206 protein-coding genes, 3 tRNA genes and 10 pseudogenes (1 of these 219 cut by a window edge) are annotated in these 229825 nt (G+C 62.6%); 130 read left to right on the forward strand and 89 right to left on the reverse strand.

Annotated features, from left to right (window positions below):
• Positions 1-824 precede the first annotated feature (824 nt).
• From NKK52_RS00080 to NKK52_RS00105, 6 genes and pseudogenes are all read left to right on the forward strand, one after another.
• Positions 825-1955 (forward strand): SAVED domain-containing protein, encoded by a 1131-nt coding sequence (locus NKK52_RS00080; RefSeq protein WP_352628078.1) that lies wholly within the window; start codon positions 825-827, stop codon positions 1953-1955.
• Between the two features lie 103 nt (positions 1956-2058).
• A pseudogene (locus NKK52_RS00085) lies at positions 2059-2265 on the forward strand (SMODS domain-containing nucleotidyltransferase); the annotation flags it as partial.
• Between the two features lie 161 nt (positions 2266-2426).
• Positions 2427-3095: a hypothetical protein gene (locus NKK52_RS00090; RefSeq protein ID WP_352630577.1), complete on the forward strand. Its 669-nt coding sequence runs from the start codon at positions 2427-2429 to the stop codon at positions 3093-3095.
• Positions 3092-3607 (forward strand): hypothetical protein, encoded by a 516-nt coding sequence (locus NKK52_RS00095; RefSeq protein WP_023685874.1) that lies wholly within the window; start codon positions 3092-3094, stop codon positions 3605-3607. Before NKK52_RS00090 ends, NKK52_RS00095 begins: the two co-directional genes overlap by 4 nt.
• Positions 3604-4893: a ThiF family adenylyltransferase gene (locus tag NKK52_RS00100; protein WP_031204502.1), complete on the forward strand. Its 1290-nt coding sequence runs from the start codon at positions 3604-3606 to the stop codon at positions 4891-4893. The genes NKK52_RS00095 and NKK52_RS00100 overlap by 4 nt, the downstream gene beginning before the upstream one ends.
• Positions 4886-5383 carry a Mov34/MPN/PAD-1 family protein gene (locus NKK52_RS00105; protein WP_023685876.1) on the forward strand — a complete coding sequence of 166 codons (498 nt, stop codon included), beginning with the start codon at positions 4886-4888 and terminating at the stop codon, positions 5381-5383. Before NKK52_RS00100 ends, NKK52_RS00105 begins: the two co-directional genes overlap by 8 nt.
• 86 nt (positions 5384-5469) lie before the next feature.
• Here the strand turns inward: NKK52_RS00105 and NKK52_RS00110 are convergent, their stop codons facing one another.
• Positions 5470-5682, reverse strand: coding sequence for a DUF3892 domain-containing protein (locus tag NKK52_RS00110; protein WP_084634073.1), 213 nt, complete (start codon positions 5680-5682; stop codon positions 5470-5472).
• Positions 5683-6358: 676 nt separating this feature from the next.
• Between NKK52_RS00110 and NKK52_RS00115 the strand changes: the two genes are divergently transcribed.
• Positions 6359-6793: a hypothetical protein gene (locus NKK52_RS00115; protein WP_023671095.1), complete on the forward strand. Its 435-nt coding sequence runs from the start codon at positions 6359-6361 to the stop codon at positions 6791-6793.
• A 10-nt stretch (positions 6794-6803) separates the two neighbouring features.
• Positions 6804-7121, forward strand: a complete 318-nt coding sequence (locus tag NKK52_RS00120; RefSeq protein WP_156939327.1) for a hypothetical protein — start codon at positions 6804-6806, stop codon at positions 7119-7121.
• A gap of 153 nt (positions 7122-7274) precedes the next feature.
• Here the strand turns inward: NKK52_RS00120 and NKK52_RS00125 are convergent, their stop codons facing one another.
• The 11 genes from NKK52_RS00125 to NKK52_RS00175 all read right to left on the reverse strand — a co-directional run bounded on the left by NKK52_RS00125 (position 7275) and on the right by NKK52_RS00175 (position 14927).
• Positions 7275-8585 (reverse strand): tyrosine-type recombinase/integrase, encoded by a 1311-nt coding sequence (locus NKK52_RS00125; RefSeq protein WP_031204573.1) that lies wholly within the window; start codon positions 8583-8585, stop codon positions 7275-7277.
• Between the two features lie 211 nt (positions 8586-8796).
• Positions 8797-8872, reverse strand: a tRNA-Phe gene (locus tag NKK52_RS00130).
• Positions 8873-9086: 214 nt separating this feature from the next.
• Entirely contained in the window at positions 9087-9278 is a 192-nt protein-coding gene (gene yacG / locus NKK52_RS00135) for a DNA gyrase inhibitor YacG (RefSeq protein ID WP_023669280.1), read from the reverse strand.
• Positions 9275-9901: a Maf-like protein gene (locus NKK52_RS00140; RefSeq protein WP_023681911.1), complete on the reverse strand. Its 627-nt coding sequence runs from the start codon at positions 9899-9901 to the stop codon at positions 9275-9277. Before NKK52_RS00140 ends, yacG begins: the two co-directional genes overlap by 4 nt.
• A 19-nt stretch (positions 9902-9920) precedes the next feature.
• Positions 9921-10139 (reverse strand): translation initiation factor IF-1, encoded by a 219-nt coding sequence (gene infA / locus NKK52_RS00145; RefSeq protein ID WP_006200926.1) that lies wholly within the window; start codon positions 10137-10139, stop codon positions 9921-9923.
• A 185-nt stretch (positions 10140-10324) separates the two neighbouring features.
• Positions 10325-10789 (reverse strand): arsenate-mycothiol transferase ArsC, encoded by a 465-nt coding sequence (locus tag NKK52_RS00150; protein ID WP_081725519.1) that lies wholly within the window; start codon positions 10787-10789, stop codon positions 10325-10327.
• Positions 10777-11262, reverse strand: coding sequence for a UPF0262 family protein (locus tag NKK52_RS00155; protein WP_023669283.1), 486 nt, complete (start codon positions 11260-11262; stop codon positions 10777-10779). The genes NKK52_RS00150 and NKK52_RS00155 overlap by 13 nt, the downstream gene beginning before the upstream one ends.
• Before the next feature lie 6 nt (positions 11263-11268).
• Positions 11269-12561, reverse strand: a complete 1293-nt coding sequence (hisD, locus tag NKK52_RS00160) for a histidinol dehydrogenase (RefSeq protein WP_023681910.1) — start codon at positions 12559-12561, stop codon at positions 11269-11271.
• Between the two features lie 134 nt (positions 12562-12695).
• Positions 12696-13130 (reverse strand): DUF2948 family protein, encoded by a 435-nt coding sequence (locus NKK52_RS00165; protein ID WP_023681909.1) that lies wholly within the window; start codon positions 13128-13130, stop codon positions 12696-12698.
• 167 nt (positions 13131-13297) lie between these two features.
• Positions 13298-14590 carry a UDP-N-acetylglucosamine 1-carboxyvinyltransferase gene (gene murA, locus NKK52_RS00170; protein WP_023681908.1) on the reverse strand — a complete coding sequence of 431 codons (1293 nt, stop codon included), beginning with the start codon at positions 14588-14590 and terminating at the stop codon, positions 13298-13300.
• Between the two features lie 142 nt (positions 14591-14732).
• Entirely contained in the window at positions 14733-14927 is a 195-nt protein-coding gene (locus tag NKK52_RS00175; protein WP_023681907.1) for a hypothetical protein, read from the reverse strand.
• Between the two features lie 150 nt (positions 14928-15077).
• Between NKK52_RS00175 and NKK52_RS00180 the strand changes: the two genes are divergently transcribed.
• From NKK52_RS00180 to NKK52_RS00215, 8 genes are all read left to right on the forward strand, one after another.
• Positions 15078-15152, forward strand: a tRNA-Thr gene (locus tag NKK52_RS00180).
• Positions 15153-15542: 390 nt separating this feature from the next.
• Positions 15543-19388, forward strand: a complete 3846-nt coding sequence (locus tag NKK52_RS00185) for a caspase family protein (protein WP_352519430.1) — start codon at positions 15543-15545, stop codon at positions 19386-19388.
• A 182-nt stretch (positions 19389-19570) separates the two neighbouring features.
• Positions 19571-20965, forward strand: a complete 1395-nt coding sequence (locus NKK52_RS00190) for a multicopper oxidase family protein (protein ID WP_023681905.1) — start codon at positions 19571-19573, stop codon at positions 20963-20965.
• A 153-nt stretch (positions 20966-21118) separates the two neighbouring features.
• The gene (locus NKK52_RS00195; RefSeq protein ID WP_023681904.1) at positions 21119-22432 is read left to right on the forward strand and encodes an NAD(P)H-dependent oxidoreductase; all 1314 of its coding nucleotides are present in this window, start codon (positions 21119-21121) and stop codon (positions 22430-22432) included.
• Positions 22433-22512: 80 nt separating this feature from the next.
• Positions 22513-22755, forward strand: coding sequence for a type II toxin-antitoxin system VapB family antitoxin (locus NKK52_RS00200; RefSeq protein ID WP_023681903.1), 243 nt, complete (start codon positions 22513-22515; stop codon positions 22753-22755).
• A complete protein-coding gene (locus NKK52_RS00205) occupies positions 22755-22934 on the forward strand; it encodes a type II toxin-antitoxin system VapC family toxin (RefSeq protein WP_280940305.1) in 180 nt (59 codons plus the stop codon). The genes NKK52_RS00200 and NKK52_RS00205 overlap by 1 nt, the downstream gene beginning before the upstream one ends.
• 29 nt (positions 22935-22963) lie before the next feature.
• Entirely contained in the window at positions 22964-23146 is a 183-nt protein-coding gene (locus tag NKK52_RS00210) for a type II toxin-antitoxin system VapC family toxin (protein WP_280806608.1), read from the forward strand.
• Between the two features lie 242 nt (positions 23147-23388).
• On the forward strand, positions 23389-24288 hold the full coding sequence (locus tag NKK52_RS00215) for an MBL fold metallo-hydrolase (protein ID WP_023681902.1): 900 nt from the start codon (positions 23389-23391) through the stop codon (positions 24286-24288).
• A 22-nt stretch (positions 24289-24310) separates the two neighbouring features.
• Here the strand turns inward: NKK52_RS00215 and proC are convergent, their stop codons facing one another.
• The 3 genes from proC to NKK52_RS00230 form a co-directional block, all read right to left on the reverse strand.
• On the reverse strand, positions 24311-25126 hold the full coding sequence (proC, locus tag NKK52_RS00220) for a pyrroline-5-carboxylate reductase (RefSeq protein WP_023669294.1): 816 nt from the start codon (positions 25124-25126) through the stop codon (positions 24311-24313).
• 87 nt (positions 25127-25213) lie between these two features.
• Entirely contained in the window at positions 25214-26533 is a 1320-nt protein-coding gene (locus NKK52_RS00225; RefSeq protein WP_023681901.1) for an O-antigen ligase family protein, read from the reverse strand.
• Positions 26502-27500 carry a glycosyltransferase family 2 protein gene (locus NKK52_RS00230; protein WP_023681900.1) on the reverse strand — a complete coding sequence of 333 codons (999 nt, stop codon included), beginning with the start codon at positions 27498-27500 and terminating at the stop codon, positions 26502-26504. The genes NKK52_RS00225 and NKK52_RS00230 overlap by 32 nt, the downstream gene beginning before the upstream one ends.
• 172 nt (positions 27501-27672) lie before the next feature.
• On the opposite strand from NKK52_RS00230, the gene NKK52_RS00235 reads away from it, so the two are divergent.
• Genes NKK52_RS00235 through NKK52_RS00245 form a run of 3 tightly spaced genes read left to right on the forward strand, consistent with a single transcriptional unit; the run spans position 27673 to position 30556 of the window.
• The gene (locus NKK52_RS00235; RefSeq protein ID WP_023681899.1) at positions 27673-28845 is read left to right on the forward strand and encodes a glycosyltransferase; all 1173 of its coding nucleotides are present in this window, start codon (positions 27673-27675) and stop codon (positions 28843-28845) included.
• A complete protein-coding gene (locus NKK52_RS00240) occupies positions 28842-29636 on the forward strand; it encodes a WecB/TagA/CpsF family glycosyltransferase (RefSeq protein WP_023681898.1) in 795 nt (264 codons plus the stop codon). The genes NKK52_RS00235 and NKK52_RS00240 overlap by 4 nt, the downstream gene beginning before the upstream one ends.
• Positions 29633-30556 carry a DUF6492 family protein gene (locus NKK52_RS00245; RefSeq protein WP_023681897.1) on the forward strand — a complete coding sequence of 308 codons (924 nt, stop codon included), beginning with the start codon at positions 29633-29635 and terminating at the stop codon, positions 30554-30556. The genes NKK52_RS00240 and NKK52_RS00245 overlap by 4 nt, the downstream gene beginning before the upstream one ends.
• On the opposite strand, the gene NKK52_RS00250 is transcribed toward NKK52_RS00245, so the two are convergent.
• The gene (locus NKK52_RS00250) at positions 30553-31848 is read right to left on the reverse strand and encodes a lipopolysaccharide biosynthesis protein (protein ID WP_023681896.1); all 1296 of its coding nucleotides are present in this window, start codon (positions 31846-31848) and stop codon (positions 30553-30555) included. The two genes, NKK52_RS00245 and NKK52_RS00250, sit on opposite strands and share 4 nt — an antisense overlap.
• 159 nt (positions 31849-32007) lie before the next feature.
• Here NKK52_RS00250 and NKK52_RS00255 point away from each other — a divergent pair, with 159 nt between their 5' ends.
• Positions 32008-32478, forward strand: a complete 471-nt coding sequence (locus tag NKK52_RS00255; protein ID WP_023681895.1) for a hypothetical protein — start codon at positions 32008-32010, stop codon at positions 32476-32478.
• 17 nt (positions 32479-32495) lie between these two features.
• Here NKK52_RS00255 and NKK52_RS00260 read toward each other — a convergent pair whose 3' ends face one another.
• Positions 32496-32690 (reverse strand): hypothetical protein, encoded by a 195-nt coding sequence (locus NKK52_RS00260; protein WP_023681894.1) that lies wholly within the window; start codon positions 32688-32690, stop codon positions 32496-32498.
• A gap of 406 nt (positions 32691-33096) precedes the next feature.
• Here NKK52_RS00260 and NKK52_RS00265 point away from each other — a divergent pair, with 406 nt between their 5' ends.
• Positions 33097-33846 (forward strand): hypothetical protein, encoded by a 750-nt coding sequence (locus NKK52_RS00265; protein ID WP_031203723.1) that lies wholly within the window; start codon positions 33097-33099, stop codon positions 33844-33846.
• Here NKK52_RS00265 and NKK52_RS00270 read toward each other — a convergent pair.
• Positions 33843-34805 (reverse strand): IS1595 family transposase, encoded by a 963-nt coding sequence (locus NKK52_RS00270; protein WP_023681892.1) that lies wholly within the window; start codon positions 34803-34805, stop codon positions 33843-33845. The genes NKK52_RS00265 and NKK52_RS00270 overlap by 4 nt on opposite strands.
• Positions 34806-34904: 99 nt before the next feature.
• Here NKK52_RS00270 and NKK52_RS00275 point away from each other — a divergent pair, with 99 nt between their 5' ends.
• Entirely contained in the window at positions 34905-35141 is a 237-nt protein-coding gene (locus NKK52_RS00275; RefSeq protein WP_023681891.1) for a DUF6471 domain-containing protein, read from the forward strand.
• A gap of 3 nt (positions 35142-35144) precedes the next feature.
• Here NKK52_RS00275 and NKK52_RS00280 read toward each other — a convergent pair whose 3' ends face one another.
• A complete protein-coding gene (locus tag NKK52_RS00280; protein ID WP_156939229.1) occupies positions 35145-35996 on the reverse strand; it encodes a hypothetical protein in 852 nt (283 codons plus the stop codon).
• Between the two features lie 453 nt (positions 35997-36449).
• On the opposite strand from NKK52_RS00280, the gene NKK52_RS00285 reads away from it, so the two are divergent.
• From NKK52_RS00285 to NKK52_RS00300, 4 genes are all read left to right on the forward strand, one after another.
• Positions 36450-38747, forward strand: coding sequence for a GumC family protein (locus tag NKK52_RS00285; RefSeq protein WP_023681889.1), 2298 nt, complete (start codon positions 36450-36452; stop codon positions 38745-38747).
• 354 nt (positions 38748-39101) lie between these two features.
• Complete coding sequence (gene folD / locus NKK52_RS00290) at positions 39102-40001, forward strand: bifunctional methylenetetrahydrofolate dehydrogenase/methenyltetrahydrofolate cyclohydrolase FolD (RefSeq protein WP_023681888.1); 900 nt, start codon at positions 39102-39104, stop codon at positions 39999-40001.
• A 17-nt stretch (positions 40002-40018) separates the two neighbouring features.
• A complete protein-coding gene (locus tag NKK52_RS00295; RefSeq protein ID WP_032905230.1) occupies positions 40019-41011 on the forward strand; it encodes a GlxA family transcriptional regulator in 993 nt (330 codons plus the stop codon).
• Positions 41012-41161: 150 nt separating this feature from the next.
• Positions 41162-42820, forward strand: coding sequence for a vWA domain-containing protein (locus NKK52_RS00300; protein WP_023681887.1), 1659 nt, complete (start codon positions 41162-41164; stop codon positions 42818-42820).
• A 71-nt stretch (positions 42821-42891) separates the two neighbouring features.
• Here NKK52_RS00300 and edd read toward each other — a convergent pair whose 3' ends face one another.
• From edd to zwf, 3 genes are all read right to left on the reverse strand, one after another.
• Positions 42892-44715, reverse strand: a complete 1824-nt coding sequence (gene edd, locus NKK52_RS00305; RefSeq protein ID WP_023681886.1) for a phosphogluconate dehydratase — start codon at positions 44713-44715, stop codon at positions 42892-42894.
• Between the two features lie 64 nt (positions 44716-44779).
• The gene (pgl, locus tag NKK52_RS00310) at positions 44780-45496 is read right to left on the reverse strand and encodes a 6-phosphogluconolactonase (protein WP_023681885.1); all 717 of its coding nucleotides are present in this window, start codon (positions 45494-45496) and stop codon (positions 44780-44782) included.
• Entirely contained in the window at positions 45478-46947 is a 1470-nt protein-coding gene (gene zwf, locus NKK52_RS00315; RefSeq protein ID WP_023681884.1) for a glucose-6-phosphate dehydrogenase, read from the reverse strand. Before zwf ends, pgl begins: the two co-directional genes overlap by 19 nt.
• A 322-nt stretch (positions 46948-47269) precedes the next feature.
• Between zwf and NKK52_RS00320 the strand changes: the two genes are divergently transcribed.
• From NKK52_RS00320 to NKK52_RS00330, 3 genes are all read left to right on the forward strand, one after another.
• The gene (locus tag NKK52_RS00320) at positions 47270-48016 is read left to right on the forward strand and encodes an SDR family oxidoreductase (RefSeq protein WP_027049416.1); all 747 of its coding nucleotides are present in this window, start codon (positions 47270-47272) and stop codon (positions 48014-48016) included.
• Between the two features lie 180 nt (positions 48017-48196).
• Entirely contained in the window at positions 48197-49492 is a 1296-nt protein-coding gene (locus NKK52_RS00325) for a Mur ligase family protein (RefSeq protein ID WP_023681882.1), read from the forward strand.
• A gap of 85 nt (positions 49493-49577) precedes the next feature.
• Positions 49578-50873: a Mur ligase family protein gene (locus NKK52_RS00330; RefSeq protein ID WP_023681881.1), complete on the forward strand. Its 1296-nt coding sequence runs from the start codon at positions 49578-49580 to the stop codon at positions 50871-50873.
• Between the two features lie 21 nt (positions 50874-50894).
• Here NKK52_RS00330 and NKK52_RS00335 read toward each other — a convergent pair whose 3' ends face one another.
• The 3 genes from NKK52_RS00335 to NKK52_RS00345 all read right to left on the reverse strand — a co-directional run bounded on the left by NKK52_RS00335 (position 50895) and on the right by NKK52_RS00345 (position 54866).
• Positions 50895-51740 carry an SH3 domain-containing protein gene (locus NKK52_RS00335; RefSeq protein ID WP_023681880.1) on the reverse strand — a complete coding sequence of 282 codons (846 nt, stop codon included), beginning with the start codon at positions 51738-51740 and terminating at the stop codon, positions 50895-50897.
• A gap of 275 nt (positions 51741-52015) precedes the next feature.
• Entirely contained in the window at positions 52016-53302 is a 1287-nt protein-coding gene (locus NKK52_RS00340) for an NAD(P)/FAD-dependent oxidoreductase (RefSeq protein WP_023681879.1), read from the reverse strand.
• 127 nt (positions 53303-53429) lie between these two features.
• Complete coding sequence (locus tag NKK52_RS00345; protein WP_023681878.1) at positions 53430-54866, reverse strand: glutamine synthetase family protein; 1437 nt, start codon at positions 54864-54866, stop codon at positions 53430-53432.
• A 147-nt stretch (positions 54867-55013) separates the two neighbouring features.
• Here NKK52_RS00345 and NKK52_RS00350 point away from each other — a divergent pair, with 147 nt between their 5' ends.
• The gene (locus NKK52_RS00350; RefSeq protein ID WP_023681877.1) at positions 55014-55721 is read left to right on the forward strand and encodes an HAD family hydrolase; all 708 of its coding nucleotides are present in this window, start codon (positions 55014-55016) and stop codon (positions 55719-55721) included.
• Positions 55722-55751: 30 nt separating this feature from the next.
• Here NKK52_RS00350 and NKK52_RS00355 read toward each other — a convergent pair whose 3' ends face one another.
• The 3 genes from NKK52_RS00355 to aceA form a co-directional block, all read right to left on the reverse strand.
• Positions 55752-56213 (reverse strand): response regulator, encoded by a 462-nt coding sequence (locus tag NKK52_RS00355; protein WP_023669317.1) that lies wholly within the window; start codon positions 56211-56213, stop codon positions 55752-55754.
• Between the two features lie 276 nt (positions 56214-56489).
• Positions 56490-56732 carry an SMc00767 family acetate metabolism repressor gene (locus tag NKK52_RS00360; RefSeq protein ID WP_023669318.1) on the reverse strand — a complete coding sequence of 81 codons (243 nt, stop codon included), beginning with the start codon at positions 56730-56732 and terminating at the stop codon, positions 56490-56492.
• A 52-nt stretch (positions 56733-56784) separates the two neighbouring features.
• Positions 56785-58074, reverse strand: coding sequence for an isocitrate lyase (gene aceA, locus NKK52_RS00365; RefSeq protein WP_023681876.1), 1290 nt, complete (start codon positions 58072-58074; stop codon positions 56785-56787).
• Between the two features lie 249 nt (positions 58075-58323).
• Here aceA and NKK52_RS00370 point away from each other — a divergent pair, with 249 nt between their 5' ends.
• The 7 genes from NKK52_RS00370 to NKK52_RS00400 all read left to right on the forward strand — a co-directional run bounded on the left by NKK52_RS00370 (position 58324) and on the right by NKK52_RS00400 (position 66452).
• Positions 58324-59751: a helix-turn-helix domain-containing protein gene (locus NKK52_RS00370; RefSeq protein ID WP_023681875.1), complete on the forward strand. Its 1428-nt coding sequence runs from the start codon at positions 58324-58326 to the stop codon at positions 59749-59751.
• Between the two features lie 150 nt (positions 59752-59901).
• On the forward strand, positions 59902-60801 hold the full coding sequence (locus NKK52_RS00375) for a DUF2167 domain-containing protein (protein WP_031199417.1): 900 nt from the start codon (positions 59902-59904) through the stop codon (positions 60799-60801).
• Between the two features lie 161 nt (positions 60802-60962).
• Complete coding sequence (locus NKK52_RS00380) at positions 60963-61916, forward strand: DMT family transporter (RefSeq protein ID WP_023681873.1); 954 nt, start codon at positions 60963-60965, stop codon at positions 61914-61916.
• Between the two features lie 425 nt (positions 61917-62341).
• Complete coding sequence (locus tag NKK52_RS00385) at positions 62342-63439, forward strand: polyamine ABC transporter substrate-binding protein (RefSeq protein ID WP_023681872.1); 1098 nt, start codon at positions 62342-62344, stop codon at positions 63437-63439.
• Positions 63440-63522: 83 nt separating this feature from the next.
• Positions 63523-64662: an ABC transporter ATP-binding protein gene (locus NKK52_RS00390; protein WP_023681871.1), complete on the forward strand. Its 1140-nt coding sequence runs from the start codon at positions 63523-63525 to the stop codon at positions 64660-64662.
• A 9-nt stretch (positions 64663-64671) separates the two neighbouring features.
• Positions 64672-65637, forward strand: a complete 966-nt coding sequence (locus NKK52_RS00395) for an ABC transporter permease subunit (RefSeq protein WP_023681870.1) — start codon at positions 64672-64674, stop codon at positions 65635-65637.
• The gene (locus NKK52_RS00400) at positions 65634-66452 is read left to right on the forward strand and encodes an ABC transporter permease (RefSeq protein WP_023681869.1); all 819 of its coding nucleotides are present in this window, start codon (positions 65634-65636) and stop codon (positions 66450-66452) included. Before NKK52_RS00395 ends, NKK52_RS00400 begins: the two co-directional genes overlap by 4 nt.
• A 42-nt stretch (positions 66453-66494) precedes the next feature.
• Here the strand turns inward: NKK52_RS00400 and NKK52_RS00405 are convergent, their stop codons facing one another.
• The gene (locus tag NKK52_RS00405) at positions 66495-68348 is read right to left on the reverse strand and encodes an AsmA family protein (RefSeq protein ID WP_023681868.1); all 1854 of its coding nucleotides are present in this window, start codon (positions 68346-68348) and stop codon (positions 66495-66497) included.
• 366 nt (positions 68349-68714) lie between these two features.
• Between NKK52_RS00405 and NKK52_RS00410 the strand changes: the two genes are divergently transcribed.
• Entirely contained in the window at positions 68715-70685 is a 1971-nt protein-coding gene (locus tag NKK52_RS00410) for an acetoacetate--CoA ligase (protein WP_023681867.1), read from the forward strand.
• Between the two features lie 265 nt (positions 70686-70950).
• Here NKK52_RS00410 and NKK52_RS00415 read toward each other — a convergent pair whose 3' ends face one another.
• Complete coding sequence (locus NKK52_RS00415) at positions 70951-74955, reverse strand: histidine kinase dimerization/phospho-acceptor domain-containing protein (RefSeq protein ID WP_023681866.1); 4005 nt, start codon at positions 74953-74955, stop codon at positions 70951-70953.
• 323 nt (positions 74956-75278) lie between these two features.
• Between NKK52_RS00415 and NKK52_RS00420 the strand changes: the two genes are divergently transcribed.
• Both NKK52_RS00420 and NKK52_RS00425 read left to right on the forward strand, forming a co-directional pair.
• On the forward strand, positions 75279-75737 hold the full coding sequence (locus NKK52_RS00420; RefSeq protein ID WP_023669330.1) for a phasin: 459 nt from the start codon (positions 75279-75281) through the stop codon (positions 75735-75737).
• 347 nt (positions 75738-76084) lie between these two features.
• Positions 76085-76161, forward strand: a tRNA-His gene (locus NKK52_RS00425).
• Positions 76162-76622: 461 nt separating this feature from the next.
• Here NKK52_RS00425 and NKK52_RS00430 read toward each other — a convergent pair.
• The 6 genes and pseudogenes from NKK52_RS00430 to NKK52_RS00450 all read right to left on the reverse strand — a co-directional run.
• Positions 76623-76742 (reverse strand): annotated as a pseudogene (locus NKK52_RS00430) (zinc-binding dehydrogenase); the annotation flags it as partial.
• Positions 76743-76745: 3 nt separating this feature from the next.
• Positions 76746-76841: pseudogene (locus NKK52_RS32175) on the reverse strand (alcohol dehydrogenase catalytic domain-containing protein); the annotation flags it as partial.
• A gap of 81 nt (positions 76842-76922) precedes the next feature.
• Positions 76923-77036, reverse strand: a pseudogene (locus tag NKK52_RS00435) (SDR family NAD(P)-dependent oxidoreductase); the annotation flags it as partial.
• Positions 77037-77104: 68 nt separating this feature from the next.
• Positions 77105-77422 (reverse strand): hypothetical protein, encoded by a 318-nt coding sequence (locus tag NKK52_RS00440; protein WP_031195897.1) that lies wholly within the window; start codon positions 77420-77422, stop codon positions 77105-77107.
• A gap of 91 nt (positions 77423-77513) precedes the next feature.
• Positions 77514-77813, reverse strand: coding sequence for a hypothetical protein (locus NKK52_RS00445; RefSeq protein ID WP_156939228.1), 300 nt, complete (start codon positions 77811-77813; stop codon positions 77514-77516).
• 1095 nt (positions 77814-78908) lie between these two features.
• The gene (locus NKK52_RS00450; protein ID WP_023723361.1) at positions 78909-79715 is read right to left on the reverse strand and encodes an IclR family transcriptional regulator; all 807 of its coding nucleotides are present in this window, start codon (positions 79713-79715) and stop codon (positions 78909-78911) included.
• A gap of 228 nt (positions 79716-79943) precedes the next feature.
• Between NKK52_RS00450 and NKK52_RS00455 the strand changes: the two genes are divergently transcribed.
• From NKK52_RS00455 to NKK52_RS00470, 4 genes are read left to right on the forward strand one after another with little or no spacing between them, the layout of a single operon-like run.
• Positions 79944-80996, forward strand: a complete 1053-nt coding sequence (locus NKK52_RS00455; protein ID WP_023723360.1) for an ABC transporter substrate-binding protein — start codon at positions 79944-79946, stop codon at positions 80994-80996.
• A 27-nt stretch (positions 80997-81023) separates the two neighbouring features.
• Positions 81024-82523 carry a sugar ABC transporter ATP-binding protein gene (locus tag NKK52_RS00460; protein ID WP_198031475.1) on the forward strand — a complete coding sequence of 500 codons (1500 nt, stop codon included), beginning with the start codon at positions 81024-81026 and terminating at the stop codon, positions 82521-82523.
• On the forward strand, positions 82520-83485 hold the full coding sequence (locus tag NKK52_RS00465) for an ABC transporter permease (RefSeq protein WP_023681859.1): 966 nt from the start codon (positions 82520-82522) through the stop codon (positions 83483-83485). Before NKK52_RS00460 ends, NKK52_RS00465 begins: the two co-directional genes overlap by 4 nt.
• Positions 83482-84453 carry an ABC transporter permease gene (locus NKK52_RS00470; RefSeq protein WP_023695084.1) on the forward strand — a complete coding sequence of 324 codons (972 nt, stop codon included), beginning with the start codon at positions 83482-83484 and terminating at the stop codon, positions 84451-84453. Before NKK52_RS00465 ends, NKK52_RS00470 begins: the two co-directional genes overlap by 4 nt.
• Here the strand turns inward: NKK52_RS00470 and NKK52_RS00475 are convergent.
• Positions 84427-85368, reverse strand: coding sequence for an amidohydrolase family protein (locus NKK52_RS00475; protein WP_023701281.1), 942 nt, complete (start codon positions 85366-85368; stop codon positions 84427-84429). The two genes, NKK52_RS00470 and NKK52_RS00475, sit on opposite strands and share 27 nt — an antisense overlap.
• Before the next feature lie 71 nt (positions 85369-85439).
• Between NKK52_RS00475 and NKK52_RS00480 the strand changes: the two genes are divergently transcribed.
• From NKK52_RS00480 to NKK52_RS00495, 4 genes are read left to right on the forward strand one after another with little or no spacing between them, the layout of a single operon-like run.
• On the forward strand, positions 85440-86765 hold the full coding sequence (locus tag NKK52_RS00480; protein WP_031193247.1) for an alanine racemase: 1326 nt from the start codon (positions 85440-85442) through the stop codon (positions 86763-86765).
• A 38-nt stretch (positions 86766-86803) separates the two neighbouring features.
• On the forward strand, positions 86804-87148 hold the full coding sequence (locus NKK52_RS00485; protein ID WP_023670576.1) for a RidA family protein: 345 nt from the start codon (positions 86804-86806) through the stop codon (positions 87146-87148).
• A 2-nt stretch (positions 87149-87150) separates the two neighbouring features.
• Entirely contained in the window at positions 87151-88161 is a 1011-nt protein-coding gene (locus tag NKK52_RS00490) for a succinylglutamate desuccinylase/aspartoacylase family protein (protein WP_023681856.1), read from the forward strand.
• 20 nt (positions 88162-88181) lie between these two features.
• The gene (locus tag NKK52_RS00495) at positions 88182-89363 is read left to right on the forward strand and encodes a hypothetical protein (RefSeq protein WP_031198356.1); all 1182 of its coding nucleotides are present in this window, start codon (positions 88182-88184) and stop codon (positions 89361-89363) included.
• A 74-nt stretch (positions 89364-89437) separates the two neighbouring features.
• On the opposite strand, the gene NKK52_RS00500 is transcribed toward NKK52_RS00495, so the two are convergent.
• From NKK52_RS00500 to NKK52_RS00510, 3 genes are read right to left on the reverse strand one after another with little or no spacing between them, the layout of a single operon-like run.
• On the reverse strand, positions 89438-90289 hold the full coding sequence (locus NKK52_RS00500) for a TIGR01459 family HAD-type hydrolase (RefSeq protein WP_023681854.1): 852 nt from the start codon (positions 90287-90289) through the stop codon (positions 89438-89440).
• A complete protein-coding gene (locus NKK52_RS00505) occupies positions 90286-91575 on the reverse strand; it encodes an FGGY-family carbohydrate kinase (RefSeq protein WP_031198358.1) in 1290 nt (429 codons plus the stop codon). Before NKK52_RS00505 ends, NKK52_RS00500 begins: the two co-directional genes overlap by 4 nt.
• Entirely contained in the window at positions 91559-92602 is a 1044-nt protein-coding gene (locus NKK52_RS00510) for a class II aldolase/adducin family protein (protein ID WP_023681852.1), read from the reverse strand. The genes NKK52_RS00505 and NKK52_RS00510 overlap by 17 nt, the downstream gene beginning before the upstream one ends.
• A 193-nt stretch (positions 92603-92795) precedes the next feature.
• On the opposite strand from NKK52_RS00510, the gene NKK52_RS00515 reads away from it, so the two are divergent.
• The 7 genes from NKK52_RS00515 to NKK52_RS00545 all read left to right on the forward strand — a co-directional run bounded on the left by NKK52_RS00515 (position 92796) and on the right by NKK52_RS00545 (position 100323).
• Positions 92796-93578 carry a DeoR/GlpR family DNA-binding transcription regulator gene (locus NKK52_RS00515; RefSeq protein WP_023681851.1) on the forward strand — a complete coding sequence of 261 codons (783 nt, stop codon included), beginning with the start codon at positions 92796-92798 and terminating at the stop codon, positions 93576-93578.
• Positions 93575-94954: an FGGY-family carbohydrate kinase gene (locus tag NKK52_RS00520; protein ID WP_023681850.1), complete on the forward strand. Its 1380-nt coding sequence runs from the start codon at positions 93575-93577 to the stop codon at positions 94952-94954. Before NKK52_RS00515 ends, NKK52_RS00520 begins: the two co-directional genes overlap by 4 nt.
• Before the next feature lie 44 nt (positions 94955-94998).
• A complete protein-coding gene (locus NKK52_RS00525) occupies positions 94999-96495 on the forward strand; it encodes a sugar ABC transporter ATP-binding protein (protein ID WP_050591947.1) in 1497 nt (498 codons plus the stop codon).
• The gene (locus tag NKK52_RS00530; RefSeq protein WP_023715631.1) at positions 96492-97484 is read left to right on the forward strand and encodes an ABC transporter permease subunit; all 993 of its coding nucleotides are present in this window, start codon (positions 96492-96494) and stop codon (positions 97482-97484) included. The genes NKK52_RS00525 and NKK52_RS00530 overlap by 4 nt, the downstream gene beginning before the upstream one ends.
• A gap of 76 nt (positions 97485-97560) precedes the next feature.
• Positions 97561-98499: an ABC transporter substrate-binding protein gene (locus NKK52_RS00535; RefSeq protein WP_023670567.1), complete on the forward strand. Its 939-nt coding sequence runs from the start codon at positions 97561-97563 to the stop codon at positions 98497-98499.
• A 66-nt stretch (positions 98500-98565) separates the two neighbouring features.
• Complete coding sequence (locus tag NKK52_RS00540) at positions 98566-99459, forward strand: sugar phosphate isomerase/epimerase family protein (RefSeq protein WP_023681847.1); 894 nt, start codon at positions 98566-98568, stop codon at positions 99457-99459.
• Between the two features lie 621 nt (positions 99460-100080).
• A complete protein-coding gene (locus tag NKK52_RS00545; protein ID WP_023670565.1) occupies positions 100081-100323 on the forward strand; it encodes a DUF768 domain-containing protein in 243 nt (80 codons plus the stop codon).
• 33 nt (positions 100324-100356) lie between these two features.
• On the opposite strand, the gene NKK52_RS00550 is transcribed toward NKK52_RS00545, so the two are convergent.
• Complete coding sequence (locus tag NKK52_RS00550; RefSeq protein WP_023681846.1) at positions 100357-101475, reverse strand: DmpA family aminopeptidase; 1119 nt, start codon at positions 101473-101475, stop codon at positions 100357-100359.
• Between the two features lie 8 nt (positions 101476-101483).
• A complete protein-coding gene (gene xseA, locus NKK52_RS00555) occupies positions 101484-103157 on the reverse strand; it encodes an exodeoxyribonuclease VII large subunit (RefSeq protein WP_023681845.1) in 1674 nt (557 codons plus the stop codon).
• 91 nt (positions 103158-103248) lie between these two features.
• On the opposite strand from xseA, the gene NKK52_RS00560 reads away from it, so the two are divergent.
• Positions 103249-105447 (forward strand): bifunctional diguanylate cyclase/phosphodiesterase, encoded by a 2199-nt coding sequence (locus tag NKK52_RS00560; RefSeq protein ID WP_023723354.1) that lies wholly within the window; start codon positions 103249-103251, stop codon positions 105445-105447.
• A gap of 6 nt (positions 105448-105453) precedes the next feature.
• Here the strand turns inward: NKK52_RS00560 and NKK52_RS00565 are convergent, their stop codons facing one another.
• Positions 105454-106410 (reverse strand): LysR substrate-binding domain-containing protein, encoded by a 957-nt coding sequence (locus NKK52_RS00565; RefSeq protein WP_023681843.1) that lies wholly within the window; start codon positions 106408-106410, stop codon positions 105454-105456.
• 178 nt (positions 106411-106588) lie between these two features.
• Between NKK52_RS00565 and NKK52_RS00570 the strand changes: the two genes are divergently transcribed.
• Positions 106589-106879, forward strand: a complete 291-nt coding sequence (locus tag NKK52_RS00570) for a DUF1127 domain-containing protein (protein WP_023670560.1) — start codon at positions 106589-106591, stop codon at positions 106877-106879.
• Between the two features lie 231 nt (positions 106880-107110).
• On the opposite strand, the gene NKK52_RS00575 is transcribed toward NKK52_RS00570, so the two are convergent.
• From NKK52_RS00575 to NKK52_RS00590, 4 genes are all read right to left on the reverse strand, one after another.
• Positions 107111-108172, reverse strand: a complete 1062-nt coding sequence (locus NKK52_RS00575; protein WP_023681842.1) for a DUF937 domain-containing protein — start codon at positions 108170-108172, stop codon at positions 107111-107113.
• A 90-nt stretch (positions 108173-108262) separates the two neighbouring features.
• Positions 108263-109636: a glutamate--cysteine ligase gene (locus tag NKK52_RS00580; RefSeq protein WP_023681841.1), complete on the reverse strand. Its 1374-nt coding sequence runs from the start codon at positions 109634-109636 to the stop codon at positions 108263-108265.
• Between the two features lie 113 nt (positions 109637-109749).
• Positions 109750-110484, reverse strand: a complete 735-nt coding sequence (locus NKK52_RS00585; RefSeq protein WP_023681840.1) for a 16S rRNA (uracil(1498)-N(3))-methyltransferase — start codon at positions 110482-110484, stop codon at positions 109750-109752.
• A gap of 31 nt (positions 110485-110515) precedes the next feature.
• Complete coding sequence (locus NKK52_RS00590) at positions 110516-111163, reverse strand: hypothetical protein (RefSeq protein ID WP_023681839.1); 648 nt, start codon at positions 111161-111163, stop codon at positions 110516-110518.
• Between the two features lie 86 nt (positions 111164-111249).
• On the opposite strand from NKK52_RS00590, the gene NKK52_RS00595 reads away from it, so the two are divergent.
• On the forward strand, positions 111250-111948 hold the full coding sequence (locus NKK52_RS00595; protein ID WP_023681838.1) for a type 1 glutamine amidotransferase: 699 nt from the start codon (positions 111250-111252) through the stop codon (positions 111946-111948).
• A 371-nt stretch (positions 111949-112319) separates the two neighbouring features.
• A complete protein-coding gene (locus tag NKK52_RS00600; RefSeq protein WP_006206855.1) occupies positions 112320-112460 on the forward strand; it encodes a hypothetical protein in 141 nt (46 codons plus the stop codon).
• Here NKK52_RS00600 and NKK52_RS00605 read toward each other — a convergent pair.
• Genes NKK52_RS00605 through NKK52_RS00615 form a run of 3 tightly spaced genes read right to left on the reverse strand, consistent with a single transcriptional unit; the run spans position 112457 to position 115226 of the window.
• Positions 112457-113224: a metallophosphoesterase family protein gene (locus NKK52_RS00605; RefSeq protein ID WP_023681837.1), complete on the reverse strand. Its 768-nt coding sequence runs from the start codon at positions 113222-113224 to the stop codon at positions 112457-112459. The two genes, NKK52_RS00600 and NKK52_RS00605, sit on opposite strands and share 4 nt — an antisense overlap.
• A 55-nt stretch (positions 113225-113279) precedes the next feature.
• Entirely contained in the window at positions 113280-114416 is a 1137-nt protein-coding gene (locus tag NKK52_RS00610) for an alpha-hydroxy acid oxidase (RefSeq protein WP_023681836.1), read from the reverse strand.
• A 12-nt stretch (positions 114417-114428) separates the two neighbouring features.
• Complete coding sequence (locus NKK52_RS00615) at positions 114429-115226, reverse strand: FCD domain-containing protein (protein WP_023681835.1); 798 nt, start codon at positions 115224-115226, stop codon at positions 114429-114431.
• Between the two features lie 205 nt (positions 115227-115431).
• On the opposite strand from NKK52_RS00615, the gene NKK52_RS00620 reads away from it, so the two are divergent.
• From NKK52_RS00620 to glcF, 4 genes are all read left to right on the forward strand, one after another.
• A complete protein-coding gene (locus NKK52_RS00620) occupies positions 115432-116754 on the forward strand; it encodes a DUF3422 family protein (protein WP_023681834.1) in 1323 nt (440 codons plus the stop codon).
• Positions 116755-117013: 259 nt separating this feature from the next.
• Positions 117014-118510: an FAD-linked oxidase C-terminal domain-containing protein gene (locus tag NKK52_RS00625; RefSeq protein WP_023701295.1), complete on the forward strand. Its 1497-nt coding sequence runs from the start codon at positions 117014-117016 to the stop codon at positions 118508-118510.
• Between the two features lie 217 nt (positions 118511-118727).
• The gene (locus tag NKK52_RS00630; protein WP_023681833.1) at positions 118728-119939 is read left to right on the forward strand and encodes an FAD-binding protein; all 1212 of its coding nucleotides are present in this window, start codon (positions 118728-118730) and stop codon (positions 119937-119939) included.
• Positions 119940-119943: 4 nt separating this feature from the next.
• Positions 119944-121269, forward strand: a complete 1326-nt coding sequence (gene glcF / locus NKK52_RS00635; RefSeq protein ID WP_023681832.1) for a glycolate oxidase subunit GlcF — start codon at positions 119944-119946, stop codon at positions 121267-121269.
• A 4-nt stretch (positions 121270-121273) separates the two neighbouring features.
• On the opposite strand, the gene NKK52_RS00640 is transcribed toward glcF, so the two are convergent.
• Entirely contained in the window at positions 121274-122194 is a 921-nt protein-coding gene (locus tag NKK52_RS00640; protein WP_023670547.1) for a bifunctional 5,10-methylenetetrahydrofolate dehydrogenase/5,10-methenyltetrahydrofolate cyclohydrolase, read from the reverse strand.
• A gap of 271 nt (positions 122195-122465) precedes the next feature.
• Positions 122466-123212: a L,D-transpeptidase gene (locus NKK52_RS00645; protein WP_023681831.1), complete on the reverse strand. Its 747-nt coding sequence runs from the start codon at positions 123210-123212 to the stop codon at positions 122466-122468.
• A gap of 209 nt (positions 123213-123421) precedes the next feature.
• Here NKK52_RS00645 and NKK52_RS00650 point away from each other — a divergent pair, with 209 nt between their 5' ends.
• The gene (locus NKK52_RS00650) at positions 123422-124060 is read left to right on the forward strand and encodes a DNA-3-methyladenine glycosylase I (RefSeq protein ID WP_023670545.1); all 639 of its coding nucleotides are present in this window, start codon (positions 123422-123424) and stop codon (positions 124058-124060) included.
• 127 nt (positions 124061-124187) lie between these two features.
• On the opposite strand, the gene NKK52_RS00655 is transcribed toward NKK52_RS00650, so the two are convergent.
• Entirely contained in the window at positions 124188-124430 is a 243-nt protein-coding gene (locus tag NKK52_RS00655) for a hypothetical protein (RefSeq protein WP_023681830.1), read from the reverse strand.
• A gap of 203 nt (positions 124431-124633) precedes the next feature.
• Here NKK52_RS00655 and hisS point away from each other — a divergent pair, with 203 nt between their 5' ends.
• The 5 genes from hisS to NKK52_RS00680 all read left to right on the forward strand — a co-directional run bounded on the left by hisS (position 124634) and on the right by NKK52_RS00680 (position 131322).
• Positions 124634-126139 (forward strand): histidine--tRNA ligase, encoded by a 1506-nt coding sequence (hisS, locus tag NKK52_RS00660; RefSeq protein WP_023681829.1) that lies wholly within the window; start codon positions 124634-124636, stop codon positions 126137-126139.
• 172 nt (positions 126140-126311) lie between these two features.
• A complete protein-coding gene (locus NKK52_RS00665; RefSeq protein WP_023681828.1) occupies positions 126312-127433 on the forward strand; it encodes an ATP phosphoribosyltransferase regulatory subunit in 1122 nt (373 codons plus the stop codon).
• Positions 127430-128131 carry an ATP phosphoribosyltransferase gene (gene hisG / locus NKK52_RS00670; RefSeq protein ID WP_023681827.1) on the forward strand — a complete coding sequence of 234 codons (702 nt, stop codon included), beginning with the start codon at positions 127430-127432 and terminating at the stop codon, positions 128129-128131. The genes NKK52_RS00665 and hisG overlap by 4 nt, the downstream gene beginning before the upstream one ends.
• A gap of 230 nt (positions 128132-128361) precedes the next feature.
• The gene (locus NKK52_RS00675) at positions 128362-130122 is read left to right on the forward strand and encodes an AMP-binding protein (protein ID WP_023681826.1); all 1761 of its coding nucleotides are present in this window, start codon (positions 128362-128364) and stop codon (positions 130120-130122) included.
• 96 nt (positions 130123-130218) lie between these two features.
• Positions 130219-131322 (forward strand): calcium:cation antiporter, encoded by a 1104-nt coding sequence (locus NKK52_RS00680; RefSeq protein ID WP_023681825.1) that lies wholly within the window; start codon positions 130219-130221, stop codon positions 131320-131322.
• Between the two features lie 111 nt (positions 131323-131433).
• Here the strand turns inward: NKK52_RS00680 and NKK52_RS00685 are convergent, their stop codons facing one another.
• Positions 131434-132342 (reverse strand): hydrogen peroxide-inducible genes activator, encoded by a 909-nt coding sequence (locus NKK52_RS00685; protein WP_023681824.1) that lies wholly within the window; start codon positions 132340-132342, stop codon positions 131434-131436.
• A 140-nt stretch (positions 132343-132482) separates the two neighbouring features.
• Here NKK52_RS00685 and katG point away from each other — a divergent pair, with 140 nt between their 5' ends.
• Complete coding sequence (gene katG / locus NKK52_RS00690) at positions 132483-134678, forward strand: catalase/peroxidase HPI (protein WP_023681823.1); 2196 nt, start codon at positions 132483-132485, stop codon at positions 134676-134678.
• A gap of 64 nt (positions 134679-134742) precedes the next feature.
• Here katG and NKK52_RS00695 read toward each other — a convergent pair whose 3' ends face one another.
• Positions 134743-135420, reverse strand: coding sequence for an MIP family channel protein (locus NKK52_RS00695; protein WP_023681822.1), 678 nt, complete (start codon positions 135418-135420; stop codon positions 134743-134745).
• Positions 135421-135739: 319 nt separating this feature from the next.
• Here NKK52_RS00695 and NKK52_RS00700 point away from each other — a divergent pair, with 319 nt between their 5' ends.
• From NKK52_RS00700 to NKK52_RS00730, 7 genes and pseudogenes are all read left to right on the forward strand, one after another.
• Positions 135740-137029, forward strand: coding sequence for an RsmB/NOP family class I SAM-dependent RNA methyltransferase (locus NKK52_RS00700; RefSeq protein WP_023681821.1), 1290 nt, complete (start codon positions 135740-135742; stop codon positions 137027-137029).
• 86 nt (positions 137030-137115) lie between these two features.
• Complete coding sequence (locus NKK52_RS00705) at positions 137116-137556, forward strand: TspO/MBR family protein (RefSeq protein ID WP_502902976.1); 441 nt, start codon at positions 137116-137118, stop codon at positions 137554-137556.
• Positions 137557-137640: 84 nt separating this feature from the next.
• The gene (locus NKK52_RS00710) at positions 137641-138099 is read left to right on the forward strand and encodes a PaaI family thioesterase (RefSeq protein WP_023681819.1); all 459 of its coding nucleotides are present in this window, start codon (positions 137641-137643) and stop codon (positions 138097-138099) included.
• Positions 138099-138764, forward strand: coding sequence for a 5'-methylthioadenosine/S-adenosylhomocysteine nucleosidase (locus NKK52_RS00715; protein ID WP_031193243.1), 666 nt, complete (start codon positions 138099-138101; stop codon positions 138762-138764). Before NKK52_RS00710 ends, NKK52_RS00715 begins: the two co-directional genes overlap by 1 nt.
• Before the next feature lie 55 nt (positions 138765-138819).
• Entirely contained in the window at positions 138820-140397 is a 1578-nt protein-coding gene (gene guaA / locus NKK52_RS00720) for a glutamine-hydrolyzing GMP synthase (protein WP_023681817.1), read from the forward strand.
• A gap of 290 nt (positions 140398-140687) precedes the next feature.
• Positions 140688-140939 (forward strand): annotated as a pseudogene (locus NKK52_RS00725) (Arm DNA-binding domain-containing protein); the annotation flags it as partial.
• A gap of 198 nt (positions 140940-141137) precedes the next feature.
• Entirely contained in the window at positions 141138-141686 is a 549-nt protein-coding gene (locus NKK52_RS00730; RefSeq protein WP_023681816.1) for a hypothetical protein, read from the forward strand.
• Here NKK52_RS00730 and NKK52_RS00735 read toward each other — a convergent pair.
• From NKK52_RS00735 to NKK52_RS00745, 3 genes are all read right to left on the reverse strand, one after another.
• Positions 141679-141969 carry a MucR family transcriptional regulator gene (locus tag NKK52_RS00735; RefSeq protein ID WP_348524871.1) on the reverse strand — a complete coding sequence of 97 codons (291 nt, stop codon included), beginning with the start codon at positions 141967-141969 and terminating at the stop codon, positions 141679-141681. The two genes, NKK52_RS00730 and NKK52_RS00735, sit on opposite strands and share 8 nt — an antisense overlap.
• Before the next feature lie 242 nt (positions 141970-142211).
• Entirely contained in the window at positions 142212-142454 is a 243-nt protein-coding gene (locus NKK52_RS00740) for an SDR family NAD(P)-dependent oxidoreductase (RefSeq protein ID WP_156931515.1), read from the reverse strand.
• Positions 142441-143787, reverse strand: coding sequence for a family 1 glycosylhydrolase (locus tag NKK52_RS00745; protein ID WP_023681815.1), 1347 nt, complete (start codon positions 143785-143787; stop codon positions 142441-142443). Before NKK52_RS00745 ends, NKK52_RS00740 begins: the two co-directional genes overlap by 14 nt.
• A gap of 905 nt (positions 143788-144692) precedes the next feature.
• Here NKK52_RS00745 and NKK52_RS00750 point away from each other — a divergent pair.
• The 7 genes from NKK52_RS00750 to NKK52_RS00780 all read left to right on the forward strand — a co-directional run bounded on the left by NKK52_RS00750 (position 144693) and on the right by NKK52_RS00780 (position 152349).
• The gene (locus tag NKK52_RS00750) at positions 144693-145907 is read left to right on the forward strand and encodes an ROK family transcriptional regulator (RefSeq protein ID WP_023681814.1); all 1215 of its coding nucleotides are present in this window, start codon (positions 144693-144695) and stop codon (positions 145905-145907) included.
• Positions 145904-147157: a M20 family metallopeptidase gene (locus NKK52_RS00755; protein ID WP_023681813.1), complete on the forward strand. Its 1254-nt coding sequence runs from the start codon at positions 145904-145906 to the stop codon at positions 147155-147157. The genes NKK52_RS00750 and NKK52_RS00755 overlap by 4 nt, the downstream gene beginning before the upstream one ends.
• Positions 147158-147188: 31 nt before the next feature.
• Complete coding sequence (locus NKK52_RS00760; protein ID WP_031198364.1) at positions 147189-148250, forward strand: substrate-binding domain-containing protein; 1062 nt, start codon at positions 147189-147191, stop codon at positions 148248-148250.
• A 68-nt stretch (positions 148251-148318) separates the two neighbouring features.
• On the forward strand, positions 148319-149380 hold the full coding sequence (locus NKK52_RS00765; RefSeq protein WP_023681811.1) for a substrate-binding domain-containing protein: 1062 nt from the start codon (positions 148319-148321) through the stop codon (positions 149378-149380).
• Positions 149381-149415: 35 nt separating this feature from the next.
• Positions 149416-150384: an ABC transporter permease gene (locus NKK52_RS00770; protein ID WP_023681810.1), complete on the forward strand. Its 969-nt coding sequence runs from the start codon at positions 149416-149418 to the stop codon at positions 150382-150384.
• 12 nt (positions 150385-150396) lie between these two features.
• A complete protein-coding gene (locus tag NKK52_RS00775) occupies positions 150397-151596 on the forward strand; it encodes an alanine racemase (protein ID WP_023681809.1) in 1200 nt (399 codons plus the stop codon).
• Between the two features lie 9 nt (positions 151597-151605).
• Positions 151606-152349, forward strand: coding sequence for an ATP-binding cassette domain-containing protein (locus NKK52_RS00780; RefSeq protein WP_023681808.1), 744 nt, complete (start codon positions 151606-151608; stop codon positions 152347-152349).
• Between the two features lie 25 nt (positions 152350-152374).
• Here the strand turns inward: NKK52_RS00780 and NKK52_RS00785 are convergent.
• Positions 152375-152628: pseudogene (locus tag NKK52_RS00785) on the reverse strand (MBL fold metallo-hydrolase); the annotation flags it as partial.
• Positions 152629-152632: 4 nt separating this feature from the next.
• Between NKK52_RS00785 and NKK52_RS00790 the strand changes: the two are divergent.
• A pseudogene (locus NKK52_RS00790) lies at positions 152633-152737 on the forward strand (peptide ABC transporter ATP-binding protein); the annotation flags it as partial.
• A 166-nt stretch (positions 152738-152903) separates the two neighbouring features.
• Here the strand turns inward: NKK52_RS00790 and NKK52_RS00795 are convergent.
• Positions 152904-153233 (reverse strand): GMC oxidoreductase, encoded by a 330-nt coding sequence (locus NKK52_RS00795; protein ID WP_023692322.1) that lies wholly within the window; start codon positions 153231-153233, stop codon positions 152904-152906.
• Here NKK52_RS00795 and NKK52_RS00800 point away from each other — a divergent pair.
• Positions 153228-153909: pseudogene (locus NKK52_RS00800) on the forward strand (ABC transporter permease); the annotation flags it as partial. The gene NKK52_RS00795 and the pseudogene NKK52_RS00800 overlap by 6 nt on opposite strands.
• 183 nt (positions 153910-154092) lie before the next feature.
• Here the strand turns inward: NKK52_RS00800 and NKK52_RS00805 are convergent.
• From NKK52_RS00805 to NKK52_RS00835, 7 genes are all read right to left on the reverse strand, one after another.
• Positions 154093-154944, reverse strand: coding sequence for a sugar phosphate isomerase/epimerase family protein (locus tag NKK52_RS00805; protein ID WP_023681804.1), 852 nt, complete (start codon positions 154942-154944; stop codon positions 154093-154095).
• Positions 154941-155966 carry an ABC transporter permease gene (locus NKK52_RS00810; RefSeq protein WP_023667740.1) on the reverse strand — a complete coding sequence of 342 codons (1026 nt, stop codon included), beginning with the start codon at positions 155964-155966 and terminating at the stop codon, positions 154941-154943. The genes NKK52_RS00805 and NKK52_RS00810 overlap by 4 nt, the downstream gene beginning before the upstream one ends.
• Positions 155963-156901: an ABC transporter permease gene (locus NKK52_RS00815; protein ID WP_502902977.1), complete on the reverse strand. Its 939-nt coding sequence runs from the start codon at positions 156899-156901 to the stop codon at positions 155963-155965. The genes NKK52_RS00810 and NKK52_RS00815 overlap by 4 nt, the downstream gene beginning before the upstream one ends.
• A 61-nt stretch (positions 156902-156962) precedes the next feature.
• Positions 156963-158477 carry a sugar ABC transporter ATP-binding protein gene (locus NKK52_RS00820; protein WP_023681802.1) on the reverse strand — a complete coding sequence of 505 codons (1515 nt, stop codon included), beginning with the start codon at positions 158475-158477 and terminating at the stop codon, positions 156963-156965.
• Positions 158478-158557: 80 nt separating this feature from the next.
• Positions 158558-159550, reverse strand: coding sequence for a substrate-binding domain-containing protein (locus NKK52_RS00825; protein WP_023681801.1), 993 nt, complete (start codon positions 159548-159550; stop codon positions 158558-158560).
• A 363-nt stretch (positions 159551-159913) separates the two neighbouring features.
• Positions 159914-160993 (reverse strand): substrate-binding domain-containing protein, encoded by a 1080-nt coding sequence (locus NKK52_RS00830; protein ID WP_023681800.1) that lies wholly within the window; start codon positions 160991-160993, stop codon positions 159914-159916.
• A 731-nt stretch (positions 160994-161724) separates the two neighbouring features.
• Complete coding sequence (locus tag NKK52_RS00835; protein WP_352628116.1) at positions 161725-162921, reverse strand: IS256 family transposase; 1197 nt, start codon at positions 162919-162921, stop codon at positions 161725-161727.
• A 410-nt stretch (positions 162922-163331) separates the two neighbouring features.
• On the opposite strand from NKK52_RS00835, the gene NKK52_RS00840 reads away from it, so the two are divergent.
• From NKK52_RS00840 to NKK52_RS00875, 8 genes are all read left to right on the forward strand, one after another.
• Positions 163332-164354 carry a LacI family DNA-binding transcriptional regulator gene (locus NKK52_RS00840; RefSeq protein WP_023667745.1) on the forward strand — a complete coding sequence of 341 codons (1023 nt, stop codon included), beginning with the start codon at positions 163332-163334 and terminating at the stop codon, positions 164352-164354.
• A 172-nt stretch (positions 164355-164526) separates the two neighbouring features.
• Positions 164527-165543, forward strand: coding sequence for an SIS domain-containing protein (locus tag NKK52_RS00845; RefSeq protein WP_023682780.1), 1017 nt, complete (start codon positions 164527-164529; stop codon positions 165541-165543).
• A 28-nt stretch (positions 165544-165571) separates the two neighbouring features.
• The gene (locus tag NKK52_RS00850) at positions 165572-166894 is read left to right on the forward strand and encodes an ABC transporter substrate-binding protein (protein WP_023682779.1); all 1323 of its coding nucleotides are present in this window, start codon (positions 165572-165574) and stop codon (positions 166892-166894) included.
• Between the two features lie 11 nt (positions 166895-166905).
• A complete protein-coding gene (locus NKK52_RS00855; protein ID WP_023682778.1) occupies positions 166906-167865 on the forward strand; it encodes a carbohydrate ABC transporter permease in 960 nt (319 codons plus the stop codon).
• On the forward strand, positions 167862-168716 hold the full coding sequence (locus NKK52_RS00860) for a carbohydrate ABC transporter permease (RefSeq protein ID WP_023682777.1): 855 nt from the start codon (positions 167862-167864) through the stop codon (positions 168714-168716). The genes NKK52_RS00855 and NKK52_RS00860 overlap by 4 nt, the downstream gene beginning before the upstream one ends.
• Positions 168717-168737: 21 nt before the next feature.
• On the forward strand, positions 168738-169592 hold the full coding sequence (locus NKK52_RS00865; protein ID WP_023682776.1) for a sugar phosphate isomerase/epimerase family protein: 855 nt from the start codon (positions 168738-168740) through the stop codon (positions 169590-169592).
• On the forward strand, positions 169589-170452 hold the full coding sequence (locus NKK52_RS00870; protein ID WP_023682775.1) for a PfkB family carbohydrate kinase: 864 nt from the start codon (positions 169589-169591) through the stop codon (positions 170450-170452). The genes NKK52_RS00865 and NKK52_RS00870 overlap by 4 nt, the downstream gene beginning before the upstream one ends.
• On the forward strand, positions 170395-171867 hold the full coding sequence (locus NKK52_RS00875) for an NAD(P)/FAD-dependent oxidoreductase (RefSeq protein ID WP_245263073.1): 1473 nt from the start codon (positions 170395-170397) through the stop codon (positions 171865-171867). Before NKK52_RS00870 ends, NKK52_RS00875 begins: the two co-directional genes overlap by 58 nt.
• A gap of 178 nt (positions 171868-172045) precedes the next feature.
• Here NKK52_RS00875 and NKK52_RS00880 read toward each other — a convergent pair whose 3' ends face one another.
• On the reverse strand, positions 172046-173140 hold the full coding sequence (locus tag NKK52_RS00880) for a LacI family DNA-binding transcriptional regulator (protein ID WP_023682773.1): 1095 nt from the start codon (positions 173138-173140) through the stop codon (positions 172046-172048).
• 212 nt (positions 173141-173352) lie between these two features.
• Between NKK52_RS00880 and NKK52_RS00885 the strand changes: the two genes are divergently transcribed.
• The 10 genes from NKK52_RS00885 (at position 173353) to NKK52_RS00930 (ending at position 181200) form a co-directional block, all read left to right on the forward strand.
• The gene (locus tag NKK52_RS00885) at positions 173353-174195 is read left to right on the forward strand and encodes an ABC transporter substrate-binding protein (RefSeq protein ID WP_023682772.1); all 843 of its coding nucleotides are present in this window, start codon (positions 173353-173355) and stop codon (positions 174193-174195) included.
• A 94-nt stretch (positions 174196-174289) separates the two neighbouring features.
• Positions 174290-175831 carry an amino acid ABC transporter permease/ATP-binding protein gene (locus NKK52_RS00890; RefSeq protein ID WP_023667755.1) on the forward strand — a complete coding sequence of 514 codons (1542 nt, stop codon included), beginning with the start codon at positions 174290-174292 and terminating at the stop codon, positions 175829-175831.
• 60 nt (positions 175832-175891) lie between these two features.
• Positions 175892-177019: an NAD(P)/FAD-dependent oxidoreductase gene (locus NKK52_RS00895; RefSeq protein WP_023682771.1), complete on the forward strand. Its 1128-nt coding sequence runs from the start codon at positions 175892-175894 to the stop codon at positions 177017-177019.
• A gap of 193 nt (positions 177020-177212) precedes the next feature.
• Positions 177213-177428 (forward strand): hypothetical protein, encoded by a 216-nt coding sequence (locus NKK52_RS00900; RefSeq protein WP_023667757.1) that lies wholly within the window; start codon positions 177213-177215, stop codon positions 177426-177428.
• A 13-nt stretch (positions 177429-177441) separates the two neighbouring features.
• On the forward strand, positions 177442-177687 hold the full coding sequence (locus tag NKK52_RS00905; RefSeq protein ID WP_023682770.1) for a hypothetical protein: 246 nt from the start codon (positions 177442-177444) through the stop codon (positions 177685-177687).
• 175 nt (positions 177688-177862) lie between these two features.
• On the forward strand, positions 177863-178087 hold the full coding sequence (locus NKK52_RS00910; RefSeq protein WP_023667759.1) for a hypothetical protein: 225 nt from the start codon (positions 177863-177865) through the stop codon (positions 178085-178087).
• A gap of 100 nt (positions 178088-178187) precedes the next feature.
• On the forward strand, positions 178188-178331 hold the full coding sequence (locus NKK52_RS00915; protein WP_023682769.1) for a hypothetical protein: 144 nt from the start codon (positions 178188-178190) through the stop codon (positions 178329-178331).
• 10 nt (positions 178332-178341) lie between these two features.
• On the forward strand, positions 178342-180108 hold the full coding sequence (locus NKK52_RS00920) for a thiamine pyrophosphate-dependent enzyme (RefSeq protein WP_023682768.1): 1767 nt from the start codon (positions 178342-178344) through the stop codon (positions 180106-180108).
• A gap of 56 nt (positions 180109-180164) precedes the next feature.
• Positions 180165-180329: a hypothetical protein gene (locus tag NKK52_RS00925; protein ID WP_245263072.1), complete on the forward strand. Its 165-nt coding sequence runs from the start codon at positions 180165-180167 to the stop codon at positions 180327-180329.
• Between the two features lies 1 nt (position 180330).
• A complete protein-coding gene (locus tag NKK52_RS00930; RefSeq protein WP_023682766.1) occupies positions 180331-181200 on the forward strand; it encodes an SDR family oxidoreductase in 870 nt (289 codons plus the stop codon).
• A gap of 305 nt (positions 181201-181505) precedes the next feature.
• Here NKK52_RS00930 and NKK52_RS00935 read toward each other — a convergent pair whose 3' ends face one another.
• Together NKK52_RS00935 and NKK52_RS00940 are read right to left on the reverse strand one after the other, a co-directional pair.
• Positions 181506-182018, reverse strand: a complete 513-nt coding sequence (locus tag NKK52_RS00935) for an OmpA family protein (protein ID WP_023682765.1) — start codon at positions 182016-182018, stop codon at positions 181506-181508.
• A gap of 10 nt (positions 182019-182028) precedes the next feature.
• Entirely contained in the window at positions 182029-182688 is a 660-nt protein-coding gene (locus NKK52_RS00940; protein WP_023682764.1) for a L,D-transpeptidase, read from the reverse strand.
• Positions 182689-183694: 1006 nt separating this feature from the next.
• Between NKK52_RS00940 and NKK52_RS00945 the strand changes: the two genes are divergently transcribed.
• On the forward strand, positions 183695-183859 hold the full coding sequence (locus NKK52_RS00945; RefSeq protein WP_023667766.1) for a hypothetical protein: 165 nt from the start codon (positions 183695-183697) through the stop codon (positions 183857-183859).
• Positions 183860-184058: 199 nt separating this feature from the next.
• Here the strand turns inward: NKK52_RS00945 and NKK52_RS00950 are convergent, their stop codons facing one another.
• Positions 184059-184658 carry an EF-hand domain-containing protein gene (locus tag NKK52_RS00950; RefSeq protein WP_031203868.1) on the reverse strand — a complete coding sequence of 200 codons (600 nt, stop codon included), beginning with the start codon at positions 184656-184658 and terminating at the stop codon, positions 184059-184061.
• 416 nt (positions 184659-185074) lie between these two features.
• Between NKK52_RS00950 and NKK52_RS00955 the strand changes: the two genes are divergently transcribed.
• Complete coding sequence (locus NKK52_RS00955) at positions 185075-185542, forward strand: hypothetical protein (RefSeq protein WP_023667769.1); 468 nt, start codon at positions 185075-185077, stop codon at positions 185540-185542.
• A gap of 281 nt (positions 185543-185823) precedes the next feature.
• On the opposite strand, the gene NKK52_RS00960 is transcribed toward NKK52_RS00955, so the two are convergent.
• Entirely contained in the window at positions 185824-186030 is a 207-nt protein-coding gene (locus tag NKK52_RS00960) for a hypothetical protein (protein ID WP_023825912.1), read from the reverse strand.
• A gap of 1049 nt (positions 186031-187079) precedes the next feature.
• On the opposite strand from NKK52_RS00960, the gene NKK52_RS00965 reads away from it, so the two are divergent.
• Positions 187080-187304: a hypothetical protein gene (locus tag NKK52_RS00965; RefSeq protein WP_155922421.1), complete on the forward strand. Its 225-nt coding sequence runs from the start codon at positions 187080-187082 to the stop codon at positions 187302-187304.
• Positions 187305-187559: 255 nt separating this feature from the next.
• Here NKK52_RS00965 and NKK52_RS00970 read toward each other — a convergent pair whose 3' ends face one another.
• The 3 genes from NKK52_RS00970 to NKK52_RS00980 all read right to left on the reverse strand — a co-directional run bounded on the left by NKK52_RS00970 (position 187560) and on the right by NKK52_RS00980 (position 190458).
• Complete coding sequence (locus NKK52_RS00970; RefSeq protein WP_023740532.1) at positions 187560-188108, reverse strand: hypothetical protein; 549 nt, start codon at positions 188106-188108, stop codon at positions 187560-187562.
• 10 nt (positions 188109-188118) lie between these two features.
• A complete protein-coding gene (locus NKK52_RS00975) occupies positions 188119-189294 on the reverse strand; it encodes a zinc-dependent alcohol dehydrogenase (protein WP_023682758.1) in 1176 nt (391 codons plus the stop codon).
• Positions 189295-189828: 534 nt separating this feature from the next.
• Entirely contained in the window at positions 189829-190458 is a 630-nt protein-coding gene (locus NKK52_RS00980; protein WP_023682757.1) for a TetR/AcrR family transcriptional regulator, read from the reverse strand.
• Between the two features lie 123 nt (positions 190459-190581).
• Between NKK52_RS00980 and NKK52_RS00985 the strand changes: the two genes are divergently transcribed.
• Positions 190582-191478, forward strand: coding sequence for an NAD(P)/FAD-dependent oxidoreductase (locus NKK52_RS00985; protein WP_023682756.1), 897 nt, complete (start codon positions 190582-190584; stop codon positions 191476-191478).
• A 332-nt stretch (positions 191479-191810) separates the two neighbouring features.
• On the opposite strand, the gene NKK52_RS00990 is transcribed toward NKK52_RS00985, so the two are convergent.
• The 3 genes from NKK52_RS00990 to NKK52_RS01000 are packed head-to-tail and all read right to left on the reverse strand — an operon-like array spanning position 191811 to position 195373.
• Entirely contained in the window at positions 191811-192638 is an 828-nt protein-coding gene (locus NKK52_RS00990; RefSeq protein ID WP_023682755.1) for an alpha/beta hydrolase, read from the reverse strand.
• Positions 192635-194083 carry an NAD-dependent succinate-semialdehyde dehydrogenase gene (locus NKK52_RS00995; RefSeq protein ID WP_245261818.1) on the reverse strand — a complete coding sequence of 483 codons (1449 nt, stop codon included), beginning with the start codon at positions 194081-194083 and terminating at the stop codon, positions 192635-192637. The genes NKK52_RS00990 and NKK52_RS00995 overlap by 4 nt, the downstream gene beginning before the upstream one ends.
• Before the next feature lie 60 nt (positions 194084-194143).
• Positions 194144-195373 carry an iron-containing alcohol dehydrogenase gene (locus NKK52_RS01000; protein WP_023682753.1) on the reverse strand — a complete coding sequence of 410 codons (1230 nt, stop codon included), beginning with the start codon at positions 195371-195373 and terminating at the stop codon, positions 194144-194146.
• A gap of 175 nt (positions 195374-195548) precedes the next feature.
• Between NKK52_RS01000 and NKK52_RS01005 the strand changes: the two genes are divergently transcribed.
• Complete coding sequence (locus NKK52_RS01005; RefSeq protein WP_023682751.1) at positions 195549-196247, forward strand: GntR family transcriptional regulator; 699 nt, start codon at positions 195549-195551, stop codon at positions 196245-196247.
• A gap of 157 nt (positions 196248-196404) precedes the next feature.
• Complete coding sequence (locus NKK52_RS01010) at positions 196405-196998, forward strand: DJ-1/PfpI family protein (RefSeq protein WP_023682750.1); 594 nt, start codon at positions 196405-196407, stop codon at positions 196996-196998.
• Between the two features lie 270 nt (positions 196999-197268).
• On the opposite strand, the gene NKK52_RS01015 is transcribed toward NKK52_RS01010, so the two are convergent.
• The 4 genes and pseudogenes from NKK52_RS01015 to NKK52_RS01030 form a co-directional block, all read right to left on the reverse strand.
• On the reverse strand, positions 197269-197901 hold the full coding sequence (locus NKK52_RS01015; protein ID WP_023682749.1) for a class I SAM-dependent methyltransferase: 633 nt from the start codon (positions 197899-197901) through the stop codon (positions 197269-197271).
• Positions 197902-198038: 137 nt separating this feature from the next.
• Positions 198039-198638 (reverse strand): NADPH-dependent F420 reductase, encoded by a 600-nt coding sequence (locus tag NKK52_RS01020; RefSeq protein WP_023682748.1) that lies wholly within the window; start codon positions 198636-198638, stop codon positions 198039-198041.
• A 32-nt stretch (positions 198639-198670) separates the two neighbouring features.
• A pseudogene (locus tag NKK52_RS01025) lies at positions 198671-199422 on the reverse strand (SDR family NAD(P)-dependent oxidoreductase).
• 50 nt (positions 199423-199472) lie between these two features.
• Entirely contained in the window at positions 199473-200207 is a 735-nt protein-coding gene (locus NKK52_RS01030; protein WP_023682747.1) for an SDR family NAD(P)-dependent oxidoreductase, read from the reverse strand.
• A 229-nt stretch (positions 200208-200436) separates the two neighbouring features.
• Between NKK52_RS01030 and NKK52_RS01035 the strand changes: the two genes are divergently transcribed.
• The gene (locus tag NKK52_RS01035; RefSeq protein ID WP_023667788.1) at positions 200437-201333 is read left to right on the forward strand and encodes a LysR family transcriptional regulator; all 897 of its coding nucleotides are present in this window, start codon (positions 200437-200439) and stop codon (positions 201331-201333) included.
• A 133-nt stretch (positions 201334-201466) separates the two neighbouring features.
• On the opposite strand, the gene NKK52_RS01040 is transcribed toward NKK52_RS01035, so the two are convergent.
• From NKK52_RS01040 to NKK52_RS01060, 5 genes are read right to left on the reverse strand one after another with little or no spacing between them, the layout of a single operon-like run.
• Entirely contained in the window at positions 201467-203059 is a 1593-nt protein-coding gene (locus NKK52_RS01040) for an indolepyruvate oxidoreductase subunit beta family protein (RefSeq protein ID WP_023682746.1), read from the reverse strand.
• Complete coding sequence (locus tag NKK52_RS01045) at positions 203052-205205, reverse strand: thiamine pyrophosphate-dependent enzyme (RefSeq protein WP_023682745.1); 2154 nt, start codon at positions 205203-205205, stop codon at positions 203052-203054. Before NKK52_RS01045 ends, NKK52_RS01040 begins: the two co-directional genes overlap by 8 nt.
• A gap of 43 nt (positions 205206-205248) precedes the next feature.
• The gene (locus tag NKK52_RS01050; protein ID WP_023682744.1) at positions 205249-205731 is read right to left on the reverse strand and encodes a MarR family winged helix-turn-helix transcriptional regulator; all 483 of its coding nucleotides are present in this window, start codon (positions 205729-205731) and stop codon (positions 205249-205251) included.
• Positions 205731-207302 carry a phytoene desaturase family protein gene (locus NKK52_RS01055; protein WP_023682743.1) on the reverse strand — a complete coding sequence of 524 codons (1572 nt, stop codon included), beginning with the start codon at positions 207300-207302 and terminating at the stop codon, positions 205731-205733. Before NKK52_RS01055 ends, NKK52_RS01050 begins: the two co-directional genes overlap by 1 nt.
• Positions 207303-207316: 14 nt before the next feature.
• Positions 207317-208108, reverse strand: coding sequence for a cyclase family protein (locus NKK52_RS01060; RefSeq protein WP_023682742.1), 792 nt, complete (start codon positions 208106-208108; stop codon positions 207317-207319).
• Between the two features lie 119 nt (positions 208109-208227).
• Between NKK52_RS01060 and NKK52_RS01065 the strand changes: the two genes are divergently transcribed.
• The 14 genes and pseudogenes from NKK52_RS01065 (at position 208228) to NKK52_RS01125 (ending at position 221933) form a co-directional block, all read left to right on the forward strand.
• Positions 208228-209802, forward strand: a complete 1575-nt coding sequence (locus tag NKK52_RS01065; RefSeq protein ID WP_023682741.1) for a phytoene desaturase family protein — start codon at positions 208228-208230, stop codon at positions 209800-209802.
• Positions 209803-209914: 112 nt separating this feature from the next.
• Entirely contained in the window at positions 209915-211444 is a 1530-nt protein-coding gene (locus NKK52_RS01070) for an ABC transporter substrate-binding protein (protein WP_023682740.1), read from the forward strand.
• Between the two features lie 33 nt (positions 211445-211477).
• Positions 211478-211590, forward strand: a pseudogene (locus NKK52_RS32180) (endonuclease domain-containing protein); the annotation flags it as partial.
• A 42-nt stretch (positions 211591-211632) separates the two neighbouring features.
• The gene (locus NKK52_RS01075; RefSeq protein WP_023682739.1) at positions 211633-212640 is read left to right on the forward strand and encodes an ABC transporter permease; all 1008 of its coding nucleotides are present in this window, start codon (positions 211633-211635) and stop codon (positions 212638-212640) included.
• Positions 212633-213481 carry an ABC transporter permease gene (locus tag NKK52_RS01080; protein ID WP_023682738.1) on the forward strand — a complete coding sequence of 283 codons (849 nt, stop codon included), beginning with the start codon at positions 212633-212635 and terminating at the stop codon, positions 213479-213481. The genes NKK52_RS01075 and NKK52_RS01080 overlap by 8 nt, the downstream gene beginning before the upstream one ends.
• Complete coding sequence (locus NKK52_RS01085; RefSeq protein ID WP_023682737.1) at positions 213478-214356, forward strand: ABC transporter ATP-binding protein; 879 nt, start codon at positions 213478-213480, stop codon at positions 214354-214356. The genes NKK52_RS01080 and NKK52_RS01085 overlap by 4 nt, the downstream gene beginning before the upstream one ends.
• Positions 214349-215179, forward strand: a complete 831-nt coding sequence (locus tag NKK52_RS01090) for an ATP-binding cassette domain-containing protein (protein ID WP_023682736.1) — start codon at positions 214349-214351, stop codon at positions 215177-215179. Before NKK52_RS01085 ends, NKK52_RS01090 begins: the two co-directional genes overlap by 8 nt.
• Positions 215180-215256: 77 nt before the next feature.
• A complete protein-coding gene (locus NKK52_RS01095) occupies positions 215257-215856 on the forward strand; it encodes a VOC family protein (protein ID WP_023682735.1) in 600 nt (199 codons plus the stop codon).
• A gap of 141 nt (positions 215857-215997) precedes the next feature.
• Positions 215998-218292, forward strand: a complete 2295-nt coding sequence (locus tag NKK52_RS01100) for a bifunctional salicylyl-CoA 5-hydroxylase/oxidoreductase (RefSeq protein WP_352628131.1) — start codon at positions 215998-216000, stop codon at positions 218290-218292.
• The gene (locus NKK52_RS01105) at positions 218289-219062 is read left to right on the forward strand and encodes an SDR family NAD(P)-dependent oxidoreductase (RefSeq protein WP_023682733.1); all 774 of its coding nucleotides are present in this window, start codon (positions 218289-218291) and stop codon (positions 219060-219062) included. Before NKK52_RS01100 ends, NKK52_RS01105 begins: the two co-directional genes overlap by 4 nt.
• A complete protein-coding gene (locus tag NKK52_RS01110; RefSeq protein WP_023682732.1) occupies positions 219056-219526 on the forward strand; it encodes a MarR family winged helix-turn-helix transcriptional regulator in 471 nt (156 codons plus the stop codon). The genes NKK52_RS01105 and NKK52_RS01110 overlap by 7 nt, the downstream gene beginning before the upstream one ends.
• The gene (locus NKK52_RS01115; protein WP_023682731.1) at positions 219523-220335 is read left to right on the forward strand and encodes an enoyl-CoA hydratase family protein; all 813 of its coding nucleotides are present in this window, start codon (positions 219523-219525) and stop codon (positions 220333-220335) included. Before NKK52_RS01110 ends, NKK52_RS01115 begins: the two co-directional genes overlap by 4 nt.
• Positions 220335-221483 (forward strand): acyl-CoA dehydrogenase family protein, encoded by a 1149-nt coding sequence (locus tag NKK52_RS01120; protein WP_023682730.1) that lies wholly within the window; start codon positions 220335-220337, stop codon positions 221481-221483. The genes NKK52_RS01115 and NKK52_RS01120 overlap by 1 nt, the downstream gene beginning before the upstream one ends.
• 54 nt (positions 221484-221537) lie before the next feature.
• Positions 221538-221933 carry a RidA family protein gene (locus tag NKK52_RS01125; RefSeq protein WP_023682729.1) on the forward strand — a complete coding sequence of 132 codons (396 nt, stop codon included), beginning with the start codon at positions 221538-221540 and terminating at the stop codon, positions 221931-221933.
• A gap of 22 nt (positions 221934-221955) precedes the next feature.
• Here NKK52_RS01125 and NKK52_RS01130 read toward each other — a convergent pair whose 3' ends face one another.
• A complete protein-coding gene (locus NKK52_RS01130) occupies positions 221956-223047 on the reverse strand; it encodes an LLM class flavin-dependent oxidoreductase (RefSeq protein WP_352446560.1) in 1092 nt (363 codons plus the stop codon).
• A gap of 123 nt (positions 223048-223170) precedes the next feature.
• On the opposite strand from NKK52_RS01130, the gene NKK52_RS01135 reads away from it, so the two are divergent.
• From NKK52_RS01135 to NKK52_RS01155, 5 genes are all read left to right on the forward strand, one after another.
• The gene (locus NKK52_RS01135) at positions 223171-223932 is read left to right on the forward strand and encodes an HpcH/HpaI aldolase family protein (RefSeq protein ID WP_023682728.1); all 762 of its coding nucleotides are present in this window, start codon (positions 223171-223173) and stop codon (positions 223930-223932) included.
• A 155-nt stretch (positions 223933-224087) separates the two neighbouring features.
• Entirely contained in the window at positions 224088-225287 is a 1200-nt protein-coding gene (locus NKK52_RS01140; RefSeq protein WP_023682727.1) for a pyridoxal phosphate-dependent aminotransferase, read from the forward strand.
• 77 nt (positions 225288-225364) lie between these two features.
• Positions 225365-226162 carry an ABC transporter substrate-binding protein gene (locus NKK52_RS01145; protein WP_023682726.1) on the forward strand — a complete coding sequence of 266 codons (798 nt, stop codon included), beginning with the start codon at positions 225365-225367 and terminating at the stop codon, positions 226160-226162.
• A gap of 150 nt (positions 226163-226312) precedes the next feature.
• Positions 226313-226987, forward strand: a complete 675-nt coding sequence (locus NKK52_RS01150) for an amino acid ABC transporter permease (RefSeq protein ID WP_023667812.1) — start codon at positions 226313-226315, stop codon at positions 226985-226987.
• A 45-nt stretch (positions 226988-227032) separates the two neighbouring features.
• Positions 227033-228304, forward strand: a complete 1272-nt coding sequence (locus NKK52_RS01155; protein ID WP_023682725.1) for a cysteine desulfurase-like protein — start codon at positions 227033-227035, stop codon at positions 228302-228304.
• 7 nt (positions 228305-228311) lie between these two features.
• Here the strand turns inward: NKK52_RS01155 and NKK52_RS01160 are convergent, their stop codons facing one another.
• Positions 228312-229825, reverse strand: the 3' portion of a protein-coding gene (locus NKK52_RS01160; RefSeq protein ID WP_023682724.1) for a 3-hydroxyacyl-CoA dehydrogenase NAD-binding domain-containing protein. It continues 448 nt past the right edge of the window; 1514 of the gene's 1962 nt are visible here — the last part of the coding sequence; its start codon lies off the right edge, out of view; its stop codon occupies positions 228312-228314.

Consider the following 229825-nt stretch of genomic DNA (forward strand, 5'->3'; position numbering starts at 1 on the left):
TGTCATGTTTGAGCCAGTTTTGAGACCTTTTCGTTTTCAGCCTGAACGCTCGCTTCGCGCTCCGTAAGCCTGAAAGCGGTCCGCCTGCTGTCCGCCCCTATGCTGTCGAGCAGCAATGCGCCTCATTCCGGTCGTTCGCCCCCTTGGCAACGGCCCAAAAGCTGCCATTCGGCCCCTGCCACGATGTAAGTAGTTTTCCGAGTTTCATCATAGCTCGGAAAGGCTGGGACCTGCTGATGTAGCCTAGATTGATCATCCGGAATTGGTGAGAGGCGCGCTCTGTTCTTTTTTCGTTCGACCCTTGAAGCGATCGTTTCTGAAACCTAGATGCGGTTAATGAGCGTAAATCACCGCGGGGCAATCGACATCATTGCATTCCAATCCATTGGCTGCGGCCGGTAGTAAGACCCGTCCACCAAGGAGGGCTGGTGTGAAATGGATCGATTGGAGGATACTGTGGGGAGCTGTGGCTGACGCAGTCATCGCAAATTGGGACGGGCACGACTACCAGGCGCGATACTTCTGGATTCACGCGTCGGGGCTTCGTGACCCGGAACAACACTTTGTTGTCGAGGTCTCATACGAGGCCGATGGTCCGAAAGGGTTGACGATGTGGTGGTGCGCTATAGCCCAGGGAATCGGGCCGCCGTTCTTTTGCGGTCGAGGTTGCCCACCACCAAGTCAAATTCCACGTCAGCCAGGAAGGGCGGTTCGGTTACAAGGAGCTGACGAACCCGGACTTTATCCATGCGACGCGCTTTTCAATCCTTGAGCGCCTCAAGGAGGCGGTCGAGAAGGCGCCAACGAATTCCACGTTCACTCTCGTGACAACCGACCGCATTCGCGATGATGATGACCTCCGGAAGTTGATTACGTCGAAAGACCGCTCGATCAACGTGGAAATTTTATTCGACGGAACGACCGATCGCAGCTGGACCGGTAAGATCAGAAAATGCTGGCGCGAGCACCTGAAGCTGTCGAGCGACGAAGAGCTCAAGACGATTGTGGACACATTCCACATCGTTGAGGGCCATAGGTCGCTCGAAGAGATGCGCGATGAAGTCAATTTTCACTTCCGTGGCGTCGGGCTGAAGGCCGGTGGAAACACGCTGGAATTCAGGTTCGATGGCGCGGCCCGAGCCTTGAAGGCGACGCAGCGCAACAAGTTGTCCCGAGAAGATTTCGAACTGCTTTGCCAGGAACAGGATTGGATTCGTGCGGGCGAAGACCGGCGGAATGTCGCCATCCGCTCGTTCGGTGATGGCCCGACCGATTATTTACTGGCCGCTCCGGAAAATCATCTGTCGCTGCTCGATCATTTCGACGAACGGCTGCTGCGTCCGGGAAATGATTGGACCGAGACGATCATGCCTGAGGTCCGAACATTCCTTGAGCGCGTGCGCCAGACGACCAAGGATATTCGGCTTCATCTCGATACCCACGCCTCCGTTGCATTTCTGGCTGGTTCGCTCTTGGGTATGAAAAGCGGCACTGGTGTCGAAGTCATGCAGAAGGGGCGCCGCGGCACCTCCGTCTGGCGCTCGGACGACAAGCTCACGGGGCCGTCGATGACGGTCACCTGTCAGGATATCGAGGCGGGCAAAGATGTTGCGGTGGCAATCAGTCTTTCACGGGACGCACTGGCGGACGTCGAGGATTATGTTAGCACCTCCTTGGGCAACGTTGGCAAGATTCTGCATTTCGCCGCAGCAAACGGGGTTGGCCCAGGGTCGGTAGCAGGCGGCACTCATGCAGCAGAAATGGCTGACCAAGTGTCTGACGTCCTGGTGGCGCTTAGCCTGCGCGGCGGCGCCAGGGCCCACATCTTCGTTTCGGCGCCAAACGCCTTTTCATTCTTCCTCGGCCAGCATCGGGACGCCATCGGCCCGGTGAAGGTTTACGAGTTCGACTTCACCGGGTCCAAGACCTACCACCCCTCCTTCCGGATTGGATGAATATGGAACTGAAGCCTCAATTCAATGAGTTTCTTGCGTCGATCCGACCGACCGACAGGCAGAAGGAAGACTGGAAGGGCGGGCCTCGACCCTGCGGGCGCGGTTGGACGCGGACCAAGATCTCAAAGGGCTGGTCGTGGCTACTTTTCTGCAAGGTAGCGTCCGTCGTTCGACGGCCATACGGCCTAGCGGTGACAAGCGGCCGGACGTTGATATCGTCGTCGTGACCAATATTGACTACGAGAACACGACGCCTGAGCAGGCCATGAAGAAGTTCGTGCCCTTCCTTGATCGCCACTATGAGGGTAAGTGGCGCTGGCAGGGGCGTTCTTTTGGCATCGAGCTGTCCTATGTGGACCTGGATCTGGTCATCACCGCCTTGCCGAAGGATCCAGAATCCCGGGCAGTGATGGAAAGTCTCTACCGGTCCAATTCCGTATTGACTAACCTCAGCGTCGAAGAAGATCCGTCATGGCGTCTCAACCGGCAATGGCGCCCTCGGAATTGGGTGAAGCTGCGTCAGTGCTCAACGATCTGGCGCCAAGCGAGTGGCGACCGCATCCGCTGTATCTGCCCGATCGCGACGTGGGAGAGTGGGGCCGGACCCATCCGCTGGCCCAGATCCAGTGGACGGCGGCCAAGAACCGTGTCTGCAATGGCCATTACGTCAAAATCGTGCGGTCCTTGAAGTGGATGAAGCAGGAGGGGACCGAAGAGTTTCCGAAGTATCCCAAAGGCTACCCGCTTGAACACATGATCGGTCACGTCATCAATGACGGCACCACGTCGATGGCGATGGGTGTCGTACAGGTCCTCGAGAGCATTCGCGATACTTGGGAATACGCGGCTCAGATCGGCCAAGTACCGGTTCTGCCGGATCATGGTGTTCCTGAGCACGACGTGCTGAAGCGCTTGCCGCTGGAAGATTTCCGGGCCTTCCATAAGGCTGCCAGCGAGGCGGCGTCCCGCGCTCGCGCAGCACTGGACAGTAACGATGCCCAGGAATCGGCCGAGCTGTGGCGCTCACTGCTCGGCACGAAGTTTCCATTGCCTGGCCCCCGCGGCGGCGACCGGGCGCCATCGGTTTTCAATACCCCGACCAAGCCTGCCCAGCCGCAGACAACGCAGCGATTTGCTTGATCTTGAACTCGCCCTCGGTGCCGCCAGCACTGCAGGAGGTGCTCTCGCTGCTTGAGGACGAGGAGCGCGTCATGGTCAGGAACAACTGGAGCAGTGTCGCGCCAGGCCGATGGTGGTTAGCCATTGATGCGACATTGTCCGAGCCGGCGACAGAATTCATGGCAACCCGCACCGGATGGCGCGTGGTGGTGTCATTCGTGCCCGGGGATAATCGCGTCGAGATTTATCCTTGCGCATCGAGTGGCCCCACGGTCACATTTCCGCATCAGCTATACAATGGCAAGCCGGCGGGCCGCGACCCATGGCGCACTGGTAAACTTTGTCTTGACCGGCCGGAAGCCACCTTTGGCAGAGACAGGTGGACGGGCGAACCCTCGGACATTGTTGAGAAGGTGATTTGGCATCTCAGTCGGTTGCTGATGTGGATTGATGCCGCTGCGACCGGCCAGTTGAAGCAGGTCGGGGATCCGTTCGAAGTCCCGCCGTCGCCAAGAACCTCTCGCATCCAGTGATTGGCTTTGACGAGGCGATTTCCGGTTTCAAGTCTTGGATGGAGATGGAGCAACGCTGGGGAAGCGTCTCCTTCATTGATATCCCCCATGCGCGTGCCAACAGGGTGACGGTTACTTTCTCGGATAGCGGCGGCACGATTGTGAAGACTATTTCCTGGGGAGCCTGGGCCGGGCAGGCTGCATCGGTTCAGATGGGCGTATGGTTGAGACTCGACAAGATACCTGTCGTCAGACCGTGGGGCTTGCCGACAACCTGGAGCGAATTGAACGCACTGATTGCTGAACAGGGGTTTGACCTGGGCGAGATCTTGCACTTCGCCGGGGTCCAGCTTCGCAAACGTACCCACAAGAATGAAAGCGCAACTTTGCTGTTGGGGTTTCCCGTCGAAGAACGGGTTGGGGATGGGCCATCGCGATTGCATTGGATGGCTATCGGCTCCGTGCCTCTTCAACACCGCCATTCTAAAATGAATGGCTTCCGTCCGATCGAAGCCAATCGTCGTATGCTGGACAGGGCGGTGGCCCAATCCCACGGCCGGCTCGATTGGATGAGGACCATGAACTGGACGTCCGATCAACTCCGCAGGCGTGGCCCCTCATCGGAAAAGCTTGGTTCGTCCAGGATCGCGCTTTTGGGGGCGGGAGCACTTGGGGGTGCGGTCGCGGAAAACTTGCTCCGGATGGGCAACCGCGATTTGGTCATCCTGGATGGGGAGAGGCTTGAGGTCGGGAACCTGACCCGGCATGCACTTGGGCTTGAGGCCGTGGGCCGGAACAAGGCTGTCGCACTGGCGGACGCGTTAAATTCGTCGATGATTGATGGTCGTACTGTTGGGCATGCAACGAACTTTCCCCCCAGCGATGAGTCTGTGATCGCCACTCTGCGAGCCGCCGACGTGGTGGTGGACTGCACCGGAGCGGATGATGTACTGCGTCGAATGGCCGATTTCGACTGGGGTACGGAGAAGATCTTTGTCAGCTTGGCTATAACGTGGAGGGCCGAGGGACTACTGGCCTATACTGCATCCGAAGTAAGCTTTCCCTACTTTGACGCTGTGGAACGCATGGCGAGCATGGAGACGCCAAGCCCAGCGCGCTCGGAGTCGACGATGGAAGGGATCGGCTGTTGGCACCCGATCTTTCCCGCCACTGCCGAGGACATGAGATTATGGGCCGCGTTTGGCACGCGATTTATCCGGAAAGCAATTGAGAGTCCGAGCCGGACGTTGAGCTACTATCGTCAACACGAAGACGGCCAGATCGAACTGGTTGCCACCAATGTCTGAGTTTCCTAAGGTCAAATACAGCTCGATCGCTCCTGACGTGTCCGCTGTGTTTGAGCTGCCTCTGCTGTCTGAGGTTACGAGGTTGGCCGGTCGGGCCGGCAGTGTTGAAACCGGCGGCATTCTTGTTGGGGAATACTTTGACGGGGGGCGCTCTGTTCGAATTACTGAAGTCATGGCAATGCCCGAGGATTCCCGTTTCGGCCGGGCCTGGTTCAAACGGGGCCGGAAGGGCCTCGATGCTTTACTTCGCGATCGATGGGGGCAGGGCCAGTATTACGTCGGTGAGTGGCACTCGCATCCTGGGGGCAGCGCCGAACCCAGTGGCTCCGACATTGCCGCGATGCGGAAAATCGCTGGCGACCCGTTGTATCGCTGCGAGGCGCCGGTACTCCTCGTCGTAGGCGGCAGGCCGCCCGACAGCTTCTCGATCTCATTTACTGTTTTTGTATCGGGCTCACCGCACCGGCTGCGATATGGTACACCGAGCTAGCACAGGAACTTTGCCGGCCACCGCCGCCTGATCGGAGACTATCACTGCTTACGGTTGCATCGCCCAAATGCAGAGGCGAAATGTGATCACTCTGCTCGATTAACATTATCCTTCTTCGAATGATCAGGATTGTCCCGCGCATATTCCCGGCCGTTAATTTTCACGACGTGTGCGCCTTGGTGTTCGCCACGCTTAATCTCGGCCACGACGCTTCTTCGAGGAACATCTTTTCGATTGCCGATGTCGTAATGTTCGTTCCGGCCCCCGGGGCCATCATTCTTGCCTTTGATCTTGGTCATGTCTCGTCTCCAAATGTCACCTGCTGCATCAGAGGCTCCCAGACAGGAAATTCGAGCCGTTGAACGCTCATGTCTGTATACCACTCACCCGGGCGAATTGCAGACCTTCCGCTTTCGGCCCCAAAACTGCCGGTCAGAAATGCGCCTCATGCCGGTCAAAGAGACCTTGCCCGCCGTTCCTCCATAAGCAGACATTGCAGACCTACAAGGACGTCGCTTTTACGCCCGAAGCGCCGCTTCGGTTGGTCCTTCAGTGACCTGGCGGCCCAAGGGCGTCGTCCTCCACGGCCCGACCTCGTCCGCAACTCACCGTTGCCAGCGGCTCTGCTCCTGGCCTTCCCGCGATGACCGAGCGGGTAGTGAAACATCATGGTCAAGCCTGAAAAGCAAGGTCCAACCTAGCCGCCTTTCCGGGCCTGCGTCATCATCGTCCAGCACTCCAGGATCCTGCGTGCGCCAGCCGGGACCGTCGGGTCGGCCGGCCGCACAGTTTTTCATCCCGCTGGAACATTGGCGAAGGAATGCAGTTGGTGTCGCTGCAGATGCCGCCGCGCGGTGCCTGTGGGCGATTGGTGGCAACACCTGATCGGCCGCCGCTCCTTTACGAGGCGGCTTAGCGTGTGAGCCAATCCTGCAGCAAAGGCCTAGGGATTGGAACGACCAACAGGAGGCAGTCATGAAGCACCAGACACTCGATCAACTCCAGTCAGTCGCGGACATCAGTCCACTATCGCCGGCTCTGCTGGCTACAAGGACGCAACGGATAGAGCGGTGGGCGGAACTGCTCTATCGAAATCCGACGCGCTCCCTTGTGGCTCTCACCGGGACTGAGCATCTGCATCCCTCTGTCCGCGGAGAAGCGCGCGCGGTCGGATCGGCGATCAGTGTCGCCTTTGACGATCCACTGCTGCGTGCATCGGGCATGCAATCGGATACCTACGGGGAAGCCAGACGCTTCTTCGAACTCTCCGATTGGCAGTTGCATGAGATCGTCTGCAGTTGCCACACCGGCGCCACCATGCAGGCTGGCTGGGCCGCCGGGCGTGTCCGCAGGGTCCTCAATGGGAGCAAGATATTGGCTTGGCTGAGAAAAGGATTCATGCCGCACTGAGACACAGCGCTTGCGCCTGAAGAAGCATGCAGGCTCCAGCAGAGATTGCGCCGGCTCCGCGAAGGCATGGCTGACCTCAATGGAGCAGGGCGGCCGAGTTGCTTGCGACTTCAGAAATGACGTTCACCATTGCTTAGTGGACCTCGTCAGGGTGATCGGCAATTTCGTGAATAGCGAGTACCAGCGCCAGTTTCGACCAACCGGTCGGCAGCGCCCGCGTGACCAAGCGGGGTTACTTATCCTCGGTGCGTCACATGTGCGCTTCGTCAGCGGTATAGCCTGCCAATCCCTCAACAGCCGTTTTGACGGCGAAAAGCTCGAGGCCTGAGGGGTTAATTTGACCCAGGAATCCCGAAAACGGACCTTGCGCTTTCGGCCCCAAACCAACCGTCATCATCCGGTAACCTTAATAGTGTCCTGGAAAGAAAGTTGCCCCCTCCGGGCCTACGACTTGGCGACGAGTTTCGGCGTTTTTCGACGGTCAGTATGATTTCCGGCGGTTGGAGATTTGTATCGGCCTTTGATGAACGGCCGCTGTTGGGTTCAAAGTGGATGGTCGCGTTATCGTATGGACAGCAGGCTTGCGGCGTCCCTCGGTTGAGTTCACCCGCGGGTTTTTGCTCTTAAGTTCATCCAGATAATCGGCCCACCACTGCATCATGTTGATGCGCTCCTCCCAGTGCTCTGCCCGGGCATAGGCGCGCCGAACGTCGTTGTTCTCAATGTGGGCCAGCTGCCGCTCTATCGCGTCCGGATGCCACTCGCCGCATTCGTTCAGCAAAGTTGATGCCGTTGCTCGAAAGCCGTGCGCGGTAGCTTCTTCCTTGCCGTAACCCATACGACGCAGTGCGGCGTTTAGCGTATTGTCGGAAATCGGACGTGAAGCCGATCGAACACTAGGAAACAGCAGCGATCCACCACCAGAAATTTCCCTGAGTGAAGTCAGGACGCTGATCGCCTGCTTTGATAGGGGTATGCGGTGCGGCCGTCGCATTTTCATGCGTGCTTCAGGGATGGTCCACACCGAGCTTTCAAAATCGAACTCTTCCCATTCAGCGACGCGAAGCTCCCCGGGGCGGGGAAACAGCAGCGCTATCAGCATCAGACCGGCCCGGGTTGTAGGCTGTCCGTCAAATGCATCGATCGCCCTCAGCAAACCGCCCAAGGCCTTCGGATCGGTAATCGCGGCGCGAGACGTTACCGTCGGACTGATGAGTGCGCCTCTGAGGGCGAAGGTCGGATCTGTCTCGGCGCGTGCGGTCGCGATTGCGTATCGAAACACGCTGCCGATCGTGGAGCGCAGTCGCCTGGCCGACTCGTATCGACCGCGAACCTCCACGCGGCGGAGGGCGGTAAGGATGGTGGCCGGGTCGATCTCCCGAATGCACTTGTCGCCAATTATCGGATAGGCAAAGTCGAGCAGCCATTTGACCTTGCTGATCGTCCGGTCAGCACGTCCCTCCTTCTTTAGTTTGTCAACATATTCGTCCGCGATTGAGCGAAAGGTGTCCTTTGCCGAATCGGCCTTCCGCAAGCTGCGTTCCTTTCCAGGGTCGACGCCAGCTAGCAGAAGCCTTTTAGCGTCATCGCGCGCCTCCCGTGCCTCGGCGAGAGAGATAAGGGGATAGCTGCCCAGCGCGAGCAGTTTCTGCTTGCCGTCAAAGCGGTAGGCGAGCCGCCAGAGGCGAGAGCCCGTGGGCTGTACCCATAGCTGCAGCCCGCCCCCATCAGATAATTTCACAAGCTTGGAAGCAGGGCGGGCATTTCGACATTTCACGTCGGAGAGGGGCATTCGTCAGGTCTCCCTTGGCTGTTTCGATACCATCAGGATGTCGAATACCAACGGAAATACCATCCCCCGCCTCGTTGGACCAAATGCTCCTGAAGCCCTCCGTGTCCCGCTTAACCGCGCAATGCGACCGCAAAAGACCAACAATTCCAAGCGATTGCAGAAGCTGCAGCGTAGAAGGTTCGGTGAAAGGGAGTGCCGGGAGAAGGGGGGATGGTGCCCAGAGGCGGATTCGAACCACCGACACGCGGATTTTCAGTCCGCTGCTCTACCAACTGAGCTATCTGGGCCTCGCCGGCAAACGAGACATCGCCTGACCGGATTTCAGGAAAGCGCCGTGGGGCACCCCTTGAAAGCGCGTGGGTTATAGCACGGGAATCCGGCCTGTCCAGCGCCTAAGCGCTGATTTTCCGGGGCAATTGTCGCAGACAATACCGACGCCGGCAAAGCAGCAATTGCGTAAGGTCGGCGAAGTGGAATTGCGCGGCCGGCACCGCCCAAACCCTACTTCGGCTCGTCGCTCTCGTCCTCGTCATCCCGCGCGGTGATGACATAGGCGCCCTTCAGCCAGCGGTTGAGGTCGATGTCCTTGCAGCGCTTCGAGCAGAACGGATAGGTCTCGCGCGCCGACGGCTTGCCGCATTCGGGGCAGGGGCGCTTCGGGCGCAGTGGTGTGACCTTATCGTCCAGGCTCATGGCCGCGCGGTATGCCAGCTGGTGTGGACCTTGAAGCCTTCGCCCGAAAGCAGCGCCACCGTCTCGTAGAGCGGCAGGCCGACAATGTTGGTATAGGAGCCGACCAGCTTGACGACGAACGAACCGGCGAGACCCTGGACGGCATAGCCGCCGGCCTTGCCGCGCCATTCGCCGGAGGCGACATAGGCGTCGATCTCCTCGCGTGGAAGCCGCTTGAAGCGTACCCTGGATTCAACCAGCCTTTGGCGCAGCTTGCCGCCCGGCGTAATCAGGCAGATGCCGGAATAGACCCGGTGCGAACGGCCCGAAAGCAGTCCAAGGCAATTGGCGGCGTCGTCCAGCGTCTCGGCCTTGGGCAGGATGCGGCGTCCGACCGCGACCACCGTATCGGCGGCCAGCACGAAACTTGGCGCATAGTCTTCCTCGCTTTTCAGCGAGGCCAGCGCCTTCTCGGCCTTTTCCTTCGACAGCCGCTTGGCCAGCGAGCGCGGATGTTCGGCGCGCAGCGGCGTTTCGTCGACATCGGCCGGCAGCACGCGGTCCGGCTCGATGCCGGCCTGTTGCAACAGTTCGATCCGGCGCGGCGAACCAGAGGCAAGCACGAGCTTCTGCAGGATGCTCATCGCGGTTCGCGCCGGACTGTTACTTGAAACGGTAGGTGATGCGGCCCTTGGTCAAGTCATAGGGCGTCATCTCGACCAGGACCTTGTCGCCGGTCAGCACACGGATGCGGTTCTTGCGCATGCGGCCAGCCGTATGGGCGATGATCTCGTGTTCGTTTTCGAGCTTCACCCGGAACATCGCGTTGGGCAACAATTCCGTCACGACACCCGGAAACTCGAGGACTTCTTCCTTCGGCATTCGATACCTTTGCTTGGATTGCAGTTCCGGCGCCCTGGAGCGCCCAGGCCGGAATTTCGGCGGAACCTATATGATAATCGTGCGCTTGTGAACACGCTTAGATCGCGTCATATGCGACGCGCTCCACGCTTTCGTTTTATGCATGTCGTTGTCTCAAAACCGGGACCGCTTATGAGCGAGATGCATCAATCCGCCGCGTTTTTTACCTCCGGAAGCAGAAAACGTCGGCTGATGCGCGCTTTCAGCCGTTCTCTCACGTCGCGATAGCTGGCCATGATCTGCTCGCGCCTGCCGCCGACATCGGTCGGATCCGGCATCGGCCAGTATTCGACGTCGACGGCAAGCGAGCGGGTGAGCTCGAGCGCGGCGTGGTGGGCTTCCGGCGCCAGGGTGACGATCAGGTCGAAATAATCGTCCTCGAGATCGTCCATCGAGCGCGGCTGGCGCTCGCCCAGCGTCAGGCCCTCTTCGGCCAGCACCGCGTCGACGAACGGATCGCGCTCGCCCCTGTGCACGCCGGCAGAGGCGACGAAAGTGGCCGGCGGCAGCATGCGCCGCGCCAGCTGCTCGGCCATCGGCGAGCGCACGGCGTTCATGCCGCACAAAAACAGGATCGAGCGGGGCGCCCCAGTCAGGTCTAACCCCGCCAGTGCAGCACGCAGACCAGCGTGAACAGCCGCCGCGCCGTGTCGAAGTCGATGTCGATCTTGCCTGCCAGCCGGTCCATCAACGTCTGGGAGCCTTCATTGTGCAGGCCGCGCCGGCCCATGTCTATCGCCTCGATATGGCTCGGCGTCGAGGAGCGGATGGCGTCGTAGTAGCTTTCGCAGATCAGGTAATAGTCCTTGACGATGCGCCTGAGCGGCGTCAGCGACAGGATATGGGTGACGACATCAGCACCATCCTCGCGGGCGACCGCAAACACCAGCCGGGATTCGGCCAGCGAGAGCTTCAGCCGATAGGGCCCGGCGCCGTCATCATTGACCGGCTGAAAGCTGTTTTCTTCGATCAGGTCGAAGATCGCCACCGCGCGCTCATGTTCGACATCGGGCGTCGAACGGCCGATCGACTCGTCGAGCTCGACATCGATCAGCCTTGCGCGGGTTTGATCGCCGTCCGCCATCGCCGCCTACATGTTCAGCCGGATGGCGACGGAGCGGCCATGCGCGTCGAGGCCTTCCGCCTTGGCCAGCGCAATCGCCGCCGGCGCAAGTGCTCTCAGCTGCTCCGGCCCGAGCTTCAGGATCGAGGTGCGCTTGACGAAATCGAGCACCGACAGGCCCGAAGAGAAGCGCGCCGAACGCGCCGTCGGCAGCACGTGGTTGGAGCCGCCGACATAGTCGCCGATGACTTCGGGCGTATGGCGTCCCAGAAACACAGCACCCGCATTGCGCATCCTGGCCAGGAAGCCCTCGGCATCGTCGATGGCGAGTTCCACATGTTCGGCGGCGATGCGGTCGACCAGCGGCAGCGCGGCCTCGATGGTCTCCACCAGGATCACCGCACCGAAATCGCGCCAGCTGGCAGCCGCCGTCTCGGCGCGCGACAGGCTCTGCAGCTGCCGCTCGACCGCCTGTTCGACGGCCTTGCCGAAGGCCGGATCGTCGGTGATGAGGATCGACTGCGCCGACACGTCATGCTCGGCCTGAGCGAGAAGATCAGCGGCAATCCAGTCGGGGTCGTTGCTGCCGTCTGCCACCACCAGCACTTCAGACGGTCCGGCGATCATGTCGATGCCGACCGTGCCGAACACCTGGCGCTTGGCGGCGGCGACATAGGCATTGCCGGGCCCGACGATCTTGGCGACCGGCCGGATCGTCTCGGTGCCATAGGCAAGGGCGGCAATCGCCTGCGCGCCGCCGACGCGGTAGATCTCCGAAACGCCTGATATATCGGCGGCCACCAGCACCAGCGGGTTGATGACACCGCCTGGCGCCGGCACGACGATGACGATGCGCTCGACGCCTGCCACCCTGGCCGGCACGGCGTTCATCAGCACCGAGCTTGGATAGCTCGCCGTGCCGCCGGGCACATAGAGCCCGACCGCCTCGATCGCTGTCCAGCGCGAGCCCAGTTCGACGCCGGCGGCATCGGTATAGCGGTCGTCTTGCGGCTTTTGCCGTTCGTGATGGGATCGGATGCGGTCGCGGGCGAACTTCAGCGCCTCGACCGTCTGCGGATCGGCGTCTTTGTAGGCCTGAGCGATGTCGTCCTTCGACACGGCGATGCCGAGACTATTGAGGTCGGCCTTGTCGAATTTCAGCGTGTAGTCGACCAGGGCAGCGTCGCCCTCGGCACGAACCCGCGCAATGATGGCGCGCACGGCAGTGTCGACGTCCTCCGATACCTCCCGCTTGGTGGTCAGGAAGGCGGCGAAACGCTGCGCGAAACCGGCATCGGACTGGATAAGCGTAATGGCCATCGGCTGCGTCTAGATCATGGTGAGATTTGGTTGAAATCTCATCATGATCTAGCCCTTTGTTGGAGCATGATCTCTGGACAAACGATTCCCGTTTTGTCCAACAAAAACCGGCACCCACTTTTTGGGATCATGCTCTAGACCCTATGCACCGGACGCGAGGTGGCTTCCCAGGCGCCGCCTATGTCGGCAAGCCGTGCCTCGATGCATTCGACGTCGAGCATGATCGCGCCGCCGCCGGAAAAGACCAACTCGACGATGCCGGCCGGCTTGCTGATTTCGATAAAGCTGATTGCCAGAAGCGACAGCACCTCGGCCGGCCGATCGCGGGCAATGCCGCTGGTCTTGGCGCCGAGCACGCGGTCGAAATGCAACACCGCCTGGCGCCGCTCATTGTGCTTGCTGAACAGTCCGGATTTCGCCTCCCAGACGAAGCGGTTCATGGTCAATATGAAACGCTTGGCCGAAGGCAGGTATTCGAGGTCGGAGACCTTCATTACGGCGTCCTGGACGTGAGCCGAGACGATGCTCAGATCCTGATCGTCGAGCGCAATGAGTTTGAGGGCTGCCATGCCGAATGCACACCTGAAAGTTGGTTTCAGCCTTCTGTTAGGCGGTCTTTCCGGTCCGTGCAACCGCGACACAAATTCAACCCGAGGCTAGCGCCTCGGGTTTGAAGTGTTGGCGGTGAATGAAGGCAGCACCAGACGCCTGTCTGTCTGAAGCAACTGCCGTGCGGTCAAGCTGAAATCCGCTCGATCACCGCGCCGCAATTGGAGAGCTTTTCTTCCAGCCGCTCAAAACCGCGGTCGAGGTGGTAGACGCGGTTGACCGTCGTTTCGCCTTCGGCCGCCAGACCGGCGATGACCAGCGACACCGAGGCGCGCAGATCGGTCGCCATCACGGGTGCGCCCTTCAGCTTGGCGACGCCGTCGACGATCGCCGTTTGGCCGGACAGCGTGATGTGGGCGCCGAGCCGGGCCAGTTCCTGCACATGCATGAAGCGGTTTTCGAAGATGGTCTCGGTGATGCGCGACTTGCCCTTGGCCATGGTCATCAGGCCCATGAACTGCGCCTGCAGATCGGTCGGGAAGGCCGGGAACGGCGCCGTCATGACGTCGACCGGCGAAATGCCGGCGCCGTTGCGCCGGACGCGAATGCCGGAATTGGTCGGCGTGATCTCGGTACCGGTCTGGGCAATCACATCCAACGCGGTCTGCAGCAGCTCGGGGCGGGCGCCTTCGAGCACGACATCACCGCCGGTCATGGCCACCGCCATGGCATAGGTGCCGGTCTCGATGCGGTCGGGGATGACGCGCACGCGCGCGCCCGACAGCGACTCGACGCCATCGATGGTGATAACAGGCGTGCCGGCGCCGGAAATTTTGGCGCCCATGGCGTTGAGGCATTCGGCGAGGTTGACGATTTCGGGCTCGCAGGCGGCGTTTTCCAGCACCGTCTCGCCCTTGGCCAGCGCCGCCGCCATCATCAGCACATGGGTGGCGCCGACCGAGACTTTCGGGAAGACATAGCGATTGCCGACGAGGCGGCCGTTCCTGGTCTTGGCCAGCACATAGCCGGTGTCGACATCGATGTCGGCGCCCAGCGCCTGCAAGCCCTCGAGGAACAGGTCGACCGGCCGCGTGCCGATGGCGCAACCGCCGGGAAGCGACACTTTCGCCTCGCCCATGCGGGCCAGCAGCGGGCCGATCACCCAGAACGATGCCCGCATCTTCGACACCAGCTCGTAAGGCGCGGTCGTGTCGACGATGTTGCGGGCCGAGAAATTGATGGTGCGCGAATAGCCCTCATTCTGCTTCTCGCGGCGGCCGTTGACCGAATAGTCGACGCCGTGATTGCCGAGAATGCGGATCAGCTGCTCTACATCGGCCAGATGCGGCACGTTTTCCAGCGTCAGCGTGTCGTCGGTGAGCAGCGAGGCGATCATCAGCGGCAAAGCGGCGTTTTTCGCGCCCGAAATCGGAATGCTTCCGGCGAGCTTGTTGCCGCCGACAATTCTGATGCGATCCATGAGAGAATGTCCCCTCGGCCCGATAGGCCGGTTTTCGTCAGTTTGAGTATCGGCCCGTCTAGACCATTGGCCGGCTTGGTTCAAGAAATAGGATTTCTGAGCCCCTTTGGCCAAGGTGACCGGCCAGTGTGGCTGATATCGGTCAGTCCTTGTGCATTTTTTCAGCAGCCGGCAGTCCTTCGGGCCGCTGGTCAGGATCACCGGTGCGCCGCGAGCGCGCTTGCGTCTTGCGCTTCGTGAGATTGGCGCGCAGCTGCTCGGCCAGACGGTCCTTGCGGTCAGTCCCGTCCTTTTTTTCCGGATCAGCCTTTTTCGGTGGAATTGTCTTGTCGTCCATCGTTCCGTCCCGCCCGCGACTGGCAGGGCCTGCTGTTCAAGGGATAGCTAGCATTGTGGCGCCGCCGTGTCAGCGAAACTTGTCTGGCAAAGCCTTTCACAGACGCCTTGCGCTTGCCGGTTCTATATGGCAGAAGCCCCGCCATCAGCGGCTGCGGTAGCTCAGTGGTAGAGCACTCCCTTGGTAAGGGAGAGGTCGAGAGTTCAATCCTCTCTCGCAGCACCAGTTCATTCCTTCGATTTTAAAAAGATGCGTCGCGAAGTCGGGGTCTCGTTGCGGACCAAAAAAGCCGGCTGACGCAAAAGTGCCAATCCCGCGCATCCAACCGTGGCCCCCTCGCCCGGAAACATTGAGAGAAAGAGGCTCTACGGGGCCGGACGACTGCTCAACAAGTCCGGACCTGTCCACTCATGAACAGGCCGGACTGGCCGTATCCGGCATGCTGAACACTACCGCTCGCACGCTGAAAGCCAGCCGCCTCGTACGCATATCCACCACAAGAACACAGCTCGCCCAAGGACTTGCCATCAGCCGGCCATCATGATGCCATCTCGGCTGCGGAAGATATCGCCGGGTTTGGGATAGACGATGCTCTTTGGGCGAACAGCAGGTGCGATGGGGCGCGCGTGTGCGGCGATAGCCGCGGCACTGCTGCTGTGCCTGTGCACGCTTCTCCCTGCGTGGGCTGAAGAGCCGAAGGCGCTGAAAGGCGTGGCGCTGGTCATCGGTCAGTCCGGCTACCAGCATGTCGGCAAATTGCCCAATCCGGAAAACGACGCCCGCGCCATCGAGGAGATGCTCGACAAGCTCGGCTTCGAGACCGATGTCGCCACCAACCGCGACGCGCGCAAATTGCGGCGCGATCTCGAAGGCTTCGTCGACGACGCCGAGGGAGCAGACGTCGCCATCATCTACTATTCGGGTCATGGCATCGAAGCCGGCGGCGAGAATTATCTGTTGCCTGTCGATGCCGACATTTCGGCGCTCGACGACGCCGGCGAGAAGCTGGTGCCGCTGTCGGCCATCGTCGCCGAACTGAAGGCCAAGGTGCCGGTCACCATCGTGTTGCTCGACGCCTGCCGCAACGATCCGTTCCCGCCGGGCACGCTCTTGAAGCTGGCGCCGGATGATGAAGGCAAGCCGATCGGCGCGGGCGGCCTCGGCGAAACGCGCGGCGTCGTTGCGTTCAAGTCGGGAGACCAGGCCAAGGGCTCTGCCGACGACAGCCTCGGCCAGGTCATCGCCTTTGCCGCCGAACCCGGTAAAGTTGCGCTCGACGGTCCGGCCGACGGCAACAGCCCATATGCGGCGGCGATCCTGCGCCACATCGACACGATGGGCGGCGAGGAATTCGGCACCGTTTTGCGCATGATCGGCGAGGAGGTCTATCTCAAGACCAATGGCCAGCAGCGGCCCTGGGTCAATGAGAGCCTGCGCCGGCTGCTCTATTTCGGTACCCCCGCCGAGGCGCCGAAAGGTGATGAGGGCGAAATCCTCAGGGAGCGGCGCCAGCTCCTGCTGACCATCTCGACGCTACCCGAGCCGGAGCGCCGCCAGATCGAAACCATATCGCGTGACGGCAAGGTGCCGATGGATGGGCTCTACGCCATGCTGAAGGCGCTCGGGGTCGACATACCCAAGGATCCGGCTGAGCTCGACAAGCTGCTGCGTGGCCAGACCGAACGGCTGAAACACGTGTTGGCTGAACGCGAGACTTTGAAAAACCCGGACCCCGAAATTGCCAGGCTATCGAAACTCGCCGAACAGGCGGTTCAGGAAGGCGCGCTCGAAGCGGCGCAGAAATTCAACGAGCAGGCCAAGGCCCGCATCGGCGAACTTTCGTCTACGGTCGACCAGGCCGAGGCCGAGCTGAAGGCAAAGCGGCTGGAATTCGCAAAGGTCTTCGCCAGCAGTGCCAGGACTTATGAAATCTCCTTCAACTTCAAGGAGGCGGCGCAGGATTACGCCAAGGCCTTCGAGCAGGCTGCCAAATGGAGCGACGAAGACGCGTTCTACTACAAGGCGGCAGAGGCCAACGCTCTGTCGGAACAAGGGGACTTCTCCGGCGACAATGCGTATCTCGCCCAGGCCCTGACAGCCTATGAACAGGCATTGACCTATGTCACCCGCGAAAAGTTGCCGCTACTTTGGGCGGCCACCCAGAACAATATGGGCGCCACGCTTGCTACGTTGGGCGAACGGGAAGCCGGCCGCGAAAACCTCGACAAGGCAGCTGCCGCTTATGAGCAGGCGCTGACCGTCTATACGCATGACGCCTACCCCGACGACTGGGCATCGACCTATGGCAATCTGGGCACGGTCTACTGGCGGCTCGGCCGGCGCGAGAACGGGACGGCGCTTCTGGAGCGGGCTGTCGCGGCATTCCGCTCGGCGCTCGAGGTGCAGTCGTTGAAGAAACTACCGCTGGAATGGGCGGCGACGCAGAACAATCTCGGCATCGTGCTGTCCGAAATCGGCGACCGCCAGACCACATCGGACAGTTTCCGCGCGGCGATCGAGGCGCATCGTGCGGCATTGACGGAATACAACAGAGAGCGCGTACCGCTCGACTGGGCATTGAGCCAGATCAATCTGGGTGTCGTTCTGGCGAGCCTCGGCGCGCGCGAAAAGGATGTACCGACGCTTGAGCAATCGGTCGCGGCCTTCCAGGCGGCGGCTGAGGAGATGACCAGGGAACGCGCGCCGGCGCAATGGGCGACCATCCAGAACAATTTGAGCACCGCATTCGAGTCGATCGGCGAGATCAACGGCGATATCGCCGCGTTGCAGCGCGCGCGGGAGGCGGCGGAGGCATCGCTTACGGTTTGGACGCGCGAGCACGCCGCGGCGAGCTGGGCCAACGGCCAGCTGACGCTCGGCAACGCCTTGCAGCGCCTCGGCGCCAAGCAGAAGAACAAGGAACTGCTGCTGCAGGCAGCCACCACGTACCAGGCCGCTCTGTCCGAATATCCGCGTGAGAAACTGCCGCTCGACTGGGCTTCGCTGCAGCAGAATCTGGGATCGGTCAACGACACGCTCGGCGATCTCGATACGGGAACCGATTACTACATTCAGGCGGTGACCGCGTATCGTCAGGCATGGGAGGTCTATACCGCAACCGCCGCGCCGGGCGAGTTCGCTTCGATTGGTTACAGCCTTGCAGGCACGCTATCGAACTGGGGCGAACGCGCGGGGGACATCTCGACCCTGCGGCAGGCGATCGATGTCTACGGTCAGGTGCTCAGGGTTCGCACCCGCGACAAGGACCCAGCCAATTGGGCCAAGACGGAATTCCGCCTCGGCTGCGCGTTGATGATGTCAGGCAAGCTGGCCTCTGACGATCAACTGCTGCAGCAATCGGTCAACGCGCTGCGGGCGGCGCTCGACGGGCAGACGAAAGGCGGTGATGTCACGGAGATCGGCCAGACGCGGCGCGTGCTCGGCCAGACCCTGTCGATCCTGGGCGACAATACATCCAACCTGGACTTGCTGGCGCAAGCAGCCGACATGCTGGAAGCCGCGCTCCCCGCCTACTCCAAGGACGCCGACCCGGAGGAGTGGGCCAATATCAATTACGACCTCGGCTTTGCCCTCTACAGCCAGGGCCGGATTGGTGGCGACGCCACGTTCTACGCCAAGGCCGTGCAGAGCTTCGAGACGGCAGCGCGGATCTACGACGGTTTTCCCAACCGCATGCAATGGGCGCGCACCAAGGGCGATATCGGCAATGCCTTGCTGATGGCCGCGGACGGCAAGGACGTCGAGTTGCTCACCCGCGCGATTGCCGCCTATGACGCAGCGCTCAGCGTGGTAACGCGCGAGAATGCGCTGGCTGTCTGGGAGAACAATCAGAACAATCTCGCCGGCGGGCTGTCGAGTCTTGGTTACTGGGCGAACGATGTCGGCAAGCTGAAACGAGCCGCTCAGATCTACCGCGACCTCGCCACGGTGCGAACGATCACCCGCGATCCCGATCTCTGGATCACCAACCAGACCAGTCTCGCGCAGACGCTGAGCATGATCGCGGCCCGCGAGCCTTCGGCTGAATTGTACGAGGAGGCGATTGTCGTCAACCGGGCGCTTGCCGAGCAGCTCGGTCGCGACCGCGATCCCGAACGTTGGGCCAATGCGCGCAACGAGATGGGCTATGCCTTGACCATGGCCGGCCGCGCCGAAAACAATGTCGCGCATTTCGAGGAGGCGGTGTTGGTCCTGCGCGAGGCGATCGTGGTGCAAAAGAAGATCAATTCGGTGCCGGCTGTCGCCTTCACGCAGGACAGCCTGTGCGACGTGCTGGTCGATCTGGGCGCCGCCCACAAGGACAAGGCGATGGCACAGGAAGCGATCGCCGCATGCCAGGACGCGCTCGTCATCTTCCGTGACAAGAAGATGGACGATCTCGCCGCCGGTTCCGAAAAGAACCTCGCCGAGGCACAGGCGTTGCTGGCCGAGTTGCATTAACCCGAGCCCGCGCTCCCGGATGCGGGCGAATGGTGGGCACGCCAGCGTTCACGCTGTTGCGCAAGCAGATGTCACCGGCTCGCCATGGCATGACAGAGATGCGATGTGGCAGTATCGGCTTGTGCGCCGGTCGCCACCCGTCATTCAGGACGACAGGTAATCATATTCCGTTGGAGCGCCAGATGACCCTATTCACCCGCCGCAGGCTTTTGAAAACGGCCGCGGTTGCCGGCGCTGGCGGGGTTGGCCTTGCAGCGATGGCCAGGCTTGGTGACTGGGCCGCGGCCGCACCGGAGCCGGTGGTTCTCAAGACGGCAAAGATCCAGGCCAGGTTCATGGATATCGGCCAGACCCGCGATGTGCTGACTTATGGAGAGGCCAAAATGCCGCCGGTGCTCAGGATGAAAAAGGGCGAGCCTTTCGCCGCACGGCTTGTCAACGGCATCGACGATCCGACGACCATCCACTGGCACGGCATTCGCGTTCCAAACAAGATGGACGGTGTTCCTTTCCTGGTTCAGCCTTACGTCTACACCGGCGATCATTTCGACTATGCCTTCACGCCGCCCGACGCCGGCACGTTCTGGTATCACCCGCATTGCAACACGCTGGAGCAGATGGGCCACGGCCTGACCGGCGTGATCGTGGTCGAAAACCCGGGCGATCCGAAATTCGATGCGGAGGCGGTCATCAATCTGCGAGACTGGCGGCTCGGCGACGACGCCCAGTTCATCCAGCAGTTCCGGCCGCGCGATGCCGCGAAAACCGGCACCTATGGCACGGTGCGCACCGCCAACTGGCTCGACCAGCCGCAATTCGACGCGCCGGCCGGCGGGTTGGTGCGGCTGCGGGTCGCCATCACCGATGTCACCCGCATCTACGCCTTTCGCGTCGAGGGTGGGGAGGCCGCGGTCATCGCGCTGGACGGCAATCCGGTGCCGCAGCGTTTTGCGCCCGATGCTTTGCTGCTCGGACCGGGGCAGCGCATGGAGCTCGCCATCCGCATGCCTGACCAGGAGGGCGCGATCGTCAGCCTGGGCGACATCAGAGGCACCAAACCCAAGGTCCTCGCCACCTTGCGCGCCACCGGCAGCTCGCTCAAGCGCGATTTGCGAGACCTCGCACCGCTGGAAGCCAACCCGGTGCCGAAGGTGGATCTCGCCAGCGCGAAACACATCGCGCTCTCGCTCAGCGCCACGGCGGAAAACGTGCCGAGCGACAGCATATGCGGCACGCTAGGCTACTCCTTCTGGGCCATCAACAAGGTACCGTGGCCGGGCGACACGCCGGATCCGACCGCGCCTTTGGCCGAGCTGAAGCTCGGCAAAAACTATGTCATCGACATGGAGAATTTGACGCCGCAATCGCATCCGATGCATCTGCACGGCATGAGCTTCAAGGTGCTGTCGTCGTCGACACGCCAGGTTCAGCCGGTCATCTCCGACACCTATCTCATGCAGCCCAACGAGAAGGTTCAGCTCGGTTTCGTCGCCGACAATCCCGGCGACTGGCTGCTGCACTGCCACATCATCGAACATCAGAAAACCGGCATGACGAGCTATATCAGGGTGGTTTGACGCCGAGGCGGGTCAATCAGCCTCTACCGGGGTTGGCCTCACCGGCCGGGCCTGTTGCCGGAGAAATTGCCGGTGCTCGCCGGTTTCGTTGGCAAAGCGGCGCCGTTCCCTGCTATTCCCGCCTGCAAATCAAGAAGCCGTGGACACGCTTGCATGACCAATGTCGCCCTGACCGGACTGGCCCGCGATCTCGCCAGGCGCGCCGCCGAGGGACGCCCGGTGCGCATCGGCGTCATCGGCTCCGGTGAAATGGGCACCGACCTGGTCACGCAAGGCATGCTGATGCCGGGCATCGAGGTCTGCGCCATCTCGACGAGGCGCCCGCACACCGCGCGTGACGCTATCCGCATCGCCTATGGCGACGAGGCGATGGCGGCCGAGACCGACACGCAATCGAAGGTCATGGCGGCGATCGAGGCCGGGAAAATCGCCATCACCTCAAACGAGATGCTGGTCACCAATCCGCTGATCGACGTCGTCATAGACGCCACCGGCAAGCCTGGTGTCGCCGCCGATTTCGACTTGAAGGCGATGGAGCACGGCAAGCACCTGGTGATGATGAATGTCGAGGCCGACGTCACAATCGGCTGCTACCTCAAGCAGCAGGCAGACCGGCTCGGCGTCGTCTATTCGGTCGGCGCCGGCGACGAGCCGTCGAGCTGCATGGAGCTGATCGAGTTTGCCTCCGCGCTCGGCTACACCATCGTCTCGGCTGGCAAGGGCAAGAACAACCCGCTCAACCACGATGCCGTTCCGGATGACTATCGCGAGGAAGCCCTTCGCCGCAACATGAACCCGCGCATGCTGGTCGAGTTCGTAGACGGCTCGAAAACCATGGTCGAGATGTGCGCCATCGCCAACGCCACCGGGCTGGTGCCCGATGTGCCGGGCATGCACGGCCCAAAGGCCGACCGCGATCAGCTGGCCAAGGTGCTCATCCCGAAGGCGGATGGCGGCATCCTGTCGAAGAAGGGCGTTGTCGACTACACCATCGGCACGGGCGTGGCGCCCGGCGTGTTCGTCATCGTCGAGGCGACGCATCCGCGCATCGTCGAGCGCATGGACGACCTGCACATAGGCCACGGCCCCTACTACAGCTTCTTCCGGCCCTACCATCTGACCTCGCTGGAAGTGCCGCTGACGGCAGCGCGTATCATGCTCTACGGCCGCCCCGACATGGTGCCGCTGCCGAAGCCGGTGGCCGAGGTCTGCGCGGTCGCCAAGCGCGATCTCGCCATGGGCGAGACCTTCGATGCCATCGGTGAGACCTGCTACCGCTCCTGGACAATGACCGTCGAAGAGGCCCGCGCCGTCAGCGCCGTCGCGGTCGGCCTGCTCGAAGGCGGCAAGGTGCTGAAGCCGGTCAGGAAGGGCGAGCTCATCACCACCGACAACGCCACACCCGACCGCACGACCAGGCTGTTCGCTTTGCGCAAGCTGCAGGATGAGATGCTGTACGGGAGCTGAGATTGGACGACAGGCCAGTCGGGCTGGCCTTGTCATGACAACTCCCTATGTTGTAGTGGCACCGAACGGAGGCTTCTAGGATGAATCTCCAGATCAGAGACCCGCGCGCCCGTGACCTCGCCCGGCAGCTTGCCGAAAAGCGAAAGATTCCAATGACCGAGGCGGTGATCGAGGCGCTCGAATCCGAGCTTCAGCGCGAACGTGAACGAGTTCCGCTGGCTGAGCGGCTGGCCGCCATATCGAACGATCTGAAGGCCAAGGCGGGAAGCGGCGGCAGGGATCTGACTAAGGATGAGATCGACGAGATGTGGGGACATTCCTGATGTTCATCGACACCTCGGTGGTGATCGCTGTCCTCGCCGCAGAGGAAGACGCCGCCAATTGGAGCCGCCGGATCGGGCAGGCCTCGATACGGATAACATCTCCGCTGGTCGTGCTCGAAGCGGCGATGCGGCTTTCGTCGAAGTTGGTGGTGGAGCCGCTCTCGCCGAAAGGGCAATAGGAGACTTCCTGCGCGAAGCCGCGATCGAGGTGGTTCCGATCGAAAGAGGTGATGCCAAGCTCGCGATCCAGGCTTTTTCGAACTATGGCAAAGGTCGCGGCCACCCGGCTCAGCTCAACCTCGCTGACTGCCTGTCATACGCCTCGGCAAAAAGCCGTGGGATGCCCTCGCTCTACAAAGGGAAAGGCTTTTCCCACACCGATCTGGCCTGATCCTACTCCCCCAGTTCCACGATTCGGTCAGCAGCTTCGTCAGCCGCTCCCGCCCAGCAGGCCAAATGCTGCCGCGGTCGCGCCATGGGGCTGTTGACCTGCTCGCGCAACACGCCTGATCATTGCGCTCGTGCTGACGATGCAGACCATCTGTCTTTTTGATCCGGGTTTTTCAAACGATGCCGAGATGCCAATCTCCGAACGATCAGTTGAACCCCATTGAGGTTGAAATCTTGCAAACCATTTGGACAAGACGCGAAACAATGAAAACCCTTCTGGCAACGGGCATGGTTGCCATGCTTCAGCCTCTGGCTTTTGCAGCCAAGGCCGCCGCCAAGCTGGAATGGACCTATTTTCAGGCTGACGAGAGGGGTTTCCGCCGCACGCCGGTGCTGCTGACCGGTGAGAAGGAAGCCATCCTCCTCGATGGCGGATTTACGCTGTCGGATGGCCGTGCGGTCGCGGATGCGATCAAGGCGACGGGCAAGACTCTGACCACGATCTACGTCAGTTGCAGCGACCCTGACTATTATTTCGGCCTGCGTCCCGTCGCGGATGCTTTCCCCGACGCCAAGATCATCGCAGCCGCTGCGACGGTGGCTGCCATCAAAGCCAATGTGCAAGCCAAGCTGGATGTCTGGGGCCCGCAGCTCAAGGACAATGGACCGAAGGTCCTGGCGGATGTCGTCATTCCCGAGGCATCCGATATCACCTCACTTGAAATCGAAGGAAACAAGATCGAGATCGTCACCGTCGCCGATCTGAAAGACCGGCGGTATCTCTGGGTGCCCAGCCTTGAAGCGGTGTTCGGCGGCGTGCTGATCTCGTCCGGCGTACATGTCTGGGTTGCCGACGAGCCAACCGTAGACGACCGCAAGAAATGGATTGCCGCGCTCAACGAAATCGCGTCCCGCAAACCCAACATCGTGGTGCCGTCCCATCAGGTAGCCGGTGCACCGGACGGTCTGGCGGCCGTGGAATTCACCCGCGCCTACCTCGAAGCTTTCAATAAGGAAGCCGAAAAAGCGAAATCCAGCGTCGAGCTGATTGCAGCGATGAAGCGGCGCTATCCCGATCTTCTTGACGTCTCGTCCCTGGAACTGGGCGCAAAGGTCGCCAAGGGTGAGATGAAGTGGGGCTGATACGGCCCCGCGAGCGTCTCGGCTACTTCCCCAATTCCACCGACCGCAGCCGCGCGGCTTCCACCGCCTCGGTCAGCAGCTTCGTCAGCCGGTCTTCGCCCATCAGCACGGCAAGGGCGGCTGCCGTGGTTCCGTTGGGGCTGGTCACCTGCTGGCGCAGGACGCCGGGCTCCTCGCCGCTTTCGGCAGCGAGTGCAGCAGCGCCATAGACGGTCTGCATGGCAAGCAGCCTGGCGGTCTCGGTCGGCAGCCCCGCCTTCTCGGCTGCAACCGTCAGCGCCTCGATGAAATGGAAGATGTAGGCCGGACCGGACCCCGAAACCGCCGTCACCGCGTCCATCAGGCCTTCGTCGTCGATCGTCGTCACCACACCGCTCGCCGACAGCAGCTCGGCAACGAAACGCCTGATGTCGTCGGTCACCAGCGGGTTGGAATAGACCACCATCATGCCCTTGCCGATCGCGGCCGGCGTGTTGGGCATGCAGCGGATAACAGGCGCGAGATGGCCGAGGATGTGCTCGAAGGTGGCGACCGGCGTGCCCGCGGCGATGCTGACGAAGGTGGTCCTGCCGTCGCCGAAGCGCTTGTAGGCGGCGGTGACGTCGCGGATCACCTGCGGCTTGACGGCGATGACGACGAGGTCGGGCTCTGCGTCGGCGGGGATCCCGTTCGCGTCCGCGGCGACACTGCAACCGAGGTGCTCGGCGCGCTTGCGCAATTCGGCATTGGGCTCGACCACGAACACGGCTTGCGGGGCAAGCTTGCCGGATTTCAGCCAGCCCGCAAGCATGGCGTAACCCATATTGCCGCAACCGGCGAGAACAAGCCTGATCGTCATTGAGAGCCCTCCGAGACAAGGGTTCTCCTTAGACGCTAGCGGGCAGACGGGAAAGCCCCTCAAGGGGTGCTGGATCAGGCCAGCCGGTCAAGGTCGCCGGCGCACCGCGATCGGCCGCAGCGACACTTGCCGCAAGCCAAGCACGCCGAGCACGAAGAGCAGCCACACCGGGTCGCCGCGATGGAAGAAGAAGCTTTCCAGGAACGCGTTCAGCGCCGTGAACAGCACCACCATCATGAAGAAGTCACCGAGATAGATGTTCTCCTTGCGCGGCGGGATGCGCATGTAGTCGCGCAGCGGCGCGATCACGAAAGTGTAGACGGCAACGCACAGCGCCGGGATGCCCATCAGCACCGCAATGTCGAGATAGCCGTCATGGCCATGCACGATGGTCCGGATGTCCCAGGCCCGGTCGAAAGGCTGGTCCTGGCTCAGCAGCAGCGGCGTGCCCCAGAAGCTTTCATAGCCGTAGCCGGTCCAAGGCTTCTTCGCCAGCATCTCGCCGGAGAACTCCCACAGCGTCGTGCGCCCGGTATAGGTGAGGTCGGGGAAATAGGTGGCCGCCAGCTCTTTCACCGGCGGGATGAAGACGATGCCTAAGGTACCGATGGCCGTCGCAATGATCGCCAGTGCAAACAGGATCGGCGTGCCGAACCGCATGCCGATCAGGCCCGGCAGCACGACGATCAGGATCGAGAACGGCACCAGGCCGGCCGTCGTCTTGGATCCGGTGTGCAGCATGAAGATCATCGCCGCGCCGAAGATCGCCACGCCCCAGAATTTCTGGCCGCGCCGGAAGAGATAGAGGCCGGCGAAGCTGAAGCAGGCCATGATTGGTCCGGCAATGTTCTTGTGGGCGAACACACCACGCCACAGGCCGGCATGTTCGGGCTCCTGCGAATCGGCCGTATGCAGGGCCTCATGCGGAAAGACGATGAGGCCGACATAGGACAGGCCGATAACGACGATCGCGCAGAATATGATGACTTTCGAAAAACTGTCGGCATCGCGCGGCAGCACCAGGACCGTCGCTATCGTCAGAACGCCAAGCAGCGTGAAGAAGGCCGCGCGCATGGCCGAGGACGGGTCGGTCGCGTCGATGACCGAAAGCATGAAAAAGCCGAGCATCAGAATCCAGGACGGGCTGAGCAGCGAGCGCACCACCTTGGGGTCGGCGAACGTCAGCAGTGAGAAGATCGAAATGGCGCCGAGCGAACTGAAGCCGAGCTGGTTGACGATGTCGCCGCCGTCGCCGGTCAGTTCCGCGCCTGCCGGCTGAAACGGCCGGAACGACACGATGACGACGGCAAACAACAGCGCGGCAATCGCCGTCGCCACGCCGTCGCGGGTGACGATGCCGCCCAGCAGCAGCTCGTCAGTTCTTCTCAGGCTGCCTGTATTGCTCATTGGCGTATCCGAATTCGGCAAGCACGCGGCCGAGCGAGACATAGACGGGGTAAAGCGCCGTCGACAGCGATCCTGTCCGCGCCAATTTGATTGCGCCGCGCACGGGCGAGGCTATCAGCAGCGCCAGGCTTTTTGCAAACACCTTGGCGCCGGCGAATGGCGTGCCGGCGCGCTTCTTCTTTTCGACCAGCGTCGAGATTACACCGTTGCGTAAGGATCGGGCGCGGATCCAGTCAGCCTCGACGCGCCGGGCCGGAACGCCTTCGCGCACCTTTGCCTCGGCGCACCAGCCAAGCACGAAACCTTTCTGCGCCGAGCGGCTGAGGAAGTCGGAATCGCCGCCGCCCATGAAGTTGAACCGCAGGTCGAGGAAGGGTGGCCCCATGATGGTGAGCACATTGCGCCCGACCAGAAGGTTGCCCGAGGAATAGAGTGCGGCCACGCGCCCGGTCTGGCGATAGGGCGGCGCAAACACCGGGTGCTCGGCCCATTTGGCGTGAGCAGGATCGGTAAACACCGGCACTTGCGGGCCACCGACAATGTCGGCGCCAAGCGTCTCCGCCGTCCTGCACATGCGCTCCAGCCAGTCCGCGTCGGCGATCTCGTCATCGTCGATGACCAGCAGGTGGCGGAAATCCGGAAAATGCAGGATCGCCGTCTGCCAGCCAGCATTGTAGGCACTGCAATTGCCCCGCTCATGCGCGATGATGACCATGCCCTTCATATCGTCGCGTTCGAACAGCGGCACGGCCGCCTGGGCGCCCTCACGCGCCTCGGCCTCGTTTTCGATGACGATGACGGCGAAGCGCCGGCTGGTTTGCTGTGCCTTGAGCGACGCCAGCGTTTCGAGCAGCAGTTGCGGCCGCTTGAAGGTCGGCAGCGTGACGACGGCTTCGATCGTCTCTGCGGCGAGCCCCGGAGAGCGTCCCGCAATCGATACCGAACCGTCCGATGGCAAAGGGATCATCCGCTCCAGCCGCATGTTTTGAATCTGGCTTTCGATAACACCGCGACGATAACGTTTCGTTAATCACCTTTCGCAGCGGCGCCTGCCGGTCCGCGCCTTTCAGCCGTTGCGTTGCGTGATTTAATCAAGGGTTCACCCAGCTTTGCTAGTCGCTGACGCCTGGATAGGTGAGATGCATCTGCTGTTCGCCACATCGATCGTGCCCGACGGCGCTCTCGCTTCGGGCTATGAGATCGCCAATGCTGCGATCATCGCCGCCTTGCGGCGCGCCGGCGTGCGCGTCACCGTCATCGGCTTCATCTGGCCGGGCAAGGCGCCCAGCGACCCCGAAAACACCATCGTGCTCGGCGCCGTCGACGTGCGCACGGAAAGCGCCTCGGCGCGGCAGAAGCTCGCCTGGCTTGGCAAGGCGGTGCTGTCAGGGCTCACCTTCGCTTCCGTGAAGCTGCGCGCGGTTTCCGACAGCGAAGTCCGTGCCGCGATCGAGCGCGCCGGTCCCTTCGACGGCTATGTCCTGAATTCGGTGCAGTTCGCCGGCGCCTTTGACAAACTGTTCGCCGACCGTCCCTCGATTTTCGTCGCCCACAATGTCGAACATGGTTCGGCCAAAGAGAATGCGGCAGCAGCAAACAGTCGCTTCCAGCGCCTGCTGTTTGCCCGCGAGGCCAGGCTGCTCAAGACCATGGAGGAGCGGCTCTGCCGCCGGGCTCGCTTCGTCTTCACGCTGGCCGAGGAAGACCGCGCCGCACTCGGCGTTGCCAGCGACGACCGCTCGGCGGTGCTGCCGCTGGTGACCACTGCCACGGCGCCAAAGCCGGTCAAGCCGCGCCGCATCGATTGCGACGCGGCGCTGATCGGCACTTGGACCTGGCAGCCGAACCGCATCGGCCTCGACTGGTTCCTGGAAAAAGTCGTGCCGCATCTTCGCCGGAGCTTTCGCATCAGGGTCGCCGGCAACATGCCGTCGGATATCACCTCTGCCCATCCCGGTGTCGAATTTGTCGGCCGCGTGTCCGACGCCCAGAATTTCGTGCGCGGAGCCGCCGTCATTCCACTGATCAGCACCGCGGGCAGCGGCGTTCAGCTCAAGACCATCGAGACCTTCGAGCTCGGCCTGCCGTCGGTCGCCACCAGCCGTTCGCTGCGCGGCATCGATCATCGCCCGGCAAATTGCTTCGTCACCGACGATCCGGCCGCCTTCGCCGGCGCGCTGGAGGCAGCGGCGGCCGATGTCAAGGATGTCGATGGCAGCGCCTTTCACCGCCGGCAGATCAAGGCACTGGATGCCGCCATCAGGCTCGGCCTGGAAAAGCTCGGGTCGGTGGGGGAGGAGGTGTCTGCATGAACATGCACACCGCCCGCGCCGCCTTCGGGCTCGATACGCTGAAGACGATCCTCGGCATTTCGGTCCTTGCCATCGGCTGGGATGACGCGATCGCGCTGCTCGCTCGTCTGATTGCCGAGCGGCGCTTCACCAAGGTCAGTTTTCTCAACGCTCACAACGCCAACATCGCCTCTACCGATCCGGTCTTTGCCGAGGCGCTCGACGATTTCCTCATCCTGCCTGACGGCGTTGGCGTCGATCTGGCGGCAAAGCTGCTCTACGGCGCGCCGTTCCCGGACAATCTCAACGGCACTGATCTCATTCCGGCCTTTCTGCAGGCATCGGCGAGGCCGCTGACCGTCGGGTTGCTTGGCGCCACCCGCGCCAACGCCGAGGCGGCGTCGGTCAGGCTAGCCGCTCTGGCGGTGCAGCACGAATTCGTCGTCATCCATGACGGCTATTTCTCCCCCGCCGAAGAGCAGGCGATCGTCGATCGCATCGAGGCATTGCGGCCCGACGTGCTGCTTGTGGCCATGGGCGTGCCGCGCCAGGAATTGTGGATCGCCCGTCATATCGATGCCCGCCACTGCACGCTGCCGATCGCCGTCGGCGCGCTGCTCGATTTTCTCTCCGGCACGGTGCCGCGGGCGCCTCTGTGGATGCGCCAGCTGAGGCTCGAATGGTTGTTCCGTCTGTGCATCGAGCCCGGCCGGCTGTGGCGCCGCTACGTCGTCGGCAATCCGGTGTTCCTGCTGCGTGTCGTCAGGCAGAAATTCTCACATCGGCCCGAGCCCGCCGGAGAGTTGCGGTGAACAGCCGCGTCGTGCCGAGCCCTGCAGCCGAGACCGGTGCCCTGCCGCAAACGCCGACGGCAGCGGTGGTGACCGCCAGCTATGCGCCGGATTTCGAACGCTGCCGCCTGTTGTGCGAGACCCTCGACCGCCATGTCTCCGGCGTGGCGCATCATTACATTCTGGTCGAGCACCGCGACGTGGCGCTGTTTCGCCAGTTGGAAAACGACCGCCGCAGCGTTGTCGACGAGCGCGACCTGCTGCCGCGCTGGCTGCGTGTGTTCGACGATCCGATGAGCCTCTTTCGCCGTCGCATCTGGCTCAGTTTCAAGGCCCAGCCGCTGCGCGGCTGGCATGTGCAGCAGCTGCGCCGCATCGCCATCGCTGCGCATGCTGGAGAAGACGTGCTGGTCTTCTGTGATTCCGACGTCGCCTTCCTCAAGCCATTCGATCTGAGCGCCTTCTGGCGCGACGGCAAGGTGCGGCTGTTCCGGCGCGACGGCGTGCTGTCGAGCGACGGTCACGACGAGCATCGCATCTGGTCGCGCAATGCGGCCTCGGCGATTGGTATCGATGCATCCGAGGTTTCGAACCACGACTATATTTCGACGCTGATCGCCTGGCGCCGTCAGACCGTGACGGCGATGTGCGCCGAGATCGAGAAGGTGCACGCGCGCGGCTGGGTCGAGGTCATCGCTTCAGTGCGCCGGTTCTCCGAATGCATGATCTATGGCCGCTATGTCGACGATGTGCTGAAGCGCGCTGGCCATTTCCACGGCTCGGAGGAATTCTGCCGCGTGCACTGGACCGGCGAGGCGCTGTCGGATGACGAATTCCGCAGCTTCGTCGCCGCCATGGCACCGGGGCAGGTGGCGATCGGCATGCAATCCTTCATCGGCACCGATATCGGCCGCATCCGCCGCCTGATCGGATTGGCTTAGATTGCCTTGGCGGGCTTGCGCAGCGCCGAATAGGTCAGCAGCGCCGAGGCGAGATAGAGCAGCAGGAAGACGACATTGAGCGATACGACAAGCCTGGGCGTGTCGGCAATCGTGGTCAGCACATAGGTCAACAGCACCGCCTTCAGCCCCGCCAGCAGGCCGAGGTTGAGCGCCCTGAGCGCGGTCTGGCCGCGCGCGAACAGCAGCTCGGCCTGGTATTCGACCAGGTTGCGCAGTCCCGGCACGCCGATTGCCAATGCCACCAAGGGCGCCGCCTCGGCGACATTCCGGCCAAGTGCATTGGGGAAGAAATGCAGCACGATGCCGAGTGCGGCCAGCGCCAATGTCGATACCAGGAACACGCCGGCTTCGATACCGCTCTTGACCCGCAGTCGCGACAACAGCTCCGGCGACCGCATCATCTTCTGCACCAGCATCATCGAGAAGGTGCGGATCGGTATTGCCGTCAGGTCGACCAGCCGCATGATGATGGCATAGATGCCGGCCAGATGCGGCCCGCCGATCGCCAGGACGAGCAGCTTGTCGAATTCCGACTGCAGGTAGAACAGCACTTCGGCGCCGGCAACATAGATCGAATCGGCAAGCCGCCTGAGATAGAGCTCGGTGCGCAGCCTCAGCCGCTGGCGTGGATAATAGAAGCCGAAGGCCAGCAGCAGCGAGGCGGCGTTGGCGCCGATGTAGAACAATGACCAGATCCAGACGCTGTGCTGCCCCGACAGCATGAACAGCACGGCGCCCAGCGCACGGAACGCCGTGGTCACGATCGACAGCACCGCGGCGCGGCCGAATTTGCCGAGCCCGTTGTTGACGATCAGCACCACCTCGACCGGCCGCCACAAAAGCGCTTCGGCAAAGACGATTGCGGCAAAGACGGCCAGAGGCACGGTGCTGGCGAAGAAGATCAGGTAGACGCCCCAGGAGGCCGCCGCCAGCAGTGGTAAGGACACGGCGCCAAGCAAAAGGAAGCCGGCGGTGAAGGTGCCGATCAGATTGGGGCGGATGGTGGCTGTGCGGTAAAGCGCCGAGATGAAGCCGAAAGCGAGGATGCGCGACAGCATGACGCCGGCCGCCGAGGCGGTGGCGAACATGCCGAACTCGGCAATCGACAGCGTGTTGGCAAGTGCGATGAAATAGGCAAGCGAGAACACCAGCCGCCCGCCGGCGCCGCTGATGGCTGAAAGATAGTCGCGAACCAGCCCCCGTCTTTCGGCAAGGAAGGTGCCGATGCGGGCGAGTGTCCGCCTTTGCGGTATGTCGCTGGCCTGCGTCATATCGAGGAAAGCCGTAAGCCGGAAAGCTTAACGTGCGGTTCTGACGCCATTTTACAGATCCCGGCAATGCGTGGCGAAGCGAGAAACTTTCGGTATTATGGAGCAAACTTACCAAATATGATGGTTTTATCATCATTTATGATATGATACCCATGATGCATGGTGAACATTTACGACTACGATAGACCCAACACCGTTGCTGGCCTTGTCGGCAAGCACGCCGAGCTAGTGGCCCTGCGTGAGAAGTACCGCGCCGAGATCAAGAAGCTGACGGTCGACATAGACCATCTGGACGCGGCAATCCGGCTCTTCGATCCGAACGCCGACGCGTCTCCCCTGAAAGAGTACGTCACCAAGCACCGCGCCCAGAAGGGCTCCGTGAAGCGTTTCGTCCTCAACACCATGCGGGAGGCCACCGCGCCTCTTACATCGCGTCAGGTGACCGAGCTATGGGTTGCTGACCGCGGCCTAGCCGCCGACGAAGCGACCGTCACCGCGATAAGGAAGCGCATCGGCGCCTGCATAAAGGTTTGCGTGATCCAAGGGCTGATTGAGGAATGCGGCTGGACCGACGATCACGACGCATTCGGGCCTTACAAGCTGTGGAAACTGAAAAGGGGCGACCAATAGGCCGCCCCTCGCATTGCTTACGCCGAAGGGAAGTCGGCGGGGAGATCGCTTGCTGGAGGGATTTCGGGGAACCTACGTCCCGACATCACGTCAGCAATCCGGCCAAAGTTGAGGCCGGGATAGTAACCCGAAATCCACGAATACGGAATCCGCTTCTGCCGGGCCAGTTTGATAACCGGAACCATGTCCGGGGTGAGGTCTCGGTCGTGCATTGCCTTTTCCTTTCACGAAAAGGGTGCGATCGAATATCGGTTGACGCCGATTCGAAGATGAATCATTGTCGTTGCGTTCATGTGTGCCGATATTCGGCCACGGTTTATGATCCGGGCTTATTCCCGGATCAGTGCGGCACCGGGCATTCGCGCCCGGCACCTACCGCCCAGCGGCGGCTGCTGAAACTGACCAAGGTCGGCAAACCTCGTCAGATCAGGAAGCGGTCATATGGGTTCCATCGCATCTCCAATGCTCGAATCGCCGGGGGACAAATCCCCCGGCGGCTTGAACCTTATTGAAAACCGATCGCTTGGCAAGAGCCTTGTGAGTTAACCGCTGGATTTCTTCTCCCATTTGTTCTATTTGGTAATAGATTAAATAGACCAATCGAGTTGGAGAAGCCTCATGGCTAACGTCCGCAGCCCCAATTACCCTGTCACTGATTTGGCCGGCGCTCTGGCCATGGCCAGGAAGCTCTACGAGAAAGATGGGCGGAACAAAGTGTCCAAGGCCGCGCTGGCGGGGCACCTGGGGCACGATAGCCTGAGCGGGCCGGCTCTCGGGAAGATCGGGGCTTTGCGGGCCTACGGGCTTATTGACGCCAATGGCGACGATTACAGAATCACCGATGACGGCCTTACTGCGCTGATGGCTCCGGAGGACTCATTGGACAGAGTGGAGGCGCTGCGTCGATTGGCATTCCAGCCGAGCCTTTTCAGTGCAATTGCAAAGGACTTTCCAACAGCGCCGAGCGATAGCAACCTTCGCTACTGGCTCGCTAAACGGGGCTTTTCTGCAGACGGCGCGGCGAAGGCGGCAAAGACCTATCTGGCTACTCTCGCGCTTGCGACCAGTATGGAGAAGGGGTACCCTCATTCTCCGACCCCTATGGAGGATGAGATGATGGAGGCCACGGAACTGTCACGTCCGATTCAGCGACGGTCAACAGAGATGGTTGACGTGTCGCCGCTCAAGCCGGGGGTGCGTCAGGAAGTTATCGCGTTGGACGAAGGGGACGTGACCATCACATTCCCCGAAAACCTTTCGTCGGAAAGCTTCGAGGATCTAGAGGACCACTTGAAGATTTTTGTTCGTAGGATGCAGCGGCGCGCGAACGCAAAGATTCTCGGCTTTGACGAGGGCGACCAGCACTAGGCGTTGCGGCGCTGCCAGTATCCGCACCACTGATTCGACTTCGGCGCAACGCCTACTGCACCGACGACCATAGCGTACTGAGTGCCGTTGGCTTCGCGACGGTTATCTTCGCGCCATGCCATCTCGGCGGCATAGGAGCCGAGATAGTCGCCAGCGATGCGATGGTGAATGCCGATCTCGGCGCGGCGGATACGCGAGAAGAACGATTCGGCGGCATTCGTGCAAGCGCCGTCCTTGGAATACGCTTCCTGATGGTTGATGCGCTTTATCGGGAAATAGACCGCCAGCTTGTCCCAGTGTGACGCCTCGTCGGCGTGAACGGTCGTACCGTGCTTGACCGTGGCGGCGACGAAGGCAACGCCATCGGCCTCCGTCCGGGCTACGTGGGTGACCGTGCGGCCATCGGTTTTGCGAGCGACAATCACCGACTGGCGTTTACCTGATTGGTTGGGAGTCAGGCGGCGGTCCTTGCGATCGCTCTTGTTGTTCGCAGGCTTCACGTAACCTCCGAAATAGGCACCGTCTACCGCGACATTGCCGGACAGCGCACCTTCGTCGCGGGCAAGCTTTATAGCTTCGCGCACCTTGTGCAGCATCACGAAGGCGGTCTTGTAGTCAACGGAGAGGTCGCGGGAGAGTTGAAGGGCGCTATAGCCCTTGGCACCGTTTATGAAGACGGCAATGGCGGCGAGAATATCGCGCACTGCCAGCTTGCGGCTGGCGAAGATCGTGCCGGACGTGATGCTGAATTGCTTGTAGCAAGCGCGGCACTTGTAAACCTGGCGCGTCTTGAGGTCATAGGCATCAACGCCGCCGCATTCCGGGCAAACCGGCTCACCATCCGTTTCCGACCAGCGGATTTTGCGGAATGCCGCCCGGGCTTCCGTGTCCGACATGCGCATGACCTTGACCAGCGAGAGGGTCTTGGCGGCGGGGGAGAGGAGGAAATGCTGAGACATATCAAATCCGATGATGTTGTGCATCGGATATAGGACATTGAATCAGCACATGCAAGGGTATATATCATCATCCATGATGTTTTTTCTGGAGAAATGATGATGGCGGATAATACCCTAACCGCGCCCTATGAGGAGCAGGCAAAAAACATACTGAAAGGCGAGTTGAAGCGTCGAGGCATAACCTACGCGGCGCTGGCCGAGAGGCTGACCGAGAAGGGCGCGCACGAAAGCGAGCGCAATCTGGCCAACAAGATAAGCCGTGGCAGTTTCACCGCCGCCTTCTTCATGATGTGCATGGACGTGATCGGCGTTCGGCAAGTCAGCTTGGAGGTGTAGGGCTTAGGCCCTCTTCCAGCTAATTCGGACGACTTCGCTTTTCGCAAGTTTGTTGACCCTTACGTGATAGAGATTTTGGACCACCTCAATCGGCATGTCGGTCAGAGCGCCATTAAGCTCTCGTCTAGCCTTTAAAGACTTAGGCAAAGCGTCAATGGGGAATTCTAGAACGATGTGCATGGACATAAAGTTGTAGTTTGGCGCCTGGAAACGCATCGCAGGCAGATCAACATTGTGCTCATCTAGATATGAAAGGCTTGTTCTTCTTTTAACCAGCCTCTTCCTGAGAAAATGCGGCAAATCATCATAGTTTCTGCTTACGAAGTAGTTCGGTATAAGCGGCATGTACCACATGCTGGGTAGAGGCTTGTTGAATAGTTGCAGAAGCTCGATCCCGTCCCCCTCCATCTTGTTTAACTCGATTTCGGAAGTAAGGGGAAACGCCTCGCAATAAACGTCGGCTTTCATTGAATCGAGGACAAGCGTTCCATAATCTGGAGAATGTATTGTTCTGTAGGACGTGACGTTTGGGTGGTTTGCTCGAAGGACGAATGTGCCTTCTACTATAGTCTTGCTCCATTCATTATTGGTTAGCGTAGCCTTTATATCGGCGCTCAAAATGGTAACGGGCCTGTTGCGGTTATAAAACGTTAGTGTGACAACGTAGAAACCGCAAAATAAGAGAAGTGCCAGAAGCCAACGCATGGCAAAGCTTTGCGTCATCTCTGGATGGAAAAGAGAAATTAAAATCTGAGTTAGGCCGATCTTTTCGTCAAATATGGCTGGATATAATATTCCAATCCCGCCACCTAATATCAGTACGCCGCTGAAAAGCGTAGAAAGCCTAGTCCACATGAATCAAAAACCCCCGCCTTTGAGCGAGGGTTTTTGATATCATCTTTCAGATCAGTAGTCGAACGGCTTTGCCGCGCGGTGCTAGATTGTATCCTTGGATCTCAACATGGGTATGCCTCCTAAAGGCTTCGCGTTTCCGATTCTGAACCGCAATGGTTGATAAACGGTCTAGGCCGAAAATCGTTTCGTTTCTATGCCCTGTTTCACACGGGCTCGCAATAGCCTCGGGAAATCAAGAGTGCGTATGTCATGATATGTAGGGCTATCCGACCGATGCGACAACGTCGCTAACAATGGTAAACATCATCATATTTGGTGAGTTTGCTCCATAATACCGGAAACTTTCACTTGCAGACTTCGGAAATTAACCTTTTGTTTCCCATGCCTGTTTAGCGTGACTTAACGATTGGCCGACCGCCGCTCCCGCGCCGTCGAAGGTAAAGTTTCGAGACAATGGTCGACAGGGAAAACCGTGAAGACTGGAGGCGCGAGCGCTCCCTCCTGGCGCTCGGCAAAGCCGTGCGCGGCGATGAGGCGGCGGATGCGTCGGCGGTCTCCATCGGTGACCGGGCCGATCCGTCATGGCGCGAGGATGCCGCCACGCGTCACCGCATAGCCCGCTCGCAACGCGAGGCGCGGTCGAATCCGGCGCCAACGTCACCGCCCGAGCCGCCGCAGTTCCAGGCCGACGGCGAACCCGTTTCGGCCGCCAGCGCGCGTGAGGAGCCTGTTTCCGGCCGGCGTCAGGAGCCTCGCTCCCACGCGGCCTATGAGCCCCGCTCTTTCCACGAGCAGCAACCGGACCGCGACGACGATGACGGGCAGGAATGGAAGCCGCTGATCGATCCGCTCCAGGTCGTCCGCGGCATTACTCGTTCCAAGTTGCTGATCGTCTCGACGACGATATTGGGCACAGTGCTCGGCGTCGCCGTCGCCGTTTCGACACCGAAGAAATACGAAGCCACCACACAGATGGTCATCGAGCCAGGCGACCTGAAGCTTTCCGACAACGATCTCACCCAACCGGTCGGGCAGCCCGATGCGGCGCTGGCTGTTGTCGAAACCCGCATCAAGATGGTGACATCCGGCAGGGTCCTCGACAAGGTCGTGGCCGATCTCAATCTCGTCGACGATCCGGAGTTCAACGGACAGGGCTCTGGCGGCCTTGGCGTCCTGTCACTCATTCGCTCGATACTGTCGCGCCAGGATGGCCTTGGCGGCGGCGGTGAAGTGCGCCGCCAGGCGCTGGCGGTCGGCAATCTGGCCAAGAGCCTGTCGGTTGAGCGCAGCGGCAAGAGCTTTGTCGTTTCCATCAGCGCCACCACTCAAAGCGCCGACAAATCGGCGGAGATAGCCAATAGGACCAGGGACGTTTTCCAGCAGGAGGCGGCCCAATACCAGTTCGGGATGGCCGGGCGCGCGACGGACCAGCTGACGGCCAAGCTCGATGACCTGCGCAAGAATGTCGAGACGGCGGAGCGCAAGGTCGAGGATTTCAGGGCCACGCATGATCTCGTTGACGCGCAGGGCCATCTGATCAGCGACGACCAGATGCTGAAGCTCAACGAGCAGCTCTCAGTCACCCGGGCCCGCACGCTGGAACTCAATGCCCGGGCGGCGTCGGCGCGTTCGCTGGACGTCAATTCGGTCATCAACGGCACCTTGCCGGAAGAAATCAATTCCAACACGATGAGCGAACTGCGCGCGCAATATGCAGCTTTGAAGCAGGAGGCCGACCGCGCCGCCGTGCGTCTGGGACCGCGTCATCCCGAATACCAGGCGCTCAGTGCCCAGCTCGACGGCTCGCGCGAGCGCATCGCAGGCGAACTGCGCCGCATCGCCTCGTCGCTGCAGGTCGACTTGAAGCGCTCGGTCCAGCTTGAGCAGGATCTCGCTTCCCGCCTGGCTCAGGCAAAGGTCCAGAGCGGCGACGTCAACAGCGATCTGGTCAGCCTGCGCGAACTGGAGCGTGATGCCACGGCCAAACGCTCCGTCTACGAACAGTACCTGCTGCGCGCCAAGGAGACCGGCGAACAGCAAAACATAAACACCACCAACATCAATCTGATGACCCCCGCGCAACCGCCGCTCGAACCCAACGGACCGTCGCGGGCTGTAATAGCGATGGCCGGCCTGCTGCTCGGGCTTGCTTCGGGCATCGGTGTCGGCGCCATGCGCGGCGCCTTTGCCAGCCTGCGCGGCGCTGCCAATTCGCGTTCGCGCGGCAGAATGGACGAGCGCCGCCCTCCGGTCGAGGACAAGGTCTATCGCGCGCCGCTGCCTGTGGCGCCGCCACCGGCAGCACCTCCGGTGTTGCCGACCGCGGCCGCTCCCGCCCGGAGCCCAGGTCTGTTCGACGGACTGTTCTCGGCGATGCGCAAAGCCGCGCCGGGTAGCGGGACGTCAGGCGAACCCGTCGAGACCTACCGCGCCCAACCAGCCGCCGAATATACAAGGCCGGTGCAGGAGCCTGTGGGCTATGGCCAGCCGGACTTCCGGAACGAGGTTCCGCACGCCAATTCCCCTGCGCAGCAGCCTGGCTACGCGCAGCCTCGTCAGCCGGCTGACTATGCCTATTCGCAGGCTCAGCCGATGCCCGCGGCGTCCGGGCCGTGGTCTTCTCCGCAGCCCGCTGGGGCGGCGCCGGAAGACCAGCAGGCGCAAATCGACGATATCCGCGCCAGCCTGCGCGAATTTCGCGAAGCGGTGCGCGAACTCACCGAAAGCCGTTCGCACCGCCGCTATTTCTGAGCAATTCCAGGAAAAGTGTGAAACGGTTTTCCCGGGAAAAGCGCGTAGCGCGCTTTCCCTTGGGAATTGCGTCAAAACAAGAAATAGAGCGGTTCAGCCTTTCCGTGAAAGGATGAGTCGCTCTGAGCCCGTCAGCACAGAATAAAAGCTGCCGGTTTCGAGTTTACGGCATGTGACGGCGCTTTGACGGGATTGCTTAGGCCAAATTTCGTGACAATGCCGCGCAGCATGGCGCCCAAAAAGCGCTGCCGTCGGGCTTTACCCGAATGGGCGGAACGTTTGGAACAACGACATGCACAAGCAACGTTCAAGGCACGCGCCGCGCCTTGGCTGGAATGATGTCGAGGATGGTTCATGGCCGAAGTGATTGACGGAAAGATCGTCGCCGCAGACGTGGTTCAGAAGGTCAAGGCCTTGACCGAGGACCTGGTCGCCAAGGGAAAGGCCCAGCCCGGCTTAGCGGTGGTCATCGTCGGCGAGGATCCGGCAAGCCAGGTCTATGTCGCGTCGAAGTCGCGCACCGCCAAGGAATGCGGCTTTCATTCGCTGCAGCACACACTGCCGGCCGACACGTCCGAAGCGGCACTGCTGAAGATCATCGGCGAACTCAACGCCGATCCGGCCATCAACGGCATTCTGGTGCAGCTGCCGCTTCCCGCCCATATCGATGCCGGCAAGATCATCCAGGCCATCGCACCGCAAAAGGATGTCGACGGCTTTCATTTCATCAATGTCGGCAAGCTCGGCACCGGCGAACTCGAAACAGCCTTCGTGCCCTGCACGCCGGCCGGCTCCATGCTTTTGATCGAACGCGTGCGCGGCAAGGATCTTTCCGGCCTCAACGCGGTCGTCGTCGGCCGCTCCAACATCGTCGGCAAGCCGATGGCAAATCTGTTGCTTGCCGCCAACTGCACCGTCACCATCGCCCACAGCCGCACCAAGGATCTGCCGGCGCTGGCCCGCACAGCCGACATTCTGATTGCCGCCGTCGGCCGGCCCGAAATGATCAAGGGCGACTGGGTCAAGCCGGGCGCCACCGTGATCGATGTCGGGATCAACCGCATTGCCGCACCCGAGAAGGGCGAAGGCAAAACCCGCCTCGTGGGCGATGTAGCCTATGCCGAAGCGGCCAAGGCCGCCGGCGCCATCACCCCCGTGCCCGGCGGTGTCGGACCGATGACCATTGCCATGCTGATGGCCAATACGTTAGCCTCAGCCTACCTTGCGGCCGGCTTGAAGCGGCCTTCCTTCTGACCCAGAAAGCAGCTTCTTTGCCGAACCTTACTATACCCTCTGAACGGCCGGATGATCCCGTTCAAGGGGGCCGGCAATTCGCGTTCTTGCTGGTCGACAAGTTTTCGATGTTTTCGTTGGCAGCGGCGATCGATACCTTCCGCTCGGCCAACCGCCTGCTCGGCCGCGATTTCTATGGTTGGACCACGGTCTCGGCCGACGGCGATCCCGTCATGGCCTCCAATGGCCTGCCGCTCAAGATCGACTATGCCGTCGCCGATTTGCCGCCGGTCGATATCCTGTTCGTGTCGGTGGGCCTGTCGGTCGAGTTCCCCGGCAAGAGCAAGGTGCTGGCGGCGCTGCGCAGCTGGGGCCGGCGCGGTAATGCGCTCGGCGCGCTGTCGGTGGGCTCTTACCTCCTGGCCGAAGCCGGTCAGCTCGAAGGCTATCGCTGCACCATCCATTGGGAAAACCGCGCCGGCTTCGTCGAGCGCTTTCCCGACATCAATTGCACCGGCAACGTCTTCGAGATCGACCGCAAGCGCTACACCTGCGCCGGCGGCACCACCTCGATCGACCTGATGCTGGAGATCGTGCGTGGCGACTTCGGCTCGAACCTCGCCAACGGCGTTGCCAACCAGTTCCAGCATGAGCGCATCCGCTCCGCCGGCGACCGCCAGCGCGTCGGGCCGGAGCGCGACCTGACCGGCAAGTCGGAGAAGCTAAGGCGCATCGTCGAACTGATGGCCGACCATCTCGACGAGCCGCTATCAGCCGTGCAGCTTGCCAAATCGGCGGGCCTGTCGGTGCGCCAGGTCGAGCGCTTGTTCCTGCGCCATTTGAGCGTCACGCCCGGTCGTTACTACATGCGGCTCAGGCTTGAGCGGGCGCGCGAACTGCTGCGCCAGACCAACATGCCGATCCTCGACGTGGCCATTGCCACCGGCTTTACCTCGCACTCCTATTTCGCGCAGAGCTATCGGCTGCAGTTCGGCCGTCCGCCTTCCGAAGAGCGCCGCACCACGTACTGACGCGGTGCTGAGCCGGCCTCGGAACAGGCCTCGGCCGGCGCCGATCCTGTTACACGGCAACCGTTCGTGACCCGCTCCGGGGCTTGTGCCCGGACGCGGCGTCAAATAGCTTGCCGCCGCATATAAGAGGGCGGCCTCAAGGAGATTTCCATGGCGGGACTTTTGCGGAGCGTCGCTGCGGCGCTGCTCCTTTTGTCGATGACTTCGCTCGGCTTTGCCGCCAACAAGGTCATCATCATTCTTGACGCTTCAGGCTCGATGTGGGCCCAGATCGACGGCAAGCCGAAGCTCGAGATCGCGCGCGAATCGCTGAGGACCGTACTGCAGTCGGTCCCGGGCGACGACGAGATCGGCTTAATGGCCTATGGCCACCGCGAAAAGGGCAGCTGCGACGACATCGAGCTGATCGTGCCGCCGCAAGCCGGCTCGGCTAGCGCCATTTCGGCCGCTGCCGACAGCCTGAAATTCCTCGGCAAGACGCCGCTGACCGCAGCCGTCAAGCAGGCGGCCGAAGCCCTGAAATACACCGAGGACAAGGCGACCGTGGTCCTCATCACCGATGGGCTTGAAACCTGCGAAGGTGACCCGTGCGCGCTGGGCAAGGAACTGGAGGCCTCAGGCGTCGATTTCACCGTCGACGTCGTCGGCTTCGGCCTGACCGCTGACGAGGGCAAGCAGATCGCCTGTCTCGCCGACAACACCGGCGGCAAATATATCCAGGCCTCGGACGAGAAGGCGCTGCAGGAAGCACTGATCGAAACCGTCGCCGCGCCGGCACCTGAACCCGCACCGGCGCCAGCCCCAGCTCCAGCCCCCGAACCGGCAAAGCCCGAATTCAATTTCGTCCCAAGCGTGGTCATGGCGGATGGCGGCGATCCGATCACCGACGGCAATGCCTGGGAGGTCTACAAGGCCAAGGCCGATGGCACGCGCGGCGAGGCCGTCACCACCCAGTACAACAACTACGAGGCCAATCTCGAGCCGGGCGACTATGTCGTCGTCGCGCGCGCCGACGAAGCTCGGGCGGAACAGAAGGTCAAGATCGAGGCGGGCCAGGTCTACAAGCCGCTCTTCACCTTGAACGCCGGCACCATGCTCATCCATCCGAAGCCAAGCCAGGGCGCCGAGATCAGTGACGAAGCCCATGTCGACTTCGCCTTCCCGGGCGGCAGCACCACCCACTATGGCGACACCAGGATCATCGTGCCGGCTGGTGAGCAGAAGGTGACGGTTGCGATCGGCAGCGGCTCGGTGACCGAGAACATCCAGCTCGCCGCCGGGCAGACTGTGGAAAAAGACATAGTCGTCGGCGTCGGCCATGCCGCCGTCAACGCCTACTACACTGCAGGTGGTGACAAGGCCGACTCCTCGGGCATCAGCGTCCAGATCGTCAAGGCCAAGAAAAAGATCGACGGCTCGCGTGACGATGTCGCCCACTCCTATGGGCCCGACAGCAAATTCTGGCTGCCGCCGGACGACTATGTCGCGGTCACCTCGCTTGAGCTCGCAACCGTCGAGCAGCCTTTCAGCGTCAAGGTTGGCGACGTCAAGGACGTCAAGGTGACGCTCGATGCCGGCGTGCTGGTGATGTCGGCGCCAGGCGCCTATTCGATCGAGGTGCTGTCGTCGAAGAAGGATATCCAGGGCAACCGCAAGGCGCTCGGCCTGAGCTATGGCGACACCTGGCAACAGACCATTGCGGCCGGCGACTACGTCGTCGTCCGCCACATGTCCGATCAAGGCCATGACAAGGAAATGCCGGTGACGGTCAAGGCCGGCGAACGGAGCGAGATTACGGTTCAGCCGTAATTTGGCGTTCCACTCCTCATGAAAAAGGGCGGCCTTGAGCCGCCCTTTTCTCTATGGCAGGGAATGATGGTTCAAGCCGTGCCGAAAGCACTGGCGCCATGGTCGGCGCGGCCGACTAGCTGGCGGAAACCGGCGAACAGCTCGCGGCCGAAGCCGAACTCGTTGCCGATGAGATCGATGTCGGCCGTGCGGCGCAGCGCGAGCTCGGGTCCCGGCACCAGCACTTCCAGCGTGCCGGCATCGGCGTCGAGCCGGATGATGTCGCCGTCATGGATCCTGGCGATCGGCCCTTCCTCGACCGCTTCCGGCGTTACGTGGATCGCCGCCGGCACCTTGCCGGAAGCGCCAGACATGCGCCCGTCCGTGACCAGCGCGACGCGCTGGCCACGATCCTGCAGGATGCCGAGCACGGTGGTCAGCTTGTGCAGTTCCGGCATGCCGTTTGCCTTCGGGCCCTGGAAGCGGATGACGGCGATGAAGTCGCCGGTCAGCGTGCCGGCCTTGAAGGCTTCGTTCAGTCCCTGCTGGCTGTCGAACACCTTGGCCGGCGCCTCGATGACGCGGCGTTCCGGCTTCACGGCGGACGTCTTGATGACGGCGTGGCCGAGATTGCCGGCGAGCACCTTCAGGCCGCCGGTCGGCTGGAAGGCTTTCTTGAACGGCGCCAGCACCTTCTCGTCGCCGCTCTGCAGCGGCGAGGCTTCACGCACGACGCCGCCATCTTCGCCGAGCCGGGCCTCGACCGCATAGGGCCTCAGGCCTTCGCCCCATACCGTCTGCACATCCTCATGCAGGATGCCTTCGTCGAGCAATTCGCGGATCAGGAAGCCGAGCCCGCCGGCGGCGTGGAAATGGTTCACGTCGGCAAGCCCGTTCGGATAGACGCGCGCGAGAAGCGGCACCGCTTCCGACAGGTCGGAAATGTCCTGCCAGGTCAGCGTGATGCCGGCCGCCGCGGCCATGGCGATGAGGTGGATGGTGTGGTTGGTAGAGCCGCCGGTGGCGTGCAGGCCGGCGACGCCATTGACGAAAGAGCGCTCGTCGATCATGCGGCCTACCGGCGTGTAGGCGTTGCCGAGCGCGGTGATCGCCAGGGCTCGCCTGGTCGCCTCGCGCGTCAGCGCGTCGCGCAGCGGCGTGCCTGGATTGACGAAGGACGCGCCGGGCGTATGCAGGCCCATGATCTCCATCAGCATCTGGTTGGAATTGGCGGTGCCATAGAAGGTGCAGGTGCCCGGCCCGTGATAGGATTTAGACTCCGCTTCGAGCAGTTCTGCGCGTCCGGCCTTGCCCTCGGCATAGAGCTGGCGAACCTTGGCCTTCTCGTCATTGGGCAGGCCCGTCGTCATCGGCCCGGCCGGCACGAACACCGCCGGCAGATGGCCGAAGGTGAGAGCCGCGATCACAAGCCCCGGTACGATCTTGTCGCAGACGCCGAGATAGACGGCGGCGTCGAACATGTTGTGCGACAGGCCGATCGCCGCGGACATGGCGATCACGTCGCGCGAAAACAGCGAGAGCTCCATGCCGGGCTGTCCCTGGGTCACGCCATCGCACATGGCCGGCACGCCGCCGGCCACCTGCGCGATGCCGCCGACTTCGCGCGCGGCATCCTTGATCAGCGCCGGAAACGTCTCGAACGGCTGATGCGCCGACAGCATGTCATTGTAGGAGGTGATGATGCCGAGGTTCGGCACCTTGTCGGCGCCGAGCGCCAGCTTTTCAGACGGGCTGCAGACGGCAAAGCCATGCGCGAGGTTGCCGCAAGACAGGACGCCCCGGTTGGCGGTGCGGCTGGAGGCCTCGGCGATGCGGCCGAGATAGCGCTCGCGGCCGGCTTTCGAGCGTTGGCGGATGCGTTCCGTGATGGCTTCGATGTCGCGTCTGGCTGTCATGGTCGGTCCTTTCGAGCCCCGGAAGAACGTCCTCCACCGTCTGCCGGGACTGCTTTGCGTGAAATCAGGGTGCCCAGAACACCTCTACCGGGATGGGTGCCGCTTCGAGCACTTTGCGGATGGGCTTTTTCGCACCCGGTCCCATCGCACCGTCGAAGGCGGTGCGCTTGTCCTCGCCTTCTATATGCAGCGCGATGAAGCCGGCGTCGACGATCCGCGCCAGCGGCAGCGTCAACCGGGGTTCGCCGGCGCTTGCCGCGTGAACCGGCAGCACGATCCTTGATGAGGCCGGGTCGAGCAAATCGCCGAGATTCTCGGCGTCGGGAAAGAACGAGGCGGTGTGGCCGTCGCCGCCCATGCCGAGCACGACGACATCGAGGGGCCAGGGCAGAGCCTTCAGCGCCGCATCTTCGGCCGCCGCGGCGGTCTCGATGCTTGCCGCCTCATGGTAGAGCGGCACGAAGTGCGCGGCAGCCGCCTTGTTCTGCAGCAGGTTGGCCGCGACCAGCCCCGCATTCGAGCGCGGCGAGGAGGCCGGCACGAACCGTTCGTCGACCAGCGTCACCGTCACCTTGTTCCAGGCGATCGGAATGGCCGAAAGTGCTGCAAAGAACTTTGCCGGCGTGGTGCCGCCGGAAACGGCAAGCAGGGCCGTGCCGCGCTCGTCGATGGCTTTGGTCAGGCGCGCCGCGACATTGCCGGCAAGGGCTGCCGCCAGGTCCTGGCGCCCGGCAAAGCCGTTCCAGTTGTAGGCGGGCTCGCTCAATTGCTTTCGTGCCATGTCCGCCCGTCGCGTTCGATCAGCGCAATCGAGGCCGAGGGACCCCATGTGCCTGCCGTATAGCCTTGCGCCTCCTGCCTGGCGCTTTCCCAGGCGTTCTGGATCGGGTCGATCCACTTCCATGCCGCCTCGACCTCGTCGCGGCGCATGAACAGCGTCTGGTTGCCGCGGATAACATCCATGATCAGCCGTTCATAGGCGTCCGGCGCGCGACCGTCGAAAGATGTTGCAAAGCTCATGTCGAGCGGAATCTGGCGCAGCCGCATGCCGCCGGGGCCTGGATCCTTGATCATGATGAACTGCTTGACGCCTTCGTCGGGCTGCAGCCGGATCACCAGTTGGTTGGCTGAGATCGGCCCGGCGCTGTCGCCGAAGATCGAATGCGGGATCGGCTTGAACTCGATGACGATTTCCGAAACGCGGGTCGCCAGCCTTTTGCCGGTCCGGAGATAGAACGGCACGCCGGCCCAGCGCCAATTGCCGATCTCGGCCTTGATGGCGACGAAGGTCTCGGTGGAGCTGTCTTTGCCGAGTTCCTCGACATAGCCTTTCACCGCGCCGCCTGCAGAGGCGCCGGCGCGGTACTGCCCGCGCACGGTGTGCTTGGGTGCCTCATTGCCGTTGATGCGCTTCAGCGCCCGCAGCACCTTCAGCTTCTCGTCGCGCACGGCATCGGCATCCATCGACGATGGCGCCTCCATGGCAACCAGGCAGAGCAGCTGCAGCATGTGGTTCTGCACCATGTCGCGCAGCGCGCCGGCCTTGTCGTAGTAGGTGACGCGGTCTTCAAGACCGACGGTCTCGGCCACCGTGATCTGCACATGGTCGATATGGGCAGAATTCCAAAGCGGCTCATAGAGCGCGTTGGCAAAGCGCAGCGCCATCAGGTTCTGCACCGTCTCCTTTCCGAGATAGTGGTCGATGCGGAAGATCTGGCTTTCGTGGAAGTCGTCTCCAACCACGTCGTTGAGCTTGCGCGCCGAATCGAGGTCGCGGCCGATCGGCTTCTCCAGCACGATGCGTGAATTCGGCGTGATGAGATTGTGGGCTTTCAGCTGGTGCGAGATGTCGCCGAACAGCGCCGGCGCCACCGCCAGATAGAAAGCGCGGATGCGGTCGCTTTCGCCGATCGCCTTTTTCAGCTTGTCGAAGCCGGCACCAGTCGTCGCGTCGGCCGATACGTAGGACAGCCGGGCAAGAAATGTCTTGAGTTCCTCGGCGTCGATGTCGGCCGGCTTCACATGCTGGGAGATCGCCTGCTTGGCGAAAGCCTGGAATTCCTCGTCGCTCATTTTCGAGCGCGAGGTGCCGATGATGCGGGTCGGCTCGGAAAACTGGTGGTCGCGCTGGCGGTGGTAGAGCGAGGGAAGCAGCTTGCGTTCCGACAGGTCGCCGGTGCCGCCGAAAATGATGAAGTCGAAAGGATCGACGGGAATGATCTGGCTGGTCATGGTCTGTCCGCTTTGACGCCGCTCGCTGTGACGCGGCAGGATATAATCTAATCGATTTAAACTATCCAGTGCCATGGTGTCACATCAAGGCCAAATCACTGCATATTGATTCGCTCCAAATGTGCCTTGACACTGGCTGCCACCCGGAGGCTTTTCGTCAAGCGATGGTCCCGGGGCTTTCGCGCCTGCAACATAAAGCGGGAATGTGACGAAAGCTAATGCGTGTCGCCCAGAAGTGCGAAGCGGTTCTGGGAGACAGACACGCATCAAACAAAAAGGAAAAATGCATTTGCGAGGTGGGTCTTCAATGAGCGGAAAAAGCATGCGTCTGGAAAACAAGGTTGCCGTCATCACGGGTGCTGCGTCAGGTTTCGGCGAAGGCATGGCCAGGCGCTTTGCCGAAGAGGGCGCCAAGGTCGTCGTCGCCGACCTCAACGCCAAGGGCGCGGAGCGCGTTGCAGCAGAGATCGGCCAGGCCGCGATCTGGACCCAGACCGACGTTTCGCAGCGTTCCGAATTCGACGAGATGGTCTATGCCGCAAAAAGCGCCTTCGGCCGCATCGATATCATGGTCAACAATGCCGGCTACACCCATCGCAATGGAGACATGCTCGACGTCGACGAGGCGACCTTCGACCTGATCACTTCAGTCAACATGAAGGCGATCTACCACGCCGCACTTGCCGTGGTGCCGATCATGGAGCGGCAGGGCGGCGGCGTCATCCTGACCACGGCTTCGACCGCCGGTCTGCGGCCGCGTCCGGGGCTCACCTGGTACAATGCCTCGAAGGGCTGGGCGATCACCGCGACCAAGTCGATGGCGGTCGAACTCGCGCCCAAGAACATCCGCGTGAACTGCCTTTGCCCGGTCGCCGGCGAGACCGGCATGCTGGAGAAATTCATGGGCACTGACACGCCCGAGATCCGCGAGAAATTCCGTGCCTCGATACCGCTCGGCCGTCTGTCGACGCCGCTCGATATCGCCAACGCTGCGCTTTGGCTTGCGTCGGACGAAGCCGCCTTCATCACCGGCGTGGCGCTGGAGGTCGACGGCGGCCGCTGCATTTGAGCAATTCGGGAAGTACCTCGCTGTTCGCAATGCACGGCAGACAGAGCAACGTCGGCAAAAGTTCGCATCGGTGCGCCGGCCGGCCGAGGAACGAACAGTTGACGTCGTCACGCCGGACCCCAGTTTGACTTCTCGATCACCCGAAAGGCATAACGGGATCGTGGATAGTGTTGGCGGGTGATGAAGATCAGGCAGCAGAAAAGTCGCTATGATCTGGGATGGCGGCTGCGGCTTTACCTGGCCACGCGTGCGCGGGCGCGAAGCAAGGCAATTTTCATCGGCGTTACCGGAAGCTCCGGCAAGACGACGGCGGGAAGCCTGCTTGGACACATCCTGGCTGGCCACGGTTCGGTCCACACACAGGTTCTGGCCAACACTATGAAACTGTTGGTCTCGACCCTATCCAGGCGAATGGGAAAGGGCGGCAAAACCGACTACGTCGTCTTCGAGGCTGCTGCATTCGGCCCGGATACAATGAAGCCCATGGCCGAGTTGCTTCGCCCCGACGTGGCTGTTGTCACAATGGTCCGGCTGGAGCATCGGGCCAGTTTCAAGACTGTGGAAAACGTCGCTCGAGAAAAGAGCGCCCTAGTCGCGGCGCTGGAGCCGGGCGGCTTCGCGATGCTCAATGCCGATGACCCTCTTGTGATGGGCATGGCCTCGGCGAGCTATTGCCGTTCCGTCACATTCGGCACATCGGGGCAGGCGGATTATCGCGTCAGCGATATCGAGGCAGCCTATCCCAAGCCGTTGCGGTTCTCGCTCCACTGGCGCGGCGGTGTGCTCGATATCGAGACGTCGTTCCCCGGCCAGCATTTCTGGCTGCCGACGTCAGCGGCGGTTGCAACCGCTCTTGAACTGGGCGTGCCTGCGCAGATGGTCAAGGACAGAACCGCGACGTTCCAGCCTCTGGAAAATCGCGGCCAGGTGCTCGTCCCCGCGGGCGGCCCCCACTTCATCGTGGATGCCGCAAAGGCGCCCTGGCATTCGCTGAGCCTTGCCTTCGACATGGTAGCCGGATCGACATTTGGGCGAAAACGTATCGTTCTTGGCCAGCTATCGGATTTTTCCGGCTCGAATAACAGATATGCCCAAGCTTACAGCAGCGCGCGCGAGATTGCAGACCAGGTGATTTATGCCGGCGATCATGCCCATCGCTCCAAGGCGAACCAGGCAGATCGCGACAGCGGCCGCTTCATCGAATTGCGCACGGCCAGGGAAGTGTCGGACTACATCGCCCAAACCGCGCAGCCTGACGAGTTGATCCTGCTCAAGAGCTCGTCCAATCTGCACCTCGAGCGTGTCGCTCTTGCCTGGACCCACGACGTCCAGTGCTGGGTTTCGGTATGCGGCAAGACCGAGGGATGCGAGCAATGCGGCCTCTATGAAGTGCCGTTTGAGCAGCACCGTGAGTTTGTGGCGCAGAGAAAATCGAAGCGCCGCAAGCACAGACTGCTGCGGCTCCTCGGCCGCTAGAATCTTTGGCTGAAGCACGCCAGCGCCCGTTTGACTCTGGAACTTGGCACGACGCATATTAGGCTGGGCTAAAAGCTGGCGGGGTGTGAAACTGGAATTGCTGAAAATTCGCAAGGACTTGGGCTGGGCGCTGCGACGGCTGCAGGCGCGCTGGGTGCGGGCGCGTAACAAGGCGACGTTCATCGGCATTACCGGCAGCTCCGGCAAATCCACATCCACCAGCCTGCTTGCACACATACTGGCCGCCCAAGGCAAGGTGCATCTACAGGCCCAGGCCAATACAATGCCTGCGCTCATCCGAACGCTTTACAAGCGCCTGAGGAAGGCCGGCAAAGTCGATTACGTCGTTTTCGAAGCCGGCGCTTCCGACTTCGGCACGATCAGCGCCATGGCGCAGATGCTGAAGCCGAGTGTGGCGGTGGTTACGATGATCCGTCTGGAGCATTTCGGCAAGTTCAAGACTCTGGAAGCTGTGGCGGGAGAGAAGCGGGCGCTGGTCGGGGCACTCCAACCTGATGGACTTGCGGTTCTCAATTGCGATGACCCACTGGTGATCGGCATGGCGTCTGGCGCGAAATGCCGGATTGCGACCTTCGGCCAGTCCGGCGAGGCAGACTACCGCGTGAGTGACGTGTATGCCGCGTATCCGGAATTGCTGCGGTTCACCCTTCATTGGCGCGGTGGCAGCCTGAATATTCAAGCGCCTTTTCCCGGCGAGCAATTCTGGCTGCCGACTGCAGCGGCTGTTGCCGCCGCCTTGGAACTTGGCGTCCCGCCAGAGCAAGTCGTAGCGAGAACGGCATCGTTTGCACCACTGCCCAACCGCTCTACGGTGCAAGAGGTATCCGCGGGCCCGAAATTCCTGGTCGATACGGCCAAAGCGCCCTGGCATTCGCTCAACATTGCTCTGGAGATGATTGCAAAGGCCAAGGGTGCTCGCAAGCGCATTGTGCTGGGGCAGATATCCGACTACGCCGGCTCGTCGAGGAAATACGGCGCCGCCTACAACATCGCGCGCGAAATCGCCGATGAGGTCATTTATACCGGCGACAATGCGCATCGCTCGCGCGCCAGCCAGGCCGACCGCGACAGCGGCCGTTTCATTGAGCTTCGCACTGCCAAGGAAGTTTCGGATCATATCAAACGGACGGCAGTCCCAGGAGAACTGATTCTGCTGAAAAGTTCGTCCAACCTTCATCTGGAAAGGATCGCGCTCGCCTGGACACACGACGTCAAATGCTGGGTCCCGATATGCCGCAAGTCGGAAAGCTGCCAAATGTGCGGCCTCTACGAGGTGCCGTTCGAGGAACAGCGGGATTTCCTGGCGAAGCGCAAACTTGCTCGCAGGAGACACCGTTTCAGGTGGTTGCTCGGCGGCTGACCAGATCTGGCGGCTTGCGTCTCAATCCCCGGTCTTGATGTAGCTCTTGTAGATCCAGCCGCGCTTGCCGTTGTAGACGATCTGGCACCATTTCTTGCAACTCATCACCTGCACCGACGACTTGGCAGGCACGGTCCCCATGGCGGCGGCGTTTTTCTGCGGACCGCTGCGCATTGTCACCGCCCTGAGGATGCGTCCGGTGCCGGCGGCAGCAGCCACCTTCTGTGGCTTGGCCTTGGCCTGGGTATCGTCCGTTGCGGCGGAAGATTGCTCGTTTGGAAGTTGCGGTTTTGGCGTCGGTATGGCGGCGGTCTCGGCGTCGTCGTCATTGGCGGGAGCAGCGACCTTTGACAGCTGCGTCGTGGCGTCGCTCTGCGCCGCCGGTTCTTCGAATGCCGCGGCATCAGACGGTCTGGCGGCAGCCTGCTCGGCAGGCGCCTGATCGGATGGCGTCGCGGCAGGGTCGCTGTTGGATTGCGCCGCAGTCCAGCGCGGATCGTTCGCCGACAGCGGCGGCATGGCAGCCCCACCGGCAGCGACCGTCGATGAAACCGCATCGCCCTTGCGCGCGGCTTGTGGCGCCGCTACCGCGGCAGCCGTGGCCGCGACCGGGGCAATCTTGGTCGTCTTGACCGGAAAAGTCGGAACGTTCTGCTGTGTGCTGGCGATCGCTTGCCGGTCGCTGGCCGGCAACGCCAGCCAAAGCGCTATGCCCGCCACGCCAAGCAGCGCTGCGGTGCCGACCGCGGCGATCACCAGATGCGAATTCGTGCGCACCCCCTGCCAGAAGGAGGGCCGCATGTCATAGCCGAATTGCATGGCGAAGCGCCGACGTTCCGGCGCGCCGAAACTGAAGGGCTCGTTCACTCTTGCCACCTCCAAAAGATGAGCCGGTGTTCTTTCGATCGGCGCCGGCAGCCCGGCATTCGATCGGCATCGGTCCCAACAACAAAGCGGGCAGGCCCGCAGAAATCCCCGTTCAATCGCCCAGAACCGGCATCCTTTGCCCTTGATTGTGGCATCAGTGCGCCCTCAGGGGAATTGTGCGCTCTTGTTAAGGATTCTGCAACGTCTCGCTGCGGCAACCAACAGCTCAATAGAATCAGCTCAGTACCAGCCACGGCCGATATGAGATACTTTCTCTATATTCGATCCCTCAGGGCAAACCAGTTCAGTGCCAAGAACAATAATGGCGTTCTAAATCGCCGGCCGCCGGGAAAAGCCGGGATGTTCAGGTCCTCGATCAGCTTCAGTCTGTCGCGGTTGCCGGCGACGGTCTGGGCATAGAGCTTGCCGAAGAAGTTCGACAGCATCACGCCGTGGCCGGAATAGCCTCCGGCCGAGATCACATTGGGCATCACCTCGCGCACGAACGGTTTCCTGGGCATGGTGATGCCGACATAGCCGCCCCAGCCATGGGTGATCTCGACATCGCTCAGTTCCGGATAAAGCTCGGCTATCTGCCGGCGGATATGGACATGGATGTCCTTCGGATCGTTGACGCCATAGACCTCGCGCCCGCCGAACAGCAGCCTTCCATCCCTGGATTTGCGGAAATAACGCACGACGAAACGCGAATCGTCGACCGCCTCGCCGCCCGGCAGCACTTTCGAATCGACGCCCAGCGGCACCGTCGCGCCGATGAAGGAACCGATGGGCATGATGTGCGCGGCACTCACCGGCTCGAGCGTGCCGCCATAGGCATTTACACCGATCAGGCATTTCTGGGCGGTGATGGTTCCTCTCGAAGTCGTCACCCTGACCTTGCCGCCGCTGGAGGTAACACCGGTCGATAGTGTCTGCTCGAACAGGTGCGCGCCGGCCGCTGCCGCGACCTTTGCCGTGCCGATCACCAGCTTCATCGGGTGGATGTGTCCGGTGCCGGTGTCGCGGGTGCCGCCGAAGTAGCGTGTGGAGCCCAGCCGTTCGGCCGTTTCCCTGGCATCCATGAAGGCCATGTGCGGATAATTGAAGCGGCCCGCCATGATCTCGGCATGCGCCTTGTAGTCGTCGAGATAACGCGGCTTGTGCGCCACGGACAACTGGCCGGGCATATAGTCGATGTCGATCTGGTTGACGGCGGCGAATTCGAGCAGGTGCGCTTTCGCCTCCTCGGCAAGGTCGAACAGCGCCTTGGCGCGGGAGAAGCCGTATTCGGCCTCCATCTCTTCGGCCCAGGCGCGCTGGCCCGTGCCGAGCTGGCCGCCATTGCGCCCTGAAGCGCCGTCGCCGAAGCGATGCGCCTCGATCAGAACGACGTCGGCTCCCGCCTTCGCCAAATGAGCGGCCGCCGACAGCCCGGTGAAGCCACCGCCGACGACGACGACGTCGCAGCTGCGGTCGCCGTCCAGGGCAGGGTACTCAGGGCGTGGTCCGGCTGTGTCTTCGTACCAGGAGCGACCGGGGGAGATAGGTGATTGGTAAGGCATGGGGACACCAGCCAATGGTGAATGGTGAATGGTGAATGGCTGCGAGACGCACGACGTCTGCGCTCATCCATCCAATATGAAACTACTCACCATTCACTATTCACCATTCACACGACGAAGTCGCCGCTCACACGTTGAGCAACAGATACTCCCGCTCCCACGGGCTGATCACTTCCATGAAGGTCTCGAACTCCGCCCGCTTGATCGCTGCATAGGTTGCGGCGAAGGACTTGCCCAGAAGAGCGCATAGTTCCTCGTCGCCTTCGAAAAGATCGACGGCTTCGAGCAGGCCGCGTGGCAGGTCGATCTCATCGGCGTTTGCGGTGGTCAGCACCGGAGGCTCGGCCTTGATCTTGTTGGTGATGCCGATCAGCCCGCAGGCAAGTGAGGCCGCCAGCGCCAGATAGGGGTTGGCGTCGGAAGACGGGATGCGGTTTTCGACACGCCGCGCCGCCGGATCCGAGCGCGGCACGCGGAACGCCGTGGTGCGGTTGTCATAGCCCCATTTGTTGTTGACCGGCGCCGAGGCCGACTGCGTCAGCCGGCGGTAGGAATTGACGTAGGGAGCAAACATCACCAGCGCGTTCGGCACATGCTTCTGCATGCCGCCGATGAAATGGAAGAAGTCGTCGGTTTCCGAGCCGTCCTTCGCCGAAAAGATATTCAGCCCGGTCTTCTTGTCGATGATCGACTGGTGGATGTGCATGGCAGAACCTGGCTGGCCCTGGATCGGCTTGGCCATGAAGGTGGCATAGATCTCATGCTTCAGCGCTGCCTCGCGGATGGTGCGTTTGAACATGAACACCTGGTCGGCGAGCTCGACCGGATCGCCGTGACGCAGATTGATCTCGAGCTGGCCGGCGCCTTCCTCGTGGATCAGCGTGTCGATCTCCAGGCCCTGGCTTTCCGAGAAATGGTAGATGTCGTCGATCAGTTCGTCGAACTCGTTGACGCCGGCGATCGAATAGCCGGCTCCGCCGCCGATTGGCCGCCCGGAACGCCCGACTGGTGGCGTCAATGGGTAATCCGGGTCGGGGTTCTTGCGCACCAGGTAGAATTCGATCTCGGGCGCCACCACCGGCTTCAGCCCGCGCTTGTCGTAGGCTGCTACCACGCGCTTCAGGACGTTGCGCGGCGTGAACTCGACCGAACGGCCATCCTGATGGACGAGGTCGCAGATGACGGCGGCCGTCGGGTCTTCTTCCCACGGCACGACGGTCAACGTCGACAGATCCGGCATCAGCTTCAGGTCGCCATCATCCTCCGGATAGTGGAAACCGTTGCCATCCTCGGGATAGCCGCCCGAAATCGTCGTCATGAACACTGCCGATGGCAGCGCCAGCGAGGTGTTGGAAGTGAATTTCTTCGACGGCATCATCTTGCCGCGCGCGACGCCAGCCTGATCAGGCGTGATGCATTCTATGTCTTCGATGCCGCGCCATTCCAGCCAAGCGCTGACTTCCTTCCAGTTCTTCACGCCGCGTTGATTTTTCACGAAGGCAGGCGTTCGGACGCGTCCTCCGCGGGTCGACGGACGGACTTCCTTTTTCGCAGGCGGCATCATTCACCAGTTTGGGTTGCAATTATCACAGTATAGCTGTTGCCGGTGATGGAAGGGAAGGGGAGCTGCCTGTCTTCGGCTTCCTGGTTGAAAATCGCGCCACGCAGATTAGGGTCAACCTCCCGCAGATCGAGCAGCAGAAGACACCGTATGCCTGGCAAATTGACCACCATCGGCTTCGACGCCGACGATACCCTATGGCAGAACGAACAGTTCTTCCGCCTGACCGAGAAGCATTTTGCAACCCTACTCGCCGACCACGGCGAGGCCGAGCACATTTCGGCACGGCTGCTGGAGGCCGAGAAGCGCAACCTTGCCGTCTACGGCTTCGGCATCAAGGGCTTTACCTTGTCGATGATCGAGACGGCAATAGAAGTGACCGAGGGCCGTGTGCCGGGGTCGACCATCGCCGAAATCCTTGCCGCCGGCCGCGACATGCTGGGACATCCGGTCGAGGCTTTGCCGCATGCGCGTGAGACCGTGGAAAGGCTCGCCGGCGCCTACCATCTGGTGCTGATCACCAAGGGCGATCTGTTCGACCAGGAACGCAAGCTGGCGGCGTCCGGCCTTGGCGACCTGTTCGATGCAGTCGAGATCGTCAGCGACAAGAGCGCCGCCACCTATGCCAGGATCTTTGGCCGTCACGGCAGCCCGCAGACCAGCATGATGGTCGGCAATTCGCTCAAGTCGGACGTGGTGCCGGCCATCGAGGCCGGCAGCTGGGGTGTGTATGTGCCGCACGAGCTGACCTGGGTGCTCGAACGCGTCGAGCCGCCGGTCGAGGCACCGCGTTTTCGTCAGCTTGTCGATCTTGGCGAACTGCCGGCTTTGATCGAGAGCATCGGCAAGGAAGGCTGACCGCCCCACACGCGTTCGGGCGGATTGCGATCAGCCGCGCCCGAGACTGATCAGCCGGTCGACCACCGGCTGCAGCCTTTCGGTGGTGATCGGCTTGGTTACCACCACATCGACCACGCTCGACAGACCTAGGCTGTCGGGCGTGCCGGTCTTGGTTGAAAGCAGGATCACCTTGGGGAGCGACCGCCCAGATGTCCGCCGCAAGGCGTCGATGGCCGCCATCAGCGCGCGGCAGTCCTCGTTGTCGGGGCCGCCATCGAGAACGACGGCGCCCGGAATGAGGGTTCGCAATGTCTTGGCCGCCATCTCGGGCGACTCGGAGATCGGCTTCAGTCCGGACTTCTCGACGATCTTCGACACCACCACCCGGTTGATCGGCGATTTTCCAACGACCAGCACGTGGGAGAAATCCGTTGATATCTCGGAGTTCGCGTCCCTGCTTGACGAATTCAGATGTTTGGCGGTGTCGGTCTCGCGGTTCACAGGGCACATGGGCGGGGCGGGCACTCGGCGCTGCTTCAATGCAGGGTTGAAATCCGAGAGCCAAATGGCGTGAGATCGCCCGCCATGTCAAGCTGAAATGACGGACCTGCGAAATATAGCCGGAAATATTAAACCCCGGAGACAAGTTCTGTTTTCGAACTGTAGTTAAGTTCACGCTCAAAAGCGAAAGTCACCCGCGCTGAAAACTCGCGGGTGACGTTGAAATCGGCCAGTGAGCGGCGGGGCCCATAGGTTCCACAAGCACAAAGCTTCCGTAAGGGAAGATCAGCCGTGACTCTTCTGCGTGACGATCACCGGGATCAGCAGGTCGCCCCAATTGCCGTCGCCGCCATGATGCCGGGCCGAGCGCACCAGTTCCACCGAGACGCCGGCCTCCACTGCCTTCATCACCGATTGATTGAGCCGGTGCAGGTCGTTGGCCAGCATGCGGATGGTCGCCTGTTGGTCGACACTCATCGTGGTGGACTGCTCTTCTGCACGTTCCTTGACGCGGCTTATCGATGCCATTTTCTTCTCCCTTGCCCTTCGGGCGTTTCCTCTGTTGGTTATGTCGATCGGTTCATTCCGCTGCCGGCTTGAACTGGACGTGCTCGGTCGATTCATGCATGGCGGTGGTCGACGACTGGCCGCCGCTGATTGCCATCGACACGGCGTCGAAATAGCCGGTGCCGACCTCGCGCTGGTGCTTGGTCGCGGTGTAGCCGTGGACTTCGGCCGCGAACTCGGCTTCCTGCAACTCGGAATAGGCCGCCATCTGCCGCGCCTTGTAGCCGCGGGCCAGCTCGAACATGCCGAAATTGAGCTGGTGGAACCCGGCCAATGTGATGAACTGGAACTTGTAGCCCATGGCGCCGAGCTCGCGCTGGAACTTGGCGATCGTCGCGTCGTCGAGGTTCTTCTTCCAGTTGAACGACGGCGAGCAATTATAGGCGAGCAGCTTGCCCGGATGATGCCTGCGCACGCCTTCGGCGAATTTCTTGGCCTGCGCCAGATCGGGCTTGGATGTTTCGCACCAGATCAGGTCGGCATGCGGCGCATAGGCAATGGCGCGCGCGATGCACGGTTCGATGCCGTTCCTGACCTGGTAGAAGCCTTCAACCGTGCGGCCGGCATCGTAGTCGACGAAAGGCTGGTCGCGCTCGTCAATGTCGGAGGTCAGAAGCTTTGCCGCTTCCGCATCGGTGCGTGCCACGACTAGCGTCGGCGTGCCCATCACGTCGGCCGCCAGACGCGCCGCGTTGAGGTTGCGGATATGCGCGGCGGTCGGGATCAGCACTTTGCCGCCGAGATGGCCGCACTTCTTCTCAGAGGCCAGCTGGTCCTCATAGTGGACGCCGGCAGCGCCCGCCTCGATGAACGCCTTCATGATCTCGAAGGCGTTGAGCGGTCCGCCGAAGCCGGCCTCGGCATCGGCGACGATCGGCGCGAACCATGTGTCGACCGACAGGCCGTTGCCTTCCGAGGTCTCGATCTGATCGGCGCGCTGCAGCGTGCGGTTGATGCGCTTGACCAGTTCGGGCGCCGCATTGGCGGGATAGAGCGACTGGTCCGGATACATGGCCGACGCGGTGTTGGCGTCGGCGGCGACCTGCCAGCCCGAGAGATAGATTGCCTTCAGCCCGGCACGCACCTGCTGCATCGCCTGGTTGCCCGACATGGCGCCGAGTGCATTGACGAAGTCTTCCTCGTGGATGAGCTTCCACAGCCGGTTGGCGCCCATTTCGGCAAGACTCTGGCGTATCTGGACCGACCCGCGCAGCCGCTTCACATCGTCCGGCGAATAGGCTCGTTCGATGCCGTCGAAGCGGCCTTCGGGCGCGGATGGGACAAGATTGTAAAAATCAGTCATTGGTCACTCCAGATCAATCGATGCCAGTGTCTTGAAACGCCGCGCCCTGGGATGGTGTGCGTCGTCTGTGTGTGACATCATTTACATTGCGCCGCGACGAGAGCGAGGAAAACCGCCATTTCCGGTAGAAAATAAGAGAAAACCTGTGTTGTGTTTGACTGCTTGCCGCTGTAAGTCTGTCATAATTGTAAAAAGATGGTGCGCCGTTCATCGCTCGCAAGTCGTGTAAATTCCTGTCACGGAAAGCCGATGGCCGACCAGAAGATATTCGCCGGGCCGCGCATCCGCCGCATCCGCATCGCCAAAGGCCTGACCCAGACGGCGATGGCCGAGGGGCTCGGCATCTCGCCGTCCTATCTCAACCTGATCGAGCGCAACCAACGGCCGCTGACGGTGCAACTGATCCTGAAGCTGGCCTCTGTCTACAAGGTCGACCCGCATGAATTGCAGGGTGAGGCGAGAGGGTCGATCTCGGCCTTGAAGGAAGTGTTCGGCGACCCGCTGCTTGCCGGTGAGCTGCCGGGCGACCAGGAACTGATCGAACTGGCCGAGGCAGCCCCCAACGCATCGGCTGCGATGATAAAACTGTTTCGCGCTTACCGCGAGCAGGCCGAGCGGCTGTCCGATCTCAACGAGCTTCTGGCGCGCGAGGGCCGCGCCACGGCGCTGTCCGGTGCGCGGCTGCCGATCGACGAAGTGCACGAGATTTTCGAGCGCCGGCCGAACCATTTTGCAGCACTGGAGGAAGAGGCCGAGGCCTTCACCTCGATGCTCGACCCCGGCGACGATCTGTTCGGCGCGCTGAAGGCGTGGCTGAAGCGCGAGTATGGCATCGTCGTCAAGGTTCTGCCGGTCGCCACCATGCCGAACTGGCGCCGCCGTTATGACCGTCATTCGCAGCGTCTTTTTCTATCGGAGCGGCTGTCGCCGTTCGACCAGTTGCGCGAAGTCGCCATGGAGGCCTGCCTGATCCGCATGACGGTCGCGATCGCCGGCGAAATTCAGGCGCTGAAGCTCGGTACGGACGAAGCCCGCCGGCTCGCCCGCTTCGAGTTCGGCCGCTACGCCGCCCATGCCTTGATGATGCCCTATCAGGCCTTTCATGCCGCCGCCGTGCGGGCTCGTTACGACATCGATGTGCTGCGCTCGCGTTTCGGCGTCTCCTTCGAACAGGCGGCGAACCGCCTGACCATGCTGCAGCGTCCTGGCTTGTCCGGAGTGCCGTTCTTCATGCTCGAGGTCGACAATGCCGGCAACCGCTTCCGCAAGGCCGGCGGCCAGGGCTTTCCGCAAAGCCGCTTTGGCGGCGGCTGCCCGAAACTGCCGGTCCATGCCGCTTTCGCTTCGCCTGGCCAGATCCTGGTCGAGGCGGTGGAAATGCCCGACGGCGCCGAGTTCCTCTGCATCGCACGCACGCTCGAGGGGCCGCAGGGTTCGTTCTCCGAGCGCCCGCGCCGCACCGCGCTGCTGTTGGGCTGCGATATCGGCTTTCGCGACGAGAGCGTCTATGGCGCCGGGCTGCCGGCAAAGGCCGGACAGGGCGCCGCCACGCCGGTCGGTCCCGCTTGCCGGCTGTGCGAACGCATCGGCTGCCTCGCCCGCGCCGAGCCGCCGGTGACCCGTCCGCTGGGCCTGGACGAGATGGCGACGGGCCTGAGCGCCTTCGATTTCCAGTGATGCTTCTCGGGCTGGAGGTCGCGGAAGACCGCAGCTGTTTGCGCTAAGCAATAGAGCGCTGCCCGAACCGTCGCCGAACCAAATATTGATTAAGCATCGGCGCTGCGCTATCGAAGGTGAGCTGCAGGGCAGCCAAGGGGGGGATGGCTTATGAACAGGAAAGCTTTGTGGCTTGGCGTGGCGCTTGCCCTTTTGGCGGGGCCTGTTCTGGCAGAAAAATCCTCGGAATTCTTCAAGGACTATCAACAGTATAGTGACGACGGCAAGGCATTCCTGGACAAAATCGATCCAAAGACCGGCGCGGTCGACCTTCCCGAAGGCATCCATCTCGATCTCAAGGACAAGTTCTATTTTCTGGGCAAGAAGGACGCGACGTCCGTCCTGACCGAGGCCTGGGGCAATCCGCCTGATACCGCGTCCGAAGCAATCGGCATGATCTTCCCGGCCAAGTACGAGCCCATCGCCGGCAACGGTTGGGGCATCGAATTGCGCTATGAAAAGATCGGCCATGTCGATGACGCCGACGCCGCATCCATCGACTACACCGAATTGCTGAGCAGCATGCAGGCGGACACATTGTCGGCCAACGATCAGCGGGTGAAGGGCGGCTTTCCCCCGATCAAGCTGATCGGCTGGGCCTCGCCGCCGGTCTATGATTTCGTCCACAAGCGGCTGCACTGGGCCAAGGAGCTGCAGTTCGGAGACGATACCGTCCACACGCTCAATTACGACGTCCGTTTCCTCGGCCGGGAAGGCGTCTTCGTGATGAGCTACATCGCTACGGTCGAACAATTGCCGGAGATCAAGCAGAGCCTGGACGAAGTGCTGGGCGTGGCGGACTTCAACACCGGCAAGAAATACACCGATTTTCTGCCAGGCACCGACACGGTCGCCGCGGTTGGCATTGGCGGCCTCATCGCCGGAAAACTCGCGGCAAAGGCCGGCCTGATTGCGGTCGCGCTCATCGCCCTGAAAAAGTTCGGCATTCTGCTGCTGGTACCGTTGGCCGGTCTTTGGCGCTTTATCCGCGGCAACAAGGGCATGTCCTAGAAACGGCGGTGTTCGCCCGTATGGCTGCCGGTTGGCGGTGCGCCAAAGGGAATGCCGGGCTGGATCACGTCCGGGGGTAGCCTATGCGCTAGGCGAATACGGCACGTTTCTGTCGTCCATTGTGCATCATGCCGCCCCGAGATAGCCGACAGTCGCACCTCATGACCGATACCGCATCTTCTCCAATCGCCGCACCGCCGATCGTCTCGCCGCGCGAAGAGCGGGTCGGCTTGCTGCTGGTGTTCCTGTCGGCGCTGATGTGGAGCTTTGGCGGCACCATCGCCCGCTTCATCGACACCGCTGACAGTTGGACGGTGGTGTTCTGGCGCTCGCTGTGGGCGGCTTTGTTCCTGATTTGCTTCATGGCCTGGCGCGACGGCTGGCGCGGCATGTTGCGGCTGTTTCGCGACATGGGCCTGCCCGGCCTTGCCGTGGCCGTCTGTTTCGCCACGGCATCGACGTGCTTCGTTGTCGCGCTCGCCTACACCACCGTTGCCAATATCCTGTTGATGCAGGCCGGTGTGCCGCTGCTGGCGGCATTGCTTGCCTGGGTGCTGTTTCGCGAACGCGTCGCCGTCGCGACCTGGGTGGCGATCGCCGCCGTCATCGCCGGCGTCGCCATCATGGTGTCGGAATCGCTCGACGGCGCCGTATCGCCCATCGGCGACGGGCTGTCGCTGCTGATCGCCGTCATGTTCTCGATTGCCACCGTCATCACCCGGCGCTTCGCCCATGTGCGCATGACGCCGGCGACGTGCCTCGGCACGATGCTGGCAGCGGCTTTCGCCGCATCGCAAGCCACGCAGTTTGCCACGTCGACCCACGACATGGCTTTCCTGTTTGCCTTCGGCGTTATCAATCTCGGCCTGGGCCTTGCCTTCTTCGCCACCGGCGCGAGGCTGGTTCCGGCGGCGATCGCAGCACTCCTCGGCACGTTCGAGCCGATCCTCGGACCGATCTGGGTCTGGCTCGTTCATGGCGAGGTGCCCTCGGTGCGCACCATCATCGGCGGCGCGGTGGTGGTCGCCGCGCTGCTCGTCCATATCGCGCTTGAATTCAAGCGCCAGGCGAGGCCTGCACGGCCGGGGACCACTGGCCTGCCATCCCCTAATTGACCCGCCTTTCCCTTGGTTGAGCCCGTCTTCCCTAATAACGCCCGTCTTTCCCCAATTAGCGAAGCCGCACGCCCTATTGACCGAGCTTCCCCGCGCGGGCCATTGACAACCTTGCTGCGGCACGGGCAGGCTGGGGCACGGCAACAACAAGACAGGCTTATCTTGCCAAGTGTCCCCGCCGGTCGGACCAAGACCGGACCACAGCGTCGTATCCCTGCCAGCGCCGCGGCGAAAGCCTCTGACGGCGTCAGCGCGCCCGCCATGCGGGCACACAGAGCCATCATCTGCCGCTCGTCGAACCGCCCGGACGGCGCTGGCAGTTCATGCTTGTGGCTGCCCGGAAAGCTCAATACTCTGAAGCAAATGCCCAATCGCGCTCGAACAGCGACGACTTGGCGAAGGAACACTCATCAAAGGAGAACAGCATGATCCGCAAAGCGCTCTGGCTTTCGGCAACCTCGGCATTTCTGACGCTTTTCGCCGTTGGCGGCCATGCCGAGGATCGCGTCGTCAACGTCTTCAACTGGTCGGATTACATCGACAGTTCGATCATTGACGACTTCACCAAGGAGACCGGCATCAAGGTCGTCTACGACACCTTCGATTCCAATGAAATCCTCGAAACCAAGCTGCTTGCCGGCGGCAGCGGCTATGACGTCGTCGTGCCCAGCGGCAACTTCCTGGCCCGCCAGATCCAGGCCGGCGTGTTCCAGAAGCTCGACAAGTCGAAGCTGCCCAACATTTCCAACATGTGGGACACGGTTTCGGAGCGCACCGCCAAATACGATCCGGGCAACGAATATTCGATCAACTACATGTGGGGCACGGTCGGCATCGGCTACAACATCAAGAAGGTGAAGGCTGCACTCGGCACCGACAAGATCGACAGCTGGGATGTGTTCTTCAATCCCGACAGCCTGGCCAAGCTGAAGGACTGCGGCGTCTATGTGCTGGACTCGCCGGCCGACATCATCCCGGCGGCGCTCAAATATCTCGGCCTCGATCCGAACAGCACCTCACCTGACGACATCGCCAAGGCCGAGGAGACGTTGCTGAAGGTGCGGCCGTATATCCGCAAATTCCATTCGTCCGAATACATCAACGCGCTCGCCAACGGCGATATCTGTTTGGCGGTCGGCTGGTCGGGTGACGTCTTCCAGGCGCGCAACCGCGCGGTCGAGGCCAAGCAAGGCGTCGAGATCGGCTATTCCGTGCCCAAGGAAGGCGCCCAGATGTGGTTCGACCAGATGGCGATTCCCGCCGATGCGCCGCATGCCGCCGAGGCACTCGAATTTCTCAACTACATGATGAAGCCGGAAGTGATCGCCAAGTCGTCCAACTATGTGCTGTACGCCAACGGCAACAAGGCTTCGCAGCAGTTCGTCGACAAGGCACTGCTGGATGATCCGGCGGTCTATCCGGACGCCGAGACCTTGAAAAAGCTCTATACGGTCCAGCCCTACGATCCCAAGACCCAGCGCCTGATCACGCGCAGCTGGACCAAGATCGTCACCGGCCAGTAAGCAATGCGACATGGTCCCGGCAGCCACCTGCCGGGACCATTCTTCTCTGGGGCAAGAAGCAAAAAAATAGGACGGAGTGGGACATGAAATCGCTTGGCAGCATCCGCAGGGATTTCGCGCCATGGAACGACCCGAACGCCAAGCCATATATCCAATTCGAGAACGTCACCAAGAAGTTCGGTGACTTCACCGCCGTCAACAATCTGTCGCTGACCATTTTCGAGCGCGAGTTCTTCGCCCTGCTCGGCGCGTCGGGCTGCGGAAAGTCGACGTTGCTGCGGATGCTTGCCGGCTTCGAGGAGCCGACCGCCGGCCGTATCCTTCTCGACGGCCAGGACTTGCGCGGCATCCCGCCCTACCGCCGCCCGGTCAACATGATGTTCCAGTCCTATGCGCTGTTCCCGCATATGAGCGTGGAAAAGAACATTGCCTTCGGCCTCAAGCAGGAAGGCATGCCGGGACCGGATATCGAAAAGCGCGTCGCCGAGATGCTGAAGCTGGTGAAGCTAGAGCAGTTCGCCAAGCGCAAGCCGCACCAATTGTCGGGCGGCCAGCGCCAGCGCGTCGCGCTCGCCCGCTCGGTTGCCAAGCGGCCAAAAGTCTTGCTGCTCGATGAGCCGCTCGGCGCGCTCGACAAGAAGCTGCGCGAGGAAACGCAGTTCGAGCTGATGGACCTGCAGCAAAATCTCGGCCTTACCTTCGTCGTCGTCACCCACGACCAGGAAGAGGCGATGACCATGGCCGACCGCATCGCCATCATCGACAAGGGCGAGGTGATGCAGGTGGCGACGCCGGCGGAAGTCTATGAGGCGCCGAGCTCACGCTTCGTTGCCCACTTCGTCGGCAATGTGAACATGTTCGAAGGCAAGGTCGCCGAGCGTGCGGCAAACACCACGCGCATTACCGGCGCGACAGGGGCCCAGATCGTCGTCGAAAACAGCACCGATACAAAGGCCGGTTCCGACATCGTCTTCGCCATCAGGCCGGAGAAGATCAAGGTGTCGTCGAAGAAACCGGCCGACGCAGTCAATGCGCTTGAGGGCGAGGTCTACGACGTTGCCTATCTCGGCGACATGACCGTCTACCACATCCGGCTGGATGACGGGCAGATGATCAGGGCAAGCGCGCTCAACGCGGCGCGAGTCACCGAGGACCCGCTGACCTGGAACGACCGCGCCTGGGTCTCCTTCCGGCCGGATGCCGGCGTCGTGCTGACGCGGTAGGGAGCGGCCATGTCCAACATCGCCATCACCGACGCCGGTCCATCGGCCGCGGCCAAACCATTGCCGACGCGGCTCGCCAGCGGCTTCGTCAGCCGGCTCGTCATCATCGTTCCCTATCTCTGGCTGCTGTTCTTCTTTTTCATTCCGTTCATTATCGTCTTCAAGATTTCGCTGTCGCAGTCGGCGATCGCCATGCCGCCCTACACGCCGGTGCTCGATTTCAGGGATGGCATTTCCGGATTCGTTGCCCGCTTCCGCGAACTCAGCTTCGACAATTATGTCTGGCTGACGCAGGACGCGCTTTACTTCAAAGCCTATGTCACCAGCGTCATCATCGCGGCGATCTCGACGATACTGACCTTGCTCGTCGGCTTCCCGATCGCTTACGGCATGGCGCGCGCGCCGGCGACGATCCGCCCGACCTTGCTGATGCTGGTGATCCTGCCGTTCTGGACGTCGTTCCTGATCCGCGTCTACGCCTGGATCGGCATCCTCAAGCCCGAGGGGCTGCTCAATCAACTGCTGCTGTCGCTGAACATCATCGATCAGCCGCTGATCATCCTCAACACCTACACGGCGATCTTCATAGGCATCGTCTATTCCTATCTGCCATTCATGGTGCTGCCGCTCTATTCGTCGCTGGAAAAAATGGATTACTCGCTGATCGAGGCGGCAAAGGATCTCGGCTGCCCGCCGACAGCCGCCTTCTGGAAGATCACCTTTCCGCTGTCGCTGCCCGGCGTCATCGCCGGCTGCCTGCTGGTGTTCATCCCGGCCGTTGGCGAGTTCGTCATTCCCGACCTGCTCGGCGGGTCGCAGACGCTGATGATCGGCAAGACCTTGTGGAATGAATTCTTCGCCAACCGTGACTGGCCGGTGTCATCTGCCGTCGCCGTTATCCTGCTGCTGCTCCTGATCGTGCCGATCATGCTCTTCCAGCAGGCTCAGGCACGCGCCCAGGAGCAAGACAAATGAACGCCACCTGGAGCCGCTTCAACGTCACCTCGGTCGTGCTGGGCTTTGCCTTTCTCTATCTGCCGATCGTGCTGCTCATCGTCTTCTCCTTCAACGAGTCGAAGCTGGTTACCGTCTGGGGCGGCTTCTCGACCAAATGGTATGTCTCACTGTTTCACAATCAGGGGCTGATGGACGCCACCTGGGTGACGGCGCGTGTGGGGGTCATCTCCGCCACGGTGGCAACGGTGCTCGGCACGCTGGCAGCGCTGACCTTGACCCGCTACACCCGCTTCAGGGGCCGCATCCTGTTTTCCGGCATGGTGTTTGCGCCGCTGGTCATGCCGGAAGTCATCACCGGCCTGTCGCTGTTGCTGCTGTTCGTTGCCGTCGGTCTCGACCGTGGCTTCCTGACCGTGACGCTTGCTCACATCACCTTGACCATGTGCTTCGTGGCTGTCGTCGTGCAGTCGCGCCTGGTGTCGTTCGATCGTTCGCTGGAAGAAGCTGCCTTGGACCTCGGCGCAACGCCGGTAAAGACCTTCTTTCAGATCACGCTGCCGGTGATCATGCCGGCCATCGTCTCCGGCTGGATGCTGGCCTTCACCTTGTCGCTTGACGATCTGGTGATAGCCTCCTTCACCTCCGGGCCTGGCGCCACCACGCTGCCGATGAAGATCTACAGCCAGGTGCGTCTCGGCGTGACGCCGGAAATCAACGCCGCCTGCACCATCCTGATCGCCGTCGTGGCGGTAGGCGTCATCATCGCTTCGGTCGCCAACAAGCGGCGTGAGGTGCAACGCCAGCTCGACGAACAGGCCGCGCAGCGCGGTTGATTGCGTCAAACGAGGGATAGGGCGGTCCCGGTAAGGGTCCGCCTATTCGCCTGAGACGCCGCGGCTGATCGGCGAGATGAACGGCGTGCTCCAGGTGCCGCCGACGAAGAATGACGACTGGTTGGATCCCTGCTGGCCATTGACCGGTGCCGCTGCCGGGTCGGCCTGGGTGACACCCCCCGAAAGCGCCAGCCCGCGTCCGCCGTAAGAGGCGATGCCGGACAGCCAGACCTTGTATTTCGCCGAATTGGCCTCGGCCTTGTCCAGCCTTGCCACACCCTTCGAGATGGTGGCCTTGAGCTCGGCGCCGTCCATCGGCAGTGTCCCGTCCGAGACGTCGTCGAGCGCGAAGAAGCCGCCCTGTTCCGTGTGCTTCAGAAATGCCGGCAAATTGAGCCCGCTCAGCGCGCCCGGCCCGAACGTCGCAGAGACCGAGCCGTCCGCGTTCTCGAAGATCGAGTCCCAGGATTTGCCCGGCCCTTTGAGAATGACCGAGACAGTGCCGGTGCTGGCCGGCACCAGCCGCGTCATTCCGGCCGCGGTGCCGAAAGCGGCGCCGTCAATGTCGGAGGCGAGCAGCCGGATCTCGACCTGCGAGCCCTCCGGTTTGCGGTCGAAACGCAGGCTACTTTGCACGTTGCCGCCAAAGGCCGACGCATCGGAGATATCGAAGACGGCAAGCCCGTTCTTCACCTGCGCCGTGGCGGCGACGTCGGCAAGCTGGATTGCGCCGGCCGAGGCATGCGCCGCTGACAGCCTCAGATCGAGATTGATCCGGTCGGCGAAGCTGGTGTCGATTTCGCCGGGACCGGTCTCGCCGGTCGGCGCCAGCGGCGTGAAGGCCGAAAACAGCGACCTGAGGTCGAGCGTATCGAAGGCGAGTGTGCCTGATATCACCGGCAAGGCGTCGCCGAACGAAAAATCCAGCGCCCCCATTCCCGGGTTGTTGTCGAGCGTCACCGCGGTGTTTTCGAATTTGACGCGGCCGGCGGTCGCCGTGATCTTGCTCGAAATCGAGACCGAACCGATCGCCGTACCAGGAGCAATGCCGGCCTGCGACCATTCCAGCACGCGCCGCAGCGAGGGCGCGGCGAATTTCGCCTGGCCATCGAAATAGGCGTTTTGCGACATGCTGGCCGTGCCGTCGAACGAGAAGCTGGCCGGCGCTGCCTTGAACGAAAACGTGACCGGTGCGGCGCCGCCGGCAAACAGCACCAGCGGCTTGGGCGAGGCGGCATCGACGGTGACGCTCTCGCCGCGCCAGATTCCGGTCGCCGACAAGGTCGCGTTGCTGTTCATCGCTGCCCAGCTCGCCTGGCCGGACAGGCTGGTCAGCAATTCGACGTCCTTGCCGCCGACGGAGGCGACCATACGGCCGTCCCTGAATTCCACGGTGCCGAACGGATCGGCGGGCAGCTTGCTCAGATCCGGCTTCGTCGGATCGGCGTTGACCACGCCGCGCGCCGTGTCGATGGAGCGGGTGATGCGTCCGCCCGTTGGTATGGCGGGCAGGAATATGCCGTTTGCGGCGCGCTGGACCCGGATCGTCGGCCGCACCAGCCGCGCCGTCGAAAACACCACATCGCCCTGCAGCGCCGCCATGGCCGAAAGGTCGACCTCGACCCGTTCGGCCTCGATCACCGGCGGCGCGTCGGTCTCGGTCCACTGCGACAGCGTGACGTCGCTCAATATGGCGCGGAACTTCGGCCACACCTCGATGCGCGGCGAACCGGCGATGGTGACCCTGAATCCGCTCCACGCGCTCATCTCCCAGGCAATGCGATCGCGCACGATCCGGGTCGAGGCAATCAGCGGCAGAGCGGCGACGACCAGCGCGATGACGAGCACGGCAACGCCGATCGCCCATATTCCGCGCCGGATCAAAGGTGATGGCATATTGCCCCGTATGCTTTCATTCCGATAAAATTGCCTGACGGGTGTAACCCCTAGTCGTCACCACGACTTCCAGTCGTCACTACGACTTAGGGCTGAGGCATTTCAAGTCTTTATGGCCCGGCGATGGCAATTGCGCACACATGGCCGAGTTTAGCGGAACAAAATCTTGCTCTGCTGCACGGCGGTAGGCATAAGCGATGCAGCTTCAGCCTGCTACGAGGCGCGGCGTTTTTGGGACAGCGGCGCCTGTAAAGCTGAGGCTAATGCATGTCGCCCGGAAGCGTGCGGCGGTTCCGGGACAACGACATGCATAAAAACAAAAGCATATCAGTCTTGCGACGCGACGGGCTTCAAGGAGGATCGATCATGGCTGCCGAAGCACCGCTCTGGACCCCGACGCAAGACCAGATCGACGCAGCACCACTGACCGCGTTCATGAAGGCAGCGGCGGCCAAAAGCGGCACATCCTTCGCCTCCTACACCGAACTGCACCGCTGGTCGGTCGAGGATCGCGAAGGCTTCTGGAGCCTGCTGTGGGACTTTTGCGGCATTGTCGGCGATAAAGGGACCGATGGGGGCGAGACCGTGCTCATCGATGGCGACAAGATGCCCGGCGCCACCTTCTTTCCCGACGCGACGCTGAACTTCGCCGAGAACCTGCTGAAGAAGACCGGTTCCGGTGACGCGATCGTCTTTCGCGGCGAAGACAAGATCGAGCGGCGGCTGTCGTGGAACGAACTGCACCAGCTGACCTCGCGCCTTCAGCAGCTTTTCCTGTCGCTCAAGGTGAAAAAGGGCGACCGCATCGCGGCGATGATGCCCAACATGCCGGAAACCGTCGCCGGCATGCTGGCGGCCGCCTCCATCGGCGCGGTCTGGTCGTCCTGTTCCCCCGATTTTGGCGAGCAGGGCGTGCTCGACCGTTTCGGCCAGATCGAACCGGTCATATTCATTGCCCCGGACGGCTATTGGTACAATGGCAAGGCAATCGAGGTCGCCGACAAGATCGCTGCGGTTGCGGCGAAGCTCGAAACCGTCCGCAAGGTCCTGATCGTCGACTATCTCGGTACGTCGCGCGACATCGCTGCGATCATCGACAAGGCCGTGGCGCTCGAAGAGGCGCTGTCACCCTTTGCCGCCAAAGCAGTCACGTTCGAGCGGCTGCCGTTTTCGCACCCGCTCTACATCCTGTTTTCGTCTGGGACTACCGGCATTCCCAAATGCATCGTCCATTCGGCCGGCGGCACGCTGGTCCAGCACGTCAAGGAACACCGGCTGCATGCCGGGCTCGTCGAAGGCGACCGCTTCTTCTACTTCACCACCTGCGGCTGGATGATGTGGAACTGGCTGGTGTCGGGCCTGGCCTCGGGCGCCACGCTGCTGCTCTATGACGGCTCACCCTTCCACCCCGACGGCAATGTGCTGTTCAGCTTCGCCGATGCCGAGAAGATGACCTTTTTCGGCACCTCGGCCAAATTCATCGATTCCGTGCGCAAGGCCGGGCTCAAGCCTATCCGCAGCCATGATCTGTCGAGTGTGCGGGCGATTTCCTCGACCGGCTCACCGTTGTCGCCGGAGGATTTCCGCTTCGTCTTTGACGGCATCAAGAAGGACGTACATCTGGCCTCGGTTTCCGGCGGCACCGACATCGTCTCCTGTTTCGTGCTCGGCGTACCGACGCAACCGGTCTGGACCGGCGAGATCCAGGGTCCCGGCCTCGGCCTTGCTGTCGATGTATGGGACGATGACGGCAAGCCGATCCGCGAGCAAAAGGGTGAGCTGGTTTGCACCAAGGCGTTTCCGTCGATGCCGATCGGCTTCTGGAACGATCCTGAGGGCAAGAAATACCATGCGGCCTATTTCGAGCGCTTCGACAATGTCTGGTGCCACGGCGACTTCGCCGAATGGACCGCGCATGGCGGCATGATCATCCACGGCCGTTCCGACGCGACGCTCAATCCGGGCGGTGTGCGCATCGGCACGGCGGAGATCTACAATCAGGTCGAACAGATGCCGGAAATCCTTGAGGCGCTGTGCATCGGCCAGGATTTCGACAATGACGTGCGCGTCGTGCTGTTCGTGCGGCTGGCCGCCGGCGTGACGCTGGACGAGGATCTGGAAAAGCGCATTCGTTCCAAGATCCGCAGCGGCGCCAGCCCGCGCCACGTGCCGGCAAGGATCGTCGCCGTCAGCGACATTCCGCGCACCAAATCGGGCAAGATCACCGAGCTTGCAGTGCGCGACGTGGTGCATGGCGGCGCCATCAAGAACAAGGAAGCGTTGGCCAATCCAGAGGCGCTGGAGCTGTTCAGGAACCTGCCGCAGCTGGCTGAGTGACGCGGCCGGGATGGTTAACCAGATATGTCGGTCGAATTTACCTAGATTTCATGAGTGGTACACATTCGTAAATTTTTTGGACGGCCGGTAAGGAGTTGTTAAGGCCCGGCGCCGATAGTCGCACGTAACTTGAGGGAGAAATCCCGTTCCTCGTCCCCTGAGGATCAGATTCGCTCAAGCCCCCGTTGTGACAGCAAATCCCATTTAAGGCGTCCTGTTGGACGCCTTTTCTTTGTCCGGGATTCTCGCCCGGGAATGGCCGGCCCTATTCGGCCAGCACCCGCGTCGACGGGAAGGCGACCTCGACCAGCGTCCCTTCGCCCGGCGTCGAGGTGATGGTGAAGCGGGCGCGGTTGGCTTCCACCATCGCCTTGGTCAGCGGCAGGCCGAGACCGGTGCCGTCGCCACGCCCGCGCTTCAGCGCATTGATCTGCTTGAATGGCTTCAGCGCCTGCTCGATCTCGGCATGGCTCATGCCAATGCCGGTATCGCGCACCCGCATGACAACGTCGCCGGAGGTTTCATAGGCGGTCGACACGATCACCTGTCCGCCGGCTTGCGTATAGCGAATGGCGTTGGACAGGATGTTGAGCGCGATCTGGCGCACGCTTCTGAGGTCGGCGACGACTTCCGGCAGTCGCGAGGCGAAGCTGGAGCGAATGATGACACGCTCGCGGTTGGCCTGCGGCTGCATCATCGCCACCGTCTCGGCCAGCGTATCGTTGAGCGACACCGCCTCGTAGTCCATTTCCTGCTGGCCGGCCTCGATCTTCGAAATGTCGAGGAGGTCATTGACGAGATCGAGCACATGGTTGCCCGAGCGGTTGATGTCTCTGAGATAGTCGCGGTAGCGGTCATTGGCTACCGGGCCGAACTTCTCGTCCACCATCAGCTCGGAAAAGCCGATAATGGCGTTGAGCGGCGTGCGGATCTCGTGGCTGATGCGGGCGAGGAAATCGGTCTTCTGCGAGGAGGCGCGCTCGGCCACCGCGCGCGCCTGGGTCAGATCCTCTTCGGCCCGCTTCCACTGCGTGATGTCGCGCACCACGGCGCAGAAGCCGCTGTCATTGGGCAGCCTGCCGATGGTCATGAACAGCGGGATGAAGCGCCCTTGCGCCTCGCGCCCGATCACCTCGCGGCCATCGTTCATCACACTCGCCACGCCGGGCTCGGACAGGCCGTTCAGATAGTCGCGCGCCGCGCGCTGGCTTTCGATGCCAAACAGCGAGGCGAACGGTTTACCGGTGACGTCGTCGCTGTCGAAGCCGAACAGCGCCTCGGCCGGCCGGCTGATCGAGCGGATGTCGCCGTCGCGGCCGATCAACACCACACCATCGGTCGCGGTGTCGATGATGGTGCGCATCTCGGCAATGCGCGCTTTGAGTTCGGAGACATCGGGCTGCGTCTGCTCGTCGGCTGCGAGATGCGCAACCATCGGCGGCTCGTTGTCGCCGGTACGTCGCACCACCAGCATCAGCGCCTTGCCGGCGCGCCACGGCACCGAACGCAAAATGGCTTCGATCGGAAATTCCTGGCCCTCGCGCGTCTTCAGTTTGAGTGTGTGGTCGCTTTCGCCGGCCATTTCTGAATAGGGATCGGCAAACAGCGCGTCGAGCCCGCCGGCGTCGCTCAGGTCCTCAAGCGTGTCATAGCCGGTCAGGCCGAGGAATTCCTCATTGGCGTAATGAAGCTCGTCGCCCGAATGGATGAGCAGCGGCACCGGCAGCTTGCCGAGGATCGACGTGTCAGGGGCCTTGTGTTCATCTCCGGCCGAGAATGCCGAAGGCATGAACCCCTCAAGCTTGAGCGGCGGCACTTTCAGGCGCTGTGGTTCTGCCGGCACTGTGTCCGCATCGCCGGCCTTGTCCCCGTCTTCCACGGCGGAATCGGTCGCCTCGTCGGACGGCGCCCAATCCTCATTGTCCTCGGCATCGCGGAAGTCGGCCGACGTCATGCTGTCGTCTTCACCGGCATTGGCCGGCGTCTCGGCAACAACCGGCTGTGGCTCTGCGGCCTCGACGATCTCTTGGGCTTGCGTATCATCCGGTTCGGAAGCCGGCGCAAGTTCGTCGTTGGACGACGTTGCTTCCGTACTGTCTTCGGTGACGGAGCCTGGTTCGGGATCGGCATAGTCGAGCAGGGAGCGCGACACTGTCGGCGCCTTCGCCTCGCCTGCTTCGCTGTCCGCAAGGCCGTCGTCCGGCTGCTCGCCGTCAAGCCGCGTCAGGTCCTTTTCGTCCTCGGCATCGCTTTCCGGCGGTTCGGCCTCAGCCGTTTCGCTTTCGGGTGCGGCTGCCGATGGTTCAGCCACGGCAGCCGGGCCGGCTTCGTCCGGACTCGAGACCTCGGCGGGTTGTCGGGCTGGCGCGGCTGTTTCAGGCTGGTCCGCCTCGACATGATCCGGCTTGGGCTCATCTGCCTTGGCCTGGTCTGGCGTTACCTGATCCGGATTGGCCGGTTCGGCCTGCTTGGCAGTCTCCGGCTGCTCCGGCGGGGGATTGTCCTTCTTCAGCCGCTCGCCGATTTCGCGGAAAGCGCTGCGCTCCAGCGTCGACAGGCCCCTCTCGCTTGTCGGCTGCTTGTCGCTGGCGGGCTGCCGATGCTCGGCCAGCCGGATGACCTTGTCGGCAAAACGACGTTCCTGCTTCGGCACGATGGTCAGTGCCGGCACTTCGCCCTCGAACGGATCGGCCGCCTTGGGAGCTTCCGCCACGGGCTGTTCCGGGGCCGGCTCGGCTGCTGCCGGTGGCGCGCCATTGGGGACCAGCGCCATGCCGATTGCTTCCGGATCGACCACCGCATCGCCGGCGCGGGCGACGCCGAAACCACGAAAACCTTCGAAGGCGCGGCTGCGGCCATAGACAGGCAGTGCTGCCAGATCGACCGGTATCTTCAGGTCGGAGCCGGCAACCGGCCACAGTACCGAGCGGCCCGACCAGGTGTCGCGCCGTTCAAGCAGGCCCGCGATCTCGCCCGAGGCGTCGAGGCCGAAAATTGTCGCGACGTCCTTGAAGCGGCGGCCGATCACGTCGGCGGCGGCTTTGCCGACAATGTCGCCGAATTCCGGCGACAGCGCGCTGAACTTGCCGTCGGCGTCGGTGCGCCAGACGAAGCGCAGCGGCGGCGCCGAGCGGTCGACCTCACGTTTGGCGGGAGGCGTAGCCGGTGGGGCTGCGTCAGACGGCAGGGCGGGCGCAGCGGCACTGCTGTCCAACTGCGCACTCTCGGCCGGGGAAACAGAGTCCGGCTCGGCCTGCGCCGGGCTGTCCGGCTCGCCCGCCTGCGGCTCTTCACCGGCATGGAAGTACCAATGATCATGTTGCGCCGGCGCGCTGTCATTCGCCGCCTGCTCGCGGCCGGTCGTCTGCTCGCGATGGTCCGCCTTTGTATCGGTTGACGCCGAAGCATCATGCTCGGTGGCAGCCGGACCTGTCTCCCCGACATCAGGCGCGGCCGCGAGTGGGGCGCCCTGATTCCCGCTTGCGGTGGGGTGGTCAGCCACCGCATCCACCGTTACCGCGTTCTCCGCGGCGGCTTGCGCCGGGCCATCGTCGACCTGCGCTGCAGCAGGTTCGGCATCCAGCTCGCCGACAGGATTTTCCTCGCCGAGCTGATCCTCGTCGATGACCACCAGCAGATGCCTGGACTCGGTCAGGCGCGCGAAGCCGGCCGGATAGGACGTGGCGCCGCCGGGGACCAGCCGCTTGACGATGCGGTCGTCCTGGCTCGCCACGTCGGCGACAAGCGCGGCCAGCGTCTCAGGCCGGATGGCGAGCGCGCCAAAGCCATCCGAAGCCGCCTCGACAGTGCCGGCGGCGTCGACAAAGGCGATGAAATGGCCGTCTTCGGTAAAGCCGCTGATGGCGCGGGCCGCAATGTCGGCAGCACTGCGCGAGCCGGCCTGCGCTGCCGGCACCACCAGCATAATGGCGCTTTCGCCGTCCGGCATAGTCACCGCACTGGCCAGGAAGCCGACGGCGCGGCTGGTGATGCCGGTCGCCAGCCGTACCGTAATGGCGCGGTCGCTGCCGATCTGCGGGAAGCCCGCGGTCGCCATGATCTGGCGCCTGGCGATCAGCGGCAGCTGAGCCGAGGCGCCGATGATGGCCTCGATATCGGGATAGCCGAACACCGCAGCGCCCGGGCCGTTGGCCCAGATCACCTGTTCGAGGTCGGCCGACAGAATCGCGATCGCGTCGCCGGCGGCGAAGCGCTGGCGAACCGCATCAAGCACGGCGACATCGAGGAAAGAGTAGTTCTCGGAAGGCATGCGCTTGGCGGACCCTTTCGGTGAAACCTCTTGGCGAACCCTCTTGGCGAACCTACAAGGCGGGCAATTTGCAGTTAACGCTTTGTTAATAAAAGCCCGCGCGGCGAAGGTCCACAAGCCATGGCGGGAAGCAGGTGGAATCTCTGGCCACTTGGTTAACAGCCTCTAGGAATGTCCCTGGATAACCTCTTGGGTGACGCATGGGAAGAAATTTATGGTGCACTGCAACAAACATATTGCATCGCACAAAAAAACCGCTATATTGCCATCATACATGAACGAGACGGCTTTTTGTCAAAGCCGCTACCCCGAAAGGATGGAAAATGACCAAGGCCAAGACCGCTGAGACCATCGAAAACGTCGAATTCCCGAGCTTCGACGCTTCCAAGGCAACCGACCAGATCCGCGCTTTCGCCGAAAAGGGGGTCGAGCAGTCGAAGGAAGCCTACTCCAAGTTGAAGACCGGCGCCGAAGAGACCCAGAAAGTCCTGGAATCGACCTTCGAGACTGCCAAGACCGTTTCCAGCGACCTGTCGCTCAAGACCATCGCCGCTCTGCGCGCCAATGCCGAAGCCGGCTTCTCGCATCTCGAGGCCCTCATCGGCGCCAAGTCGCTGTCGGAAGTGGTCGAACTGCAGACCGCCTTCCTGCGCAAGCGCGTCGAGACCACCGTCGAGCAGGCCAAGGACTTCCAGGCTGTTGCTTCGAAGGCTGCCGAAGACGTCTCCAAGCCGGTCAAGACCGCTTTCGAGAAGGCCCTGAAGGACATCAAGGCCGCCTAATAATTGCGCACAACTCTGCGATGCATCAAAACGTCGCATTTCGTCAGACAAATAGGTGTGCGATAGAGTTGTCCAAATGAATACCCGGCGAGTGGAACCTCCTCCCTCTGCTCTCCGGGGTGACCAGCCAGCACCTCCTCCCGCTGGCTCGTAACAGGAAAAGGCCGGCACCTCCTCCCGCCGGCCTTTTTCTTTTGCCGAAGAAAACCGGCGCCTGTTGGCAGAACCGGCTTTGCCTTATCAAAGGCCTTGAATTAGTCTCTGATAGACCGTATTGGACGCATCGCCGAACGACAGAGCGGATCTCGGAGAATGAATTTTCACCACGATCTGGCTCAGGCGAACGTGCCGTTGTAGCTCAGATGGTTAGAGCGCCGGATTGTGGATCCGGAGGTCGCTGGTTCGATCCCAGCCAACGGTGCCACCGAATTTTCCGCTAAAGTAAGCCGATCCCGGCGATCCACGGGAGATCAAGACCTGTATGGCGCTGTCGGCAGGGCAGGAAGACCCTGACTGCACACACACCGCGGTGCAGATACCCGCGCCGCATCTAAGGTTTCATTTTACTCCAGCGGTTCGTCGGTCGGCCGAGGCGTCGTGCCTGCCTGACGAGGACGGCCGGCATTGCGATTTGCAATACGGCTGTCGAGCGGCGATCTGGACGCTTGCTGGGCGCCAGCGGTCTTGGGCGCCGTCGGCTTGGCGCCGGAATCGCTGTTTTCAGCGTCGCGACGGGGATGTGGCAGGCCGGTGGCCTCAGGCGATCTGACCGAAGGTGTGGCGGCCGGGTTTGTCGATACGGGTTTGTCCTTGGCCATTTTCAACTCTCGCCTTTTCAGCATGCAGACGGCCGGACAACATAGTCGGGCCACTGAGGCAGAACGGTCAGCCGTGCGGGCGCATCACGACTTTGATGCAGCCGTCCTCCTTGTCGCGGAAGGTTTTGTAAAGTTCGGGCCCGGCCTTGGGGCCAGCCCGATGAAATGACGGGTCGATATCGCCGTTCCGAACTTTCTGCAGCGATGTCGCGTCATCCTGGATCGTCGGATCGGCCACCTGATCGCAACGTATGTCGCCTTTGCCGTGCCATGTCAGGGCCTTCATGTGCTGTTCCTTGACGACAAGCTCTGCGAGCCCGAACTTGGCTTGATGTGAAATGTTCCCGCTTCGAACGAGCATCCGGCCTCAACCCTTGGCGGCCGAGCCGGGTTCGGCCATGCCGCAATGCTGCTCGGTCAGGGTGCCGGCCGGCGTGCCATGCGCCGCTGCAACCTGCAGCTTGTTTTTCCAGCCGCTGATCGCCTGCTGCCACGACCGCATCCCTGATCGCTTCGCAGGGCAGAGGTTTGGCGCAAGCGCAGGATCTGCTATCGCGCCAGAATCGCGGCGACAACGAACACGACGGCGGCAACGACGACAAGCGCGACAATGGCCAGCACCGGGCCGTTTTTACTCGGGGCCGGGGCGCGCTCGTCGTCCGGCCGCCGCATCGCATTGGCGAAGCTTGCTTGATTAGCGAAAGCCGGCGTGCCCGTCGCTGCGGGAACCGGCACGGCGCAGGTGTCTGCTGCTTCGGCATCGGTTTCCATAGGCGCCGCCGCCGGGTCGAATCCCGGCGTCTTGTCCTCTGTCACCCCAGACTGAATATCGCCTCTGTCTTCGGCCGGGTTACGTTCGACGTTCATGATGATGCTCCTGCCGCTGGCCCGGGCTTCCCCAACCGCGAGCGGATCAGGATGTTCCATCGGGCGGAATCGCCAACAACGAGGAGCAAATTCAGATAGCCTTCAAACAGATGTCCCTGGTGGCAACGCGGGCCATGCAACCGGTCAGCACCGGATTGGTGGTCTCGTTGTAGTCGGCCATGGTCGGCAACGCGGCAGATTCGGCAAAGTTCCAGTCTGGCTCGCAATGCCCGCTTACGCACACCGCCGCTCGTTGACCTTGAGCTGGCTCGTTCCAGCCACTCCAACCCAAATTGCCAGTCCGGCTCCCGGCGGCGCGCTGTTTGGATTCCGTGGGAACATCAACAGCGCCAGCGAGTTCGGTATGTGCAGCGAGTTCCCTGTTCGCCACATGGCCAACATCCGGAGCTCTTGACTGCCCGCGTCTTCGCTCCTGGAGCGCGGGCCACTCCTCTTAGCCCAAGGTTGCGATCATGAGCAGAAACATTCCGGAAAAGCGGGCCAGGCAGGGTGGCTTGGGGCGACCGGTCCTTGGCGTGCTCTTGGCAGGCCTTGTCTTGGCGCTCGTTGCCTGGGGGATCGCTGAAATCTATGGCGAGCAGGCTAAGACACCGGCGACACAGCAAAACAGCCGGGTTCCATCGCCAGATACTTACAGCCCAAATCCTGGCCAAACGGACCCTGCAAACTCCAAGGCCGACGATGTGAATGGCGAACCGGTGGACCGGAATCCCAAGCTCGACAAGGATCCCACGCCGCGATCAAGCACTGGCGGGGATCAGCCAGGAACGCCGCCAGCTCAACCTGCTTCGCCATAGCGTTCGCGCTAGTTGATAAACACAATTCAAACAGATGCGGAAATGTGGAGGGCGATTTCAGCCAATTTCAAGAGCCGGGTCTGTCAATAATCGCCGGCGCTCTCTGATAGCTGGGGAGCCACAAAACCTCCGCTGATTCTTACCGCTTGCTGGATGGCACTGGCGGCTCCAGACCGACTGCGCGCTGTGTCACGCCGGTAGACCTTTGCACCTCTGGGCGCTTTTGAACTTGCAAGTCGATGGAATCGGGCAAGCTGGGTGTAGATGATGCAGTCGTCATCTTATCGAGGTCCGGCAGCAACACCATTTTTGCGTAGCGTGGAGGAACCAGATGGCCTCCGAAAACAGCGAATATCCCGCACACGAATAAAGCGAGAAGCAGGGCCGTAAGCACATCTGTGAAAATCTCGACAAATCTCATGTGCTCGCTCCGCGCGTAAGGATCCCGCCGCGCTCTCGACAGTAAGAGCGGCGGGATCCTCAACCGGCGATGAAGGGACTTTGATCGACGGTCTTCTCCTAATGTGGCTTCCGGTTGCGTGTTCCCTGGTTCGGACCTTATCCACCGACTATGGGACTAAGGTCCGGAACCTAAATGGAACCAATGGGGAAGAGCGGAATCCATGTGCCTTTAAGAGGCTTCAACCTGAGTGCACGACGGCTGATCGTCAGCCTCCCGCCAGAGACAGTCCACGGGCGCGCTCGCGCAGCAACGCAAGCAGTTCGTCGCGCCGTGGCTCCGGCGTGTCGACGGGTAACACCAAACACAAGGTCCTTTTGATGGCGCCGTGGCCGTCACGGATGGGGGCCGCCATGCACCAGGTGAAACGGTCGGCCAAGGCTGTGGTCTCGCTGAAACCCTGCCGGTGGGCCAAGGCAACATCGGCAAAGAATTCGGCTGGTGCAATGATGCGGCCGTCGGGAAGCCTGTAGTCGCCAGATGGGATGAAATCCCTCAACTCTTGCTCGTTCATATGGCCGAGGAGCAGCCGTCCGGATGCCGTCCATGGGATCGGCACCTCAACCCCAACATCGCTTGAGATCCGGAACGGGCCTGGGGAATCTCGGCAGTCAAGAACGACGTATTTGTTGCCACGCAGGCCGCATAGCTGGACCGTCTCGCCTGTCTCGGCGGCCAACTTATCCAAGGTCTCGATGATGCGACGGTAATGGGCATTGTGATGTGAGTAGGCCCAGCCGAACAGATGCATGGCGCGTCCGAAATAGACGTAACCTTCACCGCCGACGTTTTCGAGCATTTCGGCGTCGAGCAGGCTGTTGACGATCTCGTAGGTGGTCGAACGCGGCGCGCCGATCATTTTGGCGATGTCGCCGACGCGCATTGGCGCGCGGTGCCGCAGCAACGCCTCGAGCAGCATGATGACGCGGTCAATGCCGCGTCGTCGTTCGCCGTTGCGCGGCTCCGCGCCGGCTTCCTTCCCGATCGCATCGTTAGTGCCGTCGCTCATGACCATCCGCCAAAATCATTTCGGTTCTCGTCTCAAGGCGCTTGAAAGATGTCAAGGCTCGGTCTAGCATCCAATTTGTCCGATATACAGACACATTGTCTGAAATACCAGACAAACTAACGAGCCTGACGCAGACAAATCCCGAGGCGACACACGGTTTCCAAGATCCGGGACCGACGGGTTTCCTCGCCCTTGTTCTGCACGTCGAGGCCACAACCTCTGAAGGGAACAGTCATGATGAAATCACCGTTTTTCGCATCCGCCAGCGCGCTTTGCCTCGGTCTCGTGCTGAGCTTTGGCGCCGGCTCGGCAGCCAATGCCGCCGCCAACTGCATCAAGGGCGACCGCAAGGCGCCGTACACGATCGGCTGGGCCAACATCTATTCCGTGCCGACCTGGATGAAGCAGACCCAAGGCACGATCGAAGCCGAAGTCGAGACCCTGAAAAAGCAGGGACTGGTCGACAAGCTCGTCGTCACCGACGCTCAGGGCGATGCCAACGTCCAGATCCAGCAGATCCAGTCGATGATCGATTCCGATGTCGACGCCATCATCCTGATCGCCGGTTCGTCGACCGCACCGGCACGCGTTCTGGCCGACGCCTGCGCCAAGGGCATCGCCATCATCAACTTCGACAGCCTCGTCGATACCGACAAGGTCACCGCCAAGGTCAACACCGATTCTTCGCAATGGGGCGACCAGGCCGCCAAGTTCCTGATCGACGCCATCGGCGGCAAGGGCAAGATCCTGATCCTCAATGGCCCCGCCGGGGTTTCGGTCAGCGATGACAGGCGCAAAGGCGCCGACGCTGAGCTCAAGGCCCATCCCGACGTGACGGTGCTTGCCGAGACCAACACGCCCTACAACGTCGCGCCGGCACAGGAAGCCGTCACCAGCCTGCTCTTCGCCAACCCCGAGATCGACGGCATCCTGTCGCTCGGCGGCGCTCTGTCGGCAGGCGCCGTGCTGGCCCTCGACAAGCAGGGCCGTGAACAGGTGCCGATCACCGGTGAGAACGCCCGGCAGTTTTTGGAACTCTGGAAAGAAAAGGGCTTGAAGAGCTGGGCGACGATGCAGCCGAACTGGCTCGGCGCCTTCGCCACCTACACTGCCGTCCAGGCGCTGGAAGGCAAGGATGTGCCGGCTTTCGTCAAGATTCCGCTGCCGGTAATCGACAATTCCAACATCGACGAATACCTCGCCCGGGCCAAGGACTTCCCGGCTGACGGCTACATCTTTTCTCCTTACGATGAGGAGCTGTTCAAGAAGCTGCTGGCTCAGAAATAAGCCTGAAGGGTTGTAGCGTTGACAACCATGGCTCCGCTGCTCGCGGCGCGGGGTGTGTCGAAGTCTTTCTTCGGCAACCCCGTCCTGCGCGACGTTTCAATCGCTCTCCAGCCGGGCCGCGTGCATGCGCTGCTCGGCGAGAACGGCGCCGGAAAGTCGACCTTGATCAACCTTTTGTCCGGCGCCTTGAGACCGGATGGCGGGACGATCGAGGTCGATGGACGCGCGGTCTCACGCATGACGCCGGCTGTTGCGCGGCAGGCCGGCATCGCCGTCGTCCAGCAGGAACTCAGCCTGACGGCCAGTCTTTCCATCGCCGAAAATATTGGTCTCGGCGCCTATCCCAAACGGTTCGGCCTGATTGACTACCGCGAACTCGCTGCGCGGGCGAGGACCGCATGCGAACTTGTCGGGCTGCACGAGCCGCTGTCGACGCCGGTCGGGCATCTGTCGCTCGGCCGCCGCCAAATGGTGGAGATCGCCAAGGCGCTCTACCGCCGGCCGCGCGTGCTCATTCTCGACGAACCGACATCGTCGCTATCGGCAACCGAAACCAAAATTCTCACCGATCTGCTGCAGCGGTTGCGCGGCGAAGGCATCGCCATTCTCCACATCTCGCACCGACTGAACGAAGTCATGGCGCTGTGCCAGCACGTCACCGTTCTGAAGGACGGCACCTGCACGGCCGACCGCACCCTGGAAGGCACCGACGCCGCCGGGTTGGTTCGGCTGATGGTCGGCCGCGATCCCGGTGATCTTTTTCCGCAATGGCAGCCTTCCAATTTGCCTGCCGACGCTATCTCTGTCCGAAATCTTTCGGCCGGCCTGATGCGCGACGTCGATCTGGATATCAAAACGGGCGAAGTGCTTGGCATTGGCGGCCTGGTCGGGCAAGGGCAGGAAGATCTGCTGCTCGGTCTCTACGGCGCCATTCCGGCACGGACGGCGTCGGCGACCGTCAACGGCGCCTCCGGCCTGCCCGGCGGCGTGCCGAAAGCCAACGCGCTGGGGCTGGCCTATGTGCCCGCGGATCGCAAGCGCGAGGGCCTGCACCTGATCCATCCCATCATCACCAACATGATGCTGCCCGCCTTTGCCAGGCTGCCGGCGCTGAAGCTGCGCAGCCGCCGCGCAGAGCGCGAGACGGCCAAAAGCCTTGCCGCCCAACTCGGCATCAAGGGTCACCTCGGCCGGGCGGCGCAGGCTCTATCGGGCGGCAACCAGCAGAAGGTGGCGCTGGCGAAATGGATGCCGCACGACCCGCTGGTGCTTCTGCTCAACGATCCGACGCGCGGCGTCGACGTCGAAACAAAACGTGAGATCTACATGATGCTTCGCAATTTCGCCGCCGCCGGCAAGGCGGTCGTGCTGCTCAGTTCCGACACGCCCGAACTCGTGCACCTTTGCGACCGTGTAGCCATCGTCCGCGAAGGCCGCATCGTCGCCATGCTGGCGCGTGGAGCGCTGAGCGAGGAAGCCATCGTCTCCGCGGCGATGGGCGCCGAACAGCGGAAGGTTGCGGCATGAACGGATCTTCCTCCGCCCGGCAGACCGATGCGCTCTACTGGCCGGTGCAGATGCGTCGCAATGTCGGCGTGCGCAGCCTGTTTGCCGTCGTCCTGGTGTTTCTCATCGCCTATGGCGTCCTCTTTCCGGGCCTGTTCACGGCGTCCGGCTTCGCCAAATTCACGCAGAGCTGGTTTCCATTGGCGCTGGTCGCCATGGCGCAGGCGATCCTGATGCTCACCGGCGGCATCAGCCTAGCCATCGGCGCGACGGTCAGCTTGGGCGCGGTCATCGCCGCGACGACGATGGCCGGGCCGCTGGGCGTCGCCGGGGGCACTGCCGCAGTGGCGCTGACGGGCCTCGGCATCGGGGCGGCGACCGGCTTCATCGTGGTACGGCTTCGGCTGCCGGCCATCGTGGTGACGCTTGCCGGGTCGTTCATCATCGGCGGCGCCGCACTGCTGATCCTGCCGCGGCCCGGCGGCGCAATCCCGGCGTGGCTGTCCGACCTGCTTGCCGGCAACACACCGGCGGCATTCGTGCTGCTGGTGGTCATCATTCTCCTGTGGAAGCTCTATCTCGCCACGCCGCTTGGCTTGAGCCTCTATGCCGCCGGCGAGAATCCGGTCGGCGCCTATCGCTCCGGCGTGCCGGTCGACGGCGCGCGCATTGCGGCCTATGCGATCAGCGGTCTGCTCTCCACTGGCGCCGGCTTGTTCGTCGCCGCACAGACCGGTTCGGGCGACCCGGTCATCGGCGCCGCCTTTACCCTGAACTCGATTGCCGCTGCGGTGCTCGGCGGCATCGGCTTCCTCGGCGGCCAGGGCACGATGCGCGGCGCGCTTGCCGGCAGCCTGCTGCTCAGCCTGATGATCAGCGTCATGTTCTTCCTCGGCTTCACGCCGGTCGCACAATATGTGGCCCAGGGCCTGATCATCATCGGCGCGGTCGCCATCCCGCAATCCCGCAAGGCACAGCAATGACAGCATGGAATGACAGCGCGGGCGGCAAACGCGCCCTGACGGTCCTGCGCAGCCGGCCGTTTCTCACCGTTGCCATCGTTGCCGCGGTCTGGATCGTGGCGAGCTTCGTTTCGCGCGGCTTCGGCGCTTATGGCCATCTGCGCTATCTGGTGGAGCTCGGCGCCGTCATCGGCCTGGTTGCCGCGGGCCAGACTTTTGTGGTGATCGCCGGCGGCATCGACCTTTCCGTCGCGGCCATCGTCACGGTCAGCGCCGTCAGCCTGCCGCTGCTGTCGTGGCAGGTGGATCCGACCGGCATCACCGCCATTCTTGCCGTTCTGGTGCTGACCACGGCAATCGGCCTGGTCAACGGGCTCGGCGTCGCTTTGCTGCGCGTCCACCCGATGATCATGACATTGGCCATGGCGACATTCTTGCAGGGTCTGTTGATCATCATCGCCGGCGGCAGCGCCGTGACCGCCGAGAACCCGCTGGTCCACTGGCTCGGCAATGGCCGGCCGGCCGGCATTCCCGCTGGCGTATTGTTGTGGGTGGTCGTGTCGGCGATCGTGCTGACCACGATGCATGCGACATCGCTCGGCGCCCGCATCTTCGCCATGGGCGCGAACCCACTTGCCGCGGCATTGTCCGGTGTTCCGGTCACGTCCACGACGCTTGCGGTCTACGGCATCAGCGGCTTCTGCTCGGGACTTGCCGGCGTGCTCGTGTTGGGCATGAACGGACAGGGCTATGTCGGCATCGGCGATCCCTATCTGCTCGCCTCGATTGCCGCTGTGGTCCTCGGAGGCACCTCGATCCTCGGCGGGCTTGGCACCTATGCCGGCACCATCCCCGGCGCCATCCTGCTGGTCACCATCACCGCGCTGATCACCGTCGTCAACGCATCGCCCGGCTGGCGCAGCATCCTGTTCGGCTCGCTGATCCTCGGCCTGCTGCTGCTCTCAGGCCGGGAGCAGGCGCGCCGATGACACATCGTCGAGCCGATAGATGCGCCTTGCGTTGCCGAAGAACAGCGCCGTCTGCTCGTCGGCGGAAAAGTCCGCTGTGATGGTTTTGAAGCCGTCATATATGTCATCGAACGAGGCATGCAGGCCGGCGACCGGAAAGTCGCTGCCGAACATGGCGCGACCGGTGCCGAAACAATCGATGCAATGCAGGACGACGGGCTTCAGGCTGTCGAGCGTCCAGTCATGATCGTAGGCGACCAGATCCGATATTTTGATGGCGACGTTGTCGCATTGCGACAGAAGCCGCAGCCCGTCGCGCCATCTCTGCATGCCGTCGGCGTCGCGGTCGATCGGACTGCCGCAATGGTTGAGCACGAATTGCTGATCGGGGAAGGCAGCCGCAAGGCGAGCCGCGCCGGCGAGCTGGCGCGGAAACACCATCAGGTCGAAGGCCAGCCGATGCTGGCCAAGCAAGGCAAGCCCGGCGCGCCAGGCCGGATCGTCCATGATGCCGTCACGGGCCGCAAAACGGCGGGCAGGGTCGGGATCCCAGCTCAATATGTCGCGCACGCCGGCGACACGCTCGAACGCGGCTTGCGCTTCGATCAGCGCAGGCGCCTGGCGATCGGCGAGCGGCACGTGAACGACATAGCGGGCGGCGACGCCGCGCGATTTGTCGAGTGCTTCAAGCCAGCGCGTTTCTCCGATGCAGTCGCCACTCGCCCAGCCGGCTTCGACATGGAGGGTGGCGACGACATTATGCCCTATGGCATCGCGCGCATAATCCCCGGGCAGATAGTTCCGCCGCAAGGGGCCAAGCTCGCCCAGGCCGCCGCGCTCGCCGGCCGTGGCGCCGAGCCAGGGATGCCGTCCCAGGCTGAGATCCCAAAGATGATGATGGGCGTCGATGATCGGTCCGGCGTAAGGTTCTGGCACGTATCTCTCTCAGGCTGTGACCGGCGATCGATTCTGGCTTCGTTCTGCGACGGTGAAAGGGTTAGCATCGGATGACTGAAAACTCACCGGTTCCAGCCCTTTCGGTGCACGAAAATTTTCAGCTCGACGACCGCATCCGCGGCGTGCCTCCCGGCACAACCGGGCTTGACAGCAGCCTTGTCGCGGCCGAGCACTGGCATCCCGCCGATGGACGCATGGCGCTTCCGGTGCTGACCCTCGACGAGGCGGCCTTCTCCGTCAATCGCGACCTGTTCCTGCGCTATGCGCGCGAACACAATGTTGAGATCGCTCCGCATGCCAAGACGCCGATGGCGCCCGACCTTGCCCGGTCGCTGGTCGAGGCCGGCGCATGGGGCACGACGGTCGCCGACATCAGGCAAGCGACAGTGATGCTGAAGGCCGGCTTGACACGGCTGATCATCGCCAATGAGGTTGGCGGAGCCGGCGGCGCCAACCGGCTGGCGGTGCTTGCTGGTGCCTGGCCGGATGCCGAGCTCTATGTCTTTGCCGACTCGGTCGACGCCGTGAATGCGCTTGCCGAGGCCTGGCGCGCCAATGCGGCGCTGCCGCCGCTGCGCGTGCTGGTCGAACTTGGTGCGGGCAGGGCGGGCGCCCGCACCACCGCGCAAGCCGAGGCTATCGCCGATGCGATCACGGCTGCCGGCGGGCGGCTGCTGATCGCCGGCGTTACGACCTATGAAGGGGCGGCGGCGCAACCCGAGCCCGGTCGCACCGATGAGGTGATATCCCGCCTGCTGGCAATGACCGCCGACATGTTCCTGCGGCTGCGTGCCCGCGTCGGCGGCGACGCACCGCTGATCGTCACAGCCGGCGGCTCCGCCTTCTTCGACAGAGTGGTTGAAGCACTTTCGCCGGAGGTTTTCAGCGACGGCAACGCAACGCTGGTGCTGCGCAGCGGCGCCATCTTCTTCCACGACCACGGCACCTATGACCGTTCGCTCGGCGCCCTCGATGCCCGCAAGGGTTTTGCCATAGGCGGCATCAGCGCTTCGGCGCGGCATTCCTTTCGCCCTGCGCTACGCCTGTGGGCCGAAGTGCTGTCGCGGCCTGAGCCCGGCCTCGTCATCTGCGGCATGGGGATGCGCGACGTGTCGTTCGACCAGGGATTTCCAACGCTGCTCACGGTCTTCCGCGCCGGGAAGCCGCTGCCGATGCCAGCGGCGCGCGCCGAGGTGGTCAAGCTCAACGACCAGCATGCCTTCCTGTCGATTGCGCCGAGCGACGACATCGCCGTCGGCGACGTCATCGAATTCGGCATCTCGCACCCCTGCACCTGCCTCGACCGTTATCGTGTGATCTTCGGGGTCGACGCGACCGGCCACGTCCGCCACGCTTTCCCCACCTGGTTCGGCTGACCAGATCCCCGAAAAAGAGAACCTCGAAAGGATCCGATATGATCAAGTATTTTCAGTCCGGCTCGCGCATGTCGCAGGCAGTCGTCTATGGCGGCCTCGTTCACATAGCCGGCCAGGTGGCCAACGATCGCAAGGCCGGCATCGAAGGCCAGACCAGCGACGTGCTTGCCAAAGTCGAGGCGCTGCTGGTCGAGGCCGGCAGCAGCAAGTCGAAGTTGGTGGCGGTCAACATCTTCCTGCCGCAGATCGGTGATTTCGAGGCCATGAACAGCATCTACGATGCCTGGATCGATCCTGCCCGCCTGCCGGCGCGGGCCTGCGTCGAGGCGCGGCTTGCCGACCCTGATCTGCGCATCGAAATCACCGCGGTCGCGGCGGTCTGACCATGCACACCGGCCTCGCCCACACGCTCGATTTCGACCGCGACGGCAAGACGCTCAGCCATCTAAGCATTCCGTTCTCGATCGATCGCTCGCCCTACTTTCAGGTCAAGGTGCCGATCTGCCTCATCCGCAATGGCGACGGCCCGTCACTGCTTTTGATGGCCGGCAATCACGGCGACGAATATGAGGGCGAGCTGTCGCTGGCAAAACTGGCGCGCCGGCTCGATCCGAAGCGGATCAAGGGCCGCATCACCATCATGCCGATGGCCAACGCCCCTGCGGTGATGGCCGCCAAGCGCTGCTCGCCGCTCGACGGCGGCAATCTCAACCGGGCCTTTCCCGGCGATCCCTCGGGAACGCCGACAAGCCGGCTCGCCAATTTCCTTGAGACGGAGCTGTTCCCCCGTCACGACGTCGTCTTCGATATCCATTCGGGCGGCACGTCGATGGAGCATCTGCCGACCGCGCTGGTTGAACGCAACGCCGATCCCGAGCGCCACCGGCGTGGCGTCGAGCTGATGCGCATGCTCGGCATGCCCTACGGCTTTATCGCTGACAACGGCCAGGCCTCGCCAACCTCGATGGGCGCAGCGCGCCGCGCCGGCGCCATCGGCGTCAGCGGCGAGTTCGGCGGCGGTGGCACCGCAACGGTCGATTCGATGGCGATCACGGCCCGCGCACTCGACCGTCTGATGATAGCAATGGGTGTGGTCGGCGCGCCGGTCCTTGGCGCAGGCGAAAAGCCTTCGGCGCCGACAAGGCTGCTGTCCCTGTCCAGGCACAGCCAGGGCCTCTATGCCACCCGCCGCGGCTGGTTCGAGCCCGCCGCCAGGCTCGGCGACAGTGTCACTTCAGGACAATTGGCCGGCTGGTACCACGATCTCGAGCGGCTCGATGTTGCCGAGGAGGCCCTGCATTTCGCCGAAAGCGGCTTGGTGCTGTCGCGCCGGCTGCACACGATGTGTGAGGCGGGCGACTGCCTAATGCAGGTCGCAGAGCCGGTCGACGGCTGAGCCAAAGGCAGAGATATTCCATGCAGCAACTGTCCATGTGGACCTATCCCTGGGACATCCAGGATCTCGGCCTGGAGACGGTCGAACGTGATCTTGTCGAGCGCGCCGGGCTCAACATGATCAGCCTGGCGACATCCTATCATGCCGGGCGCTTCCTGCAGCCGCGCAGTCCGCGCCGCAAGGCCTATTTCCCTGAGGACGGCACCATCTATTTCAAGCCGACCGCTGCGCGCTGGGGAAGTCTAGCCGTCCAACCCAAGGTGGCTGACGTGATCACCGAGGGCGGCGACGTGCTCGGTCAGCTCATCCGCCGTCGCGACGCGGGCGGGCTAGGCGTTTCGTGCTGGACGGTCTGCCTGCACAACACCCGCCTGGGCATGCTGCATCCGCAGGCCGTCACCCGCAACGCCTTCGGCGACGCCAACTACTACAATCTCTGCCCGTCCCATCCCGATGCGCGCGCCTATGTCCGCGCGCTGATCGCCGACATCTCGCACAGCTATCGGCCGGACCGGATAGAACTTGAAAGCCCGTCCTTCATGGGCTTTGCCCATGAATACCATCACGAGAAGGACGGTGTCGGGCTGACGCCGGAAGACGATTTTCTTTTGTCTCTGTGCTTCTGTCCGTCCTGCGTCGCCCGTGCGGCAAAAGCCGGCATCGATGCCGAGGCGGCGCGTAAGCTCACCAGGCAATGGATCGTCGAGACCTGCGAGCGTGCGGTGCCTGAGCGGCGCTTTCCCGATTTCCCCGCCTGCGGCCTCGACGCCTTTGCGCCGTGGCCGGAGCTCCATGCCTATCTCTTGTGGCGATTCGAGCCAGTGACCAGCCTGGTCGCCGAACTGCGCGAGGTAGCCGATCCCACGACGCGGGTCGTCATTATCGATCTGAAAGACGGCTGGCTTGGCGGTTGCGATCTGGCAGCGCTGGGCAAGGTCTGCGACGGGGCGATCCTGTGCGCCTACGACATGCAGGCCGGCGATGTCGCCAGCCTGATGGCGGCCGGCCGTGCGGCACTGGGCGCGGACAAATTCCTCGGCGCCGGCTACCGGCTGTTCTATCCGGAAATGGCCCGCCCCGACATCCTCGCGGCCAAGGTGAAGCCGGCGCTGGCGCCCGGTGTGGACGGCGTCAATTTCTACAATTACGGCCTCATTCCAGCCGCGCGGCTCGACTGGATCCGCGCTGTTCGGCAGTCTTGAGCCAGCCGGCCAATGCTCGTGGCCACGAGGCGTTGAGGCCGGATTCGGGCGCGAGCGCTGCCGGGTTAATCAAATCAGCGAAACCTGAAGCCATCCATGGTGTAATCCGGGTAGGCGTCCATCGTGTCGAACAGGTCGAACAGGTCAGGTGTGTCCGCCAATATTCCTGACAGAACCAGCACCGTGGCCACGCCGGCAGCAAGTCCGCCGGCGATGTCGTGTTCGACGCTGTCGCCGACGCAGACCACAGTGCTGCGGTCTGGATTGCCTGCCACCGCTAGCGCAGCGCCGAATATAGTGGGGTAAGGCTTGCCGATACGCGTGACGCTACCACCGAGGTCCTCGTAGAGATCCGCCAGCCGGCCGGCGCCGAAGCGCGGCCCCACTGCCGTCAGCATGATCTTGTCAGGGTTGGTGCAAAAGCATGGCACCTGCCGCACCGCAGCCGGCGCAAGAAGCCGGCGATAGTGCTCAAGATCGTAGCGGTCGCCCTCGCTGGCCGAAATCAGCACCAGCCCGGCATCGTCACCGTCCTTGGTCAATGCGAAGGGCAGACCTTCGATCGCCGAGCGGTCATCGTCGCGGCTTATCAACAGGCATTTCGTGTTTGGCAGTAGCTTTCCGGATACCGCCATGTCGTGGAAGAACTCCCACGCGACCTCGCCGGAAGAAACAAAATGGTCCCAGCTTCCCGGTTCGAAGCCGAGCTTTAGCAGCCGGCTCTCGTTAGGCCCCGCCCGCTTGCCGGAGTTCGAGATCAGCACAATGGTCTTGCCGGCGCGCTTCAGCGCCGACAGTGCTTCCACTGCCCCTGGATAGGGGCTGGCGCCGTCATGCAGCACGCCGAACTGATCGAGCAGGAAAAAATCATAGCGCTCGGCCAGCTGGTTGACGCCGTTGAGGTGTTCGACTGTTTTCGCGCTCATAGAAGCCCCGCCGCGCTTGCGCCCATCAGCGCCAGCCGCGCTGTGCCGGCGGCGGCTTCGTGCGAAAGCGCCGGCAGGAAATCAACACCAAGTCTGCGCTGCCGGATCGCCGTCCAGGCGGCATTCGCCGCACCGCCGCCGACGCTTCTGACCGACGTCAGCTGCGGAGCGCCGAGCTCGGCGAGCCTGTCATAGCCGAGCGCCTCGATCGCGGCGATACCCTCCAACATGGCTTTCAGATAGTCGGCGTCCTCCACCGGTCGCGGCACAAGACGCGGCGGCAGTGCCGGATCGGCGATCGGAAAGCGTTCGCCTGCAGTGGCAAGAGGATAGTAGTCGAGGCCGGTCTCGGTCATCGGGTCGATCGCCATGCTCAGCTCGACGATGCGCGCCAGAGGGAAATGCTGTGTCAGCACCTTGCCGCCGGAGTTCGATGCGCCGCCCGCCAGCCAGACATCTCCAAGCCGATGGCTGTAGATGCCGAAGCGTGGCGCCGAGATAGGCCGGTCGGACAGGATCTTGACGGTCAACGACGACCCCAGCGCGGTGACGCCGTCGCCTATTGCCGCGGCACCTGTCGCCAGGAACGAGGCGCAGCCATCGGTCGTTCCGGCGACGACGGCGATTTCGCGCGGTAAGCCGAACATATCCGCGGCATCCGCGGTGAGTTTGCCGACGACATCGCCCGGCCTGGCGATACCGGGCAGCAACTCCATGCGCATTTCGGTGGCCGCAATCCAGTCCGGCCAGCAGCGGGCCGTGATGTCGTAACCGGTTTTCAAGGCATTGTTCTCGTCGCTGACATCGAAGCGACCGGAGAATTGTCCCGCGATCCAGTCCGCCTGATGCAGCACCGCGGCAACACCGGGCGTGCGCTGGAACCAGAGCGCCTTGGCGAGACCGGACGTCGCCCCAAGTGCGGCACTGGTCGCTGGGGCTTCGCGAGCGATCGCGACCAGAATGGCGTTGTCGGCGACCGTATCGTTGTACATCAGCGGCTCGGCCAGCGGCCGCCCGGCGCCGTCGACCGGCAGCAACGTACCTGAAGTGCCGTCAACAGCGATCGACCGGACCGCTGTTCGGTCGATGCCCGAAAGCAGTTCCGCCAGCGCTGCGCCGACCGCTGACCACCACACTGCAGGGTCGCGGGCATTCCGGCCAAACAACTCGAGCGAAACGGCGGAACGCGCGGCAATGGAAAAATCTGGACGCATGGCGACCGCGCGCGCGCCGGACGTGCCGATGTCGATGCCTATGGCAAGCGGCGTGTCAGCGGCTGGCGGCATTGAGTTTCTGGCGATACTTCTCGGCGTCCCAGTTGACCAGTTCATCGTTCTCGGCGGCGGTGAGGTAGTTCAGCCGCGCTGCAATGTCGATGCGTGCCGTCACGTCGGCAAGGCAGCGTTGCATGGCGTCGGCGCCGGCACTGGCGTCGCCGCGCATCAGCACGCCCAGCCCGGGAAACAGGATCGCCACGGGCTTTGCACCGCACCGCTCGATGACGCGCGGCACATCCTCACCGGGCTTTGCCACCACCGACCCCCGACCCAGAAAGATGACGTGATCGGGGTAGAGGCTGCCCCCCGACGCCATGCGGCGGCTTTCGGGATCGATGGCGACCGCGTGCGCCTCGATTTCCGCCGGCAGCCTGTAACCGGTTTTCCCGGCCAGCGCCGCCAATCCCGCAACATCCGGTTCCGCCACTTGGCGCGCCGGCCGCGCCAGAAGCAGCGTGACGCGGCGCAGCAGCACTTCGGCCTCGGCGACGGTATCGGCCGCGACGACCAGCCCGTGATTGGCAAGGATCAGCACGTCGACCCCAGCCTGAAGCCGCTCGGCAATACCCTGGGCAAGCGGCAGGCCTGGCCGGAAATAAGGAACATACGCCCATTTGAGACCATCAAGGCGTCTGGCGGCTTCCACCTCGCAATTGGCCTGTACCGCCAGCGAAATGGTTTCGACGCAATGGACATGCAGGACGACGCGCTGCGGCATCAGCGCGTGAACGGTGGTTTCAATCGAAGGGCGCAGGCGCCGGGCGTTGAGCGTCTCGATAGCGAAGATCTGCGGCTGGTCGGCGGCGCTGTCGCGCTGTTCGACAGCCCTGAGCAGCGGCGCCATCGCCACCGGCACCATGATGTCTTCGGAGAGCGCATCCTTCAGCCATGTGCCGGAAGCCTTGATCCACAGCGTGTCGCCGGCTTTCAGCGAGGTGTTGCCGCCGGCGGCCTGGGTCAGGTTTGGGCTGCGCCCGATGCTGGCCGAAAGCGCCCGCAAGGCAGCCATTTCCTGCGCATCCGCATAGGTCGCCATGGCGCATTTCCTCTATCAGCCCCGCCAGCCTCGCAGCTTCGGATACCCGTCGTGGGATGTTGATGTGTATCGCAGATGCGAGCGACTTACGTCAATAGTGATCTAATTTCATCAAAGGTTCTTGCAATCGGAAAGATGTTGAGTAAGTTACGTCAAATGCCGTGGCAAAAACGGCTCCTGGGAGGAAAAACGATTGAGCGACTCCGGCCGCCAGCGTCAGATCGTCGAGTTGCTGCGGGATCGCCCCTTCGCGTCGGTGCGCGAACTGCAGGAGCAGCTCGGCGTGTCGGCGGCGACGGTGCGGCGCGACATCGACAAGATCGACGAGGCCGGTGAAGCACGGAAGGTCTATGGCGGCATCTCGGCGCTCGACGGCGCTTCACAGGCGGGTGTTGCCTATGCCAGGCCCTATGACGAGAACCGCGACCTCGCGGTCGAGGCCAAGCGGCAGATCGCCGCTCTCGCGGCCACGATGGTGCGCGACGGCGATGCGGTCATCGTGCATGGCGGTTCGACCTGCTTCCACCTTGGGGTCAAGCTGGCCGAGCGCAGCATCCGTCTCTATACCAATTCGATGCCGCTCGCGGCCTATCTGAGCGACCACGGCCATTGCAGCCTGACCGTTGCCGGCGGCGATCTGCATCGTGAGCCGGGCATCATCCATTCACCGACCCAGGCGGAGCCGTTCTACGCATCGAAGTTCTTTCTCGGCGCGCAAGGCCTTGGCCAGGAGGGCGTGCTGGAATCGCACCCGCTGCTGGTCCGCTCCATCGCCGATCTCAGCCTGTGTGCCGACCAGATCGTGGTGCTGGCCGACAGCCGCAAACTGTCGATCCACGCCCGTAACATCGCGCTGCCCTTGTCGCGCATCGGCACGCTGGTGACCGATGACGGCCTGTCCGACGTCGACGCGCGCATGCTGGAAGACGCGGGCGTCATGGTGCGCGTCGCCTCGGTTTCGGGAGCCATCCAGTGAAGATGGCCGTCCTCGATTTCGGCAAGACCAATTCGAAGCTGTTCGTCTTCGCTCAGGACGGGCGCATCGTCGACGAGGGCCGGACCCGGCCGAACTGGATGCGCAAAGATGGCTTCAGCGTGCTTGATGAGGCAGCACTTCACGATTGGGCGGTTCGCGCCGTAAGCGAGGCCGCCGACATCCATGGCGTAGAGGGCGTGATGGTGTCGGGCCATGGCTGCACCTTTGCCCTGGTCGACGAGGCGGCGCTGACGCATCCGATACTCGATTACGAGCAAGAGCCGCCGGCTGATATTGCCGCGCAAATTGATCGCCTCGTTCCGGATTTCACCGAGACCTTCTCGCCGCGATTGCCGCTCGGCTTCAACTACGGTCGCCACATGCTGTGGCTACAGGCGGTGCAACCCGGTGCATTCACGGCCGCGAAATCGATCCTCGGCTATCCACAATACTGGAGCTGGCGGTTTGGCGGCCGGGCGGTCTCGGAAGTGTCCTATCTCGGCTGCCACTCGCATTTATGGGCGCCGCGCAAGCGCGACTTCAGTTCGCTGGTCGACATCGAGGGCTGGCGCGACCGGATGCCCGCTTTCGAGCGGGCGGGCTCGGTTATCGGCGAGCAACGCCTCGGCGACACGAAGCGGCGGATCGCCATCCACAATGGTGTCCATGACAGCAATGCCGCGCTCCATGCCTATCGCCGGCAGGAGCTTGGCCCGGTCACCGTCGTCTCGACCGGCACCTGGGTCGTCGTGCTTAATCCGGATTGCCTGCTCGACGCGCTCGATGGCCAGCGCGACATGCTGGTCAATGTCGATGTCGACGGCGGCCCTGTGCCGACCATCCGCTTTATGGGCGGGCGCGAATTCGCCACGATCAGCGACGGCTGGCAAGGCGCGATCGCGCCGGCGACAGTGCAGCGGGTGATCAACGCCGGCAGCATGGCGTTGCCGAGCTTCGCGCCGGGCGGCCCAATGCCCGGCCGCGCCGGCAAATTGGTCGGCCGCATGCCAAGCGCCGAGGAACGCGCAGCCGTGGCGCTGCTCTACGTCGCGCTGATGGTCGACCTCTGCCTCGACCAGATCCATTCGGACAACACCGTGATCGTCGATGGCGGACTGAACGCTGGCGGCCTGCTCGCCGGGCTAGTGGCGCAACTGCGTCCCAGCCAGGCCTTCCTGCAAGGCGCCACACTGGAGGGCAGCGCCACCGGGGCGGCGGCGCTGGCCTTCGAGACCGTCGGCCGCGAATTTGCCGCGGAAGTGCCGGAGCCCGTGCGTGCCGCAAGCTTCACCGGACTTGCCCGATATCGCGACACATGGCGTGGCCTCATCGGCGAGCAGGGCATCCCCCGCGCGGCAGCGGGAGGCGCACGGTGATCGTCGCTGCTCAGGCCGAAGTCACGCGCCAGCCAGTGCTGGAAATGCGGCACATCTCGAAGACGTTCGGGCCAGTCCGCGCCTTGCAGGACGTGTCGCTGACCGTCCATGCCGGCGAAGTCCATGCGCTGATGGGTGAAAACGGTGCCGGCAAGTCGACTTTGATGAAGATGCTGTCCGGTGCCTATCGGCCTGATGCCGGCGGCGAGATACTGATCGACGGCGTGCCGGTCGCCACCGGCGACCCGATCAAGGCGCGGGCTCACGGCATTGCGGTTATCTATCAGGAACTGTCGCTGGCGCCCAACCTGACGGTCGCGCAGAACATCTTCCTCGGCAATGAGCCGAGGCGTTTCGGCATCGTCGACCGCGACCAATGCTACCGGCGCAGCAATGAGATCATCAAGCGTCTCGGCGTGTCCTTCACCGCAAGAGCCCAGGTTTCCAGCCTGTCGCTCGGCGAGCGTCAGCTGGTCGAAATCGCCCGCGCGCTTTCGACCAGCGCGCGCATCATCGTCATGGACGAGCCAACCACCTCTCTGACCTCGCGCGAGACCGACCGTCTGTTCGAGGTCATCGCGACGCTGAAGTCGCAAGGCATCGCCATCATCTACATCAGCCACCGCATGGAAGAGGTCTACCAGTTGGCCGACCGTGTCAGCGTGCTGCGCGACAGCGGCTATGTCGGCACACTTGAGCGCGCCGAGCTGAACGCCTCGCGCCTCGTCTCGATGATGGTTGGCCGCGACCTGTCGGCTTTTTACAGGAAGGATCATCGCCCGCCGGACAGCAAGCGCGCGGTCGCCTTGTCGGTGCGCGGCATGGCAGACGGCAATCTCCTGAAGAACTGCTCCTTCGAACTGTATAAGGGCGAGGTGCTGGCTCTGGCTGGCCTTGTCGGCTCGGGCCGCACCGAACTCGCGCGACTGATCTTCGGTGCCGACAGACGCATCGCCGGCACGCTGGAACTCGACGGCAAGCCAGTAACCATCGGCTCGCCAAGCGAGGCACTGAATGCCGGCATCGCCTATCTCACCGAAGACCGCAAGGAACTCGGCCTGTTTCTCGACATGTCGATATCCGACAACATCAGCATGGGCGTGCTGGCCAGGGATGCGCGGCCCGGCGGCTTGCGCGATTTCAAAGCCGCCGAGAGACGTGCTGCCACGGCCGTTTCGGATCTCTCCATCCGCACCAGGTCGGTACAGGCTAATGCGGGTTCGCTGTCGGGCGGCAACCAGCAGAAAGTGTTGCTTGCCCGCCTGCTCGAGACCGAGCCGCAAGTGGTCATCCTGGATGAACCGACGCGCGGCGTCGATGTCGGAGCGAAGTCGGAAATCTACCGGCTGATCGACAATCTCGCCAAAAAGGGCATCGCCATCCTGATGATCTCCAGCGAACTGCCGGAGGTGATCGGCGTTGCCGACCGCGTGCTGGTAATGCGCGACGGCACGATTGCCGGCGAGGTTACGGCGTCCAAAGACCAGCCGCTGCGCCAGGAAGCAATTATGGAACTTGCAACGGGAGCGGCCAAGGGATGACCGACAAGGCGACCGAGATCAGTGGCCAGGCTGTCGGCAGGAGCCGGCGGTTGCGCACCGCCTTCGCCGCCCTTGGTATGCTGCCGATCCTGATCCTGCTGGCGGTCGGCTTTCAGTTGATGAACGCGCGCTTCTTCACCCAGACCAATTTGCTGATCGTCATGCAGCAATCGTCGATCAACATTGTGCTGGCAGCGGGCATGACCTTCGTCATCCTGACCGGCGGGATCGACCTGTCCGTCGGCTCGATACTTGCCGCCTCGGCGATGGTGGCGGTGATGGTGTCGCTGGTGCCTGATTGGGGACTGCTGGGCGTGCCGGCGGCCATTCTCGTCGGCCTCGGCTTCGGCGTCATCAACGGGCTGCTGATCGCCTATATCAGACTGCCGCCCTTCATCGTCACGCTGGGGTCGCTGACCGCTGTGCGCGGCGTCGCCCGCCTGCTCGGCCAGGACACCACGGTGTTCAACTCGGACCTGCCGTTCGACTTCATCGGCAACGGTACGCTGTTCGGCGTTCCCTGGCTGGTCATCATCGCCTTGTCGGTCGTGGTGCTGTCCTGGCTGGTGCTCAAGCGCACCGTGCTCGGCACCTGGATCTATGCCGTCGGCGGCAATGCCGAAGCGGCGCGGCTGACCGGCATCAAGGTGCCGCTGGTGCTGCTCTTTGTCTATGGCGTTTCCGGCCTGCTGGCCGGCCTTGGCGGCGCCATGTCAGCGGCCCGGCTCTATGCGGCCAACGGGCTGCAGCTTGGGCAGTCTTACGAACTCGACGCCATTGCCGCGGTCATTCTCGGCGGCACCAGCTTCGTCGGCGGCGTCGGCTCGATCTGGGGTACGCTGATCGGTGGCCTGATCATAGCGGTGCTATCCAACGGGCTCATCTTGGCCGGTGTCTCGGACATCTGGCAGTACATCATCAAGGGATTGGTCATCATCGTGGCAGTCGCCCTCGACCGCTACAGGCTCCAGGCAGGAGCGAGAACGTGATTGACCTTGGTCGCCGGCGTAAACGACCGGTTTGTGTAACGCACCGTGAGAGGCGCGGGGCAATTGGAGGAAAGCAATGAAGACCATCGCTAAACTGCTCTGCGGCGTCGCACTCGCGGCCGCCGCCATCGCGCCCGCATCGGCCAAGGACCTCAACAAGGTCGGCATCTCGGTCGGCCTGCTCGGCAACCCCTTCTTCGTCGCCACCATCAAGGGCATCGAGGACGCGGCCAAGAAGATCAACCCGAAGGTCGAGGTAACCTCAGTGTCGGCCGACTACGACCTCAACAAGCAGGTCTCTCAGGTCGATTCCTTCATCGCCGCCGGGGTCGACGTGATCATGCTCAATGCGGTCGATGCCAAGGCGATCGGCCCGGCGGTGAAGAAGGCGCAAGCAGCGGGCATCGTCGTTGCCGCCTTCGACGTCTCGGCGCCAGGCGCCGACGTCACCGTCATGACCAACAACGTCAAGGCCGGCGAAGAGGCCTGCCAGTATCTGGTCGACCACACCGGCGGCAAGGGCGACTACGTTATCCTCAACGGCCCCGCGTCGTCGTCGATCCTGGAGCGGGTGAAGGGCTGCAAGGACGTCCTTGCAAAACACCCCGACATCAAGATCCTCTCCGACGATCAGAATGCCGAAGGCTCGCGCGACGGCGGCCTGAAGGTCTTCCAGTCGCTGCTCACCCGCTTCGACAAGATCGATGCGGTGTTTGCCATCAACGATCCGACGGCGATCGGCGCCCAGCTTGCGGCCAAGCAGCTCAATCGCTCGGAGTTCATCTTCACCGCAGTGGATGGCGCTCCCGATATCGAGAAGGAACTCGCTTCCGGCACCTCGATGATCAAGGCCTCGGCTTCGCAGGATCCCTACGTGATGGCTGGCCAGTCGCTGACGATGGCGGCTGAGCTGCTTGCCGGCAAGAAGCCGGCGGAGCCGACCGTGCTGCTCGACCCGAAGCTGATCACGGCCGAGAACCTGAAAGACTACAAGGGCTGGACCGCAGCCCGCTAAGCCTCCCAAGGCCGATGCGGCCGGGGCAACCCGGCCGCATCTCAATTCCAGAAACGGGAGACGATCATGTCGCGCATCGGTATTCATTCCTTCGTCTGGTCGGCGAGCTCGGCGCAAGGCGACCTCGAACGCACGCTGGCCAACACCAGAGAGGCCGGCTTCGACCTGATCGAGTTCTCCTATCTTGACCCGGCCAATGTCGACGTTGGCGGGTTGGCCAGGCGCATCGCCGACCTCAAGCTCGGCGTCGCGATCAGCATCGGCCTGCCGGCCGACGGCGACATTTCGAGTGCCGACAAGGCGGTTGCCGCGCGCGGCGTCGAGATCCTCAACGAGACGATCGCGCTCACCCGCGATCTCGGCGGCCAGAAGATTGGCGGCATCCTCAGCACCAGCCACGGCTTGCAGACGCAGGCGCCGACGCGCGATCAGTGGAACCGCAGCGCGGGGACACTTGCGAAGGTTGCGGAGACGGCCAAGGCCGCCGGCGTCACGCTCAATCTGGAGATCGTCAACCGCTTCGAAAGCAATCTGCTCAACACCGCTTCACAAGGCCTGGCCTTCATCGCGGACACCGGCTCCGACAACATCTTCCTGCATCTCGATACCTTCCACATGAACATCGAGGAGGCCGATGTCGGACTGGCTATCCGCCATGCCGCTGACAAGATCGGCTATGTCCATATCGGCGAGAGCCATCGCGGTTTCCTCGGCACCGGCAATATCGACTTTGCCGCCATCTTCGATGCGCTGACCGCAATCGGCTATAGGGACGACCTCAGCTTTGAATCCTTCTCGTCGAAGATCGTCGACGAGAACCTCTCACGGAAGACCGCGATCTGGCGCAATCTGTGGGCCGACAATATGGAACTGGCCCGGCATGCGCGCGCCTTCATCTCAATCGGGCTGGAGACGGCGCAGCGCAAGGCAGAGCTTGTCGCATCGAGACATCGTCCTTAGCAGGAGCGCGCTGCCAAAGCGCCAATGTTGTCGTTCATCCGGCCCGCGCGTTACGTGCAAGGAATCGACGTCGGAGGCGCTGAGTGTGGCGGAGGCAGTCGAGCGGGGTGACGCTGACGAGAGCTTTCTGATTTTGGCTCACGAAACGCAATAAAATCAACATCTTCATACGCCCTCCGGGGCCATCCGATCTCCATACTGGACGGGGATGACGTTTGACACAGCGCGGCGGAAGGAAGCAGGATGGCTGATAGAGTCGACATCGCATAATGATGTCACTATATAGCGGCGGCTTCGACCGTGTAGCTGTGGCTGTGTACCACGAAGCAGCAGAAAATGTGTTACGCGTTGTGATCCCTATTGTGATACAAATCGGCCGTCGACAGCAGGAAAAGATCGTAAGAACAACAGCATAGAGCCGAAGCCGATCCCGGCCAACGTACCACTCTATCAAACAATCAGAACGTGCTCATTGAACCCTTCCCTTCATTCGGCTCTTCGGACCTCCGACAAGATCAACTTGCCGGGCGAAGCCGACTCGGTTCGAATGGCAGCATGCATCCTTTACCGGGTGCGGACGTTTACGGTTACCAACCGGCATAGCCGCCAGGGAAAAGCAGTATGAGTGAACATGCGATCGAGTTCTTGCGCGGATGGATCGGCGAAAAGGTCCACTGCCAGCACTCGCCGGTAAAGATCGAGAAGCAGGCCGAGACCCTCGCCAAGGAGTGCGCGGCCAAGGCCGCTGAGGTCGGCATTCCGCTGGAAGATATCCAGGAAGAAGTCGGCGACATCCAGGAACTGATCGCATCGCGGCTCGAAGAGGCGGCCGAGGCCGACCAGAGCAACGCGGCCAAGCCGTGACGCAACAGGCCTGGCGCCGCCAGGCCTTGTCCTCTATCCAAATCGATCTTTCAGCCAGGCCTTCGGCAGCGCCGGCACGAAATTGCCGTCGCGTCCGCTCATATCCTCATTGGCGACCATTGCATTGAGAATCGCCTCCTCTACGCCTTGCGCCACCGCATCGAAGAACGGATCGATATCGACGTCCGGGATGTAAGCGACGTTTGCGGTTCGTCCCGATGGTGCAAGTGCTGCTTGCGGATTGGCGGTGGTGAAGGCCAGAAAAATGTCGCCCGAACTGTGGTAGCCGAAGCCGCCTGTCATGGCGATGCCGAGCGGCACGCGCTTTGCCAGCCGCTTCATCTGGTGCGGCAGAAATGGCGCATCGGTGGCGACGATGGCGATGATCGAGCCCTTTTCGGCACGCGGCGTGCCTTCGCGCATCGCCGGCTCTACCAGATCAGGCCCGACGCGGGCGCCGCGCAGTGTGAAATTGCGCCGCTTGCCGAAATTCGCCTGCACGAATACGCCGACCGTATGCCTGATGCCCTGCCACTCGACGATGCGCGATGCCGTGCCCGAGCCGGCCTTGAAGCCAAAGGCAATCATGGCGGTGCCGCCGCCGACACTGCCTTCCTCGATCGCTCCACCGGCGGCACCGTCGAGCGCGGCTTCGACATCTTCGAAGCCGACGTGATGACCGTTGATGTCGTTGAGGAAACCATCATAGGTCTCCGCCGCAACCGGCAGGCCCCAGCCGCTGTCGAGCGCCGGCGGCAGCACGCGTTGCATCCAACGCAGCGTGCCGTCGCGGGTAACGCCGCAGGAATGCGTGTTGGTGATCGTGACCGGCAGGTTGAAGGCGCCGACTTCCTCGATAATGTGCGACCCCGTCAACTCGCCATTGCCGTTCTGGCTGAAGACACCGGCAAACACCGGCGTGGCGAGCTCAGCCAACGGCCGCGGCAGGATGGCGGTGACGCCGGTGCGCACCGGCCCCGTGCCAACCTCGAGCAGACCCTCGCCGGAAATCAGCGTCGCATAGCCGACCGATACGCCGGGCACATCGGTGATGGCGTTGAAGCCGCCCGGCGTGCCCTCGAAGGCAATGCCGAAAGCACGGGCGCGCGGCTTGCCCGCCGGCGTTTGAAGATGCGGGTCATGTCCGGTCATGCGGTCCTCTAAAAAAGCGAGCCCTGATTGCCCGGTTCTTTCGGTTTGCTGGCCGCCGGCTTTGCGGCGGGTTTGCTGGCGGGCGGCGTGGCCGCTGGTTTGGCAACGGCCTGCACCCGCTCGGCGTCGCCGGTCGCGACCGCATTTACGATGCCGTCGGCGAACTCCAGCTGCAGGCCAGCGCCCGGCGTCACATCAACTGCCAGTTTGATCACCGCGCCGTCGGCATCCTTGACCAGCGCGAAGCCGCGGGCCAGCACAGCCTTGTGCGACAGCGTTGCCATCAGCCTCTCGGATTGGACAATGCGGCCGCGCAGTCGCTCCAGCCTGAGCAGTACCGCTTGCGTGCCGCGTCTCGTCAAAGCTGTCAGCAGATCCCTCTGCACGGTTTGCCGCCGTGCCGTTGGCTCGATCGTAATGCGGCCTTGCAGCAAAGCCAGTTGCTGCCTGTGCCGTTGCAGGGATGCTTTTGCGCATTTTGGCAGTTGATCCGCTGCGCGATTGAGTTCCGCGCGCCGGGCTCTCGCCAATGCGCGCAGCGCCCCCTGGGCGCGCAAAAGGTTGCGGTCGTTGGTTCGTCGCGCCTCGGCAATCCGCCGCGACAGCGTTGCCGGAGTGAGCTTCACGGCGAAGAACCGAGCTCGCTTTCTTTCGGTGGAGACCATCAGCCCCCGGCTAAGCCGGCTGGCCGCCTCGTCCAGCCGCCGTCGCGGCAGCGCCAGCAACTGGTCGGGTGAGGGCAGTGCCCGGGCCGCCGCACGCGAGGCCTGCCGCTTGCGTTCGAAATTGCGCAAGGTGGCTGCTTTGAGACGTGCGCCAAGACTGGCTAGTGTCGCTTCGAGGTCCGCTTTCACCGGCACCGCGATCTCCGCCGCACCTGTCGGCGTCGGTGCGCGCATGTCGGCGACCAGGTCGATCAAGGTCCAGTCGGTCTCGTGCCCGACGGCCGAAATCACCGGAATGCGCGAGGCGGCGACGGCGCGCGCCAGCCCTTCATCGTTGAACCCCCAGAGGTCCTCGAGGCTGCCGCCGCCGCGCGCCACGATCAGAAGGTCGGGCTGGGCAATCGCGCCATCCCAGGGCAGCGCGTTGAAGCCGTTGACGGCGGCCGTCACTTCCGCCCCCGCCGTCTCGCCCTGGACTCTTACCGGCCAGACCAGCACATGCAGAGGAAAGCGGTCCTTGATGCGATGGATGATGTCACGGATCACCGATCCGGTCGGCGAGGTGACGACGCCGATGGTGCGCGGCATGAACGGCAGCCGCCGCTTGCGGCCGGCATCGAAAAGTCCTTCGGCCTGCAGTCGCCGCTTGCGCTCTTCCAAAAGCGCCATCAGCGCCCCGGCGCCGGCGGGTTCTAGATTGTCGATGACGATCTGGTAGTTGGATTTGCCGGGATAGGTGGTGAGTTTGCCGGTGGCGATCACCTCCATCCCCTCTTCGGGACGGAATTTCAGCCGGCTCATCGTGCCTTTCCAGACCACGGCATCGAGCCGCGCGCGGTCGTCCTTCAGGGTGAAATAGGCATGGCCGGAAGAGTGCGGCCCGCGATAGCCGGAAATTTCGCCGCGCACCCGCACATGGCCGAAGACATCCTCGACCGTGCGCTTCAGCGCGCCGGAAATCTCGCTCACCGTGTATTCGGTGGCATTGGTTCGTGATTCGGATTCTGCGTCGCTCATCGGCCGATTGAGCGGCTGTTGTCGCTCCGCGTCAAGATTCCATAACTTGATCTTAAGCCTGGCCTGATTGACTCTGGGCCAAGGAGGACGCATGAGCGCCCGCAAACAACGCAGCCCGTTGACGTTCCAGGTCACCCTGACGGTGCTGACGCTTGCCGTTTTTGCACTGGCCATCGTTGTCGGCTTCGGCCTTTACGCCACCATGCAGGCCGACCGGGTCTCGCTCGAGCGGGAGAAGGTTTTCCTTGCCAACGGCCTGCAGGACCAGATCGCCGCGGTAAAGCGCGAGCAGGAAAGCGTCGCCGTCTGGGATGATTCCGTTATAAACGCCAAGGCCGGCAACCAGACCTGGATGGCCGAGAATTTCAGCGTCTGGATGTACTCGTATTACGGCCACAACCGGGTCTATGTGCTGGACAACGCCAACCGGCCGGTCCACGCCATGCGCGAAGGCAAGGTCGTGTCGCCTGCCGTCTTTGGCGAGGACGAACCCGCTTTGCGGCCGACCATCGCCAGGTTGCGCCAGATGATGAGCAAGGACGCAAGCCAGGCCGGCGCAAAATTCGTTGCCGACGATCTGGTCTCGCTTGGCGGTCAGCCTGCCATACTCAGCGTCATGCCTCTGGTGCCGAGTTCGGATCGCGTCACCCAGGCATCCGGCAGCGAATATCTGCATGTCTCCATAGAGTTCATCAACGACGCGGTGATCGGCAAGATCGCGCAGAAATATCTGCTGGCGGGGGCGCATCTCCTGCCGATGGCTCAGCCGCTTGGCTCGGCTGCCATTCCGCTTATCGACAAACAGGGTGTCATCCTCGGCTATATTGCCTGGGACCAGGAACGGCCCGGCCTGACGCTGGTGGGCAAGGCCAGCCCGGCCCTGGCTCTGGCCGCGCTGGTTGCGGCGAGCGTGCTCGCCTTTCTGCTCCGGCGTCTGCGCCGTGCGTCATCGGCGCTGCAGACCAGCCAGGCCCAGGCGCAATATCTCGCCTTTCACGACACGCTCACCGGCCTGCCCAACCGGGCACTGTTCGAGGACAGGCTGCGGCGTGCCTTGCTTACCTCCGGCAATGAAAGCAAGGTCGCGCTGCTTTATCTCGATCTAGATCGCTTCAAGCATGTCAACGACACGCTTGGTCACCCGGCAGGCGACGAACTCGTGCGCCAGACGGCGGCCAGGCTTCAGCATACGGTTCGCGACGTCGACACGGTGGCAAGACTGGGTGGCGACGAATTCGCGGTGATCCTGATCGATGTCCGCGACGTAAGGAACGCCGAGGATATTTCCGAGAGGGTGCTGCAGAAACTGCAGGAGCCGTTCAAGCTGATGGACGATCAGGTCTTTATCAGCGCCAGCATCGGCATAGCCTTGTCGACAGGCCCTGATGCCGACGCAGACGATCTGCTGCGCAAGGCCGACATCGCGCTCTACGAAGCCAAGAAGAACGGCCGTGGCCGCTACCAGGTCTTCGCCGGCGACATGGACGACCTTTTGCTGCGCAAGCGCAAGGTCGAGAGCGAGCTGCGCAGCGCGCTGAATGGCGGCACCGGTATCAAGCTCGCCTACCAGCCGGTCTTTGCCAGCGACGGCAAGACCATTGTCGGCGCCGAGGCGCTGATCCGCTGGGCGCATGAGGTCCATGGCGCACTGCCGGCGGCGCAGTTCATCGCCATCGCCGAGGAACGCGGCATGATCGGGCAGCTCGGCGCATGGGCCCTGCTGGAAGCCTGCCGCTTCGCCGTGAAGACCAAACTGCCGTGGCTCGCCGTCAATGTCTCGCCGCTGCAATTGCGCGACGCCGGCTTTGCCGAAGAGGTTGCCTCGATCCTCGCCGAAACCGGACTGGCGCCGAAGCGCCTGCAGCTCGAAATCACCGAAAACGTTCTCCTGGAAAACAACGACACCACCAGAGCGGCTCTGGCAGCCTTGCGCCAGTCGGGCGTCGGCATTGTGCTCGACGATTTCGGCACCGGCTATTCGTCGCTGAGCTATCTGCGCCGCCATGCCATCGACAAGCTCAAGATCGACCGCTCCTTCGTGCGGCTTCTCGACGGCGACGGCAATTCGGGCGCCATCGTCAAGGCGCTGATCGATCTCGCCGGCGCGCTCAAGGTCGAGGTCACCGCCGAGGGCGTAGAGACCGAGGTGCAAAAGGCGCTGCTGGTCGCCATGGGCTGCCAGCAGCTGCAGGGCTACCTCTTGTCGCCGCCGCTGGAGCCGGCGCAATTGGTGGCGCTGCCCGGCCTGTCGTCGGCCAACGCAACGACGGAGGCGGCAGCGTCGGCCTGATCGTTCCTACCAGCCAGGCAGGATCTGGTTCGGCTTGCTCCGCTTCATCTTGGCGAAGGCGAGCGAGGCGAAATCGAAGCTTCCCGTTTCTTCGCCGAGCGGCACGGAAATATTGTCGAGGCTTTCCGAGATGTGTCGGGCCAGAGCGTCGACGATTTCGGGACGCGGGGTCTGGCCGCGCATGATGCCGATGCGGCAGTCGGGCAGGGCGCCAAAACCGTCGGCTTCGCCCAGCACTCGCATGCCGGGCCGCAGCGCGCATTCCGGCAGCACCGAGATCGCCAGCCCCGACAGCACCGCGGCGGTGATGACGGTGGCCGAGAAGCTGGTGAACAGGATTCGATAGTCGCGGTTTTGCCGGTCGAGCACATCGACGGCGGCGCGCCGCCAGATGCAGTTCGGCCGGCCGAAGGCCATCGGCAGCACTTCCTGTTCGTGCGTGGCATGGTTGGCCGAGGTCACCCATAGCAGCGGCTCGCGCCGCACCACTTCCGACTGGCCGCGCGTATCGTTGTGCGTCACCAGCGCAAGATCGAGATTGCCGCGCTTGATATGCTCGACCAAGCCTGGCGTAGGCTCGCAGATGACGGTCAGTTCGACGCGCGGGTTTGACCGTGTGAAGCGTGCCATGATTTCGGGCAGGAACCGGTCGGCATAGTCGTCGGGGGTGCCGATGCGGATGGTGCCTTCGAGCCGCTGGTCATCGAAGGCGGCCAGCGTTTCGCGGTTGAGATAGAGCAGGCGGCGCGCGTAGGAGAGCAGCTTGTCGCCTTCCTCGGTCAGCCTGTTGGTGCGGCCGTCCTTTTCGAACAGCGGCTTGCCGATCCGCTCTTCCAGCCGGCGCATCTGCATCGACACCGCCGATTGCGTGCGCAGCACTTCCTCGGCCGCGCGGGTAAAGCTGCCGGTATCGGCAATCGAGATGAAGGTCTGCAACTGGTCGAGATCGAGTGGCGCTTTCATCGGTCCAATCCATCAGTAGCGTTGATGCTAAAGATTAGAAACATTCGTTGGATTAATCAATCGGTGCGTGGCAAATTCACATTGTCCACATGAAGGCATGTGAATCGAGACCGGAACGGCCGCTGTCCCCAGCGCCGATCGCCTGGTCTTGTCCAGTTCGAGTCTGAAGGAGACCGACATGACCACGTTTGATTTCGCCACCGAGACCTCGCGCATCACCTCGCGTCCGGCCGTTGCGACGCGCGTGGCCAACACCCTTCTCAATGCCTACCAGGCCTGGAAAAATCGCCGGGCCTTCTATCGCCTCGGCGAGATGTCGGACGCCGAACTCGCCGATATCGGCCTGACGCGCGCGGACCTCCATGTCGCCATCGATGTGCCGTTCGGCGCCGATCCGACCGTGAAGCTGCGTGCGATTGCGAGCGATCGTGCCGATACGATCGAAGATCTCGCCCGCCAGATAGCGTGATATCGGGCGCATTGTTTCGGTTGCCGTGAACCTTTCTCAGGCTCGCCGCGACCAACGAGTATAGCAGGCTCCCCACTCCCTGCCGGTTCCCCGCCGGCCAGCCTGCACACTGGCCCGGTCCTCCTCCAGGACCGGGCTTTTCTTTTAAAGCTCCGTCGTCATCGTGCGGTCTGCGCCGCTCGCTTCGTTCCTTGCTCCGAAGCCGCGAAGGTTAGCGCCAACTACCGCCAACTACCGCCGGTCCATGTCCCGCTTGAACTGGTCGAAGATCGTTTCCACGCCCTTCTGATAGTCGTCGCGCTGCTGGGCGCCAGTCTCGAACATCTTGCCGAAAATATCGTCGAACGGATTGCGTGGCCTGCCGCTCGGATTGGCCTGCGGTTGCGGCGCCTGGCGCTCCTGCGGTGCCTGTCGCGGCTGGGGTGCTTGCGGCTGCTGCGGCGCCGAATGCCCACCGGGCAGGCCGAAGCCGCCACCACCGCCTTGCCGCATCATCTCTTCAAAAATCTTGCCCAGCGGGTTGTCGCCGTAAGGGCTCTGTGTCTGTTGCGGCTGTGTTGGCTGCTGCGGCCGGCCCTGCGGTTGCTGTGCCGCGCCACCGCCGAACATATCCTGCAGCACCTTGCCCAGCGGATTGTCGCCATAGGGGTTGGGCGCCTGTTGCGGCTGGCTTTGCGGCTGTTGGGCGCCGCCGCCGAACATGTCCTGCAGCACTTTGCCCAGCGGGTTCTCACCGTAAGGATTGGGTGCTGGCTGCGGCGCAGGCTGTGCCCCGCCGCCCGCCTGCCGCATCATCTGTTCGATGATCTCGCCGAGCGGATTGCTGCCGCCGCCGAAGCCACCGGCGGCCTGCATCTGACCCCCGGTCAACTGGTTTGTCGTCTGCTTGAACAATCCGCCCATCACCATCGAAGCGATGGCCGGCAGCATCTGCTGCAGGATCTGCTGGCTGACGCCGGTCGCCTGCGCGGCCTGGCTGGCCACCGCGCGCGACAGCTCCTTCGAGCCGAACAGATGACCCAGAATGCCATTGCCCTCATTGACGCCTTGCGGTGAGAAAGCCCTGGTCGCGTCCTCGAAGTATTTGGCGTGCTGGCCGCTCGCCATCGCCGTCATGAAGGCGCCGAGCCCATAGGGATCGGCGGTGTTGCGTTGCAGCCCTTGCGAGAAGGCCGGCAGCAGAGCGGCGACAGCCGCCTGCGTCTGCTGCATGGAAAGCCCGTACTGCTGGGCAAGCGCCTGCATGCCGTTGCCGTTCTGCGCCTGCGCCAATATGTCGAACAAAGTAGGCATCGGTTTCTCCTCCCGGAAATCCTCGAGGGAGAACCTAGTTCGTTTCGATGTTCGATTGAAGCGGCTTTTGCCGCTGCTCAAGGCGCCACGCTAATACGCATATTCCATGAACACCGGCTCGATCGAGCCGCCCCAGCGCGTGTGGTAGGCCGACAGCATTTCCTCGGCACTGGTGGTACCGCGCGCCACGACTTCGTCCAGCGTGTTGAGGAACGAGGTCTCGTCATAGCCGTCGCGGTTCTTCCTGCCGCGATTTTTCAGCCCAAGGCGCGAAATGGTCATTACATCGCGGCCGATCTCACGCAGCGTCGTGTTGCGGAACGGCGCGGAAATGCCTTGTTCCGGCACCGCATTGCGCATCGCCAGCGTTTCTTCATAGGTCCAGCTCGAAGTCAGCGCCTCGGCGGCGTCGAGCGCGGCCTCGTCATAGAGCAGCCCGACCCAGAAGGCCGGCAGCGCGCAGATGCGGCGCCACGGCCCGCCATCGGCGCCGCGCATTTCGAGGAAGCGCTTCAGCCTGACGTCAGGGAACAGGGTCGACAGATGGTTCGCCCAGTCGCCCATGGTGGGCAGTCCGTCCGGTACTTCATTGCGGGCAACGCCGGCCATGAACTGGCGGAAGGTGATGTGCGTCATGTCGTGATAGTGGCCGTCGCGGATGACGAAATACATCGGCACGTCGAGCGCCCATTCGACATAGTCGGCAAAGCCGAACTCGGGCGAGAAGCAGAATTCGAGCAGGCCCGAGCGCTGGTTGTCGGTGTCGCGCCAGATGTCGCCGCGCCAGCTCTGCAGTCCGTTCGGCCGGCTGTCGGTGAAGGGCGAGTTGGCAAACAGCGCCGTCGACAGTGGCTGCAGCTTCAGCGACACCTGCATCTTGCGGCGCATGTCGGCTTCGCTTTCGAAGTCGAGGTTCACCTGGATGGTGCAGGTGCGATACATCATGTCGAGACCCTTGGTGCCGACCTTGGGCATGTAGCGGGTCATGATTTCGTAGCGCGATTTCGGCATTTTCGGCGTCTCGGCCAGCGACCATTTCGGGCTGCCGCCCAGGCCGAGAAAGCGGATGCCCATCGGCTCGGCGATCTCGCGTACCTGCGCCAGATGCGCATTGCCCTCGCGACAGGTCTGGTGGATCGTTTCCAGCGGCGCGCCCGACAGCTCGAACTGGCCGCCCGGCTCGAGCGAGATCGCGCCCTGGCCGGTCGGCTCGACCAGGCCGATGATGCGGCCGTCATCGATGATCGGGTCCCAGCCGAGCTTTTGCTGCATGCCTTCGAGGATGGCGCGGATGCCGCGCTCGCCGCCATAAGGCACCGGCGCGTTGCCGTCGACATAGAAGGGGAACTTCTCGTGCTCGGTCCCGATGCGCCACTTGTCGCGCGGCTTGTTGCCTTCGGCCAGATGCTCGACCAGTTCGTCGATGTCTTCGATTGGCCGGAAATCGGTTGTGTCGCGCGCCATGGGGCCCCCTCTGCGGCTCTCGGAGCCCGCCGGCGCTAAATGGACGAAATGTCAGCAGCCGATCAAGCGAAAAATCCTGAGCCACAGGTCACAGGAATTGATCTTTACGCTTCTTACCAGTCTCCGACCGTCGCCTGCATCACCGCAAGCGCCGCTACAGCTGCTGTGTCAGCGCGCAGGATGCGCGGTCCGAGCGGGATGGCAGTGACGAAGGGGAGCGCCCGCAGCATCTTGCGTTCGTCGTCGGAAAAGCCGCCTTCCGGTCCGACCAGCAGCGCCAGCTTCTTCTCCGGCACCGCCTGCAATGCCGGCAGCGGGTTGTTGGTCGAGGCGTCCTCGTCGCAGAAGATCAGTCGCCGCTCCTTGTCCCAGCCGGAGAGCAGACGCTCGAATTTCTCGGCTTCTCGCACTTCCGGCACCGCCAGTATGCCGCATTGCTCGGCCGCCTCGACGACATTGGCGCGCAGCCGGTCGATGGAGGGTTTTGCCAATTGCGTGTGCTGGGTGATCACCGGCTGCAGGATGCCGGCGCCCATCTCCACCGCCTTCTGCACGAGATAGTCGAGCCGCCCCTGCTTCAGCGGCGCGAAGCAATAAACTAGATCGGGCAAAGGCGGTTGCGGCCGCTGTTGGCTGAGCACTCTCAGCCGCACCGCCTTCTTCGACTTCGAAGCGATCGCCGCCGACCACTCGCCGTCGCGGCCGTTGAAGACCAGAATCTCGGCGCCTTCGCCGAGCCGCAGCACATGCATGAGGTAATGGCTCTGCTGCTGGCCGGCATCGAATTCGATGCCTGCCGCGAGGTCGTCCGGCACGAACAGCCGCTGCATCTTGTAATTGGCGCGCATCGCCGAGGAATGGGCGAGGCGGTGCCTGGCGTCAAGTCTCGGCGGAACGATGCCACACCGGTTCAAAACCGTGCCGCAGCACCGAAACGGTCGTGGCCGGTGTGAGCAGGCGCAGCGACCGGCCGGCAAGGCTGTCGAAGGCCGCCGCATCGCCATAGCCTGCGAACGACCAGGGCAGCGCGTTGCCGCCGCGCAGCGCATAGGCCGAGCCGCCATCCGCGATCATCGCTCCGTCCGGCAATTCGGCAAGCTCTCCCATGGTGACATCAGGTGGCTTGCCGCCGGAAGCCAGCCGCTCCTTGTGCAGCCGCTTGTCCACCATTGGCGCGCGCGGTTCGTTTACACCGAAGACTTTGCCGAAACGCCCGACAAAATCCGTGGCTCGCTCACGCCGGCAATAGAAACAGGGACGGTGCCCGGCGGCCAGCGCCGTCACCTCGTCGAGGAAGAACAACTCGGTCCAGCCGGCCCTGCCGCCCGGCCGATTCCTGCCCATCGGCTCGCGCCGCACATTGCGGAATTGGCGGACGCAGATGATCCAGGCCGGCAAGGCCCAACGCTTTTTCAGCAGCGTCTTGGTCTCAGGATCGTGGATGATGCCGCGATTGCCGGTGAACAGGCCGCGCTCGGATATGGCATGGATGGCGCCGAACGGATCGACCCGGTTCTGCAGTGGCATAGCTCTCTCCCGAATACGCATCTTGGCTGCAATGCTGGCGACATGATATCGCTCGTCGCGTCATTTCATGTCAGCAGGGTTTTGCGATGCGGGTGCTGGTGGTCCAGAACTACGACAACACCGGCCTTGGCCAGGTTGGTGCCGCGCTCGCCGAAGCCGGCGCCGATCTCGACCTGCGCCGGCCCTACAAGGGCGATGCGCTGCCGGACGACGCGACCGGACACGATGCCATGGTGATGCTGGGCGGCGGCCAGAATGCGCTGGCCGACGATGACTACCCGTATTTCCCGGTGCTGCTCGAACTGACCCGCGATTTCGCCGCCAAGGATCGCTCGGTTCTCGGTATCTGCCTGGGCAGCCAGTTGGTTGCCCGCTCTTTCGGCGGTGAGAACCAGATCGGCGGCGCCTCGGAATTCGGCTGGCACAAGGTATCGCTGACGCCGGACGCCAGAACCGATCCGGTGCTTGGCGCACTTCCCCAGGATTTCCCCATCTTCGAATGGCACGACGACACTTTCGCGCTGCCGTCAAATGCGGTGCGGCTTGCCGGCAGCGAAATTGCCGAGAACCAGGCGTTCCGTATCGGCCGCGCCGTCTACGGCTTCCAGTTCCATTTCGAGGCCGACCAGCCGATGGTGAGGGACTGGAGCACATCCTTCGCGCCGCTGATTGCCGATCGCCATCCCGACTGGCAGGATCGCCTCGACAGCGAAATGGCACGCAACGGCCCCGAGGCCGACGCCGCGGGCTTGGCCATTGCCCGCGCCTGGGTGGCGACGATCTGAGACTGGCCGCGCGCAGTCAGCAATTCCAGGAAAAGTGTGAAGCGGTTTTCCGTCCGGAATTGCGTCAGATAAAAAGATAGAGCGGTTCGCCGTAGCGGCGAACCGCTCTATCCGTTGCATAATTGGCACGCGGCGGGGAATCTGCCGGGGACAACTTCTTTCGTCCTTGGTTTGTGGCCGAACGCTATCCTACAAGGCGCGCGCTATGCAACGGCAATGCAACCGCGATGAACCTTCTGTGTGATCCGCGCGACACACCGCCGATACAGAATCGACCTACAAACGCGAAATCGTCGAAACTTTGAGACGAATTCTCGGTTTCAACCCATTGGTAACCGCCTCGTGCCCAGATGCAGGAAGCTCAACTAGAGATGACGTCCGTGAAAGCAGCGCTTCTGTCCTTTGTCATGCTGTCTGCCATCGTTTTGTGCGGTCTCGGCATTTATTCCGCCGATGCAGCCAACAACCATCAGGCCGTCGACGGCTACGGCGTCACCGCCGCGCTTCGCTAAAACGCTTTTCCCTGCACAGTCAGGATACGCTTGTCCGCGCCGTCCACGGCGAGCGCGCTGAGCATGCCTGACTGCCAGGCGAGTGTGTCGACATTGACGCGGTTCGGCATCACCTCCGCCTGCGGCACCGGTGTGTGGCCGTGCACGATCACCTTCGGGTAAAGCCCTGGATGGTTGTGGAAGACGTCGCGGATCCAGACCAGATCCTGCGGGCTCTGGCTCGCCAGCGGCACGTCAGGCCTGACGCCGGCATGGCATAAGAAGAAATCACCTGATATCAGTGACAATTGCAGCGACCGCAGGAAGTCGACATGGGCTTGCGGTACAGCATTGACCAGTGCCTGGTGTCCCCGCCGTAACGCCTCGGCCTTGCCGAACCAGCTTGCGTGTCCCGCTAAGTCGACACCATAGGATTGTGCCGTCTGCACGCCGCCATAACGGATGAACAGCCCTTCCGGGTCAGGCTCGTCGAGAAAGTCGAGGAAGCCGATATCGTGGTTGCCGGCGAGCATCAGATGCCGCGGATCGCGTTTCTGTGCCTCGATCAGGAAGTCTATGACGCCCTTGGACTCTGGTCCGCGGTCGACATAGTCGCCGAGGTGGATGACGCGCCAATCGCTGGTCGGCTTGTATTCGAGTTCGCTCTCGATGCGGCGATGCATGGCGGCGAGCAGATCGAGCCGGCCATGCACGTCGCCGATCGCATAGAGGCGCATGCCATCGGGTGCGCGCGCGTCGAGGTAGTGGATGCCGGTCTCGGTCAAGGCGGCTTCGTCTCCGTGATCCAGCGAGGCTAGGGTCTAATCGGTGAACAAGACCCTAGCGCCGCAACTGGTCCTTGCCCATGTCGGTCACCAGCCGCTTGCCGCACAGTGCCAGCGTGATGTCCATCTCCTTGCGGATGATGTCCAGCGCCAGGGTCACGCCTTGCTTGCCCATGGCGCCCAATCCGTACAGGAACGGGCGGCCGATATAGGTGCCCTTGGCGCCGAGGCAAAGCGCCTTCAGCACGTCCTGGCCCGAGCGGATGCCGCCGTCCATATGCACCTCGATCCTGTCGCCGACGGCATCGGCGATCTCTTCCAGCGCCATGATTGACGACGATGCGCCGTCGAGCTGGCGCCCGCCATGGTTGGAAACGATGATGGCGTCGGCGCCGGTCTCGACCGCCATCAGCGCGTCCTCCTTGTCGAGAATGCCTTTCAGGATCAGCTTGCCGCCCCAACGTTCCTTGATCCAGGCGACATCCTTCCACGACAGATGCGGGTCGAACTGCTCCGTCGTCCACGATGCCAGCGAAGCGACGTCGCCGACGCCCTTGGCATGGCCGACAATGTTGCGGAAGGTGCGGCGCTTGGTGCCGGCAATGCCCATCAGCCAGCGTGGCCGCATGGCGATGTTGGCAATGTTGGCCAGCGTCATCTTGGGCGGCGCCGACAGCCCGTTGCGGACATCCTTGTGGCGCTGCCCCAAGATCTGCAGGTCGAGCGTCAACACCAGCGCCGAGCATTTTGCAGCCTTCGCCCTGTCGATCAGGTCGAGCACGAAATCCTTGTCGCGAAGCACGTAGAGCTGGAACCAGAACGGCTTCTTGGTCACCGACGCGACATCCTCGATCGAGCAGATGCTCATCGTCGACAGCGTGAACGGCACGCCGAATTCCTCTGCCGCCTGCGCGGCCAGCATCTCGCCATCGGCATGCTGCATGCCGGTCATTCCAGTTGGGGCAAGCGCCACCGGCATCGCCACTTTCTCGCCGATCATGGTCGATTCCAGCGAGCGGTTGCTCATGTCGACCAGTACGCGCTGACGGAATTTTATCTTCTGGAAGTCCTCTTCGTTGGCGCGGTAGGTGCTTTCGGTCCAGGCGCCGGAATCGGCATAGTCGAAGAACATCTTCGGCACCCGCCGGCGCGCCAGGTCCTTGAGATCGGCAATGGTGAGGATGTCGCTCATGGTGGTTCCTCGTTAGCCAGTCGTGTTGAAGCCGTCGTCGGCGTCGGAGCGCTGCTTAAGCCTGAGCCGCGACACGCGCTGCCAGTCGCCGCTGCGTTCGGCCTCGAGCATCGAGCGCTCGACATAGGAGATATGGTCCATCGCCGCTTGGCGGGCAGCTGAGGGATCGCCGGCCTTCACGGCTTTGTAGATCGCGCCGTGCTGGGCCAGCAGCGCCTCGCGCGCTCCGGGCACGCTGAACACCAGAAGCCGGTTCTGGAACACGCCTTCAGACAGCAGCCGGTAGCAGGAGCGCAGCGTGTGCAAGAGGATGATGTTGTGCGCGCATTCGCACACAGCATGGTGGAACTCGACGTCGATTTCCGCCTCGTCGTCGAAATCGCCGGTGCGGTGCGCCTCGTCCATGCGCGCCACGATGCGGTCGAGCAGCGCAATGTCGTCCGCTGTCGCGCGCCGCGCCGCATATTCGGCCGCAACACCTTCGATCTCGCGGCGGTATTCCAGATAGTCGGTCACCGCCTTGCGGTGCATCGAGATGAGGTCGGTCACCGGCTTGGTGAACAACTGGCCGATGACGTCGGCGACATGGGTGCCGCCGCCGGCCTTGGTGATCAGCAGCCCGCGCCCTTCCAGCGCCTTCAGCGCATCGCGCAGGATCGGCCGCGACACGTCGAACTGGCGCGCCAGCTCGCGCTCGCCCGGCAGCCGGTCGCCGGTGCGCAGCACGCCTTCAAGGATCAGGCTTTCGATCTGCTGCACCACCTCGTCGGCGGTGCGCGAATGCTCGATCCTGGAGAAAATATCGCTCAACGGGGGCCTGGGAAATTGAACCGGCGTCGCGCAAGATAAAGCCAGCGTCGCCAACTGGTCAAATTATTTATCCAATTTGCCCAATCGGGTCGGTCTGCGCGTCGCGCCGGCAGGACCTACGATGCTAGACTTTGGTGTTTACGCGCCTCATGGATTGCCTTTAGAGGACGCCATCACACGAAGGGTCGAGAACAGGGGGACCACCGTGTCGGACGAGACGTCCAACCTCGAATTCCAGCCGCGCGCCCAGGGCAGCGTGATGGGCTTTCCCGCGCATGAGGGACGGCCCGGCGCGATCGGCGAGGTCCATGCCCGGCCGCATCCGCTGATCGAGAAGCCGCGCGTGCTTGTGCAACTCGCCTTCATGACCGAGGGCGGCTCCGGCGTCGACATGGCCGTGCTCTCCGAACTGTCGCGGCGCCTCGGCATCGCGGCGCCCGACCGTCATGCCCGCCACCACGCCATGAAGTGGGGCAAGGGCACGCTGCGCTGGGAGCGGCATACGGAATTCTCGACCTATCTTTGGGAAGGGCCGCTTGCCGAAAGCGGCAGGGCGCAGGAGGATTCTCCTTTCGGCAACGGGTTCTCGCCGCCGGGAACGGTGATCTCAGGCATAAGGCTGGAGATCCGCAAATGGACGCCGGCAAGCGAGAAGCTGATTGCGGCCTTCGACCCGACGAGCCTCTGCTATTCGCTGGTCGAGCGCGGCAATGCGGCCATCGTCACCGATTTCCGCCAGGACGGCGACGGCCTGACCCGCATCCTGGTGCTTGATCGCGGCCTGACGCCGGCGCGGACCGGGGCGCTGTCGCAGCGGCTGATCGACGTCGAGACCTACCGCACGCTTGCCATGCTCGGCCTGCCGCTGGCGCTGACCCTGTCGAGCCGCGCCCGCCGCATCGAAGACCGGTTGGCGCAGACCACGCTGGAAATGAAGGTCACTGAAACCCGCGACAGCCAGACGCTGCTCGCCGACCTGACCGAGCTTGCCGCCGAGCTGGAAGCCGATGCCGCCTCCAGCCTCTATCGCTTCGGCGCCAGCCGCGCCTATGACGGCATCGTTGTCGAGCGGCTGGAGGCGCTGGACGAAGAAGCCGTGCCCGGCTACGACACTTGGGGCGGCTTCCTGCAGCGGCGGGTGGCGCCTGCCATGCGCACCTGCCGTTCGGTCGAGGAGCGCCAGGCCAACCTGTCGCGCAAACTAACCCGCGCCACGACGCTGCTGCGCACGTGGGTTGATGTCGAGGTCGAGAAGCAGAACCGCGATCTGCTGGCGTCGATGAACAACCGCGCCCGGCTGCAACTGCGGTTGCAGCAGACGGTCGAGGGCCTGTCGGTGGCAGCAGTGTCCTACTATGTCGTCGGTCTGATCTCCTACCTTGCCAAGGGCGCCTCGATCTTCGGCCATGCCATTGCGCCCGAAGTCGTCACCGCCGCCTCGGTGCCGGTCGCCATCGTGCTGGTCTGGTGGGGGGGGCGGCGAGTGAGGCGGATGCACTCCGAGCCGGCGAAACATCCGGGGGAGTAGGAGCGCACTTTACCCTCCCCCTTGTGGGGAGGGTCGATCCGCATAGCGGATCGGGGTGGGGGTGCTCGTAAAGAGCTTTCGTCGCGCGGACCCCCACCCCGCTCACTGCGTTCGCGACCCTCCCCACAAGGGGGAGGGTGAATAGCGGCAGATTGCCGCTGCGGAAGGCGGGCAGTACGCTCTTTGCCCGACGCGGTGTTTGCAACATCCGAATGTAATTGGTAAAAGATTTTTACCAGCCAAGCGGAGAACGCCGCCGATGTCCGGCCTTGTCATGCCCAAGCCAGACGACGCCACTATGCGAAGGCGGGCGGAGATCGTCGCCGACATGCGCATCATCGTGCCGGGCGAGGGCGTCGTCGACGCCACCAATGAGATGCGCGCCTTCGAAAGCGACGGCCTCACCGCCTACCGGCAATTGCCGCTGGTCGTGGTGCTGCCGGAAACGGTGGCGCAGGTGTCGCGGGTGCTGAAATACTGCAACGACCGCAACATCCGTGTCGTGCCGCGCGGCTCCGGAACCTCATTGTCGGGCGGCGCGTTGCCGCTCGAGGATGCCGTGCTGCTGGTCATGAGCCGCTTCAACCGCATCCTTGCCATCGACTATCCCGATCGCGTCGTCGTCGCTCAGCCCGGCGTCACCAATCTCGGCATCACCACCGCCGTCGAGCAGGAGGGCTTCTACTATGCGCCCGATCCATCCTCGCAGATCGCCTGCTCGATCGGCGGCAATGTCGCGGAAAATTCCGGCGGCGTGCACTGCCTGAAATACGGCCTGACCGCCAACAATGTGCTCGGCATCGAGATGGTGCTGATGAACGGCGAGGTGGTGCGGCTTGGCGGCAATCATCTGGACTCGGAAGGCTATGATCTCCTCGGCGTCATGACGGGGTCCGAAGGCCTGCTCGGCGTCGTCACCGAGGTCACCGTGCGCATCCTGAAAAAGCCGGAGACGGCCCGCGCTCTGCTGATCGGCTTTCCGACCAGCGAGCAGGGCGGCCAGTGCGTCGCCGACATCATCGGCGCCGGCATTATCCCCGGCGGCATGGAGATGATGGACCGGCCGGCAATCCATGCCGCGGAGGATTTCGTTAATGCTGGCTACCCCCTTGATGTCGAGGCGCTGCTGATCGTCGAACTCGACGGGCCGGGCGTCGAGGTCGATCACCTGATCGGTCTCGTCGAAGCGATCGCCTATAGGAACAGCTCCACCACCTGTCGCATCTCGCAATCCGAACAGGAGCGGCTGAGTTTCTGGGCTGGCCGCAAGGCGGCCTTCCCGGCGGTCGGCCGCATCTCGCCCGACTATTACTGCATGGATGGCACCATCCCGCGCAAGGAATTGCCGGGTGTGCTCGCCGGCATGCGCGAACTGTCGGAGAAATACGGCCTCGGCGTCGCCAACGTCTTCCACGCCGGCGACGGCAATCTGCATCCGCTGATCCTCTACGACGCCAACGTGCCGGGCGAACTCGACAAGGCGGAAAGTTTTGGCGCCGACATCTTGCGGCTCTGCGTCAAGGTCGGCGGCGTCTTGACCGGCGAGCACGGCGTCGGCGTCGAGAAGCGCGATTTGATGCCGGAGATGTTCAACCAGATCGACCTCGACCAACAAATGCGCGTCAAATGCGCCTTCGATCCCAACCATCTGCTTAACCCGGGAAAAGTGTTTCCACAACTGCGCCGCTGTGCGGAGCTTGGGCGCATGCACGTGCATCGGGGGCAGCTGGCATTTCCGGATATTCCGAGGTTTTGATGGGGGCGGAATGTCTCACGTCGGCGATCCTTCGCGCCCCCCTCTGTCCTGCCGGACATCTCACCCACAAGGGGGGAGATCACCAGTCATCTCTGCCTTCGCCAACCTTCGACGTTGCTAGAGAGGCGCGGTCGCCAAAGCTGCTAATCTCCCCCCAAGTGGGGGAGATGTCCGGCAGGACAGAGGGGGGCGCGAAGGAACTCGACCCATCTTCGCCATGACGACCTTCACCCCCACCACATCGGCCGAGATCCTCTCCACCGTCCAATGGGCGGCGGCGGAAGAGTCACCTTTGGAAATCATCGGCCACGGCTCCAAGCGCGGCATCGGCCGGCCACAGCAGAGCGAACACACGCTCGATCTTTCGAAGCTCACCGGCGTCACCCTCTACGAGCCGGCCGAGTTGGTACTGTCGGCCAAGGCCGGCACGCCGCTTTCCGAGATCGAAAACCTGCTCGCCGAAAGCGGCCAGCAACTCGCCTTCGAACCGATGGATTACGGTCCTTTACTCGGCGGCGAGCCCGGCAAGGGCACGATCGGCAGCGTGCTCGCCGCGAACCTGTCCGGCCCGCGCCGGCTGAAGGCGGGGGCTGCACGAGACCATATTCTGGGAATCAATGCGGTTGCCGGACGCGGCGAGGCCTTCAAGTCCGGCGGCCGCGTCGTCAAGAATGTCACCGGCTACGATCTGTCGAAGCTGATGGCCAACAGCTGGGGCACGCTGGCCGTGTTCACCGATGTCACCTTCAAGGTGCTGCCGGCGGCCGAGACCGAGGTGACGCTTGCCATGCGCGGCCTACTCGACGATGCCGCCTCTGCCGCCATGGCGCTGGCGCTCGGCTCCAGCGCCGAAGTGTCGAGCGCGGCCCATCTGCCCGAACGCATCGCCGCGCGCATTGCCGGGGGCAGTCTAGGCACTGACGCTGCAACGCTGCTGCGCGTCGAAGGGTTTGGCCCATCGGTCGCCTATCGCATTGAGGCGCTGAAGACCCTGCTGAAAAATGCCGGCCCGCTGCAGGAGATCGCAGGTGAGACATCGCATACCCTCTGGCGTGACATAAGGGACTGCACGCCATTCGCCGACCGTAGCGAAAAGCCGGTCTGGCGCGTCTCCATGGCGCCGTCTCAGGCCCATCAGATGGTGCTGACGCTGCGCATGCAGATCGGTGTCAGCGCCTTCTACGACTGGCAGGGCGGGCTGGTCTGGCTGCGCATGGAGGAGGGCGATCCCGAGGCCGCCCTGCTGCGCGGGCTGATCAGAAAGCATCGCGGCGGCCACGCGACGCTGGTGCGCGCCACCCCTTCGTATCGCGCCGCCGTTCCGGTGTTCGAGCCGCAGGCGCCGCATCTGGCCGCACTGTCGGCGCGGCTCAAGGCCGAGTTCGATCCCAAGTCCATCCTCAATCCCGGCCGCATGGCCCAAGGCTAAGATAATGCAAACCAACTTCTCCCTTGCCCAGCTTGCTGATCCGCATGTCGCGGAATCGGAGAAGATCCTGCGCAAATGCGTGCATTGCGGCTTCTGCACCGCCACTTGCCCGACCTATGTGACATTGGGCAACGAGCTGGATTCGCCACGCGGGCGGATCTATCTCATCAAGGACATGCTGGAGAACGGCCGCCCGGCCGACAAGGAGATCGTCACCCATATCGACCGCTGCCTGTCCTGCCTCGCCTGCATGACGACCTGCCCGTCGGGCGTCAATTACATGCACTTGGTCGACCATGCCCGCGCCCATATCGAGGAAACTTACAAGCGGCCGCTGCTCGACCGGCTCACCCGCGCCATGCTGGCCTTCGTGCTGCCCTATCCCGCGCGCTTTCGCGCCGCGCTGAAATTGGCGAGACTCGGCAAGCCATTCATTCGTCTGTTCGAAAAGGTGTCGGCCCTGAAGCCGCTCAGCGCGATGCTGAAGCTGGCACCGGCCTCGATCCCGACGGTCTCGCCAATGGCCTCTTCCGGCATTCATGCCGGGCAGGGGACGAAGAGAGGCCGCGTCGCCATCCTCACCGGCTGCGCCCAATCGGTACTCGACCCCGCCATCAACGAGACGACGATTGCATTGCTGACCAGGCTTGGCGTCGAGGTCGTGGTGCCGCAGGGCGAAGCCTGCTGTGGCGCGGTTGTCCATCATATGGGCCGCGAGGCAGCAGCCCTTGCCTCGGCCCGGCAGAATGTCGATGCGTGGACGCGTGCCATCGACCAGGGCGGGCTCGATGCCATCGTCATCACCGCGTCCGGCTGCGGCACAACGATCAAGGACTACGGCTTCATGCTGCGCCTCGATCCGGCCTATGCCGACAAGGCCGCGCGGGTCTCGGCGCTGGCCAGGGACATTACCGAATATCTCGCAAGCCTCGACCTGCCCGAGCCGGTGCGCAAACCCGGCACCGTCGTCGCCTATCACTCCGCCTGCTCGATGCAGCACGGTCAGAAGATCATCCGCCAGCCGAAGGAATTGCTGTCCAAGGCGGGCTTCGTCGTGCGCGAACCGCGCGAGGGGCATCTGTGCTGCGGCTCCGCCGGCACCTACAACATCCTGCAGCCGGAGATTTCCGCAAGGTTGCGTGACCGCAAGGTGAAGAACATCGAGGCGACCGACGCCGAAATCGTCGCCACCGGCAACATCGGCTGCATCACCCAGATCGCTTCCGCCGCGAAGCTGCCGGTGGTGCACACGATCAAGCTGCTCGACTGGGCCTATGGTGGTCCGAAGCCGGAGGGCGTCTCCGAAGGAAACCTGGTCGCCGCCGAGTAAGCAGCTATTCCGCTGCCAGCCGGTCCACCACGCCATACGTCGCCTGGTAGCGCGCGCGCTGGCGGCTGAGCGCGACCATTGTGTTGCGCAAGAGGATCGCCACAGTGATCGGGCCGACGCCGCCCGGCACCGGCGTGATCCAGGACGCGACTTCCTTCACGCTCTCGGTGTCGACGTCGCCGACGATGCGGCTCGTGCCGTCCGGGCCGATCTCGGAATTGATGCCGATGTCGATGACGGCCGCACCGGGCTTCACCATGTCGGCCTTGATCAGCCGCGGCTTGCCGACGGCGACGAACAGCGCATCGGCGCGGCGCGCATGTGCCGCCACCGAGCGCGTCATGTGATGGCACACCGTCACCGTTGCGCCTTCGCTCATCAGCAGGAAGGCAATCGGCTTGCCGACGATCTCGGAATGGCCGACGACGACGACTTCGAGCCCCTTGAGGTCGAGGCCGGTTTCCTTGAGCAGCTCGACCGAGGCCGCAGCCGTGCAAGGCGCGAGGTCGAGCTGGTTGTAGACGATATTGCCGATCGACGCCGGATGCATGCCCTCGACGTCCTTCAGTGGATGCACCGCCGCTTGCAGCGTCTTGATCGGGATATGCGCCGGCACCGGCCGCTGGATGATGATGCCGGTGACGCGCGGGTCGGCGTTCAGGCCGTGGATCGCCGCCTCGAGTTCGCCGGCGCTGATGTCGGCGGGGAACCGCCGCTCCTCGAAACCGATGCCGGCAAGCGCGGCCTTGGCGCGCTGGTTGCGCACATAGACATCGACGGCAGCGGTATCGCCGACGGTGATCGACACCAGCTTGGGCGGAAAACCTTCGGCGGTGGCGATGGCGGCATCCTCGCGCACGGATGCCATGATGCGCTGGGCGACCGGGCCGCCCCGGAGATAGCGGCTATCGTCTGGCGGAGACATGGCTGAACCTTTGCAGCGAGTTTGGCGCAGGGGAGTTTGGCCGTCCCTATAGCAGGGGAAATGCGGCAAGGCAGCGTGAAAGCGAACCGTCATCCCCCTGGCGCGACGTTCTGGCGCAGCCTGGCTCAGCTATAGCCGCAAAGAGAAAGGGCAGCGCGGTTTCCCGGGCTGCCCTTTCCTGACTGGCCGCATCCCCACACGGCCCGTCCCCCGTAAACTCTTCCCGATCCCTGAAGGTCTAGCCTTCTGAACCAGATGATTCGGTAGCCGACTATATCACGACCACGGTCGTTCCAACATTGACCCTGTCGTAAAGGTCAACCACGTCCTCGTTGCGCATGCGGATACAGCCGGAAGATACCGAGCCGCCGATGGTCCATGGCTGGTTGGTGCCGTGGATGCGGTATTCCGTCGTGCCGAGATAGAGCGCGCGGGCGCCGAGCGGATTCTCTTCGCCACCGGCCAGATAGGTCGGGAGGTAGCGGCCCCTGGCAGCCTCGCGCTTGATCATCTCCGCTGGCGGGCGCCAGTCCGGCCAGACGCGCTTGTTGGTGATCTTGTGCGTGCCAGACCATTCGAACCCAGGCTTGCCGGTGCCGACGCCATAGCGCCGCGCCTTGCCGTTCTTCTCGACCAGGAACAGGAAGTTCTGCGTCGTATCGATGACGATCGTGCCCGGCTTCTGCGGGCCGTCATAGGCGACTTCCTGCGGCAGATAGAGCGGATTGATCTGCGGCCGCATCACCACGCGCTTGGCCGGCGCCTGCACGGAAGCAGTGCGCACCCGATCGGGTCGCGCTGGCTGCGCATAGCGAAGGCGTGGCTGCTGCTGCACGAACTGGCGGCTCTGCCGCACGATGCCGGGCGCGCGGCCAAGCTGCAGCACCCAGGGCGCGGAAAGGTCGGGGCTCACCATCACCGGCGGCCTGTCGGCATAGCGGTCGTTGGCGGCAGACGAGGTGACGCCGGCGGCCAGAATGGCCACGGCGCCGAGCACGGAACGCAAAAAGATCTTCATCGGAACGCACCTTGATCGTCGAACGGACGGAGGCGGAACTTGCCCCCGGTTGCGCGATCCTTGGCGCGAAGCCACAACCGAAACATGAATCGGAATGCGTAAAATGCCGCTTTGTCAGTAAACCTTTTGGTGTGGTTACCGCCGGGTTCAGGAATCTGGTAAAGCCGCGGTAAATGCAGCGCGAAAGCGCGTTAACGGATGGATTGGCCATGGCGCAAGACAACACCGGACTGCTTACCGGCTCCGACGGGATCACGCGCTGCTTCTGGCACGGCAATCTGCCGGACTATCTGCACTACCACGACCATGAATGGGGCCGGCCGGTCGCCGACGACCGCAGGCTGTTCGAAAAGATCTGCCTCGAAGGCTTTCAGTCCGGCCTGTCCTGGCTGACCATTCTGCGCAAGCGCGAGAATTTCCGCGAGGCCTTCGCCGGTTTCGACTTCGACAAGGTCGCTGCCTTCACCGACGAGGATGTCGAGCGCCTGGTCGCCAATGCCGGCATCATCCGCCACCGCGGCAAGATCGTCTCGACCATCAACAACGCCAAACGGGCGTGCGAAATGGTCGACGAGTTCGGCTCGCTGGCCGCTTGGTTCTGGAAGTTCGAGCCGGGGCCGAAGGAGCGGCCGGCGGTGGTGGACATGGCGCATCTACGCGCCAACCCGACGACAGGGGTCTCGATCAGGATTTCGAAGGAGTTGAAAAAGCGCGGCTGGACCTTTGTCGGCCCGACGACGGTCTACGCCTTCATGCAGGCGATGGGTCTGGTCAACGACCATCTCGAAGGCTGCGTGTGCCGGGAGCAGGTGGAGAAGGAACGCAAGGCCTTTAAGAGGCCGAAGTAGGGCGCTGTCCCCCTACCTCCCCCTTGTGGAGAGGTCGCGCCGAAGGCGCGGGTGGGGGTATCTTGGCGCCGCACCCCCACCCCGACGCTACGCGTCGACCCTCCCCACAAGGGGGAGGGTAAGGAACTCACGTCCCGCTGGCGCCAGTCAGGAACAATCCCGCCACAATCGCCGCCAGTGCCGCAAAGGCCGGATAAATCACCAGCAATCCGGTCATCAGCGCCTCGCGCATGGTGGAACCCTTGCGCTCGTCGGCGGTGACCTCAAACGGACCGAGGCTCGCCGTCACCTGCGCACGGCTCTCGGCCGGCCGCAGCCGGACTTCATGCAGGCCGTCGTCTCTGATGTCGAACTTGTGTGCCGCAGTCATGGCCCCAACCCTTTGTTTCGGCGCGCTTATCGGCTCTGATTGTGTCGGCACGATGCCGCGCCGATGGCGGAATTGTTTCCTTTTGGTGCGTTTTGTTTCGGAGAAGAAGGAAAAAGCGCAAACCCTTGCCGCACAAAGCCGCTTCGGTTAGGACACGCCCACTCCAAACAAGTCATCGATTACTAAGCGAAAAGACCCATCCCATGGCCGACAAATCGGAAAAGACGAAAGCGCGGCTGCCGCGCGGCTTTGCCGACCGCAGCGCGGACGATATCCGCGCCGTTGAGAAGATGATGGCCACGATCCGTTCGGTCTATGAGCTCTACGGTTTCGAGCCGGCCGACCAGCCGCTGATCGAATACACCGATGCGCTGGGCAAGTTCCTGCCCGACCAGGACCGGCCTAATGAGGGCGTATTTTCTTTCCAGGACGATGATGAGCAGTGGCTGTCGCTGCGCTACGACCTGACCGCGCCGACGGCGCGCTACGTCGCCGAGAATTTTGAGAAGCTGCCGAAACCCTATCGCAGCTACCGCTCCGGCTGGGTGTTCCGCAACGAAAAGCCCGGCCCGGGCCGCTTCCGCCAGTTCATGCAGTTCGACGCCGACACGATCGGTACGCCGGGCGTCGCAGCCGACGCCGAGATGGCCATGATGATGGCCGACGTGATGGAAGCGCTTGGCATCAAGCGTGGCGACTACGTCATCCGGGTCAACAACCGCAAGGTGCTGGATGGCGTGCTGGAGGCGATCGGCCTTGGCGGTGACAACAATGCCGGCCGCCGGCTGACCGTGCTGCGCGCCATCGACAAGCTGGACAAGCTCGGGCCGGAAGGCGTGAAGCTTCTGCTTGGGCCGGGCCGATGGGATGGCGGCAAGGAAGGCGAGGGCGACTTCGCCAAGGGCGCTGGTTTGGACGACGGGCAAGCTGAAGCAGTTCTCCTCGCCACGGCAAGGAACGCACAGGTCGACCAGGTTTCCATAGTGGGCTCGAACCCGACTTACCAAGAAGGCGTCGGCGAGCTCGCGACGATTGAAGCCCTGGTCAGGGCGGCCGGATATGGCGAAGATCGCATCGCCATGGACCGCTCCATCGTGCGTGGCCTCGAATACTACACCGGCCCGGTTTTCGAGGCCGAGCTTCTGGCCGAAATCCCCAACGAAGACGGCCAGATCGTGCGCTTCGGTTCGGTCGGTGGTGGCGGCCGCTATGACGGGCTGGTCTCGCGCTTCCGTGGCGAGCCGGTGCCGGCGACCGGCTTTTCGATCGGCGTCTCCCGCCTGATGACGGCGCTGAAGAACCTCGGCAAGCTGGACACCACCGATGTCATCGCGCCGGTCGTCGTGCTGGTGATGGACAAGGATACGGAAAGCCTAGGTCGCTACCAGAAGATGGTGGCCGATCTGCGCGCGGCCGGCATCCGCTCCGAAATGTATCTCGGCGGCGCCGGCATGAAGGCGCAGCTGAAATATGCCGACCGCCGCGGCAGCCCGGTCGCCATCATCCAGGGCGGCGACGAGCGCGCCAAGGGCGAGTTGCAGATCAAGGATCTGGTCGAGGGCGCCCGCATGTCGGCCGAGATCACCGACAACGCCGAATGGCGCGCCGCAAGGCCGGCACAGGTCACGGTGGCGGAGAGCGAGTTGGTCGCCGAGGTGAAGAAGATTTTGGCTGCGCAGGCCGCTGACCGTGCGAAGGGTGGCGCTTGAACGCCCCCCTCTGGCCTGCCGGCCATCTCCCCCTCAAGGGGGGAGATTGGATGTCGCGCATGGTTTCGCCAATCTCCGGCGTTGAAGAAGAGGCGCTGCGCTCCAAGCTGCCAATCTCCCCCCTTGAGGGGGAGATGGCCGGCAGGCCAGAGGGGGGTGCCTCGCGCCACGCATGACCTCCCGCTATCCCGCCATCGCATCCGAAATCACAAACCTCTTCGCCACCCGCAACACCCATGCGGTTGAGGTCGCGGTGCTGCAGCCGGCCGACCCATTCCTCGACATGGCCGGCGAGGATCTGCGCCGCCGCATCTTTCTCACCGAAAGCGAGACCGGCAAGACGCTGTGTCTGCGGCCCGAATTCACCATCCCCGTCTGTCTCGACCACATCGCCTCGCAGGCCGGCACGCCGCGCCGCTATTGCTATCTCGGCGAAGTGTTCCGCCAGCGCCGCGAGGGCGGCAACGAGTTTTTCCAAGCCGGCATCGAGGATCTCGGCGACCGCGATACGGCCAAGGCCGATGCGCGTTCGCTGGCCGATGCGCATGCGCTGCTGCAGCTGGTGCTGCCGGCGCAACCTCTTGCGATCACGCTCGGCGACCAGACCATCTTCGAGGCGGTGCTGGCGGCCCTCGGCCTGCCGCGCGGCTGGCGCATGCGACTTGCGCGTGCCTTCGGTTCGGCGCCGATGCTGCAGGCAGCGTTGTCCGATCTCGCCAACCCGCCACGCAACGGTCAGCTTGACGGCGAAGTCGCGGCCCTTGTCCTCAATGGCGATCTCGAAGCGCTTTCCGCCCACATTGCCGGCGGCATGGAAGAGGCCGGCCTGCTGGCATCCGGCGGACGCGCGCCCGCCGACATTGCCCGGCGGCTGATCGAAAAGGCCGAACTGCGCAGCGTGCGGTTGTCGAACGAAGCGTTTGCGGCGCTCAGGGATTTTCTCGCCATCGACGTGCCGCTCGACGGCTCGAGTGCTGCGCTCGAAAGTTTTGCGGCCTCTGCCGGGCTTTCGCTGGGCGCGGCGCTGGAAAAATTCGCCGCCCGCGCCAAAGCCATCGAGGCAAATGGCCTGCCTGCAAAGACGATCCGCTACGACGCTGCCTTCGGCCGTCCGCTGGATTACTACACCGGCATCGTCTTCGAGATCGCAGCACTTGGTGGCGAGCGGCCGCTGGCCGGCGGCGGTCGCTACGACCGGCTGCTGACCCTGCTCGGCGCCAAGACGCCGATCCCCGGCGTCGGCTTCTCTGTCTGGCTCGACCGCATCGAAGCGCTGCGGGGAGAGCCGCAATGATCACGCTGGCGATCCCATCGAAAGGCCGGCTCAAGGAGCAGGCCGTGGAGGTACTGGCCAGGGCCGGGCTTGCCGTCAGCCTGCCCGGCGATGAGCGCCAGTACCGCGCCCGCATCGACGGCGCCGAGGGCATCGAGGTGGCGTTCCTGTCGGCGTCCGAAATCGCCGGCGAGATTGGGCAAGGTTCGGTCGACCTCGGCATTACCGGCGAGGATCTGCTGCGCGAAAACCTCGCCGACTGGGAGGCGCGCGCCGAAATCGTCGCTCGCCTCGGCTTCGGCCATGCCGATGTCGTGGTCGCGGTGCCCGGCATCTGGCTCGACGTCGATACTATGGCCGATCTCGACGATGTCGCCGCCGATTTCCGCCAGCGCCACGGCAGGCGACTGAGGATCGCAACCAAATACTGGCGGCTCACGCAGCAGTTCTTCTCGCAAAAGCACGGCATCCAGGTCTACCGCATCGTCGAAAGCCTCGGCGCCACCGAAGGCGCACCGGCCGCCGGCCTCGCCGATGTCATCGTCGACATCACCACCACCGGCTCGACCCTACGCGCCAACCATCTCAAGGTGCTGGCCGATGGGGTTGTGCTGGAGTCGCAGGCTTGCCTGGTGGCTGCCCGGAAAGATCGTGCGCCGGCGGATGAGGCGCTAGTGCGGGAAATCGCCGCGAAGATGAGCGCGCTCCCTCCCCCTTGAGGGGAGGGTGGACAGCCGCCAAAGGCGGATGGACGGGTGGGGTCGCTCCGGCAGTGCTCGACGCGAGACGACCCAAGCCGGGTCGACCGTGACCAAGGAAGTCGAGCACTTCGCCGAGGACCCCACCCGCCTCGCTTCGCGAGGCACCCTCCCCTCGAGGGGAGGGAAACCGCCTGTACTTTCCACCACCCCATCAGGCTGCTAGGCTCACTCATCGGGAGGAGACGGCGATGGCGATCAATCTCGACGAGCTCAAGAACGCCACCAATCTGCGCGGGCGCGGCAGGGCGTTCATCGCGCCGATCGATGGCAGGGCGCATGTCTCCGGCGAGCGCACCCCGTCGCTGCTCGACAAGACGATCCCTCAGCTTTTCTCCGGCACGGTCAGCAAATACGCCACGCAGGATGCTGCCGTCTTCGTCGGCCAGGACAAGCGCTTCACCTGGAGCGAACTGTCGGACACGGTCGATACGCTCGCCGCCGGCTTCCTGGCGCTTGGCCTCGAAAAAGGCGACCGTGTCGGCATCTGGTCGCCTAACCGCTGGGAATGGCTGGTCACCCAGTTCGCCACCGCTCGGATCGGCCTGATCCTGGTCAACATCAACCCGGCCTACCGGCTGACGGAGCTGGAATATGCCCTCAACAAGGTCGGCTGCAAGGCGCTGGTCACCGCCGCCAGCTTCAAGACCTCTGACTATCTCGGCATGCTCGAGACGCTGGCGCCGGAGCTGGCCAGGGCCACCCCCGGCAAGCTCAGGGCGCAGAAATTGCCGGCGCTGAAGATCGTCATTCGCATGGGCGATGACAACTCGCCCGGCATGTTCAATTTCGCCGACGTGCTGTCGATGGCCGGCCGTGACGAGCATGACAGCCTCGACCGCATCTCCGAAGGGTTGAAGCCGGGCGAAGCCATCAACATCCAGTTCACTTCGGGCACGACGGGCGCGCCCAAGGGCGCGACCCTGACCCACACCAACATCGTGAACAACGGCAATTTCGTCACCGTGGCAATCAGGCTCACCGTCGACGACCGGCTCTGCATCCCGGTGCCGCTCTATCACTGCTTCGGCATGTCGATGGGCACGATGGGCTGCGTCACCAAGGGCGCGACCATGGTTTTCCCGGGCGAGGGTTTTGACGCCGGCGCGACGCTGAAAGCGGTGGCGCAGGAACGCTGCACCGGCCTCTACGGCGTACCGACCATGTTCGTCGCCATGCTCGACCATGCGGATTTCGCCAGCTTCGATCTCTCCAGCCTGCGCACCGGCATCATGGCGGGCTCACCATGCCCGATCGAGGTGATGAAGAAGGTGGTGTCGCTGATGCATATGGAAGAGGTGACCATCGCCTATGGCATGACCGAGACCAGCCCGGTGTCGTTCCAGAGCAGCGTCGACGACCCGCTGGAAAAACGCGTCTCCACCGTCGGCCGCATCCACCCGCATGTCGAGGTCAAGGCCATCGATGCCAGTGGCGCCACCGTCGCAATCGGCACGCCCGGGGAGCTTTGCACACGCGGCTATTCCGTGATGAAGGGTTATTGGGACGACGCGGAAAAAACCCGCGAGGCGATCGACAGCGATGGCTGGATGCACACCGGTGATCTCGCCACGATCGACTCCGAGGGCTATTGCAACATTGTCGGCCGGGTCAAGGACATGGTCATCCGCGGCGGCGAAAACGTCTATCCCAGAGAGGTCGAGGAATTTCTCTATCGCCATCCCAAGGTCAAGGAGGTGCAGGTGTTCGGTATCCCCGACGCCAAATATGGCGAGGAGCTGTGCGCCTGGATCGTGCTGAAGCCCAACCAGATCGCGACCGAGCAGGAGATTAGGAACTTCTGCGCCGGCCAGATCGCCCACTACAAAATCCCCCGCTACATCCGCTTCCGCACCGAACTGCCGATGACGGTGACGGGAAAACCGCAGAAGTTTCTGATGCGCGAGGCGATGGTGGAGGAGCTAGGGCTGGTGGTGCAGAAGACGGCTTGAGGGGTGAGGGCCGGGGGACGGGACTGCCCGGCTTCTAAACGACATTGGGGTGCTCGACAGGCTTCCGCAAGGTTCGCCGAACGCATTGGGGCTTGAATGACTGGTTTCGCACGATCAGCGACTTCCTATGCGATGCCTTTGGCCGCGCTGGCACTGGCCGTTGCGGTCAGAGTCAGCGGGCTATCGGTGGACGAAGGTTCGCCGAGCGTCAGGATTCTCGTCGGAGCGCTCTCGAGTGCGATCATGTTCATCACTATTTTCGTGGTGCTCGATCACGCCGAGGCGGTGGCCCACCGTGTGGGGGAGCCTTACGGCACATTGGTGCTGACTTTTGCCGTGACGGCAATCGAAGTGTCGATCATCGTCTCCATGATGCTGCATGGAGAGAACAACCCCACGCTTGCACGTGAATCCGTCTTCTCGACAGTGATGATTGCCTCCACCGGCGTTGTCGGAATGTGTCTCACGTTTGGCGGCTGGCGGCATCGCAAGCAGGCAATTGTCCGGCAAGGGACCAGCGCATATCTGGCGGTTCTGGCCGCACTGACCGTCATGACGCTTATCCTGCCGACCTACACGCGCACCACCGATCCTGGCACATTTTCGGCAGCTCAGCTTGGCCTGGTAAGCGTTCTTTCCGTGCTGCTCTATGCAAGCTTTGTGTTCGCGCAGACAGTCCGGCATCGGGACGATTTCATCGAAGGACTGGCACACGACCTTTCGGCGCGAACCGCCCCTCACAAAAGCATCTCTTCCAGCGCTCTGCTCCTGGTAATCGGACTGATCGGAATTGTCATGCTCGCCGAGCAGGTCGCCGCAAGTGTTGAAGATGCGCTCGTTGCTTACCAGGCGACCCAGGCTGACAGCATTGTGGGGGCAATGATCGCGGGTCTGGTTTTGATGCCGGAAGCCATTTCGGCGGTTCGCGCTTCACTCAACAATGAGCTGCAGCGCGGCCTGAATGTCGCAATGGGTTCGGCTTGCGCCACGATTGGTTTGACGATACCTGCGGTCGCAGCAGCCAGCCTGCTTACGGGACGAGGGTTGACCCTGGGGCTCCCGGAAGCTGACGCAGTACTTTTGGTTTTAGCGCTTTTCATATGCGGCGTAAGCTTTAGCAACGAAAGGACGACCTTCCTGACCGGAATCGTCCATGCCGTGGTATTTTTCGCGTATGTATTTCTGGTATTTATCCCTTGAGGCTTTTTTTGGTGCGATCTGGCGACCAGCCGTCAAGGCGGGTATTCTCGAACGCGCCTGATTTGAGTTTCTTTTCGGGGTTCCCAAGGCGCCATCCAAGACCCGAACGACTCACACCCCCAGCACCGCCGCATCCAACCCCCGAATGATCTTCGCCAGTTCCACGCATTCATCATGCCGCACCTTGTTGCGGCGCCAGGCGAGGCAGATCGTGCGTTGCGGCATTGGCTCCTGGAACGGCACGATCTTGAGGTCCGGCATGGCGCTGGCCGGCTTCGCCGCCATTTCCGGGATAAGCGTGACGCCGAGACCATGCGCCACCATCTGCAGCAGCGTCGTCAGGCTGGTGGCGCCGTAGCTTGCCATCGCTACGGGACGCACGCTGCCGCAGAGCGCGAGCGCCTGTTCGCGCAGGCAGTGGCCTTCCTCCAAAAGCATCAACCGCTCCAGCGCCAGGCTTTCCGGCGGCACCGGTGGCGAGGCGAAGGCTGGATCTCCGGATGGCACGGCGATGAAGAAGCGGTCGGCGAACAGTTCCTCGGTGACCAGGCCCGGCTGCTCGAGCGGCAGCGCGGCAATGAAGGCGTCGAGCCGTCCGCTTGCCGTGTCCTCGACCAGTGATGCGGTGACTGCTTCGCGCAGTTCGAGCTGCAGGGACGGAAAATGCCGTTTCAGTTCCGGGAGCACATGCGGCAAAAGATACGGCGCCACGGTCGGGATGATGCCTAGCCGGAAGCGGCCTTCCATGGCCGGGCGGCCGCGCCGGGCCGTCGTCTCGACGTCGCTGATATCGCGCAGGATGCGCTCGATGCGTGGCAGCAGCGCTTGCGCCTCTTCCGTCATCCGCACCGTCTTGCCGCCGCGCTCGAACAGCCGGCAGTTCAGCCTTTGCTCCATCTCGGCGATCTGCGCGGACAGCGCCGGCTGGCTGACGCCGGCGAGTTTTGCGGCGCGGCCGAAATGCAGCGTTTGCGCCAAAGCCTCGAAATATTGCATCTGCCGCACGGTCAAGCCAATCATAAGGAAAACCTATCGCAACAAACAGGAAAGGCAATTTGTTTTTATCGAAGAGACGGCTTAGTCTGGAACCATTCCAGAGTGGCGCGGCTCCCGGCCGGCCCGGAAAAAACAACACATAAATCAGCAATTCGGAGGCCAAGATGGACGCGATGACCGACGACAACAGCGCCGGCAAATGCCCGGTCGCGCATGGAACCTCCGCCAGGACCAACCGCGACTGGTGGCCGAACCAGCTCGACATCGGCGTTCTCCACCAGCAGTCGAGCCTTTCGGACCCGATGGGCGAAGCTTTCGACTACGCCGCGGAGTTCAAGACGCTCGACCTCGACGCGGTGATCGAGGATTTGCACAAGGTGATGACGGATTCGCAGGATTGGTGGCCGGCCGATTTCGGCCATTACGGGCCGCTGTTCATCCGCATGGCCTGGCACAGCGCCGGCACCTATCGCATCGGCGACGGCCGGGGTGGCGCCGGTGCGGGCCAGCAGCGTTTCGCGCCGCTGAACAGCTGGCCGGACAACGCCAATCTCGACAAGGCGCGCCGGCTTTTGTGGCCGGTCAAGCAGAAATACGGCCGCAAGATCTCCTGGGCCGACCTGTTGATTCTCACCGGCAACGTCGCGCTGGAATCGATGGGCTTCAAGACCTTTGGCTTCGCCGGTGGCCGCGCCGATGTCTGGGAGCCCGAGCAGGATGTCGACTGGGGTTCGGAAACCAAGTGGCTCGACGACAAGCGCTATTCCGGCGACCGTGAGTTGCACGGCCATCTCGGCGCGGTGCAGATGGGCCTGATCTACGTCAACCCGGAAGGGCCGAACGGCAAGCCGGATCCGCTGGCCTCGGCCCGCGACATCCGCGAGACCTTCGCGCGCATGGCAATGAACGATGAGGAAACCGTGGCGCTGATCGCCGGCGGCCACACATTCGGCAAGACCCATGGCGCCGGTGATGCAACACTGGTCGGCGCCGAGCCGGAAGGCGCGGGCATCGAGGCGCAGGGCCTCGGCTGGTCGAGCAAGCATGCCACCGGCATTGCCGGCGATGCGATCACGTCCGGCCTCGAAGTTACCTGGACGACGACGCCGACCCAATGGAGCAATAATTTCTTCGATAATCTGTTCAACTTCGAATGGGAGCTGACCAAGAGCCCGGCCGGGGCCCATCAGTGGACGCCGAAGGGCGGCTCTGGCGCGGTTACGGTGCCGGACGCGCACAATCCCTCGAAGCGTCATGCGCCGGCAATGCTGACCACCGACCTCGCGCTGCGGGCCGACCCGGCCTATGAGAAGATCTCGCGCCGCTTCCATGAGCATCCGGAGCAGTTCGCCGATGCCTTCGCCCGTGCCTGGTACAAGCTCACCCATCGCGACATGGGGCCGGTCGCGCGCTATCTCGGCCCGTTGGTGCCGAAGGAAGAGCTGATCTGGCAGGATCCGGTTCCGGCCGTCGACCATGAGCTGGTCAGCGACCAGGATATCGCATTGCTGAAGGCCAAGATCCTGGCTTCGGGCCTCAGCGTTTCGCAATTGGTCTCGACCGCCTGGGCCTCGGCCTCGACCTTCCGCAACTCCGACAAGCGCGGCGGCGCCAATGGCGCGCGCATTCGCCTGGCGCCGCAGAAGGACTGGGAGGTCAACCAGCCTGTCGAACTGGCTAGCGTGCTGGCGAAGCTCGAAGCCATCCAGAACGAGTTCAACGCAAGCGGCAAGAAGGTCTCGCTGGCCGACCTCATCGTGCTCGGCGGCGTCGCCGCGGTCGAGAAAGCCGCAACGGATGGCGGCAATGCGGTGAAGGTTCCCTTCACGCCCGGCCGCACCGACGCCTCGCAGGCGCAGACCGACGTCCATTCCTTTGCGGCGCTCGAGCCGAAAATTGACGGCTTCCGCAACTTTGTCAGGGGCAAACCGCCGATGTCGGTCGAAGCCATGCTGGTCGACCGGGCGCAACTGCTCAACCTGACGGCGCCGGAGATGACGGTGCTGGTTGGTGGCCTGCGCGTGCTCGGCGCCAACACCGGCGGCTCGAAGCATGGTGTGTTGACCGACAGGCCGGGCACGCTGACGAACGACTTCTTCGTCAACCTGCTCTCGATGAGCACCATCTGGGATCCGGCCTCCGAGCCGGGCTCGCATGAGGTCTATGAAGCACGCGACCGCAAGACCAGGGCAGTCAGGTGGACCGCCACACGCGCCGACCTGATCTTCGGCTCGCATGCGCAGCTGCGCGCGCTGGCCGAGGTCTACGGGTCGGCGGATGCCGGGCAGAAATTCGTTGGCGATTTCGTCAAGGCGTGGACCAAGGTGATGAACGCCGACCGTTTCGACATCGCTGCCTGATACAACCTCCCAAACGAAGGGCGCGGGCCGAGGCCCGCGCCCTTCGTTTTCGCAGGCTTCGAAATCAGTCCTTTTCGAAGATGCGTGCCTTGGCGACGACGCCAGCGATTGCGCCGCCGATCAGCGGCGCAACGATGAACAGCCAGAGCTGGCTGAGGGCTGCGCCGCCGGTAAACAGCGCCGGGCCGATCGAACGCGCCGGATTGAGCGAGGTGCCGGTCACCGGGATCATTGCGAAGTGCAGTCCGGCCAGCGTCAGGCCGATGACCAGGCCGGCGAACGCCGTCGAGTGCTTCTCGGCGGTGACGCCGAGGATGACGGTGACGAAGGTGAAGGTGCCGATCAGCTCCCACAGGAAGGCCGAACTCGTCCCCCATTTCGCCACGTCCCAGCCATTGGCGCCGAAACCGGTGGTGTGCCCGCCGGTCTGGCCGGAGACGATGATCCACAGCGCCAGCGAGGCCAGAATGGCGCCGATGATCTGCGCGATCCAGTAAGGAATGACATCCTTGGCCGGCAGCCGGCCGGCAAGGAAGACGCCGAGCGTGACGGCTGGGTTGAGATGTGCGCCTGAGATGGGACCCACCGCGTAAGCCGCCGCAATCAGGCCGATGCCGAACGCCAGGCCGATGGCTTCCTGGCCCAGCGGCAAGTCGGCGAGAAAGCCACCCGTCGCCACCGACGCCGTGCCGATAAACACCAATAGAAATGTCCCTAGAACTTCCGCAAGATACGTTTTCATTGCCCTCTCCTCGTATCGATCCGTCGGTCCGCTTTTCCGCGCCGCGAATCATGGCGCAAAGAGTATTCCCAACGCAAAAGCTTGGAAAGCTGAGCAATTGCGCCACAGATCGTGCTTACGGCGGCCAGTTACCAACATTAGAGACCTTGCATATATTTGAGATTTGTTATCGCCGGCGGGCGGACATTTGCCGGCGGGGAAAATCGTCGGCCGCGAGCGGAAGGCCTCGTCGCCGCGAAATTCAAGCGGGGTTCAATCTCGACGCGAAACGCTCTAAGAGCAGGCCGAAAGATACTGTGCTCGATAGATGGAATGACGAATGCGACTGGGCGGACGGCTGGCGGCAGCCATTGAAGTGCTGGACGACATTGGCCGGCGCCACCGGCCGGTGGCCGATGCGCTGAAAGATTGGGGCCTGTCGCATCGCTTTGCGGGCGGCGGCGACCGCGCGGCGATCGGCAACATCGTCTACGACGCGCTGCGCCACAAACGTTCCGCCGGCTGGCTTTTGGGTGAAGACACGCCCCGCGCCATCGGCTTCGGCGCGCTGCTCATCGAATGGGGCCAGACGCCGCAATCGCTTAACGATGCGCTCCAGGGTGACAAGTTCGCGCCGCCGCTGCTCAGCGCCGCCGAGTTGCAGGCGCTGGCCGAGCGCCGGCCTGAAGACGCGCCGGAGGCGGTGCGGGCGGACATACCCGACTGGTGCGCGCCGCTCTTCGAACGATCCTTTGGCGCAGACTGGGTTGCGGAAGGGGCGGCTTTGGCGACCCGCCCGCCGCTCGACATCAGGGTCAATACGCTGCAGTCCGACCGCGCCAAAGTGCTGGCGGAACTCGCCGAAACCGGCGCCAAGGCAGCCGCTATCGCGCCACAAGGCATTCGCATCCCGCCCATCGACGGCGACGGCAGGCACCCGAACGTACAGGCCGAGCCGGCCTTCCAGAAAGGCTGGTTCGAGGTCCAGGACGAAGGCTCGCAGATCGTTGCCGCCCTTGCCGGCGCGCAAGCCGGGATGCAGGTGCTCGATTTCTGCGCCGGCGCCGGCGGCAAGACGCTGGCGTTGTCGGCGGCGATGGCCAACAAAGGCCAGGTCTTCGCCCATGATGCCGAAAAAGCACGGCTGGCGCCGATCTTCGACCGCCTCCGCCGTTCGGAAAACCGCAACGTCCAGGTTGTCACCAAGCCGGCTGAGCTCAGCCCCCTCGCAGGCCACATGGACATCGTGCTGGTCGATGCGCCCTGCACCGGCAGCGGCACCTGGCGGCGCCGTCCAGACGCCAAATGGCGGCTGATGCAAAGACAGCTCGATGCCCGCAAGGGCGAGCAGTCGGCGATCCTCGATGCGGCGAAGGCCTATGTCAAACCGGGCGGCCTGCTAGTTTACATCACCTGTTCGGTGTTCGACGAGGAGAATGGCGAGCAGGTCGCCGCCTTTCGCGAACGGCACAAGGGCTTCGTTCCGGTCGATCATCGCGCGCTTTGGGATGCCAGCTTCCCCGGTCACGCAGCGGCCGCCCGGATCGGCAAGACAAGCGATATCTCGCTGTCGCCGGCTCTGAGCGGCACCGACGGCTTCTATTTCTGTGCGCTGCGTCGGGCGAATTGACGCTGCGATTGACAGACTGACATAGCGCTCCAGTTGCAGATGCGCGGCGTCGCCCGCCAGACGGGGTAGAATTCTTGCAAAGACATGTGTCGCTTCTGCTTTTCCTCCTTCTGGTGCTCGGCGGCGGCCTGTTGATCGGCTATGCGACGTTGCCGGGTGAATGGTATGCCTCGCTCGCCAAGCCGCCCTTCAACCCGCCCAACTGGGTCTTCGCGCCGGCCTGGACGCTCCTTTATGTCCTGATCGCCGTAGCCGGCTGGCGGACATGGGAGCGGGAACGAGCAGGCGCCGCGATGAAGATCTGGGCCCTCCAGCTTGTTCTGAACTTCGCGTGGTCGCCGACTTTCTTCGGCGCCAAACAGATGGGGCCGGCACTGGTAGTGATCCTGGCTCTTCTCGCCAGCATTGCGCTGTTCATAGCCACGGTGTGGAACCGCGACCGGGTTTCCGGCTGGCTGTTTGCGCCCTATGCCGCGTGGGTAGCCTTCGCCACCTTGCTCAACGCGTCGCTGCTCCTGTTGAACTGAGTGCTTTGCTGCAGTGCAGCAAAAGCATTTGCGTGGCGTTCAGGCGTCTGCGATAAGCTTTGCAGATAAATCAGGGCGATGGCCATGGCAGCAAAGATCGTACCCGCACCCGATTATGAGGACCGCGTCAGGGCGTCGTTCGCGCGCCAGCAGGCGATGGCGACCATTGGCGCCGAGCTGACCCTTGTGACGCCGGGCATCATCGAGATCGAAATGCCCTATTCCCAGGCACTGACCCAGCAGCACGGTTTCCTTCATGCCGGGGTGATTTCGACGGCGCTGGATTCGGCCTGCGGCTATGCCGCATTTTCGCTGATGCCGAAAAATTCCGGTGTGCTGACCATTGAGTTCAAGGTCAACCTCCTGGCGCCCGGCCGGGGCGAACGCTTCCTGTTCCGCGGCTCGGTGACCAAGCCCGGCCGCACCATCATCGTCGCCGACGGCCAGGCCTACGCCTTTGCCGCCGATGGCGAGGCCAAGCTGATCGCGACCATGACCGGCACGATGATGACGGTGGTTGGCCGTGACGGGATAGCAGGCTGATGGCCAAAATTACGCGAATTGGTGGCAAGGACGTCCTCTTCGTCATGGCGGCGCAGGCCGAGTACGGTCCGCATCTGCAAAAACTGTTCACGCCGCTGATGACGGGCGTCGGCCCGGTAGAGGCAGGTGTGCGGCTCGGCGCCGAACTGTCATGGCTGAAATCCGAGAAGGCGTTGCCCGATCTCGTCGTCTCGCTTGGCTCCGCCGGCAGCCGCACACTGGAGCAGACGGAAATCTACCAGGCGGTCTCGGTCAGCTATCGCGACATCGACGCTTCGCCACTAGGCTTCGAAAAAGGCGCGACGCCGTTCCTCGACCTGCCGGTGACCGTCCCGCTATCATTCAGGATACCGGGCATTAAAGAAGCCAGCCTGTCGACCGGCGGCGCCATCATCACCGGCGCCGCCTACGACGCCATCGCCGCCGATATGGTCGACATGGAAACCTTCGCCTGCCTGCGCGCCTGCCAACTGTTCGCCGTCCCTCTGATCGGCCTGCGCGGCATATCCGACGGCGCTGCCGACCTCAGGCATGTCGGCGACTGGACCGAATACCTCCATGTCATCGACGAGAAGCTGGCCGATGCGGTCATGCGCCTCGAACAGGCCATCGGCTCCGGCACGCTACACAAGGAGCAGCCTGGGCAAGAGCCGGCAGCGCTCTGAAAGTCGGGCTACGCACCCCATTGCGCCGACTCGTTTCTTTCTCTAAAGGCTCGCCATGACGACAGCCAATCATCCCGATACAGTCCTGGCCGACACCGTTCTCATCATCGATTTCGGCAGCCAGTTTACGCAGCTCATCGCCCGCCGCATCCGCGAGGCCGGCGTGTTTTCCGAGATCGTGCCGTTCCAATCGGCCGAAGCTGCCTTCAAGCGCATCAATCCGAAAGCCGTGATCCTGTCGGGCGGTCCCGCCTCGACATCGGACATCGGCAGCCCGCGCGCGCCGCAGATCGTCTTCGATGCCGGCGTGCCGGTGCTCGGTATCTGCTACGGCCAGATGGCCATGTGCGTGCAGATGGGCGGCGTCGCCGAAAGCTCTAACCATCGCGAATTCGGCCGCGCCTTCGTCGAGATCCAAAAGGACAGCCCGCTGTTCGAAGGCCTGTGGGCGCCCGGCCAGCGTCACCAGGTGTGGATGAGCCATGGCGACCGCGTCATCTCGCTGCCCAAGGGGTTCGAAGTCTTCGGCAAGTCGGAAGGCTCGCCTTTCGCCATCTTCGGCAACGTCGCGCGCAAGATGTACGGCATCATGTTCCACCCGGAAGTTGTGCATACGCCGGATGGCGCCAGGCTGCTGAGAAACTTCGTGCACAACATCGCCGGCCTCGAAGGCGACTGGACGATGCGCGCCTATCGCGAGCATGCGGTCGAGACAATTCGCAAACAGGTCGGCAAGGGCAAGGTGATCTGCGCGCTGTCGGGCGGCGTGGATTCATCGGTCGCTGCCTTGCTGATCCACGAAGCGGTAGGCGACCAGCTGACCTGCATTCTTGTCGACCATGGCCTTATGCGCAAGGACGAGGCCGCCGGCGTGGTGGCGATGTTCCGCCAGCACTATAATCTGCCGCTGGTCCTTGTCGACGCGTCGGAAAAATTCATCTCCGCGCTGGAAGGCGAGTCCGACCCCGAGACGAAGCGCAAGACCATCGGCCGGCTGTTCATCGAGGTGTTCGAGGAAGAGGCCAAGAAACTCGGCGGCGCCGATTTCCTGGCCCAGGGTACGCTCTATCCCGACGTCATCGAAAGCGTCTCCTTCACCGGCGGCCCGTCGGTGACCATCAAGTCGCACCACAATGTCGGCGGCCTGCCTGCGCGCATGAACATGCAACTGGTCGAGCCGCTGCGCGAACTGTTCAAGGACGAGGTGAGGGCACTGGGCAAGGAACTCGGCCTGCCCGAAAGTTTTATCGGCCGCCATCCGTTCCCTGGACCAGGCCTTGCCATCCGCTGCCCCGGCGGTATCACCCGCGAAAAGCTCGAAATCCTGCGCGAGGCCGACGCCATCTATCTCGACGAGATCCGCAAGGCCGGCCTTTACGACGCCATCTGGCAGGCTTTCGCCGTGCTGCTTCCGGTGCAGACCGTCGGTGTGATGGGCGACGGCCGCACCTACGAATTCGTCTGCGCCCTGCGCGCCGTGACGTCCGTCGACGGCATGACCGCCGACTTCTACCACTACGACATGGCTTTCCTCGGCGCGGCGGCCACCCGCATCATCAACGAAGTCCGCGGCATCAACCGCGTCGTCTACGACGTGACGTCAAAGCCGCCAGGCACCATCGAGTGGGAGTGATTCAGGCCCACTCAAACGCCGCCGAAAACACGCCATTGTACGCCACAACCATTTGATAACACGTATAATCCATTCGCAGACAATCAGCGACAATCGGTGCGGAGATTGGATTTGACGGACCGGCTGACGGACCTTCCGCAAATTGCTAGCTCAGATTTTTCGAAGTACCGTCAGATCCAATGAGGCTCTGACGGTGTTTTTTGATGCCTTAAGGCACTGGAGATAAAACGAATGTTCTGCCGAAGAGCCTCGAAATTGTACTGACGGTACTTTTCAGGAGGTACCGGGGAATGCTGACGGACGTCGCCCTTAAAGCCCTGAACCAAAAGAGAAATCTGCAAGATTGCGGACCGTGACGGCATGTATGTTCGCGTCATGCCCAGTGGCGCGATCTCCTTTCGGCTGGACTACAGGCTCAACGGAGGCCGCGAGACGGTCTATCTTGGCAGGTATGGACGGGACGGAATCTCGCTTGCCTCAGCCGGGAGAAGTGTCTCGACGCGAAGCGCGCTATTGGCGAGGGACGGTCGACGGCGATAGAAGCGCCGAGTTGTGACCCCGATCTCCGGCCGACTTCAGCGCCGAAATGGCTACCAAACCAAAGCGATGTCCGGGCCTTCAAGGCCTCATCTATTCCGGCCAAGCCGGCCCGGAGCGCCGCATTCACTCACATCCCTTGAACCTGAGTGCAGAGTTGCCGCATCGAAGCCATTTGAGCAGCCGAGTTTGCGCCCGAACCCGTGCTGGTGCTGGCGGTCGTATCGCCAGCTGTATTCGAGGATCCCGACGTGCCGGTGGTTGTACCCGAACCAGTGCTGTTGCTCGCCGTGGTGTTACTGCCGGTCGAACCCGTGCTGCCTGAGGTTCCGGTGGTTGCGCCAGAGCCGGTGCTGTTGCTGGCCGTGGTATTACTGTCGATCGAACCCGAGTTGGCTGATGTGCCGGTCGTTGCGCCAGAGCCGGTGCCGTTGCTGGCCGTCATTCTCGAACAGTCGGAGCGAACCTGTGCCTGTTGTGCAGAGCTCAGGGACGACCAGTTCTTGCGGATCTCATCCTGCGACAGAAGTCTTCCCGAATTGGCGTCGCTGAAGAATGAGCCGGAGAGCTTGCTGTCCCAGCCGCTCGGGATACCGCTTTGGCCGGAGCCGGACGTAGAGCTCATACCCGACCCGGCCGATGAGCCGGACGTTCCGTTCGTGCCGCTGGATGTTCCCGACGACTGCGCCAAGGCCGCGGTGGCGAGACAGAGAGAGATCGCTGTAGCTGTCAAAATCTTACGTTTCATGTGAGTCTCCTTTGGGGTTCGACGCCGTTGCGGCGTCGAATCCTAACCCCGAGGAAAGGCACTTGTTCCTGTAAAGAGTGGAATTCAATGTCATGATCCTTGTGCACCAGCCTTGGGTCTCCAATGCGATGCCGGAGCGCCTCAAGGACGACTGACGCCTCAGGCGAGAGCTGTCCGCCCACTGGGGTGTTATAGGCGATATGCAGAGCGCTTCCCGAATGGTTGGGTGCCACCATCGGGTAATTGCGAGGCAGGTTCCATTTGGTTCGGTAATCGTCCGGATTCATGCCCAGTCGGCCAAGGTGCGAACTGCGTCGGGTCTCGGTTAGAGACAGGAGGGTGGCCTTTGCCGCGGCGTATAGCTCGACATGCGGAGCTCGTCTCGACCGCGCACACTCAATACGTTTACGATGACGCCGCCAGATGTCATATGAGCGAATGCCTTTCGGGCGAAATAAATTGCGCCCAGCAGGTCGACGCTCAGCACCTTCAGCCAGAACCGCGCTAGTGAGCCTCAAGGGTTTAAAGATTACCAGGCCGGCGCGTTGTTGACGATTATTACCAACCTGCCGAACGCGTGAGCGCAAGTCGACAGCACCGTGATAGCGGTCTCCCGGAGCGCCCCTTGTCGAACCGCATGCGCGCCTTCTGGACCTTGCCTCCACCCACGTCGGCTCACCCGTGCACCTTCGGTGCCCAACCGCATGGCGATGGCCAGTCCAATCCCGCTTGCAGCACCGGTTACGATTGCAGTCTTGTTATCCAGGCGCATCAGGTTCGACCTCTTTCTGGGGAGCAGCAAGTGGTTCAGTCCAGCCTTCAGCGACCCGATCCACGCTCAGCAGGCTGCGCGCATAATTCTGTTGCGCGCGAACAATGGCATCGTCCTGCTGTGAGGGAAGAAAGACCGGCAAAGCAAGGCAGACACTTTGTGTGGCCAGCAGCTTGTTCCAGTTCGCGATCAGCGCCTTGAAAGCGCGCCCCACCGCCCTCGGATTTCGGTCGAGGTCATAGAGGCCGAGCGGATTGATCCGTCCGTTGTTCTCCCGAAGCGCACTGTCCCAGTCCACCTGATCCGTCAGCGAGTACCAGGTGAAGCCTACGATGGGGATGCCATCGTTGCGGATCCGCAGCACGTTGGCCCACTCTTTCCACAGCCAATAGACGGCTTCGTCTCCATTGGGGCCTTCGCTGATGTTGGTCTCCGTATGCATTACGGGAAGCCGGTAGCGGTTGAAGTACTGCCGCGTGATCTCGTCATAGCCAAACACCTCGCCGGACCCGGACGTCGTTCCGTCTGCCCAAACCCTATGTTCGTTGGTCTGATAATAGTCGGTGCCCATCACGCAATGCCTGCGCAGATGGCTCTCCAGGAAGAAACTGTATTCTTCGGCCGTCATCCCGTTTTCGAGAAGATAGCGATAGGTGTGCGCGTCCACGTCATGACCGTAGTTGAGGTCAAGCGACAGGAAACGCTCGCTGTTGAACCGTTCCGCTCTGCCGACCGCCTCGGGAGAATCGGCGTGGAAGTATTCCGAGGATTCGCTCTGTATGAAGATGGCGTCCGGCCGCACTTCGAGGATCGCCCGCATGGCAAGCACGTTCGCCTTCACGATGTGCTTGAGGGCGGTAACGAAAGCAGTGTCGCTGCTCAGTTGTTCGTTCCACCATCCCCAGCGAGCCGAAAAGGTGGCGCAGATGAACATCTCATTTATTGGGGTGAAGAGCTGGATCCACGGATAGCGTGTCGCAAAATCCCTGGCGTAGTGCTCGAATAGTGTCGGAAAGTCCGCGTTCTGGAAGTTGCCAACCCAGTCCGGCACGCCAAAATGGCAAAGGTCGACGATCGGAAGAATGTCTTTCGCCTTCAGGTCCGCGAAGGTCTCATCGGCGAATGCCCAATCATAACGTCCGTCACCCAGCCATGTTTTGTGGATCGGAGGTCCGTAGCGGAGGAAATGCACCCCGAGATCCTGGACCAGTTCGAAGTCGGTGCGCCATCGTTCGTAGAAGCGGCATTTTTCCATTTCGTCGACGCGCTCCCGGCCTTGTCGAATGGTCGGGGTGCTGTTCTCGATGCCGGTGGCAAACATGAACGTGAACATTGATGGTCCTTAGCCAAGGCGGAGATGCCCGCGCTTGGTCAAACGTTCAGTGCTCGACGCAGTTCCTGCAAGACTGCTTGTCAAGTTCGGTAGGCGCCTGACAACCACGTGCCTGCAAGTGCTATTCAAAGTCGGTTGACCGGTCTTTGCGAAAGGCAACGCCACATGGCGGGAAAGCCTTCGAACCGGCTTTTTGCCAAAGCCGGAGAATGGCTGGTCGAGAAGGTTCGGCGGCGATTTCTCCAGCCTCACCCGGCCATTCGGAAGATGGCGCTACGCTCGTGATCGTGAGCAGGGCCACCCCAGGCATAGGCGGGTCGAGATTGGCGGAATTCTATCGCACGGTTCAAGCGAGCAGTTTGCGCCGAATATGATCGGACTATGCTGGACGGAGAGGTCGGCTTCGGGCCAGCCCAGTTGGCGTCAAACGGGTCTTTGCGAGTTAAGGCGGTATGGCAGTTATCCACGTTTGCAAACTGCAAACGGACGTTCCGCTGCCGCCATTCACTGGGAGGCAGACCCGCGGTACATCACCGATATTCTCGAAGCCAATAGTTAGTCTCGTTCATCGTCCCATGGTTCGACAGACCCATACGAGAGAATACGAGAGATATGGACCGGCGAACCATCCGCTGTATTGATCTCCTGTAGAAAACAGTGACCCTCAGAGACTAGCATGATCGTTATTTGTCAATGCGCTGCGAAGCTGTTCGCCCAATTGATTCAAGAAGCTGATCCAGCCACTCCCTGACCGCATTTATCTTCTGCCGAACGGCAGCACCGCGCCTGAATTCTGCCTCCGGATCAATGTTCGCGTGCGCAAAACGGCCGCTCGCGAACATACATTGACAGGTCCAGTTCCGAATAATAAGTTCGGTCATAGAACGAATTAACGGGAGTTCAATGTGACTGACCTGCCGCGCATATCCCGTCAGTTCTCACAGCGCTCCGTGATGGAAGCGATCGTCCAGGGCGGGCCGATCTCCCGCGCCTCAATCGCCAAGCTGACGGGCTTGTCGAAGCAGACCATCTCCGAAATCATGCGCGGGCTCGAGCAGGAGGGCTGGGTCCAGGAAACCGGCCGCACCAGCGGCCATGTCGGGCGCACCGCCGTCACCTACGAACTGGTCCACGACGCAGCCTATATCATCGCCGTCGACCTTGGCGGCACCAAGGTGCGGGTCGCGCTGACCGACCTTGCCTGCCAGATCTTTGCCGAAGCCGCCACACCGACCGACCCGCGCGGCGGCCAGTTCGTCGTCGATCAGATTGCAGCGCTGGCCTTCGATGCCGCGGCCAGACAGCACGTCGCGCGCAAGAAGATACGCCTGGCCGTCATCGGCGCGCCTGGCGCTCCTGACCCGGCCACCGGCCGCATTTTAATGGCGCCGAACATTGCCGGCTTCGACACAATGAATGTGCTGGATGCCTTCGAAGAAGCGCTCGGCGTCGCGGTGATGATCGAGAACGACGTCAATCTCGCGGTGCTTGGCGAGAACTGGCTGGGCCAAGGCCAGGGCATCGACAATCTCGCCTACATCGCGCTCGGCACCGGCATCGGCAGCGGGCTGATGCTGGGCGGCCATCTGGTGCGGGGTGCTGGGCACGCCGCCGGCGAGATCGGTTTCATGCCGATCGGGGCCGATCCCTTCACCGAGGAATCACTGCGCACCGGCGCATTCGAACGCGCGGTGGCCACCCACGCCATGACCGATCGCTACCACGCCCTCACCGGCAGGCAGGTCTCGGTGCCGGCAATATTCGAGAATGCCGCGCTTGGCGACAAGGACGCGCTCACCGTGCTCGACGAAACTGCCCGCCATCTGGCGCAAGGCGTTGCGGCAATCGCGGCAATTGCCAATCCAGAAAAGTTTATCCTCGGCGGCTCGATTGGGTTGCGGCCCGAAATCCTGTCCAGGGTGCAGGCGCTTCTGCCGCTATGCTTCCCATATCCGGTCAGGGTCGAGGCGAGCGAACTTGGCGCACGCGCAGCCCTCATCGGCGCGGCGGCAATCGGCCTTGGCCAGTTGCACAACACGCTGTTCGGCGTCGACGCGCCTGATGGCCGGATTTCGCTGCCGCCTGCCCAGGCCGCCGCCCTGAAGGAGGCCGCGATATGACTCACGATATTACCGCCCGCCTGCAGGCAGCGCTCGACCGTGGCGACGCACTAACGCTGTTTCGCGGCGCCATCGACCGCGAGAGCATCACCGGCAACGAAGCCAACTTCGTCGACTTCCTCGAAGCCAGGATGCGCGACCTTGACCTCAGCGGCCTGACCAGGACGGAATTCCTTCCCGGGCGGCCCAACATCTGGGGCGAGCGCAAGGGGGCCGACCAGGGAAAGCGCCTGCTGTTCATCGGCCATACCGACACCGTCCATGTCGACGGCTGGCGCGAGCATTGGGCAGGCACCGAGCGTGAGGATCCGTTCGCCGCCCCGATCATTGATGGTGCTGTCTGGGGCCGAGGCTCCGGCGACCTCAAGGCCGGCATCACTGCTTCGCTTGCGGCACTCGCGCTACTCGACAAGGCCGGCATTCGCCTCAAGGGCGACGTCGCCTTTGCTTTCGTCGGCGACGAGGAGAGCGGCCAGCCCGGCACCGGCGTTTCCGCCGGGATCAAGCACTTCGTCGGACGCATTGAGACCGGCGAGGTGACAGCACCCGATTTCAGCGTCTATGTCGAGCCGACCCGCCTGGCCGTCTATGCGGCGCAGATCGGCTTCTTCATCACCGATATCTCGATTACCGGCAAATCCGCCTATTTCGGTGTGCCAGAACTCGGCAAGGATGCGCTCCGTGCAAGCCATGCCGCGATGACGGCGCTTTGGAAGCATTCGGATGAGGTCGCCGCGCGCGCCGAGCACAAACTGGTCGGGCGCGGCTTCCTGCTTATCACCGGGCTTGCCGGCGGCGGCTACATTGCCGTTCCCGAGCGCTGCACGCTCTCGCTGATCCGCAAGCTGTTGCCTGGCGAAGACCTCGACACCGCCGCCGCCGAGATCGAGGCTGCCGTGCGCGGCGCGATCGCCGATCCGGATATTTCGGTAGAGTTCGCCTACCCCGCCGGCCGCGACCACAGGCTGGGCGGCACCGCTGCCGAGATCGGCGAAACGCGGGCGGAAGTCGCCATGCTGTCCGACGCGATGGCTGGCGCAATGAGCGGACGCGGCGTCATCGAGGGCGCACCGTTCTGGTCGGAGTCCCCCTTCTTCATCAATCAGCTCGGTATTCCTGCCGTCTATTGCGCGCCCGGCGACATCAGGAATTGCCACACATTCGAGGAGCACGTCGATGTCGAGGAATATTTCGCCGGCATAGTCGGCTTCGCCGCCTTCATGGCCCGCTACTGCGGCGTGGCCGACTGAACCACCAACGAAGCAAAATGGGAGAACTGACATGCCGATGAAGACACTGATCGCCGCCGCCTTTGCCGGCGGATTGATGCTTGCCGCCAACCCAGCTTTCGCACAGACGGTCGGCCCGCAGGGCGAGAGCGCCACGCCGAGCGCCGACGTGATCCTAAGCGATGCCGACATCGCCGCGCTCAAGGACAAGGGCTACAAGGCTGCCTTGCTCTGGCACACCTCGTCCGATTTCACCAATGCGGTAACCGCCGGCGCCACCGACGAATTCGCCCGCGCCGGCATCACCATTGCGGTCAAAACGGATGCCCAGTTCGACTCCGCCCGCCAGCGCAGCGACATCGAGACGGCGTTGGCCGCCAAGCCCAACGTCATCTTGGCGCTGCCGCTCGACCCGGTCACCTCGGCAGAAGCCTTCCGCCAGGCGGTCAAGGACGGCACCAAGCTGGTGTTCCTGTCCAACTTGCCCAAGGACTACAAGCAGGGCACCGACTACGCTTCGATCGTGACTGACGATCTATTCCAGATGGGCAAGCAGGCTGCGGACGCGATGGCCAAGGCGATCGGCGGCAAGGGCAAGGTCGGCTACATTTTCCACGACGCTGCCTACTACGTCACCAACCAGCGCGACCAAGCCTTCAAGACCACCATCGAGAAGGTCTATCCCGACATCAAGATCGTCGCCGAACAGGGCATATCCGACCCGGCCCGCGCCGAGGAACTGGCCAACGCGATGCTTTTGCAACATCCCGATCTCGACGGCATCTACGTGACCTGGGCCGAGCCGGCCGACGGCGTGCTGTCGGCGCTACGCGGCGCCGGCAACGCCAGGACCAAGATCGTCACGCTCGACCTCGCCGAGCCGGTCGCGCTCGACATGGTCAAGGGCGGCAATGTCGCAGCCCTCGTCGCCGACAAGGCCTATGAACTCGGCCGCGCCATGGCTGCCTCCGGCATGAAGTCGCTGCTTGGCCAGCCGACACCAGCCTTCGTCGTCGCCCCGGCCCTGACCGTCACCAAGGAGAATGTCGCGCAGGGCTGGAAGGACTCGCTCAACCGCGACGCGCCGCAGCCGGTGCTCGACGCGGCCAAGTAAGGCTCTCGCTCCGGCGCGGCCCGCCGCACCGGAGCTTTTCTTCGACACAACAAAAAGGGAACCGGGACATGCGCAAAGCATCTGTAATCATAACGACAGTGGCGAGCCTGCTAGCCATGCACGCCTTCGCCGCTGAAGGCGTCACCACAGGACCGAACGGTGAAAAGCCGGTGCCGGCGAGCAGTCTTACGCTGACGCCGGCCGAGGAGCAGCAGATCAAGGACGGCAAGTTCACCGCCGCCCTCGTCTGGCACGAGATGAGCGAATACACCAACGCCGTCAACGCCGGCGCCCATGACGAATTCAAGCGCCTCGGCATCGAGGTGGTGGCGCAGACCGATGCCGGTTTCGACGCCGCGCGACAGAAGGCCGATATCGAGACGGTGATGGCCAAAAAGCCGTCGATCATCCTGTCGCTTCCCGTCGATCCGGCGACCGCAGCTTCGGTCTACGATCCGGCACGCCAGGCCGGCGTCAAGCTCGGCTTCGTTGACAATTCCCCGGCCGGCTACAAGCAGGGCAGGGACTATGTCACCATCGTCTCCGACGATCTCTTTCAGATGGGCAACAAGGCCGGCATCGCCATGGCCGAGGCGCTCGGCAAGAAAGGCAAGGTCGGCTACATCTTCCACGATGCCGACTTCTACGTCACCAACCAGCGCGACCAGGCCTTCAAGAAGACCATCGAGCAGGACTATCCCGATATGAAGATCGAGGCCGAGGCCGGCATGGCCGACCCGGCGCGCAGCGAAGACATCGCCCAGGCGATGATCACCCAGCATCCGGACCTGGACGGCATCTATGTCACTTGGGCCGAACCGGCGCTGAGCGTGCTTTCGGCCTTGCGCGGTGCCGGCAACACGCACACCAAGATTGTCACGCTCGACCTCAATGAGCCTGCCGCGCTCGACATGGTCAAGGGCGGCAACATCGCGGCCCTCGTCGCCGACGAGGCCTACAGCATTGGCGTGACGCTGGCGCGCGCCTCGGCAGGTTCTCTGGTCGGCAAGAAGGCCGAACCATTCTATGCCGTAGATTCCATCGCCGTCACCAAGGACACGGTGAAGGACGGTTGGAGGAAGTCCCTCAACAGGGACGTACCGGCGGCTATCGCGGACGCGGTGAAATAGGCTCGAGGCGAAGCGCTCACCACCGGAGGAATAAAATGTCCAGTGCCAACACCAGCGCCGGTAGCAGCTTCGCCAGCCGCTTCAATCTGCAGCAATATGTCGTCTACCTCGGTTTCCTGGCGATCTTCCTGTTCTTCGCCATTGTGCTGAGGGACAGCGGCTTCCTCACCGTCCGAAACTTATCGAACATCGTGTTGCAGACGACGCCGGTGACGATCATGGCCATCGGCCTGGTCTTCGTCATGTCGGCCGGCGAAATAGATTTGTCGATCGGCTCGATCGTGGCGGTGGCGGCCCTTGCAGCCGCCGTCACCATCAACGCGTACGGCATGCCGGCAGGGATAGTCGCCGGCCTCGGCGCCGGCCTGCTGATCGGCGTCATCAACGGCGTGCTGGTGGCGTATGTCAGGCTGCCCTCCTTCCTGGTGACGCTGGCGACGCTCGGCCTGTTCGCCGGCGTTTCGCGTTCGATGACAGACCTTCGCTCGATCTCGGTGGCCAACGAAGCGTTCACCGGCTTCTTCGGTTCCGGCTCGCTGCTCGGTGTCCCCTCACTCGTCTGGTGGTCGGTGATTGCCGTGGCCATCGGCCACCTGGTGTTCCGCGAAACCCGTTTCGGCGCGCATGTGCTGGCGACCGGCGACAATGCCCGCGCCGCAAGCGTATCGGGCATCAGCGTGCCCAGGATCAGGCTCGCCGTGCTGACCATCAGCGGCGGGCTCGCCGGTCTTGCCGGCTTGCTCTATGCCGGTCGCCTGCAGGCGGCGAAATATACTCTCGGCGAAACCGACCTGATGACGGTCATCGCCGCCGTCATCGTCGGCGGCACGCTGCTCAATGGCGGCAAGGGCTCCGTGGTCGGCGCGCTGGTCGGCTCGTTGATGATGGGCATGCTCAACAACGGCCTGATCCTGATGGGCCTGTCGGTCTCCGACCAGATGATCGTGCGCGGCCTCATTATCCTGACCGCAGTCGCCGTGTCGCTGCGCGAAAAGAACCGCTGAAGGAAGCCATCCATGTTTCTCGAGATTCTGCGCCGCCGCAACCCCGCCTTCATCGAATCAGCTATCCGGTTGCATCAGCAAGGTAAGCTGCCGGCCAATGCTTATGTGCTCGATCTCGACACGGTTGAGGCCAATGCGCGGGTTCTCAAGAGCGAGGCCAACCGCAACGGCCTGAAGATCTTCGCCATGACCAAGCAGGTCGGCCGCTCCTCGTCGTTCTGCCGGGCTGTGATGCGCGGCGGCATTGACCGCGCGGTCGCCGTCGACATGGCTTGCGCCCGCGCCACCCACAAGGCAGGCATGAAGCTTGGCCATCTCGGCCATCTCCAGCAGGTCGCAAAATTCGAAGCGGCGGCTGCGGCGAAAACCTTCAAGCCGGACTACTGGACCGTGTTCAACGCTACCAAGGCTGGGGAAGCGGCAACAGGCGCCAAGGCGGCCGGCTATGTGCAGGACCTGCTGGCCCGCATCGCCGCCGAAGGCGATATCTTCTATCGCGGCCATGAAGGCGGTTTCAATGCCGCCGACATTATCGATGTCGCCGACCGGCTGGATGCCGTCGAAGGCGGCCGTTTCGCCGGCATCACCACTTTCCCTGCTCTGCTGTTCGACCATGCTTCGCGAAAAGTGCTGCCGACCCCCAATCTGGCGACGCTCGCGAAAGCTGCGGAAGCGCTGGCTAAGGCAGGCCGCAAGGACATTGGGATCAACGCGCCGGGCACCACGTCGAGTGTCATGCTGGCGGCACTCGCCGAGGCTGGCGCGACGCAGTGCGAGCCCGGCAATGGACTGCATGGCACCACCGCGCTGCATGTCATGGAAGATTTGCCGGAGCTTCCGGCGGTGCTCTATCTCACTGAGGTCTCGCATCTCTCCGGCGGCAAGGCCTATTGCCTTGGCGGCGGCTTCTACATCGATCCGATCTTCCCCGACTACGACGTCAAGGCGATCGTCTCGGCTGAACCGACGACGGCAGGCTCGGCACTGCGCAGCGTCGAGGTGCCGCCGCCCTCGGCGATCGACTATTACGCCATGATCGATGCCGCCGGCGCGAACGCGCCGAAGCCTGGCGACAGCGCCGTGTTCGGCTTCCGTGGCCAGGCCTTCGTCACCCGCGCCCATATTGTCGGCGTGTCGGGCATTTCGACGGACAATCCGAAAGTGGAAACCATCGAGAACGGCTTCGGTGAACCCTATGCCTGGCCAGTCTAGGAGAAACACATGACGGTGAGCGCGCCCATCCTTCAGCTGCACGACATTCGCAAGAATTTCGGCGGCATCACCGCGATCGAGAGTTTTTCGCTCGAGGTTTTCCCGGGCGAGATCGTTGCACTCGTCGGCGACAACGGCGCCGGAAAGTCGACGCTGGTCAAGATCGTCTCGGGCGTCCACCCGCCCTCGTCCGGCACCATCGTCATCGAAGGAAAACCGGTGACGATGTCGAATGCCACCATGGGGCGCGCGCACGGCATCGAGGTCGTCTACCAGGACCTGGCGCTGGCCGACCAGCAGACGGTCTACATGAACATGTTCCTCGGCCGCGAGCCGCTGAACCGCCTCGGTTTGCTCGACCGCCGCCGCATGATCGACGAGACCGAGAAACTGGTGAAGGAACTGGACGTGCGCATCCCCTCCGCCCACGCCACCATCCGCGATCTCTCCGGCGGCCAGCGCCAGGGCGTTGCGATCGCGCGCGCCACGCATTGGGCAAGCAAGCTGATCCTGCTGGATGAACCGACGGCGGCGCTGGGCGTTGCCGAAACCGCCCGGGTGGAGTCTATCGTCCAGTCTCTGAAGCAGCGCAATGTCGGCATCCTGATCATCAGCCACAGCCTCGACCAGGTCTTCAAGCTCTCCGACCGCATCTGTGTTCTCAGGCGTGGCAAGCAGATTGGAATTCGCGAGACCGCGAAGACCGATAAGAACGAGATCATTGCCATGATCACCGGCCTGCAGCAGCAATAGCAGGAACTCTCTCTGAGAGCCCCCCGCCCGAGATCCGGATGTTGTCGGCGATCACGCGATAGATCAGCTTGTGCCGCGTGGTGATCGCCATCGGCCCGTCCTGGTCGTAGCTGCCTTGCCACTCCGGATGCGGCGCCAGCAGCGCTGGCACATACATCGTGTCGGCCGAAATCATGCGCTGTTCCTTGCCGTAGTTTGCGAGGTAGACCGAGTGGCCGGGCGTGTGGCCGGCTCAGCGATGATCTGGAAGCCGGGCGCGACTTCGGCGCCGTCATGGATGCTGCTGGAACTGCTGCGTCTGGTGAAGCTGCCTGCATCGCCTGAATTTCTCCAGGCGTATCCGCACCAGCTTTCTGGCGGCCAACAGCAGCGCGTTGGCATCGCTATCCCAGTCTCGATTTGATAGGACCTATGCAATGTATGGCGGCGCCGACATCACCGTGCCGCCCGGCGGCGTCAAGCTGTCCGGTTTCGGTCGCGACAAGTCGCTGCATGCGCTGGACAGATACACCGTCTCAAAACAGCCTGGATTTCTCTGGGCTGCCCGTTTCTCGCTAAGCGCTGCCGAGGATGAAATCGGCGCACCGATCGGCGATCATGATCACCGGCGCGTTGGTGTTGCCGCTGATGAGACGCGGCATGATCGAGGCGTCGCAGATGCGTAGGCGCGGCACGCCGCGCACGCGCAATTGCGGGTCGACCACCGCCTGGTCATCGGTGCCCATCCGGCAGGTGCCGCAGGGGTGATAAACCGTCTTGGCGTGTTCGAGGATGTGGTCTGTTATGGACTGATCGGAAAGGTCGGCGGCCCCGCCCGGCGACAGCTCCTCGGCGATCACCGCCTGCAGGGCCGGTTGACGCAGGATGGTGCGGGCGATCTTCATGCCGGCGAGCAGCAGGGCAACACGCAAGATGCGACGGCAGGCTTTCCCTACGAAACCCGCTTCGAGGATCTGGAATATCTCACCACCGGTCGCACCGATCTGGTTTCGGTTCTTACCAACAATGCCTACCTCCATTCCCATTCCTCATTCTTTTGTCTTCCTGCTTGTCCTGGCGGCGGTGATGTTGGTCGTTCTGCACCGTACCGCCTTCGGACTATACCTCTACGCCGTCGGCAAAAATGAAGAGGCCGCGCGGTTTTCGGGAATCCGTACCGGCCGGGTTATCATCTGCGCCTATGTGATCTGCGCCGGGCTGACGGCGCTGTCATCCATCTTTCTCGCAATGTACACACGCTCGATCCTGCCAAGCTCGCACGCCAATTTCTACGAGCTCTACGCGATCGCCGCCGCCGTCCTTGGAGGGTTCTCGTTGCGGGGCGGGGAAGGCTCAATCATTGGTGTGGTGCTCGGAACGATCTTGCTGCAGGTGCTTCAAAACCTTGTCAATCTTCTAGGCATTCCCTCCTCACTCAACTTTGCCGTGAGTGGATCGGTGATCCTGATCGGGGTACTGGCCGACCAGGAATACGCAGAGTTCCGAAAGCGCCGCGAATTGATGCGGGGCCGGCTCGCGGCCGCCGAAGGTAGCGCTGCGATGCCCGAGCCGGTGAAATAGATGTTCGCGGCAGTTGCGATCGCCGACCGGTTGGCTGCTTGCGCCCGGGGGGCAGCCGAAGGCCGGGATCTAAAACGCCGCAATATTGCCTCTCGAGCGGCTCCTGCTTCAAAGGCAGTCGCCGTAATGTCGATGCAGTCGGCTCATGATGTGCCGAGTTTCGATCTCGCATGGTGATGTAACTTATGCGATCAGCCCGTACTGCCGTGCCTTGTTGCGCAAGAACGGCAGACCGTTGCCCATCACAACCGCTTCACTCTCGGCCACCGGACGCCACACGCTGAGGCCAAACGCCAGACGCGGATCCATGTTGATGAAGCTCTCCATCGCGAGCCCGCCCTTGAAGCCGATCGCGGCCAGCGTTGCGAACGTCTCATCCCAATTGCAATTGCCCTCGCCCGGGGTGCCGCGATCAGACTCGGAGAGGTGGATATATTTGAGGTAATCGCGGGCGGTGATAATGCCGTTGCCCATGCCCTTTTCCTCGATATTCATGTGGTAGGTATCAAGGTGCACGAACATATTGTCGGCGCCGACTCTCTCGATTAGTGCCACCGCCTGAGCCGCGGTGTTGATGATGTGGTTCTCGTAACGGTTCACGGCTTCGACACCGAGTTCGACGCCGCGAGACTTGGCTTGCGCGGCGGCGGACGTCATCACTTTCGCAATGTTATCAAGTTCGTCCTGGGTAGGTGGCACGCCAGTACGCTCGCCGATGCCGCCATAGATTACGCCGCACAGCGCCTGGGCTCCGATGTCGGCCGTCTTGTCGATAGCAACCTTGAGAAAGTCAATCGCCTCCTGTGGGTGGCGCGATGCCCACGCATATTCGGGCAACCCTAGCGAGCACACCGCCTGCATGCCATTTGCCGCCAGCAGCTTGCGGGTGTGATCGGCATCGCAAGAAAATGGATCGGCCAGCGAAATTTCAATGAAATCGAGATCGTATTTTTTCACCGCCGCTACAGTGTGCTCGGCGCCCTCTACGGACCAACCACTCGTCCACATGCTCGTATGAACGCCAAAACCCTTCATCGTGTTATCCTCATGAAATTGAGCTGCCCGGCAGCCCACCGCAAGATCATGACGCCGATCAGCATGATGCCCCAAATGGCTGTGGCCAGGTGCTGGCTGGCGCCCAAGAGATTCAGTCCCGAAGAAAGCAACTGCAAAACGATGAGGGCTAGGAAGACCGAAACGACCTTGCCGAAGCCGCCAAACGGATTCACCCCGCCCAAAAAGCAGGCAAGCACCGTAATCAGCACATAGGACTCGCCATGGCCGACACGGACGGAATTGAATCGTGCCATCATGATAATGCCGGCCAACGCACACATGGCGCCAGACAGCGCGTAGATCAGAATGATCACGCGTCGCGTCGAGATGCCGGAATAGCGCGTCGCCTCGATGTTGGAGCCGACCATATAGTTTGAAAAGCCAAGCCTGGTTCGGGTCATCAAAACATGCCAGACGATGACTGCGCCGAGCAGTATCAGCAGCGGGACAGGAATGCCGACGATGCTGCCGTGGCCCAGGGGCTGGATGAATTCGGGAAAGCCCGAAATATCGGCGCCGCGGGTCAGAAACTCGCCAAGGCCGCGCAGGAAAATCATCACCGAGAGCGAAACGAGGATGGGGTGCGCGCCGGTATAGGCTATCACCGGGCCCATGACCAAGCCGCTTGCCGTGCCAACGCCGACCGCAAGAACGGAACCGAGTAGAAAGGCATAGATGCTTGCGTCCGGTCCTCCGTTGGCCTGAAGAACCCAGGCGAGCGTGAGGCCACAGAGATTGGCCGTGAACGTCACGGCGAGATTGATGCCGCCCGAGATGATCGGCATCAACATCGCGAGCGTAAGCAGTCCAAGTTCAGGCAACTGGAAGGCCACCGATTCAAAGGTAGCTTTGGACAGGAATCGCGGCGAGAGAGATCCGAAGAATGCAATCACCAAAATCAATGCCAGCAAAAGTCCGATATTCTCGGCGCCCAACGTGCCGGCAAGACGGCGCAAGAATCCGTGCCGTAGCGCTCCAGTTTCGAGCACGCGCTGCGTCATGTACCCATCCTCTGCCGCAAGCCCGCGAGGATATGCCCGAGCGGCGCGTTGGACAGCGTGATGGCAATCAAGATGATCGCCCCGACGATCATCTTGAAAGCATAGGGAGAGATGCCGAGGAGGTTCAGCCCGTTTTGCGTCACCGACACAAGAAACACGCCAAGGATGCAACCGAGCACGGTGCCGCGCCCGCCACCCAGCCTGGCACCGCCAAGGACAACAGCTGCCAGCACGTCCAGCTCGCGCCCCACCAATGCGTTGGGCACGATTTCCTGGGAATAGTGCACCTGCACAAGTCCCGCGATCCCGGCCATCAAACCAAGCCAGCCGAAGGCAATGAAGTGCATCGCCGCGATGTTGATACCGAGGCGACGGGCGCCCTCCGGGTTATCGCCAAAAGCGTATAGCTGCCGTCCCGTGGTGGTATACCGGATAAGCCCCCAGGTGGCGGCGACGCAGACCGCCATGATCGCAACCGGCAGTGTTAGCTCGGCCCAATTGCCATTCGCCTGTTGGAACTCGAAAAGCACAGTGCGATGCGTCCACCATGCAGGCAGATTGTAGATCGATACACCGTGCGTGAAGAACATCAGAAGGCCGAAAAAAATATTGAAGGTGGCGATGGTGACAACGATTGAAATGATCTGGAAATAGTAGATGAGGCCGGCGTTCACCGCACCCAGGGCGATCCCGACAATTGCCGCCAAGGTGAGGCCGATGAACCAATCACCACCTCCCATTTGGGCTAGAGCCAGCGCCACAACGTATTGAACCACTGACGCGGCCACAGCGAAGGAGATGTCGATGCCCCCAGCGATCAACACCACCAGCAGCCCAACCGCGAAGATCAGATTTGTCGAGCTTGTGTTGAGCAGATTGAAGAGATTGGCAATGGTGAAGAATTTGTCGCTCGCAACGGAGAGACCTGCGCTCATGATGAGAAGAACCACAACGAGCCATGTCTCGGTGGGATGAGCCCGGAAGAGCTTGCCGCGGTTACGCATAGACGGCAGCTTCCAGGTCGCCGAGCGGGATGGCGTGCGGATCGTATTCGGCGACTATCTTGCCCGCAGCCATATGAAGGATACGATCGGCGTTGAAATAGACCTCCGGCACTTCATCGGATATCAGCAGAATCGCCAGGCCTTCGGCAGCGAGCTTGGCGACAATCTCGAAGATGCCGGCCCGCGCGCCAACGTCCACCCCCACGGTTGGCGAATCAAGAATGATCAGTTTCAGGCCGACCGCCAGCCATTTGGCGATGGCCACCCTTTGCTGGTTGCCGCCCGAGAGCGTGGAAATCGCATCGGTCTGCCGCCCGACTTTTATCGCCAATTCCTCGATCCAATGATTGACGAGCGCGTCCTTCTTCTCCGAGGAGATCAGCCCTCGATCAAGGATCTTGTCGAGCACCGGGATAATGGCGTTGTCGGCGATGGACTGAGCTTGTATGAGACCAAGGGACAAGCGGTCTTCGGAGAGATATCCAATACCCGCGCGGATTGCGTCGCGGTTGGAGTTCAGATGAAGAACCGTCCCGTTGAGTGCGATGCTGCCGCGGTCTGGGCGCAGCATGCCGAAAATAGAAAGCGCGAGTTCTGTGCGACCGGCGCCGAGTAGCCCGGTCAGGCCAAGCGTTTCACCTCGCCGTATTGTCAGCGAAACGTCGTCATAGTCGCCTGCGCGGGTCAATCGATCGATCTTCAACACGACGGGTGATCCACTAAGGTTTCTCGTGCTCACGGTTTGGTCGAACGTCTTGCCGGTCATCAGTTCGGTGAGGCGTGATTGGGTCATTCCGGCGGTCGGGAACACCCCAACGACCTTACCGTCGCGCAGAACGGTGACGCGACTTGAGATCTCCAGAACTTCCGCAAGGCGATGGCTGACTAAGACGATGGCCATGCCTTCATTCGAGAGTGTTCGAACGATCGCGAGCAACCGGTCTGTTTCCGATTGAGTAAGCGACGATGTGGGCTCGTCCATGAAAATAACCTTCGCATCGCCGGCGAGCGCCCGGGCGATGGCGACGATCTGACGTTGGGCGATTGCAAAGCTACGCAGAGGCGCGTCGACATCGAGGTCGGCGCCAAGCCGCGCCAACAGCCCTCGCGCCACCTCGCGAATGCGCGAATGATCGACGAGCCGAGGCATGTTGCCGAGGACAGTTCTGATCCCGATATTTTCCGCGACTGTCATTTCAGGAAACAGTGCGAGGTCCTGCCAGATGACTTCCACCCCGGCGCTGCGCGCCGCAGCCGGCGACATGATGTCGACAGACTTTCCGGCGATCGACATGTTTGCGCCGGCTAGCGGCTGACAAACGCCGGTGATTACCTTGATCAGGGTGCTCTTGCCGCTGCCGTTCTCACCGGCGATGCATTGCACTTCACCCGGGAGAACCTCGAAGGCGACATCCTGGAGGGCTCTAACGCCACCAAATGTGACGCTTATGTTGCTAAACGACAGAACCGATGGGAGGTCCTGCGTCGTAGACGCGACGAGGTTCACGGCGGGCCCTTCTGAAATGACAAGGATGGGGCGTGCCGGGATTGATTTGCCACCCCGGCACGCCAGCCATGGTCCGCCATCTAAAGCCCTAGGGCTGCAAGACCATCGACCGTTTCGACCGTGATAGGCTGCACAGCGTCCACGATGATGGTGCCGGTTTTGAAGTCAGGGTGAACGACACCCAGACCTTCGATCGTCATGCCGTCGGTAATTTCACCGCCGCCCGCCAGAAAATCAGCCATCGTTACGAATACTTTGCCCGCTTCCAGAGGATTCCACATATAGCCGCCGTCAATAATGCCGGATTTGAGCATTGCGCTGCCTTGGCTAGGCGAGAATGAACCGACAAGAACCACCTTGTCACCAAGCTTCTGCTCCTCGATCGCGCGTCCGGCGCCGATCGGTCCCTGACTGCCGAACGTCAGGAAGCCGCCGAGGTCAGGATTGGCGGCAAGCACATCCAGAGCCGTCTTTCGGCTGTCATCGGCGCTCTCGGCGACGCCATATCTGTCGCCAACCATCTGCATGTCGGGAAAGTTCTTCTTCAGGTAGGCGATTGCAGCATCGGCCCAGGTATTGTGTGCGGGCACAGTAAGAGAACCTACGTACACAACGTACTTGCCTTTGCCGCCCATTTTCTCGGCAAATAGCTTGGCATGGGCCTCACCGAAACCAACGGCCGAGACCATTTCGAAGTCCCAATCAGCGTTCACCTGGTCTGGCGATTCATGGGTTATGACCTTGATGCCCGTGTCGCGCGCCTTTTTTAGAACCGGCTCGAGAACGTTTGCATCATTCGGCACGACGCCAATTACGCTGACGCCCTGAGCTATCAGGTCTTCGATCGCGCGGACCTGAAGTGCCGGGTCGGCGCTGGTCGGCCCGACCATGAAGCCGTCGTCGCCAAGCTCTTTCGACTTTTCCTTTATTCCCGTTTCCATGGCATTGAACCAGGGAATGCCGCCGATCTTCACGACAACTCCAACCTTGACGTCCTTTGCCAGCGCAGCATTCATTGTGGCGACCGAAAGGGCTGCGCCGAACGCTGCCGCGAGTATAGTTTTTGCTAACATTTAATTCCTCCCTGATTGACGAGTTTTTCAGTTGCCTATTGCCCATGTCGGCTTTGTTTGGCCCACCCCTTTGTGCCCGACGGCATTGACGCACTCGGCGCCGCATTCCTCCCAGAACGCGCCATAAAAGACTTTGAATGCCGGCCGGTCAAGGTGCTAAATAGATTTAGCAAGGCGGTCACGCCACCAGCGTCTAAAAACATTTCTCGATTGATGTAAACGATCCGCCCTTCGCACTCAGGCTGCACCCGTAGAACGACATGCGATCGCCCGCGAGCCTTGGGTGGAGGCGGTGCTACCCAGATCCGAGGTGCTGATGAACGGAGTTGAACTTCTGCAACGATGTCTCGTGACAAAGAATTGCTAGTGGTCGATGCTCGATTTGGATGCCGAATCCCAATCTTCTTGGGCGCCGTCATGCTCTCCGGTTCGCCCAAAGCTGGTCGGTACGGTCACCAGCGGAAAGTGGTCTATCGAATAATTCTCGAGAAGCGAAAATCCTTCAGCAATCATCACCTCGACATTCTGTCGGACCATGGTCACATCGAAGGGCAAATGCGCCGCGAATGGATCCCAGTCGAAGCTTCCGACAACAACCCGTCCAAGCTCACTTGAGGCTAGTGTCGAAGTGAACCGCAATGTTCCTTCAAGAGCGGTCACGCCGTTGACGAACATACCTGAGGGCAGATGCCCAAGCTGAGCGTATCGTGCAGCGAGAGACCGAGCAGCGTTGGTCGGTGCGTATCCGCAGCAGTCAATCGTGCCCGGGCCCGTAACAATCCCATGCGCTGCCAGCGCATCGTGAAAACCCATCAAACGGCTACGTGTTGCGTCATCATCGCTGACCCCGCCAAAGAAGAAGAGATCTTCGGTGGAGCCCCCTCGTTCTTTCAATTTCTGAACAATGATCTCTGTGAGCGCCTTGGCGCCCCCGTAGTTGTCAGAAACAACTGAGGGAGCCCGGCGGCCTGGCAGATCGATGTTGATGCACCGGACGCCCGCTGCCCGGCACAGATCATTCAGCGGATCGGGGTCACGAACGCCCGCAAGGAAGAGAAATTCCACCTGCTGAGCCAGCAGGGTTTCCGTCACACTCAACTCGTTATCAGGATTGCGATGGGTGCTGACGACGATCGGGCACAAGCGGTGGACGCGGGATTCCGCTTCAAAGGCTTCGGCCAATCCGGCGAAGAAGCGATTGCGGTAATGTGGCAAGATCATTCCAGCGAGTCCGGATCGGGAAAGCCGCAATCCTCGTGCCTTGAGGTTGACAGCATAGCCAAGCCGCTCAGCCCAATTGAGGATGGTCGCTGCGGTTTCCGCCTTGATCCGGTGCTGTTGCCACGAGCCATTGAGGACGAGACTGACGGCGGTCGGGGACGACTTTGCCGCCACCGCGATATCATAAATCGTTGACTTGCGTCGGACAGACTTTCTCGCCATTCGTGACGCTCCCACTAGCAGATGCAGTAGACGCTAGTGCGGGGTCAAGGCAACATCTCTAAATTGCGACAAACGGTTTGGAGGAGCGACCCCACGGAAAGGGCGCGGCCTTTCGTGCCTCCGGTCCGGTCAGCGCCAGGGAAATCGGCAGATTTGGGATTTTCCCTGAAGCTTCGTTCAGCGTCCCTGGAGACACCAACCCCAGCGTTTCGGCTTTGGTCTCCCCGATGATCAATCACCTTGCAAAGGTCGACGAGAAGTTTCGATCAGTTTGGAGCCCACCGTTGGGGATGGTCGGGCGCACGCGTCACGATCAAGTCCCTCCGTTTTCAATAGCGGGAAGATGAAAGCTTTGGGTTTCTGAGTCTCTATCTGGCCCAAAAGGGTGCTGCCGGATGCGCCTTCGTCTCCGGGCGTTGTTTGCGTACTTGGCCGACGTGTCTTTGCTTGGCAAGTTCCTTCCGCGACAAGGATCTGCTCGACAGCATTTTCGTCGCTATTGCCAATGCGGAGCCCCGGAGGATCAAAACCGGTTAGCAGCATGACGCGGACGGTTCCGAGCAAATGACTCAGATTTCCGATTTGCTCAGAGTCCCCCGGCCTGTGGCTCTCTGTGCAGCAGGCCTTGAGAGTCTGGCTCGACCCTTTTTGGAAGCTCGCCTCCAATCGCTGGACGAGTTTGGGGTTGTGTGTGCGTCAAGTTCTGCAAAATGGGGCAGCCATGATGCTGGTCATGCGGCTTGGCGCAGAGCGAGCTTCTTGTGCTCGCGCAGATCATCCATGTTGATATAGCGGTTGGCCTCCATCCAGTTTTCGTTGGTTTCGACGGCCAGCGCCCTGACCAGGCGCAGGCAGCTTTCGGCGTTCGGGAAGATGCGCACGACATAGGTGCGCCGGCGGATTTCCTCGTTGAGCCGTTCAAGCATGTTGGTGGACTTGAGGTGCTTGTGATGCTGACGCGGCAGCCGGAAGAAAGTCAGCGTCTGTTCTATGGCTTCTTCCGCCCAGGTGGTCAGCCGCGGATAGCGTGCCGACCATTTGGCAAGCCATGCGGCAAGATCAGCCCTGGCCTCTGCGAGATCGCGCCGGTCGTAGAGCCAGCGCAATTCCTGCAGGCAGTCGTCGCCGTGCTTCCTGGGCAGATGATCGAGCGCGTTCCTGAGGAAGTGGACGTAGCAGCGTTGCCAGGCGGCTTCGGGGATCACCTCGCCGATCGCTGCCACCAGGCCGGCGTGATCGTCGGACACGACCAACTCGACGCCCTTGAGGCCGCGCGCCTTGAGGCCGACGAGGAAGTCCCTCCAGGCCGAGCGGCTCTCGCGATTGGCCATCTCCACGGCCAGGATCTGGCGCCTTCCGTCCCAGTCGATACCGACCGCGATCAGCACCGCCTGGCTCATCACGATGCCGGCTTCACGCACTTTCTCGTAGCGGGCATCGAGAATGAGGTAGGGGAATGGCTCCTGAAGCGGTCGTTCGGCAAACGCCTTCAGGCTCTCGTCCAGCCGCTTGTTGATGGTCGAGATCGACGAGGCCGAGAAGGCATGGCCGCACAGTTCTTCCGTGATCGCCTTCACCTTGCGGGTCGACACGCCCTGCACATACATCTCCGCAAGCGTCGCAACCAAGGCCCGCTCCGAACGCTGGTAGCGCTCGAACAGCTCGGTGGAGAAGCGCCCGGCCCGGTCCTGTGGAACCCGCAGCTCGAGCTTGCCCACCCGGGTGACCAGGGTGCGGCCGTAATAGCCCGAGCGATAGCCAAGCCGTTCGGGCGTACGCTCGCTCTTCGAGGCACCCAGCGCCTCGTCCATCTCGGCCTCAAGCACCTCCTGCATCACCGCACGGAGCACTTCGTGCAATCCATCCGGGTTCGAAAGCAAAATGTCTTTGACGGCAGCGCTGGCGGTCTTAACTTCAGTCTTGGTCATGGTGGCGTTCCTTCGCGGGAATCAGGTGACGTGAACAATCACCAGCCTGCCATGACCGCCCCCTCTCAGCGAATTTGCAGAACTCTCAGCACACTACCGAGTTTGGCGGCAAGGCTAGTCGTCTCCATCGGTGTTATGATCGATGCCAGGGAGGCCGCCTGGACCATGGCGTGAACTCATTGCCGTATGCTGGCAGTGCAAGGCAATGAACTGACTGCACAACATGTAGGTGCATTCGTGGATCAAATTTCCAGATAGCCAAACAGCGCGCGTATCTCGATTAGGTGGCAAGGAGTTGCGAAAGCTATGTTCGCAGTTTGAGAATCGTCCGATATGCCGCACAACGATGCCGGCAAGACGAGCCGAGAATGATCTGACGCAATGTTCAGATCCAAGAAGGACGGTTACCTGTGGCCCAGAAAGGAATCACACTAAAGGACGTTGCCGCAGCGGCTAAGGTGTCGCGCGCCACGGCCGCCCGGGCGCTCAACAGCTATGGTTACGTTGGCGACGAGACGGCGCTCCGCGTGGTTGAGGCAGCCGAAAGGCTGGGCTATCGGGCCAACCTCGTCGCGCAGGCGCTGCGCAGCGGACAATTGCCGATCATAGGCTTCGTGCCCGGCGATATCCAGAATCCGTTCTTCGCCCGAATCGCGCACGACATAGAGGTGGAACTGCGCAAGCACCGCCACAATCTTCTGATTGCCAGCAGCGAGGAGAATGTAGAACAGGAGAAAGAACTGCTTGAGAGCCTTCGCTCGCTCAGCATTCGCGGCTTCATCCTTGCCCCAACGTCTGCAACCGACAGCCAGCATATTGTGCAACTGGCCCGCGAAGGCGCACCGATCGTGCTCATCGACCGCGTGGTAAAGGACCTGCAATGCGACAGCGTCGTCGTCGACAACGAGGGCGGGGCACGCGAGGCAGTGGACTATCTGGTTGGCAACGGTCACCACCGGATCGGTCTTTTGCGCGACGAGTCACGCATCTTTACGGCACAGGAACGCTTGGCTGGCTACGAAAACTCGCTCCACTCGCATGGGATCGCAATCGATGAAGCGCTCATCGGCGTATCGCGCTCGACCGTCGAGCACGCCATCGAAGCCACGATCCGCCTGTTCAGCCGGCGCAATCGCCCCACCGCACTGTTCACGGTGGACAGCCTCATGACGCAAGGCGCGCTTCTTGGCCTGCGTTCAATGGGGCTCTCGATTCCGCATGACGTGTCGGTGGTTGGCTTCGATGACTTCAACCTCGCCACGTTCACCGATCCGCAGATAACGGTCGTGGCGCAACCCATCTCCGAGATCGGACCGCTCGCCGCCAGATACCTGCTGGAGCGGCTTGCCGGCAAAAAGGTTGCACCGCGCCGTACCCGATTTCAGACCCGCTTGATCGTACGCGGATCGGTTGCCCGGCGCGCTGTGCGCTAAAGAGCAAACCCCTCGATTTCGGAGAATTTCGTCTAAAGGACTTGCCATTGGCGAAATTGCGTGCCCATTATTGCTTGTGAGATCGATCTCACATCGGGAAACGAGCTAGACGGCCCACCGACGCCTAAGGCGGGCTAGAGGCCTGTAACATGCGAAATACAAGGAAAACGTCATGCTGAACTTCGATAGGGACCGCTTCGTGAAGATCCAAAGCGGGGCCGTCGCCGTCGCAGGTGAGGTTCGCTCACTGATGCGCACACTGCTGGCAGATCATGGCGTCGAGCGGCTGTTTTTCATGGGCACCGGCGGCGTGCAGCTTCTAACCTTGCCCGCGATCGAGTTGGCGCAGCGCTGTTCCACCTTCCCGGTGAGCGGTGCCTATCCGGCGCAGGTCGTGATCGATCCGCCCGCCGGTCTCGACAGCAAGGCCGTGGTGGTCATCCCGTCCTTGTCGGGCACGACCAAGGAAGGCGTCGAGCTCATGGCCTTTCTGAAAAAACGTGGTGTGCGCACCATTTCGCTCACCGGCCATTCGGATACGCCAATCGCACGGGAGGCTGACCACAATTTCACGAACTTCGCCGAAGACGACACCTCGTCGGAATCCTTCTACCTGCAGACGCTGCTGATCGTCCTGGCCCTGCTGGAAGAGCGCGGCGAATATGATGATTTTGATGGCACTGTCGCCGAACTCAAACTGCTGCCGGATCTGCTTGCCGACGCCAAGGCTGCCTTTGAGGACAGGGCGGCCGAACTGGCCCAGACAATCAAGGACGATACCTATCACATCTTCACCGGCGCCGGCTCGGTGTGGCCGGAGGCACACTATTACGGCATGTGCATCCTCGAAGAGATGCAGTGGATTCGCACCCGCCCGGTGCACGCCGCCGACTTCTTCCACGGTACGCTCGAGTTGGTCGAGCCGGGCGTCAGCGTTTTCGTGTTCAAGGGCGAAGATGCCCTTCGGCCCCTGGCCGACCGGGTCGAGAACTTCGCCAAGCGCTACACGGACCGCGTTCGCACGCTGGACGCGGCCTCGGTCAAGTTGCTGGGCATCTCCGCAAAGGTCCGCGGCATGATCTCGCCGGTTCTGCTCGCCACCTTGCTCGAGCGGCTGAGCGCCCATCTCGAGGTGCTGCGCAACCACCCGCTGACCACCCGTCGCTACTACAAACGCGTGGAATATTGATCCCCTCTCACCTCTGAAGGAGCTATCCATGAAACGTTCGCTGCAAATCGTGGCGGTCACGGTGGCCGCGGTATCATCATTGGGGTTGTCGATAAGCGGCAGTTCCGCCGCTTCGCCGGCTGTCACGGCCGACCCAAACGCCAAGGTGGAATACACCGGCACGCTTTCGGTCCTGACGAAGTTCGGGCTGCAACAGCTGTCGCCGTATTTCGTCAACCTGGCACAGGCCTATGAGAAGCTCCATCCGGATGTGAAGGTCGAACTTATCCAGGAGAGCGACGACAGCGTGAAGGGCAAGACCAAGACGCTGGTCGCTTCCAACTCGCTGCCCGATATCTATTTCTCCTGGACAGGCAGCTGGGGTGGCAATTTCGTGCGCGGCAATCGCGCCGTTGATCTCACGCCCGTCATTGCTGCCGATACCGAGTGGGGCAAGTCGCTGTCTCCAGCCGCCGTCAAGGCGTTCCAATACAACGGCAAGTTCTATGGCATTCCGCTTTACCAGGATGCCAAGTTCATGGGCTACAACAAGCAGATCTTCGCCAAGCTCAGCCTCAAGGCACCCGGCACTTTCGAGGAATTGCTGACCAGCTGCGACGCCATCCGCAAATCCGGCGTGACACCGATCTCCTTCGGCAACAAGGAGGCCTGGCCGGCAATCCACTTTGCAGGCCAGCTGCTCGCCTACAACGTGCCGCAGGGAACGCTGGAACGCGACTTCGATCCGGCCACCGCCCAATACACCGACCCAGGCTATATCGCAGCACTCAAGCAGTTCAGCCAGCTTGTCGAGCGCTGCACCGATGGCGCCGGCGTCAACGGCACATCCTATGCCTCGGCTCTCCAGGCCTTCACCAACGCGCAGTCGGCCATGTACTACCAGGAGATCATCGAGTTCGATCAGGCCGCCACACCGGAGTCGGCGTTAAAGCCCGCCGATTTCGGATTCTTCCGGCTGCCGGTGCCCGCCGGCGCCAAGGGTGACGCCAGGTCGATCGAGGGCGCGCCGGAGGGCTACATGATCAATGCGGCATCGAAGAACATCCCGCTGGCGATCGATTTCATCAAGTTCGTGACTTCGAAGGAAAATGCGCAGGTGCTGTCTGCGCCACCCTATGGCCAGCCGAGCGCCACCATCGGCGGCGCCTCGGAATCGAACATGAGCGCGGCTGTGGTCGATGGCCTCAAGGATATCAACGCCGCCTCATACCTCATGCCCTGGCTGGATACGGCCAACCCACCGCGCGTCGCCGCCGTCTGGCTGTCCAGCCTGCAGGCGCTGGCGGGCGGCTCGATGACGCCCGAGCAAGTGATGGACGAGGTGCGCAAAGCCGCATCCGCGGCCAAATAAAGCAGGCGAGCATGGCAAGGGCCTCGGACACAGTGGACAGCGGCGCCGACATCGGCGTCGCCAGGCCGCAACGGCCAAAGAGCCGGCGGGCCTGCTTCGCCAACCTGTTGTCGTTGCGATGGGCGGCGATCGCGCTCATCCTCATCGGCTGGTTCGTCTATTATCCGATCGTCGACAATTTCATCGTCAGCACCACCGACCAGGACATCTACACCGGCGAGGTCACCAATGTCGGCCTCGCCAACTACGACCGGCTGCTGCATGACCCGGTCGTGCTGCTGGCGCTGTGGAACAACTGCCTCTACGCTCTCATCTCCGTCATCTTCCAGGTCTTCGGCGCGTTCCTGCTGGCGGCCATTATCGAGGACCTGAAAAGCGAAAGCTGGCGCCGGCTGTGGCGCGCCGTCTATTTCGTGCCGTCGGCAATCTCGATCACGGTGACCGGCCTGCTGTTTTATTTCATCTACCAGCCGCAGATCGGCTTGCTGGATGCCGCGCTCAGCCGTGTTGGACTGAGCCAGCTCGTCATGCCTTGGCTCGGCAATGAGCACACCGCCATCTATGCCATCATCGCCATGAGCCAATGGCAGGGTTTTGGCTATTCGACGCTGCTGTTCGCCATTGCCATCCAGAAGATCCCGCGCGACCTCTACGATGCCGCAACGATCGACGGCGCGGGTCCGCTTCGCCGCCTGTGGAGCATCACCTTTCCGCTCACCCGGGAAATGACGGGGTTGATGATCATCGTCACCATCACGGGCGCGTTCCAGGTGTTCAACGAGGTTATGGTGATGACCGCAGGCGGGCCCAACAACAGCAGCCAGGTGCTGGGCACGTGGCTCTACCAGAAGGCCTTCATCGAGGACAATTTCGGCTATGGCGCGGCGATCGCCGCCGTCATCTTCATGTTGACCATGCTCACAGGTGCGGCACAGCTCTGGTACACCAAGCGCCGCCGGGTGCAGCTATGAGTGCGATGGTCGCAGCCGGTCGCAGCCGGAACGTGTGGTCGGTCATCGCCAGGACATTGCTCTATTCGTTCCTGGTCTGCCTTGGTGTCGTCGTCATCTATCCGCTGATCTGGATGGCGCTGAGCGGCTTCAAGGACAATGCGCAGATCTTCGGCGATCCCTTCGCCCTGCCCACCCATTGGTCGTGGAACAATTACATGCAGGCATGGAACCAGGGCGTGCGTGGCTACGTGACAGTCTCGGTGCTGGTGACCGTCGCTTCGGCAATATGCACCGTCCTGATCAGCGCCTGGACGGCCTTCGGCCTGACCCGCACCAAAATGTCGGCAAAGCCGCTGGTTATTGCCATCGTTCTGGGCGGCTTGATGCTGAGCCCCACCGTGGCGATCATTCCACTGGTGAAGATGTTGCAGGCGCTCGGTCTCTACAACACCTACTGGGCGCTGATCATTCTCTACACGGCGTTCCGTGTGCCGTTCACCACCTTCCTCATCCGCGCCTACATGCTGGATCTGCCTGAAGACATCGACGAGGCGGCGACGATGGATGGCGCCAGCGAGGGTCAGATCTTCTGGCGCATCACCTTGCCGCTGTGCCGGCCGATCATCATTTCCTGCGTCATCCTGCACGTCCTGTTCGCCTGGAACGAATATCTCTTCGCCATGATCTTCACGAGCGGCTCGGATGTGCAGACGCTGCCGGTCGGACTGACGTCGATCATGGCAACCCACGGGACCAACTATGCCGTGGTGTTCGCGGCCATGACGATCTCGGCGCTGCCTATCGTGATCGTGTTCTTTGGCGCGCAACGCTACTTCATCCGTGGCTTGGCCGAAGGCATCGGCAAATAACAATTCCCGAAAGGAGCCTTCATGCCGCAGCTCGCTGCTCATCAGCTGATCGGAGCCAATTTCAGCTTCCAGCACTTCCCCTTCGATGAGGTCGCCAGGACGATCCGAGGCTTTGGCCTGCGCGAGATCGAGCTGTGGGGGATTGCCCAGCATCTGGACCTGTTCCACGCCACGGACGCACGTGTCGAATCCGTTCGCCGGGTACTCGCCGACAACGAGCTGTCGGCCTGGTGCTTTACGCCTGAGCAGGTGTTGTATCCAATCAACATTGCCTCCGGCGACGCCGCACTGCGCCAGGACAGCATCGAGCGGTTTTGGCGTGCAGCCGACATCTGCGCGGCGCTTGGCGCCCGCTATCTCTTCCTGACGCCCGGCCGGGGCTACGAGAGCGAACCCCGGCAACCGGCATGGGACCGCGCGGTCGGTTCGATCGGCGAGATCGCCCGGCGCGCCGCCGCAAACGGGGTGCGCTGCCTGCTCGAGCCGTTGCAGCGGTTCGAGAGCAACCTCGTCAATGATGCGGCAGGCCTGCGCCAAATGCTGGATGAGGTGGGCGCCGGCAACGTCGATGTCGTGCTCGACACTGTCGCCATGGCCACGGCCGGCGACACCGTGGCCGGCTATGTCGACCTGTTCGGCTCGCGGCTGGCGCATGTCCATCTGGTCGACGGCACACCAGGCGGGCATCTGGTGTGGGGGGATGGTACGCTGCCGCTCGGCCACTATGTCAGCGAGCTCGCGCGCCTGGGCTATGCCGGAAAGTTCACCTTCGAGCCGTTCGGCAACGGCTCCTACGCGCTCGATCCGGTAAAAGCCTGGACACGCTGCCTTGGCGCCATCGCGCCATACCTCAATTGCGCAACGGTGCCGGCATGACGTCGAAGAAGCTTATCGCGGTCGGGGACAATTGCCTTGATGCCTATTTGACCAACAACTTGATGACGGTGGGCGGCAACGCCTTGAATGTCGCGGCGCAATGGCGGCGCAACGGCTGGTCCGCGCGCTATTTCGGCGCCGTCGGGAACGATCCCGAAGGCGACGTGGTGCTTGCCGAACTGCAAGGTGCCGGCCTATCCCCGGACGACGTCGAACGGCGTCGCGGCGATACGGCCGTCACCTTGCTGCGCGATGAATCCGGCGACCGGAAGTTCCTGCACGAATCCTTCGGTGTGGGCGAAAACTACATGCCGGCGCCCGCGCATTATGCGGTCATCGCCGCGGCCGACTGGGTGCATCTCGGCACCAACGCCAACAAGCACCTTGTTCAACGATTGGTGGCGGACCATGTGCCGTTCAGCATCGATCTATCGACTGCCCATATGGCGCTGCCGCTCGACGGTGTCCCGCTTGTGTTTGCGTCCGGACCGGACGATGTCGATGTTCCCATCGAGCCATCGCTGGGCGCGCTCAGGGCGGCCGGCGCAAGGCAGCTAGTTTTGACCTGTGGTCGACGCGGCTCCTACTTCGACGATGGCACGAATGTCGTGCATGCGCCGGCGACCCTTGTCGATGTCGTGGATACGTGTGGCGCCGGCGACAGTTTCATTGCCACTTTCCTCGCCAGCTTCCATTTCGGCGGCCTCGGCGCCCTGGAGGCATTGCACAGGGCGTCGATCGCGGCGGCGCAGACCTGCACCCATCTTGGCGGGTTTCCCCAGAGACCGCGTCCGATACCCGATTGGCTGCCAGCCAAATATGCCAGCTTCATTGTCGATGCGCAGGGAGCCCAAGCGTGAGTACAATTCGTTTGCGGCAGCCTGCGGTCGCGCTTGCATCTGACCGGTCGTTTTGGCTGCAGGACATTGCCGCCGCCCCTGCGACCGAGCCATTGCGAGGCGACGAGCGCGCCGACGTGGTGATCGTCGGTGGCGGCTATACCGGTCTGTGGACGGCGCTGCGGATCCTTGAACTGGCGCCGCAAACGCGGGTGGTGATCCTTGAAGCCGATCTATGCGGATCGGGGGCCTCGGGGCGCAACGGCGGTCAGGTCCATTCATGGTTCGCCGAAATCGACCAGATCAGTGCGGTCGTCGGTCTCGAGGAAGCGCGCCTGCTGTGCGCCGACACGGTGGCATCGATCGCGGAGCTGAAGACGCTGCAGCAAAACGGCACCATAGACATGGACCTGAGGCTGGACGGATGGTTGTGGACAGCAAGCTCCATTGCGCAGGAAGGCGCTTGGGAGACCGCCGTGGCCTTGACGGCGGCTGTTGGAGAAAACCGTTTCAGCCCGCTGACAGCCGAGGACATTCAACGCCGCACCGGTTCATCGGCCTCCTATGTCGGCGTGGTCGAGACCACTGCCGGCACGGTCCATCCCGCCAAACTTGCCATCGGATTGCGCAAGTTGGCACTGGCACGCGGCGTCATCATCCATGAGCGCAGCCCGGTCCTCGCCATCGAACCCGGCATGACATGCACGGTGCGCACGGCGCATGGCGCGGTACGGGCTGACAAAATCGTGCTTGCCGCCAACGCCTGGCTTTCCGCGCTGCCGGAACTGCGGCGGCATCTTTATGTGGTCGGCAGCGAGGTGATTGCCACTGCCGCCGTTCCCGAACTGCTCGACAGCATCGGCTGGCGCGACGGTGCCTCGATCTGCGATTCCCAGGCCCAGGTGCTCTACTACCAGCGCACCATCGGGGGCAGGGTGGTCTTCGGTCGTGGCAGCGGCAACGTCGCCTTCAGTGGAAATTTCGGCGCCAGCTTCAACCGCAGCCCGGAGCACGGCCGCGACAATATGCGAGAGCTGCATCGGGTCTACCCGTCGCTGCGCGGTGTGGCGATCGAATATGACTGGTCGGGGCCGATCGACTGCGTGCCTGAACACGTTCCTGTCTTCGACCACCTGCGCGATCATCCCAATATCTTCTACGGCATGGGATTCAACGGCACCGGCATCGCGCAGACGCCGATAGCCGGACGCATTCTGGCGAGCCTGGTGCTCGAGCGAAAGGATCGCTGGAGCGAAAGCGGTCTGGTCGGCATCGAGCGGCGCATGTCGCTGCCGCCCGAGCCTTTGCGTTATCTCGGCGCCAGACTTGTCCGCGCGGCGGTGGGCCGCAAGAACGAGGCCGAGATCCGCAACCGCAAGGCGGGCAGGATCACCAATCTTGTGGCGGCCCTGAAGCCAGGCAGGCGCAAGAATTAGCCGGGCATCTGGCTCATCGTCACGCTCTTCAAACCATGAGCCGGCACGTGCCGTCCCGATGACGGTGGACGCGGCATTGCGATCAGGGTGTTTGCTGGGCTTCATTGACGTACATTCTTAAAGCGGAGTGCGTCGACCTTGTTCTAACGTATTCATGTGGGCCGTACCGCCGTCACGCCTATGCTTGGCGCACTTGCGGCTTTCCATTTGAGGGCGGGCCAACGGATCCGCGTGCAATGATGGCGGTCGGCAAAACGAGCCTTTCCGCCGGGCGGGAATCTCCCTTCAATCGTCGGATGAGCAATTCCGCGACGCTCTTGCCAAGCGCGTAGACGGGCTGGTCGATAACGGTGATGGGCGGCGTGGTGACGCTCGTCCAGTCCGCATCATGGAAAGTGATGAGCGAAATGTCGTCGGGAACCCGCAGGCCGCGCTCGCGGGTCACCTTGAAGATCTCCAGCGCAATGACGCTGTCGGAGGCGAGGATCGCCGTCGGCCGATCCGGCGCCGACAGCATCTCGCCGGCAACCCTGCGCGTTTCGGTGGGGCTTGTCGCGCCAAGGCGAACATAGCGTTCTGGCCGATCAAGTCCGGCCTCTCGGCACACGGTGAGGAAACCGTCGATGCGCTCACGGACCGACGAGGTGTAGATCTGCCCGAGATCCCGGTACTCGTGCCCTTCGGCGTCGACCGCGGTTACATAGGCGATGTTGCGGTGGCCGGCATCCGCTAGAAAGCGGGTCGCCAGCATGGCGATGCCGCGATCGTCGGTCGTGACCGTATCGACATCCAGATCTGCCAGCGCCCTATCCAGCAGGGCAAGCGGTCGGCCCGAGCGGTGGATATCGCGCAGGTGCGCGATGTCGCGCGATTCCGACGGCGTGACGATCAGCCCGTCGACGCGCTTGCCGATGAGCAGTTTCACGGCCGCCTTTTCCGCCTCGATCTTCTCGCCGGAATTGGCCAGGATGACGTTGAACCCGGCTGCCTTTGCCGCGTCGCTGATGCCGCGTACCGCGAGGCTGAAGAACGGGTTCTCGATGTCGCCGACAACCACGCCGATGATGCCGGAGCGGCCGGTCGTCATGCTGCGGGCGAGCTCGTTCGCACGATAGTCCAAGGCCTTGGCCGCGGCCATGACTTCCGCGCGGATCATTTCGCTGACGACGCCGTATCCGCCGAGCACGCGCGCGGCTGTCGCTTTCGAAACATTGGCCGCGCGGGCGACGTCGCTGACCGTTATCGACGGGGTCTTGGGGGCGGTTCTTTTCATCGGATGACGACTACAAGAGTTGTTGACGGGAGGTCAACGTGGCGATAACGATTAACAAAGAGACCGGTCTCACGCAATATGAGACCGGTCTCTTTAAAAGGAGTGGAGCCGAGAGGCGTGACGGACCGTGACTTCGGCAAGGCATGTCGGCGCGCCAGATGGCGGCTCGACGGAAATACCAACAAGAACAGACCTTCAGAGTGGAGAAAGACATGAGCAGGAAAGAAATTCTCAAGTCGTTGATGTGCCCGGTCAGAACCGGCGCAATGGCTCTTATGGCGATGTGCGTCGGCGCCGGGCTCGTTTCAGGAGCGGCCGCCGCGGATGACAATCCCTATGGCCTCATTGATGCGAAGGTCATCAGCGTCGGAACCATGGGCGATGCCAAACCCTACGCTTTCACCCAGGCCGATGGGTCGTTCACCGGCTTCGACATCGAATTGTTCCGCAACGTCGCGAGCCGCCTTGGCTTCAAGCCCGACCAGGTGATCTTCACCGGCCAGGAATTCTCGGCGCTTATGCCTTCGGTTGCAAACGAGCGCTTCGATGTCGCGGTCGCGGCAATCGGCACGACGGAAGCACGCAAAAAGACCGTCGACTTTTCCGACGGGTATATCGCAGGCTATCTCTCCGTGCTTACCGCAGACAAGTCGATCACGTCGGCGGACGGGCTCAAGGGCAAACGTCTCGGCGTCGTGCAAGGCACGCTCCAGGAAATCTACGCGGCGAAGAATTTTGTCGGAACCGATCTCGTCAAATTCCCCGACAACAACTCCGCCGTTTCGGCGCTTAACAACGGAACCGTGGATGCCCACTTCCTCGATTACGAGGCTGCCAAGGACTATGGCGTTCGCTATCCGAACCTGAAGATCGCGGTCAATATTCCTTCCTTTGACGCGCCGGCCGGCTTCGTCCTGCGCAAGGGCAACGACAAGCTCCGCAATGCGCTGAACACCGCCCTTCACGCGGCCATGCAGGACGGCACCTGGAAAACGCTTTATGAAAAGTGGTTCCCCGGCTCGCCGATGCCCGACCAGTATCTTCCCAAGAAGTAGACCGTACCCGGCCGCTGGCTCTCATGCCGGCGGCCGGATTACGCCGCCGTCCTTGATGCGGACGATGTGAATAGCGCAACCGAAAGGGGGGCGAATGAACTGGCTCGAAAACCTGCGGCGCAGTTTCCTCGACTGGCAGGCCATGGCGGACGTGCTGCCCAGCATGATCACCATCGGATTGAAGAACACCTTGATCCTCGCCGCCGCGTCGACGGTGCTGGGTGTCATTCTCGGCATGATCCTGGCGGTCATGGGCATCTCGCAATCGCGCTGGCTGCGCATTCCGGCGCGGGTCTACACGGATATATTCCGTGGGCTGCCGGCGATCGTCACCATCCTGCTGATAGGCCAGGGCTTTGCCCGCATCGGCCGTGAAATCTTCGGCCCTTCGCCCTTTCCGCTCGGCATTCTTGCGCTGAGCCTGATCGCCGGCGCCTATATCGGCGAAATATTCCGCTCGGGCATCCAGAGCGTCGAGCGCGGGCAGATGGAGGCCTGCAGGGCGCTCAGCATGAGCTACGGCCAAGGCATGCGCCTGATCGTGATCCCGCAAGGCATCCGCCGCGTCTTGCCGGCCCTCGTCAACCAGTTCATCGGCAACGTCAAGGATTCAAGCCTTGTCTACTTCCTCGGTCTGCTCGCCTCGGAGCGCGAGATCTTCCGTGTCGGTCAGGACCAGGCAGTGGTCACCGGAAACCTCTCGCCATTGCTTCTGGCCGGCGTGTTCTATCTCGTCATCACCGTGCCGTTGACCCATGTGGTCAACTACATCGACAACTCGCTGCGGGTCGGAAAGCAAAAGGCCGGCCTCGTCATCAGCGGCCTGGCCGAAGTGAGCGAACTGGAGGGCGCCACCGGCAGTGCACCTTCGGAGGCCGGCTCTGATGCCCGCTCAGCGCTGCCCCGCTTCAAGGGCGGCAGTCTCGCCATCACCGATCTCGACATGGCCTATGGCGACCTCGATGTTCTCAAAGGCGTCAGCCTGGCAGTCAAGCCTGGCACGGTCACATGCGTGATCGGCCCATCAGGTTCGGGCAAGTCGACCCTGCTGCGCTGCCTCAACCGCCTGGTCGAGCCCAAGGGCGGTGAGGTGTTGCTCGATGGTGCGAGCATCCTGGCGATGAAGCCTGAAAAACTGCGCCGGCGTGTCGGGATGGTTTTCCAGCAGTTCAATCTGTTTCCCGACCACACCGCGCTCGAAAACGTCATGCTGTCGCTGACCAAGGTAAAGGGGCTCCCTGTACAGGAAGCTGAGCGCATCGCCGAGGCGCGCCTTGCCGACGTCGGGCTTGCGACCCGCAAACACCATCGTCCAGGGAGCCTTTCCGGTGGCCAGCAGCAGCGTGTGGCAATCGCTCGTGCATTGGCGATGGACCCGGAGGTCATCTTGTTCGATGAGGTAACAAGCGCACTCGATCCCGAACTGGTGAAGGGCGTGCTCAACCTCATGGCGGATCTCGGCCGGCGCGGCATGACAATGGTCGTGGTGACACATGAAATGGGCTTCGCCCGCAAGGTCGCCGATCAGGTCGTCTTCATGGATGAAGGCCGCATCATCGAGGCCGGCACGCCTGCAGCGATTTTCGACACGCCGAAAAGCCCACGTCTGAAGCACTTCCTTGCCGAAGTGCTTTGATCACGCATGAGCCCTTCAAGACGGCCGCCCAAACCAACCTCCACCAGTGAAAGATATCTCATGGCTGCATCACATCAGGTTTCCAAGGTCGTTGTCGTCGGCGGCGGCATTTTTGGCGTCTCCTCGGCCGTTCATCTTGCAAGGCTCGGCATCGAGACCGTGCTGGTCAATGATGGACCGCTCGCCAAGGGAGCTTCCGGCCGCTCGCTCGCCTGGATCAATTCGGCGCGCAGGCGCTCGGCTGAATATCATCGCCTGCGCATGATCGGTATCGACCGCTACCGCAGTTTGTCGGCGCGATGCCCGGATGCCGCCTGGCTGCGTTTCGACGGTGGCCTGACGTGGGATGCGGACGATGCCTCAAACGAGATCGCCGATGTCTTCGCTCACGAAAAACGTCTCGGCTATGATGCGCAGCATCTGTCCGCGGACGCCATAAGGTTGGTCACGCCGGGTGTCTGCGCAAGCGCTGTCACGCCTCAAGGCGCGATCTTCAACGCGGGTGAGGGCTGGGTCGACCTGCCGTCGCTGATCGAAATATTGATCGCGGAATTCGTGGAGCGGGGCGGCCAGGTGGTCACCGAGGCCGGAAGCGCTACCGTCACCGTCGCCAACGGCCGCGCCACCGGCGTCACCACCACCAGCGGGGTCAGCTTCGCCGCCAACGCGGTGCTTCTGGCGACCGGTGCGGATGTGCCGCGAATGGTTGCCGTGGCCGGTCAGCGTATTGCCGATGGGACACCAATCGCGCTGCTGGTCAGGACCAAGCCAGTCGACTTGCCGCTACGCGCCGTGCTCAACACGCCGCGTGTCGCCATCCGGCCGACGCCTGATGGCGCCCTCGCGCTCGATTCTGCCTGGTCGGAAGAACAGGTGGTAGTCAATCCGGACGGGACTTATCGCGTAAAAGCATCGACCATCCAGGGGCTTCTCGACGAAGCGTCGAATGTTCTCGACGGTCATCCGAAATTGGAATTGGAGAGCTACGGTGTCGGGCCCAAGCCAATCCCCGGAGACGGCGAGCCGGTCTTCGGCCAGTTGCGGGAGATCGAGGGGTATTACGTCGCCTTCAGCCACAGCGGCGCAACACTTGGCTTGATTGCCGGCGAACTGCTTGCAACCGAGATCGCCACCGGAACAGAGCACCCACTCCTTGCAAGCTTTCGACCGTCTCGATTTTCACTTTAGCCCGCCAATTCGCCTCGGAATGGGATGTAATGTGGCATGCTTGGAGTTTCGCTAGCCGAGACGGCGGCCGCCTGGCCGCTTACGCGCACCGAACCTGACACAGCGAATATGTTCCGGAACATTTTCTCCACGTTGAAGTTGGACAGCGCCAGGACCGTCTTTCGTCCAAGCTCAACCAGCGCTGAGAAATTCCATGACCAACCAACACCCCAAGACTAAACAGCCCACGGACAAGGATCTGCGAGACAACCCGGGAATCGGCACCTCGAAGGGCGCGGTCAAGGGCGGCGATATGCTCGACGAGAACGATGCTCTCGATGGGGACAATACGTTCGAAGGCGATGTCGAGAACGACGTCACGCCTCAGGGCGGCATCAACCCTGACCAGACCGGACGCACGAACAAGTAGGAGGCACCTTGCCATGGCCGGCCGGAAGACCCACGAGCAGCAGCTGCGCATCATCGAAAAGCGCGAGAACACCAGCAATGCCGGCGACGATTTCAATGCCGAGGATGAGCTGAAGAGATCCAAGCAGGAGCGTGAGGCGCGGCAAGACGGCGCCAATCTACGCGACGAGGGCGTGGAATTGACCGACAAGGACGATCGCCAGATGATCCGCGGCGAAAACCAGGAGAGCGAGCACCACAAGCGCAGGCAGGACGACTAAGCCTGCCGTCTTTTTAAAGCTATCGAGGAGCCATGCCAGACTACCGGCACGCCAGGCACCGCATGGTCGAGGCGCACATCGCCCGCCGCGGTGTGCGCGACGAACGAGTCCTTTCGTCACTGAGGCGGAATCCCGCGCGGGAAATTCGTCGACGAGGGGTGCGAGGAGTTCGCCTATGGGGACGGTCCGGGCGGCGTTGCGCTCTGGCTATAGGGACCTGCGAAGACGCGACCTGAACATCGGCCAGCTCTGCCGCGAGCGCTTTTGGCGATCAGGCAGCCTCGGCCACTACGTGCAATCCTCGGCCTCGCAACAGTTCGATGCCTTCGTCTGGTTCGATCGCACCTCGCCTGTTCAGCCGCTGACTGCCGAACACGCCTCATCGAGTGGTAATACCTGACACGTTTCCCTTGGGCACCTGAGTAGGCGGCCTTGCCTTCGGGCACGGAACATCTCACCGACTTTCTGGTTAGGCAGGCCGGATGAAGGGAGCTTTGCGCATGGCCACTAATTTGGAAGACGGCAAGACCGCTCAATCTTCCGACGAGTTGCATGGCAGCAATCGCGGCGGCAACAAAGACCAGCGTAAGACTGACAAGACCGCGAACAAGAGCAGCCAGGCGGCGGGATCCGCATCGCGGTAAGGACTGAGACATGCCGACCGCCGCGGACATCCTCATCGAGACGCTGATCGACTGGAACGTCGATATCATCTTTGGCCTGCCGGGCGACGGCATCAATGGCATCATGGAGGCGCTGCGCAAGCGGCAGGACCGCATCCGCTTCATTCAGGTGCGGCACGAGGAATCCGCGGCCTTCATGGCGTGCGCCTACTCAAAATGGACAGGCAAGCTCGGTGTCTGCCTCGCAACTTCCGGCCCTGGCGGCACACACCTCCTGACTGGACTCTACGATGCCAAGCTCGACCAAGCGCCGGTGCTCGCCATTACCGGCATGCAGTTCCACGACCTTATCGAGACCTTCACCCAGCAGGATGTCGACTTGACGCGCGTCTTCAGCGATGTCGCCGTCTTCAACGCGCAGGTCTCCGACGCGGCGCATATGGAAAGCCTGGCCGGTCTCGCCTGCAGGTCGGCGCTGGCACGTCGCGGCGTTGCGCATCTGTCGATCGCCAGCGATGTGCAGGAGCACACGCTCGACCAGGCCAAGCGCTCGAAGCGCAACAAACCGTCGCATACGCCGGATCGTTGGTTCGAAGGAAGCAGGCTTCCCGACGAAGAACAACTTGCGAAAGCCGCCGAGATCCTGAACGGGGCGACGAAGGTCGCGATCCTCGCCGGTCGGGGCGCGCTTGGTGCCAGGCACGAGTTGGAAGAGACGGCGGAGCTGCTTGGTGCCCCCGTCGCAAAGGCCTTGCTCGGTAAGGCTGCCTTGCCCGACGATCACCCGCTGACGACTGGCGGCATCGGAATTCTCGGCACGCTGCCGTCGCAGGAAATCATGGAGGAATGTGACGCGCTGCTCGTCGTCGGCTCGACCTTTCCCTACATCGAATACTACCCGAAGCCGGGACAGGCGCGCGGGGTTCAGATCGAGCGCGACCCGCAGCGCATCGGCCTGCGCTATCCCGTTGAGGCCGGCCTTGCCGGCGATGCCGCCGTGACGCTGCGATTGCTGAACAAGCGCCTGAAGCGCAAGGATGATCGCAGCTTCCTCGAGAATGCGCAGGCGGGCATGCGACGCTGGCGCGAGATGATGGCGCAGTCGGAGCGAAAGGCCGCCACTTCGCTCAAGCCCCAGGTGGTCACACGCGCATTTGGGAAACGATTGCCCGATGAGGCGATCCTGGTTGCCGATTCCGGCCAGAACACCGAGATGGCGGCCCGCCATATCGAACTGCGTGACGGGCAGGCTTTCGGCGTCTCGGGCGCGCTGGCCTCGATGGCATGCGGACTGCCCTACGCGATCGCCGCGGGCCTGGCCTTTCCCGGCCGGCCGGTCTTCGCGGTCGTCGGCGACGGCGGTCTCGCGATGCAGCTCGGAGAGTTCTCGACGGCAGTTCGGTACCGGGTCCCACTCAAGGTGCTCGTGCTCAAGAACGGCATGCTCAATCAGATCGCCTGGGAGCAGATGATGTTCCTCGGTAACCCGCAATTCGCCTGCGAACTCCAGCCCATCGACTTCGCCATGGCCGCCGAAGCCATGGGCGGCATTGGCTACAGCGTCTCTCGCGCCGAGGAGGTGGAAGGCGTTCTCGACTCTGCCCTGGCTGCTGAGGGTCCGGTGGTCATCGAGGCCGTGGTCGACCCGTACGAACCGATGATGCCACCGAAGATGCCGCCGGATTATGCGAAAAATTTCCGCAAGGCGCTACCGGATACCCCCGGACGCGCGGAAATCGAGGCGAATATGGCGCAAGAGCCGCTGAGGTCGATGATTACCGCCGGCGAGAAAGACTGACCAGCCACACAAGAAGCAGCGGACCAGCATCCATGACGACGAAGAAGGAGCACGAGTTGAACAAGACCGACAGCGGCACCGCAAATCGCAGTTCGCCGGACCTCATGGGCGCCGGCCAAGCGTGCAAGGCCGAGGAATGGGGAGGTGGCTCGAAAGCCGCCAAGGGACCGATCACGGAACCGGATCGACACAACCGCAACTCCAGCCAAAAAAGGAGCTGACATGCAGGATGCCCAGCAGAAATATCCTCAGCCGCCGCTTCCCGAACAGCAGCAGGACATGCCCGGCTATACCGACGAGATGGATCCACGGCCCGACCACGGAGAGGAGAGCTATCGCGGCAGCGGTAAGCTGACGGACCGCGTCGCGCTGATCACCGGCGCGGACTCGGGCATCGGCCGGGCGGTCGCTATCGCGTTTGCACGCGAAGGCGCCGACGTCATCATCTCGTACCTTGAAGAGGACGAAGATGCGCAGGAGACGGCGCGCTTGGTCGATGAAGCGGGGCGCAAGGCGGTGCTCGCACCCGGCGACATCTCGGACGAAATCTTCGCGCGGTCGCTTGTGCAGCGAGCTATCGATGAATGCGGGCGCCTGGACATCCTCGTCAACAATGCAGCCCACCAGGCGTCGTTCGAGAAGCTGGAGGACATCAGCGCGGAGGAATGGGATCTCACCTTTCGCACCAATGTCTATGCGATGTTCTATCTGTCCCAGGAAGCAGTGAAGCACATGGAACCCGGCTCGACCATCATCAACACATCCTCAATCAACGCGACCAGTCCCTCGCCGGCACTGCTTGCCTACGCCACTACCAAAGGAGCGATCGCCAACTTCACCGCCGGACTTGCAGGACTGGTAGCTGAACGCGGCATTCGGGTAAACGCGGTCGCTCCCGGGCCGATTTGGACGCCGCTGATCCCGTCGACAATGCCCTCTGAGAAGGTCAAGGAGTTCGGGAAGAACACACCGCTCAAGCGTCCCGGGCAACCGGCAGAGCTTGCAGCGACCTATGTGCTGCTTGCCTCGGAAGGATCGAGCTACACCACCGGCGCACTCTACGAGGTCACCGGTGGACGGCCGATGCTTTGAGCGAGCGTACCTGCCAGCTCCACGGCGCCCACTCTCGGTAGCACACTGACATCTGGCGAGGCTCATGCGCGATCAGGATCGCGGACAACCGCCACGTCCGCAAACTGGTCGAGGCGCATGCCGAAGCCACCCACCAGACCCTGAACCGGAGGTTGGTAGACGCGAGGCTGACTTCATTCCGGGTTCACCGGAGCGTCAGCTTTCGGGGAGGGGCAAACGCTGGGTGAATGTCCCCGATAGGCGCATTGCAGCCATGCCGCCGTCGCGTTGTGAGACTGATTTGGCGACCAGCAAAACAGCAGCCTCTACGACTCGTCCCTCTCATCGCGCAAATTAGACACAACGCGGCGGTTCTGCGACCTGCAGGCGGAGTCGGGGCAGTCGCGGACGAGCCTGTCCTTGCCGTAGCCCTTGGCCCACATGCGGTTCCGGTCTATGCCGCCGGCGGCGAGGTAGTCCATCACCGCATCGGCGCGCTGCTGTGACAGCGCCGTTTCACTTGCGCCGGGATCGTCGGCGAAACCCTGCAGCTTGAGCAGCCAGTGCGGATGCTTTGTCAACCAGGCGATCTGGGTGTCGAGGGTGGCCTTGGCGACAGAATCGAGCGCGGCCGAACCTTTCGTGAAATAGGTGCGGCGGCCGACATTGAGGATAAAATCCTCCTCGCTTCCCGGCTGCACGTTCTGGAAGCCGGCAATCTCGGCGTTGGTGACGTCAGGCGTGGAAGGGGCCAGCGTGTTGCTGGTCGAGCAGGATGCGGCCACAACCAGCAGGCCGGCTGCGAGCAGCCGGCGCGTGTTTTCAATCATGCGGTTCATGATGCGCCAATCATTCGACAGTGGTGGAAGCGGGCGCCTGGTCGGCGATGTGCGGCAGGACCTCCACCGCGGTGCCGATCGGGCACCGCTGGTAGAGGTCGATGATGTCTTCCGGAAACATGCGGATGCAGCCGCTGGACGCGTCGGTGCCGATGCTCCATGGCTCCAGCGTGCCATGCAAGCGGTAGCCGATGTCGGCGCCGTCGCGGTACAGATAGAGCGCGCGCGGCCCGAGCGGATTGTTGGACGCGCCGCCTGCGATCATGGGCGGTAAGTCCGGTTTGCGCTCACGCATTTCGGGGGGCGGGACCCATTGCGGCCACAGCGCGCGGCGATCGATCGTCGCGCGGCCGTACCATTTGAAGCCTTCCTTGCCGACGCCGACGCCGTAGCGGATGGCAGTCTTGTTTTCCATGATGAGGTAGAGGAAGTGGTGGCGGGTATCGACCACGACGGTGCCGACCGGCTCGCTGCTGAAATACTTGACGATCTGGCGATGCCATCTCTTGTCGATCTTGGCGAAGTTGGTCTTGCGATAGACGAAATCGTTATCGCTGGCGGTACCGGCGAAAAAGGATTTTGCCCCCGCGGCTTGAACAATATTGCTGGTTCCACCGACCGCGACCAGCGCCAGACCGCCGAGCACGACACCCCTGCGTGATAAAACCATCGGCAATCCCCCATGCCTTAAGCCTGGCGAACCATAGTTGAGAATGATTTCGGCTCAAAGTGGAAAAATGCTGCAGTGGGTGGGCTGCAAGCGGTCTGTCCGCTTGACGGCAAAATAGCGATTCCCCGCCGGCTCACGCCGGCGGGCTTTTTTGTGCGGACGGGAACATCCTCGCTCCAAGGGTGTTTTGTCACACCCAGCTCGTTCTTCATCGGTCGTGCCAGTGACCAAGATGTCCCCTCATTCATCATGGTCGGCCCGCGCAGCCTTGACCGCACGCGCCGGCCATCCCATCACAAGGCCCGCTGGCTCACGATGGAGGGTTTTTCCGCGTCCATGCGCCGACACTCATCTTCGCATGCCTGTTACAACGAGCCAGGCGGATTCCAGTATCCGCACGCGGTGAGGAGGACTTGCGACAGCCTCGCTGCGGGATTTTCGCGATGAGTCTACCTGGCTCCCGCTGAACGCCACCGCCTGACCACCGGGACCCGTTGGACGACCTTCAAGTCGAAAAGTCCGCGGCAACCGCACCTTAGGCGAAGAGGCTTTGCTTGTTGATGCAGTTGTCATCGCATCAATCGTGGGTAGCAACGCGATGTTTGCGTGTCGTTGAGAGATGGCGTTTCCCGAAGAATGAACATGCGCAGACAAAAGAAGCGAGCAGGATGGCCGTGAGTACATCTGCGAAATATCTATTACCTCATATGTGCTCGCTCCTCGGAAGGCGATCCCGCCACCCTCTCGACAGTGAAGATGGCGGGACCTCAACCGGCGACAAGGGACTTCGATCGACGGTCGGTTTCCAATTCGGCGTCCGGCTGCGTGTTCCGCCGTTCGGGCTTCTTCCAACCGCAATCAGACGCAAGTCCTATCCCATAAGACTGATGGCCAAATTCGGAACATCCGCTGAAGCATTGCGTTCGGCAGCGTGAAACCCCAAGGCAAAGGATGACTAATCATGTCGAATTGCGAGACTGCAAAATCACATTCGTTAGGAAATCGCGTGGCTGATCTCACAGCCAAGATGCGTGAAGCGCAGATTGACGCGGGTGAAATGATGGCCTTCCACAAGGTTGCAACTATGTTGGAGGACAGCCAAGGACGTATCAATGGCGACGACTTGATCGCCGCATCCTTCGTTCTGCTGGAAGACCGGGCGCCCGAGTGACCTTGCGTTGGTCGGCTTCGATCGTTCCTCGATCAGCAATGCGAAGCCTTTTTTGTCACGGCTGGCGTCTCGCGGGACTGCGGGAATAGCTCAAGCCTAAAGGGTGCTGGCCGGGCGGCTAACAGCCAAGAGACACCGCTTCGGGATCGGCCGCCACGCGCCCGCTTTGTCCGAGGGAGGGCATTCCCTTTGAAGACAGCTACGGCGTGTCCTCGCTATCAGTGCCATGCATGCTGGAGCCATGCATGAAGGACTGGATCTCGTTCACATCGATCTTGCCATCACCATTCTCGTCAATGCTACTGAACATCCTGCCCACCGCGCGTTGAACCTCGTCCTCGGACACCGATCCGTCGCCATCGGTGTCCAACAGCCCGAACATCAGTCGCATGCCGGCACCGCGCATCATCTGATGATGCCAGCGTCCAGCCATTCTGTGTCCACGATCGCGGTCACCGTGGTTCTGCCAACGGTCGCCATCTTCATCGTGGCGGTCAGCATCCTCGTTGCGATCGCCTTGATAGCTGCGACTATCTTCCTCGCGGAAACCCTCTTCGGAACCGCGATCCTGCTGCAGTCGCTCACGGACAGCTTGCTCAACCATCTGGCGGATCATTTCGCGTGTTGGTCCATCCGCTTGTCCGGTCGCATCCGGCAACTGTCCGGCGGCCGGCGGTTCGGTTGCCGGAGCGGGTGCAGGTGTCGAGGGTGATGGTGTTCCGCTTGACTGGGCCAGCGCGGGGGAGGTCAGGGCAATGAAAACGGCGGCCGCGGCCGTCGTGCTGTGTGGAAATCTCATGGCATGCTCCATCAGTGCCTTCGCTTGGAAGGCCAAACTGGAGCTCGATCTGATTGTTCCCCGAAGGGGATCAGGTCACGGCGAAGTTACAGGGCATGCCCCCCGTCTGAGGTAGATCAGGGTCTTCGTCAGGGAATAATTTCGGCTCTTCTTCCCTAGGCACAAGAGGAAGCCGGCGCCCATTTTGGCGGGCAATGAACGTTGGACATTCGGCCTCGCCAATTTTCTGCCAGTCGATCATACCGACGCACCAATTCCCTCTGCGTCCTCTCCTTTCGTGGGACGGAAGCCGTTTCGACCGCACGCCGTCAATCGCGAATCCCGCGTCCATATGCTGCGCGGCCATGATGCATATTTTTTATGTCACGGACCTCTGTCCGTCTGGACACCATGTTAGCCAGCGCTAAATCAGAGCAATGCGACGCCTCCTGCTGGGACTTACAGTTTTTCTCTTTTGGACCACGTTGCTTCAGGCCGAGGCGTGGCAGCCCTTCGGCGTCCGACAGCTTGGCTTTAGTTTCGATATTCCTCCGAATTTCGTCCTGACCCAGAATTCGGAGCAGGGCGCGGCTTTTCAGGGCCCAAGAGACGCGTTTCTGGTCGTTTGGGGCGCGCGACTGGGCAAAGCAAGTTTTCGCGCCGAGATTGAACATCGCATGATCGAGGACGAAAAGGCCGGTTGGCGACTGACCTATCGGCGCCTAGCCCCGAAATGGGCCAGCTACTCCGGGGTCAAGAATGGCGAGATTCGCTACGTCCGTGCAATTATGGTCTGCAACCAGCGTGCCGCGCTTTTCACAATGAATTATCGGAAATCCGAAAAGAAACCGTATGACCCTGTTGTTGTGCGCATGGTCCGGTCCCTGAGAGCGGAAGGATGTTAGCCAGCAAAAGGCGAGGTTGCCGTAGTGCTTCCCTCGGCTAAGGGCCCAGTGGTCAACACGGCTCCCCAATAGCCCCGCCCAGTCACATGAAAGCAGGCACCGGCAGATATGCGGCCGAACGTTCTCACGCTGGCTCAGCCGCTCAAAGCCCATCACCGAAAAGCTGCTTAGTGCGGTCGCCAGCTAGAGCTACCACTGAGCCATTCCCGCTGCGGCTGGGTAGCGCCTCAGTTCCGTACGCGTTCATACCAAGAACGGGCGGGGCGAACGTCCTGATAGAGCTACGGCTGTAGAAGCGCGCCGCCAAACTGCGCCCACAAGCGCTCGCACTCTCTCGCCCTTAGGCTCGGGGTACCGGGCGCGCCATAGAAGACCATGGCGCCGCGAATGTCGTATCCAAGCACCGAGGCGTTGGCCACGAACTGGATGGCTCTTCCCAAGCTGGTGATGCCGATGTCGACCTCAGCTTTGTTGGTGAGGTCGACCACGCCTACTATCTCCGCATTGGCGCTCCTGCCCGCCAAAACGGCCGTCGATATTCCATCATGCACGGCAAGAAGCATTTCGGTGAGTTGCCCGGTGGAAGGGCTCTACAAACGCTTAAATGTCAGGTTTGTTCCCAACTGGCCTTGGCGGCTTTCCGACTACCAAGACTGGGTCACGCGGCCTCTTATGTGCGCGTAGTTGACATCGTCTGCTGGACCGAACGGTCAGGCCGACGAGCCCAGTTCCTCTCAGCATCAAGCAGTTCATTCTGCCCAATCAAGCCGTTCATAAACAGCCTGAGTATGTGCGCAGCTATGCGCTCTCCGTTCTGCGAAGCAAGAGGTAGGGCGCGCTCTTTGCAGACCGTGTGACAAACCTGGGCGAGCATCTCAATGTCGCTTGGCCCCAAAAACCGACCCGGATACAACATACCGTTTTCCTGTTGGAGAGTTGGAATGGCTATCCATTACGCAGGGTCACCGGCAGCCACAATCAACTATGATAGTGAGATGTCGAGTCCCGGTGGAAAAAACAGTGAGGTCCCAAAAGCGGTCGCGCTTGTCTCCGATTGACAGATGCCTCGACGCTACACCGACCAGCGCTACCGCACCCGCTTCATCGACGCGGCTTTGCAAAGGCCTACGACCAGTTCGCTACCAGCTGCCGGACCGCCCAGGCGAGCATGCCGCCGGCCATTACCGAAAGCGCGATGTCGTGGATGAGGCAGCCTTTTCCGTATACATCCAGTTGTTACGCTGCGCATCTGCTTCGGTTCGAAAACTCGCCGCGAGCCTGGCGTGCTCGCGTGTCCGGGCCGAAAACGCCTTCACAGCCCACATGTTGATAACGACATCGATGAGGCTGCCGCCGACCTCGTTGGCATAGGATGCTTCCCGGCAAGGGCATCGACCAATGCCCCGGGGCCGACCAGCACGAACCTGCGGGGGCTTTCCCGGAACAAAGCGTCGACGATCCGGTTCGGCAGGGAAGCGGCCAAAATTCATGCCATCGGACATGCCGAGGCAGATGACAGATGAAAGGGAAGCTGAAGATGACGAAGTCTCGCGACCGCACCGTTCCCGGCGACGGCAAGATCGAAACCGGCCCGAACACATCTCCGCAACAGGATCCGGCAGAGGGGTCGCGCGAGACAATCGATCGCGAACTCGAGCGGACAGACGACGATAATAATTCCGACGAAGCGGAACGCTTGCGCCGAGACCTGCGGAAAGGGGTGGCGGAAGAGACCGAGCTTCCCGAACGCGGCTCGGCCTGAGGATCGCCGGAACCTTGCCAAGGCAAGAGACATGGAAGGCTCGACGCCGGTCGGATCGCTGCTTGCTTCGTGCCTTTAACGCACCGGCCACACAACCCATGCGCGGCGGTGACCCAGGAGACGGCGAGAACGGCCGCGCGACGGTCCACTCTGTTCCAGCAAACTCGGCTCGCCGAGAGCTACCACCTCTGGCGTTAGGGCCTGACGAGATGCCACCTGTCCAGGTCGCATGGCGCCAGGGTTCGGAAATCTCTATCAGGCTGTGCCGGCCTCCTGGCTGCGCTGCGAGCGGGCACGGTCGCGGGCTGCGGCAGTGCCTCCGGGAAAGCCGCTTCGATCGCTGTAATCGCGTGGCTTGGTCCCGCTCCGAGAGTGGCGCGCGGTCACGCTTTTCGCACCGATGATGTCGAGCAATGTGATGCCGGCGACCATCGCAAGCGCAAGGCCCACATTATCGCGCTTTGGGTTGCCATGCCGATACGCTGTCAGCAATGTCGCGATATCCAGGCCGTCGCCGGCCACCCGGCTCCAAAGCCCGGCCTGCTTGTCCACTGAAAGCGAGAGTATGCCGCTGCTGATTTCCCGCGCCCCATAAGCGCGGATCAGGTCTTCCTTGCCGCGCATGCCGAGCGCGCCGGCAATCCGCTCGGCGCTAACCAGCTCGGCGACGCCAAGCGCGATGCTGAACCAGCCGAGCTTGCGGGCAAGGCCATCGGAGGCCGCGACCGCACTCTGCCCAGTCTTCAGCACTTTGGGATCGCCAGGCGATCGGGTGATGTTGGTAAGTTTGGCAATCACGTTCATGACGATTTCCCTACGGTTTCAGTACAACCTTGATGCAGCTGTCCTGCTTGTCGCGAAACACCTTGTACATCTCGGGTCCCTGCTCGAGCCCCACGGTATGGGTGATGACGAAGGATGGGTCGATCTGGCCATCTTCGATGCGGCGCAACAGATCCTCGGTCCAACGGTTGACATGGGTCTGCCCCATTCGGAAGGTGAGCCCCTTGTTCATTGCCTGTCCCATCGGAATCTTGTCGACCAGCCCGCTGTAGACGCCGGGGATCGAGATCACGCCGGCCGGCCGGCAGACATAGATCATCTCACGCAAAACGTGCGGTCGATCATTTTCCATCAGCATCAACTGCTTTGCGCGATCGTAGACGGTATCGGGCTGGGCCAGCGAGACGTGGCTTTCCATGCCGACGCAATCGATGCACTTCTCCGGGCCCTTTCCGCCGGTGAGTTCCCGCAGTCGTTCGACGACACTTTCCTCGGCGAAATTGATGGCGATGGCGCCGCCGGCCGCGGCCATGGAAAGCCGCTCCGGCAGGCAATCGATCGCCACCACCTGTTTCGCGCCGAGCAGCAGGGCGCTGCGTATGGCCATCTGCCCGACTGGGCCGCAGCCCCACACCGCAACCGTATCGGTGGGCTCAATGTCGCACTGTGCCGCCGCCTGCCATCCGGTAGGAAAAATATCGCCGAGGAAGAGAACCTGCTCGTCGGTAAGGCTGTCAGGCACCTTTACGTGCGTGGCATCGGCGAACGGCACACGCATGTATTCCGCCTGTCCCCCGGGATAGCCGCCGGTCAAATGAGTGTAGCCGAACAGACCCGCGGTGGTGTGCCCGAACACCTTGTCACCGAGATTCTTCTTGCGGTTTGTGCGTTCGCAAACCGAAAAGTTCTGTCGCTTGCACTGGTCGCACTCACCGCAGATTATGGTGAACGGCACGACGATGCGGTCTCCCTCCTTCAGAGCGCCGTTGACGCCCTTGCCGACCTCGACGACCTCTCCCATCATCTCGTGGCCCATGATGTCGCCGGGCAGCATGGCTGGCACATAGTTGTGGTAGAGGTGAAGGTCGGAGCCGCATATGGCACAACTCGTCACCTTGATGATCGCGTCACGTTCATCCTCAATTTCCGGATCCGAAACCTGATCGCAGCGTATGTCTTCCTTGCCGTGCCAGACCAACGCTCGCATAGCTTGCTCCTATTTTCGCAAGATCTGTGGGTAGGGACCTCGCGCCTGTCCTAAGCGGGCCGATGCCTGGTTGGATCGACTGTGCCGCTGCTTGTCGAACCACAGGGGCGGACCGATGTTCCGGGAGCTCGAGAGAATTTTTGGGCCATTCCAGACCCGCACCTTGGAAGGATCTGTCGCGGGCACCAGCGGCCTTCGCGGGCGCGTCGGGGCACGAACCGCCGGAGCCCGAGCCACGAATGGACGTACTCAAGTGTACCAAAGAAGGTCCGTCCGCAGGTGTCCCTTCGCGGCGATCGACACCTCATCTGCTCGATTCTCGCGGCCATAACCGGCATTCTCTTCCTCGCCCTCACAGGTCGGCCGAGGCGCTCAAGGGTCAGCGCTGTGACCGGAGCAGGTAGGAGATGCCGCTCACCGGCGGGCGCGCAGCCCGACCGACGCGATCGACATGAGGTGGATGGGCGCCATCGCGACGGCGGCTCTAGCGGAGTATTTCGCAGAAATACAATGATTAGCGGGCAGGGCGGACTGCTAGCCGTGCGCAGCGATGAACATGGCGACGGCCGACCGGCAATAGGATTCGATTTCGTTGTCGTCCGCTGCTCTCGCGTCATCGAAGCGTGCGATAATCAGGAGATCGGATCCTTTGAAAAGCGCGGCAAACAAGCGGGCGGACCGGAGAGGATCGGGCACGTTCAGAACCGCCTTCGCGTGCAACTGACGCAACAGGGCCTCGATTTGGGCGATGACATTGGCGGGGCCGGCTTCGTAATGGAGCTTGCTTAAGGACTTTGGATTCGTCTGGTCGGCCATGACCATGGCTTCGACATTGCGGACATCTGATCTCAACAGCGTGCGAAGTAGGGATGATCCCACCGCCATGAGCTGATCCTCGACCGAACCGCCGACGCCTTCAAGAAGGGCCTGTGGTGCAAACAACTGATGGCAGCCGGACGCGATGGCCGCGCTGAACAGCGCCTCCTTGTTCTCGAAGTGCCGATAGATGCTGAGTTTAGATATCTTCGCCCGCTGGGCGACCTTGTCCAATGTGGTCGCTTGAAAACCCAATTCCACAAAGAGTTCGGACGCAGCGTCGAGTATCGTTTGGCCAAGCGCCTCGTTGGCGGGTCGGCCGCGCCGGCCCTGGCTATTTTCGGTCACGACAATTCCAGTCCTTGACAGTATCCTAATTCTTGGATTACGATACCATGTAGTTTCTGAAATGCGCAAGCCGATGGGTAGGTTTGGTCCAACCAGCCCCTCATCCACAACACGGAGCCCATCATGGATGACGTCATCATCATCGGCGGCAGCTTTGCCGGTCTCGCCGGTGCCCTGCAACTCGGCCGTGCCCGCCGTAAGGTCACCGTTCTCGATACCGGCCTGCCGCGCAACCGCTTCGCCGGCCACTCGCATGGCCTGCTCGGCCACGATCACAAGCCACCGCTGGACATCCTGGCCGAGGCGCGGCGGCAGCTGGCGCGCTATCCCACGATCAAGCTGGTCAATGCCCGGGCCGACAGCCTCTCCGGGGCCATCGACGATTTCTCCGTCCTCACTGGCGATGGCGGAAGCCTCGGCGCGCGCCGGCTGATCCTGAGCTATGGCGTCGCCGACCAGATGCCTGATGTTCCGGGCTTTGCCGAAGGTTGGGGCACGTCCATCGTGCCCTGCCCCTATTGCGACGGCTTTGAAGTCGCCGGCCAGCATTGGGGCCTCGTCTGGTCCGGCCCACAGTCGATGAATCAGGTCAGGCTGTTCCACGATTGGACCGACAGGTTGACGGTCTTCGCTGATGGTCACGACATTTCGCCCGATATCCGGGCCGGTCTGGCGCGCCGCAACATACCTGTCGTCGACGGCCGGATCAGCGAGATCGCCCATCATGGGGGGCATAACGCCACCGTCAAGCTCGATACCGGCCCCAAGGTCGCGGTCGACATCCTGTTCGCGCATCCGCGCAACAAGCCGTCCGCAAGCCTGCATGAATCACTGTGCCTCGCCACGGTCGATACGCCCCTCGGCGTAATCCTCAAGGTCGACGAGCGCCGCGAAACCAGCATGCCCGGCATCTACGCCGCGGGCGACCTCGCCAACCCCCTCACGCCGCCATCGGTCACCCTGGCAATATCGCACGGCGCGATGGCGGGCATCTTCGCCCAGCAGTCGATGCTGGTGTGAGAGCGCAGATTCCCTTCTCCGGGGTGCCGCGGGCTATCATATTCTGAGGTTGCGGGCCGGTGTTGCGGAACGTCGGCCCGCTCTCCCCTGAAGGGCGTCTTTGGCCGGCCAGCCTTGAGAACTCAACTGGGCTGCCTGCATGACGGCGATCGCCGACGTCGGTTATCAAGCTCAATCACGCTGGAAAGCATGAACCACGTCGACGTCGACATCGCCGGCGGGCTTACGGTATGGCGACCGGTGGCGGAAGATTTGCCACCGCTGTCGGCACCTCGATGCTGCGACGCTACTTTGAAGAACGGTCGCGCCCAGCAGCGCTTCTGGCGGAAGTCTCAGGCGGCCACGACGCGGGCCAGCAGTGACGCGGCCTCGGTACCAGCCAAGCCAAGGTCACGGACGCTGCTCATGTGATTGGCCCCACCAAGGGTGGTGCGCGAAACAGTCAGTCCCTGTGTGTCAAGGTGGTCCGTGAAGAGTGCGGCCTGGCTGTGGAACGGCGGCGTTTCATCGGCGCCGACCGAGATATCTACGCCCACGGATGGATCGAAACTGTGGTCGATCGGCGAGAATCGGCGGGCCTCCTCGTCGGTGATCGCGATCTCCGCGGCAAGGAACGACATCTGCAATGGCTTCAGGTCGTAAAGGCCGCCAAGCAGCAGCGCAGCTTTGATGCCGGAAGGCCGCTCGTCACCGTCGAAAAGCATTGTTGCCAGATGCGCACCGGCGGAATGACCGCTAACGGTCAGCAGGCCGGGATTGCCGCCATGGTGTGCGACATTGTCAAATACCCATCGCTTGGCGCGACGCACCTGGTCGACGATCCTGGCCATCCTGACGGTAGGCATCAGCGCGTAGTCGACAATGACCGCGATCGCACCTGCGTTCGTAACGGTCTCGGCGACGTAGGAATAGTCGCGCTTGGAGAACATGCGCCAATAGCCCCCGTGGATGAACATGTGCACCGGCAGGCGGTCCCGTTTGCCCTCGGGAAAGAACAGATCCATGGTTTCGGTGGCGTCAGCCCCGTAGGCGACATCGGCGACCATGGGAACGTTCGCCCTGGTCTCCTCGCTTCTGCGAACGATCTCGGCGACGATGTCGTCGAACTCGACCACATGATCGCGAATGCGAAACGGATCTTTGGCGGGATGTCCGCTCACAGGGTCACGGCGATGTACTTCGCCTCCATGAACTCGGCAACGCCATGCTTCTGGCCGCCTTCGCGGCCCAGCCCGCTCTGCTTGACACCGCCGAAAGGCGCCGCCGGATCCGACATCAGGCCGCGGTTGAGCGCGATCATGCCGGACTCGATCTTCGATGCCACGCGCATCCCCCAGGCCAGGTCGCGCGTGTAGATGTAGGCCGCGAGGCCGTATTCGGTGTCATTGGCTTTGGCGATGACATCCGCCTCGCTGTCGAAGCGCATGATCGGCGCCACCGGACCGAATATCTCCTCGTGGAGCATGGCGGCGTCGGCCGGCACGTCCTTGAGCACCGTTGGCGGATAGAAAAAGCCTCTGCCTTCAGATACGCCGCCGCCACACAGGATTTTGGCGCCGCGGGCAACGGCGTCCTGCACAAGCCGGTCGATCTTGTGCACAGCCTTCCTGGTGATCATCGGCCCGCATTCTGTGTCTGAGTCTGTGCCCGGGCCCAGGTTGAGTGCCGCCATGCGTTTGGTCAAGCCTTCCGCGAAAGCATCATGGATGCCGGCCTGGACGTAAAGCCGGTTGGCGGCCGTGCAGGCTTCGCCGGCGTTGCGCATCTTGGCAACCATCGCACCGTCGAGGGCTGCTTCCAGGTCGGCGTCGTCGAAGACGATGAAGGGTGCGTTGCCGCCAAGCTCCATGGAACAGGAAATGACGTGCTTTGCGGCTTCGGCCAGCAGCACGCGGCCGACGCCGGTCGAGCCGGTGAAGGACAGCTTTCGCACGCGCGGATCGGCCAGCATGGCCGCCGTCACCGGTCCGGGGGTCGAGGTCGTCAGGACGTTGACGACGCCGGGCGGCACGCCGGCTTCCTCGTAGAGCGCCGCAAGCGCATAGGCCGTCAGCGGTGTCTCGCTGGCGGGCTTCAGGACCACCGTACAGCCGGCCGCCAGCGCCGGAGCGATTTTACGTGTCGCCATGGCGGCTGGGAAATTCCATGGCGTGATGAGCACGCAAATGCCGATGGGCTGGTAGTCGACAATGATCCGGTTCGCGCCCGAGGGCGCAAGGCCGAACTCGCCGTTGATGCGGACCGCTTCCTCGGCGTTCCAGCGAAAGAACTCCGCCGCATAGGCGACTTCGCCGCGCGCATCGCGCAGCGCCTTGCCGTTCTCCAGCGAGATCAGCGCGGCCAACGTCTCCGCCCGTTCCGTCATCAGTTCGAAGCAGCGTCGCAGGATTTCCGATCGCCTGCGTGGCGGGGTCTCGCGCCAGCCGGCCGCCGCCTTCGCGGCAGCGTCGACGGCGGCGGCGGCATCAGTGAGTGTTGCATCGGGAACCGCAGCGATCACGGCTTCAGTCGAGGGATCGACCACTTCGATCACGCGGCCCTCCGATGAGGGCCGCCAGCGTCCGCCAATGTAGAGACCGTGCGAGACCGTGGCGTAGTCGAACATATCTTGATCCTCGTCGGATATGCCTGCGGCGATGTTCATTTTGGATGAGCTCCTGGTCGATCACATCGTGGTGGCGGACATGTCGCCGTCATAAGCAGCCCTGACCAGCTGTCGCATCGCGGTAAGGTCGAACGGGCGGGGATTGTTCTTGATCAACCGGTCGATGCCCAGCGCCTGCTCAGCCGTCCAGTCGATCTTGTCTTCGGGAAGACCCAGTTCGGCCAATGTCGGTGTGATGCCGATGGCGCCAAACAGCCGGCTCACCTCACGGATGGTGGCGTGCGCCAAGGCATCGGCGTCGCCGCCGCCCTGATGGGAAAGGCCGAGAGCAGTGCCGACTTCCGCAATCTCCGCGGCTGCTGCGGCCAGATTGTAGGTCATCACGTAGGGCAGCATCGTGGCCACTCCCAGGCCATGCGGGGTGTGGGTAAGCGCGCCAACGGGATACTGCACCGCATGGGCGGCGGCCGTTCCCGCCGTACCGAAGGCGCAACCGGCGGCCAGCGCTCCCATCATGACGTCGGCGCGCGCATCCTCGTCCGATCCGTCGCGATATGCCTTTTCCAGACTGCGGCCGAGCAGCCTGATGGCCAGAAGCGCGAAATGATCGGTCAGAGCGCTCTTGCCGATGAACACGTGCTGTTGCGGCAAATGAGGGTCGGCGCCGCGTTTGGCCGCTGTGAAGGCCTCGATTGCGTGCGTCAGCGCGTCGGCGCCGGCGATCGCCGTCAAGGACGGTGGACAGGTCACCGTCAGATCCGGATCGCAAAGCGCCACTGCCGCGATGAGATGCGGACTGGCGATACCCACTTTCAGCGTCCGATCCGGGTCGGAGATCACGGCGACGGGGGTCACCTCGGAGCCTGTTCCAGCCGTCGTCGGCACTGCGATCACCGGAAGGGTAGGGCCGGGTACCTTGAACTCGCCATAGTAGTCCTCGAGCTTGCCGCCGTGGCTGAGCAGAAGTGCAGCGCATTTGGCCATGTCGAGGCAACTGCCGCCCCCGATGCCGATCACCATGTCCGGCTTGAAATCCTTCGCCTGCGCAATGCAGGTGGCGACGCTGTCGCGCGGCACATCCGGCAGCGTTCGGTCGAAGACCAGCGCCTCGATCACCGCGTTGTGCAAGCCAGCCAGAATCTCGGCGAACTGCGACGTCGCCGCGAAGCGCTCATCGGTACAGACGAACGCACGCCGTCCATATTTGGCGGCAATGGCAGGCAGGACATGGCGCTGGCCTTTGCCAAATAGAATCTCGCTCGGCAGGCGCGCCGCTGCAAACAAGCTCATGCACAAGATCCTGCGAAGACGGATTGGAAGCCGACAGGCTTGGCTTCGTGCCAGAGGCCGACCTCGGCGCTGCAGGTCATGATCATGCGATACCCCTCTAATAAAATCGTATAGGATATAGGATTGAGTTTCGCGGAGCATCATGTTAGTGGGTGGTTCTGTCAAGAGGCAAACGATGCAGAACACGGACCTGACGGTTGACAATGAAGCCCGTGCGACCGGTCGTATTCAGCGCGCCAACAGTCTGGCTGGCGACGTTTACGAAGCAATCTTCGCGCAGCTCATGTCTTTGAGGATTGCTCCGGGATCGCGCATCACCGTCGACAATCTCGTCAAGGAATTCAACGTCTCGCATACCCCCATTCGTGAAGCGCTTGGCAGGCTGGAGGGGGAAGGGCTGGTTCTGAAAACCCACCTGATCGGCTATCGCGCCGCCCCACAAATCACCCGCCGGCGCTTCGACGAGCTTTACGAGCTGCGTCTATTGCTTGAACCTGCCGCCGCGGCCAAAGCCACCGCAACAATGGACGGCGAGCGCCTTGCCGCGCTGCAGGAGGCGGCCGGCGTCATGGCTCGGCGGGTCGGCAAGGACGAACGCCTGCGCTATTCGAACTTCGCCCGTCAGGACGCGATCTTCCACGACAAGATCGTCGAGTTCGCCCAGAACGAACTCATTCGCGAGACGCTGAATCACCAGCATACCCACTTCCATATCTTCCGCCTGATGTATCACTCCAGGGTGACCGAAGAGGCGCTCGACGAGCACGAGGCTATTCTCGCTGCCTTTGCCGGGGGCGATCCGGACGCCGCCGAAAAAGCCATGCGTGCGCACATCGAAAATTCGCGGGACAGGCTCCTGCCTGCGTTCGAGTAGCCTGGCGATGTGCTTGTCCGAGGCACCCTCAAGCGCGGCGCGCCGCTGTTCGCCCAGCCTGCCGCCTACGAATTGTACTCCCCGTTCTGAGCCGATTTCGATACCGGAAGGAGGCGCGCAGTGCACCTCGCCCCTGAAACAAACCGAGAGGAAAGACATGCCAGCCAAAAAAATCCTGATGCTGACCGGTGATTTCACCGAGGAGTATGAAATCTTCGTCTATCAGCAGGCGATGGAAGCGGTGGGACACACCGTTCATGTCGTGTGCCCCGACAAAAGCGCCGGAGACATGATCAAGACGTCGCTGCACGATTTCGAGGGCGATCAGACGTACACCGAAAAGCCCGGCCACAATGCGCTGATCAACAAGACCTTTGCCGACGCCGAGAAGCAGCTGAGCCAGTACGACGCTGTCTATTGCGCCGGCGGTCGTGGCCCCGAATACATCCGCACCGACAAGCGGATACAGGCAATGGTGCGCCATTTCCACGAGGCGAAAAAGCCGATCTTCACGATCTGCCATGGCGTCCAGATTCTGATCGCGGTCGACGGCGTCGTGCGCGGCAAGAAGGTGGCGGCGCTCGCCGCCTGCGAGCCGGAGGTGACGCTTGCCGGCGGCACCTATATCGATCTGTCTCCCACCGACGCCTATGTCGATGGGACCATGGTTTCAGCCAAAGGCTGGACCGCGCTTGCGGCGTTCATCCGTGAATGCCTGAAGGTGCTGGGAACGGAAATCCGCCATTCTTGAATCGTTTGTCCCGGCGCATCCCTGAGGGGATGCGCCGGCTCTCTCAACGGCGCGGGCACTCAGTCATGTCATCAGGTTCAGATCAGGAACCTGCGGCAGGTGTGCTCCAGAACCTTGTGCCATCATCACCTCGGACGCCTTCAAGCGCTGCCGCATCGCGTGCGTGCACCAGCGCGCCATCCTCGTTGACCTTTCCCAGCTTGACGGGTGCCAACCCGAGTTGATTGGCCCATTGGAGAGGTCGACATGAAAGTCGGCGCCCGGGAGCTGTCAGGGTTTCACGAACCGGAACGCGAAGCGATCGGTCTCGCCCTTGATCGCGGGATCGAACACCTTGGTCGAGTGCGGGTCATCCTTATTCACCAGCACGGTGCTTTCCGCGTCCAGTACGAAGCCGGCCGCCTCCACCTCCTCGCCGACGAATGCAGGGTCGATCCGATGCAGCGACCGGGTGTCGCTCGTGCCCGACCCAGCGGCGGCGGCGTGGTCGACGATGACGTAGGACCCACCGGGTTTCAGCCGCTTGTAGACAGCTCGATTGAAGTCGGCCGCCGTCGCACCCTTCTTCTGGACCAGGGCGGTGTGAAGATCGTGGTAAAACAGGTGCAGCCATAGGACATCCGCTGGCGGCGTGACCTCCGGCATCGCGACGAGATCCGCCGAGGCGGCTTCGACGTTCTCTCGGCCCGGCTCCTTCGCGAGCGTCCGCATGAGGCCGACCGGATCGTTCTTGAAGTGGGCGACTTCGGCCGGCACGAAGCTGTAGACCCGCCCCTCTGATCCGACGATGTCGGAGAAGAGGCGCGTCCAGTCTCCGTCGCCAGGGTAGACGTCGATCACGGTGGAGCCCGCCTCGATTCGTGCGAACCGGATTAACTCGGATACCTTGGATTGGTCGTACATCGAAATCTCCTTAGGAGTGGATATTCTTCTCGGTGCTCATAGTGATTTCTCCATTTTGCTCGGATCGGATCGCGCTTGATCCGATCCGAGTTCCGATCGAGTGCGTGGTTTCTTTGCCGGTGGGGACGTCGCGCTCGTCAGTCGAATTTGACCAAGTCCTTGAAGATCAGATGACCCCAGCTGTCTCCGCGCGCCTGGACCAGCAGGCCACCTTCCGACACCCCGCCAAGCTTGATCGGCGCGAAACCGAGATTTTCCGCAAGCTCCCCAGTCTGTGTTGCGGCAGCATCATCGTCGCTTGCCAAGAACACGACCCTCCGGCCACCATGTACGGCCGGATCCTGATCAAGCACCGGGGCGACCAGATGGTTGAAGCCCTTGACCAGTTTTGCGCCAGAGAAGGCCTGCGCGATGAACTTGGAAGAAGGTTGTCCTCCCAGTTCCTCAGGGGGCACGCCATAGGCATTGGTCACATCGATGATCGTCTTCCCCTGCCAGGTGGGGAGCGCCTTAGCAACATTCGGGTGCGCCTCGAAGCGGACAGCCAAAAAGATGATGTCCGCCTTGATGGCTTCCGCCAGTTTTTTGGGGATGATGGTGGGTCCGATCGCGGCCGCATCGGCGGCAAAGCTTTCCGGGTCGCGTGTGGTTGCAACGGAAACTTCGATGCCGTTTCGGGCAAACGCCTTGGCAAGGGCCTGTCCGATATTGCCGAATCCTACGATTGCATAGTTCATAGTACTTCTCCGATCTGGTGCTAATGCCGGGCTCAGACTTGCGCCATGCCTCCATCGACGGCGAGATCCACGCCGGTGACGAAAGAACTTTCATCGGAGGCGAGGAACGTTACGGCAGCAGCGATTTCCTCTGGTTTGCCCCTGCGACCCATTGGGATCCGTGACGCAAACTGGGCGGCCGCTTGCTCGGCTTGCTCAGGGGTAAGGCCAGTCGTTGTCTCTAAGGCCGGCGTCTCGATTGGTCCCGGACTCATTGCATTGACGCGGATTTTGCGGTCTTTGAATTCCAGTGTCCAAGCGCGCGCGAAGTTGCGTACAGCCGCCTTGCTCGCGGTGTAGGTACTAAACCCTGGAAGCCCCAACACGTTCGACACTGAAGAATTCAGGATGATCGAACCGCCGTCTTTGATAGGGGAAGGGCCTTCTGCACCGTAAAGAACAGACCCTTCACGTTCACATCGAAGGTCTGATCAAAATGTGCCTCGGTAGCGACGGCGAGCGGTGCGATCGTCCCCGCGCCGGCGTTGGCGAAGAGAATGTCGATATGACCATATTTCTCCTTCACGACGGCATAGAGGCGATCCAGATCTTCCAGGAGCGACACGTCACCCACGACCGTCGTAACGTTTTTCATGATGAAGGCTGCGGCCTCCTTCAGCTCCTTCTCTCTTCGCCCGGTAATCACGACGTGCGCTCCTTCTTCTACGAAGCGCTTGGCTGTGGCCAATCCGATCCCGCTGCTTCCGCCCGTGATGACTGCGATCTTCCCTTCGAGTTTTTTCATAATTCTTTGTCTTTCGTTGCGCACGGGCCAGGTACGGACCGCGCTGGGGGTCAGAGTTGAGCCAGGCCGCCGTCGACGGCGACCTCGCTGGCGGTCATGAAGCTGCTGTCCGGCGACGCGAGGAAGGCGGCCGCGGCGCCGATCTCCGCCGGATCGGCCATGCGCTGGAGCGGGGTCATCGCGCCGTAGGCCTTCTGGCCTTCCTCGCCCAACGCCTCCTTCGCGAGTTCGGTCGCCGTCGCCCCGGGCGACAACACGTTTACCCGGATGCCGGTGCCCTTCAGGTCCTCCGCCCAGGTCCGCGCCAGGTTGCGCACTGCCGCCTTGCTCGCGCTATAGGCAGTGAACCCCGGAGCGCCCGTGGTGCCGGCGCTCGACCCGGTCAGGATGATCGAACCGCCCTGGCTCATCAGCGGCAGCGCCTTCTGGACCGTGAAGATCGTACCCTTCACATTAGTGTCGAAGGTTTCGTCAATGTGCCTGGCGGTGATCTGCCCGAGCGGAAGCGGACTTCCCGCCCCGGCATTGGCGAAGACGATATCGAGGCTTCCGCGCTCGGCCTTCACCGCAGCGTAGAGTCGGTCGAGGTCGGCCTCATCCGAGACCGAGCCCTTAACCGCGCGGGCACTAGGCCCAAGGTCAGCCACGGCGGCGTTGAGCGCTTCCTGCCGGCGGCCGAAGATGAAGACGAAGGCGCCCTCCTCGATAAAGCGCTTGGCTGCGGCGCGGCCGATGCCCGTAGCGCCGCCAGTTATCACAGCGGTCTTTCCATTCAGTCTGTTCATGTCATGCCATCCTTTGTTTCGCCGTCTCGTATCTTTGGATGTACGGGAAAGTCCCGCGAGAGCCTCAAGATGGGTTCGCCGAAGTCGGGCGGTGAGTGCGCAATCGCGCACATCGCTGGTGCGAAAACGATCCAGCTAGATGATTGAACGCCGCGGCGACCGCACGAACTACGGCTGATCGTGTTAGTATGGGCTTTGCAAGCCGCACTTCGCTGCGCAGGAATGCACCATGATCGACTGGGATGACGTTCGCTACTTTCTTGCCGCCGCGCGCGTAGGCTCGGTGCGTGCTGCCGCCGCACACCTCGGTGTGAACCACTCGACCGTGCTGCGACGCATCGCTCAGCTCGAGGAACGCCTCGGGGCGCAGATGTTCGAAAAGCTGCCTTCCGGCTACCGCTTGACGGCTGCGGGCGAGGAGGTCCTCGATCTCGCGACCCAGATGGAAGCGTCGTCGCACCAACTGGAGACGCGAGTCTTCGGTCGTGACCAGAGCGCGCGCGGGCTTTTGCGGGTGACGCTTCCACCGTTCCTCGCCACACACCTGCTCATGCCGGATCTCGCCGACTTCGCGCGTTTGCATCGCGACATCGAGATGGAAATCTTGTCGTCCGGTGAGCTGGCAAATCTGACCAACCGAGAGGCCGACGTCGCGATCCGCATTGTCGCCGACCGCAAGACCCTGCCGCTCAATCTTCACGGCCTGAAGGGACCGGAGCTGTTCAGCGGCGTCTACATGTCTCGCGATCGACTAGCCGCATGGCGTGCGGGCACGCCTGATCCCATCCGGTGGATAGGCATAGACAATCATGGAATTCCGGACTGGGCGCGCGAGGGAGAAGTTCACGTCACGGGAGTACCGTTCAGGACACCTGACGCCGAGACGCAGATCATCGCGGCGCACCAAGGGATTGGGATAACGAAACTGCCGTGCTTCGTCGGAGATGCCGACCCCCTGCTGGTGAGGGTGCCGGGGATCGACGTGCCCATGCATGGGACACTGTGGCTTCTCACGCAAGGCGAGACACGCAAGACGAAGCGGGTGCGGCTCTTCACCGAGTTCGTATCCCGCAGGCTCGCCGCGTACGCTCCGCTTCTCTCGGGGCTGTCCATATCGCGCGACTGACGCCCGGCAGGTCGGCCGGCAACGCTTCCCGCAATCCGGGTGGAAGCCGAGCTGCGATCGCTTGAAGCGGCGTGTTCAATCCGCGAATCCAGTGGGAGTAGGGAAACGGCGGCAGTAGCGTAGAGGTACCAGCCTAAGCTCGACCTCCTCCCACACCATGATCAGACAACGATGCCACCGTCTTCACCGCGCCATCGAGCATGTCGCCTTTCTCGTCTTTCAGCGCAGCTTCGCGCAACCGCCTGATCCAGTCGGCAGCGTCATCGCGGCCCTTGACCAGATCGAGCGCCGACAGCACGCGATCGAATTTGGACTGGGCGCGGACGTGGGTGTCGCTGTAGCCCTTGATCAGCCGGCGGCAGTTCAAGATTTCGACGGCGAGCGCGTAGTCCTGAGGCGCGTGGCTGAGCGCCAGCCCATACCAGCGCTCCAGATGCGCCGTCTCGACCTTGTGGCGCAACAGGCGCCGCCGCCAGCGGCGCAGGCCGCCGATGAACCAGAGGACCGCAAAGCCGGCAAAGCTGTCGGTGCGGATGCGCCGGCCGTGATTGATGCGCCGGTCGAGAAAGCCTGCAAGTTTCGATCGGTTCTCGATGTAGCTGCCCAATCCCGCCGGCAAAGTGCCGCAGAACTCCTCGATGCGCGGATGGAAATACTCGGTCACCTGCAGGATGGAGCCGTTCTTGACGCCCACCTCCTTGCGCACCCGCCGGTCACGCGTCGAACGTGTCTTGAGATCGGCGACGCGGATCATGTCGTCGTAGCACAGCGCGTTGGCCAGATGCTTGGCGGCAGCGATGGACAATGCATGGGCATGGCCGGGGTCATCAAGCGCAACGGCCTTGTCCAACCGGTCGAGATAGTCGCGGCCATAGGCGATGTCCTGGTAGTCGACGACCTTTCTCAGGCCTCGAAGCGCCATGGCGCGCACCGCCGCGGGCATCAGGTCGATGCGGGCGGCCAGCGCCTGCCAACCCTGCAGCAGGTTCTGCGGACCGCTCACGCGCCCTGCACCCGGAGCGGGGTCGACCGTGGCCGGTTCTGCCGGCTCTGACGCGGGGACCGTCGTACCGCGCGCGCGGTCGTAGGCAACGGCGAAGGCAGCGAGGCTGGCTTTCGCGCCCCGGCCGCCGGCGCCGATCGCTTGCTCATAGCTTTCACGCCTGAACGGCAATGCGTCGGAGCCTGCCAGCGCGCCAAGGAGGCTGGCGGAAATCATCGAGCCATTGTCGGCGGCGATCTTTTCCATGTCGAAGGCGATGAAGCGTTTCGATGCAGCTTCCGCCGTCGCGTGTACCTTCGAAGACGAGGCCCGGCCGTCACCCGGCTCGATCTTTTCCGACACCGCGGCAATGCGATGCGAAGAAGCAATGAGCGTGGTGCGATCGGGCGTGACGAAGCCCCTGATGATGGCGCGGCCGGCTTCCATCAGCTCGGCGGCGATCAGTATGTCGACGTCGCCCTGCGAAGGCGACAGGGCAAAGACCGGCAGCCGGCCGGTGTCGCGGGCCATCTCGACGTAATAGATCGTAGCGCCGGTGCGCTGGGCGACGCCGGCGACGGAGGTCGATTGCGCGACGTAACCATTGCGCTCGGCGACATCGGTGATCCAGTCGGCGAGCACACCGCCGCCCTGGCCACCGACCGCGAGCAAAGCGAGTTTGATCACCGGCTCGGTATCGGCGGCACCGGATTTCGGGCGCAAGGGCGAAGCCTGGTCAAGCATCGGCGAACGTCAACCTACGGCTCTCGCGGCGGCGCTGCATCAGGCCGATCACGGCGCGGCGAGCGCTTTCCAGGAAACGGTCCCAGCGGCCCGGATTGTGCACGACATCGGCGCGGTAGAAGGATGGGCACAGCACGGCGGCGTCCGCCACCTCCCCGCAATTGCCGCAGCCGACGCAGCTCTGGTCGATCGATGCCACCGGATCGTCACGCAAGGGATCGTCGAGCGATTTCACCGACAGCGACGGGCAGCCGGACAGCCGCATGCAGGCGTGGTCGCCGGTGCAGATGTCCTCGTCGACGCCGAATTTCGGCTTGACGACACGGGTCCCTCCCTTGATCGCCTTGTCGACCAGCGGCTTTTCGCGACGCTGGCGGTTGAGCATGCATTCGGAAGAGGCGACGATGACCTTTGGTCCCTTTTCCTCCGTCGTCAGCGCCTCGCGCAGCGTGTCCTGCATCTTGCCGACATCGTAGGTGCGGTCGATGTGGCGCAGCCATTTGACGCCCATGCCCTTCACCGCTTCGGTGATCGGATGCTTGGTCGACTTGGTCTTGTTGCCCGCACGCGACGACAGGATGTCCTGCCCACCGGTGGCGGCGGAGTAAAAATTGTCGACGATGACGATGACGCCGTCATTCTTGTTGAACACCGCGTTGCCGATCGAGGAGGTCAGGCCGTTGTGCCAGAAGCCGCCATCGCCGACGAAGGAGATCGACCGGCGTTTGGCGTCGGGCGAATTGAACGCCGATGCCGATGCCGGCCCCAGCCCATATCCCATGGTGGTGGCGCCGAGCTCGAAAGGCGGCATGATCGAGAACAGGTGGCAGCCGATGTCGGAGGCGATGTGGTGGTTGCCGAGTTCCTGCTCGACCAGCTTTGTCGCGGCAAAAATCGGCCGCTCCGGGCAACCGATGCAGAAGCCTGGCGGACGTCCCGGCACGACGTTGATCAGGTCGGCGGTGTCGACGCCGTCGCCGACCTTGTTGGGTGCTCGCACCTCGCCAGGCAAGAGATGGGGGGCCTCGGCGCGCAGGAAAGCGCCGATGCCATCGAGCATGACTTGGCCGGTATACTCTCCGGCCATCGGCAGATATTCCTTGCCGACGAGCCTGGTGCCGCGCCCGGCCTTGTGCAGCATGGCGGCAAAGGCTTGCTCGATGTAGTTGGGCTGGCCCTCCTCGACCACGAGCACCGCCTGCTTGCCTTCGCAGAAAGACAGGAACTCATCGTCTATCAGGGGATAGACGGCGTTGAGCACATAGAGCGGCACATCCGTCTCCCCGTAGGTGTCGGCAAGGCCGAGACGCTGCAAGGCGCGGATGACCGAATTGTACATGCCGCCCTGCATGACGATGCCGACCGAACCGTGATCCGAGCCGAAGAATTCGTTGATCTTGTTCCTCGCGATGAAATCGACAGCCGCCGGCCAGCGTTTTTGCACCTTCTCCTTCTCGTGCAGGAAGGAGGCGGGTGGCAGCACGATGCGGCCGGTGTCGCGGCGCGGCGCGTCGAGCGCATCGGCCACCGTCATCGGCGGGCGCTTGTTGTCCTTGGCGATGAAATGGCCGTGGACGTGGCAGCAGCGGATGCGCACCTGCAGCATCACCGGCGTATTGGACGCCTCGGATAGCTCGAAGCCATCCTCGACCGCCTTGACGATCGAAGGCAGGTTGGGGCGCGGGTCGAGCAGCCAGACCTGGCTTTTCATGGCGAAGGCATGGCTGCGCTCCTGCATGATCGAGGAACCCTCGCCATAATCCTCGCCGACGATGATCAGCGCGCCGCCGGTAACGCCACCGGAGGCAAGGTTGGCGAGCGCGTCGGACGCGACATTGGTGCCGACAGTCGACTTGAAGGTCGCCGCGCCACGGATCGGATAATGGACCGAGGCAGCGAGCATGGCGGTGGCGGTGGCTTCCGAGGCGCTCGCCTCGAAATGCACCCCGAGTTCGCCCAGAATGTCCTGTGCGTCGGCCAGCACGTCCATCAGATGGCTGATCGGCGCGCCCTGGTATCCGCCGACATAGCCGACGCCGCATTGCAGCAGCGCCTTGGTGATGGCGAGAATGCCTTCGCCGGCAAATTCCTCGCCATCGCCGAGCCTGAGTTTTTCGACTTCCTTGGCAAAAGACCGTTCGGCCATTTTTCCAACCTTCCGTTGCCGGCGGTGCGGCCGGCGCCTGCGTCTAGATGTCGTGCTTGCGAATGTTCTTCAGCATCTTCTGCAATGTGGCGATCAGAGCCGCGTATTCGGCGTCGTCGACATCGTCGAACATCGCCTCGAACGCATCATGCATGGCCGGCCAGGCGCGGGTGAACTCGGCGCGGCCGTCATCGGTCAGGAAGACATGGCGGATGCGGCTGTCGGTGACGCCTTGCTCGCGCCGCACGAAACCTTGCCCTTCCAACGTGTCGAGCGTGCGGCTCAATGTCGACTGCTCGATGACGGTGTAGACCGAGAGGTCGTTGACGGTGACGCCGTCGGTGACCGACAGCACGGCCAGCGTGCGGACCTGCGGAATGGTCAGGCCCTGCTTGCGGAAATCGTCGCGCAAGGTGGCGTTGTAGCGCCCCATGATGCGGTTCATCAGATAGGGCGCGAATTGCTGCAGGCCGATCTGGCCAAGCGTCGAAATGCGCTGGCGCTTTTCCGGAACCTTCTGCTCCATCAAAGCCTCCCCGCCAGCAGAAAACCGGAACCGCCGCCGAGGCCCGCGCCCGGATGGGTGGACGCGCCGATGTGATAGAGGTTTTTGATGCCGGTCTGGTGGTTGCGGCTGGTCTTGAATGGGCGCCACAGGAACGACTGGTCGAGGGTCGAGGACCCGCCATAAGGATCACCGCCGACCAGATTGATGTTCATCGCTTCCAGATCGGCCGGCGAATAGGCGCGGCGCGCAATCACGCTGCCCTTGAAGCCATCGATGTGGCTGGCGAGAATGGTTTCGACGCGGTCGGCGTAGGCTTCACGCAGCGCCTCGGTCCATTGTCCGTCAGCCGGCGTCTGCAGCTTGCCGGCGGCGTCACCCTTGATGTGCCGGGGCGCCTCGGGCAGTTGCAGCCACAGGATCGCCTTGCCTTCCGGGCAGCGCGATGGATCGAGCGCATGCGGCTGGCCGACGCAGATGGTCGGCACTTCCGGCAGCATCCCGCGCGCCGCCTCGTTGCAGGCTTTCGAGACGCCATCGAGCCCCGGCGTCAGGTGCAGCAGCGCCACCTTGTCGAGGCCTTCGCCGCGCCATGCCGGCGGCTTGGCCAGCGCATAGTGGATCTGGAAATTGCCTTTGCCGTAGCGATATTTCTGTGTCGCCTCGACCTCGGCTTTGGGAGCATCCGCGCCGAGCAGCCGGCCGTAAAGCTGCGTCGGCGTGACCGAGCAGATGACGCTCTTGTTTGCTGTAATCGTTTCGTCGGATGCCAGCCGCACGCCGGTCGCGCGGCCACCGCTCTGGACGATCGAGGCGACATCGGCGCCGGTGCGGATTTCGCCGCCGCGTTCACGGATCAAGGCTTCGAAGGCGGCGAGCAGGTTCTTCGCCCCGCCCTTGACGATCGGCGCGCCGGCCGCTTCCAGCGCGAAGGCAATGACCTTGGCGATCTGCCCTGAGAAAGCATCTTCCGGTCCAAGCCCGGCATGCAGCACCCAGGGCGCCCACAGCGCGCGGATTGTCTCGGACTGATAGGTGCTTTCCAACCAGCTGCGCGCCGGCACCAGTGCCTCACCCAGAAAAGCGGCAAGGCCACGCGGGCTGCGCCGCCAGGCATCGCCGGCCAACAGCTTGGCTGTCGGATAAGACCACAGGCTGCCGCCGAGCAGGCCGAACAGCAGGCCGGCATTGCGCTCGATGCTGCCGACATCGTCGGCGTGCCGGTCGCCATCGCCGGGGGCGATCGCATTGATTGCAGCGACGTTGGCGGCGCGGTCGGTGGTGAGCACGGCATGGCTGCCGTCCGGCCGCAGCACGCCGGTTGGCGTGCCGGTGTGACAGAACTCCAGCCCGTGCCGCGCGAGATCGCTGCCCAATGCCGCAAAGGCCGGCGAGGTGATGAACAGCACGAAGGTGGTCGCCATCACGTCATGGATGAAGCCGGGCGCGGTGATCTCCTCGGTACGCATGCAGCCGCCGATGCGGTCGTTGCGCTCGAGGACGAGCACCTTCGCGCCCTTGCCGCCAAGCATCGCCGCGCAGACCAGCGCGTTGATGCCGCTGCCAACGATGATGTGATCCGGCTGGCTCACCTCAGCGTGCTTTCTCAGCCTTTCGACACCAGCGCCAGCGCGCGGATCGGGCTGCCGGTGCCATGTTCGATCTTGAGCGGTGCGGCGATCAGGATGGCGCCTTTTGGCGGCAACTGGTCGAGGTTGCAGAGGCTGGCAAGGCCATAGCGGTTGGCCTTGTGCATCAGCGTGTGCGCCGGGAATGGCGGCTCCATGCCGCCGGCCTTGCCGGCATCGGTGCCGATCGTCTCCGAGCCCCAGCCCTTGATGTCCTTGCTGATCAGATACTGGATGGCTTCGGCCGTCGGACCTGGCGTATGCGGGCCGGTCTCATTGGCGTTGAGGAACTCAGCCTCCGAACCATTGCGCTTGTACCAGTCGGTGCGCATCACCACCCACTCGCCAGGGCTGATGGCGCCATGCTTGGCCTCCCACGCCTTGATGTGGTCGACGGTGAGCAGGAAATCGTGATCGGCGGCGGCTTCCTTCGAGCAGTCGATGACATTGACCGGGCCGACGAAGTTCTGCGCCGGAATGGTGTCGGTGGCGCCGTCCGGATAATCCTTGCCGCTGATCCAATGCTGCGGCGCATCGAAATGCGTGCCCGAATGCTCCCCAAGCTTCAGCCAGTTCCATGCCCACCACGGGCCGTTCTTGTCATAACGGGAGATGTTATGGATCTCGACCTTTGGCGTGTCGACGGCAAGCTCCGGCGGCAGCTTGATAAGAGGCGTGTCGGGTCCGAGTTGCGCAGAGAGGTCGACCACCCTGATGGCGCCTGAAAGCAGCTGGCCGGCGACTTCGCCGAGGAGTTTTTGCGTGTCCATGGTCTGAAGTTCCCTCTTTATGGTGAAGATCAAGGCTCGTCTCGGCCCTTAATATCCTACTAGACGAAAACATATGCATCTGCAATTATCTTTAAGCATAAAGGAAATGGGAACGGGGCGTGAGCGAGTTTGACGCCATATTCGTCGGGGCGGGCCACAACAGTCTGGCATGCGCCGCGCATCTCGCGCTCAAAGGCTGGAAAACCGGGATTTTCGAGCGCAGCGCAGCAATCGGTGGCGCCGTCCAGACCCACGAATACACGCTTCCCGGCTTCCGGCACGATTTCGGTGCAATGAATCTGAGCCTGTTCGCCGGCTCCGCCTTCCACCGGAAATATGCAAATGAATTGAAAGCACAGGGTCTTGAGTTCGCGCCGGTCGCCGACTGTTTTGCCAGCGCCTTCCCGGACGGACGCTGGTTCGGCGTCAGCAACGATCTGGAAAAAACCACCGGCCGCATGGCCGCTTTCTCCGCCGCCGATGCCGCGACCTGGCGTAGACTGGTCGCCGCCTTTCCGGGTGAAGCCGAGCACCTGTTCCGGCTGCTGGGATCGCCGATGAGTGCGCGTGCGCTTGCCGGCACCGCCTGGAACCTGTGGCGCAAGAAAGGCATGTCCGGCGCGCTCGATACGGGACGGCTGCTGTTGTCATCGCCTCGCGCCTGGCTGGAGGAAAATTTCGAGTCCGCGCATGTGCGGGCAACGCTTGCCACCTGGGGCATGCATCTCGACTTCGCCCCCGACATCGCCGGCGGCGCCGTATTCCCCTATCTTGAATCGATGGCCAACCAGAGCTTCGGCATGGTGCTGGGCAAGGGTGGCGCCGACACCATCATCCGCGCGTTGTCGGGCATGGTGGCGTCGGCCGGCGGCACGATCGTCACCGGGGCGGAAGTTGCCGAGATCACCGTTGCCGGGGGCAAGGCATCTGGGGTGCGACTCGCTTCAGGTGAGACACATACGGCCACCAAGGCAGTGATTGCCGGCGTCGCGCCCAGGGCGCTGACCGGCAGGTTGCTGCCCACCGGTTCCGGCGACACCGGCTTCGACACGGCTATGCAGAAATTTCGGCACGCGCCGGGCACGATGATGATCCATCTGGCGCTCGACGACCTGCCGGACTGGCGCGCCGGGGCCGAGCTGCGGCAGTTCGCTTATGTGCATCTGTCGCCGTCGCTCGACGCGATGTCGCGCACCTATCAGCAGGCGATGGCGGGCATGCTGCCGGACGAACCGGTGCTGGTCGTCGGCCAGCCGACCGCGATCGATCCTTCGCGCGCGCCTCAGGGCAAACATGTGCTGTGGGTGCAGGTGCGCATGCTGCCTGCCGAAATCCTGGGCGATGCGGCAGGCAGGATCGCTCACGCGCATTGGGATCAGGTCAAGGATGCCTACGCCGAGCGCGTGCTCGACATCATCGAGACCTACGCGCCCGGCCTGCGTACAAAAATCCTCGGCCGCGCGGTGTTCTCACCCATCGACCTCGAGCGCGAGAATCCCAATCTCGTCGGCGGCGACCAGGTCTGCGGCAGCCACCATCTGGCACAGAATTTCCTGTTCCGCCCGGCGCGCGGTTATGCCGGCTGGAACACGCCGGTCGGCAATCTGCATCTCATAGGCGCCGCGACATGGCCCGGCGCCGGCACCGGCGCGGCCTCCGGCTTCATGCTCGCGCAACAGCTTGGCGGGAGGTAGCTCGGAAGATTTCAGGAAGGCGACGAGAGGCAAGGCGCTGCTGCCCACGAAGCCCGGATCGATAAACTGATAGTGCCGCGCAAAGACAACAAAACCAACAAGGGGAACGACCATGACAATCAACAGACGAGAATTGCTGGGATACAGTGCCGCGGCACTTGGGGTGGCGGCGATCGGCCTGCCTGAGATCGCCAAGGCGGCAGCGGGCGAGCTGACCATCGCCTACAACGTCAATCTGCCGTCCTGGGATCCGACCACCGGACCTTCGGCCGTCAACCCGACGATCCAGGGTCTCTACCAGTCGGTGTTCGACCAGTTCATTCCGCAAAAGCCGGACCTGTCCTTTGCGCCTGGCCTGCTCACCGAATGGGGCTGGAACGAGGATCGCACCAAGGTGACGATGACGGTGCGCGAAGGCGTGACCTGGCATGACGGCTCGCCCTTCACGCCCGAGGACGTGGTCTGGTCGCTGCAGCGGGCGGGCGACGAAAAGACCGGCAATCCGATCCAGTTCGTCTGGAAGAACGTCAACAATTTCAAGATCGACGGCAACAAGATCACCGGCGACGTCGTGCAGTTCGATCCGGTCTACTTCAAATGGATGTCGTTCCTGACCGGCTACATCCTGCCGAAGGCCTATTACGAGAAGGTTGGCGCGGAAGGTTTCGAGAAGGCGCCGATCGGCACCGGCCCGTACATGGTGGAAAAATTCGAGCGAAATGCTTTCCTCCGACTGAAGGCCAACCCGCACTATTGGGGCGACAAGCCGGCCTTCGAGAATGTGACGATCAAGTTCGTCACCGACGCGGCGAGCCGCGTTGCCGAGATCGAATCCGGTTCCTCGCAGGTGACGCTGGAGGTCCCCTATGAAGAGTATGACCGGCTGATCGCCAAGGACGGGCTTGCCGGCTCGTGCAAGCCTGTTTCCGACATCGGCATGATCTTCTTCAATGACATTGAAGCGATGCTGGACAAGAACGTCCGCCAGGCCGCTGTCATGGCTGTGGACAAGGAGCTTCTGGTCAAACGGCTGCTGCGCGGCTATGGCCAGCCGATCGCTACGCTGGAGACCCCGGAGTACACGGCCTTCGATGCCTCGATCAAGGTCGAGCACAATCCTGAAAAGGCCAAGGAGCTGCTCGCGGCTTCCGGCTATTCGCCGGAAAAACCGGTCAAGTTCACCATCCAGACGACCAAGGGCTTCAAGCCCAAGGATTATGAGATGATCCAGGCAATCGTCGGCATGTGGCGCAAGGTCGGCATCGAGGCGACGATCGAGGTCTACGAGATCGCCAAGCACTATGAACTGCGCGCCGCCGACAAGCTGGCGCCGGCCGCCTTCTACAATTGGGGCAATGCCATCGGCGATCCGACAACGTCGACTGGTTTTGCCATGTATGGGCCGAGCCCGCATTCGGTGTGGGACAGCCAGGACCTGATCGACATGATCAATCCGCTCTGGGGCGAGAAGGACGAGGCCAAGCGCATCGCCGGCTGGAAGGCTGTCGACAAGTATATCGCCGAGCAGGCCTATGTGCTGCCGCTGATTCAGTATGCGCAACCGGTCGTGCATGCCAAGGGCGTCAACGTGGTGCAGCATGTGTCCGGCGCGCTGCTGCCGGCGCTGATGACCCCGGCCTGATATCGGCTTGTGGGCGCCACCCTTCGCTGAGCGGCCCCCTCATCCGGCCCTTCGGGCCACCTTCTCCCCGCTGGGAAGAAGAGACCAGCTCAGCTGTCCGTGACCTCTTCTCCCCTCGGGGAGAAGGTGGCCGCGAAGCGGACGAATGAGGGGGCTCTTCGTTAGAAACGCACTGGGCCAACACCAGAATGCTCCTGCAACGATTCCTGATCCGTCTGCTTACGATGCTGATCACGCTGTTCGGCGTGGCTGTCGTCGTCTTCGTCGTGATCCGCGTCGCGCCTGGTGACCCGATCGCCATGATGCTGCCCCCCGGTGCGACAGATGCCGACATCGACCGGCTGCGTGCACTCTACGGGCTCGACAAGACCATCGTGCAGCAATTCTTCATCTGGCTGTCCGGCGTCGTCAGGGGCGATTTCGGCACCTCGATTTCGCTCAGGCAAGATGTGCTCAGCCTTGTCTTCAATCGTTTGCCGGCAACGCTGGAACTTGCCATCATCGCGCTCGTCATGGCGGTTGTGCTCGGCGGCACGACGGCGATCCTCGGAGCCCGCGAGCGCGGCACGGCGGTCGAAGCCGGCATCGATATCGCCAGCGGCGCCGCCCTTTCCATTCCCGATTTCCTGTGGGGCCTCGTGCTGATCCTTTTGTTTGGCGTGCTGGTGCCGATCTTCGATATCTCCGGCCGCGTGTCGCCGCAGCTCGATCTGCCCTTCGTCACCCAGTTCTATTTCTTCGAGAGCTTGCTTCGGCTGCGCTTCGACCTGACCTGGGATCTGCTGAAACACATGCTGATGCCGGCAGTAGCCTTGGCATTGCCGCTGGCGGCAATCATCGCGCAGTTGCTGAAACAGTCGCTGAAGGAAGTGCTTGACCTCGACTATGTCGTGCTGGCCCGGGTGAAGGGGTTTTCGGAAACGCAGGTTATCCTGCGCGAGGCGCTGAAGAACGCTGCCTTGCCGACACTGACTCTCGTCGGCGTCCAGTTCACCTTCCTTGTCGGCGGCACGGTCATCGTCGAGCGGCTGTTTTCCTACGAAGGGCTCGGCAACATGGCGATCGATGCCGTCATCAACCGCGACCTGCCGCTGATCCAAGGCATCGTGCTGGTGTTCGCGCTGCTGTTCGTGCTGATCAATCTTGGCGTCGACATGATGTACGCGCTGCTCAATCCGAGGCTGCGCCATGGATGAGGCACGCATCGCCCGGCGCGGACTCGGCCCGAGGCTGTGGCTGGCCGGCGGCTGGCTGCTGCTGGCGCTGCTGGCCGCGATCTTCGCGCCGCTGGTCGCACCGCAGGACCCGCTGGCGCAAGACCTGATGCTGGAACGGCTGCCGCCATTCTGGATGAGTGGTGCGGAATCCGGCTATTGGCTGGGCACCGACAGCCTCGGCCGCGATCTCCTCTCCCGGCTGATCTTCGGCGGCCGTATCGCCTTCATCGTCGCTTTCGCGGCGGCGATCGCCGCCTGCCTTGTCGGCTCGACGCTCGGACTGGTCGCCGGCTATTTCGGCGGCTGGGCCGACCGCATCATTTCACGCATCGTCGACGTCTGGATGGCATTCCCGCCGGTGCTGTTCGCCATCCTGCTGGTCGCGGTGCTCGGCACCGGCCTCAGTTCCGTCATCCTCGCCATCGTCATAATCGACTGGACGCGCTTTTGCCGGGTGATCCGCGCCGAAGCGATGGGCCAGTCGCGCATGGACTATGTCGAGAACGCCCGCATCGCCGGCTATGGCCGCATCGGCATCATGCTGCGCGAGGTGCTGCCCAATGTGGTGCCGTCCATCGTGGCACTGCTGTCGCTGGAGATGGGCATCGCCGTCATCGTCGAGGCCATCCTGTCCTTCGTCAATCTGTCGATCTCGACCGACGATCCGACCTGGGGCGGCATCATCGCCGAGGGCCGGCTGTCGATCCATCAGGCCTGGTGGGTGCTGGTGTTTCCGCTTGTCACGCTGATGCTCACCGTGCTGTCGTTCAGCCAGTTCGGTGAGGCGCTGAAGACACGCTTCGATCCGGTGCTGCGATGAGCGCTTGCCTGGATATTGCCAATCTGAGCGCCGTGCTGCCGAATGGCCAGCGCGTGCTGCGCTCGGTGTCGCTCTCCGTGCAGCCGGGTGAGGTGCGTGCTCTTGTTGGCGAGAGCGGCGCCGGCAAGACGATGATCGGCAAGGCGGTGCTGGGTGTGCTGCCGTCAAGCGTGCGCATCGTCGAAGGCGCCATGCAGCTCGAAGGCCAAGACCTCGGCAGGCTGCAGCCCAAGGCAAGGCGCACGCTGATCGGCGCTCGCACGGCGCTGATCCCGCAAGATCCGTTGACTGCGCTCAACCCGTCGCGCCGCATCGGTCCGCAGATGACTGACCGGCTGGTGCGCATTCTCGGCTGGAACGGTGACAAGGCGTACAAGCGTATCCGGCAATTGTTGGATGAGGTGCAGATCCGCGATCCCGACCGGGTGCTGAAATGCTATCCGCATGAACTCTCCGGCGGCATGCGCCAGCGTGTGCTGATCGCCGCCGCCTTCGCCGCCGAGCCACGGCTGATCGTTGCCGACGAGCCAACAACCGCGCTCGACGTGACCGTGCAAAAGCAGATCCTGCGCCTGATCGCCGAGCTGCAGCGCGAGCATGGCACCGCGATCCTGTTCGTCACCCACGATCTCGGCGTCGTTGCAAAGATCAGCCAGCAAGTGTCTGTGCTCTACGCCGGCAAGGTGGTGGAAGAGGCTGATACAGCCGCTCTCTTCGCCGCGCCTGAGCATCCCTATACGCGGGCATTGATAGCCGCCACGCCACGCTACACCCATCCCTTGGCCTCGCTGAAGCCGGTGGACGAGACCGTGCTGGCCGGGCTTGCCGCCGAGATCGGCGCGGCAGACCAGGCGTGGAGGCGGCCGCATGGTTGAGCCGCTGTTTTCCGTGCGCGGGCTGAAGGTGGCGCTGCCCGACATGACCCGCAAGCCGCTGATCGGCCGCGCGCCGCTGGCCGAGATTTTGAAAGGCCTGGACTTCGATCTGCCGAGAGGTTCGGTGACCGGCATCGTCGGTGAATCCGGGTCCGGAAAATCGACGCTCGGCCGCACGCTTGTCAGACTTCTGGAGCCGAGCGTCGGCAGCATCCATTTCGAGGGCCGCGATATCGCCCATCTGCCGGATGCGGAGCTGCGACCTCTGCGCCGCGACCTGCAGATGATCTTCCAGGACCCGATGTCGTCGCTCAACCCGCGTCGCACCATCGCCGGCATCATTGCCGCGCCGCTCAAGCAGAATGGGCTTGGCGACAGGCTTAGGGAACGCGTCGCCGAGGCATTGCATCGCGTCGGCCTGCCGCAAAGCTTCGCTAGTCGCTATCGTCATGAACTGTCGGGCGGGCAGCGCCAGCGCGTCGGAATTGCGCGCGCGTTGGCGCTTTCGCCGAAATTCGTGCTGGCCGACGAGATCGTCTCCGGCCTCGACGTATCGACGCAGGCGCAGATCCTCACCCTTTTGGAGAGACTGGCCGCGGAGATGGGGCTGACGGTCGCCTTCATCAGCCACGACCTGTCGGTCATCCGGCGGCTGTGCCAACAAGTGATCGTCATGCGCGAGGGCAGGATCGTCGAGGCGAGCGCCACCGATGCGCTGTTCGACAATCCCAAGGAGACCTACACGCGCGACCTGCTTGCCGCCATCCCACTGCCTGAGATCGACGCGGACTGGTTGCGGCCAGCAACGAAAGCGCCGGCATAGGACTGTTCACCCCCCACGCCGAACAGCGGGCTTCGGACGTGCATGAGGGCAAAATCAGCCCGCGAACGGAGGGTAATATGAATTACGCAGCCCGCGGCACGATGCTTGCCGCGATCCTGTTCTGCTCGATGGGAACGGCTTCGGCCGATGCGATCCCCGGCATGCGCGGCCACGACCACACCGGCATCACGGTGCCCGACATGAAGCAGGCGGTCGACTTCTTCACCGAAGTCGTCGGCTGCAAGAAGGCGATGTCGTTCGGTCCGTTCGCCGATGACAAGGGCACCTTCATGCAGGATCTTCTGGGCGTCGATCCGAAGGCTGTCATCGAGCAGGTCACCATGGTGCGTTGCGGTTATGGATCGAACATCGAGCTGTTCAAGTACACCGCGCCTGACCAGAAGGATTTGACTCCGAAGAACAGCGATATCGGCGGCTTCCACATTGCCATGTATGTCGATGATGTCGCCGCGGCGAAAGCCTATCTCGACGGCAAGGGGGTGAAGACGCGGTTGGGTCCGCTGCCGGTCAAGGAAGGTCCGGCGGCCGGCCAGACCATCCTCTATTTCCAGGCGCCATGGGGATTGCAACTGGAGGCGATCAGCTATCCCGATGGGATGGCCTATGAGAAGGGTGCCGAGACTGTGCTGTGGAGCCCGAAGAACCCGGACAAGTAATTTCCAGAGCGCGCTTGCGGGGCCAGCCCGCAGGCGCGCCACCCGTGTCCAGCAATCGTTCCAACATGAAACTTTAAGCTTGAAATATTTTATCTCCGGCGCGATACTTGATATGCAGCAAGCGAAGAGGAGATCGCACGGATGAAGGTTGCGGTTCTCGGTGGCGGACCAGCCGGCCTCTACTTTGCCATTTCAATGAAGCTGCGGGACGCCGCCCACGAGGTCACGGTGTTTGAGCGCAACCGCGCCGACGATACGTTCGGCTGGGGCGTCGTGCTGTCGGCCGAAACACTCGACAACCTTGCCAAAAACGACCCGGTCAGCGCTGTATGGATCAAGAAGCATTTCGCCTATTGGGACGACATCGCCGTCATCCATGACGGCGTGCGCACGGTCTCGTCGGGCCACGGTTTCTGTGGCATCGGCCGCAAGCGGCTTCTGATCCTGCTGCAGCGACGCGCGCGCGAACTTGGCGTGAGGCTGATGTTCGAGAGCGATATCGCCGACCCTCAGCACTATATGGAGACGCATGATCTGGTCGTCGCCGCCGATGGGCTGAACTCAAGGGCGCGCAACACCTTCGTCGAAGTCTTCAAGCCCGACATCGACACCCGCAAATGCAAATTCGTCTGGCTCGGCACCAACCAGAAATTCGACGACGCCTTCACCTTCATCTTCGAGAAGACCGATCATGGCTGGGTGTGGGCGCACGCCTATCAATTCGACAGCGAGACAGCGACCTTCATTGTCGAGTGCAGCGAACAGACCTGGGCTGCCTTCGGCTTCGGCGCCATGTCGCAGCAGGAATCCATCGCCGTCTGCGAGCGCATCTTTGAGAAACATCTCGGCGGCCACGCGCTGATGACCAATGCCAATCACATCAGAGGTTCGGCCTGGATCAATTTCCCGCGCGTGCTGTGCGAACGCTGGTCCTACAAGAACCTGGCTCTGATGGGCGACGCGGCGGCCTCGGCACATTTCTCGATCGGCTCCGGGACCAAGCTCGCATTGGAAAGCGCGGTGGCGCTGGCCGAATATGTCAAAACCGAACCGGACCTCGACGCCGCCTTCCGCAAGTATGAGGATGCGCGCCGCACCGAGGTGCTGAAGCTGCAGTCGGCGGCGCGCAATTCGCTGGAGTGGTTCGAGGAGGTCGAGCGCTATCTCGGCCTCGATCCGGTGCAGTTCAATTATTCGCTGCTGACCCGCTCGCAACGCATCAGCCACGAGAATTTGCGGCTGCGCGATGCCAAATGGCTTGAAAGCGCCGAGGAATGGTTCCAGCGCCAGGCGGGGGCAGGCGGCAACAGGCAACGCCGGGCACCGATGTTCGCGCCGTTCAAACTGCGCGACATGCAGCTCAACAACCGCATCGTCGTTTCGCCGATGGCGCAGTACAAGGCAGTCGATGGCTGCCCGACCGACTGGCATTTCGCCCACTATGCCGAGCGTGCCAAGGGCGGCGCCGGGCTTGTCTATATCGAGATGACCTGCGTCAGCCCGGAAGGACGCATCACGCCCGGTTGTCCCGGCTTCTATGCGTCCGAACATGAGGTGGCGTGGAAGCGGCTGGTCGATTTCGTCCACACCGAGACCGAGGCTAAAATCTGCGCCCAGATCGGGCATTCCGGGGGCAAGGGCTCGACCCGTGTCGGCTGGGAGGGCACCGACGTGCCGCTCTCCTCGGGCAATTGGCCGGTCATGGCGGCCTCGGCGATTGCATGGTCGCCTCAAAACCAGGTGCCGAAAGCCATGGACCGCGCCGATATGGATTTGGTGCGCGACCAGTTCGTGGCCTCCACCGAAATGGCCGATCGTTGCGGCTTCGACATGCTGGAGATCCACGCCGCGCACGGCTATCTCCTGTCGTCCTTCATCACGCCGGTCACCAACCAGCGCACGGATGAGTATGGCGGTTCGCTGGAAAATCGCATGCGCTATCCCCTGGAAGTCTTCCATGCGGTGCGCGCCGCCTGGCCGGCGCGAAAGCCGATTTCGGTGCGCATTTCGGCCAATGATTGGGTCGGCATCGAGGGTGTGACGCCGGCCGATGCGGTGGAGATCGCGCGCATGCTGCACGAAGCCGGCGTCGACATCTGCGACGTCTCGGCAGGTCAGACCTCGATTGCCGCCAAGCCTGTCTATGGCCGCATGTTCCAGACACCATTCTCGGACCGTATCCGCAACGAGGTCGGCATGGCGACGATGGCGGTCGGCAACATCTATGAGCCGGACCATGTCAATTCGATCCTGATGGCAGGCCGCGCCGACCTGGTGGCCCTGGCACGGCCGCATCTCGCCGATCCCTACTGGACGCTGCATGCGGCGGTGAGGCTCACTGACCGTGGGGTCAAATGGCCGGATCCCTATCTTCCCGGACGCGACCAGATCTACCGGCTGGCCGAGCGCGATGCGGCGGCGGGGCTGAAAGTATGACGACGGCCTTGGCGATTTCAGGCAAACATGCGCTGGTCACTGGCGGCGGCTCCGGCGTCGGCCGGGCCATAGCACTCGTGCTGGCCGAGGCCGGCATAGAGGTGACCATATGCGGGCGGCGCGAGGCCGAGCTTGCCAAGGTGGCTGGCGAGAACGACCGCATCCACGCCATGTCAGCCGATGTTGCCAACGAGGCGGCGGTGACATCGCTCTACGCGCAAGCGGAAGCCGTGCGCGGCCCGTTCGACATCGTCGTCGCCAATGCCGGCATTGCCGGCAGCACGCCGGCGCACAGGACCTCGCTTGCCGACTGGCAGCGGACGCTCGACGTCAATCTGACCGGCGCCTTCCTGACGGTGAAGCCGGCGCTGGCCGGCATGGCCGCGCGCAAGGCGGGCCGGATCGTCTTCGTCGCCTCGACCGCAGGGCTGAAAGGCTACGCCTATGTCGCGCCCTACGTGGCGGCCAAGCATGGGGTGGTCGGGCTGATGCGGGCACTGGCGGCCGAGACGGCGAAATCCGGCGTGACCGTCAACGCCGTTTGCCCGGGCTTCGTAGAGACCGACATGCTGGCGGACTCCATTCAGCGCGTCGTCGAAAAGACCGGCCGCTCAGTCGAGCAGGCGCGGGCGAGCCTTGCCTCGACCAACCCGCAAGGCCGTTTCATCCAGCCGCAGGAAGTTGCCGCGACGGTGCTCTGGCTGTGCGGCGATGCGGCTGCGTCGATTACCGGACAAGCGATTTCGATCTCAGGAGGCGAAACATGGTAGCCGGCCCATTGCCCGCGCCGTCGGGACCCGGCAAGGACCGGCTGCGTCTCTGGATCAGGCTGCTGCGCGCCTCGCGCACGATTGAGGCGGAACTGCGCGAGCGGCTGAAGAAAGAATTCGATACGACACTGCCGCGTTTCGACGTCATGGCCGCCCTCTACCGCGCGCCGGAAGGCATGCTGATGAGCGATCTGTCGCGCTTCCTGCTGGTCTCCAACGGCAATGTCACCGGCATTGTCGACCGGCTGGTTTCGGAAGGCCTGGTCGCGCGCGCGCGCCGCAATGGCGATCGCCGCACATCCATGGTGCGACTGACCGATGAGGGTTCCAGATCCTTTGCCACAATGGCCGCGGCGCATGAGGGTTGGATCGGCGAATTGCTGGCCAAGGTCAGCGAGGAGGATGCGCGCCGGCTGACCGGCATGCTGACCTCGTTCCGCAGCAACTGGGAGGGACGCGAATGAGTTCGATGGCCGGCCTCAAGCCGAAGCACTTCCTGTGGGAGGTCGAAGGCAGGATCGCCAGGGTGCGGTTAGACCGGCCGGAGCGCAAGAATCCACTGACCTTCGACAGCTATGCCGAACTGCGCGACACATTCCGCGACCTCGTCTATGCCGACGACGTCGACGCCGTGGTGTTTCTGTCCAATGGCGGCAATTTCTGCTCGGGCGGCGATGTCCACGACATTATCGGCCCATTGGTCAAGATGGACATGAAGGAGTTGCTTGCCTTCACCCGCATGACCGGCGATTTCGTCAAGGCGATGCTCAACTGCGGCAAGCCGATCATCGCGGCGATCGACGGTGTCGCGGTCGGCGCCGGCGCCATCATCGCCATGAGCGCCGACATCCGCATCGCCACGCCGGAGGCCAAGACCGCCTTCCTGTTCACCCGCGTTGGCCTTGCCGGCTGCGACATGGGCGCCTGCGCGATTCTGCCGCGCATCATCGGCCAGGGCCGTGCCGCCGAATTGCTCTACACCGGCCGCACGATGACGGCTGCGGAAGGCGAGCGCTGGGGCTTCTACAACAGGCTGGCCGATGCCGCAGTGCTCGAGGCCGACGCGCTCGAGATGGCGGCGCGCATCGTCTCCGGCCCGACCTTCGCGCACGGCATCACCAAGACGCAGTTGAACCAGGAATGGTCGATGGGCCTCGACCAGGCGATCGAAGCGGAAGCGCAGGCGCAGGCGATCTGCATGCAGACGCGTGACTTCGAGCGCGCCTACAAGGCCTTCGTCGCCAAGAAAAAACCGGTGTTCGAGGGCAATTGATGGCTGACAGGAGTTTCCTCAACTGGCCGTTCTTTGAAGATCGCCACCGCGAATTGGCCGAAAGGCTGGAAGCATGGTGCGCCAGGAACCTGCCGGTCGATCACCATGACGTCGATGCCGCCTGCCGCGAGCTGGTGGCCAAGCTTGGCCGCGACGGCTGGTTGAAGCCGACGGCGCTCGATACGGACAATCCGGGACCGCTCGATGTCCGCACTTTGTGCATCATGCGCGAGACGCTGGCGCGCCATGACGGGTTGGCCGACTTTGCCTTCGCCATGCAGGGGCTCGGCACCGGCGCGCTCAGCCTGTTCGGCACGCCTGACCAGCAGCAATGGCTGGCAAAGACCACGGCCGGCAAGGCGATCTCGGCCTTCGCGCTTTCGGAGCCACGCTCCGGGTCGGATGTCGCCAACACCGAAATGACGGCGATCCGCGATGGCGACTTCTATATCCTCAGCGGCGAGAAGACCTGGATTTCCAATGGCGGCATCGCCGATCTCTACGTCGTCTTTGCCCGCACCGGCGAGGCGCCGGGCGCCAAGGGACTTTCCGCCTTTCTCGTACCCGCTGATACCAAGGGGCTTGGCATCGCCGAGCGCCTTGAGGTGATCGCTCCGCATCCGCTGGCGCGGCTTTCCTTCGATCAGGTGCGGGTGCCGGCTTCGGCGCTGATCGGCAAACCGGGAGACGGCTTCCGCATCGCCATGTCGGTGCTTGACGTGTTCCGCTCGACGGTCGGCGCGGCGGCACTCGGCTTTGCCCGCCGGGCGCTGGACGAAAGCATCAGCAGGGTGGCCGAGCGCAAACTTTTCGGCGCTCCGATGGCAGAGCTGCAGATGGTGCAAGGCCATATCGCCGACATGGCGCTGGACATCGATGCCGCAGCGCTGCTGGTCTACCGCGCTGCCTGGACCAAGGACATGGGCGCGGCTCGTGTCACCCGCGAGGCGGCGATGGCCAAGCTGTTCGCCACCGACAAGGCGCAAGAGGTGATCGACAAGGCTGTGCAGCTGCATGGGGGGGACGGCGTCCGCAAGGGCCATATCGTCGAGAGCCTCTATCGCGAGATCCGCGCGCTACGCATCTACGAGGGCGCATCCGATGTGCAGAAGGTGGTGATCGCACGGCAGGTGATGGGTGCGGCCTGACGGCGATGTATTTGATTTGAGATTGATCTTTAAGAATACCGGGGAGGCTTGAAAATGCACGAGATCCTGCAGCCGGAGGGCTGGGCGAAACCGGTCGGCTACGCCAACGGCATTGCCGCGCGCGGCAGGCTCGTCTTCGTGGGCGGACAGGTCGGCTGGAACGGGCAGTGCCAGTTCGAGACCGACGATTTCGCCGGCCAGGTGCGGCAGACGCTGCAAAACATCGTCGCCGTGCTGGCGGAAGCCGGCGCGGAGCCACGGCACATCACCACGATGACCTGGTATTTCACCGACAAGGCCGAATATCTCGGCAATCTCAAGGGTATAGGCGAGGCCTATCGCGAGGTGATCGGCCGGCATTTCCCAGCGATGGCCGCCATGCAGGTGGTGGCGCTGGTGGAAGATCGCGCCAAGATCGAAATTCAGGCAACCGCCGTCATTCCGGATTAACGAATTCGTTATTCCCGGATTGTCAGCAGCGTAGCCCCGCCCGCTTCAGCAGCGGCAATACGTGGTCGCAGAAATAGGGCAGTTCCTGGGTGTAGTTGACGAACGACAGCGCGATGCCCTGGTAGCCATGCCCGGCTATTGCCGCCATCTCGGCGGCAATCGTTTCCGGCGTTCCAACCAGCGGGTAGGTGCCGGCGCCGCCGGCGAAACGCTGCCGGTAGCGGTCATAGGCATGCGGGTCATGCGACTGCGAGAACTCCTTCTTGCCTGCCATATGAGCATCGACCGCATCGTGGTCGACCAGATCGACGGCATAGCGCGTGTAGTAGGCCTGCGCCTCTTCCATGGTTGGACGGCAGACGACATGCGCCACCGTGTAGACGCCGACGTTGCGGCCAACCTTGTCGGCCCGCTCGCTGATGTCGGCGACATGCTTGCCGGCATCGCTCATTTCCGAAAAGGTCGTGAACAGATAATCGCATCGGGCGGCGGCGAAATCCCGGCCCGGGCCACCGAAAGCAGCGTTCATGGTCACCGGGCGTGGAACCTGCAGGCTCGCCGGCCGGCTCACCGCCTCCTTGAGGCGATAGTATGTGCCTTCATAGTCCAGAGGCTGGTCCGAGGCGTAGAGCTTTTCCAGGATTTCGATCCATTCGGCGGCCTGGTCGTAGCCCTTCTCGACCAAAGGCGTGCCGAACATGCCGAATTCCTTCGGGTTCCAGCCGCAGACGATGTTCAAGCCGGCGCGGCCCTGGCTGATATGGTCGACAGTTGCCAGCGCCTTGGCGGCATAGAGCGGATGCACCAGCGGCACATGCACGGTCATGAACAGGCCGATCTGCTCGGTGGCCACCGCCAGAGCTGCTGCCCAGGTGAAGGTCTCGAACGACCATTCGCGCACCTTGTTGCGGCCGCCAAAGCCACGCCAGCGCGCGATCGGAAGCATAAATTCCAGCCCGGCGCGGTCGGCGATCTGCGCCGCCGTCAGATTGTCCTGCCAGCTTGCCGTCCAGCGTTCCGGCACATCGGTGATGGCCAGACCGCCATCGGCATTGGTCGAAAAGACGCCGAGCTTCAGTTTGTTCGAGCCGTGCAGGGGATGCGTTTTGATCATCATGGGAACTCGTGGCGGGAGACCGACACGCTAGGCCCGCGCAAAAATATTTCAAGCCTGAAATAGCTTCGCCTCGCCGCCGATTGCGGATATCAATTCGGAGGGGAAAAAAGGGGGATGGATATGAGCGCGTTCCGTCAGAAGTGCATCGGCAAGACCAATCTCGTCGGCTCCTTCGCCGCTATTCCCCATCCCGTCGCCGTCGAAGTGATGGCGCTCACCGGCCTCGACTTCGTCTGCATCGACTGGGAACATGCCCAGATCGCGCGCGACACGATCGAAACCATGGTGCGCGCGGCCGACGTGCATCGCGTGCCGGCCATGGTGCGTGTTCCCGGTCATGCGCCGGAAGCTATCCAGGCGGCGCTCGACAGCGGCGCACAAGGCGTGCTCGTGCCGCGCGTCTCGACCGCTGCTCAGGCCGAGGCGGCGGTGAAGGCCTCGCGCTATCCGCCGCTGGGCGAGCGCGGCGTCGGGCCTGGCCGCGCGGCCGGCTATGGCTATCGCATTCCCGAATATCTGGCCGCGGCCAATGACAGGGTGGTCGTCGCGGTCCAGGTCGAGACATCGGAGGGGCTGGCCAACATCGAGGCGATCGCGGCCATAGACGGCATCGATGTGGTCTTCGTCGGCCCCGGCGATCTCTCCGTGTCGATCGATGCGATCGGGCCGAAAGGCGTGGACAAGCTCAATGAGGCGATCACAAGGATCATCCGCGCGACCGTCGCGCATGGCAGGACATCGGGTATATTTTGCGCCAGCCCACAGACGATCAGCCAGTGGGCCGCTATCGGCGCGAGCTTCTTCGTGCTGGCCAGCGATACGATGTTTCTTGGCGCCGGCGCTACGGCCAACTGCACCGCTGCGCGCGCCGAGCTGCGGTAGACGGGCGGGATCGGGCAAAAACTTTTTAAGCTTAAAACTTTTTCCTTGAAAAGCGCAGCACATTGGATAGCATCCAAACTCGATGGCGACTGTCGTGCCGGTGGGGCTTGCCGGGCAGTCCGTCGCGGTGCTCCGGGTGGGAGGGGTTTCAGTCCTTGTCGTTCATACTGCCCCAGTCATCGTCCAGCGCGCGTTATGCTTTCGACGGCGTACGTGCCCAGATCCGTGACCTGCACACCGAAAACATTGCCAACCTTGCCGTGCGCGCCCGAGAACTGGGCGACGTGATCGCGCTCTGGTACGGCGAAGGCGACATGGTGACGCCCGCTTTCATCCGCGACGCGGCGAAGGCCGCCTTCGATGAAGGCCAGACGTTCTACGTCCCTAACATGCGTGGGCACCCCCTACTGAACGAGGCGCTGTCGGAATACCAAACGCGCATTCACGGCCGGACGATCCCGATTGCGCGCACCACGGTCACGCCCGGCGGCATGCAGGCGCTGTACCTGGCGCTGGAACTGCTGGTCGATACCGGCAGCAACGTCGTCTATGTCGCGCCGCAATGGCCCAACATCCACAACGCCATCCATCTGATCGGCGGCGAGCCAAGGCCGTTTTCGCTCGACTTCAAGGGCGACTGGCATCTCGATCTCGACCGGCTGTTCGCCACTTGCGATGCGCGCACACGCGCGATCTTCCTGTCGACGCCGTCCAACCCGACCGGCTGGACCGCGTCGCGCGAGGAGATGCAGGCGCTGCTCGACTTCAGCCGGCGCACCGGCATCTGGATCATCTCCGACGAGGTCTATGGCCGGCTCTATTTCGACGGCAATGTTGCTCCTTCCATCCTGCAGATCGCCGAGGATGGCGACCGGGTGCTGTCGGTCAACAGTTTTTCGAAGGCGTGGGCGATGACCGGCTGGCGCATCGGCTGGCTGACGCATCCGTCGGGGGTGGCCGACCAGCTTGGCGCCATGACGCAGTACATCAACAGCGGCACCGCCGCGCCTATCCAGGCAGGCGCTGTCGCCGCCATCCGCCAAGGCGAGCCGCTGGTCGAGGAGATCAGGCAGCGGATCAAAACCGGCCTCGACCTTGCCTATGACAGGCTGGCCCAGATTCCCGGCATCATCCTGCCGACGAAACCGCGCGGAGGCATGTATGCCTTCTTTGCCATGAACGGCGAAAGCGACGCCCGGCAGGCCTGCGCCAGGATACTGGAGACGGCGCGCGTCGGGCTGGCTCCCGGCCACCTCTTTGGAAATTCGGCAGCGGCCTTCCTGCGGATGTGCGTGTGCCGTGAACGCGACCAGATAGCGACCGCGCTCGAGCGCATGGTCGCCGCCATGAATTGACGCCCCGCTGGGAGGTGGGACGGCAACAAACCGTGCGGGAGCAAACCCGCCCGATCAACAACCAGAGGGAACACAAAATGAGCTTCACTCGTCGCAACCTGCTTCTTCTCGCCGCCACGATCGGCATCGCTGCCGGCCCGGCCACCGCCTTTGCCGCCGATGTGCTCAATGTCGGCGCCTACCCGACCAATCCGCCCTTCGAATACAAGAACGAGAGCGGCACTTTCGAGGGCTTTGAAGTCGACATCGTCAACGAAGCGGCCAAGCGTGCCGGCATGACCACCGACATTGCCGACCTCGGCTTCCAGGCGCTGTTCGCGGCTGTCAGTTCCAACCGCATCGATGTCGCGATCTCCTCGATCACCATCACGCCGGAGCGACTGAAAACGCTGTCCTTCACCCAGCCCTATTATGACTCCGACATGGGCATTGCGACGAAGACCGATAGCGCTGTTAACACCGAGGCCGACCTCAAGGGCAAGATCGTCGGCGTGCTTTCAGGCTCGACCGGCGAGACCTGGGTCAAGGCGCATCAGGAGGCTGACGGCTACAGCGACGTGAAGGGCTATGACACGCAGCAGAATCTTCTGCTCGACCTCAGCGCGGGCCGCGTGGACGCCGCCGTCAGCGATATTCCGGGCATGGAATACTCCTTCACCAAGATGAAGGACCTGAAGGTTAAGCAGCGCATCAAGACCGGCGAACAGTACGGCCTGATGATGAGCAAGGACCATCCGCTGCTCGGCAAGCTGAACGACGCGCTGACCGCGATGAAGAAGGACGGAACGCTGGCCGCGATCCACAAGAAGTGGTTCGGCAGCGACGCGCCAGCCGATTCCTCGACGGTCAAGGAAATGCCGCTGCCCAAGGCCTGACCGGCAATGCACTTAAATCGTGCCGGCTCCCAGGCCGGCACGATTCATTTCACGCTCCGGCGCCTGCTGCCACACGGATAGCCTCATCGGAGGCAAGGTCGATTGGTTTTAACTTGAGCATCCTTTGCTCTGGGGTTCGGGAACGCTCCCATGTCGCTGATCGACACCTTCTTCAATCCTGACGTGATCATGTCCAGCCTGCCGGCGCTGTTGCGTGGCTTCCTGAACACGCTGCTGCTCGGCATTTTGAGTATCGGCATCGGCATTCCCATCGGCCTGGGGATCAGCCTGTTGCGGCTCTATGCGCCGAAGCCGCTGCGCTGGCTGGCGGTCGGCTACACCGACATCTTCCGCGCCCTGCCGGTGCTGGTGGTGCTGATCCTGATCTACTATGCGCTGCCCTTCCTCGGCATCCGTCTGTCGTCCTGGGCCTCCGCCGTGACGGCGTTCGCCATCATCATGTCGGCCTATTCGGCAGAAGTGTTCCGCTCCGGCATTGAGAGCATTCCGAAAGGCCAATTCGAGGCAGCACAGGCGCTCGGCCTGCCTTTCCTTTTGACCTTGCGCAAGGTGGTGCTGCCGCAGGCGATCCGCGTCGTCATCCCGCCGATGACCAGCAATTGCGTCTCGATGTTCAAGGACACGTCGCTCGCTTCCACCGTTGCGCTGCCGGAACTGTTGAAGGAAGCGACCAACGCGCAATCGCTCTATGCCAATCCCTCGCCGCTGATCGGCGCCGCTTTGGTCTATCTCATCTTCCTCTGGCCCATGGTCCGCCTCGTCAGCCTGCTCGAAGACCGCTTCAAGACCGAGAAGACGCGCTGACCTCATCAACCGTCCCGCTTCCCAAGCCATTCGCAGGAGATACAGTTGAGCAATTCCCAAGCCGCCGGCGGCTTTCCGGTCGACACCATCCGCGCCATGTTTCCGGCCTTGCAGCGCGCCGGTGATTTCATCTTCATGGACAACGCCGCCGGCGCGCAGATCCCGCAGAGCGTGCTCGACGCGGTGACCAATCACCTGGTCTCGCACAATGTGCAGCGTGGTGGTCGCTATGGGCGCTCGGTCACGGTCGACCAATCGGTTGCGGATGCTCGGACGAGCGTGGCCTTGCTGATCAACGCCTACAGTCCGTCGGAAATCTGCTTCGGCATGAACGCCACCTCGTTCATTCGCCTGGTCAGCCTCGGCATCGGCCAGATGCTGGCCAAGGACACAGAGCGCGACGAGATCGTCATCACCGATATGGACCACGACGCCAACATCGCCACGTGGCTGGCGCTGGAGCCCGCCGGAGCCAAGTTCAAATGGTGGCGCATGCGCGAGGACGGCAACCTGCATGTCGACGACCTCAAGCCGCTGGTTTCCGATCGCACCCGTCTCGTCGCCTGCACGGTGACCGCGCATTCGATCGGCTCGATCGTCGACGTCGCTTCGGTGGCCGCGATCGCGCATGCGGCCGGCGCCGAAGTGTTCCTTGACTGCGTGCATTACGGACCGCACGGGCTGATCGACGTGCAGGCCTGGGACTGTGATTATCTCGTCTGCTCCGGCTACAAGAATTTCTCGCCGCATATGGGCTTTCTGTGGGGCCGCTTCGAAACGCTGAAGCGGCTGCCGACCTTCCGCGAGGATTTCATCCCCGACGAGCCGCCTTACAAGGTCGAGGCAGGCACCTTCATCTACGAGAACGTCTCGGGCATGGATGCCGCAGTGCAGTACCTGGAACTGATCGGCCGCAATCTGGCGCCCTCCAACAACCGCTCGCGGCGCGACAACATCGTTGCCGGCATGGGCGCCATCCGCGATTACGAAGTGCTCCTGGCGCGTGAGATGCTCGCCGTGCTCAAGGGATGCAATGCCACGATCTACGGCGTCGCCGAGGAAGCCCGCATCAACGAACGCGTGCCGACATTCTGCTTCAACATCGGCAAGCTGTCGCCGCAGCGGATCGTCGAGGAAATGGCTGACATGCAGATCGGCATCCGCGACGGCCATATGTATGCGCCCCGGCTGATGAAGCGTCTCAACCTGTCGATGGACAGCGGCGCCATCCGCGCCTCGCTGGTCCATTACAACACGGTCGACGAGGTCAGGCGTTTCGGCGAGGCACTGCGCGCCGTCATCGCAAGGCTGTCGTAGCTGGTCCTTAAACCTCTCCGGCGCGGAACATCGGCCCGCCCTTGTGGGCCGGGAAGCCATAGCCGTTGATCATCACCAGATCGATGTCGGAGGCACGCGCCGCGATGCCTTCGGCAAGCAAGGCCTTGCCCTCTTCGGCCATTGCCGCCAGCAAGCGCGTGACGATCTCATCGGGCGAAAAGCGGCGCGGCACGATGTCCTTGGCCGCCCGAACGGCCTCGATCAGCGCGGCCACTTGCGGGTCGCTCCTGCGCTCGCCGTCGGAATAATCGTACCAGCCGCGCCCGGTCTTGCGGCCGAAGCGGCCGGCCTCGCACAGCCGGTCGGCGATTTCGACATAACGTGCTTGCGGATCGCGCATCGCCGCCTGTCGCTTGCGCCGCGCCCAGGCTATCTCCAGCCCAGCCATATCGTTGACCGCGAAGATCCCCATCGGAAAGCCCCAGGCCTCCAGCGCGGCATCCACCTCATCGGGTGCTGCGCCATCCTCCACCATGAACTCCGCCTCGCGGCGGTAGGCCGAATAGATGCGGTTGCCGATGAAACCCTCGGTAACGCCGCACACGACAGGCAGCTTGCCGAGCTTCCTGACGAAGGCGATCGCCGAGGCGAGCACATCGGGCGCCGTCGCCGCGCAATCCACCACTTCGGTGAGCCGCATGACGTTGGCCGGGGAGAAAAAATGCAGGCCGACGATCCGTTCGGGCCGGGCGGTTGCAGAGGCGATCTCGTCGGGGTTGAGGTAGCTGGTGTTGGTCGCAAGGATGGCGTCCGGGCGGACGATACGTTCGAGCTTCCGGAAGAGTTCGGTTTTTACCGCGAGATCGTCGAACACTGCCTCGATGACCAGATCGGCCTGCACCAGCCTGCCGGCGTCGCTGGCCGCTTCAAACCGGCTCAGCGCCTCCCTGCGCGCATGATCGGTGAGACGGCCGGATTGGACCGACTTGTCGAGAAGCCCGGCGATACGCTCGTATCCTTTTGCCGCGGCGTCGTCGTTCTGCTCGATGCCGATTACGCGATAGCCGGCATTCAAGGCCGAGACCGCGATGCCTGCACCCATCAGGCCGGTTCCGACGATACCGACGGTCTCGACCTTGCGAGGCGTGACACCCTCCAGCCTGTCGACTTTGCTGGCTTGCCTCTCGGCAAAGAAGACGTGGCGCAACGCTGCCGCCTCGCGAGAATCCCGGAGGCGCAGGAAGGTCGCGCGTTCGTGCACAAGACCGTCCTCAAGTCTGGCCGTGGACGCGGCCCGGACCAGTCTCACGGCCTCTGCAGGCGCGATCTGTCCACGGCTGCGGGAAAGCACCTTTCTTGCGGCTGCCGCGTCGGCCTCAGGTTGCGAGCGCGGGACGGAAAGCGCACCCGTGCGCCGCAGCGGTTGGCCAACGAGACGGCGGGCGACATCGAGCGCGCCTTCGGGAAGATCGTCCGCAATGGTATCGATCAGACCGAGAGCGAGAGCTTCGTCGGCATTTGCGGGCCGACCCGTGCCGATCAGGTCAATTGCGGCGACCG

Source organism: Mesorhizobium sp. C277A (assembly GCF_040324395.1).
Lineage (GTDB): Bacteria > Pseudomonadota > Alphaproteobacteria > Rhizobiales > Rhizobiaceae > Mesorhizobium.

Coding starts and splice junctions, on each gene's coding strand:
- NKK52_RS00090 (WP_352630577.1), top strand. CDS start 2,427: ATGGCGTCTCAACCGGCAATGGCGCCCTCGGAATTGGGTGAAGCTGCG.
- NKK52_RS00105 (WP_023685876.1), top strand. CDS start 4,886: ATGTCTGAGTTTCCTAAGGTCAAATACAGCTCGATCGCTCCTGACGTG.
- NKK52_RS00110 (WP_084634073.1), bottom strand. CDS start 5,682: ATGACCAAGATCAAAGGCAAGAATGATGGCCCCGGGGGCCGGAACGAA.
- NKK52_RS00115 (WP_023671095.1), top strand. CDS start 6,359: ATGAAGCACCAGACACTCGATCAACTCCAGTCAGTCGCGGACATCAGT.
- NKK52_RS00125 (WP_031204573.1), bottom strand. CDS start 8,585: ATGCCCCTCTCCGACGTGAAATGTCGAAATGCCCGCCCTGCTTCCAAG.
- yacG (WP_023669280.1), bottom strand. CDS start 9,278: ATGAGCCTGGACGATAAGGTCACACCACTGCGCCCGAAGCGCCCCTGC.
- NKK52_RS00140 (WP_023681911.1), bottom strand. CDS start 9,901: ATGAGCATCCTGCAGAAGCTCGTGCTTGCCTCTGGTTCGCCGCGCCGG.
- infA (WP_006200926.1), bottom strand. CDS start 10,139: ATGCCGAAGGAAGAAGTCCTCGAGTTTCCGGGTGTCGTGACGGAATTG.
- NKK52_RS00155 (WP_023669283.1), bottom strand. CDS start 11,262: ATGGCGGACGGCGATCAAACCCGCGCAAGGCTGATCGATGTCGAGCTC.
- hisD (WP_023681910.1), bottom strand. CDS start 12,561: ATGGCCATTACGCTTATCCAGTCCGATGCCGGTTTCGCGCAGCGTTTC.
- NKK52_RS00165 (WP_023681909.1), bottom strand. CDS start 13,130: ATGGCAGCCCTCAAACTCATTGCGCTCGACGATCAGGATCTGAGCATC.
- murA (WP_023681908.1), bottom strand. CDS start 14,590: ATGGATCGCATCAGAATTGTCGGCGGCAACAAGCTCGCCGGAAGCATT.
- NKK52_RS00175 (WP_023681907.1), bottom strand. CDS start 14,927: ATGGACGACAAGACAATTCCACCGAAAAAGGCTGATCCGGAAAAAAAG.
- NKK52_RS00185 (WP_352519430.1), top strand. CDS start 15,543: ATGGGGCGCGCGTGTGCGGCGATAGCCGCGGCACTGCTGCTGTGCCTG.
- NKK52_RS00190 (WP_023681905.1), top strand. CDS start 19,571: ATGACCCTATTCACCCGCCGCAGGCTTTTGAAAACGGCCGCGGTTGCC.
- NKK52_RS00195 (WP_023681904.1), top strand. CDS start 21,119: ATGACCAATGTCGCCCTGACCGGACTGGCCCGCGATCTCGCCAGGCGC.
- NKK52_RS00200 (WP_023681903.1), top strand. CDS start 22,513: ATGAATCTCCAGATCAGAGACCCGCGCGCCCGTGACCTCGCCCGGCAG.
- NKK52_RS00205 (WP_280940305.1), top strand. CDS start 22,755: ATGTTCATCGACACCTCGGTGGTGATCGCTGTCCTCGCCGCAGAGGAA.
- proC (WP_023669294.1), bottom strand. CDS start 25,126: ATGACGATCAGGCTTGTTCTCGCCGGTTGCGGCAATATGGGTTACGCC.
- NKK52_RS00225 (WP_023681901.1), bottom strand. CDS start 26,533: ATGAGCAATACAGGCAGCCTGAGAAGAACTGACGAGCTGCTGCTGGGC.
- NKK52_RS00230 (WP_023681900.1), bottom strand. CDS start 27,500: ATGATCCCTTTGCCATCGGACGGTTCGGTATCGATTGCGGGACGCTCT.
- NKK52_RS00235 (WP_023681899.1), top strand. CDS start 27,673: ATGCATCTGCTGTTCGCCACATCGATCGTGCCCGACGGCGCTCTCGCT.
- NKK52_RS00240 (WP_023681898.1), top strand. CDS start 28,842: ATGAACATGCACACCGCCCGCGCCGCCTTCGGGCTCGATACGCTGAAG.
- NKK52_RS00250 (WP_023681896.1), bottom strand. CDS start 31,848: ATGACGCAGGCCAGCGACATACCGCAAAGGCGGACACTCGCCCGCATC.
- NKK52_RS00255 (WP_023681895.1), top strand. CDS start 32,008: ATGGTGAACATTTACGACTACGATAGACCCAACACCGTTGCTGGCCTT.
- NKK52_RS00260 (WP_023681894.1), bottom strand. CDS start 32,690: ATGCACGACCGAGACCTCACCCCGGACATGGTTCCGGTTATCAAACTG.
- NKK52_RS00265 (WP_031203723.1), top strand. CDS start 33,097: ATGGCTAACGTCCGCAGCCCCAATTACCCTGTCACTGATTTGGCCGGC.
- NKK52_RS00270 (WP_023681892.1), bottom strand. CDS start 34,805: ATGTCTCAGCATTTCCTCCTCTCCCCCGCCGCCAAGACCCTCTCGCTG.
- NKK52_RS00275 (WP_023681891.1), top strand. CDS start 34,905: ATGGCGGATAATACCCTAACCGCGCCCTATGAGGAGCAGGCAAAAAAC.
- NKK52_RS00280 (WP_156939229.1), bottom strand. CDS start 35,996: ATGTGGACTAGGCTTTCTACGCTTTTCAGCGGCGTACTGATATTAGGT.
- NKK52_RS00285 (WP_023681889.1), top strand. CDS start 36,450: ATGGTCGACAGGGAAAACCGTGAAGACTGGAGGCGCGAGCGCTCCCTC.
- folD (WP_023681888.1), top strand. CDS start 39,102: ATGGCCGAAGTGATTGACGGAAAGATCGTCGCCGCAGACGTGGTTCAG.
- NKK52_RS00300 (WP_023681887.1), top strand. CDS start 41,162: ATGGCGGGACTTTTGCGGAGCGTCGCTGCGGCGCTGCTCCTTTTGTCG.
- edd (WP_023681886.1), bottom strand. CDS start 44,715: ATGACAGCCAGACGCGACATCGAAGCCATCACGGAACGCATCCGCCAA.
- pgl (WP_023681885.1), bottom strand. CDS start 45,496: ATGGCACGAAAGCAATTGAGCGAGCCCGCCTACAACTGGAACGGCTTT.
- zwf (WP_023681884.1), bottom strand. CDS start 46,947: ATGACCAGCCAGATCATTCCCGTCGATCCTTTCGACTTCATCATTTTC.
- NKK52_RS00320 (WP_027049416.1), top strand. CDS start 47,270: ATGCGTCTGGAAAACAAGGTTGCCGTCATCACGGGTGCTGCGTCAGGT.
- NKK52_RS00325 (WP_023681882.1), top strand. CDS start 48,197: ATGAAGATCAGGCAGCAGAAAAGTCGCTATGATCTGGGATGGCGGCTG.
- NKK52_RS00340 (WP_023681879.1), bottom strand. CDS start 53,302: ATGCCTTACCAATCACCTATCTCCCCCGGTCGCTCCTGGTACGAAGAC.
- NKK52_RS00345 (WP_023681878.1), bottom strand. CDS start 54,866: ATGATGCCGCCTGCGAAAAAGGAAGTCCGTCCGTCGACCCGCGGAGGA.
- NKK52_RS00350 (WP_023681877.1), top strand. CDS start 55,014: ATGCCTGGCAAATTGACCACCATCGGCTTCGACGCCGACGATACCCTA.
- NKK52_RS00355 (WP_023669317.1), bottom strand. CDS start 56,213: ATGTGCCCTGTGAACCGCGAGACCGACACCGCCAAACATCTGAATTCG.
- NKK52_RS00360 (WP_023669318.1), bottom strand. CDS start 56,732: ATGGCATCGATAAGCCGCGTCAAGGAACGTGCAGAAGAGCAGTCCACC.
- aceA (WP_023681876.1), bottom strand. CDS start 58,074: ATGACTGATTTTTACAATCTTGTCCCATCCGCGCCCGAAGGCCGCTTC.
- NKK52_RS00370 (WP_023681875.1), top strand. CDS start 58,324: ATGGCCGACCAGAAGATATTCGCCGGGCCGCGCATCCGCCGCATCCGC.
- NKK52_RS00375 (WP_031199417.1), top strand. CDS start 59,902: ATGAACAGGAAAGCTTTGTGGCTTGGCGTGGCGCTTGCCCTTTTGGCG.
- NKK52_RS00380 (WP_023681873.1), top strand. CDS start 60,963: ATGACCGATACCGCATCTTCTCCAATCGCCGCACCGCCGATCGTCTCG.
- NKK52_RS00385 (WP_023681872.1), top strand. CDS start 62,342: ATGATCCGCAAAGCGCTCTGGCTTTCGGCAACCTCGGCATTTCTGACG.
- NKK52_RS00390 (WP_023681871.1), top strand. CDS start 63,523: ATGAAATCGCTTGGCAGCATCCGCAGGGATTTCGCGCCATGGAACGAC.
- NKK52_RS00395 (WP_023681870.1), top strand. CDS start 64,672: ATGTCCAACATCGCCATCACCGACGCCGGTCCATCGGCCGCGGCCAAA.
- NKK52_RS00400 (WP_023681869.1), top strand. CDS start 65,634: ATGAACGCCACCTGGAGCCGCTTCAACGTCACCTCGGTCGTGCTGGGC.
- NKK52_RS00405 (WP_023681868.1), bottom strand. CDS start 68,348: ATGCCATCACCTTTGATCCGGCGCGGAATATGGGCGATCGGCGTTGCC.
- NKK52_RS00410 (WP_023681867.1), top strand. CDS start 68,715: ATGGCTGCCGAAGCACCGCTCTGGACCCCGACGCAAGACCAGATCGAC.
- NKK52_RS00415 (WP_023681866.1), bottom strand. CDS start 74,955: ATGCCTTCCGAGAACTACTCTTTCCTCGATGTCGCCGTGCTTGATGCG.
- NKK52_RS00420 (WP_023669330.1), top strand. CDS start 75,279: ATGACCAAGGCCAAGACCGCTGAGACCATCGAAAACGTCGAATTCCCG.
- NKK52_RS00440 (WP_031195897.1), bottom strand. CDS start 77,422: ATGAACGTCGAACGTAACCCGGCCGAAGACAGAGGCGATATTCAGTCT.
- NKK52_RS00450 (WP_023723361.1), bottom strand. CDS start 79,715: ATGGTCATGAGCGACGGCACTAACGATGCGATCGGGAAGGAAGCCGGC.
- NKK52_RS00455 (WP_023723360.1), top strand. CDS start 79,944: ATGATGAAATCACCGTTTTTCGCATCCGCCAGCGCGCTTTGCCTCGGT.
- NKK52_RS00460 (WP_198031475.1), top strand. CDS start 81,024: ATGGCTCCGCTGCTCGCGGCGCGGGGTGTGTCGAAGTCTTTCTTCGGC.
- NKK52_RS00465 (WP_023681859.1), top strand. CDS start 82,520: ATGAACGGATCTTCCTCCGCCCGGCAGACCGATGCGCTCTACTGGCCG.
- NKK52_RS00470 (WP_023695084.1), top strand. CDS start 83,482: ATGACAGCATGGAATGACAGCGCGGGCGGCAAACGCGCCCTGACGGTC.
- NKK52_RS00480 (WP_031193247.1), top strand. CDS start 85,440: ATGACTGAAAACTCACCGGTTCCAGCCCTTTCGGTGCACGAAAATTTT.
- NKK52_RS00485 (WP_023670576.1), top strand. CDS start 86,804: ATGATCAAGTATTTTCAGTCCGGCTCGCGCATGTCGCAGGCAGTCGTC.
- NKK52_RS00490 (WP_023681856.1), top strand. CDS start 87,151: ATGCACACCGGCCTCGCCCACACGCTCGATTTCGACCGCGACGGCAAG.
- NKK52_RS00495 (WP_031198356.1), top strand. CDS start 88,182: ATGCAGCAACTGTCCATGTGGACCTATCCCTGGGACATCCAGGATCTC.
- NKK52_RS00500 (WP_023681854.1), bottom strand. CDS start 90,289: ATGAGCGCGAAAACAGTCGAACACCTCAACGGCGTCAACCAGCTGGCC.
- NKK52_RS00505 (WP_031198358.1), bottom strand. CDS start 91,575: ATGCCGCCAGCCGCTGACACGCCGCTTGCCATAGGCATCGACATCGGC.
- NKK52_RS00510 (WP_023681852.1), bottom strand. CDS start 92,602: ATGGCGACCTATGCGGATGCGCAGGAAATGGCTGCCTTGCGGGCGCTT.
- NKK52_RS00525 (WP_050591947.1), top strand. CDS start 94,999: ATGCGGCACATCTCGAAGACGTTCGGGCCAGTCCGCGCCTTGCAGGAC.
- NKK52_RS00530 (WP_023715631.1), top strand. CDS start 96,492: ATGACCGACAAGGCGACCGAGATCAGTGGCCAGGCTGTCGGCAGGAGC.
- NKK52_RS00535 (WP_023670567.1), top strand. CDS start 97,561: ATGAAGACCATCGCTAAACTGCTCTGCGGCGTCGCACTCGCGGCCGCC.
- NKK52_RS00540 (WP_023681847.1), top strand. CDS start 98,566: ATGTCGCGCATCGGTATTCATTCCTTCGTCTGGTCGGCGAGCTCGGCG.
- NKK52_RS00545 (WP_023670565.1), top strand. CDS start 100,081: ATGAGTGAACATGCGATCGAGTTCTTGCGCGGATGGATCGGCGAAAAG.
- NKK52_RS00550 (WP_023681846.1), bottom strand. CDS start 101,475: ATGACCGGACATGACCCGCATCTTCAAACGCCGGCGGGCAAGCCGCGC.
- xseA (WP_023681845.1), bottom strand. CDS start 103,157: ATGAGCGACGCAGAATCCGAATCACGAACCAATGCCACCGAATACACG.
- NKK52_RS00560 (WP_023723354.1), top strand. CDS start 103,249: ATGAGCGCCCGCAAACAACGCAGCCCGTTGACGTTCCAGGTCACCCTG.
- NKK52_RS00565 (WP_023681843.1), bottom strand. CDS start 106,410: ATGAAAGCGCCACTCGATCTCGACCAGTTGCAGACCTTCATCTCGATT.
- NKK52_RS00570 (WP_023670560.1), top strand. CDS start 106,589: ATGACCACGTTTGATTTCGCCACCGAGACCTCGCGCATCACCTCGCGT.
- NKK52_RS00575 (WP_023681842.1), bottom strand. CDS start 108,172: ATGCCTACTTTGTTCGACATATTGGCGCAGGCGCAGAACGGCAACGGC.
- NKK52_RS00580 (WP_023681841.1), bottom strand. CDS start 109,636: ATGGCGCGCGACACAACCGATTTCCGGCCAATCGAAGACATCGACGAA.
- NKK52_RS00585 (WP_023681840.1), bottom strand. CDS start 110,484: ATGCGCGCCAATTACAAGATGCAGCGGCTGTTCGTGCCGGACGACCTC.
- NKK52_RS00590 (WP_023681839.1), bottom strand. CDS start 111,163: ATGCCACTGCAGAACCGGGTCGATCCGTTCGGCGCCATCCATGCCATA.
- NKK52_RS00595 (WP_023681838.1), top strand. CDS start 111,250: ATGCGGGTGCTGGTGGTCCAGAACTACGACAACACCGGCCTTGGCCAG.
- NKK52_RS00600 (WP_006206855.1), top strand. CDS start 112,320: ATGACGTCCGTGAAAGCAGCGCTTCTGTCCTTTGTCATGCTGTCTGCC.
- NKK52_RS00610 (WP_023681836.1), bottom strand. CDS start 114,416: ATGAGCGACATCCTCACCATTGCCGATCTCAAGGACCTGGCGCGCCGG.
- NKK52_RS00625 (WP_023701295.1), top strand. CDS start 117,014: ATGTCCGGCCTTGTCATGCCCAAGCCAGACGACGCCACTATGCGAAGG.
- NKK52_RS00630 (WP_023681833.1), top strand. CDS start 118,728: ATGACGACCTTCACCCCCACCACATCGGCCGAGATCCTCTCCACCGTC.
- glcF (WP_023681832.1), top strand. CDS start 119,944: ATGCAAACCAACTTCTCCCTTGCCCAGCTTGCTGATCCGCATGTCGCG.
- NKK52_RS00640 (WP_023670547.1), bottom strand. CDS start 122,194: ATGTCTCCGCCAGACGATAGCCGCTATCTCCGGGGCGGCCCGGTCGCC.
- NKK52_RS00645 (WP_023681831.1), bottom strand. CDS start 123,212: ATGAAGATCTTTTTGCGTTCCGTGCTCGGCGCCGTGGCCATTCTGGCC.
- NKK52_RS00650 (WP_023670545.1), top strand. CDS start 123,422: ATGGCGCAAGACAACACCGGACTGCTTACCGGCTCCGACGGGATCACG.
- NKK52_RS00655 (WP_023681830.1), bottom strand. CDS start 124,430: ATGACTGCGGCACACAAGTTCGACATCAGAGACGACGGCCTGCATGAA.
- hisS (WP_023681829.1), top strand. CDS start 124,634: ATGGCCGACAAATCGGAAAAGACGAAAGCGCGGCTGCCGCGCGGCTTT.
- NKK52_RS00665 (WP_023681828.1), top strand. CDS start 126,312: ATGACCTCCCGCTATCCCGCCATCGCATCCGAAATCACAAACCTCTTC.
- hisG (WP_023681827.1), top strand. CDS start 127,430: ATGATCACGCTGGCGATCCCATCGAAAGGCCGGCTCAAGGAGCAGGCC.
- NKK52_RS00675 (WP_023681826.1), top strand. CDS start 128,362: ATGGCGATCAATCTCGACGAGCTCAAGAACGCCACCAATCTGCGCGGG.
- NKK52_RS00680 (WP_023681825.1), top strand. CDS start 130,219: ATGACTGGTTTCGCACGATCAGCGACTTCCTATGCGATGCCTTTGGCC.
- NKK52_RS00685 (WP_023681824.1), bottom strand. CDS start 132,342: ATGATTGGCTTGACCGTGCGGCAGATGCAATATTTCGAGGCTTTGGCG.
- katG (WP_023681823.1), top strand. CDS start 132,483: ATGGACGCGATGACCGACGACAACAGCGCCGGCAAATGCCCGGTCGCG.
- NKK52_RS00695 (WP_023681822.1), bottom strand. CDS start 135,420: ATGAAAACGTATCTTGCGGAAGTTCTAGGGACATTTCTATTGGTGTTT.
- NKK52_RS00700 (WP_023681821.1), top strand. CDS start 135,740: ATGCGACTGGGCGGACGGCTGGCGGCAGCCATTGAAGTGCTGGACGAC.
- NKK52_RS00710 (WP_023681819.1), top strand. CDS start 137,641: ATGGCAGCAAAGATCGTACCCGCACCCGATTATGAGGACCGCGTCAGG.
- NKK52_RS00715 (WP_031193243.1), top strand. CDS start 138,099: ATGGCCAAAATTACGCGAATTGGTGGCAAGGACGTCCTCTTCGTCATG.
- guaA (WP_023681817.1), top strand. CDS start 138,820: ATGACGACAGCCAATCATCCCGATACAGTCCTGGCCGACACCGTTCTC.
- NKK52_RS00735 (WP_348524871.1), bottom strand. CDS start 141,969: ATGAATCCGGACGATTACCGAACCAAATGGAACCTGCCTCGCAATTAC.
- NKK52_RS00740 (WP_156931515.1), bottom strand. CDS start 142,454: ATGCGCCTGGATAACAAGACTGCAATCGTAACCGGTGCTGCAAGCGGG.
- NKK52_RS00745 (WP_023681815.1), bottom strand. CDS start 143,787: ATGTTCACGTTCATGTTTGCCACCGGCATCGAGAACAGCACCCCGACC.
- NKK52_RS00755 (WP_023681813.1), top strand. CDS start 145,904: ATGACTCACGATATTACCGCCCGCCTGCAGGCAGCGCTCGACCGTGGC.
- NKK52_RS00760 (WP_031198364.1), top strand. CDS start 147,189: ATGCCGATGAAGACACTGATCGCCGCCGCCTTTGCCGGCGGATTGATG.
- NKK52_RS00765 (WP_023681811.1), top strand. CDS start 148,319: ATGCGCAAAGCATCTGTAATCATAACGACAGTGGCGAGCCTGCTAGCC.
- NKK52_RS00770 (WP_023681810.1), top strand. CDS start 149,416: ATGTCCAGTGCCAACACCAGCGCCGGTAGCAGCTTCGCCAGCCGCTTC.
- NKK52_RS00775 (WP_023681809.1), top strand. CDS start 150,397: ATGTTTCTCGAGATTCTGCGCCGCCGCAACCCCGCCTTCATCGAATCA.
- NKK52_RS00780 (WP_023681808.1), top strand. CDS start 151,606: ATGACGGTGAGCGCGCCCATCCTTCAGCTGCACGACATTCGCAAGAAT.
- NKK52_RS00795 (WP_023692322.1), bottom strand. CDS start 153,233: ATGAAGATCGCCCGCACCATCCTGCGTCAACCGGCCCTGCAGGCGGTG.
- NKK52_RS00805 (WP_023681804.1), bottom strand. CDS start 154,944: ATGAAGGGTTTTGGCGTTCATACGAGCATGTGGACGAGTGGTTGGTCC.
- NKK52_RS00810 (WP_023667740.1), bottom strand. CDS start 155,966: ATGACGCAGCGCGTGCTCGAAACTGGAGCGCTACGGCACGGATTCTTG.
- NKK52_RS00815 (WP_502902977.1), bottom strand. CDS start 156,901: ATGAGCGCAGGTCTCTCCGTTGCGAGCGACAAATTCTTCACCATTGCC.
- NKK52_RS00825 (WP_023681801.1), bottom strand. CDS start 159,550: ATGTTAGCAAAAACTATACTCGCGGCAGCGTTCGGCGCAGCCCTTTCG.
- NKK52_RS00830 (WP_023681800.1), bottom strand. CDS start 160,993: ATGGCGAGAAAGTCTGTCCGACGCAAGTCAACGATTTATGATATCGCG.
- NKK52_RS00835 (WP_352628116.1), bottom strand. CDS start 162,921: ATGACCAAGACTGAAGTTAAGACCGCCAGCGCTGCCGTCAAAGACATT.
- NKK52_RS00845 (WP_023682780.1), top strand. CDS start 164,527: ATGCTGAACTTCGATAGGGACCGCTTCGTGAAGATCCAAAGCGGGGCC.
- NKK52_RS00850 (WP_023682779.1), top strand. CDS start 165,572: ATGAAACGTTCGCTGCAAATCGTGGCGGTCACGGTGGCCGCGGTATCA.
- NKK52_RS00855 (WP_023682778.1), top strand. CDS start 166,906: ATGGCAAGGGCCTCGGACACAGTGGACAGCGGCGCCGACATCGGCGTC.
- NKK52_RS00860 (WP_023682777.1), top strand. CDS start 167,862: ATGAGTGCGATGGTCGCAGCCGGTCGCAGCCGGAACGTGTGGTCGGTC.
- NKK52_RS00865 (WP_023682776.1), top strand. CDS start 168,738: ATGCCGCAGCTCGCTGCTCATCAGCTGATCGGAGCCAATTTCAGCTTC.
- NKK52_RS00870 (WP_023682775.1), top strand. CDS start 169,589: ATGACGTCGAAGAAGCTTATCGCGGTCGGGGACAATTGCCTTGATGCC.
- NKK52_RS00880 (WP_023682773.1), bottom strand. CDS start 173,140: ATGAAAAGAACCGCCCCCAAGACCCCGTCGATAACGGTCAGCGACGTC.
- NKK52_RS00885 (WP_023682772.1), top strand. CDS start 173,353: ATGAGCAGGAAAGAAATTCTCAAGTCGTTGATGTGCCCGGTCAGAACC.
- NKK52_RS00890 (WP_023667755.1), top strand. CDS start 174,290: ATGAACTGGCTCGAAAACCTGCGGCGCAGTTTCCTCGACTGGCAGGCC.
- NKK52_RS00895 (WP_023682771.1), top strand. CDS start 175,892: ATGGCTGCATCACATCAGGTTTCCAAGGTCGTTGTCGTCGGCGGCGGC.
- NKK52_RS00900 (WP_023667757.1), top strand. CDS start 177,213: ATGACCAACCAACACCCCAAGACTAAACAGCCCACGGACAAGGATCTG.
- NKK52_RS00905 (WP_023682770.1), top strand. CDS start 177,442: ATGGCCGGCCGGAAGACCCACGAGCAGCAGCTGCGCATCATCGAAAAG.
- NKK52_RS00910 (WP_023667759.1), top strand. CDS start 177,863: ATGGGGACGGTCCGGGCGGCGTTGCGCTCTGGCTATAGGGACCTGCGA.
- NKK52_RS00915 (WP_023682769.1), top strand. CDS start 178,188: ATGGCCACTAATTTGGAAGACGGCAAGACCGCTCAATCTTCCGACGAG.
- NKK52_RS00920 (WP_023682768.1), top strand. CDS start 178,342: ATGCCGACCGCCGCGGACATCCTCATCGAGACGCTGATCGACTGGAAC.
- NKK52_RS00930 (WP_023682766.1), top strand. CDS start 180,331: ATGCAGGATGCCCAGCAGAAATATCCTCAGCCGCCGCTTCCCGAACAG.
- NKK52_RS00935 (WP_023682765.1), bottom strand. CDS start 182,018: ATGAACCGCATGATTGAAAACACGCGCCGGCTGCTCGCAGCCGGCCTG.
- NKK52_RS00940 (WP_023682764.1), bottom strand. CDS start 182,688: ATGGTTTTATCACGCAGGGGTGTCGTGCTCGGCGGTCTGGCGCTGGTC.
- NKK52_RS00950 (WP_031203868.1), bottom strand. CDS start 184,658: ATGAGATTTCCACACAGCACGACGGCCGCGGCCGCCGTTTTCATTGCC.
- NKK52_RS00955 (WP_023667769.1), top strand. CDS start 185,075: ATGCGACGCCTCCTGCTGGGACTTACAGTTTTTCTCTTTTGGACCACG.
- NKK52_RS00965 (WP_155922421.1), top strand. CDS start 187,080: ATGACGAAGTCTCGCGACCGCACCGTTCCCGGCGACGGCAAGATCGAA.
- NKK52_RS00970 (WP_023740532.1), bottom strand. CDS start 188,108: ATGAACGTGATTGCCAAACTTACCAACATCACCCGATCGCCTGGCGAT.
- NKK52_RS00975 (WP_023682758.1), bottom strand. CDS start 189,294: ATGCGAGCGTTGGTCTGGCACGGCAAGGAAGACATACGCTGCGATCAG.
- NKK52_RS00985 (WP_023682756.1), top strand. CDS start 190,582: ATGGATGACGTCATCATCATCGGCGGCAGCTTTGCCGGTCTCGCCGGT.
- NKK52_RS00995 (WP_245261818.1), bottom strand. CDS start 194,083: ATGTTCGACTACGCCACGGTCTCGCACGGTCTCTACATTGGCGGACGC.
- NKK52_RS01000 (WP_023682753.1), bottom strand. CDS start 195,373: ATGAGCTTGTTTGCAGCGGCGCGCCTGCCGAGCGAGATTCTATTTGGC.
- NKK52_RS01005 (WP_023682751.1), top strand. CDS start 195,549: ATGCAGAACACGGACCTGACGGTTGACAATGAAGCCCGTGCGACCGGT.
- NKK52_RS01010 (WP_023682750.1), top strand. CDS start 196,405: ATGCCAGCCAAAAAAATCCTGATGCTGACCGGTGATTTCACCGAGGAG.
- NKK52_RS01015 (WP_023682749.1), bottom strand. CDS start 197,901: ATGTACGACCAATCCAAGGTATCCGAGTTAATCCGGTTCGCACGAATC.
- NKK52_RS01020 (WP_023682748.1), bottom strand. CDS start 198,638: ATGAACTATGCAATCGTAGGATTCGGCAATATCGGACAGGCCCTTGCC.
- NKK52_RS01030 (WP_023682747.1), bottom strand. CDS start 200,207: ATGAACAGACTGAATGGAAAGACCGCTGTGATAACTGGCGGCGCTACG.
- NKK52_RS01035 (WP_023667788.1), top strand. CDS start 200,437: ATGATCGACTGGGATGACGTTCGCTACTTTCTTGCCGCCGCGCGCGTA.
- NKK52_RS01040 (WP_023682746.1), bottom strand. CDS start 203,059: ATGCTTGACCAGGCTTCGCCCTTGCGCCCGAAATCCGGTGCCGCCGAT.
- NKK52_RS01045 (WP_023682745.1), bottom strand. CDS start 205,205: ATGGCCGAACGGTCTTTTGCCAAGGAAGTCGAAAAACTCAGGCTCGGC.
- NKK52_RS01050 (WP_023682744.1), bottom strand. CDS start 205,731: ATGGAGCAGAAGGTTCCGGAAAAGCGCCAGCGCATTTCGACGCTTGGC.
- NKK52_RS01060 (WP_023682742.1), bottom strand. CDS start 208,108: ATGGACACGCAAAAACTCCTCGGCGAAGTCGCCGGCCAGCTGCTTTCA.
- NKK52_RS01070 (WP_023682740.1), top strand. CDS start 209,915: ATGACAATCAACAGACGAGAATTGCTGGGATACAGTGCCGCGGCACTT.
- NKK52_RS01075 (WP_023682739.1), top strand. CDS start 211,633: ATGCTCCTGCAACGATTCCTGATCCGTCTGCTTACGATGCTGATCACG.
- NKK52_RS01080 (WP_023682738.1), top strand. CDS start 212,633: ATGGATGAGGCACGCATCGCCCGGCGCGGACTCGGCCCGAGGCTGTGG.
- NKK52_RS01085 (WP_023682737.1), top strand. CDS start 213,478: ATGAGCGCTTGCCTGGATATTGCCAATCTGAGCGCCGTGCTGCCGAAT.
- NKK52_RS01090 (WP_023682736.1), top strand. CDS start 214,349: ATGGTTGAGCCGCTGTTTTCCGTGCGCGGGCTGAAGGTGGCGCTGCCC.
- NKK52_RS01095 (WP_023682735.1), top strand. CDS start 215,257: ATGAATTACGCAGCCCGCGGCACGATGCTTGCCGCGATCCTGTTCTGC.
- NKK52_RS01100 (WP_352628131.1), top strand. CDS start 215,998: ATGAAGGTTGCGGTTCTCGGTGGCGGACCAGCCGGCCTCTACTTTGCC.
- NKK52_RS01105 (WP_023682733.1), top strand. CDS start 218,289: ATGACGACGGCCTTGGCGATTTCAGGCAAACATGCGCTGGTCACTGGC.
- NKK52_RS01110 (WP_023682732.1), top strand. CDS start 219,056: ATGGTAGCCGGCCCATTGCCCGCGCCGTCGGGACCCGGCAAGGACCGG.
- NKK52_RS01115 (WP_023682731.1), top strand. CDS start 219,523: ATGAGTTCGATGGCCGGCCTCAAGCCGAAGCACTTCCTGTGGGAGGTC.
- NKK52_RS01120 (WP_023682730.1), top strand. CDS start 220,335: ATGGCTGACAGGAGTTTCCTCAACTGGCCGTTCTTTGAAGATCGCCAC.
- NKK52_RS01125 (WP_023682729.1), top strand. CDS start 221,538: ATGCACGAGATCCTGCAGCCGGAGGGCTGGGCGAAACCGGTCGGCTAC.
- NKK52_RS01130 (WP_352446560.1), bottom strand. CDS start 223,047: ATGATCAAAACGCATCCCCTGCACGGCTCGAACAAACTGAAGCTCGGC.
- NKK52_RS01135 (WP_023682728.1), top strand. CDS start 223,171: ATGAGCGCGTTCCGTCAGAAGTGCATCGGCAAGACCAATCTCGTCGGC.
- NKK52_RS01145 (WP_023682726.1), top strand. CDS start 225,365: ATGAGCTTCACTCGTCGCAACCTGCTTCTTCTCGCCGCCACGATCGGC.
- NKK52_RS01150 (WP_023667812.1), top strand. CDS start 226,313: ATGTCGCTGATCGACACCTTCTTCAATCCTGACGTGATCATGTCCAGC.